Raw genomic sequence first — 230,686 nt, 5'->3', positions numbered from 1 at the left:
CCCTTTCCGCAGAAGAAGCCCAGCACCTGCGGGCCCAACTGGCAGCCCATGGCCAGCTGGGGCCTGTGCTTGATGAGCTTCGGCATCAGCTGTTTGCAGTGGTGCGCGAGCGGTTTAACACCCTGCCGGATAAAGCCGCCATTGAGTGGCTGGAAGCCGCCAGCGCTCTGCTGCTCCCCCCGGCAGAGGCTCTCAACACCCATTCTGAAGTTTATTTCAGCCCTGACGATGACTGTGTGGGCGCTATCCAGCGCTTTATTCAGCGGGCAGCGCACCGTTTGGAAGTATGCGTTTTCACGGTATCTGATGACCGGATTACGGATGCCTTGCTGGCCGCGCACCAACGCGGCGTACAGCTTCGCCTGCTCACGGATAATGATAAGCTTTTTGATAAAGGCTCCGACGTGCGGCAGCTGCACGCCGCCGGCGTAGCCATTCACGTGGATAATACCACCGACCATATGCACCACAAGTTTGCCATTGCCGATGGCCGCTCCGTGCTGACTGGCAGCTATAACTGGACGCGCTCTGCCTCCCTCTACAACCACGAAAACTTTCTCATTACCGACGACACGGCCATTGTGCAGCGCTACCAGGCAGAGTTTGAACGGCTATGGACTTCGCTGGGCGCTTACCAGAACCAGTAGCGCCACAAGCCTGAAAAGACGAACTTCGCCTTTTCTACCCTGCCGCTCCTGCATTGCCTTCTTCCTTCCTACAACCTGAAGCCACGGCCAGCCTCGCTACGCCCTTAGGCCTGCTTACCCTCTATGGCTCTGATGCCGGACTGGCGGCGGTAACCTTTGAGCAAACGGCGGAAAGCGGCACACCAACACCGCCCGTGGCTGTGCCCCATTGCCTGTATCCGGCCTATGAGCAGCTACTAGCTTACTTTGGCCGGGAGTTGCGCGACTTCACGCTGCAGTACGTGCCCACCTTTGGCACTGATTTTCAACGGCGCGTGTGGGAGGCGCTACCTGCAATTGGTTATGGGCAAACGGCCTCGTATCTGGCTATAGCCCGGGCTATTGGTAACCCAGCGGCCGTACGGGCAGTGGGCGCAGCCAATGGGCAAAACCCGCTGGCCATTGTGTGGCCCTGTCACCGCATTATTGGGGCTAACGGCCAGCTAACGGGCTATGCCGGCGGCCTCAACCGCAAGCAGTTGCTGCTGGAGTTTGAGCGGCCTACAGTTCAAACCAGCCTTTTTGGTTAAGCTGATTGCGCCCTACAAGCCTACGAAGGGCCGCAGCTGCCGGTAAATAATATTATGAGACCAGAACAGCTGCAGCACCATCGGAATGTGGTTTTTACCGGGCTGCAGCGTATAGCCCGGCGCCTTGCCTAAAGCCTGCAGCCGCTGCCGGAACGCTTCACTGCTGTGCCGGATAGAAGGATAGGTATGGCCGCCCACAAACAACATAAAAGGCGGGCTGCCGGCCGTTACGTGGTGCATAGCCGAAACCTGCCGCCACACCACCGGGTCTTTTCCGAATGGGGTCAGGTATTGCCTGTCACCCGGATACTGCATCTTTTGCAGGTAGTCATACATATCCAGCCCGGCGGGGTCGTCCAGCACGGCCCCGCGCACCGGGTTTGCGGGCAAGCCCAACCGGGTGAACAAGGTGTTGTCAGTGGCCAGCAGCGCGGCCAGCCCACCACCGGCGGAGTGCCCCATCAGGAAAATCCGGTTTGGGTCACCGCCGTACTCGGCAATGTGGGCCACTGCCCACTGCACTGCCCGGGCGCAGTCTGCCGCCATGGCGGGCACCTGCACCTGGGGCGAAAGACGGTAATCCACTATAACGGCCACCATACCCTGGCGGGCCAGCTCGCGGCCGATAAAGCCATATTGGCTCTTGCTGCCACTATTCCAGTTGCCTCCATGGATAAACAGAACCACCGGGCGCGGTGCCTCCGGCTTTTTCCGGGGTGAATACACATCCAGCTGCTGGTGTCCGGCGTCAAAATCTTCGGCGGAAGAGGCTACGTAGGGAATATTCTGGGTCCTGAAGCTGGTACAGGAGTTGGTCACCAGCCCTATCCAGAGAAAAATCAGCCATATGCCAGCCGGCCAACGCCGGAAAAAGGGAACCATCATAATCAAGTGAAAAGCCCTATACAGGGAATGCTGCCAGGACAAGCCTGCCAGACCTGTACGTTCTCCCTTAACTATCCGGTTTGCTGCTGAAGGGGCCGACAGAAGCAACAGTCGGTTTCAGGCTCCTTAAGGTGTGTTTGCTATGTAGAAAAGCGTGAGCTGACTGGCGCGGGATAGTGTCATTTAACACCGCAGAACCCAACGCTGGGCAACGCCCGAAGCCCGGCCGGCGTATGCCGGGCCAGTAACCATGTCTTTTGCCTGTGAAATTTTCTCTGTTGCTCATAAGCTCCTTTTGTGCCCTATTGCCCGTTTCAGGGGCTTATGCCCAAAGCCCGGGCCATTCTAAACGGCATTATAACGCGCAGGCCCGGCCTTACTACCGTGGCCCGGTACGCTTCACGGCCGGCGGGGGCGCGGCCTTTTACAATGGAGACTTGGGCGGCCTGGGTCAAAACTTTCTGGGGCCCGCCGGCAGCATCGGTGTGCTGTATATGTGGCACCCTGGCCTGCAGATAGGGGCTGAGTTTTCGGCGTTTCAGATTGGGGCCAAAGACCGGCTAGCCTCCCGGGGCGGCTTCAATAATCTGGCTTTTCGCGGACGCAATGCCTCCCTTATTGCCCAGGCCCGCCTGGGCCTGCTGCGCGACAATGGAGAGTTTGCCGATGCTCATGGTAGCCCAGCCGTACTAAAGCCTTATCTGCGGTTGGGCATAGGTGGGCTGCTCTATAGCCCGGATGCCTATGAAGGCACCACGCGCCCAGAGGATGGCACCACCTTTATCAGCCCCGAGCGTAACGACTATCCGGCCGTAGCGGTAGTAGCTCCGGTAGGGCTGGGTCTTACTGTGCGTGCTTCCCGCCGCATCAATATCACCACTGAGGCTACCTACTTTTTTACTTCTACCGATCAGCTGGATGATGTAAGCACCATCCATAGCGGTAATGCCCAACACAACGACGGCTACGGCCTATTGGAGCTGAAGCTGGAATATGCTTTGCTTCCCTAAGCTAGGTATGCTCCTCCTTTAAAATAAAAAGGCCCGTTGCGTAAGCAACGGGCCTTTCTACTTAGCAATACTCTCCTGGAGAGACTATTGCTTTACAAAGCGCTGGTGGAAGGTCTTCTGACCGTCGCTTACCGTCACAATGTACATGCCCTTGGACAGGTTGCTGATGTTCAGCTCGCCGTTACCATTGTAGCGGGCACCAGCTACGGCCGCGCCGCGCAGGTCTACTACTTTCACGCTGCTGGCTTTAGCGCCGCCCGGCAGGGCAATGCGCATCGACTCAGAAGCAGGGTTCGGGAATACCTCCAGGCCACGGTCAACTGCTTTGCCCAGCTGCTCGGTGTTACCGCCGGTGATGCCAGCGTTTACGCCAGCTACCAGCGTACCACCCGTGATGTTCACGGTGTAGTCTTCGGTTTCGCCGTAGCTGTAAGTACCGCAGCTCGTAGTGGCTGATGCATCGCTCATGATAACCCGCATGCGGGTAGCACCCGACTTAGCCGTGGCAGGCACCGTGAAGGTAGCCGCCAACGTGCCAGTGCTGGCCGAAGAGCCCGATACTACCAGTTCGCCGGCATCCGTGAATACCCCGTTCTGGTTGTAGTCGATGTACACCTTCCAGTACTCGGTGTATGCCGTAGAAGCAAAACCGGCGCTGAAGTTGATGGTCTGGGAAGTGCCGGCACCAATAGAAGTGCTGGTAGCTGTACCATTGTAGTAACCAGCATCCTTAGAAGAAGTGCGGGCAATGGTGCCCAGCTTCACGTAGTCAATCCACTCATAAGTCACAGTTGTGCCTTTGGAAACGCAATACGTGCTGGTGGGCGGAGGAGGCGTAGTACCGTAAGCAGCACCTACACCTACTGCATACCAGGCATTGGTTACTGCCTGCTCCTGCACAGAGCCTACACCGTACAGATCCTGCGCGGATTTGATGGAGTAAGTACGAGCGGAAGCGTAGTTAGACGAAGCCGTCAGGTATACGCTTTCGGTACGATAGGCAATTTTAGCTGCCGCATCCATACCCAGAGCCGATACCGAGAAAGACTGGCCTTTTTCGTTGGTGCCGGTTTTGCCGGCCGCAATCAGGTAGAACCAGTAGTTGAGTACGCCTGAGTTGGTGTGTACTCCACCATAGTCAGCCGTGCCGGCATACCAGTAAGAGCCTTTATAGTAAGCTGGCTGCCCCTGTGAGTTAGGGTTGCTCATAGAGCGCAAAGCGGCCTGCTGCTTGTCGATTTCTTCGCCAATCAGCCAGGTATCCTTGGCTTTCACGCCTCCGGAAATCACGCCCAGGTTAGCTACTGCATAGGCTTCAATGCTGGCACCCCAGATATCGGAGAAGCCTTCATTCATAGCACCCGACTCGTTAGAATAGGTCAGGTTAGCCGTCTTTTCGCACACGGCGTGGCCAATTTCGTGGCCGCAAACGTCCAGCGAGGTCAGGGGGCGGAAGCGCGAGCCACCGTCACCATAGGTCATGACGGAACCATTCCAGTAGGCATTCTCGAAGCCCACACCGTCGCCGGGGGTATCGTCGAAATGTACGTAGCTTTTGATTTTAGCCCCGGCGTTGTCGTAAGAGTTACGGCCGTGTACGTTCTTCCAGTAATCGTAGGTGGCCTGCGCACCCATATGGGCGTCGCCGGCTACGTTGTCAAAGTTGGCGTTGTTGTATTCCGTTGATGTCCAGTTGTTGTCGGCATCAATGAAGTCAACAGCTGTAGTGTAGCTGTTACCTTTTTTGCAGTTGTAGGTTTCAATACCCAGGCCGCGGGTGGCTTCGCGGAGGTAGTAGCCACCGGTGGTGGTACCATCCGCAATGGTGCGGGAGCCGCTATAAGCCGTGGCGAAGGTGCCGGTAGCCGCTGCGTGCTTGATAATGGCATTCTGGGAGATAACCTCACCGGAGTGGGCATCTACGTAAATGAAGGCACGGCTTACCGGAGCCTGGGCATAGATGTCAAACTTATAAGCCAGGGAGGGCTTGCCTGCAGCAGCGCCTTTGCTCATCAGGTTGCGTACAATAACCAGTTCACCCTTGGGCTTATAGCTGGCATCATCCTGCCACATGTACTTTTTGGCACCTACAAACGATACGGCGCGGCCCAGGGCCTGCGCTTCGCTCAGGCTTGGCGTAGTTTTAATGGCGCCAACACGCTCCAGCTTACCGTTGATGGTTTCTACCTCACCCTTGCGGGCGTGCATCAGGTAAACACCATTTTCAACTTTAATGCCTTTGTAATACTGCTGGTAGCGCTCATTCACGAAGCCCAGTGCGTCCTGCTCTGTCTGGCTACGTACCAAAGCTTCGTCTTTCTGCAGACCAAGCTGCTCACGGAACATGCGCTGTGCTTCGGCAACTTTATAAGAGCGACCTTCCGCAAAATTGATCAGTTCTGGCTGCCCGTCTTCGGAGGCAATCCGCTGGTTTACACGAACACCATTTTGGGCTTGAGCAAACATAGCGCTGCCAAGCACCAGCAGTGCTACTGCCGGGTATTTTTTTTGCATAATGGGTTTGGTTGGGGTGGTGAAAGAATTGAAGACAACCTATGAAGCCGAGAGAGGATGGCTTTTACAGATTGGCTGGCCAAACTATACATTTTTGCAATATCTTGTATATACCAGCCAGATATTTGATAAAATTTTATTCAAACCCAATATATTTTACAAATTATCATTTTGCATTATTTAAAGCACTTAATAAAAATACCTTGTCCTGTCTTTCTATTTTAATAGAAAAAAAGGCATTATTGCCGGCCTTTTACACTATTATGCCTTATGCTTACCCGCTGGAAATTAGATAAAAACGTGGCAGTGGTAACCGGTGCTTCTAAAGGCATTGGCGCTGCTATTGCAGAAGAGCTTTTGCACCTGGGTGCTACTGTACTGGCCGTAGCGCGCCAGGCCGATGTACTGCAGCAGCAAGTAGCCACCTGGCAGGCTCAGGGTCTGTCCGCACACGGCATAGCAGCCGACGTCAGCACTGTAGCGGGCCGCCACCAGATTAAGCAGGCCCTAGCCGACTTACAGCTACCGTGCAGCATACTGGTGAATAATGTAGGCACCAACATCCGTAAGCCCAGCGCCGCTTACAGCCCCGAGGAATATCAGTATCTGATGGCTACCAACTTGGAATCGGTATTTGGGATGTGCCAGGAGTTGTATCCGCTACTGCGGGAAACGGCCGGAGCCAGCATCGTTAATGTCTCCTCAGTGGCCGGGCTCACGCATTTGCGTACTGGCTCCGTCTACGGCATGACGAAAGCAGCCATGCTACAGCTAACCCGCAACCTGGCTGTGGAATGGGCTGCTGAGGGTATCCGGGTAAATGCCGTAGCCCCCTGGTACATTCATACCCCGCTTGCTGCCGGCGTACTCAGCAACCCGGAGTATTTGCAGCAGGTGCTGGACCGCACCCCCATGAAGCGCATTGGAGAGCCGGCTGAGGTAGCGGCGGCCGTAGCTTTTCTGTGCCTGCCAGCCGCCAGCTACATTACCGGGCAGTGCCTGAGTGTGGATGGAGGCTTTGTGGTGAATGGGTTTTAGGGGCCAGCTGCTCCAGGGCCTGCACGTAGCGCGCCCAGGAATCGGGGGCGGAGTCCAGGTACAGGAAAGGCTCAATCAGCTCCAGCTCCATGAGCAGGAATTCTCCGTTTACCACTACCCCATCTACGCGGGCATACAAACACCCGGCAGCAAAGCGCTGCATAATGGCATCGGCAGCCTGCTGCACGGCGGCGGGTGGCGTGGTGGGGGCAATGCTCCCGCCCAAATAATGCTGCACACGGAAGTCGCCGGACTTGGGCAGCTTCAGCACGCAATGGCTGTAGCTGCCGCCCAGGTAGACCAAGGACCATTCGCCCTGGGTTTGGATTTCCGGCAGGAAAGGCTGCGCCAGGAAATCTTCCTCCGTTAGCAGAGCGGTAATATGGGCGGCTTGCTCCGTGGCCTGGGCCAGGGTGAGAGAAAAGGTGTTCTTGGCTCCGCCACTCACGGCCGGCTTCACAATCAGCTGCTCCGTTTGCAGCTCGGCAAAAAGAGCGGCGGGAGAAAACTGTGTGCCTTGGGCCAACCAACGGGTGGGCACAATAGGAACACCAGCCTCCTGCATTTCCAGCAGGTACCGTTTGTCGGCGTTCCACCGCACCGTGGCCACCGGGTTTAGCAATGGGATGTTCTGCTCCTGCAGCCGGTCCAGCCACTGATAAAACTCCGCTACCCGGTCAAAGTAGTCCCACGGCGACTTGAGCACGACCACCTCATACTGGTCCCAGGCCACGGTCTCATCTGACCAAACCACCACGCTTACCTGATGGCCATGGGTACGTAGCGCACGTTCCAGCAACACGTCTTCATCCTCTACTGTATCGGCGGCATATTGTGCCCGGCTGGCGCAGGTAACTAAAGCAAGGTGCATAAATAGAAGCTATGGCAAGGCAGCGGCAAAGCAGCCCGTTTATTTTTTCAGGGTGAGATAATCGGCGGCCAGCGTAGCCAGGGTTTTTACCCCCAACGTCAGGCCGCTCTCGTCAATAAAGAAGCCCGGAGTGTGGTGCGGGGCCGTGTCGGAGGGCTTCTTGCCTTTGGGCATACCGCCTACAAATACAAACAGGCCCGGTATTTTTTCCTGGTAGAAAGCAAAGTCCTCGGCACCGGTAACGGCCTTCTGCAAAACCACGTGCTCCGGTCCGGCAGCCAGCCGCAGGGAGGGCAACATCTGCTCCATCAGGCGCGGATTGTTAAACGTAACGGGCGCGTAATTCTCAATTTCCACCTCCGCCGTGGCGCCGGCACTTTCCGCAATGTTGGTGGCGGTACGCCGCACCGCCGCCCATATTTTTTGCTGCGTGTCTTTGCTCAGCGTACGGATTGTACCTGTGAGTTCTACCTGCTCCGGAATGATGTTGTTCCGCACGCCGCCGTGCACCATGCCAACCGTAATGACGGCCGCATCCTGCGTCAGCTCAGTTTGGCGGCTAATGATGGTTTGCAGACCGGTGATGATCTGGGCCGCCGTAACCACGGGGTCGATGCTCAGCCACGGGTATGCTCCGTGCGCTGATTTGCCCTTCACTACAATCTTAAATACATCGGAGCTGGCCATGGTACCCTCCGGCCGATATTTCAGGGTGCCTACTTCCGTCTGGGCGTTGATATGCACGCCAAAAATAGCATCCACGGCGGGGTTGGTGAGCACACCCTCCTTTACCATAAGGCGGGCGCCGCCTTCCTCCCCGGGCAGGGAGCCTTCTTCAGCGGGCTGAAAGATAAACTTAACGGTGCCCGGTAAGTCCTTCCGAACTTTGCTCAATACCTCGGCGGCCCCCAGCAGCATGGCCACGTGCGTATCGTGGCCACAGGCGTGCATAACGCCTACTTTCTGGCCGTTATAAGTAGAGGTAACTTTTGACGCGAAAGGCAGGTCGGTGGCTTCCGTTACCGGCAATGCATCCATATCGGCGCGCAGGGCCACCACCGGGCCGGGCTTGCCACCCCGCAGTATGCCCACTACGCCTGTCCGGGCCACGCCGGTTTGCACTTCAATGCCCAGTTTTTGAAGCTGCGCAGCTACCATTGCGGCCGTGCGGGTTTCCTGGTTGCCCAGCTCCGGATGCTCGTGCAGGTCGCGCCGACAGGCTATAACTGATTGCTCCGTTTCTCCGGCCAGTTTATTGATGCGGGTATGCAGACTAGTGTTTTGCGCCAGAGCCGGCACAAGGGGGGCAAGGCCGAGGACGAACGAGGCAACCAGTGGAAAACGAAATGACTTCATAGGGCAAGCTTATAAGCGGGGTTGAAGATAGAGCGCCTGGGTTATTCTGCCTAGTGGCTCCGGTATATTTAACAAGGCCTATACTTGGCGTAAGGCATGTGCCGTTAGCGCAGCATCTTCTTATTCTCCTGGCTTTATATGCATGCTTTGCTCCTGCTGGTGCTGCTTTCCCTGGTTGATCTATTCCCCGGTAATACCTCATTTCGGCAGGAACAGCAGGTTTTTCCCCGCGTGCGGGCCGCCTATGCAAACCGGTGGCCCGGGTTGCAGATGGCGCTACGCCGCCAACATATTAACCCTGCCCAGTTGCAGGTGTATCTGCGCGTGTTTAAAATAGGCAAGCGGGTAGAAGTATGGGCACATAACCGAGGTCCGGAGCCTTTCCGGCTTTTTTGCCAATACACCCTGGCGGGCACTTCAGGCACGCTGGGACCCAAACGCCGCGCCGGCGACGGGCAGGTGCCCGAGGGCTGCTACCGCATTAACCGCTTCAATCCCAACAGCCTCTACCACCTTTCCCTCGGGCTGGATTACCCGAACGCCGCCGACCTGGCCCTGCACGAGCCAGCGCCTGGCGGTGACATCTTCATTCACGGGTCCAATGTTACGGTTGGCTGCCTGCCCATTACGAATGCCTGCATAGAGGAGCTTTACATCCTGGCAGTAGAGGCCCGCGCGGCAGGGCAGCAGGAAATACCGGTCCATATTTTCCCTTTTGCCCTCAACAGCACCGACCTGGATGCCCGTTGGGCCAGCCCGCATTATGAGTTCTGGAAAAGACTAGCCCCGGTCTTTACCTATTTCGAGCAGTACCACCGGCTTCCTCCCGCCCAGATAGACTCCGCCGGGAGCTATCGGTTAAGGTAAATGATACCCCTTCCAGCTACCTACTTTACATGGCCATCCGGCATCAGTCCAATAAGCAGACTTGTCTCAAAATTGTGCCGGCAGTAAAATAGTACCAAAAGGAACCCCGGTTTCCTGCTTGGGGTTTGGCAGCGCATAGTATCTTTGTGATTCTGATTAACTTCCAGCATTCTGCGTGGTATGAAGAATTGGCTGCTCATCGTTTTGCTTGGATTAATTACCATGGCCTTTACTCCTGCCCGAGAATGGGTTAGCGGGGAGTTAATTCCCTTTCGGCAAGGCGTAAAATGGGGTTATACTGACCGGAACCGGCGTTTAGTGCTGCCCTTGCTCTACGATGAGGCTGGCCCCTTTGTAGAGGAACTGGCTTGGGTGCGCGTGGCCGGACTATATGGCTATATTGATGGTAGCGGCTATGCCGTAACGCCCACCCATTTCACCAAAGCATCCAATTTCAACCGGGGCAGGGCTAGGGTAGAGCTGCACGGCGAAACCTTCGACATTGATGTGGCCGGCAAGCGTCTTCCTGCCGCCGCCCCTACGCCCGAAGTAGAATATCTATCCTTAGGCGACTTAGTGCGCAAAGATGGCAAGCTGGGCTTCCGCTTTAGCGTAGGCAGTGCCACGGTGCCCCCCCTCTACGACGAGATTCTGGAGGATTACCGGGGTTTGCTGTTTGTGCGCCAAGGCCAGCAGTGGGGCGCAATAAACCGCAAGGGCAAATTAGTGCTGCCTGTTTTGTATGAGTCCATTCAGGCCACAGCCAGCAATGATTTTATCTTTCCCATTGTGCTCCAGGCCGGCCTATTTGGGTATCTGGATGCCGAAGGCCACCTGCTGGTAAAGCCCAAGTATCGTGCAGCTGAGCCATTTGTGGGCGGTGTGGCCCGGGTAGAAACCCCGGATGGGCGCGTGGGCTACATTGATTCCAACGGCAAAGAGTACTTCGAGTAAAATATCGGCTTAAGTAGCTTGTTCATGCCCTGCATCCGGAAAGTAATAACTTCCGGATGCAGGGCAGCCTTTTTACCAGCCTTTTACAAACAGGCGTATTACTACTTATCATGCCTATCGACCAGTTTATAAGGCAGCAACTTCTGGCACTGGTGCTACTCTCAGGCACTTTAGCACTAGCGATACAAAAAGCGTCGGCCCAGCAGGTCGTGTATGATACTGTGCGAAAGGATAAACAACCTATTGGCTATTCTTCCGGAATGCTTCCTATGTTCAAAGAAGGAGGCGCTAAAGGTTTTCAACGATTTATCTGGCAAAACCTTAAATGGCCTGCTGGTGCAGAACGAATAGACGTAGACGGAAGGGTATTTATTCGCTTCACTATTGATTCACTCGGGCATATAGTGCAACCACAAGTAATCAAAAGCCTTCATCCGCTTTTTGACGCGGAAGCAGTACGGGTTGTCAGACTACTTGATAGCCGGTTTACCCCAGCTAAAGAATTAGGGCGTCCAATAGCGTATAGCATGATTCTCCCCATCATGTTTCGAATACAGGAAGACACCAAGAAGCATCGCCAATAAATTTCCCAATCTGCTGCTTATACACTGAATTCCATTTAAAACCTTTCTATTTTACCCCCTCAGAATCCAACCTTACGCACGCTCCCACTATTATGCTCTTCACCCCCAGTCCCATGCTGCTGAAGCTGCTGTACACGCGCGGCAGCCTGCACAACACGCCTACTGGCGTGGCTTTCAGCATCAAAAATCGCCTTGATACGGTGCACCTCACCGGCATTGAGCACGTGCAGATTGGCAACACGAAGATCCTTCCCGAGCACATCAGTCTGGACCTGGGCAATGGCGACATACGCCCCGCCATGGCACTGGGCCCCGATGGCCACAGCCTGGAGTTTGCGGTGGGTCAAAGCATGGAATTTTTGCTGGAGACTCCTACCCTGCCTGAAGGTATGCACGCCTTGCAGGTACAGTTCTCCGCCGATCCTTTCGGCCCGCTACACGTGGAGGTGGAAGATGCCATTGTAAATCTACCCGATAACCGCACCCGTATTCCGCGCCAGAATGAGGATGACTATTCCGAGGCCGCCATTCAGGCCCGGCAGCGGTTTGCCGAGGAATTTACGGGCCAGCAGTTCAAGCACCTGAAGCATTATTCCTTTGATCCGCACGAGCTGCAGGGCAACTGCGAGCATTTTACCGGCGTGGCCCAGATTCCGGTGGGGCTGGCCGGACCGCTACGCGTAAACGGCGAGCATGCCCAGGGCGACTTCCTGATTCCCCTAGCCACTACCGAAGGCACATTGGTAGCCAGCTACAACCGCGGCATTCAGTTGCTGAACCTCTGTGGCGGCGCCAAATGCACCGTAATCGGCGATGCTATGCAGCGGGCCCCCGTGTTTGTGTTTGATGACGCTCGCGGGGCCCGGGACTTTGGCCGGTGGGTAGAAGAAAACATTGACCTGATCCGCCCCGAGGCGGAAAGCACGTCCCGCGTGGCCAAGCTACAGTACATTGACACGTACCTCTCCAACAAGTTTGCCTTCCTGCGCTTCAACTTCAGCACCGGAGATGCGGCGGGCCAGAACATGGTGGGTCGCGCCACCTTCGCGGCCTGCTCCTGGATATTGGCGCAGTATAAAGGCGCACCTATCCGCCACTTCTACCTGGAGTCGAACTTTGCTACGGATAAGAAGGCCTCCCAGATTAACGTGATGCGCACCCGAGGGAAGCGGGTAGTGGCGGAGTGCGTGATTAAGCGCGACATTCTGCAACAGCGCATGCGCGTAACGCCCGAGCAGCTGGCCTACCACGGGCAGGTAAGCAACGTGGGCGCGTTTTTATCCGGGGCCAACAATAACGGGGCGCACTCGGCCAATGGCATTACGGCCATGTTTATTGCCACCGGTCAGGATGTAGCTAATGTGTCGGAGTCTTCTGCGGGGGTGCTATATTCTGAAGTGACGCCGGAAGGGGATTTGTACATCAGCATTACTATTCCTTCGCTCATTGTTGCCACGCACGGCGGGGGAACTGGTTTGGCCACGCAGAATGAGTGTTTGAAAATGTTGGGCTGCGTAGGCCGGGGCACCGTCAATAAGTTTGCCGAAATAGTAGCCGGCGTAGTCCTGGCCGGCGAGTTAAGCCTGGGCGCCGCCATCAGCAGCTCCGACTGGGTGAGCAGCCACGAGCAGTACGGCCGCAACCGCTAGCTCTGTCCATAACACACTGGCGCCTGGCAACTACTTATATAGTAAGCAATTGCCAGGCGCCAGTGTGTTGTATATCAAGCAACTAGATTACAGCGGATCAGCCGTTACCTTAAACTTAGAGTCGGAGCGCACGGTAATTTCGTGGGCAACATTGCCCCGTAGCGACACTTCCGTGTACAGCGTGTAGCTGGATGCTTTAATGTACTTATCGAGCTTCGTGTTACTGGACTTCAGCTCAATGCTGGAAACTCCCATTGGCACATTATCCAGCGAGGCCAGCGGCACTTTGTCATTCTGGTCGGTACCGATAGAAATTGTAATACTCTTCAGGAAGTTGAAGTTTTCTGCCGCGGGGTCAGTAATCGTGAGGGTAAGCTTGCTAAGCGTCACGTCCCGCACCAGGTCCGCCCGGGTATTGTTGTTTTTGAAGCTCTCTTCTGACTTCACCGAAACTGGTACCGGCGAGATAAATGGCACCGCAACTACGCCGCTGGCAGGAATTTTTATGTTCTGCGAATCGGAAATTTCAAAGGTCAACAGCTCATTAACTTTTTTGCAGCTAAAGGTGAAGCTGATCAACAGCAACAGCAGAGGGGCAATGAAAAAGGCTCTTTTCATGAAAAAGGAATAGTTGGAAAGGTAAAAAGCTGGAGTACGCCAAAAAATGGGACCCGTTGACGCCTCCTAGCAAAATTTAGTCCATCATATCGGCAGAGCGGGGCGCTTCATGCACGAAATCCGGATTCCAGCTCATAGGGTATTTCTCATCCACATACTGCAGGGCGGTTTCCGTTAGGTACAGCGGGCGGAATGTGTCCACCATAACGGCCAGCTCGTGGGTTTCCTTTTTGCCGATACTGGCCTCCACGGTGCCCGGGTGCGGCCCGTGCGGCAGGCCACTGGGGTGTACCGTAAACGAGGCGAGGTCAATGCCTTTGCGCGACATGAAGTTACCGGCCACGTAGTACAGCACCTCATCGGAGTCCACGTTGGAGTGGTTATAGGGTGCGGGAATGCTCAAGGGGTGATAATCGAACAAACGCGGCACAAAGGAGCAGATAACAAAGTTGTGCGCCTCAAACGTCTGGTGCACGGGTGGGGGCTGATGAATACGGCCCGTTATCGGCTCAAAATCATGAATGCTGAAGGCGTAAGGGAAGAAGAATCCGTCCCAGCCTACCACATCAAACGGCGAGTGGGCATACGTCAGCTGGTGCAGGAAGCCTTCCTTTTTCACCTGTACCAGGTATTCGCCGGGAGCCTTTTCCAGCACCAGCTCTACAGGTGGGCGCATATCCCGCTCACAGTAGGGCGAGTGCTCCAGCAGCTGCCCGAAGTGGTTGCGGTAGCGGCGGCAGGTTTCTACCGGACTAAACGACTCAATAATCAACAGCCGCACCGGGCCTTCGTCGAAATGAAATTGATGGATGATAGTGCGTGGAATGACAATGTAGTCGCCGGGGCTGAAAGAGACTTTGCCCAGCTGGCTCCATAGCTCCCCGCTGCCTTCGTGCACAAATACTACTTCATCGGCCAAGGCATTCTTGTAGTAATACTGCATCCGGCGCTCCGTGGGGTTGCAGATGCTCATCATCACATCAGCATTACCAATGAGCATTTGCCGGGCCTGCAGATAGTCGCCGCCGGTGGTGGTTTGACTGAGCGTACGCAGGTGGCTGGGCTGCAGGGCGCGGTCTTTCAGCAGTTGGGGCGAATACGGCACCGGCTCGCCTACGGCCTTAATCTGGGTGGGAGGGTGGATATGATACAGCAGCGAGGATACGCCGCTAAAGCCTAGTGTACCGACCAACTGCTCATGATAGAGCGTGCCATCAGGCTGACGGAACTGGGTGTGGCGCTTATGCGGAATCTGACCAAGACGGTGATAATATGCCATGGGAGACGGGTGGGTATGGGTGGAAACCAGAGCGGTGAAGGTACAAAAAATGCCCCGTGCCCACCCGCCCTTGCTTCCAGCTTAAACGAATACGGACCCGCCGGGCTGCTGCCCGACGAGTCCGTCAGAAACGCCAGCAGGGCCGGCCGTTATTCGTTTGATACTCCTTGCGCCAGGAGGGCACGGCCGTCTTCCACGGCGTGCAGCGCCTGCTGAAACTCAGCATCCTGCTCGTTCAGCACCGTGTAAAAGGCCGTTTTGCCATAGGCACTCCGGGCAATGTGCGCTTTGATCTGGCAGCGCAGCAGCGCCGAGGCATTGCGCAACCCATCTTCGTCCAGTGCTACGCCTTCTTTCCGGGCCCGCTCGGCCAGGGTGCGCAGCTGTATATCACTAACGCGGAAGGTGGCATTAAATTGCTCAAAGCGCAGATCTTCCAGCTCGGCTTTGTGCCCCTGGTAGAAATTCAGGGCAAACTCGCGGATCAGATTCAGACCCTGTAGGCGGGTATAATAGCCGGAGAATATGGCCGTATCGCGGGGCACGAACACATCAGGCATAATGCCGCCGCCGCCATACACCAAGCGGCCATGGCCGGTGCGGTAGCGCAAAGAGTCCGAGAAATGAATGCTGTCGGCGTGCAGGAATTCGCCCCGGCGCTGCCGCTCGCGCAGGTCTTGCGCATAAGCCGCTGTGCCGTGAGCGTAGGACTTCTGAATGCACCGGCCCGAGGGTGTAAAGTATCGCGCAATGGTCAGGCGCAGTTCAGAACCATCATTCAGGGCAATGGGCTGCTGCACCAGGCCTTTGCCAAAGGTGCGGCGCCCTACCAGCAAGGCCCGGTCATGGTCCTGCAGGGCGCCGGCCACCACCTCGGCAGCGGAGGCACTGCCTTCGTCAATCAGTACCACCAGCGGGCCCTGCTCAAATTCACCAGCTATGCGGGAATACGTCTGCGTGTCGTACTGGTCGCCTTTGCCATCGGTGTATACAATTTTGCGGGTGCCGGCAATGAATTCGTCGGCCAGTTTGGTAGCGCGGTCCAGGTAGCCGCCGGGATTACCGCGCAAGTCCAGTACCAGGCGCTCCATGCCCTGGCGGCGGAGGTCATCCAGGGCTAGCTTAAACTCGTCGTAAGTACCGCTGGCGAAACGGCTTACCTTGATGTAGCCGGTTTGATTATCTACCAGGTAGGCCACATCTACCGAGGAATTTGGAATGCGGTTACGGGTGAGGCTGAACGACAATGGCCGGGCCAGTGCCCGGCGCTTCACCAGCAGTTGTACGGCACTGCCGCGTGGGCCGCGCAGCTTGTCGAACATTTCTTCCATGGTGATGTGCCGGCCCGCTATGGGCTGACTATCCACCGCCAGGATCCGGTCGCCGGGCTGCAGGCCAGCCACCTCGGCCGGCCCCCCGCTCAGCGGGGCCACTACGGTTACCGTATCCCGAAATACATTGAATTCTACCCCAATACCATCATAGTCGCTCTGCAGAAAGGCGGCGGCTTTGGCCCGGTCGCGGGCCGGAATAAAGGTAGAGTGTGGGTCTAAACGCTCCAGCATCCGCGCAATGGCGTAGTCCGACAGCGCCTCTACATCTACCGAGTCTACATAGTCACGGTCTACATAACTCAGAATTTCCTTGAACTTCAGGTATCCCCGCACGGTGCCCTCCGGGTTTTGCTGCGAAGGCTGAAACCGATTGGCTCCCAGCAGAATACCACAACCCAGTGCCAGGCTCAACAAAGCCGGCTGCCGCCACCGCCGCCAGCCCGAACGCTCCGCAGGTACCGGCGCTACGTCTTGCATACATTCAGAAGTAGAAGTTTTGGCCATGCCGTCCGGAAACTCAAAAGGGTAGTTATCAAATCTAGTAAAACATTTCCGCGAAATTGTATCCCAGCAAGGTTATTGACTTATCTTACCTCTATAATTCAATTAAATATTTATTTAAAGTAAATAAGACCGGCATTTCACTCCTTTCTTTCACTTTTCGTCACGACATACGGCCTCAAACGACACTCAGATTACCCCTTGAGTTATAATTTTTGAAAGAACTGCGCTCTGCCTATACTGTGCAGAGAGCAGGGCAATATGTCTGGCAATAAGGCGGAACGGGTTACGGCCGGCGTCGTATCTTTGTGCGAGGCTTCGGTTTTGGAGCTCTTCTCTTGCCAGCTGATTTCTTTGTCCATGGGTCGCATTCTTGCTATTGACTACGGCAATAAGCGCGTAGGGCTGGCCGTCACGGACCCGCTGCAAATGATTGCCACTCCTTTGGAGACAGTACATAGCAAAGACTTACTCGCTTATCTCAAAGCCTATCATCAGCGAGACCCACTGTCAGCGCTGGTAATAGGTATGCCGCGCACACTGCTCAACGAAGCCACTGACTCCACCAGCGCCGTAGTGGGTATGGTGCGCAGCCTGCGCCGGGAATTTCCCGATGTGCCGGTGCATGAGATAGACGAGCGGTTTACCTCGCGCATGGCCCACGCAGCCATGCTGGCGGGCGGCCTTTCCAAAAAAGACCGGCGCGACAAAGCCACCGTGGACCGCGTCAGCGCCACTATCATTCTGCAATCCTTTCTTGAATCCCGATGATTTATCCCATCGTTGCTTTCGGCGACCCGGTTTTAAAAGCCCGCGCCAAAGACATACCCGCTGATTTCTCCGCCGAAGAGCTTAAAAAGCTGATTGGTGATATGTATGATACCATGTACTACGCCCACGGTGTAGGCCTGGCCGCGCCCCAGATTGGCAAAAGCATCCGCCTGTTCGTCATTGACTCGGCACCTATGGTGGATGACGAAGACGAGGAGACCGGCGAGCCACTGCCTAACGCCGAGCAGGGCATCAAGCGGGCTTTTATTAACCCCGTGATGGTGAGCGAAACCGGCGAGGAATGGGGTTTTGAAGAAGGCTGCCTGAGCATTCCGGGCGTGCGGGAAATGGTGTACCGCCACGAAACCATTGTATTGCGTTACGAGGATGAGCAGCGCCAGCAACACGAGGAAACCTTTTCCGGCATGACGGCCCGCGTGATTCAGCACGAGTACGACCACCTGGAAGGCGTGCTGTTCACGGACTACGTAACCGGCCTGAAAAAGCAGCTGCTGCGCGGCAAACTTGCCCGCATCAGCAAGGGCGACGTGAATGCTGACTACCGTATGAAATTCGCTGGTCAGGGGCGGCGTTAAGCCCCGGCTATACCTACAAAAGCCCCGGCCGCCTATAGCACTATTCTATGGGTGGCTGGGGCTTTTGCTGTGAACTGGCCGGTAAATAAGCTACATGCAGGCAGCCATTTGTCCAAGCCGAAAAGCCGGAGTACCTTTCTTGTCTCTTTGCTTGTTTTTCCTGTATGAAGCGTGTCCTTGCTGTTCTAGTTGGCGTATTGCTGGTGCTGTTGCCTCACCACCCCCGGGCCTGGGGCTTTTTTGGGCACCGCACTATCAACCGGCTGGCGGTATACACGCTGCCGCCCGGCATGATTGGCTTTTACAAAGCCAACATCGATTACCTGACGGAAAACGCTACCCGCCCCGACTCTCGACGCACCGTGGTAGCTGGCGAGGCACCCCGGCACTTTATTGACCTGGATGTGTACGGTGACAGCGCAGCTTACAAAATGCCGCGCAACTACGCCGATGCCGTGGCGCGCTATGGGGAAGACACTCTGCAGCGGCACGGCATTGTACCTTGGCACGTAATGGTGATGAAAAACCGCCTCACGGAAGCCTTCCGTCAGCGCGACGCCGACCGGATCCTGGCCGTCTCGGCCGATATGGGCCACTACGTAGCCGATGCTTGTGTGCCGCTGCACACCACCCACAACTACAACGGCCAGCTCACAGGCCAGCGCGGCATTCATGGCCTATGGGAAAGCCGCCTGCCGGAGCTGCTGGCCAGCGGCTATGATTTCTTTACCGGCCCGGCACCCTACATTGAGCGGCCCGTGCCGGCCATCTGGGGCATCGTTACCCGTTCCAACGCCGCGGTAGACTCCGTGCTGCGGTTTGAGCGGGAAGTAACGGCCAAGTTCCCCGAGGACAAGAAGTTCACCTTTGAGCAGCGCGGCAACCAAACCGTACGCACCTACTCCCGCGAGTTCAGCCGCGAGTACCACCAGCGCCTGAACGGGCAGGTGGAGCGGCAGATGCGCCTGGCCATACGCATGGTAGGTGCATTCTGGTACACCTGCTGGGTAGATGCCGGGCAGCCGGACCTGAGCAAGCTGAAAGTAGCTTCCGAAACCGAACAAAAACGCCTGGCTAAGGAAAGTGAGGAATTCCAGATTGCACCCCAGGCCAATGTACCGGGCCATACGGATTAAGAAATTAGTGCATCTGTCACGAACAAAGAAGCGGCCCTCCGCTTCTTTGTCTGTTTAAGCCCGCTCATGAAAGCCCTGTTTACGCTCCTCCTGCTCTCAGTTTCTAACCTGTTTATGACCTTTGCCTGGTATGGGCATCTGCAGTTTAAAAAGCTGCCGTGGTTTAGCAAGCTGGGGCTGCTGGGTGTGATACTGGTGAGTTGGGGGCTGGCTTTTTTCGAGTATATGTTTCAGGTGCCGGCCAACCGCATCGGCTTTGAGGAGAATGGCGGGCCATTCAACCTGTTTCAGCTGAAGGTGATTCAGGAAGTTATTTCCCTCACAGTGTTTACGCTGTGTGCCGTGTACGTTTTCCGGACCGATAAACTAGCCTGGAACCATGTAGTAGGGTTTCTGCTCCTGATTGTGGCCGTGTATGTTATCTTCCGGAAGTGGTAGTTAGCATAGCTTCAGTTGTTAAAAACACGGAAAGGCTATATTGCCACAACTCCCCTCTCCCACCTGCGTAGGAAGCGCGCCCCCTAGCTGGGGCTATCTGCACACCGTTTGACTATGCGAAAATATTACTTCTGGCTGGGGCTGCTTTTGTGGCTGCTCAGCACACTGCCTGTAGACGCCCAAAAAGTAGGTCTGGTTTTAAGTGGCGGCGGCGCCAAGGGTCTGGCGCACGTGGGTGTGCTGAAAGTGCTGGAGAAAAACCGCATACCCATCGACTACATTGTGGGCACCAGCATGGGCGCCATTGTGGGTGCGCTCTATGCGGCGGGCTACTCCCCCAATGAAATTGAGAAGATTGTGCTCAGCCAGGCTTTTCAGGACTGGGTAGCGGGTCGCCCGCTCACGGGCAAAGTGTATAACTACTTCGAAACCGATTCTGACCCGGCGGCGCTGCACCTGGGCCTGGCCATCGACAAGAAGTTTAAAACCCGCGTGACGCCCCGCCTCATCAACGACGCCACGCTGAACTACCAACTGGCCACCATGCTGGCCCCGGCCGGCGCTATTTCCGACTACGATTTCAACAAGCTGCTGGTGCCGTACCGGGCCGTAGCTTCTGAGGTATTTACGCGGCAGCGCGTGGTGCAGCGCAGCGGCTCCCTGGCCGATGCTGTACGCAATTCTATGGCCTTCCCGCTGGCCTTCCGCCCCATCCGCCAGACCGATGGCCGCTACCTTTTTGATGGGGCCGTGGTGGATAACTTCCCCACCGGCGTGATGACGGAGGAGTTCAAGCCCGATATCATGATTGGGGTGAACGTGGGCGACGTTGCCTTTAAGCAATACCCCAAAACGCCTAAGGATGATGAGCTGCTAACCGGCACGCTCCTTTTCCTGGGCTCAAATGTGGCGGACACCCTATCCGTTGGGAAAAATGGCATTTTCATTCAGCCCGATCTGGAAGGCTACGGCGCCGGTGACTTCAATCGTGCCAAAAAGCTGGTGAATCTGGGCGAAACGGCGGCGGAAGCCAAGCTGGGGCAGATGCTGCGCCGCATTACCCGCCGCGAGGATACCCTGGCCCTGCAACAGCGCCGGCGGGCGTTTCAGGAGCGGGCCCCCCGACCCGATTTTAAGCAGGTGAATGTACAAGGGCTGCCCACGGAGCAGCAGGCTTTTGTGCGGCGGTTTTTCCGGCGCAGTGGCACCAACTACACTCCATCGGATATAGAGGAAGGCTATTTCACGCTGGTAGACAACGACTTCTTCTCCAACGTGTATCCGCGGGTGATGTACGATAAGGAGAAAAAGGGCTACATACTTTCCGTGGATGCGCGGCAGAACAACAACCTCACGGCCGACCTGGGCGTGCTGCTGTCTACCCGCTCTATGAGCAATTTTTACCTGGGCGGCTCTTTCCGCTACCTCAACCGCTACCTCTATACTATTTCGGCCAATGCTACGGTGGGCCGCTTTTATAACGGGGCCCACGCCGCCTTCCGGGTGAGCCTGCCGGGGCGTTTTCCGGTGTACATCCAGCCGCAGGTCACGTTTAATAACTTCAACTACCAGGATACCGGCGGCCTGCTGGGCACCAACACCGAAACCACTCAGATACAGCAGCGGGACCTGGCTACTACCGTGCAGGTGGGCATTAGCCCCAATTACCGTAGCCGCTACATTCTCACGGGTGGGGCCTTCACCAACCGGGACCGGTTTGCCAACACCGATGAGCTCAGTTCCAATGCCACGCTGGATGTCAGCCGAATGAGCGGCATTACCGCGGCCGTAAAGTTTGAGCGTAACTCTCAGAACCGCCGCCAGTACGCCACCCTGGGTCGCCGGGTAGAGTTTGGCTTCCGGGCCGTAAAAGCCATTGAAACATACATACCGGGCTCTACGGCAGCAGAAGGCATGGAAGGCCGGGACAAAAACCACCAGTGGCTGCGGGCTAATGCCTTCATTGAGCAGTTTTTTACCCTGAACAAGGCTGATACCGTGGGGGTACGCACCAGTGCCTGGGGCTTCACTACCGACCTGGTGGCCAGCACCCAGGGCCAATTTGCTACCTATCGTTCCTCCCTCACAGCCTCTCCGGCTTTCCTGCCCCTGCCTGACTCCCGCACCCTGTTCCTGGACCGCTACCGGGGCACCGCCTACGCGGCGGGTGGCCTGCACTTTGTGCAGGGCGTTGCCGGGCCCCTGGAGTGGCGTACTTCCGTATATGCGCACGTGCTGGTGCGCCCCTGGGGTCGGGACACAGAAAACCCGCTGCTAGCGGAGCGGCAGAACACCATTTCGCGGCCCTATTTTACGGCCGTGACGGGCTTCACCTACCAAACCCCGGTCGGCCCGGCGGCTTTGCAGTTCATCACCTACGATGAAAAGAATCATCGTTTCGGGGTGTTTGCCCACATCGGCTACGTGCTGTTCCGGGACCGGGCGCTGGATTAAGGTTGTACCAGTATCATAGCCGAGGATGCCGGGACTTCCACCGGCATAGCCGCTTCTGTTGATTCTGTTTTTCTGATTCCCTGCGGATTAATCTGGTCGCCGGTCAGCACTACGGAGTAGCGGCCGCCGGGAATGCGCAGCGTAGCCGGCTGGCGGTTGCCGTTGAACAGCACCACAATGGTGCCCCACTCATCACCGCCCGCGTGGTTCAGCAGGCGGTAGCCGATAGTATTAGCAGGAAGGTTGGGCAGGAAGGCTAAATGCTGCTGAATCAGCTCCTGTGTAGGTAGCCGAAACGCCGGGTGCGCCTTCCGCAGGGCAATCAACTGTTGATAGAACTTAAAGACCTGCTGGTACTGCGCTTTGCGCGCCCAGTCGAGCTGGTTCACGTTATCGGGCAGGTTGTAGGAGTTGTGGGAGCCGCCCTTGGTACGCAGAAACTCATCCCCCACGGGCAGAAATGGCACGCCCTGCGAGGTAAACACAATGGTGTTGCTGAGCAGGTCCATCCGGATCAGCTCAGCTTCCGTAGCGCCGGGGTTTGATACTGTTAGCTTGTCCCAGAGCACCCGGTCATCGTGGCAGGCCACGTAGTTAATAGCCTGCGCAGGCGTAGCGGCCCAGGCAGCTTTCGAGTAGTTCACCTTGCTATAGTCGAGCTGCGGGTGCTGGGTGGCGGCCACAATGCCAAACTTCACGCTTTCTTCCAGCCCGGGCTGGCCACTGGCAAAGCCGGGCTCGGTCTGGCGGGCGTAGTGGCCTTTCACTCCGTCGCGCAGCTCGTCGCCAAAGGCTGCTATGCGGTCCAGCTTCAGCACGTTGGCTTTCACGGCCCGCTGGGCTTCCGGCAGCGGGCTGGCCCCGGCCGCCCAGCCTTCGCCATAGATAAAGATGGAATGGTCGGTTTCGTCCAGGGCCGTGCGCACGGCCCGCATGGTACGAATATCCAGAATGCCCATCAGGTCAAAACGAAACCCATCGACGTGGTACTCCCGGGCCCAGTAGGCAACTGATTCTACGATGAGCTTGCGCACCATGGGCCGCTCGGAGGCCACTTCATTGCCACAGGCCGCGGCATCAGAGAGCGAGCCATCGGCGTTGTGGCGGTAGTAGTAGCCGGGCACCAGCTGCTCAAAGGAGCTGCGGGCGGCGTTGGCCGTGTGGTTGTATACCACATCGAGCACCAGCCGCAGACCGCGACGGTGCAGGCGCTGCACCATTTGCTTCATTTCCCGGATGCGAACGGCGGGGTCGGCGGGGTCGGTGGAATACGAGCCTTCCGGCACAGAATAATTCAGCGGGTCGTAGCCCCAGTTGTAGCGGCTTTCGTTTAGCTGGCTTTCATCGATGGAGGCATAGTCGTTGGTGGGCAGCAGGTGCAGGTGCGTGATGCCCAGCTCGGAGAGGTGGTCGAGGCCGGTTTTCACGCCTTCGGGGCCGCGGGTGCCTATTTCGGCTATACCCAGGAACTTGCCTTTGTGCTGAATGCCCGACTGCGGCTGCATGGACAGGTCGCGCACGTGCAGCTCGCCAATCACAATATCGGTGGCCTGTCGGAGCTTGGGCCGCACATCATCCGCCCACTCAGCGGGGCTCACGGTGGCCGGATCGAGCAAGGCGCCGCGCTGCCCATTCAGCCCTACCGCGTGCACGTAGGGGTCGGGCACTTCGGCCATCTGCTTGCCTTTGATGGTGGCCTGCACCACATAAAACCGGCCGGCGGGCTGCGCCGGCAACGTATAGGCCCAGGTACCGCCTGTTGACTTCTGCATGGCGTATTCGGCTACCGGGGTGCCGCCGGTACCCTCGGCGTAGAGCTTCAGCTGCAGCTTCTCGGCGGTAGGCGCCCATACGCGCAGCCGTGCTTGGCCCTGCACAAACGTCAAGCCCAGATCGGGACCATTATAGGTGGGATACGCTTCGTACGTATCAGCAGGAAGCGCCGTCCGGCAGGTGGTCAGGGACGTAAGGGAGACGAACAGCGTCAAGAAAAACCAGGATTTCATAGGAGAGCAATGAAGGAGCAAGTTCGGTTTTTCCGTCTGCTAATTCGCTACTCTTTTTGTGCCTCCTACTGTTTTGCGCCAGCGCGAAGCGGGCAGCACACGAAATCCGCTGTAGCTGCGTTATTCAGTTTATCATACGCCTATCTGCACGCAAACAGCCGGCCTTCCGCAAGGAAGCCGGCTGTTCTGTTGGCGGCGCCTTTGCAAGCCTACTTTCTATTGATTCAGAGTTACTTATGCCGTGGTTGAAAGCCAAAACGGCTGCCCGGAAAATTCCGGACAGCCGTTGCTGTTAAGCATAAAGAGAAATCCGTTTACAGCGCCTTCTTACGGGATGCCTGGAACTTCTTGATTTGCGGGTCGATGATTTTCTTGTCGCCGACGACCACAATGGTCATGGCCTCGGGGCGCACGTATTTGCGGGCGGTTTCGCTTACCTGTTGCGGGGTTACGGCATTGATGTTCTTCACCTGCTCCGTGAGGTAAGAGTCCGGCAGGCCGTGCAGCTCCAGGGTATTGAGTTGGCCAATGATGCCGCCCGGCGTGGAGTTGCGCAGTACAAACAGCCCGGACTCATAGTTCTGGATGCCTTTCAGCTCCTCCGCGGTGGGCGGCGTTTTCTGCAGGCGCTCAATCTCATACATAATTTCTTTGAGCGAGTTACCGGTTTCCTGGGTCGTCACATCGGCGTTCTGGCTCCAGTTGCCGGTGCGGTAGTGCGTTTCCAGGTAGCTGTAGGGCGAGTAGGTGTAGCCCTTGTCTTCCCGAATGTTGCGTGTGATGCGCGAGCCGAAGGAGCCGCCCAGCAGGGAGTTCATCACCCGCATCCGGATATAATCGGGGTGCGTGGGGTCTACCACGGGCAGGCCAATAACGATGGTGGACTGGGGTGCGCTGGGGCGGTCCAGGGTTACCACATTGGGGCGCGTCATAGATTTGGCCACTTCAATATGCGGCGCCGGGCCCTGCGGCATGCTCACCCAGGCTTTGGTAATAGCATCGCGCAGCGCCTCTTTATCAAATTTGCCGGCCACAAACACGGCCGTGCGCTGGGCTCCGTACTGGCTCTGGTAGAAGGCTTTCACCTGCTCCATGGTGAGAGCATCAATTTCCGCATCGGTGGGCAGCGGGCGGCCGTAGGGATGGTTGCCGTAGAGGGACGCCGTAAACTTCTGGCGGGCCTGGGTGCCGGGCTGGGCACGGGCCAGATTCATCTGCCGCTTAAAGTCGGCTTTGATGCGCGGCAGCTCACTTTCCGGCAGGGCGGGGTGCTGCACCACATCGGCCAGCAGGGCCACCATATCGGGGGCAAATTCGCTCAGGCAGGAAGCATATATCTGCGTCTGGTCCATGCCTACCGATACATCCAAGGAGCCGCCCATGCGGGCCACCTTATCGGCCAATTGGGCCGCCGACAGCGTGGTGGTGCCTTCACTGAGGAGCTTGCCCAGCAAATCGGCAATGCCTACCTGCTTGGCTTCCTCGTGCACGTTGCCAGCCTGAATGGCTACCAGCATGGTCACCTTCGGGATTTGGCCGTAGGGTACCAGCTTCGCCTTGAGGCCATTGGAGAGGGTAAACTCCTCCTTGGCGGGCAGCTTGAAGTCGCGCGGGGTGCCGCCGGGCGGTGGCGTTTCTTTGGGCGTGGATTGAACTGGAATTGTGGCGGCAGCCGGCTTGGCCGCCGTTTTGGGTTTTGCGGGTTTGGCCTGCGCCAGCGCGGCCGGCGTACTTGCGGTAACCAAGGCCACGCAGAGCAGCCCGTTTAATAGGATTTTCATGGCGTGATAGGGTTAGCTTTTAGCCAGTGGATTCACAATAAGCAGCGTGCGGTTGGTAGGCCGCAGGTATTCCTGAATGGTGCGCTGCATGATTTCGGGCGTTACTTTCCGGAACTCGGCTTCCAGCGTATTGATGCGGCCGGGGTTGTTATCAAATAAGGCAAAGGAGGCCAGCATATCGGCCCGGCCGAAGTTATTGGAGCCGGAAAGCTGGTCGTAGAGGCTGGAGCGCAGCTTTACCACCGCCAGATCCAACGTGGCTTGATCGATGCCGCCTTTGGCCAGCCGGTTGATTTCCTGATCCAGCACGCTCACCACGGAGTCAGACTTCACGGACTGATCATAGATCAAATCCCCCATCCACAGCATGGGCCCGGAATAGTTGAAGGCATTGCCGAGGTAGTTGATACCGCCGCTCACGTTATCGGAGTAGCCACGCTTCTGCACCAGGGCCTGGTAGAGGCGGCTGTCTTTGCCCTGCAGCAGAATCTGGTCCAGCAGAATGAGGGCGTAATATTCCGGCGTGTTGCGGTCTGGCATGTGGTAGGCGAAGGCCAGGGCGGGCTTGGTAGCCAGCTTGTCGTCCTTGGTGAAGCGCTGCTCCTTTTCCTGACGCGGCTCGGTAATGTCGGGCTTGGGCGGCTGCGGGGCGCTGGGAATGTTGGCGAAGTACTTTTCTACCCACTTTTTGGCATCGGCGGGCTCAAAGTCGCCTACCACGGCCAGGGCAGCATTGTTGGGGGCGTAGTAGGTTTTAAAGAAGGCCTGGGCATCGGGCAGGGTGGCCGCGTCCAGGTCCTTCAGGTCGCCGTAGAAGTTGTGGGCGTTGTTCCAGTTCTGGTTGGCTTTCTGAGGCATGTCCAGCCAGGGAAAGCCGCCGTATGGCTGGTTGAGTACGTTCACGCGCACCTCGTTTTTCACTACCCCCTGCTGGTTGGTGAGGTTGTCCTGTGTGATGGACAGGCCCCGCATTCGGTCGGCCTCGGCCCAGAGAATCGTCTCCAGCTTGTGGGAGGGCACCACTTCAAAATAGTTGGTAAAATCGAAGCGGGTGGAGCCGTTCAGCACGCCGCCATTCTTCTCAATAAGCTGAATGAACTCCATCTTACCCAGGTTCTGGGAGCCTTGGAACATCAGGTGCTCAAACAAGTGGGCGTAACCGGTCCGGTCGCGGGGCTCGTTGCGGAAACCTACGTTGTAGTAGGCCGCTACGGTGGCGGTAGGTGCCGTGTGGTCCGGGGAGAGAATAACCTTCAGCCCATTGGGCAGAGTGTAATACTCTACCGGAATCTGAAAGGATGAGGTGGCCGGCTGCGCTGGCTCCGCAGACGTGGTGGGCGCCGTGGTGGGTGCGGTAGTGCCGGAAATGGTTTTCTGGCTGCAGGAGCCTAGTCCGGCCAGCAACGCCAGACCCAGGGCGTACCGCGTAACTCTTGCTCGTGTGGGATGGTGCATAACAGCTAACGGGGGTTAGATATGATTTTACCACCATGTTACTGAAAATTACTTACATCTTATTCATCCTATATCTCCACTTTTAGGGTGGCCGGCTGCGTCGTTACTTCGAACATCTCGCCGTGGGGAACAATGGTAATCTGGCCATACTCCTTCAGCAGCATTTTATAAGACTCGGCTACCGGCCGGGGCTTACGGTCCAGATCAAAAAGGCCACAGGCATTCAGGCTGCCGGCTTTGCGGGTCAGGCCGCTGTCCCAGTCTACCTGGTCGATGAGGGAATACCAGGTGAAGCCCAGCACCGGCACGCCTTCTTTGCGCATCTGCAGGATGTTGACCCACTGTTTCCAGAGCCAGGTGGGTGCTTCATTGGCATCAAACACATTGGTTTCCGTGTGCATCACGGGCTTACGGTAGCGCTGGTAATATTCGCGGGTGATGTTGTACCAGCCCAGCACGTCAATACTGGTGCACACCGTTCCATCGGGGAGAATAATTCGCTCGTTGCGGCCGTAGTAGTCGTTGCCCATAATCTGGTAGCCAGGCGGCTCACCGGCCATAAACCAGTCATACTCCGTGCGCGTCATGCCGTTGTCGTAGAGGTAGTTCATCACCTGCGCATCGGGATGAAAGGCATAGAGCAGATCGAGAGCCAGAAACCGGAGACGGTTGCCCAACTGAATGGCTGGCGTGCGGGTAGCGCGCAGCTCGTGCGTAAACTCCGCCGACTCACTCTGCACAATGATGCAGTCGGGGCGGTGAATGGCAATCTGCTGGTTGCCCATAATGCTGGCCGCCACCAGGTGCTTCAGGGCCGTCACAAAGGCTGTATCTGACTTTAGCTGCTCATTCCAGGCGCCATCCAGGGCACTCATGCGGGCCGTTACGTAAATTTCATTGACCGGCGTATAGAACCGCACCCAAGGGTAGCGCTTGGCCACGGCGCCGCAGTACTCGGCAAAGTGCACGGGCAGCTCCGGGTTCTGGAAATTACCCAGCCAGTCGGGCACGCCAAAGTGCAGCAGGTCCAGAATAGGCGTAATACCCAGGCGCTGCATTTCAGCCATAGCCTGGTCAGCAAACTCCCAATCATACTGGCCCGGGCCTTGATGAATACGGTAGTAAGGCAGGCCATAGCGCAGCACCTTCAGCCCCATTTCTTTTACCAGGCCCAGATCTTCCTTGTAACGCTCATAGTGGTAGCATTCGGCCAGCAGGTCGCGGCGGGTGCGGCCGTTGTCGATAGTAGGGTAGCTGCACTCGATGCCGGTGGCAAACATGAAGTTACCGGGCAAGCCGGTGGGCAGGCCACTGCCGTCGCTGCCGCCCGCGCCGCCATACTGGTCGCCTTCGTAGTTGCCGCTGCCGAACTTTTCTTTGATGAGCGTGAGGAAGGTTTTAGCCATGGCGAGGTAAGGTTCAGGTGGCAATTCAGGAAACGAGGCGGCGCGCTTCAAGGAATTTATCGGCGGTACGCAGGCTGAGCGCCATTATGGTAAGTGCCGGGTTTACGCTAAGGGAACTGGGAAATACGGAGTTGTCGCAGATGTAGAGGTTAGGTACGTCAAAGGCTTTTCCGTCCGCATTTACCACGGCATCGTCGCCGCTTAGTCCCATACGGGCCGTGCCAATGAGGTGGGCATTGCGTGGAAAAGACCAGATATCCTGCGCCCCGGCCTGGGTCCAGATCTGCCGCATCAGCTTCTCGGCGTGGCGCATCATGCGCCGTTCGTTTTCATGGTTGGTGAAGTGGATACGCGGCTTGGGTAGGCCGCGTGCATCTTTTTCTTCGGCCAACTCCAAGAAGTTTTCCGCATGCGGCAGGCACTCGCCGTGCATATCAATACCAGCTGCGTGGTTGTACTGGCGCATATAAGCCCGCAGCGGCTGCCCCCATAGCTTCCGCTCCCGCGCCACCTGCCCGGCAAACGTGACAGGCATTATACCAATGCTCTGCAGCAGGTAACCACCGGCAAAGTCGGCCTGGGGCGGGCGGTGCATGTCTTCGGAAATCAGAGCCCCGGGAATGCCTTTGTAGGGCCGCACATCCTCGGCAAAAGTGCCCCAAACCTGTAGGCCGGTGTGGGCCATAAAGTTTTTTCCCACGTGGCCGCTGTTCAGGGCCAGCTCATTTAGGAGCAGCAGGCGCGGAGTTTCAACAGCGCCGGCGCACAGAAACAGGTGGCGGCATTTCTGCCGCTGCGGCAGCCCATTTTGCTGATACACTACCCCGGTAATGCGGCCACTCTCGTCGCGCTCAATCTCCGTAACAAAGCTATTCGGCCGAATATCAGCCCCATGCCCGACGGCCAGAGGCAAAAAGGTGACGTCCATGCTGGCTTTGGCGCCGGTACTGCACCCCGCCTGACAGAAACCCCGGTTGGTGCAGGCCTCGCGCCAGCCCACGCCCTCCTGGTAATAGCGCGCCGACAGCGACGCATTAGCGGCCGGCGAGGTGCGAATACCCAGTTGCTGGCAGGCCCGGGCCATGAGCTGGGCCGCACCATTCAGGGGCAGCGGGGCTAATGGATAGGGCCGGCGGCGGGGCTTGCCCCAGGGGTAGTTCTCCGGGCCGGAAATCCCCAAAAATTGCTCCAATTCCTCGTAATAGGGTTCCAGCTCATCGTAGCCGAAGGGCCAGTCCATGCCCACGCCAAAGTCGCGGCGGATATGGAAGTCGTCGTCCTGCGCGCGGGGCGTGTAGGCCGTATAATGCAGGGTAGAGCCACCTACGCCGGTTCCGGAATTATTTTTACCGAAGGCCACCGGGTCCTGGCCGGCAGCCAGCCGCTCATCGTTCCAGAACAGAAATTCCTGGGCTTTTTCGTCAGTGGCGAAGTCACGGCTTGGGTTATGCCAGGGGCCCGCTTCCAGGGCCACCACCTTCAGTCCGGCCATAGCCAGACGGGCCAGCAAGGGGGCGCCACCCGCGCCGGTGCCAATCACCACACAATCCACCTCATCCGTGGGGTCGGGCAGCGGTTGGGGCTGCTCCTTTTCTACGGGCGCCGCTTCTTCTTTTAGCAGGCTTTTCAGCAACGGGTCCTGAATCTCGGGCTTCACCGGGTTTAGCACCCCTTCTTCCAGTACTTCTTCGTCGGGCATATCACTACTGGTTAGGCTGGTTTTAAATGATGAAGCTGTAAACAGGGGTTAGGGTTGCTCCTCGGGCTCCCGGGGTTCCAGCTCATTCAAACCGATGCGCGTCCAGCCGGGCACATCAGCCATACCCACATAGCCAATTTCTTCCTGAGCCAATGGATGCGCGTAGTAGGCTTCCGTCAGCTCGGCCAGCAGCTCCTCAAAAAAACGGCCCTGATTTAGCTGCATCCAGTTGTTGCCGGCGGCCTTACCCGCAGCCAGCTGCTCCACCACCGCATCCTGCTGGGCTTCGTTCAACTCCCGAAAATCCTGCTGAAACTGCTTCTGTGCTGCCTGGTTAATTCCGCCCAGCCCCAACCGATAGGCCTCTCGGTCGGGTGGCAGTACATCGTAGCGCCAGCCGTCGGAGCGGCCTTCGGCCAGACGCGCATCAATGACCGGAGCCAGCTCAATAGGCCTGGCGCGCTCGGGTTGCGGCAGCAGCCGCGCAGCTACCGCACGCAGCACCTGATAGGTATCGGCATCGAAAAACCGGGGTTCATAATGGGCCGGAGCATCCAGCCGGGCCTGCAACGCCGTGCGGGTGGCCTCCGTGACTAAATCAGTCTGAAGCAGGGCATGAACGGTTCCTTCGGGATAGGTCATGGCTTTGATTGAGGCTTGATGAGCGGGGTCACTACTTATAACACCAACCCCAAAGCGAGGCGGCTGTTAAAAATAATCAGCTGTTTCTCAGAGAGTATCACCGCGAAAGGTGCTATTGGTCACTGCTGAGCTTGCCGCCCGTGACGTGCACAAGGCTGCCGGTCATGAAAGAACCATCCTGGGAGGCCAGCAGCACATAGGCGGGCGCTATTTCCTCGGGCTGCCCCGGGCGCTTCAGGGCCACTTCGTAGCCAAACTTCTCTATTTCTTCCAGCGGCATGGTGGCCGGAATGTTGGGCGTCCAAACCGGCCCCGGCACTACGCAGTTCACCCGAATGCCCCGCTCGCCCAGGTGCGTGGCCAGGCTTTTGGTGAAGGCATGGATGGCCGATTTGGTGGCCGTATAATCAATCAGTAGCGGGTTGCCCGTGAGCCCCACAATACTGCCGGTATTGATAATAGAATCGTTCTTTTGGAGATGAGGCACGGCGGCCTGCGCCATCCAGATATAGCCCAGAATATTGGTATCGAAGGTGCGACGAATCTGCTCTTCAGGAATGTCCTCAAACTTCTCCTGCGCCATTTGAAAGGCGGCATTATTCACCAGAATATTCAGCCCGCCCAGTTCCTTGCGGGTGAGGCGCACGGCCTGCTTGCACTGCTCCGGGTCGCGCACGTCCAGCTGCAGCAGCAGGCATTTCCGGTTCTGCGCTTCTACCAGCCGCTTGGTTTCCTCGGCGTCCTGGGTGTTTTCGTTGTAGAGTACGGCCACGTGGGCGCCTTCCATAGCAAAGGCCACCGCCACGGCCCGGCCAATGCCGCTGTCGGCGCCCGTAATCAGGGCCACTTTATTCTGCAGCTTGCCGGCAGCGCGGTAGGTGCTGAAGCTCATGCCCGGCTGCAGCTTCATATCGGCCTGCTTGGCCGGGTAGGGCAGCTTTTGAGCTACCTTTTTCATGTCTTTGGCCGTGGGCCGGTCCACGGGCTTGGGTGTGGTGTCCTTTTTGGTGGAAGTAGCTGGTTTTTTAGTAGCCATAGCGCTAGGGAATAGTCAGTTGTTTTCTCTCTACGAAAAAACCTACGGCATAACCATCCCGCGGTTAGCTGGCATCTGGGCGGTTTTTTACTCCACCACCACTTCTACCCGGCGGTTGCGCGGGCGCTGTTTAGGGTCCCGGTTATCCGCTACCGGGCGCGTGCCGCCGTAGCCCTTTGGTATCAGGCGCGTGGAATCTATGCCCTGCTGCACCAGATACCGGCGCACCGTGCGGGCCCGCTGCTCCGAGAGCTGCCGGTTCAGCTCCGCGTCGCCTACGTTATCGGTATGCCCGGCAATTTCCAGGCGTAGCGTGGGCTGGGCCTGTAGGGTACGCACCAGCTGGTTGAGCATAGGCCGCGACGTGGGCAGCAGCGTGGCCTTACCCTGGGTGAAATATAGGTTAGGAAGCGTAACCGCTGTGCCTTTGGTCAGGGTGCTTAAATCGGGCAGAGCCCCGGCAGTGCTTGTATCAGCCGGCACCGCTACGGGCACCACTGGCTTCGGAGCAACCGTCGCCACCACGGCCTCCCGGGGAGGTTTAACTACCGCCGCGCGGCGCGCCGGTGGCCGAACCGTCCGCACCACTGGCGCAGTAGCCTTGGCCGGAGCTGCCACTGGGGGCTGGGGCCGGACTACCTCGCGCGGTACCGGCTTGGCTGAAGCCGGCAGCTTGGCGTACAGATATTGCGGCGGAATAGGCTGCGGGTCCTCGGTTGAGTTAGGCAGCTGCCAGCTGAGCAGGGCACGGCTGTCCCACAGTACCTGGTAGTACTCCACCCGCAGGGGATAGTAGCGGCCCCCCATGAGCTGCACCTGGGCCGTGACGGCCGTTACCCGCTGGTCGCGCCAGGAGCTCAGCACCCGCTTGCCGCCTACCCACACGCGCATGCCGTCATCGGACAGGATACGAAAAGTATAGAGCCCCGTCACCGGCACGTAGATGTGCCCCGTCCAGCGAATAGAGAAGTCCTCCCCCGAAACGCCGGGTGCCGGCGAGCGGTACCGTTCCCGCGGCAGGCCTGGGGCTGGTGAGCTGTAAGTCCAATCGAAGTCGATAGTAGGATCGGTGCGGGTGTGTGCCAGCTCCTGGAAGTTGCGGCCGTTATAATACTGCCCCTGCAGGCCGGTGCCCGGGGTTTTGGGTAGCGTTTGCGCCTGCAGCAATGCCCCCGGCAGCACCAGCAACGCCGCTATAAAGCCCAGAATAGATGGTGGCTGTAGCATGCCGAAAGAAATAGAAAAGCTTGGTCAATTTTTGATTCTGACAACCCGCAGGGTAACGCTGCCAAGGTCCGAAAAATTGGATTAAGGACATTCCTGCCGTATCTTCGTCTTGTTACTTATCCAGAAAGACCGAGGGATTGGGCCCGATGACGTCTTAGCAACCTGATCAAAACAAGGTGCTAACTCCCGTTCTACCTCTTTTTGGTGGAAGAAGATAAGTACAGAACCCGCTCTGGCGCGGCTCTTTCTGGATAGGCTATTGACTGCCGTTTTTCTGAAAAGCCGACATGCCGACGACGACCTCCTCCCCGCTCCACGATATTCTGCGCCAGCGCCTCCTCATTCTGGATGGCGCCATGGGCACCATGATCCAGCGCCATAAGCTGGAAGAAGCTGATTTCCGGGGCACCCGCTTCGCCGACCACCCCAAGCCCCTGCGCGGCAACAACGACCTGCTCAGCCTTACCCGCCCCGATATCATCCGGGGCATTCACGCCGACTACTTCGCGGCCGGGGCTGACATGGTGGAAACCAACACCTTCTCCGGCACCACCATTGCCCAGGCCGATTACGGGCTGGAGCACATTGTGTATGAGCTGAACTACGAGTCGGCGCGCATTGCGCGGGAAGTGGCCGATGAGTTTACTGCCCAGAATCCCGCCAAGCCGCGCTTCGTGGCCGGCGCCGTGGGCCCCACCAACCGCACCGCCTCCCTCTCCCCCGACGTCAACCGCCCCGGCTTCCGGGCCGTGACGTTTGACGAGCTGGCCACCGCCTACCTGGAGCAGGTGCGCGGCTTGGTAGAAGGCGGCTCCGATGCGCTGCTGATTGAAACCATCTTCGATACCCTGAACGCCAAAGCGGCCCTGTACGCCGTGCAGAAGTTCTTCGATGACGGCGGCAAAGTGGTGCCCGTCATGATTTCCGGCACCATTACCGATGCTTCCGGCCGTACGCTGTCGGGCCAAACGGTGGAGGCTTTCTGGAACTCTATTCGCCACCTGCCGCTGCTGAGTGTGGGGCTGAACTGCGCCTTGGGGGCGCATCAGCTCAAGCAATACGTGCAGGAGCTCAGCCGCATTGCCGACGTGCACATTTCGGCTTACCCTAATGCCGGGTTGCCCAACGCTTTTGGTGGGTATGATGAATCGGCGCAGGAGTTTGCGGCGGTGGTAGAAGACTACCTCAAAGACAACCTGCTGACGGTAGTGGGCGGCTGCTGCGGCACTACGCCCCAGCACATTGCCGAGCTGAGCAAGCTGGCCGAGAAATACCAGCCCCGCCCCCTGCCTGCCGTGCCGACCGTGACGCGCCTGAGCGGCCTGGAGCCCTTCGGCATCAATGAAACCAGCCTGTTTGTGAACGTGGGCGAGCGGTGCAACGTGACAGGCAGCCGCGTCTTTGCCCGCCTCATCCGCACCGGCAACTACGAGGCCGCCCTGCAGGTAGCCCGCGACCAGGTGGAAGGCGGCGCGCAGGTGCTGGACGTGAACATGGACGAAGGCATGCTGGATTCGGAGCAGGCCATGACCACCTTCCTGCACCTGATTGCCTCCGAGCCCGACATTGCCCGCGTGCCCATCATGATTGACTCCTCGAAATGGAGCGTGCTGGAAGCCGGCCTCAAGTGCGTGCAGGGCAAGAGCATCGTCAACTCCATTTCTCTGAAAGAGGGCGAGGAAGTATTCAAAGCCCACGCCCGCACCGTGCGCCAGTACGGCGCCGCCGTGGTGGTTATGGCTTTTGATGAAAACGGACAGGCCGACACGCTAGAAAAGCGCATCGAAATCTGCCGGCGCTGCTACGATATTCTGGTAAACGAAGTGGGCTTCCCGGCCGAGGATATCATCTTCGACCCCAACATCCTGACGGTGGGCACCGGCATGGAGGAGCACCGCAACTACGCCCTGGATTTCATTGAGGCCGTGCGCTGGATTAAAGCTAACCTGCCGAGCGTGCTCACAAGCGGCGGCGTGAGCAACATCAGCTTCTCGTTCCGCGGCAACGACGTGGTGCGCGAGGCTATGCACTCCTCCTTCCTCTACCACGCCATCCAGGCCGGGCTGGATATGGGCATTGTAAACCCCAGCCAGTTGGCCGTATACGATGAAGTGCCCAAGGATTTGCTGGAGCTAGTGGAAGACGTGCTCCTCAACCGACGCCCCGATGCCACCGAGCGCCTCGTGGATTTCGCCGAAACTGTGAAGCAGAAAGACAAGGCCGAAGTGGTAGCCGATGCCTGGCGCAGCCTGCCCGTGGCCGAGCGTTTGCAGCACGCCCTGATAAAAGGCATCACCGAGTTTATTGACCAGGACACCGAGGAAGTGCGCCAGCAGGTAAACCGGCCGCTGGAAGTGATTGAAGGCCCCTTAATGGCCGGCATGAACGTGGTGGGTGACTTATTTGGCGCCGGCAAAATGTTCCTGCCCCAGGTGGTGAAATCGGCCCGCGTGATGAAGAAGGCCGTGGCCTACCTGGAGCCCTACCTACTGGCCGACAAGCAGAGTGGCGACCGGCAGACCGCCGGCAAAATTCTGCTGGCCACGGTGAAAGGCGACGTGCATGACATCGGCAAAAACATTGTGGGCGTGGTGCTGGCCTGCAACAACTTCGACATCGTAGACCTAGGCGTGATGGTGCCGCTGGAAAAGATTCTGGACGAAGCCGTGAAGCAGCAGGTAGATGTCATTGGCCTGAGCGGGCTCATCACGCCAAGCCTGGATGAAATGGTGTACGTGGCCCAGGAAATGGAAAAGCGCGGCCTGAAAACCCCGCTGCTCATTGGCGGCGCCACCACTTCCCGTCTGCACGTGGCTGTGAAGATTGCACCCAACTATTCTGGCCCTGTGGTGCACGTAAACGATGCCTCCCGCAGCGTAGGCGTAGCTGCCGCTTTGCTGGGCTCCGCTGATGTGGAATATGCCCGCACCGTGCGCGAAGATTACCGTCAGCTGCGTGAGGACTACGCCGGCCGCCAGCGCGAGAAAAACTACCTGCCCATTGAAGCCGCCCGGGAAAACGGGTTTAAAGCCGATTGGGAAACCACGCCCATCACGAAGCCTTCTTTCCTCGGCACCAAAGTGCTGGAGGATTACCCGCTGGCCGAGCTGGCCACCTACATCGACTGGACGCCCTTCTTCCACACTTGGGAGCTGAAAGGCCGCTACCCGCGTATTCTGGAAGACGAAAACCTGGGCGAGGCAGCTACCAAGCTGTTTGAGGATGCGCAGGCGCTGCTGAAGAAAATCATCGACGAAAAGCTGCTCACGGCCCGCGCAGTGCTGGGCTTCTGGCCCGCCAATACCCTCGACCACGACACTATTCAGGTGTTTACCGATGAGTCGCGGGAAGAGGTACAGACCGAGTTTTTTACTCTGCGCCAGCAGAGCGAAAAAGCCCCCGGCATACCTTCGCTGGCCTTCTCTGATTTCGTGGCTCCGCGGGAAACCGGCCGGGAGGACTACATCGGCGGGTTTGCGGTGACGGCGGGCCTGGGCATTGAAAAGCTGCTGGACCAGTTCGAAAAAGACCACGACGACTACTCCAGCATCATGGTGAAAGCCTTGGCCGACCGCCTCGCCGAGGCGTTTGCCGAGCGCCTGCACCAGCGCGTGCGGGAGGAATTCTGGGGATATGCGCCCGCGGAGAACCTTTCCAACGAAGACCTCATTCAGGAGAAATACCAGGGTGTGCGGCCCGCACCCGGCTACCCCGGCTGCCCCGACCACACCGAGAAAATCACGCTGTTCGAACTGCTGGACGCTGAAAATAAAACCGGCATCCGCCTGACGGAAAACCTAGCCATGTACCCGGCCTCTTCCGTCAGCGGCTTCTACTACGCGCACCCCAACTCCCGCTATTTCGGGCTGGGCCGTATCGGCAAAGACCAGGTAGCGGACATAGCCCAACGCAAGAACATGCCGCTGCCGGAGTTGGAGCGCTGGTTGGCGCCCAACCTGAACTATGACCCGGTTTCCGTGCCCGTAACTGCCCTGTAAGTAGTAGCTACGCTCCTTTTGTTAGGGCACAAGCTTTGAACACCACCGCAATACCCACCAGCTTTTAGTTGGTGCTCCATATGAAAGTAACCGACCACCTGCTGCAAGCCAAGGGAAAAACGCTGTTTTCCTTTGAGGTTCTGCCGCCGAAAAAGGGCGAGAATATCCAGAGCCTGTTCACCAATATTGAGCCGCTTCTGGAGTTCAAGCCCCCGTTTATTGACGTCACCTACCACCGCGAGGAGTACGTGTACCGGCAGCACCCCAACGGCTTGCTGGAAAAGAAAACCGTGCGCCGCCGGCCGGGTACGGTCGGTATCTGCGCGGCCATCAAAAACCGCTTCGATGTAGATACGGTGCCCCACCTCATCTGCGGTGGCTTCTCCAAGGAGGAAACCGAAAATGCCCTCATCGACCTGCACTTCCTGGGCATTGATAACGTACTAGCCCTGCGCGGGGACCCTATCAAATCAGAAGGCCGATTCCTGCCGGACCCTGACGGCCACAGCTACGCCTGCGACCTGATTGGCCAGGTGGCCGACCTGAACAAAGGCTCCTACCTGGACGAGGAGCAGGACGACACCTGGGCCACCAACTTCTGCATTGGCGCGGCCGGCTACCCTGAAAAGCACTTCGAGTCGCCGAACTACGCGGCCGACCTGCGCTACCTCAAACACAAGGTAGACCGCGGCGCCGACTACATCGTGACCCAGATGTTCTTCGACAATGAGCAGTTCTTCAGCTTCGAGAAGCGCTGCCGGGAAGCGGGCATCAATGTGCCCATCATTCCCGGCTTAAAGCCTCTCACGGCCAAAGGCCAGCTCACCATGCTGCCCCGGGCCTTCTACCTTAACATTCCGGAAGAGCTGGCCGATGCCGTGCATCAGGCTCCCAGCAACGAGGTGGCCCGGCGTATTGGCATTGAGTGGTGCATCAACCAGAGCAAAGAGCTAATGGCGCACGGCGTACCCGTGCTGCACTACTACAGCATGGGCAAATCGGACAGCATCCGGCAGGTGGCCAGCGCGCTGTTCTAAGCTTCGCTAGCGGCACTCTTCCCGCGTCAGGCTTTCATTGATGGCAATGGCGGCCAGGGAGCCTTCGGCGGCAGCAATAATGGCTTGTTGCGGAGCGGGGGTAATGTCGCCAGCGGCGTAGATACCCTTGATGCTGGTCTGGGCTTTTTTGCTGGTCCACACGGCACCGCTGGAGAGCATGCGGCACCCGGTTTCTTCCGCCAGCGTGCTGCGCTGCCGTTGGTGGGTGTGCAGAAACAGCGCGTGGCGGGAGAGCTTCTCCCCGTTTTCAAATACGATGTGGCGCAGCTCGCCGGTAGGGCGGCCTTCCAGGCGCGCAATTCTATCTTCGCGCACCACCACGCCATGCCGCTCCAGCCGCCGCATGCCTTTTTCCTTGATTCCGCTGGGGCCATTGGTGCACACCACCACATCCTTGCTCCAGCGGCTGATGAGCAAGCCCAGCCCAAAAGCGGTTTTGCCCTGCCCTAATACGGCCAGGGGCTTGCTACGCACCTCCCAGCCGTGGCAATACGGGCAGTGCAGCACGCCCATGCCCCACAGCTCGCGCATACCCTCAATGGGCGGCAGGTCGTCGGTGACGCCGGTGGCCAGCAGCACCCGCCGGGTTGAAACCGTAACCGGGTGGCCGCCCCTATCAGGCTGCATGGTGATGCTGAAACCTATTTCCTTTACCTCGATATGGGTAACGCAGGCCTCCCGGGTGCTAATGGTGGGATAAGGCGCTAGCTGCTCCCGGCCTACCCGCAGCAGTTCGGCGGGCTTAATACCGTCGCGGGTGAAAAAGCTGTGCACGCCGGGCGAGGTGCTGTTGCGGGGCGGGCCGCTACTGCAAACCAACACCTTGCGGCAGCTGCGGCCCAACACCAGGGCGGCACTCAGCCCGGCGCTGCCGCCCCCCACTATCACCACATCATAGTCGGCAGCGGTGGCGAAAGAAAACTCCATGGGGGCAGCCTCCGGGGCTATATTATTCGAAGAAGCAGGTTTCATAAAGTAAGTCTTACTAACACATAGAACTAGTAAACCAACTTGCTGCTACGTAGTCTGCCTGAAATGGTGGAAGAAAAAACAAAAAGCCCCTTCCAAGCTGGAAGGGGCTTTTCGGACGCCATCGGCGAAAGGCTAGTTTCTCTTCACCAGCTTTTGGTTCAGATTCAGGCTATTCCCGTGAATCAGAATGTGGTAGGTACCCTCGCTCAAAGAGCGGATATCCAGTGCCTGTTGCAGACCGCCCTGGGCCGAAGCCTGGCGGACTATCCGGCCCGTCATATCGAGCACCTGTACTTGATAAGTGCCGGCGGGCAGCTTGCTCAGGTCCAGCGTGGTGTTATCCACAGCCGGGTTCGGGAACAGGCTAATGCTGGCGGCACTAGCCGTAGCTTTAAAGCGTACCGTGCGAATCTGCGTAATGTGCTCCTTGCCATCCATATCCACCTGACGCAGGCGGTAGTACACGGTACCCGTATAGCTCAGCCCTACATTCGCGTCCGTGAAGGTATAGTCGTGGTAGTTGGTGGTGCTGCCATTACCGCGCACCTGACCTATCGACGTAAATGTGAGGCCGTCGAAGCTGCGCTCCACAGCGAAGTGGTCGTTGTTCTTCTCCACGGCCGTGCGCCACGTCAGTTGGGCATTTGCCTGCACAGCCTGCACGTTGAACGTCGTCAGCTCAATGGGCAGCGGCGGTACCGTAACGGTAATGCTCACGGTGGTTACCGATTTGCCACCCACGGCATCAACCGTGTTTATGGTAGCGGTAAACACGCCAGCAGCAGCATTAGTCGCCACTGGAATAGTAATGGCGCCAGTCGAGGTATTGAGCTGCATCCACATTGGGAGGCTGCTGCCAGCGGCCAGGGTAGCCGAAGTCAGCGTGGCATCAGCATCGGTAACCGAGGCCAGCGTCTGGCCATTGCGGAGGTTGCTCTTCGCGTAGGTGTTACCTACCGAGTACGTTGCTTCCGCGTCCGTCGTGATGGTAATATCAACGGTGTTAGTGGATTTGCCGCCCGTGGCGTCTACCGTGTTTACCCGGAAGCTGTAAGTGCCGGCCGTCAGCGTGGCGTTGCTTGCCGTAAACTGACCCGTAGTCAGGTTGAAGCTCATGCCCGTGGGCAAGGTGCCCGTTGTGAGGGTAGCTTGCACTACACCTCCATTGGTATCCGTTACGGTGGCCAGCGACATGCCGTTGCTAAGCGCATCCTGGTTGTAAGTGTTGGACGAGGAGTACACGGCCTCGGCGTCACCGGTGAACGTCAGGGTCACGGCTTGGGTGGTAATACCCCCGGTAGCATCGGTCGTTGTTACCTGGAAGGCATAGGTACCGGCTACCAGCAAGGAGGCGTTGCTCACTGTCAGCTGGCCCGTGGTGGCATTCAGGGCTACGCCAGCAGGGAGGCTGGTGCCATTGGCCAAAACGGCCGAGGTAATAGCGCCGTTGGCATCCGTTACCGTCGCCAGGCTCTGGTTGTTCGCATAGCTCTTCACGTTTTTAGCGGCGGCCACGGTGTACACCGCTTCGGCGTCGCTGAAGTTAAGCGTAATCGACTGCGTCGTCGAGCCGCCTACTGCATCTGTGGTGGCTACCTGGAAAGTGTAGGTGCCCGCTACCAGGGCCGCCGCATCCGATACCAGCAGCTGCCCGGTGGTGGCGTTCAGGCTAACTCCGGCTGGCAGCGTGCCATTCGGCGTAGCAGAAACAATAGCACCATCGGCATCGGCTACCGTAGCCAGGGAGTTGCCGGTCGTGTAGGCATCCAGGTTCTTCGCCGTAGCCAGCGAGTACACCGCTTCCTTATCGGCGGCGATGGTAATGCTAACCGGTACCGTCGACTTACCGCCGGAGGCATCCACCGTGTTTACGGTGAAGCTGTAAGTGCCAGCCGCCAGCGTGGCGCTGTTGCTTACTGTGAACTGGCCCGTAGACAGGTTGAAGCTCATGCCCGTGGGCAAAGTACCCGTAGCCAGCGCGGCAGTAGTCAGGGCGCCGTCCACATCCGTTACTGTTGCCAGGGACAAGCCATTGCTGAGCACATCCTGGTTATAAGTGTTGGGCGAAGAGTACACCGCTTCCCGGTCAGCCGTAAAGGTCAGCGTGATAGTGCTCGCTGATTTACCGCCGTTTGCGTCTGTGGTATTAATTGTTAGAGGATACGAGCCGGCTACCAAGGCCGAAGCGCTGCTCACGGTGAACTGACCCGTAGTAGCATTAAGCGCTACCCCGGCTGGCAGCGTGCTGCCGTTGGCCAGTACGGCTGCGGTCAACGTACCATCGACATCCGTAACCGTTGCCAAAGATGCACCGGCCGTATAGCTATCCACATTCTTTGCGGCAGCCACCGAGTACACGGCTTCTTTATCCGCCGTAAACGTGAGGGTAATGCTCTGGGTAGTAGTACCGCCCAAAGCATCGGTAGTGGTTACGCTCAAGGCGTACGTGCCGGCCACTAGCAGGGCCGCATTCGATACGGTGAACTGCCCCGTGGTTGCGTTGAGGGCCACCCCAGCAGGCAGCGTGCTACCACCGGCTAGGACGGCAGCCGTCAACGCGCCATCGGCATCGTTTACGGTTGCCAGGGAAGCACCCACCGGGTAGCTGTCTACATTTTTGGCGGCGGCCACGGTGTATACAGCTTCTTTATCGGCGGTGAAGGTCAGGGTGACGGCTTGGGTCGTGGTACCACCATTAACATCGGTGGTTTTCACCTGGAAGGTGTAGCTACCGGCTACCAGCAAGGAGGCGTTGCTCACTGTCAGCTGGCCCGTGGTAGCGTTCAGGGCTACGCCAGCAGGGAGGCTGGTGCCGTTAGCCAGCACGGCGGAGGTTAATGCACCGTCGGCGTCAGCTACGGTAGCCAAAGAGGCACCAGTAGTATAGTCGTCCGCGTTCTTGGCAGCCACTACGGTGTACACGGCTTCCTTATCGGCCGTGAAGGTGAGGGTGATGCTCTGCGTCGTCACACCGCCCAGGACATCGGTAGTAGCTACGCTCAAAGGGTATGAGCCAGCTACTAACAGAGAAGCATTGCTTACGGTAAACTGACCCGTAGTAGCATTTAAGGCTACGCCGGCGGGCAACGTGCTGCCGGTGGCCAGCACAGCGGAGGCCAGAGCCCCATCCGCATCGGTTACCGTGGCCAGAGAATTACCGGTTGTGTAGCTGTCTACATTCTTCGCAGCAGCAACCGTGTACACGGCTTCCTTATCCACATCGGTTACCTGAATAGAGTAGGTAGCCGTGTTGGAAACGGCACTCTGGTTATCCGTTGCCGCGTAGGTAAACGTTACCGTGCCGCCAAAGGCGCCCGAGGGGTCAAAATTCAGTTTAGCTGCCTGGGCCGGGGTCAGCGTTACTGTCCCGATATTACCGCTGGTGAAGGCCACATAAGTGCCACTCACCCCATCCGTATTGTTATTGTAGTACAGCGTACCATCCGTAGGCAGGCTCTTGATGGAGTAGGAAGTAATCGAGCCATCGGCATCCGTTGCATTCAGGGAGCTGATAGCCGTTTGACCGGCCGAGCTGGCAATGGGGCTGCTCAGCGAGTTGCTCACGGCTGTTGCCACCGGGGCCGCGTTGCTGAGTGTGATGGTGTAAGTAGCCGGCGTGGTGTCAACAGGGCCCGTAGCGCTGTTAGCGCGCACGGTGTAGGTGAAAGTTACCGTGGTGTTGCTGGCGCCACTCGGGTCAAAGGTCAGTTTATTGGCATCGGCGGCCAGCAGCTCAAACTCGGGGGTAGTCACGGCTACTCCGTTCACGTACAGTGTCCCTTGGGTATCGCCATTTGGAATGGTGCGAATGATGTAGCTGTAGAGCGACGTATTCCCATTTAACGAACCTGAGAAGGCCGTAATGGCTGTAGCACTGGCGCTGCTCACAATCGGGCCCGAGGACACGTTGCTGGCAATCGGCTCAGTAATGTTCTGGTTTACCGGTACAGTGTAGGTAGCCGTATTGGCACTGGCCAGGCCGCTGTTGTCCTTGGCCGTAAACTGTAGGGCCAGAGTGGTAGCCGTGGTATTGGCAGCCGGGTTGAAATACAGGTAGGCGCCCGCCGGAATAACAGTACTGGTGGTAATGATTGTCAAAGCGTTGTTGTTACGCCCCACATTGACTCCCAGGTCGGTGGTGGAGTAGGTTAGCTCCCCCTGCGTCGTGGTGTTTGGCAAGCCGCCGGTAATGGTGAAGGAGGCAATGGTGCCGTCGGCATCCGAGCCATTCAGCGTGCCATTCGGGGCGGTCCAGTTCAACCGGTAAGCATCGTTTTTCGTGGTCGTTGTAACGCTGCTGTTCGTACCGGAAATGGCGCGCGGAGCCTGGTTGCCGAGCGTAATGGTGAACGTAGCGGGCGTAGCATCTACAGCGCCGTTGTTGTCGGTGGCCGTGTAAGTGAAGGTAACGTTGCTGTTCGTGGCGCCCGAGGGGTCGTATTTCAGCGAAGCCGCCTGCTGGGCGGTCAGGTTTAACTGGGAAGCGCCGCCAGTTAGCATAGCGCTGGTAATGGCCACATAGGTGCCCGAGGTACCATCGGCAGCCGTGTTGTAGGAGAGCGTGCCGCTGCCGGGCAGCGCCGAAATCTGATACGAAGCAACCGTGCCATCGGTATCCGTAGCCGTCAGGGCCGGAATAGCCGTGGGGCCATTCGCGCCGGGAATAGGCTGGGCCGTCGTCATCGTCACGTCGGCGGCTACCGGGGCCACGTTGCTTACGGGCACCGTATAGGTAGCCACGTTCGAGAGGTTCCCCACGTTATCCTTGGCCGTGAACGTAAAGGCCACGTTGCCATTAAAAGCGCCGGATGGGTCAAACTTCAACGAAGCGGCCTGCGCCGGGGTCAGCGTTACCGTGCCGATATTACCGCTGGTGAAGGCGACATACGTGCCACTCACGCCATCGACGTTGTTGTTGTAGTAGAGCGTTCCGTCTGCGGGCAGGCTGGCAATCTGGTAAGTAGCAATGGCGCCGTCCGCATCCGAAGCCTGCAGGCTGCTGATAGTCGTTTGTCCGGCGCTGCTCAGGATAGTACCCGAGTTGGTGGTATTGGCAGCAACCGGGACAATAGAGCTGGCCACGGGAATGGTATAGGTAGCCGTGTTGCTCACCTGGCCATTGTTGTCCTTGGCAGTGAACGTGAAGATGACGTTGCCGCTGGCCAGGCCGGAAGGGTCGAAGCGCAGCGAGGCAGCCTGAGCCGGGCTCAGGTTCAGAGTGTTCAGATTAGCGCTGGCAACGGCTACGTACGTACCGCTGATGCCATCCGCATTGGTGTTATAGAACAGCGTACCATCCGTAGGCAGGCTGGCAATCTGGTAAGTAGCAATGGTGCCATCGGCATCCGAAGCCTGCAGCGCTGTAATGGCTTTCTGCCCATCGGTGCTATAAATAGTTGCCCCCGAATAGGTAGTGGTAGCGGCAACTGGGGCACTGTTCGTGATGTTCAGCGAATAGGCCGCCGTTGAGGTGCTGATGTCGCCCTGCGAATCGGTGGCATAGTAGCTGAAGCTAACGGTACCGACACTCGCCGTGCTGTTCGGCAAAAAGTACAGGGACGCGGCCTGAGCCGCGCTCAGCACCAGACCAGAAAAGTTGCCCGCGTTAACTTCCGTGTAAGTAGACCCCGACTTGACGTACAGTTTGCCGGAAGTATTCAGCGCAGTCAGGCTGGCCTGCGTGATGGTAAAGGTGCTGATAGCATCTCCGTTTACATCGGTAGCGGCCAAGGGCGACAGCTGCGTATACACTGCCCGAGGCGTGGTAGAGCTCAGCGCCGTGGGTACGGGCGGTGTATTTACCACGGTTGTCACCTTGGCGGCGGCGGCAGAGCCGTTGTTGTCCAGCGGGTCGGCGTCGTCGGTGCCAATGGTGCTACTGGCCGTGCCGTTCACAGTAGTGGCCGGCATTACGAACGTAATAACAGACGTGCTGCTGGCCCCGATGGCCAGGTTGGCAATGGTCGGCAACGTCAATACCCCCGTCGATTGCACGTAGGTGCTCCCGGTGGGGTAAGAGGCCAGCACGGTGCCTGGGGTAAACTGCACCTTGGGCTGCACGCCGGTAGCGGCATAGTCACCGCTGGCAGTAGTAGTGGCAGTGTAGGTTACCGTTGAGCCCGCCTTGGCGTGGTTAGTGCCCGACAAAGTAGTAGCTACGTTGGCCTGCGTACACCACGACATGTAGTCAATGGCGATATACTGCCCCAGCGGATCAGCAATGCCGGTAATAACGTTCTGGTAGGTTATCTTAAAAGAAACGATGGGCTTGTTAAATGTTACCGTTACGTTGCCCAGCGTGGAGTTTGCGGCAACGTTCTGAAGCCCCTGGAGGCTATTGCCGCTCAAGGAAATGTAAGCGGCATCACGCGTTACAGTAGCATCCGTAGTCGAAGACAGATTTAGCACTGTCCCATCGGCCTGCGTAGCCGTGAAGGTTACCTTGTCTACCCAAGCTTGGGCCCCCAGGTCAATGTCCTGAATCCGCAGGCTGAAGTTGTTTACCGGACGGTTGAGGGAATAAGTAATCTGGGTAGTGACGTCGGCTGTGCTGGTATAATCTGCTTCCCAGTACAGGGAATTGGCACCGTTAACCGGCGTCACATACAGGCCGGTCTGAGTGCCTCCGGCCGGCTCTACATAAGAGCCCGCAGTGCTGATGGTTGTATTCGTAGAGCCACCTCCCGCATTCACCGGTGCGTGGTTTTTCCAGTCTTCGTTCGTTGTGCGGGTAGCAAAGTTGAGCGTCGTGGTGTTGATACACGTAGCAGCAACAGCCATTGCCACCGGGGTAGTCTGGCGCTTCAACGATTTACGGGCCGTGGTAGACTGGGCCGTGGAAATACTTGGATCTATATCAGTTATAGAGTCCCTCTTCCGGGCTTGTCCCTGTACTCCCAACGGCACTAAAGCCAGCAGTAGAAGTACGGAGTGTAAGAGTATTTTCATGCAAATGAGGTGTGGGGTAGAAGTTTGAAACTGAGCGTAACCTTACGTGCGCTATTCCGTAGGGCCTGCAAACCTACTGTGGAGCTTACTTTCAGATGGACACATTTCGACCAACTGGTCCAATCACTCGTTCGACTCCATCCACGCCTCGCCGGTGAATTTTAGGCCCGGATATCAAACCTGGCTTTTACTTTCCTCCCGCACTTATACCGGTCATTTTCACCCAAAAAAGCCGGGCTCCATCTGGTATGAAGCCCGGCTTTTTTGCTGTATAAGTGGAACAGGCGATATGCATTGGTGCTCTATTCTCTATTGCCTCTATTGTTGACTTTGTTAATTCCATTCGATAAGCTGCTTGTAAACTCACAGCAAATTCTCCCACTTGAATAGTTATAAAACAAAATGCCGCCGGCTCCTGAGCCGGCGGCATTTTGGCAAAGTGTTTTTTCGACGGGCTTAGTACACACTATCCCGGCCGCTTTGCGCTACCAGCTCGTGCATCGTGTGGTTGAACTCTTCGGCGGTCAGTAGCTCTTCCAGCGGCAAGTGCAGGCGGTATTTCCAGAAGTGCTGCGGGTTGGCGGGCACATTAATCTGCTCGTCCTGGGGGTTCTGCCGGCGCAGCTGCCCATCTATAGCCAGCAAATCCTGAATGGGAAAAATGGCCCACATGGCGGGCGAGAACAGGTGCTGCACCAAAATTTCGCGGGCTACCCATGGCTCGCAGTAGAAGGGTGCCTGCTCGCCCCAATGGCCCAGAATCTGCTGAAAGAAGCGCAGGGTTTTCTCCCGGTCTTCCTCCCACCAGCCGCGCACGGTACTCATGTCGTGGGAGCCGGGGCTTACCACGGATAGGTAAGGAGCCGCGGCGGGATGGCCAAACTCGGTTTTGGGGTCGGCGGGCATACGCTGAATGTTCAGGCCCAGAATACCCAGCTGCTTCATCACCCCCGGCACCGACTCCGGCACCATGCCCAGGTCCTCACCACAGATGAGCATATCGGTGGCGTAGCGCACGGCGGGCAGCTTAATCAGGCCCTGCCGGCGCCAGAACTCCTCGTGGCGACGGTAGAAGAAATCAACGTATAAATCCCACACGCGCTGGCGGGTTTCCTCATCCAGCTCCTTATAGGAATAAGTATGCTGCAGCGTGATACGCGGGTGTAGGTACTGGCCGTAAGTGCCCTGCTCTTCCAGAAACAGCACTTCGTTTACCAGCTTGTAAAGCCCGTCCCGGATGTGGCGCAGGTGGTCAGCATTGCCGGGCTCCTGCCGCAGCTTGTGCTCAAATACGGCTTCAATGTGGCGCTGCGTGCGTACTTCCTCCCGCAGGCGGAAGGCCTCGTAGCCGGCATCTTCCAGAAACTCGTGACGCACGGCCTCGGCATCCTGGCCAAAGATGTCGCGCAGCATGTGCCAGCGAATGTAAGGCTCACAGAGGCGGCGGTAGTCGAACCAGCCCAGCCGGTCGCGCACTTCGTCGCGGTGCAGGGGCAGGGCCGGCGCAAACCGCCCCAACAGGCCTTCCACGGAGTCACCCTGAATTTCCCAGATGCGGAAAAAGCCCAGAATGTGGTCAATGCGCAGGGCATCGAAGTAGCGCGAAAGGTGCGTGAGGCGCTGGCGCCACCAGGCGTAGCCGTCCTGCGCCATCCGCTCCCAGTTGTAGGTAGGAAAGCGCCAGTTCTGGCCGGTTACCGAGAAGTCGTCTGGTGGGGCGCCGGCCTGCCGGTCCATGTGGTAGAGCTCGGGCTGGGTCCAGGCATCTACGGAGTGACGGTAAATGCCAATGGGCAGGTCGCCTTTGAATACTACCCCGTGGTAGCGGGCGTATTCCACGGCCGCACGCAGCTGCTTATCTAAGTGGAACTGCGTGAAAAGGTGCAGGCCGTACTCGTCAAACTCGGCGCTGTCGAAGTCAATAATCTGATGGAAGGAAGGCGGGGTGCGGAACTCCTCGGGCCACTGGGTAAAATCGGCCGTCCCGAAACGGTCGCGCCAGGCAGAGAAGGCTGCGTAGGGCACCAGCCAGCTTTTCTGCTCTTCCAGAAAGTGTTGAAAATCGGTATCTGCCAGGAAAGCTTCTTTTTCCTGCTGGTAGAGCAGGCGGGCAAACTTCCACTTGGCGTTCATCACGGGCTCGTAAGCCACGTGGTCCAGAGCGTTGAGCTCGGTGCGCAGCTTATCCAGCTCGCCCTTCTGTCCGGCATCGGCCAGGGGGGCAATGCTGTCGAGGTTGAGGTAGAGCGGGTGCAGCGCAAACACTGAAATGGCGGCGTAGGGATAGGAATCAACCCAGGTGTGCGTGGCCGTGGTATCGTTGATGGGCAGAATCTGCACCATCTTCAGGCCGGTTTGCTTGGCCCAGTCTACCAGCAATTGAATGTCGGTGAACTCGCCTACGCCCAGGCCGTGGCGGCTGCGCAAGGCAAACACGGGCAGGGCCACGCCGGCTCCACGCCAGGGTCCGTTGGGGTAGCGGAAGCTTTCATCGTGGCGGATGCGTAGAGTACGTCGTTCTGCCGGAGGCAGCAGCACCCGGTTTTCGCCGCCTTCCAGGTGCACAATTTTCTTCTGCGCCGCGTCCCAGATGCCATACTTGTAATACACCGGCCGGGTGGAATCTTCCAGGGCTACATCGGCGCACCAGGTGGGAAAGCCCCGGTCGGAAAGCACCACGGCTTTGCGCTCTTCCCAGGTGCCCAGGGCGTGGTCGGAGCCCAGCACGCAGAGCTGGTGGTTGGTATCCACGCGCGGGGCGGGCAGCTGAAAGCGTACTACGGAGTCGGCGAGGCGGGCACTGGGGCGCGGGGCAGCGGTGGGCTCGTGGCGCATAAGAGCGCGGGTGAAGGCCGCCGTAAACAGCTCGTTTTCCGGCTGAGCCGGGGCACGCCAGTAATCCTCCAGTACCACCCGCTCAAACTGCTGGGCGGCTACCTGTTCCTGGCGGTTGGGGCCCCACTCCCACTGAGCGCCGCCGTCGCGCTCATCTACCAGCAAATACTTGTATTCCAGGTTCAGCTCGCCATCGGGCACGGTTACCTCCTGGGCCCAGAGGCCGGTATCGGGCTGGTAATGAAGCGACAAGCCCTGGTCGGCTTGCCAGGCGCCCAGCTCAGGCAGGTTGCCGCACACCACAAAGCGCTGGCCCCATTCAGTGCGGAAAGGGAGAGTAAACCGTATAATCATAATGGAGGAAGCAGAATGCGGCCGAAAGATAACAGACCGCGGGCTTGAAACAGGTGGGAACTACTGGAATCAGGCTACGAAAAATGCCGGATTACTGCCGGGTTTTTTACTGGAAATCTACTAAAACTAACCCGGATGCTCCTTTTTTCGTTGGGAGGGAAGAACTCTAACCCTGCTCTGTTATCAACTCTCTACCCACGTCCGCTCGCCGCGCTTTATACGCCGTGCTGGGGTTGCTAGCCCTGGTCTTGCTGCTCGTTATTGGGCTGGTGGTGGCCCTGCAGTTTCCCGCTGTGCAGGACTATGCGGCCCGCAAGGCAGCGGGTTATCTGCAGAATAAAATTGGCACTGAAGTCCGGATTGAGAAGTTCCGCACTGACTGGCGGCATGGCCTGGCGCTGGATGGCGTGTATCTGGAAGACCAGAAAGGCGATACACTGGTTTCGGTAGGCAAGCTGGCCGTGGGCCTGGACCTGTGGGCTCTTACGAAATCCGAAATCAACATCAGCTCCCTGGAGCTGACGGACGGTACCGTGCACATTGCCCGCACTGAGCCCGATTCCACCTATAATTTCGACTACATTCTGGCGGCCTTTGCCACCGGCGACACTACTACCGTAACGCCCGCCGACTCTACCGGTGGCTTTAAGTACGATATCGGCGACGCGCATCTGCAGAACATCTACCTCACCTACCAAGACCAGGTAGATGGACTGAACGTGCGTACCCGCGTGGGTGACGCAGCCGTGGCCATGAACGAAGTAGATGTGGACCGCAGCATTTACCGCGTAGAGTCGGCCGCCCTGAAGAACACCAGCCTCGATATCACGCAAACCAAAGTACCACCCGACACGCCTTCTGAACCGCTTACGCTCACGTTTGGGCTGGAGAAAGCCACCCTGGAGAACGTGGCACTGAATTACCGCAACAACCCCTCGGGCCAGTACATCAAAACCCGCATCGGGCAGGCCGAGGTAACAGCCGATAATATTGACCTGCTCCGGCAGCGCATTGCGCTGAACTCCTTGACGCTGCGTAACTCGGAGGTGGCGTTTGCCCAAAATGAGAACGTGCCGGTAGAGCAGCGCGTGATTAACCCCGTGGAAACGGTGCAGAAGCTGGATTCGGCTGTGGCGCAAACCACGGGCGCACCTACCAGCTGGCGCATTTCGTTGAAAGAGTCAGATATCAGCGGGCTGCGGTTTGCCTTTGATAACGTGGATGAAAAGCGTCAGCGCACCCGCCTGCCGGCCATGGACTACAACCATATGCTGTTTGATTCCCTGGCCCTGCGCACCCGCAACCTGGTGTATACCAACAACCGCACTACCGGCCGAATTGATCTGCTGCGCGGGCGCGAGCAAAGCGGCTTCCGGGTAGACCGCGCGGCGGCGGATGTGGTCTACGACTCGGTGCAGATTCGCTTGGATAATCTCGACCTGATGACGCCGCACACCCGCATCCGCCGCACGCTGGCCATTGGGTTCGACTCTTTAGGTATGTTGGCCGACTCCAGGCTAATTGGCAAAATGCGCATGGAGGCCGACCTGCGCAACACGCGCCTGGGGTTCCGCGACATCCTGTATCTGGCCCCCGACCTCATCACGGAAAAGCCCTTTACCAGCGGCCCCAACCAGTCAGTGCTGCTGAATGGCCGGGTGAATGGGCGCCTGGATAACTTCGCGCTCAACAACGTAGAAATTGTAGGGTTGCGCAACACCGTGGTGCGCGCCGATGGCCGCATTCGGGGTTTGCCTAATACCGATGGCCGGCTGTACACGGACCTCAACATTCGGCAGCTCACGACTACTAAGCGGGACATCAACGACCTGCTGCCCGCAGGCCTGATTCCGCAGGATGTGATTGAGCTGCCGGAGCGCGCCACGCTGAGCGGCACCGTACGGGGCCGGCCTACCGCCAACGACCTGGCCCTGAACCTACGGGCCAATACCTCTTATGGCGGCGCCACTATTGCGGCTAACCTACGCCCCGGCCCCGCCGGGCGCGAGCCGGTAAACGCCCGCTTCACCTTCCAGAACTTTCAGCTCGGCCGTCTGCTCAAACAGCCCGATATTGGGGCGGTAACCGGCCGGGGCACCTACTCCGGGGCCGGCCTGGAACCTGCTACCATGCGCGGCCAGCTGGTAGCCAAACTCGACCGCGCCCGCTACGGCGACTATACCTACCGTAACATCGACGCTACGGTGGGCATTACGGGACAGCAGTACGCCATTGATGCGCGCAGCACCGGCGACGCCAATGCGGCCTTCGCCATCAAAGGCACGGTGGACCTACGCAACCCCAATGCGCCGCGCTACGCTTTCAGCGGCAATGTCAAAAGCCTGAACCTCACGGCGCTGGGCTTTTACTCCGGTGGTGATTTACGGGTACAGGGTGATTTGGACGCCAACCTGTCGGGGTCTGATTTGAATACGCTGAATGGCACTCTGGTCGGCAATAACATTGTAGTTGTGTCCAATAATCAGGCTATTCCGCTGGACTCCGTGAATGCGCGCATTCTGCAGGTGCCAGGCCGTACAGAGCTTGATTTTACTTCCAGCATCTTGCAGGCTACCGTGCGCGGCAACACGCGCCTCGGCGACATGGGCACGGAGCTGCAGCGGCATATTGACCGGTACTTTGATTTGCCGGATGTGCAATACCGTGCTTCCTCCGTAGCCCGCAACTTTACCTTTGAAGTGCAGGTGCCCAAATCGGGGGCGCAGCTGTTGCCTAAATTCGTATCCGGCCTCACGCGCATTTCGCCTTTTTCCGCCTCCGGCAGCTATAACAGCCGCGCCGCCGACCTTACGGTGCGCTCTGATGTGGCCTATATGCGCTACCTGGGCACTTCTTTCGACTCCCTGAAAGTACGCGTGGGGTCCGATGCGCAGAAGCTGGACTACTCAATAGCCCTCGACCAGATCCGGCAGGATACTACGCTGCGGGTACCCAACCCCTCGCTTACCGGCAGCATTGCCAACAACCAGATTGGCACGCGCCTGCGCATTGCCGAATCGGACTCGGCGGAGCGGCTGAGCTTAGGCGGCGTGCTGCAGGTGCTCAACGGGGCTAAAACTTACCAGTTCAGCTTTGCCCCGCAGCTTTCAGTAGACCGCAAACAATGGGTGGTGGGGCCTAATAACTACCTGCGCTACACGCCGGCTACCGGCAACATAGAAGCTCAGAACGTGCGCCTAAGCCGCAACGAGGGTGCCGCCGACCGTTTCCTGGCCCTGCAAACCCTGCCGGGCGCCCGCAACCCGCTGCAGGTACAAATCGGCAACTTCGACCTCTATGCCCTGGGCCGCGCCGCCGGCCTGCAGGACTCCCTGATTGGCGGTACCCTGAACGGGCAGGCTGTGGCCTACAACCTGGGCCGCACCGGGCAGGCTTTCACCGCCGACCTCACCCTGACCCAACTGGCTTACAATAAATACATCCTGGGAGATGTGCGCGCCCAAGCCGTGAACAACGTGGCCAACCGCTACGACGTTACGGCCCAGCTCACCAGCCAGGACGGCAACGATGTGCGGATGCAGGGCTATTATGAGGCCAGCGGTGCGGTTAATATCGACGCCAATATTGCCCAGCTGAACCTGAAAACAGTAGAGCCCTTTTCCCTCGGTCAGATCCGGGAAACCAGCGGCGCGCTGACGGGCGACCTTACCATCCGGGGCACTACGGCGTTGCCGCAGCTGCGGGGTACCGTGCGCTTCCGCGAGGCGGGCTTTACCCTTTCGCAGCTGGGGGCACCTTACCGTATTTCCGGGGAGGAACTCGTTATTGATGACCGGGGTCTGCGCTTCGATGATTTCGCTATTCTGGATTCTCTGGGCAGCAAGGCCATCATCAACGGCTACATTATTCCGGGGCGCAGCCTGGCCCAGGTAAGTCAGTACCGTCTCAACCTCACGGCTGTAACCAACAATTTCCTGGCGGTGCAAAGCAAGCGCAGCGACAACCCGCTGTACTACGGCACGCTCTTCGTGGACTCTGACTCCCGCGTGACGGGCGTGCTAAACCGGCCGGCCGTGCGCACCCGCGCTACCGTGGCCGATGGCTCTGACCTGACCGTGGTGGTACCCACCGAAGACCCGGTGGAAGTGCAGCGCGAAGGCATTGTGGTGTTTGTGGACAAGGATGCGCCCAAGCTTGACTCGGCGCTGGCACAGGTAATAGACCTGGACAGCGCCGAGGTACCGACAGGCTATGATGTGCAGGCCAACGTAACCGTAACCGACCGCACACCTTTCACCATTGTAATTGATGAAGCCGCCGGCGACAACCTGCGGGTGCGGGGCGAAGGCACCCTGGATGCAGTGCTGGATGAGCGCGGCCCGCAGAGTCTGACCGGCCGCCTGGGTGTAACTGAGGGCCAGTACGAAATGTCGCTCTATGATCTGGCTGAACGTAAATTCGACATCGATCCGGGGTCCTTTATCCTCTGGACCGGCGACCCCTACAATGCCCAGGTGAACGTAACGGCTATTTACAAGGTGCGCGCCGTAGCCGCCGATTTGATTGCCAATCAGCTGGACACGGAAAGTGCCGAAATCAGCAACCTCTCGCGCAACCGCCTACCGTTTGAGGTGCTGCTGAAAGTGACTGATGAGCTGCTTAAACCCACTATCGGCTTTGATATTCGTCTGCCGGAAAACACCATTAGCCCGGTAGCGGCACCAGTGCGGGCCAAGCTGGAGCAGCTGCGTCAGCCCAGCGAGCAGAACGAGCTGAACAAGCAGGTATTTGCCCTGCTGGCGCTCAACCGCTTCATTGCCGAAAACCCGCTGAAGAGCACTGCCGCTCCTGGTGGGATAGTTAGCAACCAGCTGCGCGGCTCGGCCAGTCAGGTACTGACCGACCAGCTCAACAGCCTGACCGGCGAATACCTGGCGGGCCTGGGCCTGGAGCTGGGCGTAGATTCGTACGCGGCCGTATCGGGTACGGGCCAGCAGTACAACCAGACCGACCTGAACGTGGCCGTGCGCCGCCAGCTGTTTAACGACCGGCTCTCGGTGCGCCTGGGCACCGATGTTCCCCTGGCGGGCGGGGCTAACCAGGCCGCCGGCGGTACTTCCGCAGCCAGTCAGTTTGCCGGCGACGTGAGCATTGAATACAATGTGCTGCCTGACGGACGCCTGCGCCTGCGCGCTTTCCGCAACAATGCCTACGAGGACATTGACGGCCAGTTTATCCGGACCGGTATGTCCCTCATTTTCCAGCGCGACTTCAACAATACCCAGGAGCTGTTTACTAAGATTGCTCCCGAGGTGAAGCAAGCCGTACGCACGGACCGCCGCGCCCGTCGGGCTGAGAAAGCCTCCGCCCAGGATACCCTCAAGAACAACGCCCTGAACTAAGACCGCAGATGTCAGTGATGAAAACCAAGATGACAGAAATGCGGCTGATGAAAGCCATGCGAAGCCCGGTGCTGGCCATAGCGCTGCTGTTTCTGGCGGCGTGCAGCGGCACCCGGTTCATCTCCGAAAACGACAAGCTTTACACCGGCAGCACGGTAAAGCTGAGCTCTCCGTACTCCATCCCACGCAAGGCCCAGATTCAGACTGAACTGGAAGCCGTTATCACGCCCAAGCCCAACGCCTCTATTCTGGGCATGCGGCCCAAGCTCTACTTCTGGCACATGGGCGAGGGAAAAAGCAAGGGTATTGGGCATTTCCTGGCCGAAAAATATGGCGAGGCTCCGGTCTTGCTCAGCCAGGTAGACACTCAAAAGGTGAAGGGGCTGATGACCAACCGCCTCTACAACAACGGCTACTTTGAGAGCCCGCGGGTGCAAACCAAACCCAACGTAAAAGGCCGCACAGCTACTATTGACTACTCGGCTACGGTGCAGCGGCCCTACCTAATTAAGTCCATTCATTTTCCCGAGCGCGACACGCTGCTGGATAATGATATCCGCAAGACCCAGGCCGGCTCTCTGCTGAAAGTGGGTGAGCCGTACAACCTCAACACGCTCATTACGGAACGCTCCCGCATTGATGACCTACTTAAGCAGAACGGGTATTATTACTTCAACCCCGACTATATTCTGTATGAGGTAGACAGCACCCAGCACAACCAGGTAGACGTGTACCTGCGCGTGAAAGGCACTATTCCGGACCGGGCCGCCCAGCCCTACGTGTTCAACCGCATAACGCTGAACACCCGCTACGGCCTCACCGACACCACCGAATCGATACGGCCCATCATCTACAAGAAGTATCGTTATGTACCCGATGAGAAGATCTTTAAGGCCAAGGCTATTACGGGCGCGGTGTTTATGTACCCCGACAGCCTGTACCGCCGCCGCCGCCAGGACCAGACGCTGAGCCGCCTGATGAGCCTGGGCACCTTCAAATTTGTGGATATCCGGGTGCGGGAGGCGCGCCAAAAGCCTGACTCGGCCGGCTATGGCTTCCTGAATACCTCGGTACGCATGACCCAGCTAAAGAAGAAGTCGTTGCGGGCCGAGGTGCAGCTCATCACTAAAACCAATGGCTTTACGGGGCCGGGCTTCACGGCGCAGTACCGCAACCGCTCTGCCCTGCGTGGTGCCGAACAGCTGCTGATTAGCCTGGTAGGCTCTTTTGAAACCCGCCAGGGCGGTGGCAGCAGCAACACCGGCGTGGAAGGCACTACCGGCCCGGTACTGGGCCTGACTTCTTATGAGCTGGGTGTGAACTCGCAGCTGCTGGTACCGCGCCTTATCACGCCAAAGCTGCCCTTCCTGGATCCGCGCCTGTCTAACTCCGACTTTCAGCCCCGCACCTCCTTTGGCGCGGGCTACCGATATGTGGAGCGGCGGGAGTTTTTCCAGGAAGATTTCTTTAATCTGAACTACGGCTATAGCTGGAAAACCAAAATTACCAACGAGCAGGAGCTGCGCCCCATTGACCTGCAGTATATCCGGCTGGCCAAGACCACCCCTGAGTTTGATGCCTTGCTGGCCCAGCGGCCTTTCCTGGCCAACTCCTTCCGGCAGCAGTTTATCCCGGCTTCTTCCTACCGCTATACCTACAACACCCAGGTGTATGAGCGCCGCCGCAACCAGGTTTACTTCACCGGCAATGTGGAAACAGCCGGCAACCTGGCCAGCGCCATCAGCAAGCTATCCGGCGCCAGCACCAATGAAAAAGGCTTGTATGAGATAGTGGGTCAGGAATTCTCACAGTACTCGAAGGTAGATCTGGAATTCCGCAACTACTACCGCATTACGCAGGACCCTACCAGTGGCAACAAAATTGCCACCCGCCTGCTGGTAGGCCTGGGCCTGCCTTATGGCAACTCCGAGGTGATGCCCTACCTGAAGCAGTATGGCGTGGGAGGACCCAACAGTGTGCGGGCGTTTGCCCCGCGGGAGGTGGGCCCCGGCAGCTACCGCCCCACCAACACCGATGTGGCCTCCCGCTTCTACGACCAGGTAGGCGACATTCGGCTGGAAGCCAACATGGAGTATCGCCAGGATTTATTCCCCTACGTGAAAGGCGCGCTGTTTATGGATGCCGGCAACGTGTGGCTGGTGAACAAGGATGATACGCGAAAGGGCGGCCAGTTTAAGGCCGGTTCCTTCCTGAATGAGCTAGCCATTGGCGCTGGGGCCGGCGTCCGCGTCGATATCCAGTTTATTGTAATTCGCCTTGATGTGGCTTACCCGCTGCGGGTACCATATGGTGGTAGTGGTGGCGGCGCCTTTGTGCCGAACCTGGCTATTGGGTATCCTTTCTAGCGGAGCAAGTAGCCCTGAAAACAGCAAACCCGCCGGCACCAAAACGACCAGCGGGTTTGCTGTTTTCAGGGCCATGGCTACAGGCCTTTTTTACTTATAGTTCTCGGCCCGGTCCTGGGGTAGGCCAGGCACAAAGTAGTGGGCAATGGCTTTGGCCAGATAGGGCGGAAAGCCTCCCCGGGTATTGGTGAGCACAATTATGGTGAGCGGCTCCTGGCCTTTATCCACAAAGCGCACAATATCCGCTAAAGCCGGGCCCCCACTATGACCTACCAGCTGATGCCCCTGGTATTCCTCCGTAATCCAACCCAGGCCGAAATGCGTGGGTGTTTGGTTACGCAGGCGGTTAGCCGTCCAGAGCAGCGCCGTGTTTTCGGGTGTCAGCAGCGTATTTTTATCAAGCGCCACGGTCCAGTTGGTCAGGTCCTGAATGGAGGAGTAGAGCCCGCCGGCAGCGTAAAACCAGTCGGGAAAACGCATGTCGCTGATGCTGTAGCGCTGCTCCTGCTTTGACCAGGCGTATACCTCCGCGGCCCCCGGAATAATAGAAGCACTGCGCATGACGTCATTATCCTGGCTGTTATTGAAAGCCGTGTTGCGCATTTTCAGGGGCTCCAGCACTTTTTGCCGCAAGGCTTCTTCAAAGGAAAGTCCGGTTACGCGGCTGATGATGGCTTGCAGTACGGCATAATCGGTGCTGACGTAAAAGTCTTTCGTGCCGGGCTCGTAGGCCATGGACAGCGCGGCAGCCGTGCGCAAGGCATGGCCGTTGTTGCGCGTGGTTGCCAGCGGCACCAGCTTGATGCCTGATTGGTGCGCGGCCAGTTCCCGCACGGTAATGCTTTGCCAGGCTGCCGGAATAGAATCCAGGTACGTGCCAATGCGCTCATCCAGCTTTAGCTTGCCTTCCTGCACCAGTACGGCCAGCAGCGTGCCCGTCAGCGGCTTAGTGGCGGAAGCCATTTGAAAAGGAGTTTGGGGCGTTACGGGCTGCTTCCAGGTAAGACTGGCCAGGCCGTAAGTGCCCTGTTTGAGCACCTTCCCGTTTTTAATCACAGCCACGGCGGCACCCGGTATGTGCTGAGCAGCCATAGTACGCCGCATAAATACATCCACCGAATCGGGGCGGGGCACCGCTGAGGCTGCCAGCGTGGCAAGGCCAAGGAGCAGGCTGGCCAGGAGACGGAAAAAAAGCGTGGGGGTTTTCATAGCAGAGGGAGAAAAAGAGGTGTGACTGAGCAGATGACACAATACTACGAAAGTGTTCGTATTTGTAAATCACATGATGATGTGACGCTTACTCATTCTCGCCCGAGCTGGTAACCCAGCTATAAAAAACGGCACCCCGCTTTAGAAAGCAGGGCGCCGCCAAGGCATTAACGAAGGGGGAAATCAGGCCTCCGCTGCCAGGCGTACCTCCACCGGCGCGCCTACTGTTTTATGAGCCGGCACCACCGTTACCACCACATATTTGGAGGTGGGCGTGTTGCTGACTTTGGCTACGCTGGCCACCGGCACCAGCGGGTTGGCCTCCGGGAAATAAGCCGATACATTACCCTTGGGAATATCGTACGGCACGGCCACAAACTTCTCTACGGTGCGCTTCTCGCCTTTGAAGTGGCTGGTAATGTCGATAAGGTCCTTGGCTTGGAGGCCGCGGTCGGCCATGTCCTGCGGGTTCATGAACAGCACGCGCCGCTCCCCATGAATGCCCCGGTACCGGTCGTTGTACTCGTAGATGGTGGTGTTGAACTGGTCGTGGCTGCGCACCGTCATCAGCACCAGTTGGTCGGGCTCCAGGTGGTACTTTTCCAGCTCGGTGGTGGTGAAGTTGGCCATGCCGTTCTTGGTGGTAAACTTCCGCTCCCGGGGGCCGTTGGGCAGGTAGAAACCGCCGGGGCGGCGCAGCTTCTCATTGAAGTTCTCGAAGCCGGGAATCACGCGGGCGATATGGTCGCGGATGACGTCGTAGTTCTCCGTCATGGCTACCCAGTCGGCAATATTGGTGCGGTTGCCCAGGGTGGCAATGGCCACGCCGCTGATGATGGCCACTTCGCTCATCATCTGGCCGTCCAGCGGTACCAGCACGCCTTTGTTCTGGCTCACCACGCCCATAGAATTCTCGCAGGAGGTCATCTGGTGCCCCGATTTCTGCATGTCGATATCCAGGTGCGTGAAGCAGGGCAGCAGCAAGCTGGTTTCGCCGGTGATGAGGTGGCCGCGGTTGAGCTTGGTACCCACAAACACGGTCAGCTTTTGCTTGCGCATGCCTTCGGCAATAACCTCGGTATCGGGGCCAGCGGCCAGCAGGTTGCCGCCCAGCCCGAAATACACTTTGGTCTTGCCCTTGTACATAGCCTTAATGGCCTCTACCGTATCGTAGCCGTGTTCATAAGGCGGGGTGAAGTTGAACTCCTTGCCCAGGGTATCCTGAAACTCTTTGGTGGGCTGCTCCCAGATACCCATGGTCCGGTCGCCCTGCACGTTGGAGTGGCCGCGCACCGGGCAGGTACCCGCACCGGGTATGCCAATGGCGCCCTTCATCAGGTGCAGGTTCACGATTTCCTGGATGGTCTGCACGCCCTGGCGCTGCTGGGTAACGCCCATGGCCCAGCAGGTGATAATCTTTTGCCTGGTGGCCAGCATATTGGCAGCCTCCAGCAGCTGCGCCCGCGAAATGCCACTCAACTCCTCAATATCGTCCCAGGAAGTATTCCGAATGTTCTGCTCAAAGCTCTCAAACCCGGTGGTGTACTTGGCCACAAAGGCACGGTCTACCACCTGCCCGGGGTTCAGGTCTTCAGCCTCAAACAGGTGCTTCATGATGCCGCGCAGCAGGGCCATGTCGCCATCTACCCGCACCTGCAAAAACAGGTCGGTAATCTGGGTGCCGTCGCCCATCAGCGCCCCCAGGGCCCGCAGTGGGTTCATAAAATCCTGGGGGTTTTTGAAGTGGTTGAGGCCGGCTTCAATCAGGGGGTTCACGCTGATGATTTTGGCCCCGTTGCGCTTGGCCTTCTGCAGGGCCGTAAGCATGCGCGGGTGGTTGGTGCCGGGGTTCTGGCCAATCACCAGAATGACATCGGCATCATAAATATCATTCAGCGTGACGGAGCCTTTCCCCAGGCCCAGCGTGGGGCTGAGGGCCGCGCCGCTGCTCTCGTGGCACATGTTGGAGCAGTCGGGCAGGTTGTTGGTGCCGAATTGCTTGGCGAAGAGCTGAAACAGGAAGGCCGGCTCGTTGGGCACCTTGCCCGAAGTGTAGAACAGGGCTTCGTGGGGCGAGGCCAGCGCATTCAGGTGGTCAGCAATGAGCTGGAAGGCGGCGGGCCACTCAATGGGCTTGTAGTGGTTGTCGCCGGGGCACTTCACCATAGGGTGCGTGAGGCGGCCGGCGTTGTTCTGGTCCCGGTCGGTCATGCGGGAAAGCTCAGCCAGACTGTGGCGGGCAAAGAACTCGGGGCCGGCGGCTTTGTCGTCGGCATCGGAGGCAGTAGCCTTGGCGCCATTCTCACAGAATTCGGCCACGGAGCGGTGGTCGTCGGGGTCGGGCCAGGCGCAGGAAGAGCAGTCGAAACCGTCCTTCTGATTCATGTTCAGCAGGCCTTTGGTGCCGCGCGCCAGGCCGCCTTCGCTCCAGCTAAACTCCATGGACTTTATTACGGCCGTGATGCCTGCGGCCACGGTAGCGCGCTCTTCCAGCTTCAGGCCCGTCAGCGCTTCCGGCGGCTGCGCCAGAATAGGGTGATGATATTTGGCGTTGGCCACGTCTGGAGCAGGAATATTGGTTTGGTCCCGGCTGTGCTGCGGATCGGGGCGGTAGTGGTCGTTGGTGGGAGCTGCCCCTTGGTCAGGCCGCTCTCCGCTCTTCGGCACGTTGGTTTCAGCTGTTTGCTGTTCTGGTTTGCCAGCCTTGCTGGGGTCTTCGGCGGGAGATTTTTCCATGAGGGCGGGAGGAAAATAGCAGTGAGAAACCGGGCAACATCAGCAGCTAGTGGCGGCAGTCCAGGTCTTTTTCAATCAGGATTTTAAGGGGCTGATCTTCTGCCATCATAAGGGTGGCAGAAAACCCATTTTGGTCGGAGCTGGTCCAGTGCGCCGCCAGGGCCGCCGGCACTTTCACTGTCAGCGCGCCTACGCCGTAGCTAACGCGAAACTCCTCACTTTCGGCCCGCTCCAAAGCATAGGTCAGGCTTTCAGTAGCGGTAGGGCCCAGGGACACCACGGCCGCTACCCGCCCTGCCGCCGCAAACTGCTCTACCTCCTGTTCCGAGAGCCGGAGGCGAAGCGAGTTATCTTCAATGCGAAGCTTCATGAGGATTAGATTGATTATCCGCCGGGTGGTTTTCTATACCAGCCAGAACGCGCCAGTCTCCGCAGTATACGTTATATCGGCCTTCGCGCACAAACCCGCACACCGTCATACCAAAGTTTTGGGCTGCCTGCACGGCCAGAGAGCTGGGGGCGCCTACCGCAGCCACTACCGCAATGCCCGCCACGGCCGCTTTCTGCACTAATTCAAAGCTCACACGCCCGCTCAGCAGCAGCACATGCCGGTGCAGCGGCAACCACTCCTGCAGCAGAGCGGCCCCAATTACCTTATCCAGAGCATTATGGCGGCCCACATCTTCCCGCAGCAGCAGCAGCTCGCCTTCCGGTGAGAACAAGGCTGCCGCGTGCAGGCCGCCGGTTTGCTCAAACAGCGCCTGGGCGGCCCGCTGCCGCTCCGGCAGCTGGTGAATAACTCCGGCTGCCACATAGGGGCCATCGGTAGGCAATACCGGGCAGCTGGCCGCGTGCACGGCGTCAATGCTGGTTTTGCCGCATACCCCGCAGCTGCTGGTGGTGTAGAAGTGCCGCTCCATACGGGACAAGTCTACCGGCACGGTTGGGGCCAGCTCGGCCCGCACCACATTTTCCTGCTCCTCTGCTTTTTTCACATCGGGGCAGTAAATCACCCCGTACAGCTCGTCGCGGCGGCGGATAATACCTTCTGTCAGCAGGAAGCCCGCGGCCAGCTCAAAGTCGTGGCCGGGTGTGCGCATGGTTACTGCCACCGTGCGGTGCTGGCGGTCATCTGTGGGGCCATACCCCGCCCTAATTTCGAGGGGCTCCTCGGCCGCCAGCACATCGGGCGCTTCGGTCACGCTGGTGCCGCGCACGTTGCGCACTGTCACGTACTCGTAGCTGGAAGGAGGCAGAAAAACGGGAGCAGACACGGCAGATTACAGATAAGGGAGGAACGCCAAAGCCCGGCGGGGCACTGCTGGCAGCGCCGACAGACGGCGGTATTTGGTTAACTTTATCTGGCCAGCGTAAGTTTTACCACTACGCTGTCTTACCGCCCTATTTATTCCCGATACGTGCTTACATCTACCGAAAAACAGAGATACCGCCGCCATTTGCAACTCCCTGAGATTGGTGAGGCCGGCCAGCTACGGCTGCGGGCCGCCCGGGTGCTGGTAGTGGGTGCCGGCGGACTAGGCTGTCCGGTGCTGCAATACCTGGCGGCGGCGGGCGTAGGTACCCTAGGCATTGCCGATTCTGACCGGGTAGAGCTCAGTAACCTGCAACGGCAGGTGCTTTATGGCCCAGCTGATATTGGCCAGTTGAAAGCCGCCGCTGCTGCCCGCGAAGTCCAGCGCCTCAACCCGGCGGTGTACTGCCGGCAGCACATTATGCGCGTAGACCGGGCCAACGTGCGGGAGGTGCTGGAAAACTATGATGTAGTGGTAGATGGCTCTGACAACTTCCCTACCCGCTACCTGCTCAATGATGCCTGCGTCAGTCTGGGCAAGCCACTGATTTCGGGAGCCATTTATAAGTTTGAAGGTCAGGTTTCGGTTTTCAATTACCAGGGCGGGCCCACTTATCGGTGCCTGTTTCCCACGCCGCCCAGCGCCATGGAGGCACCTAACTGCGACGCTACCGGCGTACTGGGCGTGCTGCCCGGCCTGGTAGGTACCGCGCAGGCCACGGAAGCGCTGAAAGTTATTCTCGGGCTGGGTGAGGTGCTCAGCGGCCGCCTCTGGATTTTGGATGCCCTGACCTTCCAGAGCCGCCTGCTGCGCTTTGCCCGCCACCCGGAACATAGCTTGCTGCACCTGGATACTGCCAACCCCGCCGACTACCACGACTATTGCACCCCTGACTTGCGCAGCGTAACTGCCCTCGAGCTGCAGGAGCTCCTGCATTCCGCCGCGCCCCCTTTTTTGCTGGATGTACGCGAGCCTGCCGAGCACAGCATTTGTCACCTGACCGGCGCCATGCTCCTTCCCCTGGCCCACGTAACGCAGGGCGCCAACCAACTGCCCCGCCAGCACCCGGTAGTAGTCTATTGCCACCACGGCACCCGCAGCGCGCAGGCCATAGCACAGCTGCAGGATCAGTTTGGCTTCAGCAACCTGATCAACTTAACGGGTGGCATTCACGCCTGGGCTACCGAGGTAGATACTGCCATGGCTACCTATTAACCTATTCGGGTTGATTACGACAAAACAAGGCCAGACCTTTCGCCTTCATTACTCGCTATTGCTGCTCACTACTTGATGCCTCTCACCGCTTTCCCGCCCAGCCGCTCCCGCATCCGCTTCGACCGCAACGAGCTGGCAGGTGCCTTCGGTGATTTAGGTACAGATCTTCCTTTGCTCATTGGCATTATTGCCGCCTCCGGGGTAGATAGCGCCAGCGTATTGGTAATGTTTGGCCTGATGCAGATTTTCTCCGGGCTGTGGTACGGGCTGCCCATGCCGGTGCAGCCCCTTAAGGCATTTGCGGCCCTGGTAATTGCCCAGAAAATTCCGGGCCGCCTGATCTACGGTGGCGGGCTGGCCATTGGCGCCAGCATGCTGGTGCTCTCCGCTACGGGGCTGATTGATGCCCTGGCCCGCCTTATTCCCAAGCCCGTGGTGCGCGGCATTCAGTTTGGGCTGGCCCTGCAGCTGTCTACGTTAGCTCTGAAAGAATATGTGCCGGCCGATGGGGTGGGCGGCTACGTGCTGGCCGCCGCGGCCTTCCTGATAACGGTAGTGCTGCTGGGTAACCGCCGCTGGCCCGCAGCGCTGCTGGTAGTAGCGCTGGGGGTGGTATATGCGCTGGTGTTCAAGCTGGACCTGGCCACGGCCCAGCGTGCGGCCGGCTTTCATCTTCCCTCCTGGCACATCCCTGCTGCGGCCGATATTTTAACCGGGGCCGTGCTGCTGGCCTTACCCCAAATACCCCTGTCACTCGGCAATTCCATTCTGGCTACCCGGCAGGTATTACACGACCATTTTCCGGAACGCCCCATCACAGTGCGTCAAATCAGCCTGACCTATGCTTTAATGAATCTGGTAAATCCATTTTTCGGTGGGTTTCCGGTTTGCCATGGTTCGGGAGGGCTGGCGGGACACTATGCGTTTGGGGCCCGCACCGGTGGCTCAGTATTGCTGTATGGCGGGCTGTTTCTGATTTTGGGTCTATTCTTCAGCCAGGGCTTTGCCCAGGTGGTACAGATTTTCCCGCTCCCAGTGCTTGGGGTGCTGCTCCTCTTTGAAGCCCTCACGCTGGCCGCGCTGCTTCGCGACATTACCTCCTCCCGCAACGATTTGGTAGTAGCCTTGCTGGTAGGGCTCCTTTGTGGTGGCCTGCCTTATGGCTACCTGGTGGGGCTGGTGGTGGGCACGGCCGTATACCACGCCATGCGCCGCAACTGGGTAGGCCTGGGCAAGTAAGTTTTGTAAATCAACACTAAACCCTTCTACCATGAGCCACGCTGAGCAAAACAAGCAAAACGCCATAGCCTTCTATGAGCTGATGTTTAATGAGTGTCAGCCGATAGAAGCGGTAGCCCGCTACGTGGGGGCGGAGTACATTCAGCACAACCCCGGCGTACCCGATGGCAAGGATGGCTTTATTGCCTACTTCGAGCGGATGGCGCAGGAATACCCCGGCAAGCGCGTGCACGTAAAGCGGGCCATTGCCGAGGATAACTACGTGGTGCTCCACTGCCTGCAGCATTGGCCCGGCGACCATGACTGGGCCGGTATCGACATCTTCCGATTTGATGCGCACGGCAAGATTGTGGAGCACTGGGATGTGCTGCAGGTAGTGCCCGGTACCGCCGCCAACACCAATACCATGTTCTAAACGGCCTACCCGCCTATCGTCGACATCGACTCAAAGCTGAGCTGGTGCAGGGGGCGCTGCTGCTCGGCTTCAAAACCATTGGCGGCGCGGTAGCGGAAGGCCGTTGTTAGCGCCGTGCGGATTTCCTCGTTGGTAGCGCCGCCTCGTAACAGGGCGCGCACGTCCAGAACCCCCTGGTCGTAGAGGCAGGTTTTCAGGCCGCCTTCGGCCGTGAGGCGGATGCGGTTGCAGCTCCCGCAAAAGGTACGCGAGTACGCCGCAATTATACCTACGCGGCCCATATGCCCCGGTATGGTGTACTCGGCAGCCGTGGCACCGGGAGCCGTAGACACGGGCAGTAAACCGGAAAAATGCTCAGCCAGATGCTCCCGAATACGCACATGGTTCCAGGGTAAAGACATGGCCGCATGGCTTCCGCCATTAAAAGGCATTTCCTCAATAAAGCGCACTTCTACGGGTAGGTCACGGGTTAGCTCGGCCAGCGGAATAATGTCTTCCGTGTTCTGCCCGTCCATCACCACGGCATTAATTTTCACCTGAATGCCGGCGGCTATCAAGGCCTCAAAAGTGGCCAGCACCTGCGGCAGCTCGTCGCGGCGGGTAATGCGCAGGAAACGGGCGCGGTCCAGCGTGTCTAGGCTCAGGTTCACGCTGCGGATGCCCAGCCGCACCAGCTCCGGCACGTGTGGGGCCGTCAGCACCCCGTTGGTGGTCAGGCCAATATCCGTAATACCTTCTATCTGGCGCAGGCGCCCAATAAAGGGCAGCAGGCCCCGGCGCACGAAAGGCTCCCCGCCCGTAAGACGCACTTTATGCACCCCCAGGCCGGCCAGAATCTGCACTACGCGTTCCAGCTCCTCATAGCTGAGCAGCGCCTGCCGGGGGACGTAGTCGATACCCTGCTCGGGCATGCAGTAGAAACAGCGCAGATTGCACCGGTCCGTAACGGCCAGCCGCACATACTCAAGCGGGCGGCCGTGGTTATCAAACAAAACGGAAGCGGTGGTAGACATGGGGCAGAACAGCAGAAAGAAGGCCGCCGCAAGAAGCGCAGCGGATTCTGAACAAAAAACGCGCCCACGCCTTTTCTGTTCAATTTATATTTATTTGATCGGCAAACCTGGCCGGCCGTACTTACAGGCATGAACCTGACTATTGCTCTTTTTGGCATTGCCCGCGAAATAGTAGGCCAGTCCCAGCTCCAGCTTGCTCTGCCCACCGGCACCTCCGTGCAACAATTGCTGCGCCAGCTCCAGGAGCAATATCCTGGCCTTACCCAGCTCAGCAGTCTGGCCGTAGCCCGTAATAATGAATACGCCCAGGGAGAAGAACTGCTGCAGGAACGGGACGAAATTGCCCTGATTCCACCCGTGAGCGGCGGTTAATGCTGAACCGCCCGCCTAATTCTCTTTGCCCTCCGTTGGCAGACGCCCTGCTGCATTTTTCTGCTTATGCTTATTGAACTTACCGACCTGCCCATTGACGTAGCGGCCGTGCTTCAGGCCATGCAGGCAGATGGTGCCGGCGCGGTTAACACCTTTATCGGGACGGTGCGCAACCAGAGTACCGGGCGCCGGGTAATGCGCCTGCACTATGAAGCCTACGATGCTATGGCCCTGCACCAGCTACGGCGCGTAGCTGAGCAGGCCCAGGAGCGCTGGCCCATGCTCCAGAAAGTAGCCGTCGTGCACCGCAAAGGTACCCTGGCTATTGGCGACATAGCCGTAGTGGTGGCCGTAGCTACCCCGCACCGCGCCGAGTCCTTTGCCGCCTGCCAGTTCATCATTGATACTCTGAAACAGGTAGTGCCCATCTGGAAAAAAGAGGAGTATGAAGACGGCACCGTGTGGGTAGCCGCACATCCGTAGACCATTAGCTTTTCCTCCCAAACTCCCGCTCTGCCGCCGCCCGTTCTTCCGGCGTATTCACGTTGCGCAGTTCCTGGGGGGCAGGAGCCATCAGCAGCGCCGCATCGGAGTTGATGAGGGCTTTGCGCGGGCAGGAATAGCCCAAAGCCAGAAACCGAAGCAATGCCGCGTAGCTCTGCGGCTCCCAGATAGTAATAAGTGGCTCCGGAAACTCATTTTCGGGGCTCTGGAACGCTGTAGCCATACGGCCAGCCTGGCGGTGTTCCACCAAATAGTGAAGTGTGTTTTCCGAGAGAAACGGCAGGTCGCAGGCTACTACCAGCCAGGCCGCGTTAGGGTTGTGCCGAAAAGCTGAGAGGATGCCACTCAGCGGGCCCAGGTCCAGAAACTGGTCAGGAAGGGGCTGCAGACCATTAGGTATATCGGCTACCTGATCCGGACGGCAGGAAATAAACACCTCCTGGCACCAGGGCGCCAGCAGCGCAGCGGCATGAGTACGCTGCTCCTGCTGGTGGTAGCGCAGGCGGCTTTTATCAGCCTGCATGCGCTGGCTGCGCCCCCCCGTAAGCACCAGCCCAAAGAGGGGAGGCTGGCGCAGTTGCCACCACTGCCGTACCCAGGCGGCAATGCCTTCCGTATCTGCTAAAGCCAGTACCGGCACCTGGCGGCTGGCGGTCAGTTCTTTGAGGTATACCGGCACTTCGGTTTCGCCTTCTGAGAGCAGCAACAATTGAAGGTCGGTGAGGCGCTCCAGCTTACGGTCCAGGGGTTTGCGCGGGTCAATTATGGCAATCTGCTGCTCGGCCCGAAAGTGGTTGCCGTTTACCAGCACCAGGCTTTGCTCACCCAGCCATTGCAGCTGGTTAAACCGATTCAGGCCTTGCGGCAGGTCCAGGCGGCGGAAATGAATTTTGTCGGTCAGCTCAGCGGCCCCGGCCTGTAGCACGCTACTGCTTACGCTCTCCGTCTCCGCATCACCAGCGGCGTGGTCAGCATCTACATACGCCACGCGCAAATCCGTAGTAAGAAAAGGCAGCAGGCGGGCTGTTAGCGCTTTAATGATGCCGCAGGGGGCGCCCAGAATGGCCAGCTCGTGGCGGTTGAACTCGCCCAGCAGCGGCCGGGCCATGGGGGCATGCTTGGTATGGGCAGCGGCACTATTCATCGTCGGCGAAGTGAAAGTCCTGCTTGCCGCCGGTTTTGGACAGGAGGCGGGTTTCCTGGATAACGATGTTGTGCGAGAGGGCCTTGCACATATCGTATACGGTAAGTGCTGCTACTGAAGCTCCGGTTAGCGCCTCCATTTCTACGCCCGTTTTCCCCGTAACCGAAGCCGTGCACTCAATGACCACCGTGGCGGGCTCAGCAATTGTAATGTGCACCTGGCAGTCATCCAACCCCAAAGGGTGGCACAACGGAATCAGGTCAGCGGTTTTTTTGGCAGCCATGATACCGGCCAGAATAGCAGTTTGAAACACCGGTCCTTTACGCGTGGGCAGGTCGCCGTGCTGCACCAGTTGCAGAATCTCAGCCCCCACTACCACACGGCTGCGGGCCCGGGCTACTCGCCGCGTTACGGCTTTGGCGCCTACATCTACCATGGCCGGCTGCCCGGCGGCATTAAGGTGAGTGAGCTTGGAAGGAGAATCAGCCATACAAAAGAAATGTAGCGGAAGCTTTAGCTTGCGCCGGGGTACAGAAATAACCGAAAACCAGACCAAAGGTCTACGGCTTACGCTGGGCTCGTTGCTGCAAATTACCTGCTTTATGCTCACTGTTGACGAAGCTACCCGCCGCGTATGGGCCACCGTTCGGCCTTTGCCCTCAGAAACGATACCATTGCCGGAAGCCCTGGGCCGCGTGCTGCGGAAGCCGCAATACGCCGACCGCGACTTTCCACCCTTTGATCGGGTGGCTATGGATGGCATAGCCGTGGCTTTTGCGGCCATAGCAGCCGGACAAACCACCTTCCCCATTGAGCGCACCCAGCTGGCCGGCCAACCGCCCCTCCCCCTGCAGCAGCCCCACGCCGCCATTGAAATCATGACCGGTGCTGCCCTGCCTCCCGGTACCGATACAGTTGTTCGCTACGAGGATCTTATCCTAAATGAACCCATCGACGGGCCGCGGGCGGCCAAGCTACAGGTGCTGCCGCCGGCTGCCGGTCACAACATCCACCCCCGCGCCGCCGACCGCCACCAGGGCGACTTACTTCTGCCCATCGGCACGTTACTGGGCCCCGCCGAACTGGCTGTAGCCGCCACCATTGGCGCGGCCACGCTGGCCGTTACGCGTCGCCCCAGAGTGGCGGTGGTCAGTACCGGCGACGAGTTGGTGCCCATTACCGAAACACCGCTGCCGCACCAGATCCGGCGCTCTAATGCCTTAATGCTGCAGGCGGCAGCGCAGCAGGCCGGGGCGGTGGTTAGTGTTTTTCATTTCGATGATGACCTGGCAGCGCTCCAGGCCGGTTTACCGTCTCTGCTGCATGAGTATGATGCCGTACTGCTGAGCGGGGGCGTGTCTAAGGGCAAAGCCGATTTTCTGCCGCTGGCCCTGCGGCAAGCCGGGACGGAAGAGCTGTTTCATGAAGTGCAGCAGCGGCCGGGGAAGCCGTTCTGGTTTGGCCGGCACCCGCAGGGAGCTGTGGTGTTTGCCTTGCCCGGCAACCCGGTTTCTACATTTGTGAACTATTACCGCTACGCTCAGCCCTGGTTGTTAGCCATTCAACAGCCCGTAGCCTCCCCGGCCGCGCTGGCCTGTGCTGTTCTCACGCAGGATGTTTCTTTCCGCCCCCAGCTCACGCACTTCCTCCTGGTAAGCCTGCACAGCGGGCCTGATGGCCGCTTGCTAGCAACTCCCGAGCGGGCCGGAGGCTCCGGCGACCTGGCCAGCCTACTGCCTAGCGACGGTTTTCTGGAACTGCCGGCTGATTCCGAGCATTTTGCAGCAGGCACCGTGTGGCCAGTCTGGCGTTTTCGCTGACTCGAATGCATTTCGTGTCCCCAACAGCCCTCCGGCATCAGCCTTCAGGAGAAAGAGCCACCGCTTTTTTAAAGGCCTATTGAAACGAAAAAGCCCCGCCGGGGCGGGGCTTAATACTGGTAGCTGGGGAATGAATTTATTCTGACACTACTTTGCCGAGGTCTTTCACATCCCGGCTGGTTTCCATGGTCACGAACTCGGCCTGCAGGGCCCGGATACGAAGCTCGTCGCGGGCACGCAGATCCAGCCGAATTTGCTGCAGCCGGTTATTAAGGCGACGGTAGATAGCCGTGGCATAGTCCCAGTCTCGCTGTGTCCATTGCCGACGCAGCGTCCGCGTCTGGCGTAGTAGCTGTGTGTAGGCCGGCTCAATATTATCCACGGTGAGCTGCTCAACATTGGCGTAAGTTCCCAGTAGCTGCTGGGTAAAGGCGGAGGTAGCACCCGTGTCCAGCGGCTGCCGGTTGCGGGCACGGGAGGCCGAGTCCCAGCGACTGGCCCGGCTGGCGGCTGTTTTAGCTTTTTGGGCAGCTTTATCAGCCAGGGTATCCAGCTCGCGCACTTCCTGGCGCACAGCCTCCTGCCGTTCACGGGGGGTAGAATCGCAGGAAGAAACCAGCGCCAGCGTGCCTAGCAGAGCGGTAGCGGGTACAAAGCGGAAGAGTTTCGTTTTCATAGCCCTAACATACGGCCTAACGGGGCCAGTAGATATAGTTGTTACGGCTTCAAACGAAAGTTGAAGGGCATTTCATATACCACCGGCACTGCATGGCCGCCACGGCGGGCCGGAATCCATTGCGGGGGAATAGCTTTGGCTACGCGCACCGCCTCTTCGTCGCAGCCGGCTCCAATGCCCAGCAACACGTGGTAGTCAGAGGTTTGTCCCAGTGTATCAATAACAAAGGTTACAATGACTTTGCCCTGCACATTCTTGTCCTGGGCCATGGTAGGGTAGTTCAGTTTACTCACATAGGTACCCAGCAGAGCATCGCCGCCCATAAACAGTGGCGGCTGATCTACACGCCCATTGGTCCAGGCATTGTTTTCTTTGATCTGGTAAACCCGGTCTTCTACCGGACGGTAGAACAACAGCTTGTTTTTGGAATGGTCATACTTCTGGGCAATAACCTGGCTGCCGTCGCGGGTGTAGGCATAGTACTCCCATACGCCTACTTTATTGCCTTTTTCCAGCATACCGCTTTCATAGTCGGTTTTTCGGACGCGCTGCGCCAAGCTGGTATGGACCAGGCCGGTGAAACATAAAAGAATCAGGAGTAAAGAACGAATCATAGCTCGTGAGAAAGGGTGGGAAGGGGTGGGAAAATTTTTATTCGTTTTATTCTATTTTTTACTTACATCAAGCGTAGCTTTTTCTACGCATTTTCAGACGCACTAGCCCTACATGCCAGAATTGCCCTGAATAAATAGCAGAAATCAGCCCTGCCATTTATCCGGGAAATATACAAAAAATGAATCGAACCTCGCAAGCACACAGCCCTCCATCCGTTGATAAACCGGCTGATTTTCAACGTAAATCAGTTGCCGCTCCGGGCATTTGCCTGATCTGAGAGAGGGCAGTTACAGATCTGCCTCAGGCAGTTGGTCACGCAAATCCCGGATGCGGGCCTGCAGGCCGGGCATTTGAGGGCACAGGCGCGAGAGGCGCTGCAGAATGCGCAGGGCACCCCGCTCGTCGCCGAGCAACTGCAGCATACCTGCCCAGCCGCTCAGGGCGCCGAAATGGCGGGGCTCCAGGCGCAGCGTTTCCTGAATATCGAGCAGAGAAGCCCGATAGCCGCCGCGCAGGTAGTGGGCCGTGGCACGCTTGTTCCATCCTTCTGCCCATTCCGGGCGCTGCTCAATCAGGTAAGTAAACTCGGCAATGGCCCGGGTATATTCTTCCGCGGCTAGCGCCCGCATACCCTCTTCCAAGCGCTTGTTCAGGGCAGTATCGCCTGAGTCCAGCCACACTTCCCAGATGGCATGCTGCACGGCGGCAATTTCTACCGGAGCCGCGGCTTTCCGCAACAGCTCAAACAAGTCATCCAGCGACTGTGACATAAGCGGGCCGATAGAAATTGTGCCAACCCCAGCCAAGGTTCAGGGCGAGTATACGTATTTTGCCGGCCTTATGACCACCTACGAACAACTCTTCGAGAATAACCGCCAGTGGGTAGCGCAGAAAACGGCCCAGGACCCAGACTTTTTCCTCAAGCTGGCCCGCGAGCAGCGCCCCGATTATTTATTCATTGGCTGCTCCGATTCAAGGGTGCCGGCCAATGAAATTATGGGCCTGGATGCCGGGGAGGTATTTGTGCACCGGAACATTGCCAACGTGGTGCCCAATACCGATCTGAACGTGCTTTCCGTTATCAACTATGCTGTGGAGCACCTGGAGGTAAAGCGCATTATTGTGTGCGGCCACTACCAGTGCGGCGGGGTGCGGGCCGCCATGGAAAGCAAAGATCTGGGCATTCTGAACCCCTGGCTGCGTAACATCCGGGATGTGTACCGCTTGCACGCCCCGGAGCTAAACCAAATAGCCGACGCCACCGCCCGCTATAACCGTTTGGCCGAGCTGAATGTGCTGGAGCAGTGCATTAATGTGATTAAAACCGCGGAGGTGCAGCAGAGCTACCTGGAGAAAGGCTACCCCGAAGTAGAAGGCTGGGTCTTCGACCTCCACAATGGGCAGCTGATAGATCTGAAAATCGATTTCAAAGCCCGCCTGCAGCAGATTCAGCAGATTTATAACCTGACCGGCAAGCCCCACCATTAATCTCCGGCGGCCACCAGGCTGTGCGGATGAAACCGTTGCACGTACTGGCGGTACGCGGCTACTTCCGTTGCCTCTCGTGCTGCCGACCAGCCCAGATGCTGCCGGGCCACCGTAGCGGCAGCTTCTACTACGTCCAGCCCACAAGCCGCATTCAGACCCAGCATGGTGCGCCGCAGCAGGCAGTCCGTGAGCGTTTGGGCCAGCTCCTGCTGCATGGCAAATACGATTTCGGCGGCCAGCGTGGGAGAATTCGGGACGAGGGGCTGAAGCAGGTTGGGAGAGGTAGCAGCCAGCTGGAGCAGCGGCGCGGCGCGACGGCCGTAAATGCGCAACAGGCGATGCAGGCTGGCGTTGGGCAGGGCCGGAAACACCTGAAGCAGTTGCTGCTGGAAGCGGGCTATTTCCTCCGGAGGCAAGGCACCCGGCAAGGGTGTTTGGGCTGAGACACTGGCCATACAGGGCTTTTGCAACCGCTGGCATAGCAGGTCTACCACTTCCTCTGCCAAACTACGATAGGTGGTCAGTTTACCACCTACTATGGAGAACAGCCCTTTGATACCTGCCGAGTCCTGATGCACAAAGTGCCGCCGGGTGATGCCAGCCTCGCTTCCGGCTGGCACAAAAGGCAGCGGCCGCACGCCGGCATAGGTATACAGCACTTGCTCACTAGTGAGATGTGCCTGTGGAAAAAGCCGATTGGTTTCGGCCAGGAGATAAGCTATTTCATCCTGGGTGGCTTCTAGCTGCTCCAGACTGCCGGTGTAGCGCGTGTCGGTGGTTCCGATGAGGTAGAGTTCGTTCCAGGGCAGTATGAAAAACGGTCGGCCATCGGCCTTGGCTTCGGCATATAATCCTACCTGAGGCGCCCCGGCGAAAGGCGCTACTACCAGATGAGTGCCTTTAGTGCCGGCCACCAGCGGCGTACCAGCCGGCAATGCTCCGGCCAGCACCGCATCCACCCAGGGGCCGGCCACATTGACTACCAGTGGTGCGTGAGCTGTATGTTGGGCGCCGGTTTGCAGATTAGTACACACGATGCCACGCACCTGGCCTTGCTCAGTCAGCAGGCTGTCGGCGCGGGTATAGGTAAGCACATGGGCACCCAGTGCATGCGCAGCCAGCACGTTTTCTACTGTGAGGCGCTCCGGAAACGTCACCTGGGCATCGTAGTATAATGCCCCCCCCTGTAAGTCTTCGGTACGCAGCCCGCTGGCACGGGCCAAAGTAGCTGTGCTGGAAAGCATCTGGTGCCGGGGCAGCGACTTATTCCAGGAAAGGACATCATAGGCGACCATCCCTACACGCATAGTAAACGGACCGCGCCGGGCACCTTTGTACAAGGGAATAAGCAGGGGCAATGGACGCACCAGGTGGGGCGCAATACGGAGCAGCGTTTCCCGCTCCCGCAACGATTCCCGCACCAGTCTCAGCTCGGCATGCTCCAGGTAGCGCAATCCACCGTGTATCAGGCGGGTAGACCAGCTTGTGGTACCGCTGGCTATATCGCCTTTGTCCAGTAGCAGCACCCGTAGGCCCCGTTGGGCAGCATCGTGGGCAATGCCTGCGCCATTGATGCCGGCTCCGATGATAATGACATCATAGGAAGCGCTTATCGGGGACAATGGATGCGGAGGAGCCATGGGACATAATTACTATCCCATAAGATACAGATTTGCGGTTACCTGTTGGGCTATTCAAGCAGGTTGCAAAGCCCCTATTCTGTTAAGGGTTGATCATCTAATAGTTATAAGATGATCAAACAATTATATATAATATTTAGCCATTCAATTTTTTTTGATAATAATCCTAATTAGATTTATCGCACAATTATATCTTATAAAACTTCTATTCAGGCCATAATCACCTGATTAAATTCATAAATCCCTCATTTTCAACAGGGAGCAAATCTATATTTCCTCTTCTACACACCTACCCAACACATTTATTGTATGAGCATTAATCTACTCATTAGACACAAAACAGGTTTTAGAGTCTACGGACTGCTACTGTTTTGGTTGCTTAATCTTACAAGCATTACAGCCACCTACGCGCAAACATCAGCCCCCGATGGCTATGCGCCCACTGTCACCTCAGATAAGGATGATTATGCGCCTGGAGAAATGGCGCATATCACGGGGTCTGGTTGGACGGCCGACTCCATGGTACATGTGGAGTTTAAGGAGGAGCCGGACTACCCGGATTATCACATCTATGATGTGGCGGTGAAAGAGGATGGTACGTGGCAGATTGATTATGCCATAGAGCGGCGCCACTTGGGCGTGAAGTTTACGGTGACGGCCACTGGTAAGCAAACCGCAAGGATGGTTACGACAATATTTACAGATGGTGAGGCACAAATTACAGTTGCGACTTCCCCAATATCGCCAAACCAAATATCTAGTGCAGGCACATCAGATATATCATTAATCACTGCAAAGAATGCAGGAAATAACCCTATTCCAAGATTTATTATCAGAATTAGACAAGGAAGTAAAACAGGGCCAATTGTTAATCAGTCACCTGAGTTTTCTATAGCTACAAAGGATGCATCAGTCGGCAGGAGTTGGGATGGGAGAAATAATATAGGTTCCAATACTGATTTTGTACTCGATGGAAATTATTATGCTATTGCTGCCTCTATTGACAATAAGAATGGTATTACCGAGACAACTAGTGAATCTGTACCAAGTGTATATCAATTGATACTAGTTGATAATACAAATCCTTTGGTATCTATTGTTAATCCTATAGCTACTGCAAGGACTATATGTGGAACAGGCTCACCTATTAATATTGCGGGTACTGTTTCAGATCCAACGGTAAATGGCGCCAGCTCAGGCATTTCATCGTTAACGGTAACATATAAGTTTAATGGAGGCAGTTCAAATAACCTCACTGTAACTAATAGCGGAGGAAATTGGAGTACATCTTTAACCCCTAACGCTGTTGGATCTTATGCAATTGAGGCTAAGGCAATTGACGCAGCAGGCAACAGTAGCACCCAATCCATTACTTTGTCTGTCAACTCCGTACCTAGCGCTCCTACTGCAGGCAATAATGGCCCATTATGCATTGGTTCCACCCTTAATTTAACGGCTTCTACCATTGCTGGGGCAACCTACAGCTGGACGGGGCCAAATAACTTTACTTCCTCGCTACAGAATCCTTCTGTCTCTAGCATCTCAACTGCCGCCGCAGGTACTTATTCAGTTAAAGTAACCGTAAATGGCTGCACCAGTCCGGTAGCTCAGACCGTTGTGATGGTTGATTCACCACCCTCTACAGCAGTAGCTGGTCTGGATCAACCGGCCGTTTGCGGCACCACCACCCAATTAGCTGCCACTGCACCTACAGTTGGTTCTGGCGCCTGGAGTATTGTTAGCGGAGAAGGCGGGCACATAACGACCGGCACCAGCAACACATCTGAGTTTACAGGAACAGCAGGCACCACATACAAGCTGCGCTGGACTACTACCAATGGAGCAACATGTGCTCCATCAACCGATGACGTGCAGATAGCCTTTGTTCCTACACTGGGCGCAGTAAGTGCCATTACCGGCAACAGCCTGGTAGATTATGGTTCTACCGCAGTAGGATATGCCATTGATGCTGTAGCTAACGCTACTACTTATACCTGGCATGTTCCCTCCGGAGCCAGCTTTACACAAGCCCCCGATGGATTATCCATATCCGTAAACTGGGGAACTGCTGTTTCCGGAACAATCAGTGTAGATGCTAGCAATGGCTGTTATACTTCCTCGGCAAGCCTCTCGGTGGCAGTGAACAGGGCGCCCGTAGCAACAGCAACAACTGTGCAGACTAATGAGGACACTTCTTTACCCGTTACGCTTGCAGGCACAGATGCCGATAATAATACGCTGACATATAGCATTGTAACCGGGCCTTCTCATGGCACTCTTAGTGGCACCGAGACTTCCCGCACCTATACCCCAGCGGCCAATTATTATGGCTCCGACTCGTTTACTTTTAAAGTAAACGATGGTAGACTTGACTCTGCTCCGGCTAACGTGTCTATCACGGTAACTGGCATAAATGACGCCCCTGTAGCTATAGCGCAATCTGTCAGCACGGATGAGGACACGAGCAAATCGGGCACACTGACCGGCACTGACATCGACAGTTCCGAATTGACTTTTGCACTTGGCACCCAAGCCATTCACGGTATAGTTACAGTGCAATCAAATGGCAGCTACAACTACACTCCAGCAGCTAACTACAACGGCCCCGACGCCTTTACCTTCACAAGCAACGATGGTAGCCTGACTTCCCAAGCTGCTACGGTTTCTATAACGGTGAATGCTGTGAATGATGTGCCGGTAGCTACCGCGCAAAGCGTAACCACTGAGGAGGATACCTCCGTGGAAATTGTACTTGCTGGCACCGATGTAGATAGTGACCCACTTACTTATACGCCGGGCAGTGTTAATCACGGCTCCCTGGCGCAGAAAGCAGGCACCAGCAACACCTACATTTTCACACCAGCAGCTAACTATAATGGCCCTGCTGCCTTCAATTTCACGGTCAACGATGGCACCTTGACTTCTACTCCGGCCACCGTGTCAATTACAGTCGATGCCGTAAATGATGCACCAGTAGCTGCTGCGCAGGCTATTAGCACCGACGAGGACACGCAAAAAACGGGGACACTGACCGGCTCAGATATTGAAGGATCTAACTTAACATTTACCGTTGCAGCAGACGCAGAACATGGTACCGTTACACTAGAGACCAATGGTGCATTTAGCTACACGCCAGATGCCAATTATAATGGCTCAGACTCCTTCACGTTTACAGTTCACGATGGCAACTTAGCATCGTTGTCTGCTACCGTAACTATTACGGTGAATGCCGTGAACGACGCACCGGTGGCAAGCAATGATACAGGAACAGTGAATGAGGATGGTATCTTAATGGGTGGTGCGATTTTAGTAAATGACAGTGATGTAGATAATGCCGAGCTAACGGCCGAATTAGTAAACAGCCCTACAAAAGGCACGCTCGAACTCCTTCCAAATGGCACTTATACCTACACGCCAAACCCGAACTATAACGGCAGTGATTCATTCACTTATAGAGCGACGGATGGTAGCCTGAGCTCGAACCTTGCCACAGTTTCCATTACGGTTCAGGCAGTCAATGATGCTCCTATTGCTACGGCACAGAGTGTGACCACCGATGAGGATGTGGCCATAGAAATTGAGTTGACCGGAACGGATGTAGATGGAGATGCCCTGAGCTATACGCCGGGTTCAGTTGGCTATGGTATGCTGACGCTAAAATCTGGCAACACTTATATCTACGCGCCAGCGGCTAATTACAACGGTTCCGACTTGTTCACATTTAAAGTTAATGATGGCAGTGTTGATTCAGCCCCAGCTACGGTTTCTATTACAGTCGATGCCGTAAATGATGCGCCAGTAGTAGCTCAGGCAATTTCTGACGTTTCAGTGCTGGAAGACGCCACTAACACGGAATTGGATCTGAGCAACACCTTTGCGGATGTGGACATTGCCACCAATTCAGACGCTTTAGCCTTAACTGTATCCGGCAATACCAATCCGGCCCTCGTTACGGCCAGCTATAACGCTGCTACTAAGAAGCTAATTCTGGCATATGGCACTAATCAGTCAGGCACCGCCACGATTAAGGTAAAAGCTACTGATAATGTTTCCGCAGCCGTAGAAGACGAGTTTGTTGTGACTGTAGCACCGGTGAACGATGCGCCAAGCTTCGTGAAAGGCTATGACCAGGAAGTTGACGAAGATGCCAGTGCGCAAAGTGTGAGCAACTGGGCTACAAACGTCAGCGCTGGGGCAGACAATGAATCTACGCAGGAGCTAACCTTCATCGTAACGAATAACAATACTACGCTGTTCGCTACCCAGCCTGTTATTGATGCTACCGGCAAGCTGACCTACACTCCTGCGGTCAATGCTAATGGAATTGCTACGGTTAGTGTGCAGCTCCAGGATAATGGTGGCACTGCCGATGAAGGTATTGATGAAAGTAGCGTAGAAACCTTCACTATCACCATCAATGCTGTCAACGATGCGCCCTCCTTCGCGAAAGGGGCTGACCAGACGGTTCTGGAAGATGCCGGCACCCAAACGATTAGTGGCTGGGCTACGGGCATCAGTACAGGGCCTAGTGATGAAGCCGGCCAAATTTTGGCTTTCTCGGCAACTACCACCAATAACGACCTGTTTTCAAGCTTACCTAGCATTGCCGCTGATGGCACACTAACCTATACGCCAGCGGCCAATGCTTATGGCTCGGCTACTGTAAGTGTTACGTTGAAGGATAATGGAGGGATTGTCAAAGGTGGAGTTGATGAAAGTGCTACCCAAGAATTCACTATCACGGTAAATTCGGTCAATGACGAGCCAGCGGGAACAGATAATACACTCACCACGCAGGAGGATACAAGCTATCCTTTTGCCGCGGCTGATTTCGGTTTCTCCGATACCGATGGCAACAGCCTGGCAGCTGTGAAAATCACCACTCTCCCAACGGCCGGCCGGCTCCAGCTGAGTGGCTCCTCTGTTGTAGCAGGGCAACTGATTCCAGCGGCTAGTTTAGCCAACCTGAGCTTCTCCCCTGCACTGAACGCCAACGGTACCGGCTATGCCAGCTTCACTTTCCAGGTACAGGATAATGGTGGAACTAGCAATGGAGGCCTCGACCTAGATCAGTCGCCTAACACCATTACCCTGGATGTTACCCCGGTGAATGATGCCCCCATAGCTACAGCGCAATCTGTTACCACGGAGGAGGATGTAGCCAAACTAATTACTCTGACGGGAACGGATATAGAAGGGGATGCTCTGACATATAGCATAGTAGCAAACCCTGCTCATGGCTCCGTATCCGGGTCTGGCCATACATTCACGTATACGCCTAACGCCGATTACTATGGCTCCGACTCCTTTACTTTCCAGGCGAATGATGGGGCACTGGATTCTGAGCCGGCTACGGTTTCAATCACGGTAACGCCCGTCAACGATGCGCCCACCTTGGCAGCTATTTCTGCACCAGAGGCCATTAATGAAGATGCCTCTGAGCAGACTATGTTGCTTAGTGGAATCAGTAGTGGAGCGGCCAACGAAGTACAGACACTTACGGTAACGGCTACTTCCAATAACACGTCCCTGGTCGACGATATAGCGGTGCTGTATACCAGTCAGGAAACCAGTGGCAGCTTAAAGTATACTCCTAAGGCTAACCAGTATGGTTCAGCTTTGATTACTGTAAAAGTCAATGACGGAGACCTGGAGGTAACCAAGACATTTACCATTACCGTTAATTCCGTCAACGATGCTCCTTCCTTCACGAAAGGCGCCGACCAGACGGTTTTGGAAGATGCCGGTGCCCAAACGGTTAGTGGTTGGGCTACAGCCATCAGTGCCGGGCCCGCCAACGAGAGTACGCAACAGGTAGCCTTCCAGATAATCAGCAACAGCGCCTCTGCTCTGTTCACGGCTGATGGGCAGCCGGCTATTAATGCGGCCGGTCAGCTCACGTATACCCCGGCAGCCAATGCCAATGGGACAGCAACTATTCACGTAAAGCTTACTGACAATGGCGGCACTGATAACAGCGGAGTAGCGGAAAGCGCGGAGCAGATTTTTGTTATCAACATCACGGCCGTGAATGACGCCCCGGTAGCGGCCAACGACGCGGGAACGGTGAACGAGGATGCGGCGCTGTACGGAGGCTCGGTATTAACTAATGATACCGATGTAGACGACGCTACTTTGACGGCCGTACTGGTGACAGGCCCGGCGCATGGCTCGCTCACGCTCAGCCCCGATGGCAGCTATACCTACACTCCAGCCGCGAATTACAACGGCCCGGACTCCTTCATCTACAAAGCTCAGGATGCCGCACACGAAGGCAGTAACCCGGCCACGGTTGCCCTAACGGTAACGGCGGTGAATGATGCGCCGGTGGCCGATGCCATGACCATCAGTACTAATGAAGACACCGAAAAAACGGGTACTCTGACGGGCTCCGATATCGAAGGCTCTCCATTGACGTTTGCGCTTGCAACGGCGGCAGCCCATGGTACCGCTACGATACAGGGAAATGGTAGCTTTAGCTATCAGCCTGCAGCTAACTACAACGGCCCGGACTCTTTCACCTTCACGGTACAAGATGGAGCGCTTACCTCTGCGGTTGCCACTGTCTCGGTTACGGTGAATGCCGTAAACGATGCTCCTACGCTGGCCGCTGTTAGCACTCCGGCCGCTATTAATGAAGATGCAGCCGAGCAGACTGTCTCCCTGAGCGGCATCAGCACTGGCGCCGCCAACGAGGCTCAAACACTTACCGTGACGGCTACGTCTAGTAACACAGCCTTGCTGGATAATCCAACCGTGGTTTATACCAGCCCTCAGGGCACCGGCACGCTGAAATACACGCCCAAAGCTAATCAGTTTGGCTCGGCATCGGTAACGGTGAAAGTCAGTGATGGTGATGCGGAGACTACCCAAAGCTTTACCGTTATGATCAATCCGGTAAACGATGCGCCAAGCTTCGTAAAGGGCAGTGACCAAGTGGTGAACGAGGATGCGGCTGCGCAAACTATTACCGGCTGGGCCACAGCGCTGAGTACCGGCCCCGCTAACGAGGGGACCCAGTCGTTGAGCTTCGTAGTAAGCAACTCAAATACCGGGTTGTTTGCCGCCCAGCCAGCCGTGGATGCTACTGGCAAGCTCACCTTTACGCCAGCTGCCAATGCCAATGGGGTAGCTATCGTTAGTGTTAACATCAAAGACGATGGTGGTACTACCGCTGGCGGTATAGCAGAAAGCGCAGTACAGACTTTCACTATCACCGTTAATGCTGTCAATGATGCACCGACCTTCACCGCAGGAGCCAATCAAACGGTACAGGAAGACGCACCCGCACAGAGTGTAGCCTGGGCTACGTACATCAGCGCCGGCCCCGCCAATGAAGCTACGCAGACAGTAAGCTTTGTTGTTAGCAATAACAATACGAGTTTGTTCACCAGCACCGGGCAGCCCGCTATTGACGCCACAGGTAAGCTTTCTTATGCTTTGGCCCCCAATGCAAATGGGGCAGCCACAGTAAGTGTGAAGCTGCAGGATAATGGTGGAGTAGTAAATGGTGGGGTGGATGCAAGCGCCATTCAGACCTTCACTATCAATGTAGCTCCTGTTAATGATCTTCCCGTCATTACAAGCATCACTGCCCCTGCGGCTCCTATGGCCATAAATACAGCGGTGAATGTAAGTGCCGTATTTACGGATGTAGATGCCTTTGCGGCAGGAAACTATACAGCCACCTGGACTTGGGACGACGGAAGAACTTCTACAGGCACGGTCTCATCCGCCAATGGAGTGCTGACGGTGAATGGCTCCTATACCTACAATACTCCTGGTGTTTATAACCTGACGCTCAGCTTAGCAGATAATGGCGGTAGTACAGCAACTGCTTCTGCCACCAGCCCTTTGCAAGCCGTACCGCTCACTTATCAGTACGTGGTTATCTATGACCCCAACGGTGGCTTTGTTACCGGCGGTGGCTGGATCTGGTCGCCGAAGGGAGCCCTGCGCAGCAACCCAGCGGCAGAAGGCAAAGCCAACTTCGGATTTGTAGCCAAGTATAAAAAGGGCTCCACCACGGTAGTAGAAGGCAGCACCGAATTCCAGTTTAAGGCCGGTGATATAAACTTTAACAGCACCTCCTATGAAGCTGCCCGGCTGGTCATTTCCGGCAGCAAGGCCAGCTATAAAGGCGAGGGCACCATTAATGGCACCGGACGGTATGGCTTTATGACATCGGCAGTAGACGGCCAGTATAACGACGGTACTGGCGCTGACCGATTCCGTATCAAAATCTGGAATATAAATGCCGGAGGAGCTATTGTCTACGATAACCTTCTGGATAATGCTGCCGATAACTACGACCTGAATGCGGCCCCTACTACTATTATCCAGGGAGGCTCCATCGTCATCCACAATCCTGACGTGAAGACCAGCACCAAGACCAGCACGCTGACAACCACAGATGGCCCAGTTCCTGCCGCTACAGTGAAGGCAACTTTCTCTAACTATCCTAATCCCTTCTCGGAGAAAACCACTCTCACCTTCGCGCTGGATAAGAATGACAGCTATGAGCTGACACTATATGATGCCAAAGGCATGCTCATGAAGCGTATCCAGGCAGGCACTGCTGAAGCTGGCCGGGTCTATTCCTTCGAGTTGAGCGGCCGGGACCTGGCAGAAGGCATCTACTTTGCCCGCCTGGTGACTTCTTCCAAAGTACAGACGATGCGGATAGCCGTTAGAAAGTAGCCTGTAAAACCGGGGCCGTGTCAGCAACTGGACATGGCCCCGAGTACAGGCAACTAAACCACTAACAAAGAAAAGATGCTACTTACCCCCACTTATGATGTCTTCGACCTCTACCAGGTGCACCAAACCAAGATGCGCCGCTTCTTCCCCTGCTGTTTACCTCGCCGGACTACGCTGGGCAGGGAGAAAATCCCGGCCTTAAACGCCTCGGCCTTGAAGGACAAAACGGAGCAATCCATATTTCCCTCGTGAACCTTGACCCTAATAAAGGTCTGAAGCTGGATGCTCTGCTGCCAGGTGTAACCTGGAAAAACTACCGGCCACATCCTGACCTCTGCCAAGGTGAGTGATTACAACACCTTCTAGAAGCCCGGCACCGTACAGCTGGCCGCCTTTACCGAAGCCCACAAATGGGACGACAAGCTGAGCGTGGCCTTTCCTCCAAGGTCAGTTGTGATGCTGGAACTGAAATAAAAGATAATGCCCCTTGGCTATGCCTAGCTCCGCTCGGAACATGTGTTAGCCAACAGGCGCTGCCTATTATTGCTTGATAAACTTGTAGATTTCGGTCTGGCCGCCTACTTCCAGCTGTGCCTGATAGAGGCCGGTGGCTAAATGAGACACGTCCAGATATTGATACCGGGCTGCGCCTGCGAAGGTCTGTGTCAGTACGGCCTTACCAGTAAGCGAGTAGATGCGCACGGTTGCTCCAGCTACTCCTTTGGGTAGAACAAGTGTGAGTACATCGGCTACTGGATTAGGATAAAGGCGACTTCCAGTACGCGCCTCATTCGCCGTAGGTAACTGAGCTGGCGTAACGGCCGAAGTAGCTACCGCCGCAGGGCTCAGCTCCACGTTATCGATGCTGCACCAGTTACCGGCGTTGGCATCTGACCATAAGCCAAACTCGCACTGGCCATTGGATACCTGAATGCCCTGAATCTGAATCTGAGCCCAGGTGCTGGTGACGGGCAGCGCGTAGTTTTTTTCTGTTCCACCGAAGTTCTTGGCGTAAAGCTGACAGGCTTTCTGGCCGCCGCCGTTCATGACCCAGGCTTTGAGGGTGTAGGTACCATTGGCGAGGCCGGTTTTCACTTGGTACGTGCTGACCTGATAAGCCGAGCCCAACCAGTGCGTGAGGCGGTAAGTGCTGGCCTGGCCGCCCGTTTCGGTTTTGTCGGCCGCGTAGTTGGCGGTAGAGTTGGCCCAACTCGTCCAGTCCGTCGGGGTTTGGGTGGAAGCCCCATTAGCCTCAAAGCCGGGATTGGTCACCAGGTTGGTACTGGGAGGCGTAACGGGAGGGGCTGTAGGGGTAACCAAAAATGCGTTCAACGCTGTTGAGGGCTTGCCATCGTTTGCCCAGGCACTTAACTGGTAGCCGCTAAAACTTCGGTAACCCTCGGGCTCCCAGTAAAATACCCCCAGCCCCTTGCTGTTCGGCACGCCAAACACAGCGTTTTGCACGGCCACCAGCATATCGTAGGTGTTCTGGGCCGCGTTGGTGCAGTCGCCGCCCACTTCGGCTACAATGACCTCTTTGCCGTAGCGGCTGGCCATGTCGTTGAGGTTGTATTGCAGGCCGCTAATGGAAACCGTGTACTCCTGGTTGAGCCAGTAGGGATAATACGACATGCCAATGACATCGTACTTGCCCCCGTTGGTGGTAAGCTTGTCGAAAAAGGAGCGGAACCGGGCGTTGTCGTTGCCTTTGTCGAGGTGGACAACCACCTTCGTCGTCGGACTCACCGCTTTGACCGCATCGTAGCCTTGATTGATGAGCTGCGTGAGCTGGCTGAAGTTCGAAGTGTTGCCTTCGGGCCATAGCATGCCGTTGGGTATCTCATTGCCCACTTGCACCCACTCCGGCGTCACACCACTGGCTTTCAGTGCATTCATCACGCTGGCGGTGTGGTCGTACACGTCCGTCTTCAGCTGCTGGAAGTTATGATTGGCCCAGGCAGCGGGTTTGGTTTGCTTACCTGGGTCAGCCCAACTGTCGCTGTAGTGAAAGTCAATCATAATGCGCAGGCCCAGGTTCTTTGCGCGTGTGGCCATTGTTACTACTTCAGCGGGGCTGCAATGACCGTTCACCCAGTCCACCATGGAGGGATTTACCCACACCCGCAGTCGAATGGAGTTGATGCCCTTGTCTTTGAGAATTTGAAAGCAGTCCTGCTCTACGCCCTGCTCGTTGTAGAACTTATAGCCGTTGGCTTCCATCTGCTGGAGCCAGCCCGTGTCGCCGCCTTTGGCAAAAGTTTGGGCTTTGGCGGATGAGGCGAAGAATAGCGACGTACATAGGATGGCGCCGACGGTCAGCGCTTGCCGCGCCCAGGATAAGGGTATAATATTTAGCATAGGGAGAAAAAAGGGTGGGCAGTACAATTGAATCAGAGGCAGTTACTGCCTCCGCGTTTTGGCACCTAGCGAGCAAGATACTAGTTAGGCCCTGAAGAAGTACGGGAGAAGCGGCCCTATTTTGAGAAGGCCTGCCTCGCATGGAATGCCTCCCCCAGCCTGCCTGGCTTTCTACTGATAGTAACTCTCCTTTGGTCTGAATAGCCAGTTGAGGCGGATATCCTTCCCTAAGCAATGGCTTAGTCAACATATCCTGGAGGCTATCAGAAGCTCATTCCCGGAAGTGAGGAATAAATAGTAGTTTCGCTATCCTAACCAGCCTCGCTAGTGCAATACTTTCATAATGAGTCCGCCTCCATTAGCTACATCCCGGATGGGGCGGGTTATGTGCGAATAGCCTGGCAGCCGGTCCGGGTATCTGCTCCCGAACTACAGGCCATTTACGAACATGCCTTAAATGCTATGCACTATCATGGTGCTACCAAGCTGCTTTCCCTCCATGGGCAGCGGCCCCCGTTGCCGGTAGACATACAGACCTGGCTAGTACAGGAATGGATTCCGCGAGCGATACAACAGGTACATTATGGCCAATGCGCTATTGTAGAAGCAGGCCAGCCCCTGAGCCGGTTGGCGGCGCGTACCATCGGGAGTGGCTTAACAGAAGACCTACAATTCGCCTTTTTCCCAACCGAGGAAGCCGCCCATGACTGGCTAACAGTTGCTACAACAGAATAAACTAGGCTGAGCCGACCCTATCTTCTTCTCCCCACGACGCTTTTTCGATTTCCAGCTTTCTCCAAGCTTATGAGGATTTCGGGGACTGCCTGCATTAGGAGCAATCAAGTGCGCCGCAACTATACTACCTTTCACTTATTGCTAACGCCGGAATAGGAATCATAACTAAAAGCGCAATAGCCTTATAATTAATTTGCAAATTATAAGCAGTATAGTGCAGAATGCTCATGTAGCATAGCTACTACTTCCGGCCCCGGCTGTGGCGGCCGCAACTGCTGCTTGTTATGGTTGAACCAGGTAATTCGCTTTCGTTTGCTGCGCGGCATGCCTCTGAACTGACTGGCCTACTGGCTAAGCTCACGTCCCTGCGTCACGATATGCTACGGGCCAGTTCACAAGCAGCTGCCCGCTTACAGCAGGTGCATCCGGCTTTTCAGCAGGGCGCCCACAACCTGGTGCACTACCTGGCCCTCCGCCAGCGCGACTTACGCCCCTTGCAGCAGCAATTGGCCGCCCTCGGGCTGTCGTCGCTGGGGCGAGCCGAAGCGCATGCGTTGGCATCTGTGGATGCGGTGCTGGCCGTGCTGCATGAGTTAGTGTATCCTGTTGAACCTGCTCCCCTGCTCTTACTAGGTCAGGCCCCCAACTTTTACAACGGCTCCCGCCTGCTGGTTGAACACAGTCAAACTCTCCTGGGGCCTGCCCCGATAGAGCGCGACGTGCGCATTATGGTCACTATGCCGAGCACGGCCGCCACCGACTATTCCCTGGTATTGGAGCTGCTGCGGCAGGGTATGGATTGTATGCGTATCAACTGCGCCCATGATGATACTGCTGCCTGGCTGCAAATGATTCAGCACCTGCGCCGGGCGGAGCGCGCTTTAGGCCGATCCTGCCGAATCAGTATGGACTTGGCCGGCCCCAAACTGCGCACGATGGGGCTGGTGCCGGGGCCGGCGGTGTTGCAGGTGCAACCAGTGCGTGATGCCTACGGCCGGGTGCTGGCACCGGCTCGGCTGTGGCTAACCCGGCCTGAGCAGCCACAGCCGGTGCCGGTGGAGGCCGCCGCCAGCCTGGTCTTCCCTGCCGGCTGGCTGCAGGCATTGCACCCCGGCGACACCATTCCCTTTTGGGATGCACGCGGGGCCAGGCGCCAGTTGCTCATTCATAGCACCAGCGCAGAGGGCTGCTGGGCACACCTGCTTAAAACGGCATATTTCACCGCATATACCCGGTTTCTAAGTCCCTTTGGCCCGGCTACCATTCAGCGGCTACCGCACCTGGAGGCGTATCTGCTGCTTCGACCTGGTGATGTGCTCTTGCTCACGCAACGTCCTAGCTCGCCCGCTGAGATAGTCAGTGAAGCGGGTCCAAACAATCACGTGCCGGCGGTCATCAGCTGCACCTTACCCGAGGTATTGGACCATGTGCAGCCAGGGGAGCGAATTTGGTTTGATGATGGGAAAATCGGAGGAATAGTGGAGCAGGTAGAACCTGGTACGCTGCACGTGCGCATTACGCAGGCCCGGATGCAGGGCGAAAAGCTGCGCAACGATAAAAGCATCAACCTACCCGATAGCCAGCTGCCGCTGGCCGCGTTAACGGCCAAGGATGTGCAGGACCTCTCCTTTGTGGTACAGCATGCTGATATGGTGGCTCTCTCGTTTGTAAACCGGGTGGAAGATGTGGCCATGCTACAGCAACAGATAGCTAAGCTGGGGGGGCGGCAGCTGCCCATCATCCTGAAAATAGAAACCCGGCGGGGGTTTGATCATTTGCCGGCGCTACTGCTGAGTGCGATGCAGGCAGGCAGCTGCGGGGTAATGATTGCCCGGGGCGACCTGGCCGTAGAATGTGGTTTTGAGCGTTTAGCGGAAGTGCAGGAGGAAATCCTGTGGCTGTGCGAGGCAGCCCACGTACCGGTTATTTGGGCTACGCAGGTGCTGGAAAGCCTGGCCCGGGGCGGCATGCCCTCCCGCGCTGAAATTACGGATGCAGCCATGGGCGACCGGGCCGAATGCGTTATGCTTAATAAAGGGCCGCGCGTGGTAGAGGCAGTTCACATTCTGGATGACATTTTGCGGCGCATGCAGGCCCACCAGCGCAAGAAAAGCCCCATGCTGCGAAGCCTGCACGTAGCGCATGCCTTGCCGGAACTTGAGCGCGGCTAGGCAGGCAATTATACCGCTTAGGTCCATCCTGTGCAGTAGATCCGAGTATGCTTCGCCATGAATCAGCAATTCGCCCGCAAATTGTATCCTGACCTTCTAGTGAAGGGACGCTTCCTGGCGCCACAACGGTTGCCGGGGCTGTTTATGTTGCTTTGGCTTGCCATCTGGCAGCTATGCCCAATTCCTGCCCTGGCGCAGGATTCCATCCGGGCTAAGCCTTCTTCCTCGCGGGGAGTAGCTCCGGGAAATGAGCTGGATGCTGCGCAGCGGGTGGAACAGGCCTACCTCGTGTTGGGCCGCATCAGTGGCGGCGCCCGCCGCACAGATGCGATGGAGGATTTGGCCGAAGAACTACCCGATATAGAGGAAAATTTAAAAACCATCCGGCAAAACTTAACCAAGTACAGTAGCGTCATTAACCTCAAGCAGATGGGTCTGTTTCAGGTGTTGCTCACGGATATGCAGGCCCAGCTAAGCACCTGGCGCAGCCAGCTCGCCATGCAGGGGAAACGCCTGATACGCATGCAAGCGCAACTGGACTCCCTCACTCAGCATCCTATTCCAATACCGGCTGATACAACCACGGCGCTGGGCTCCAGTACCATCCGCCTGATGCATAAACAGCAGCGTGCCCGCCGGCTACTGGTCCGCAACCAGCGCACGGTAGCCCAGCTGCAAACCCGCGTTTCTGACGGCTATATTCAGGCCCTGGAGCTTCAGGATCAGGTGCGCGGACAGATGTGGCGCTTTACCCGTCGCACCGCGCAGGCAGCTAACGAGCCGCTGTGGGGAGTGTCGGCTCCCACTGTTGAGCGCCCAGCCGGGCAGCTGGTGCGCGAGTCTTACGCCAGTCAGCGCCACCTACTGGGCTACTACTTCCGGCAGAACTGGCACTTTGGAGTATGGATGCTGCTGTTGGGGGCGGGTTTCTTCACCTGGGTGTCCCGTAACTTTCATCATGTGAATCAGGCGGCCGGGGCCTTACCCCCCGAGAAGCAACCCTTCCGCTATCTGCAACCTGTGCCGGTAGCTGCTACGCTGGTAGTAGTATTCAGCGTGGCCCCCTTTTTTGACCTGAATCCGCCCGCCGCCTATACGGATTTGCTGGAGCTGCCGCTGGTGGTGTCGCTCAGTGTGCTTTTCTGGCGCAGCTGGCCGCGGCGGCAGTTCTGGTATTGGCTAAGCGTTGTAGGGCTGTTTTTTGGCCTCACCTTCACTTACGCCACCAATCAACCCGGCCTTGGCCTGCGCTGGGCCATGCTGCTGCTGAATCTGACGGCGGTAGGCGTAGGCATTGGGTTGGCGCGGGAACTGCGGCGGGGTCCTGGCCTGGCGCCATTTGTGCCCCCTGTCATTTGGTTGTTCGTGCTGCTGAATGCGCTGGCTGCGCTTGGCAACCTCACCGGGCACCTGAGCCTGGTCAAGCTCTTCAGCAGCAGTGGTATTCTGGGCCTCACACAAATCATTTCCCTGTCGGTCTTTGTACGGCTCCTCACCGAGGCTTTCCATTTACAGATACAGCGAAACCGGCAGGCCGGACGGCTCAACTTTCAGAAAATTGAGCAGGGGCTACGCACACTCCTCTCCGTTATTGTGTGCGGGCTGTGGCTGATGAACTTCACCTCCAACCTCAATCTGTACCGGCCCATTTACCGCTTCCTGGAGCATCTGCTGACCACACCGCATCACCTCGGCAGCATCAACTTCAGCCTGGCCAATATCGTCTTGTTTATCGCCATTATCTACCTTTCGCTACTGCTGCAACGCTACGTTGGCTACTTTTTTGGCGAGACAGACGACCAGTTCTCCACCATTCAGGAACAACGCCGCGGATCCTGGATGGTAGCCATCCGGCTGGTGCTGCTGGCCGTCGGCTTTCTGCTGGCAGTAATGGCCTCAGGCCTGCCGCTGGATAAAATCACCATTGTGGTGGGGGCCCTGGGTGTGGGTGTAGGCCTGGGTTTGCAAAATATTATCAACAACTTCGTTTCAGGCATCATCCTGATTTTCGAGCGCCCCTTCCAGGTCGGCGACTTTATTGAGGTGACCGGCAAAACGGGCCGTGTGAAGGATATTGGCATCCGCGCCAGCAAGCTGATTTCCCTGTCCGGGTCCGAAATCATTGTGCCCAATGGGGACTTGCTTTCCGGCCACGTCATCAACTGGACGCAGAGCAACAACCACATCCGCGTGGAGCTGGGCCTGAAGCTGGCCCCCGGCACTGACCTGGAAAAGGCGAAGCAGTTGATCAGAGAGGAAGTGATTCACCACCCCAGCACCCTGCACAAAATGCCGCCCGAAATTCTGCTCAGTGCGGTTCACGGGGAAGTTTATGATCTGAAGGTGCTGTTCTGGATCAATAACATCCGGCAGGAGCAGGTTTTGAAAAGCGAAATCCTGGCTGGTATTTACCGCCGCTTCACGCAGCAGGGTCTCCGATTGAACTAAGGTGCCTTAGCGGCAGAATGGATCAGCCCTGGCAGCAAAAAACAGCCGTTGCCAAAACTCGCGCGAAAGAAGGTATAGGCCGGTTTATTTGAGGCATTAACTCAAGCCAGATATTACGCGGAAGCTTCAAAACCAGAAAAACTTATCTTGTTTCAAATGAGGTACAGCGGTACGAAATGGGGATTATGGTTTCTCTCCGGCATCGTCTTACCGGGGCTGGGGTTCATCCTTTTGGTGTTGAATCCCGGGCTGCTCTATGCCCATAAGACGGCCACACCCCATTATACCATCTACCATACCCAAGCACTGGATGCCACTCTGATGCAGCGGTTGGAACAGGCGCGAGACATGGTCCAGCAGAGCCCCTGCTTTGATGACCGGTTACACCTGGAAGTGTGTCTCAACGATGGATCCTGGTATCCACGGTTGGTAGAGAAGCTCTGGGGTCCTGCCTTTGGCTGGGGCTTTGCCAATAAGGTCGTATTGAATGGTGAGGTAAATAGCGCCGCCAACTGGGTAGCCCTGCATGGTTATCATTGGAATTTGGTGCGGTTGCTCGCTCACGAAGCCACGCATTGTTATCAGGTGCACCAGCTCGGCTGGTGGCACTCCAATCCGCTGGCCCGCTACCCCTCCTGGAAATGGGAAGGTTACGCAGAATATGTGGCTCACCACACCCAGGGCCAGGCTACCTTGCTGCAAAGCCTGGAGCAGCTGCAACAAGCGGAAAGCATAACCCCGGGTGGGTGGGATATCCACTTAGCCGATGGCACCAGCATAGCCCGCTCCTATTTCAAGAGTGAGCTGCTAATCCGCTTTTGTCTGGAAATTCAAAAAAGAACCTATCAACAGGTTTTACAGGATACAACCGCTGAGGAAAGTATCTACCAGCACTTATTGCGCTGGGGGCAAGCGCAGCGGGTAACAATGGCGGCAAAGCATCCATACTTAGGAAGCTCGTGAGCAGGAAGGCAGCGCCTTTCATTTTTGCGGCGAGAATAAGACGCTGAAAGGGTGGATTAAACAGGAGTTCTGATGGAGGTGCAGATTGCAACCCGTAGAGTCGGCCCAAAACAAGGAATAATTTATAGTAAGCAACCCGGCGGCTCTGACAATCGAGTCTGTGAATGCCCAGCTCTAGCTTGGGAATAGCCTTACTAACCCCTTCCTTTACGGTATGGTCGCCGATTTGGCGGCTTATTTGGTCTGCTGCATGCGTCAGGTCGTTGCCCTTTTGCTTCTCTGTTCTCTCTCGGTGCACGGTGCCGGGCGGCTGGGCATTGTGGCTACCTGGTGGCTGCAGCGCGACTATGTGGCCCGGGTTTTGTGCGTGAACCGCAACAAGCCACAGATGCGCTGTAATGGAAAGTGCCACCTGGCCAAGCGACTGAAGGCTGCCGACGCAGCCCAGCCGCAGCCGATAGGTGGCAAACAAGCGTTTCACAAAATTACTCTCTACTGTCCAGACCTGGAGTTGCTGGCGCTGCCTGATCCTCTCGCTGCTTTTCATAGCCGCGTGCGCTATGCCATCCTGCCAGTTGGTAGCTATGTCTGGGACAAGCCAGGGCCCGACCACCCGCCTGCATAAGGGCAGATGACTACTCACTTTTCCTGAGTTTTGACAGGCCTATGTGGCCCGGCCCTGGCGCTTATCCGGTGCTGGGGCGGGCGTGGCCCTGCCTTCCATCTGCCATCTTTCTACTTGTGAAACATTTTCTCCTGCTCCCCCTGACGCTGCTCGTCAGCCAGGCGGCCCTGGCACAGCATACCTTTTCGGGTCGGGTGTATGATGCCACCACCAAAGAACCCCTGATTGGGGCCACGGTGCGCACCCCCGACAGTAAAACGGGTACCGTCACCAATCACTCGGGCTACTTTACCCTGCCCACGGATGCGCCCCAGCTGCTCATCTCGGCTGTGGGCTACCGTTCTGTCACGCTCACGCCTACTGCGGATAATCAGGTTCTGCGCGTGGCCCTGCAGCCCGCAGTGGAAGACCTACAGACGGTTGTGGTTACTGCCAGCCGGGAAGCACAGTTGCGCACAGAAGCGCCGGTGGCCATCTCCAAAATCTCGCCTACTGTCCTCCAGGACACCAAGGCTACCCTGCTCACGGAGCTGATTAATAAGGTTCCGGGCGTGGTCATGCTCAATTACGGCAACGAGCAGCACGCTATGGGCATCCGCCAGCCCTTCGGCACCAACGCCTACTTCCTCTATCTGGAAGATGGCCTCCCCCTGCGGCCTATGGGCGTATTCAACCACAATGCTCTGCTGGAAACCAACCCACTGGCCATCAACTCCATCGAGGTAGTGAAGGGACCTGCCTCTTCGCTCTATGGGCCGGAGGCCGTGGGCGGCGCCATCAACGTGCTGACCAAGCAGCCCACCAGTGTGCCGACCTTTAGCGTGGGCGTGCAGGGCGACCAGTATGGATATGGCCGCGCCCAGTTCGGTGGCGGGGGTATGGTGAATGCTAAACTCGGCGGTTTTCTCAGCGGTTACGTGGCCCGCCAGCGGAATTCCTGGCTGGCCAGCTCGGACTACGATAAGGTGAGCGTGAACGGCCGGGTGGAGTACGCCCTGTCGGAGAAAACCCGCCTGACGGGAGCCATATCCTACAACGACTACGACTCGCAAACCAGTAGCTCGGTAGACAGCGTGGCCTATTATCGCCGCGAGTACTCCTCCACCTCGGACTTCACCTACCGCAAGACCTACGCCCTACGAGCCCGTCTGGCGGCGGACTACCAGTGGAACGCACAAAATACTTCCTCCCTCACGGCTTACTTCCGCGACAACAGCGTGGGCCAGAACCCCAGCTACGGCATCCGCTGGAACCCGACTCCCTCACCTACCAATGACCCAACCAAAGCCCGAGGGGAAATCAACGTCAACGCCTTCAAGAGCTACGGGCTGCTGGCCCAGCACAGCGTAAAAATGGCGTGGCTCGACTCCCGTCTCATCAGTGGGGCCAGTTTTGACTACTCGCCCACCCGGTACGATGCCCACCAGATTGACCTGGCGGCTAAGTTGCGGGCCGATGGCCGCTCGGTAGAGCGGTACACCATCACCGCCGACCGCCCGGATCTGCCCATTGCCGACTACGACACCAATCTGCGCAACTCGGCTGTGTACGCGCAGCTGGATCTGCACCCCATTAACCGCCTGGCTGCATTGCAGCTTACATTGGGGGGACGCTTTGACCGCCTGGCCTTTGACTATCACAACTACCTGGACCAGTCTACCGGCTCGAAGGTGTACCAGCAGGCCACCCCCAAAATTGGGCTTACCTATGATTTGGGACACGGCCGGGGAGTGTACGCCAACTACTCACAGGGCTTCTCCCCGCCCGGGCTGACTTCTATTTTCCGTAAGAAGCCCAACACGCCCGCCGGTGCCCCGGCGGAGTTTTACTATAACCTGAAGCCCGCCCGCTTCTACAACCGCGAAGTGGGTGGCTGGGCCTCGCTGCTGGAGGGCAAAGTGTACCTGGATGTGGCGCTCTATCAGCTGGATGGCCGTAACGAGCTGCTCAACATCCGCCAGCCCGACAACTCGACTGACTACCAAAGTGCAGGTAAGACGTTGCACCGGGGCATTGAGTATGGCCTGACCTATAAGCCCACGGCAGAGCTTTTCTTTCGCTTCGGGAGCACCAACGCAGTGCATCGCTTTGAGGAGTTCGTACTCAGCACCCGGGCCACAGATGCAGTGAAGGATGTGAATGGCAAGCAGATGCCCCAGGCACCGCGCTGGGTAGCCAATACGGAATTGACCTATAAGCCCCAGTGGCTAAAAGGGCTGCGCGTGGCCGGCGAATACCAGCGCATCAGCTCCTGGTATCAGGATCAGATTAATCATGTAAAGTACGAAGATGAAGGTCTGTTCGGGGCCCGGGGTGTGAGCGTACTCAACCTGCGCACGGGATACAGCTGGCATGAGACGTTGGAAGTGTTTGTGAATGTGCTCAACGTCACGGATGAGCGCTACGCTACGGCCGCCACCCGCGGCAACAATAAGACAGACCGGGCCACCTACACCCCCGGCGCGCCCCGCACCTTTGCTACTGGCATTCAATACAACTTCACTGGCCAGCACTAGCAGCCCGTCCCCACGCTTTACCATGGAAATCACGACCTCCCGCACCCAGACGCCACCGGCTCAAGCAGGACCTGTCCGTCGTTTGGTGCTGCGCAACATGTACCGCTGGCACCGGCTGCTCGGCATTCTGACGGTCCTTCCGGTAATAGTCTGGACCCTGAGCGGACTCTCTCACCCGTTGATGAGCAATTGGCTGAGGCCGCAGATAGCCAATGAATCAATACCGTCTCTACCAGCTCTGCGCCCGGTGATATCGTTGCAGCAGCTCCTGCAGCAAAACCAGCTGGCGGGGCTACGCAACATGCGTCTGATGCGCTGGCAAGGCCAACCGGCCTACCAGCTGCTGGTGGATGCGCCTACAGCAGCGCCCCGCTATTTCAGTGCAGTAAGCGGAGCCGCTCTCCCCGGCGATGCGGACCGGCAATACGCTGAGCAGCTGGCGCGCTACTTCACCCAGGATTCCACAGCCCGCGTGGTAAGGGCCGAGCGCCTCACCCATTTCACCCAGGACTACCCATTTGTGAATCGGCTGCTCCCGGTGTGGAAGATTACTCTGGACCGGCCCGGGGTATCCACTGTGTACGTGGAGACGATGCCCGCCCGCCTGGCTACGTTCAACAATCCGACACGGGCAACCTTTCTGCGGGTCTTCAGCCTGCTGCACACGTGGTCGTGGCTGGAGCTGATTGCCAACAATACGGTGCGGGTAGTCGTGATGCTGGTGCTGCTGAGCATCATTATTGCCTCAGCCCTGAGTGGGCTGGTCATCTATGGCCTGTTGTGGAAGCGTTTCCGCCACCCTCGCAACCCAGCCGATACCGTTGGCTGGCTGCGCCGGTACCACCGAGGGGTAGGCCTGGCGGTGGCGCTGGTCACGCTGACCTTTGCGTTCAGTGGGGCGTGGCATGTCTTTATGAAGCTAGACCCGGATGAGCGCCTGCGCTTTCAACATGCGCCTTATATTCCACTTGCCCAGCTACGCACGGACCTTAACCAATTGCCACTAGACTGGCAACAACTTCAGAACGTTGGCTTGGTAGAGCTCAACGGGCAAGCATATTACCAGGTTTTCGCCCTGCCGGCGCAGGGCCCGTCGGCCAAATGGCGCGGCAAACCTGCCTCACGGGCAAGTACCGGACAGCCGGTGGAAGCAGTTCGCCCGCCCGAGGTCAGCTACTATAGCACCAGCAACGGGCTGCTGCTCCCCAACGGCACGAAGCAATACGCCAGCTTCCTGGCCAACACGTTCCTAATTGAAGCCGATGGCCAACCTGCCCAAACTATAGAGAAAACAGAGCTGGTGGACCACTTTGAAGGCGAGTACGGCTTCATTAACAAGCGCCTGCCCGTAGTGAAAGTCGCCTACCGTACCCCACACCAGACCACGCTGTACGTTGAGCCAGCCACCGGGCGCCTGGCTGCCCGCGTGGAGAATGCAGACCGCTACGAGGGGCTTTCCTTTGCCTTCCTGCATAAGTATCATGCGGTAGGGAGCTTAGGCAAAAACATTCGGGACGCCATTACCATGCTCTCAGCGGCGGGTGTGTTGGCCGTGTCGCTGCTGGGCTTGTGGTTGTGGGTGAAAGTGAAATAGGCTGAGGGCTTCCTCGCAAATCGGAATAAAGAGATACTTCACAGAAGCCTTAACACTTATCCGAATCTCTGATAAAGGAGTCGGCTTATTATTGGCTATATGACATCACGGCCATGCCCTAGCCCAGCTGCGCTGGGAAAGGCTCTGGGCGCAACTACTCTCTTTCTCCGCTTGAGTATCCCATTATAAAAGCAATAGCCTTTTTTATCCATCCGGCTACGTGAGTCTACTTCCAACCGATAAAATTGCACCAGAGCTTCCGGTTGACGAAAGCAGAAATAAAAATCTGCGTCCCGCCCACTCTTCATTTTTAAAGAGCATTATATAGATATTTTCATATCCTAAATATATATTGGAGCCGTTGCCACGCTTCCCGCTTTGCTGTCCTACCTGATATGATCCGGGCATCTTTTGCAAGGCAGCGCAACTATCCGCCACAAGCCAAAAATCAATAGCAGCACTTCTACTACTTCCCACATGACTGCTTTTAAGCACCTAGTTTTAGTGGCTTCTTTAGCCATGGCCCCTTTGAAGGAAGGGTTTGCGCAAGCAACCGAGAAAACCGAGAAAAAAGTATCTCACGCGCGCTTATTAGTCGGTGGCGCATTAGCACTAGGCGGTGACCGTGTCGCCGAAGTGTACTTTACCAATGGAAATACCCAATCGGTTAAAGCAGGGCAAGGTATTTCTGTTGCCCTAGGCGGGGAATTTCAGGTTCCTAAAGTTGAGAAGCTGCTCTTAAGAGCCACTGTGGGTTATAAGTACGTGACCACCGCGGCCGAGAATGCGCATATTCGCTTGACCCGGGTGCCCTTCCATTTCACAGCCAACTGGATGATAACGGACCGATTACTAATAGGAGCCGGATTAGCCATGCACCGCGGCATTCAATTTAAGGCCGATGGCATTGGGGAGGACATCACTTTTAAAGGAGCCAGTGGACCGACCTTCGAAATTGCGTACCGTGGGGTCGGGCTCCAGTACACGGCTATGCAGTACAAAGACCAGTATCACCAAACGTATTCGGCGAATTCAATTGGTCTCGCCTATACCGCTACCATCCCCGGTCGCTGAGCCAGAGAGGCCATCTGCACATTGACACTGAACCATTCCTATACTTCTGCCTAGACCGCAAAATGGTGAAGGTGGAATTGTGTGACATTCTATATGTAGAAGGCTTGAAGGACTATGTCAAAATTCATCTCACCACAGGGTCGGGACTGGTTGTCAAACAAACCATCAACGGCTTAGAAGAAAAGCCATCCGAAAGCAATTTCCTGCGCATTCACCGCTCCTTCATCGTGGCGCTAGATAAGGTTCAGGCCTATAACACACGGCACATTGAAGTACGCTCTCAAGAGTTGCCCATTGGCCGGCTGTTCCGCCAGCGGGTAGATGAGGCGCTTACTCAAGTGCGGCACTGCTCTGTTAACGAGAAGGTTATGAGATTTTCACCGCTTCGCAGTTAATTTTAAAGTGGAAGAGGTGTGGCCGAAGTTGCAGTATAAACTGCAGTATAAACAAATAAAAAAGGGCGCTTCCGTATTGGAAACGCCCTTTTAGGTAGCGGGGACTGGACTCGAACCAGTGACCTTTGGGTTATGAGCCCAACGAGCTACCAACTGCTCCACCCCGCACTGTTTGGTTCTGCAAATGTACGAGGGATTTTGGGATAAGTATGCTTCATGGCAAAAAATGCGCTATCTGACAGATTTCCGACTGATAATCAGACGCATTGTTTTATCGTTTCTCCAGTGCCATTTTTCAATATTCAAATTTCATACAACTGCTTCTTTGAAAATTTACGTAGGTCTTTTCTACTGTCATACTCTTATTCAACCATTACCCCCCATGAAGCAATACTTCTCCCTTATCCTTCGGACAAAACACTACCTGACTTCAGCCCTGCTAGTTGCCCTTGGCTTTTCATTTGGCTGCAGTACGGAAACCAAAACGGAGCAATCCACTACTACTGTAGCCACCGATACCACCAATATGGCTACTACCGCTGGGGATACTGCTATGGCCGGCACTCAAAAACCATTGAAGCCCACGGGCCCGCCACCGGCATGGGCACCTAACATGGGCCCAGAAATGCAGGTGGTAATCGATAAGCTAGCCAGCTTAAGCGGCCCTACTCCTCCGGAAAAGCTTACGCCCCAGGAAGTACGCAAGGCGCCTTCGCCCACCGATGCCGTGATGGCCGTCATGAAGGAGCATGGTATTCCGACGCCTCCCTCCCCGCTGGATACCGTGACGAAGGAAGTAGCCCCCGGAGTAAGAGCCCGTATTTATACGCCCCGGGGTGCCACCGGCCCGCTGCCCGTGGTGGTATATTACCACGGCGGCGGATGGGTTATTGCCAACCTCGATACCTATGACCCTTCCGTACGCGCCCTGGCTGAGAAAACCGGCGCCATATTCGTATCAGTAGCATACCGGCAGGCCCCGGAGCACAAGTTTCCTACAGCACATAACGACTCTTTTGCGGCGTACCAGTGGGTGCTGAAGAATGCTGCTTCCATCAACGGCGACCCTAAGCGCGTAGCGGTGGCCGGAGAAAGCGCCGGCGGCAACTTAGCGGCTAACGTCTGCATCATGGCCCGCGACAAAGGTATTGCCCAGCCCAAACACCAACTACTGGTGTACCCCATCGCCGGCTATGATATGAATACGCCCTCCTACCAGAAAAATGCCAGTGCCAAGCCGCTAAGCAAACCCTTCATGGCGTGGTTCTTCAAGCACTACCTGCGCACCCCCGCCGAGGGCAACAGCCCCATAATTTCGCTGGTGAAAGTTGCTAACCTAAAGGGCCTGGCCCCCGCCACGGTTATCGGAGCCGGCATCGACCCGCTGATGAGTGAAGGGAAAGCCTACGCCGATAAGCTGCAGGCTGCCGGTATTCCCGTGAAATACCAGAACTACGACAACGTAACCCACGAATTCTTTGGCATGGGTACCGTAGTACCCCAGGCCCGCGAAGCCCAGGACCTGGCCGCCAGTCAGCTGAAGGGCGCTCTGAAATAAAGCATGCTGAACTAATGCTGATTGTAGAAGCCGCTGTGGTATAACCTCAGCGGCTTTTTTGTGCGGCATCACCTACGCCTAAAACCTACTGGTAATGCCGAAGTGAATTTTAGAGGCGCCCAGCGCCAACGTCTGCCCCCGGGCCCGGCCCACGGAATACACAAACTGAAATACCCCGGCGCCGGTGCGGAAGCTCAAACCCGCGCCCAGGCCGGTGGGATTGTTGGTGCTTTGGGTACCCACTATATCCTGCCGCAGCATTCCCTGATCGGCAAACAGAAAAACGTAGGCATCCTGCCCGGTATACTGCCGGAATTCCACGGTACCCACGGCATATTGGTTGGCGTAGAAGTTCAGCTCATTGAAGCCCCGCAGAGTAGTCAGGCCGCCCAGCCGGAACAGGTCGTTGAGAAACAGGCGCTGGTTGAGCAGGGCCTCACCGCGCACCCGCGCCAGCACCACCCCATTGCGCCCCACCCGGAAGTACCGCTCCACGCGCAGCCCCAGCGTGGTTTGCGTGGAGCGCAGCGGCAGCCGCTGGTAAAGCGTATCATTCAGTTCGGCATTTTTGAAGATGCGCTTATTGCCGATGGCAGCCTGGGCAGTCACCAGCAGGCCTTGGCGAGGAAAATACAGGTCATCCAGCGTGTTCCAGGCATAGTCCAGACCGTAGGAGTTGTATTCGGTATCGATGTTCTGGGGCAGCGTGGTGCGCTGGCGAAAGGTGGAATCGGCTAGGAGGCGGGAGCCGCGCCGCTCGGTGAAAAAGGCAATGCGCCCGGCCTTGGCCATGGGATAGGTAACCTGCACGCGGGGCCGGATGGTCTGGAAGGCATCGTTCTGTCGGTACAGATTAAAGCTGCCGCTTACCTCCAGCGGCGTGCCGAAGAACCCCGGGTGCACATACTGCGCATCCAGCAGCTGCGAAAGGGCATCTACTTTGCGCCACTGCAGCCCCAACTGCTTGCCCCCTCCACGCAGGTTGCGCAGGTTAATCGTCACGTCGCCGGTCAGCTGCACGCGCTTTTGGGTGGGGCCGGGCGCAGGGTTGGGTAGTACGCCCACAATAGCATCAAACTGGTTGGCCGGACGGTCTTCCAGCAGTAGGTATACGCGGGCTTTACTCTGAGCAAAGCGCACTTCAGGCGCAGCCTTCACCCGCAGATAAGGCAGCTGTTTTAGCAGACGGGTGGCCGCCTCTACCCGCTGCTGGCTGTAGGGCTGGTTGGGAATGATTTGCAGATACCGCATCAGAAACTGCTTGCGGGTCTTGGTAGCCCCTACTATCTGCAACGAATCGAAGTACACCACCGGCCCGCGCTCCAATACTACCCGGCCCTCAATATCGCGGCCCGTGAGTTGCAAAGAATCGAGGCGCACGGTGGCGAAGGGGTAGCCCTGATTTTCAGCTTCTGATAGAATGCGCTGCTGCAGGCGTACCCAGTCGGTGGGCACGAAAGGCTTATTGGTGAAGAATCGCTCCCGGTAGCCGGCGCGGGTTAGCAGGGCGTCGCCGAGGTTGCCGTTGCGTAGCCGGACCCAGCGGAACGGCTCTCCTACGTACAGGCGCACCCGCACGGTATCCGGTTGCCATTGGAGCGTGTCGGCCGAGGCCGTGAGGTAGGCATCGTGCTGCAGGCTGAGCACCAGGGCCCGCACTTCGCGCAATACCGCTAAGGAATCGGGCAGTGTGCGGCGGTAGCGGTAGCGCCGCACTATGGGCAGGTCGGCGGCTTCGGTTTCCAGCACCAGCGTGCGCGGGTGGGCCCGCACTACCGGGCGGAGCCGGGTAGTGTCCGGAGTGGTGTTAGGAGGCAGCGGTGGACTTGCCAAGCCAGGAGTATTAGGCGAAACCTGCGCCCAAGCGCTGCTAGTTGAACTGCTTAGTAGCAGCCAGTAGCATCCCAGAAAAAGCAGTAAGCGCGCAGCCATGACGGCAAGTAAACGCAAAACCGGCGGTTTCGTGCCAGGAACAATAAGACAGCGACGGGAAATACTGAATCTGTGTCCAGACAGGCAGCCGATATGAGGACTAGACTATATTGCCACGTTTTGTTGCCATCCTATTCTTTCCCGATTACTAAAAATGTCCATCGACATCAACCCTATTGAAATTCCTGAAGTAAGATTTACCTCCACCGGCGAACTGCTCATTACCGCCTCGGCTACCTCTTCCAAACATGACTTTGATTTTTATGAAGGCCGGTGGAAGCTGCATAACCGCAAGTTGAAATCACGGTTAGCGAACTGTACTGAATGGGTAGAGTTTGAGTCGACGCAGGAGATGCATCGGGTTTTGCACGGCCTAGGGAACATCGACAACTACTTAGCTACGTTTGAAGGCGTGCCATTTGAAGGAATGTCGGTCAGACTTTTTAACCCCACAACCCGGCTCTGGAGCATCTACTGGGCCGATTCCAACGCCGGCAAACTAGACCCGCCCGTGGTTGGCTCCTTTGATCAGGACATTGCCCATTTCTTCACCAAGGACATTTTTGATGGCCAGGAAATTCTGGTCGTGTTCCGGTGGGATGCCCGGGACAAAGAAAACCCGGTATGGAGTCAGGCTTTTTCTGCCGATAACGGTCAATCCTGGGAGTGGAACTGGTATATGCACTTCAGCCGGATGAACGCCTAGCCCCGGCAGGCGGGTTTAGCTGGCAGCTCAGTAAGCGCCCATTTATATATCATCCTCAACGCCTCCACCTTATGGACCACAATGCCGCTGCCGTCGCCTTGTTCGATAAGCTGGCCAACCAGTACCAGGCCAAGTACATGCGGCAGGATCAGTATCATGCTTCCTTCGACGCTTTTTGCTGCCGCGTTGCCAAGCCCAACCCAGCCATTCTGGAAATTGCCTGTGGCCCCGGCAACATCACCCAGTACCTGTTAGCGCAACGCCCCGATTTCCGCCTTCTGGGTATCGACCTGGCCCCAAACATGCTGGCGCTGGCCCGGCAGAATAACCCCATAGCGGAATTTCAACTGCTGGACGGCCGGAATATCCGCCAGCTCGGCCAGCAGTACGATGCCATTATGTGCGGCTTTTTCCTGCCCTATCTTTCCAAAGAAGAGGCTATAAAGCTGATTCAAGATGCTGCCATGCTGTTAACTGAAGATGGAACGCTGTATATCAGCACAATGGAAGACGAATACAGCAAATCGGGCCTGCAGTATTCCAGTTCCGGCGAGCCTCTGTACATGTATTTTCATCAGGCTGATTATCTCTTGGCAGCCCTCACCGAAAACGGGTTTAGGAACATCGAAGTGCAGCGCCTGACTACGTCTGGCCAGAACGGTGCCGTCACCACGGACCTGTTGATTCTGGCCAGCAAATGAAGTGAGGCCGCTATTGCCCGCCGCACATTCTCCCCCACCCAAGCGTTATCTTTGTAGTCTGCAACGCTGCGCACGCTGCCTGGCCGCTGCGGACTTCTTCATGCCCGGACTCTACCTTCATATTCCCTTCTGCAAGCAGGCCTGCCACTACTGCGACTTCCATTTCAGCACCTCGCTAGCGCTGAAAAGCCGCCTGGTAGAAGCTATTGGCCAGGAGCTGGCTCTGCGCAAGGAATACCTGGGGCCCGCTGCCGTGCTCGATACTATCTATTTCGGTGGCGGCACACCTTCCTTACTCACGGCCGCTGAGCTGGATTTCATTCTGGAGGAAATTCATCGTCACTTTCGTGTAGCGGAAGGTGTCGAAATTACCCTGGAAGCCAACCCCGACGACCTCACAGCCGTGAAGGTGCGGGAGCTGGCCGCTTCCCCCATCAACCGGCTGAGCATCGGCCTGCAGAGCTTCCACGAGCCCCACCTGCGACTGATGAACCGGGCCCACTCGGCCGCCGAATCAGAAACGGCTGTACGACTGGCACAAGACGCGGGCTTCGAGAATATATCGGTGGATCTGATTTACGGCGTGCCTGCGCCCGACCATAGCATCTGGGAGCAGGACATGGCCCGGGCGTTTGCCCTGCAGGTGCCGCATCTTTCCTGCTATGCCCTCACTATTGAGCCCGGTACCGTGTTCGGGCATCAACTGAAAAAAGGCACGTTCAAAGCCCCGCCCGATGAGTTTGTGGCCCAGCAATTTGAGCTATTGCTCACGCAGATGCGCGCCCACGGCTACCAGCAGTACGAAATCAGCAACTTCTGCCAGCCCGGCCGCGAGTCGCGCCACAACTCCGCCTACTGGCGCGGCGTGCCGTACCTGGGCCTGGGTCCTAGTGCGCACTCCTTCAACGGCAGCAGCCGGCAGTACACCGTAGCCAACAACCCGCAGTACGTGGCCGCCGTGCTGGAGCGCCAGGAGGTGCCCGCCACCGTAGAAATCCTCTCCCCCACTGACCGCGCCAACGAGTACCTGATGACCAGCCTGCGCACCGCCCAGGGCTGCGACCTGCGCCACCTGCGCGAGCACTTGGGCATAGACCTGCTCAGTACCCACGCAACCTACCTGCAACAGCTCCAGGGCACCGGGCAAGCCACTATCCGCCAGGAGGTGCTGCAGCTCACGGACCAGGGCAAATTACTAGCCGACCAGATTACGCTGGAGCTGTTTCAGGAGTAAGCTGGCAGGGCAACCCACTGGCACTCAATCCCCGGAAAATTGGCCGTACGTTGCGTCCGGTTTTACCGTACATTGAGACAATGAACCGCCTGATTGATGCTCTCGTGGACGATGCCGACTTCTTTGTCGAGCACGTTCAGCTCACCGCCATTGTCTTCGACAACACCAACGACGTGACCCTGTGGGCCACCACGGTGTTTGATGATGACCTGCATTTTTTCCACCTCGGTCTGGAGTTTCAGGCCCTTGACGTAATTCTGCGCCTGGCTGGCCCCCGGGCGGAAGCCCTGCAGGAACAGGTAGCCGATGCGCTGGCCACCGTAACCGACTGGCCCTGCCTGCTGGAATACAACACCGAAGCGGTTCCGCCCGTGGTACTACCGGATGTGGCCCTGAAGCTCTCCTGCACCTACCCTGCCGATACGGATGAGGACGACGAGGATGCCGTGCCCCATAATATCTTTTACCTCGAAGACATCTACCTGCGCCTGGAATCATAAGGCTACCGCCATGATGTACCTTATTCCCGGGCTGGGCGCTGATGAGCGGGTTTTCCGTAACCTCCTGCCGCTCCTACGCGGCGAGGTGCGCGTGCTGCCCTGGCTCACGCCTAAAAAGGATGAAAGCCTGCCGCAATACGTGACCCGCATGGCCGAATTTGTGGACTCCACCCAGCCATGCCTGGTGGTGGGCGTGTCGTTTGGGGGCGTAGTGGCGTTGGAATTATGTCGGCTGCGCCCGCTGGCTGAGGCCATCCTGATTTCCAGCATCCCGGATGCCAGCTGCTTGCCGCCCTTGCTGCGCGCTATCCGGGCCTCTAAGGTCTATAAGCTGGTGCCACCGCAGTTACTGAAGCTGTTTCCCCGGGCCGGCCAATGGTATTTCGGGGTGCGCAATGGCGAAGAGTACCGCCTGTTCAAGGAAATTCTCCAGGATATGGAGCCCCACTACACCCGCTGGGCCATCGACCGGCTCCTGCACTGGGACAGTACCGATACGGGGCGATGCCTGCAGATTCTGGGTACCCGAGACCGGGTATTCCCTGCTGGCCCTGCGCCGGTAGATTATTTGGTTGAGGGCGGTGGCCACTTTATGGTTCTCAGTCACGCCCAGGAAATCAGCCTTATTTTAAACCGGCTGGCCGAGGCGCAAGCCACCGGCACCAACGCCGAAGCGCCAGTACCGGTGGCCACACCCAACTCATCAAAAGCTGAGAATCCAAAATAATTAAGCCCATCATGCAGCGCACAGCGCGGTATCTCAGGTGCTGACGTTGTTGGCCCCAGACCGTCCTAAAAAGAACGTGTCATGCTGAGCGCAGTCGAAGCATCTTGCTAGTGTGGTATACCTTGGCAACGAAGCGGGAGAGATGTTTCGGCAAGGTAAGCACGTCGTTCTATTACTTTGCAGCTTCCTACTCCCGCTCTTATGCTCGCCACCTACCCCTACCAGAACCGCACCTTCACTTTCAACCCGGCAACTCCGCTGGATATTTCCCTGCCGCTGGCGCCGGGCGAGAACCAGGTGAATTGCTTCTGGGCTGAGCCGGTGCAGTTCGACATCATACAAGTAGGCAGCTTTGTGGGCAGCGTGGCCGATGGCGGCAGCACCAACTACAAACGGGTGCACGTAACCCCCCACGGCAATGGCACCCACACTGAATGCTACGGTCATATCTCCCCTGATCCGACAGCAACCCTCAACCGTCACCTGCGCCGTTTCTTGTTCGTGGCTCGACTGGTATCAGTGCAACCCCGCCCCCAGCCCAACGGCGACGAGGTAGTCATGCTGGCTGATATGCTGCGCGAGCTGGAAACCGGCCCCGATGCCGCCATCCGCCCCGAAGCCCTGATTCTGCGCACGCTGCCCAACCACAAGTCCAAGCGCACCCGCCAGTACTCCGGCACCAACCCCACTTATCTGGAGCCTGCCTTGGCTCAGTACCTGGCTGAGCACCACATTGAGCACCTGCTGCTGGACCTGCCCAGCGTAGACCGGGAAGAAGATGCCGGACAACTGCTGGCCCACCACGCCTTCTGGCAGTACCCGCACGCCACCCGCCAGCAAGCCACCATCACCGAGCTCATCTTCGTGCCCGATGAAGTAGAAGACGGCCTGTACCTACTCAACCTGCAAATCACCAGCCTGGAGTTGGACGCCAGCCCCAGCAAGCCCGTCCTCTACGCTTTAGGCAGCACGTCAGCCTAAGCATACTCTAAGCCGCAATATTTTCTATCATTCTATAATTAGCTGTCATCCTGAGCCAGCGAAGGACCTTCTCACGCAAGCACAAGTCGTCGTTAAGCGAGTCGTTCAGCGGGGAAGAGGCCCTTCGCAAAGCTCAGGATGACACGTGTTTAGAGTTGCCGGCGACTATGAGAACGACAAATACGAATACCCAAATGACCGCAACGCAAAAAGGGACGGCCCTTGCGGACGGTCCCTTTCTGAAAAAGCGAAGCTTAAAAAGCTTACTTGTTGTCTTTAGCCGACTCCGTAGCCGAGGTGTGAACCTCAGCAGCGTCTACCCCTGCAGGTACTACCGATACGAATGAACGGTCTTTGCGGCCCTTGCGGAACTGCACGGTACCATCAATCATAGCGAACAGGGTGTGGTCCTTACCGATACCCACGTTCTGGCCGGGGTGGTGCTTGGTGCCACGCTGACGAACGATGATGTTGCCGGAAATGATGGCCTGGCCACCGAAGATTTTCACGCCCAGACGCTTGGAATGCGACTCGCGGCCGTTGTTGGAAGAGCCTACGCCTTTCTTATGTGCCATGGTATTTTAAGCTTTTAGCTAGCAGCATTGCGCCGTTAGCTGATGGTCTGAGGAAAGCCCAGCCGGGAAGAGAAAGCTACTGGCCAGCGGCCGTTAGCTTACCGCTTTCCTTAGCCGATGCTGTTGATCATTACTTTGGTGAACTGCTGACGGTGACCGTTCAGCTTCTTGTAGCCCTTACGGCGCTTTTTCTTGAACACCAAGACTTTGTCGCCCTTTACGTGCTCCAGAATAGTACCCGTTACGGCTACGTCCAGCAAGGGCGCGCCGATGGTCAGCGTACCGTTGTCATCGGTCAGCAGGGCTTTGCCCAACTCCACCTTGTCGCCGACGTTGCCGGCCAGTCGGTGAGCGTATACAAATTTATTGGCTTCGACCTTGGTCTGCTTGCCAGCTATGTTGACGATTGCGTACATCGGCGTCTTCGCGGTTTCTGAAAAATGGAAGGCAAAAGTAGAAGTACAAATCCACAATTCCAAACCTAACTCGTTAATCATCATTATCCCAACCCTGCTTTGTCCCCTCAGTCCCTCTTATGAGGCTCCCGCATAGAGTACGCGAATAACATTTTTGTGGATAATTATGATTGTCCACACACCATTTGTGGATAACTTTTGTAAAATCCCTGCTTTTTGGTATTTCTCGGGGGATTTTCCAGCTTTTGCCGTTGTGGACAACATCCAGGGCATACACAAAAATTAACAGAGAAAAAACGTATTTGAGAGGCGCGGCTCCCGAAACTGCGGTTTATATTTGGTGCTCCGGGGTTGGCAGCTGCCCGCCAGATAGTCCAAACATTCCGGTTATCACGGAGTTGAAAACCACAACTTCACCGGCTGCCCCGGCCTCATTTCGCTACTCAAACCCTTGCCTGCTATGGAACCTTTGCTCGTCGAGAATCCCAACCGCTTTGTTCTGTTCCCCATTCAGCACGATACGGTGTGGCAGATGTACAAGAAAGCCGAAGCCTCCTTCTGGACAGCTGAGGAAATCGACCTGAGCCAGGACCAGAAGGATTGGGAAGCCCTCAACGATGGGGAGCGGCACTTCATCTGCCACGTGCTGGCTTTCTTCGCCGCCTCCGATGGCATTGTGAATGAAAACCTGGCCGTAAACTTCATGCAGGAAGTGCAGATGCCTGAGGCGCGCTGCTTCTACGGCTTCCAGATCATGATGGAAAACATCCACTCGGAAACCTATTCCCTGCTGATTGACACCTACATCAAAGACTCCAAGGAAAAGGACCGCCTCTTCAACGCGCTGGAAACCGTGCCCTGCGTGAAGAAGAAAGGCGAGTGGGCCCTGAAGTGGATTAATTCCGAAGACTTTGCCGAGCGCATCATTGCCTTCGCGGCCGTGGAAGGCATTTTCTTCTCGGGCTCGTTCTGCTCTATTTTCTGGCTGAAGAAGCGCGGCCTCATGCCGGGCCTTACCTTCAGCAACGAGCTGATCAGCCGCGACGAGGGCCTGCACTGCGACTTCGCCTGCCTGCTCTACGAGAAATACCTGGTGAACAAGCTGCCCGAGGCCCGCGTGCACGCCATCATCCGCGACGCCGTGCAGATTGAGCAGGAGTTCGTGACCGATGCCTTGCCTGTGAACCTGATTGGCATGAACGCCAAGGCCATGTCCCAGTACATTGAGTTTGTGGCCGACCGCCTGCTGCAAAGCCTGGGTTACAGCAAAATCTACAACGCCACCAACCCCTTCGACTTCATGGAAATGATTTCGCTGCAGGGCAAAACCAACTTCTTCGAGAAGCGCGTGGCTGAGTACCAGAAAGCCGGCGTAATGAGCGAGCGTACCGAAAACGCTTTTTCGCTGGACGAGGATTTTTAAGCCATCAGACTCAGCAAGCACAAAAAGCCCCGCGACACATCTGCCGCGGGGCTTTTTCATATTCAGCTAATGCTAGAAAACTAGAAACTAGTTCCCCTCCTCAGCTGAGGAGGGGAACTAGTTTCTAGCTGCTAGTTCTCTACTCCTAGCCTAGCAGGTTGTACCAAATTCCCCACTCCCGCGCAACCTGAATTTCTTCTCTACTTCCCCCGCAACATAGCCCTGCGCTGATATAAAAAACTGCTGAATTGCACTGATTTAAGGCAATGTGGAAAACTTCTGAAAAGAAGGTTTGTCCTGCCCGTGGAAGACAGATAACTTCCGGAATCAATCTGCTCCGTGAGCGGCGGATTGCGCCTCTTGTTAGCATCTTCGGCTGGCTCTGCCCAGAGCAGCCCCATCCTATCCAACTTCATAACCTGCTACGTCTATGCTGGTACTCAAACGCGACGGTCGCCGCGAATCCGTGAAATTCGACAAAGTCACGGCACGCATTGAAAAGCTCTGTTACGGGCTCAACATGATGTTCGTATCACCGGTAGAGGTGGCCAAGAAGGTCATTGATGGGATTTACGACGGCGTAACCACCGTAGAGCTGGACAACCTGGCCGCGGAAACTGCCGCCTCGCTCACCACCAAGCACCCCGACTACGCTATTCTGGCGGCACGCATTGCCGTGAGCAACCTGCACAAGGTTACCTCTAAGTCGTTCAGCAGCACCATGAAGCGGCTGTACACCTACGAGGACCCCAAAACCGGCGAAAACGCTTCCCTCATTGCCAAAGACGTGTGGGAGGTAATTCACAAGCACGCCGCTACCCTGGACTCGGCCATCATCTATGACCGGGACTACAGCTACGACTACTTTGGCTTTAAAACCCTCGAGCGGAGCTACCTGCTGCGCGTAGACGGCAAAGTGGTAGAGCGGCCCCAGCACATGCTCATGCGTGTCGCCATTGGCATCCATAAGGACGATTTGGAGTCGGCAATTGAGACCTACAACCTCATGAGCGAGCGGTGGTTCACGCACGCCACGCCCACGCTGTTCAACGCCGGCTCGCCCAAGCCCCAGCTCAGCTCCTGCTTCCTGCTCACGATGAAGGACGACTCCATCACGGGCATCTACGACACGCTGAAAAACTGTGCCCAGATTTCGCAGAGCGCCGGCGGCATTGGCCTGAGCATTCACAACGTGCGCGCCACCGGTTCCTACATCAAAGGCACCAACGGCACCTCAAACGGCATCATCCCGATGCTGAAAGTGTTTAATGACACGGCCCGCTACGTAGACCAGGGCGGCGGTAAGCGCAAAGGCGCCTTCGCCATTTACATTGAGCCCTGGCACGCCGATATCTTCGACTTCCTGGATCTGAAAAAGAACCACGGCAAGGAGGAAAACCGCGCCCGCGACCTGTTCTACGCCCTCTGGACACCCGACCTGTTCATGAAGCGCGTGGAAGCCAACGCCGACTGGACGCTGATGTGCCCCAATGAGTGCCCCGGCCTGGGCGACACCTGGGGTAAGGACTTCGAGCGCCTCTACGAAAAGTATGAGCGGGAAGGCCGCGGCCGCAAAACCATTAAGGCGCAGGAGCTGTGGTTCTCTATTCTGGAAAGCCAGCAGGAGACCGGCACGCCCTACATGCTGTTCAAGGACGCCGCCAACAGCAAGAGCAACCAGCAGAACCTCGGCACCATTAAGTCCTCGAACCTGTGCACCGAGATTATGGAGTACACCGACGAGAACGAAATTGCGGTGTGCAACCTGGCCTCCCTGGCGCTGCCGCGCTACCTCAAAGAAGAAAACGGCACCGTGGTGTTCGACCACGACAAGCTGTACGAGGTAACCTACCACGCCACCAAAAACCTGAACAAGGTTATTGATATCAACTACTACCCCGTGGTAGAAGCTGAGCGCAGCAACCGCCGCCACCGCCCCATCGGGCTGGGTGTGCAGGGGCTGGCCGATACGTTCATTGCCCTGCGCATGCCCTTCGAGAGCGACGAGGCCAGCGGACTGAACAAGGACATCTTCGAAACCATCTACTTCGCGGCCATGACGGCCTCCAAGGACCTGGCCATGAAGGACGGCGCCTACGAAACCTTCCAGGGCTCACCCCTGAGCCAGGGCAAGTTCCAGTTTGACCTGTGGGGCGTAACGCCTGAGTCGGGCCGTTGGGACTGGGATACCCTGCGCCAGCAGGTAATGGAGCACGGCGTGCGCAACTCCCTGTTGGTAGCGCCTATGCCCACGGCTTCTACCGCCCAGATTCTGGGTAATAACGAGTCGTTTGAGCCGTATACCTCCAACATTTACGTGCGCCGTGTGCTGAGCGGCGAGTTTATGGTGGTGAACAAGCACCTGCTGAAGGACCTGGTGAAGCTGGGCATCTGGAACGACCAGATGAAGACGGCCATCATTGCGGCCAATGGCTCGGTGCAGGACATCCCCAACATTCCGCAGCACATCAAGGACCTGTACAAAACGGTGTGGGAGATTTCGCAGCGCCGCATTATTGATATGTCCGCTGACCGGGGCGCCTACATCTGCCAGAGCCAGAGCCTGAACCTGCACGTGCAGAACGTGAACTTCGGCAAGCTCACCAGCATGCACTTCCACAGCTGGAAGAAGGGCCTGAAAACCGGCATGTACTACCTGCGCACCAAAGCCGCCGCCGATGCCATCAAGTTCACGGTGCAGAAGCAAGCCGCCGAAACCCTGGAGCCCATGAACGTAGCCGACCAGGCCGCCGCCATGGCCTGCTCCCTGGATAATCCGGACGCCTGCGAGGCGTGTGGCTCGTAGAGGATATTGGATTTAAGTAGTTAAAACGCCACCGTGTCTTACTGGACGGTGGCGTTTTAACTTTAACTATTATTCAAATTTCAACTATTCTGTTTTATAATATGAACGATAGTATTCTTTCTAAGGGACTTGACGAACTACGACGTGCTGACGCAGGTATCCTAAATGCTGCCAAAAAAATGGTCGAGGGGCAAGAATTATTTCCATTAGATATTCTAGCTAATGCAGTACTCAACCGTTCGTTAGCACTTATAAACGGTTTTATTGTGCTAGCAGAGGCTGATAATTATTTAGGAGCAATACACCTCATTCGACTCCATTTAGACAGCTTTTTGCGTTTTGCGGCTGCATGGCAGGTAGATCAACCACATGATTTTGCCTTTAAAGTCTTGAATGGCGAACCTATCCGAAAATTAAAAGACCGGACTGGAGCTAAAATGACCGATGCTTATTTAGTAAGCATATTCTCCAAAGATTATCCTTGGATCAAAAGCGTTTATGAAACAACTTCAGGTTATATACATTTAAGTGACCGACACATTTTTGCTTCAACAAAAATAGAGTCCGAACAAAGGTTAATGCACTTCTCTATTGCTAGAAAAGACCGTTTTTTGTCAATTGACTTAAAGGTTGATGCTATTAACGGTATGCTTGCAATAACGAACTGCATAAGTCAATACGTCCATGGTTGGGCTTGGACAAAGGCCAGCCCGGATAAGCTTGATGATCTGAAGAAGCTCACAATAGGTGAAAACTTATAGCATGTCACAAGGAGCTTAAGCTTTGAATTATATGCTTCTCCGCTATTTCTGTTGCTTGGTGCTACCACTATTCAGCCTATCCAATTCCCAAGCACAGGCCCTAAAGCACAGCAAAACAGCAACTCCTCAAGCCTTACTTCAAGGCACTTGGGCGACTAGCAAAGTGGCAAATGCGGAGTTCCGGGTAGATGGCAACCGCTTGACCTATGTGGAGTTTCTGGATCAGCATCTGCGCTATACCATTACGCCTACTAAACTGACCATCTTTAATGGGAATAGCCCCTACACTTGCCGCATTAAGAAGCTGACATCAGATAGTCTTGTGTATGAGACGCCGTATGGGTTTGTAGTGCGGTTGTATAAGCGGAAATAGAAGTACCCTTGCAGGGCTAACGCCTGTGAATCGAAAGGCTTCCACAACCGTGGAAGCCTTTTGTGTATACAACCAAACGGCACTCTAGCAGCTTACGCTCAATGTTCTCCTATCAAACCAGCTTGCTTACCAACTGCAGCAGTTCCTGCTGGGTAGACTGGGTTTTGTTGCGGGCGTACCAGCCGTGCAGCTCCTCGGCAAACTCCTCGTGGGAAGCACCGCGGGCTTTCATGTCCTGAAACAATTGTTGGGCTTCGGCGGGGCGCGGGCCCCACTGGGCTACTTCCGTGAGCGTATCGGCATTCAGCACAATCAGCTTAGGGATGGAGCGGCCGCCGTTGGTGAGGTAGCGGTCCATCAGGTCGGGGGTTTCGTCGCGCAGCAGGTAGTGCGTGCTGATGCGGCCATTGCTGGTTTGGGCTATGGCCTCCAGCACGGGCACTATCTGGGCCGCGTCGCCGCACCAGCCTTCGGTCAGAATCAGCCAATGGTAGGCATGCTGCAGGTGTTGCAGGGCGGTTTGCAGCTCGGGCAGTACCTGGGTGGTTTTATCCAGCCGCTGCATACGCTGCACATTCAGGTGGGTGTAGTGCGTGAGCATTTCCGACTGCTGGGTGCCGGTGGTTTTGCCTTCGGCCTGCAGCTTATCAATAAGTCGGCGGTAGTTTCCGTAAGTATAGGCGGTGGCCAGGCGCTCCGGTGTAAGTACGGGAGCCAACGTATGCGTAGACATAGATACAAAGGCTAGTGACAGATGCTATAACAACGAACAACGCCATTTGATGGCCGAAGCTGGTTGAATAGAGTTTCTGTAGTAATCCAGGCCGGGCTACAGCGTTGCCAAGGGTTACCCGGCGTAACCGAAACAAAAAAGGCCTCCATGCCAATGGAAGCCTTTTCTCTATGCTACTGCTTGCTACTAATGGCGACCCTTGCCATGTCCTTTGCCATGCCCACGGCCACCACCATAGTAGGCACCGCTGGGGGCATAGTACACGGGCCGGGCGGGCACCACCATTACGGGGCGGGCCTGATAGTAATGGCGCTTAGGGCCTTTCCACTTTTTGGGGTGATGCGCTTCGCGCACCACTATCACGGGTGGCGGAGCCGGGCGGCCAATGTTGATGGTAACCTGGGCGTTGGCCGGCGTAGCGCTCAGCGCCAGAAGAGAAACTACCAGAAAAGCAGTGAGAAAGAAGATTTTCAGCATATACAAACGGTGAAGGACAGGGAGGCAAAATACACTTCGGCGCTGCTCAAAAAACACGCCAAAACAGCCGAGCTTCATCCGGCCGCTACCCTTTACTTTCTGGACCTCCCATTGCTCACTGGAAAAGGGATGGGTTAGCCCCGGGCCTAAACCAGTTCGGGTCAGATACCCAACTAAGTTGGCATCGGACCCGAGCTAATTCCCCTAAAGGGGCTAGGTGGTAATCTTCTGGCTTATGCAGGCGCAGCCTTAGTAAACAAAGCGGCCCAGCCGACGGCGAGAAGCAGCAGAAAGTGAAGTAGCAGGACGGACACTAAGGGCGGAGGAAGCAACAAAACGTTTCATGGCTCAGAAAGGAAAAGGATGAATGGACTAGATACTGGTGATGCAGGCGCAGCCCCGCTTAGTAAACAAAGCGGCCTGAGCGACGGCGGGCCGAAGCCGACAGCGAAGCAGATGATTTCAGGGAACGAGCGGAGGAGGAAGTGAAGCGTGACATGGCTGAAAAGAGAAAGAGAGTGGATGATTGAAATACAGATTTGGTGAGGAGAAGAAGTGTGCGTTTGTGAACATCACTGCCGCTAACCTGTATAGGGGAATCCAAGCGCTGTGCCAAACTCATAATTAATTGATTTTCAATATTTTATATATATTACTCAAGAATAAGCCTCAGTAGATAGTGTTCGGAAACAGGCATACTGTCCGATTTCGTACAGCTGGTGGCGGCAATGGCTTAAGCAGCAGATTGGGGAGGCAGGCGCAGGTGTAGCCAAGCACCCGGTTTCTCGACCTTGGCATCATTTCAATAATTAATAAAATAATATGGCCATGCGTGGGCAACTGTTGAGGTAGCGAGGGTGTCTTATGGAGCATTACAGCAGTACTGCTTCGTTACCAGCAAAGCAGCTTTTTTCTCCAACCTCCTTCTTACCCCCTACCACGCTATGAAAATGCTTCTAACCCAAGCCCCTCGCCTCCTACTGGTGGCCGCCATTGCCAGTCTGGGCTTCACCCAACCCGCCCAGGCCCAATCGGCCCTGCCACCGCAGCCCATCAGTGTGCTGAAGGTGAATGACTTTACATATATAGTGCGCGCCAGCAACCCCCAGCAGCAACGCAGCGAGGTGCAGGTAGTGCGCCTCAGCGACAATACCGTGCTCTACAGCCACTCTACCTCTAAGCACACCTTTGGCACCAAACTGAATGTGGAGGAGCTACCCGACGGGGAGTACGCCTTTGTGGTGAAAGTAGGCAAAGACGTGACCCGCTATACCCTGGACCTGCACACGGAAGCGGAACACCGCTCGGCCCGGTTAGGTACGGTATCCTTAACGGCCATGGCTTTGAAGTAGCAAGTCTTTGCTGCACTTCCCACGCAGGGTACAGGCTGCTGGCTTGTACCCTGTTTTTTTACTGGATGCCGGGCTCTATAGGTTGCCGGCCACGGCTGACCACTTGAGTCGGGCTTCCTGGGCTGATGGTACTTAGCCTGCGGGACCCTGTTTTGAGGCCTCCTGCCCCTATACCATAGTGCGCCTTTTTGCATTCTTTCCCTAACGCTTCATCTTTCTTATAATCAGATAATTATATACAAAAATAGATGCAACGCTGTGTGGAAAACGGTGTCTATGATACATCATACAAGTACTGCTTCGCCGCCAGGCTGGCAGCTGTTTTTTCCAACCTTTTTACCACACTACGTTATGAAAACGCTCTTGCAACAAGCCCCCCGCCTGCTACTGGTGGCCGCCTGCGCCAGTCTGGGTTTTACCCAGTCCGCTCAGGCCCAGTCCTCGGCTCGTCCTCAGCCCGTTTGCGTTGATAAAGTAACGGACTTCACCTACCTGGTACGCGTGAGTAACCCTCAGCTGCAGCGTGGGGAGCTAAAAGTGATACGACTCAGCGACAATAAGGTGCTGTACAATCAGTTCAACAAGAAGGCTGTTTTCGGCAGCAAGCTGAACGTGCGGGAGCTACCCGATGGGGAGTATGCCTTTATAGTGAGAGTGGGCAAAGACATTACCCGCTATACACTGGACATCAACACCAAATTGGAGCGTTCCGCCCGCCTGGGTTCGGTATCGATGACGGCTATGGCCGACGAGGAGTAGAAAGGCAGGTGCCCCGTTGGCGGCAGACAACGCGGGTGCCCGGTTAAAGAAGTGGTGCAAGCCACCAGCCACCACAAAAAAAGGACAGCTAGTATAGCTGTCCTTTTTTTGTGGCGAAGCAGTCCAGGAGTTCGTCAAGAACACCTCATAACGTGTTGCGGCGGGGCCAAGCGGCTTAATAGGGCACATGTTCGTGCAGCCGGGACGCCTTGGCGTTGCCCGGTTAGTTGCAGTGACCAGGGCCGGTGGCGCCTTCGTTGTAATTGGCCAGGGCCGTGATTAGGGTGCTGGTGGCGCCAGGCGCCAGGTAGCCCGCGCCTACCGGAGGTATTACCTTTCCGCTAATGAGGGCATCGGCAGCTACTATGCTGGGCGCTATAACCTTACTATCAGCGCCTTTAGCAACGTTCAGCTTGGCGGCGATGAGCTGGTGCGCTAACGCCAGCAGGCCATTGCCCTGGGCTGGGGTATTAAAAATACGCAGCAGCTGGAGGTCTGTGTAGGAAACAGTGCCCAGCTTCAGGGAAGTTACAGCCCAGGTATTGGTGTTATTGCCAACGGGCACAGGGCCGTGGGTTTTCCAGTAGCCCTGGGAAAACGTGCACGTTTTTGCAGCGACGCAGGAAAGCGTACTGCCGGTCAGGTTGCCGGTATAGCCGCTGCGGGTAAATGCGCTGTTGGCGTGCGCAAAGGCCCGGAATACGTATTGCGTACCGCACACCAGAGCCCCATTACAGTTGGTGGAGGCGCCGTTATCAAACAGGAACTCTCCGATATTGATAGTAACCGATTCACCGGCGGCCAGATTATAGCGCGACAGGTTTGCGTTGCCCGAAAAGCCCCCGTTGCAGAGACTAGGCGTTTCCAACCAGGAATTACCATTGGCAGCAAAATCGGCAGCCTTCATCCACTGAACAGAGAAGCCAGCGGGCATTCCGGATGCCCCCGCAGTAACCTTAATGTTTATTGATGTTTGAGTAGAGCTGGCACCCGTAAGCGTGGGAGCATCATAGCTGGTTTTCTTACCGGCATCCTGTACTGCAGTGGTAGCCAGATTAACGTCAGCCATTTCCTTGTCTGAGCAGGCAGCAAGGCTGAAGCTAACCAGCAGCGAAAACAGGGTAGTTTTGAGTAAACTTTTCATCATGATGAAATAGGTGGTGGTTGGAAAGAATAGATGACGGCAGCGCCGCCTTGAAAAAAGCGCGTATTGAACTGTATTCGGGATTTTCACAGAGATGTAGAGGGCTGGATAGCTTGTTGTTAAATCAATTTTCCAGGCAATATTTTATCAGATCGGTACAGCCCGTGTAATAATAAGTAATTCAATAAAAATATTGTTATTTTTTTATAGCTGTACAAAAAATAGTTTGATTATTCCCTAATTCTGGCGCACGGCTTTGCTGCAAAATGCCTCTAAAAAGCGCATCTACCCGAATCACAACTTTGCGGTCTGGGGCAGTTTTCTGCTTGCGCTTGGCCTTGCGGCAGGCCGCCCAACGTGGCAGGGCCAGCACCAGGGCAGCACCAGTAGGAGGAAGAATGGAGGATAGGCTACGCGAGCAGATTTTCTCCTGTGGCTGCCAACCGGCAGGCTACATTTCGTCTCCTTATGGAAACCAAACGGCCCAGGGGCTACCCCTGGCTTTTCGCCGCCGATATCATCTCTCCTTATTTCTATGCCCCGATTATTACACGGTTTAATGTTGCTGGCGGGCCTGTTTAGCTGCACGACTACGCATACGCTGCCCACCCGCCCATCTGCCACAGCCGGGCGCCCCACCGAAATCTGGCTGTTTGCCTCGCCCCACCTGGGACAGCTGCGTAAAGCCAGTACCCCCCTGACGGATGTGTTCACGCCCCGGCGACAGAAGGAGCTGGCAGCCCTGCACGAGCAGCTGCTACGCTTCCGCCCCGATGCCATTATGGTGGAAGAGTTGCCCGAGCAGCAGGTCCGCATCGACAGCCTGTACCAGCGCTACCGGCAGGGCCAGCTGGTGCTGGACAGCCTCCCCGATGGCCGTTCCGAGACGTTTCAGTTGGGGTTTGCGCTGGGCAAGCGCCTGGGCATCAACCGGATTTACTGCGTTAACTCGCCGGGCGGCACCTCGCAGAGTATTTTAAACCAGGGCACTAACGTAGCGCTGTATGAGCAGGCCACCGCAGAGCATCGGCAGTTCTATAAACCCGTGATGGAGCAATTTGAGAATGGCACCCGCACGCTTTCCGGGCTTTACTCCTTTCTCAATAGTCCGTCTTTTCTGCAGCAGCTGCACACGCTGGTGTATCGCACCCCAGCCCGTGTAACCAATGGCACCCTAAAGCCCGACCCTATGGTGGATGCCGCCTTTATTAATCCGCATTACGTGGGGGCAGAGTTTATTTCCGTTATCTATAACCGCGACCTGAAGATTTACTCCAACATAGTGACCACGCAGCTGACTACCAGCAGCTCCCGTATTCTCACCATCATCGGGGGCCGGCATGTGGCTTCCCTGCAAGGCATTTTTGCTACTGATCCGGCCTATCACGTGGTGAAGGCCTCGGCATATCTGAAATAAAGGAAGCAGCTTGTCTGGTGTAGTGCGCTGTTTACTATCTCCTGCCAGCGTAGTACTTTGCTGCTCTTGCACTCCTAAACCTATGAACGAGCCTATTCTTCAGCTGGTCCACCAGGCGCATGCCCTTACGGAAAGCGCGGCGCTGCAGCAGACGTCCGCTGGTCCCCGCCGGCAATTCCTGCTGGCTGATTTATCCCTGCACCTGGTGCAGGCCGCCCTGCGCCAACCCCAGCCAGCTCCTCAGGAACTAAAGCGCTACCTGTATTCCATCCTCACCCTCTGCGACGGATTCCTTGACGACCTGGACCTGAAAGCCATGGCGGAAGTAGTACTGGCGTCGCAACAACCAGCCCCGGAAGCAGCACCTAGGCCAACGGTACAGCCTTAACCAGTAGCTACCGGGCCCATGGCGTGGTCTAAGTTTCGGTAGAAAAGCTGGCGAAGCGTCGTGCTGATACCGCATACAAACGGCCCGGCCGCACTGCTGCGACCGGGCCGTGGGGGTATCATCTCCCAAAGAAATAGAATGCGCTGCTTAGGGGGCTACCGTTACGGGCTGGCTACCCACCACTTGCTGCAAATTATGCAGGCCTTTTTCGAAATCGGCTCCAATCATACCATCCATCAGTAGGCCCATATAGCGGCCTAAAGGGTTCAGGCCCATATCCAGGTCCATGCCCCAAGTGACTTTGGTTCCTTCGGGCGCTTCCTCAAACAGGTAGTAACTGGTGGTTTTACCCGCTTCCTCCCCAAACTTCAAATCAGTATCGATGCGGGAGAAAGGCTGGCTGTGGGTGATGGTGCAAAGGCCAGTGCCTACGTTGCGCTGCGCACTGGTCCAGGCATAGCTGGCGCCCGGGCCGGCCGCAGGGCCGGTATAGCTCAGCTTCATGTGAGGGTCGAGCTTATGCCACGGCGACCATTGCTCCCAGTTGCGCAGGGTATTTACCTGCGCAAATACTGCTTCCGGCGCGGCCGTAATGGTTTGAGTGCGTTCCACATGTACTTTACGGGGTAACACATATGCTACCAGGGTAAGCAGTACTACCACGGCGCCCAATCCCAGGGCTACTTTCTTGAGCAGGTTCATAAGCATGATGGAGTTATAAGTATGTAGAAACGAATATATTTATTACTAATTGTAATAGCAAATAATACTAATAAAATTAACATATCATTGATTGAATCTTGCTTGTCTGCAGACCTGGTTATTACTCCAAGCCTTGCTACCACATATAAAAACAGCCGCATCTCCCAAAGGAGATGCGGCTGTTGAAAGCACTATAGAGCAAGCTTATGGTTTTGGAGCGGGCGGTGGTGCCGGCATCTTCATATCCGGAGCATCTACCTTGATGACACCCTGACGGGCCGGGGCAGCTTTTCTGGTGGGTGCGCCTTTATTCTTCCGCTTGGCTTTGCGGTATGCTGCCCAGCGCCGGAATGGGCCCAGGCGCTTCTTTTTACTGCGGCTGTTGCCTTTATACCGTCTGTACACTGGGCGTGGTACTTTGGGGGGGCTCAGCAACAGGGCAGTTTCGGCCAGCGCAACGCTAGACGATTCTGCCACCGCCTGGCCCGGCTCTACCAGCACCAGAAGGGCCAGGAGCAGCACAAGCAGAAGTTTGGGCATATCGATGCGGAAAAGAGTAATAGACAAGAGACTTGGAATGCTACAAAGTTAGTGCCGGAAGTAAAATTCCTGTACCCAACTTTGAACTAAACCCCTGAATCTTATGTTAACCACTCCTTTTTTCAATTGATAAATCCCTGATTGCCAACATCATCCCCCCCTACACGGAAGCAGCTACTTCCACATTAGCCGTTTTGGGGAAAGCCAGGAAATGGGTTACGCGGGGCGGTTCTGGCCCGGTATGAAATTGCCGTACCTGGCTTTCTACGGCCACGTCTTCGCGGGTGAAGCGGTGGTGCTGGCGCTCATGCTCGCCCCAGGTAGCCACGTAAAAGAATTCGGTAATCTTTTCGGGTTGAGCCACGTCCGTGAATACCCCGGCGCGCAAGGCTCCGTCGCGGAGGCGCAGGCGGGTGAGCTGGGTGGCCGCCTGCCGGAAGGCGGGCCAGTTGGCAGCGGGCACATGGTATTCTATCATCACTACCACGGGGCCGTCGTCGGGGTCAATGTCGCCGTGTACTTCGGGGTCGGGCCAGTGTTCGGCGGGCGCCAGGTCCAGCCCTTCGGCTGAGCGCATGGGAAAGGGCAGCGCCAGCAGCATGCTGGCCAACATCCAGCCAGCAGTGACCAGCAACGACAGCTCCAGGCTGGTACGGTCGGCTAGCTCACCCCAAACCACGCTGCCCAGAGAGAGGCCCGCCTGAAACAGCAGCATGTAAATACTAACCACCCGCGCCTGCACCCACTTGGGCACGTGTAGCTGCACGGTGGTGCTGAAGCTCGTCATCACCATCAGCCAGGCAATGCCCGAGAGGAACATGACCGGGTACAGCAGGTACACCGAGGTAAGCAGGGCCAAGGCCAGGTTGGTGCCCACAAAGGCCAGCGTGCCTAATAGTACCCGCTGGTTGAAGTTGAGCCGATGCCCGGCCCGGCCCATCAGAAAAGCCCCCGCCACGGCCCCGGCTCCCAACCAGGACAGCATAATGCCATAGTGCCCGGAGCTGAGATGCAGCTTACGTGCCACCACTACGGAGAGCAGGGCCCACATGGCGCTGGCCCCAAAAGAAAAGGCAAATGTGCGCACCAGCACCGCATAAATAGCCGGCGAATACTGCACGTAACGCAGCCCGGCCCGCAGGGCCCCCGTGAAGTTTTCGGCGGGGCCGCTGGTGGCTTCGGTGCTGCGCTTCCAGCGGTACACCACAGCCCAGGTACCCAGAAACGACACCCCATTCAAGAGAAACACCCAACCCGGCGAGTAGTAAGCAATGATGGCCCCGCCAATGGCTGGCCCCACGGCCCGGGCAATGTTGTTGCTCACCCCGTTCAGCGTAATGGCAAACGGCAGTGCCTGCCGGGGCACCAGCTCAATGGTTACTGTTTGCCAGATAGGCGCGTTCAGGGCGGCCCCAATGCCCAGCATAAACGTGAAGCCCAGCACGCCAAGCGCCGAAATCTCACCCATCAGGGACAAGGCACCCAGCCACACGGCCACTACCGCCATAAAGCCCTGCGTTACCAGCAGCAGCTTGCGCCGGTCTACCAGGTCGCCCATAGCGCCGGCAGGCAGGCTCAGCAGAAAGGAGGGCAAACTGGTGGCCGTTTGCATCAGGGCGACCAGCAGGGCCGAGGTGGTTAGCGTGGTAACCAGCCACACGCCCGCCACATTCTGCATCCAGGTACCAATGTTGGATACCACGGAAGCAATCCAGATAGCGCGAAACAGGGAGTAAGTGAAGGGCGTCCAGAGGGTAGCTTTGGGCGCATCAAGGGGAGCGGAAAGCGAAGCAGGCATAGAGCAGCAGAGAGCCGGAGACAACCAGTTCTATAGCAGAACCGACTAACAGGCGAATTGCTTTCGTACGAGCAGCACCGGGAAAGGGGTGCCTTTTCTGCCTTCGCTCTGCCGGTCATCCGTCTCACCGAAAATCAACCGGCCCGGAGCGTCCTTATACACCACCCCGGGACGGTTAATTTTCGGCAGTCAGCCGGAGGTTACAGCCCTGCCGAGGCCAGCGAAAGCCGGGGCAGACGGGCTTTCATATGGCGCACTACCACAGACTGGCTGCTGGCATTGGGCTGTACTTCCAGCGAGTAGCGGTAATACTGAGGGCCCACGTGCATCAGCAGTACATAGCGGCCCGCGGGCAGTTGCCGGAAGTTGAAGCGGTGTGCGTAAGCTGCCGCCGAATATGCCTGATCAAACAGCACGTGGCCATTGCGCACTCTCACTACCTGCACCCGACCACCGGCCTGGCTGGCCGGATTGAAAATCCGGACCCGAATGCTTTCGGCGTCGGTGCTTTCTACGGACACTGGTGAGGCTTGCTGCGCCTGAGCAGGATTAACTGCACTGGCCAAGCCCAAGCTCAGCAAGCCAACAAAGGTGAAGCGGCCTAGGTGCCGACGAACAGATGACGCCAGCGAAGAGGCGCGCGAAGAAAAGAGAGCGGGGGCAAAGCGTTTCATAGCAGTAGGGTAAAAAGAGTGGAACAGAGCGGATAAAAGCGGGGCGGCGGTGTGCGTTTTTGAACAACTCTCCTACCGTCCTGTATAGGAATAGCCAAGCCGCGTGCCATTCCAATAAGTTATTGATAATCAGTTAGTTGATTTTTATTTACTATTCATATCAGTCGCAAAACCTGTCCAAAAGCGACCACTGCGTCCAGTTTTGTACAGCCTTGTTATGCTGGGCGCGGGCCCTATCCATAGCAAAAGCCAACTGTTGCCGTCGGCCTTGTAAAGGCGTCTGAAAACCCGACTAGCAACCTGGATTCCGGCATGGCGCTTCTTTGATTTCCTGATAACCTACTTCCGTTATTCCTCTCTTTTCCCGCTGTAGGAACTCTGCTAAACAATGGAGTACCTTTTCGGGAGCTCCTATCCCCCTCCTCTTTCTCTGACTATGTTTCGGCCTTTTTTCTGCACCTGCCTACTGCTGATTTCGTGGCTGGGCCTGTTCATCACCGCTACCGCCCAAATCCCTGCTGCACCCACAGTAACCGTAGCGCCTGTAGACACGGTGCAGGTATTGCACGAGCTGTTTGCGGCCAAGCGCAAAACCGGCCGAAAGCTGTTACTACTGGAGCCCGTGGCCCTGGGCTTGATGGTGGCATCCTTTGGCGGACTGCTTAACGCCGCCCTGGATGGCAGTGGCCAGAGCTCGGCGGGCCTTTCCGGGGCAGGCATGCTGGTAGGACTAGGGGCGCTGGTGGGCTTACCCATGCAGCTCATCCGTAACTCTGCCGGTCGGGAGCAGGAGGTCATTACCAACTTCCAGCGCAAACATCGACTGCCGACCAGCGTCCGGCGCAGCCTGGAGAAGCGGCTGGCCCAGCCCGGTAGCTGAGCCGCAAAAAGCCGTTACATTTCGGGCTTACTCTCCTTAAATCCCTTTTTCTATGTTTCAAGGCTTACGCACCGTAGTCTACCCAGTCGGTAATCTGGCCAAGGCCAAAGCGTGGTATAGCGCCGCGCTGGGGCAGGAACCCTATTTTGATGAGCCGTTTTATGTGGGCTTCAACGTGGGCGGCTATGAACTGGGCCTGGTGCCCGATGCCCCCGTTGCCGGCCAGGCAGGTCCCATTGCCTACTGGGGCGTGCCTGATGCCGCCGCGGCCTTTGCCCGGCTAATAGAGCTGGGCGCACAGCCCCACGAAGACGTGCACGATGTAGGCGGCGGTATTCTGCTGGGCACCGTGCAGGACCCGTTTGCCAATCTACTGGGCGTAATACAGAACCCGCATTTCTCGCTGGCGCAGTAAGCAGGCCTGAGAAGTCGGAACTGCAGATATCAACCACCAAAAAGCCCTCTGTCAATAGCTGACAGAGGGCTTTTTGTACGTAGCATCCATGCCGCTACTTCGTGGTCACGATAATGACACCATTGCGGCCTTTGGCACCATACTGCTTCTCGGCTTCAGCATCATTTACAACCCGCACCTCCTTAATGGTGGACGATGGAATCTGCTTCATTTCCGCTTCGGTTATTTCCTTCCCATTCAGCAGAATCAGCGCCTTGCTCATGTCGGTTTTTTTCGTCGGGGCAGCGGCTTCTACCTTTTGGTTAAAGGCCCGTACGGCCCTGGAATTCACATTGGCTTTGGTGGTAATGACTACTACCCCATCCACTGCTTGGTCGCCGAAAACTTTGTGGGCTGCTTCGCCTTTCAGCACCTTCATCGATTCAATCGACTTTGGATCCAGCTTATCTACCTCGCTCTTAGGGGTGAGTTTGCCATCCACGTAATACAGGGGCTCAGCCACCACAGCAGCTACCGGCTCACCCTTTTCGGTAAAGACCACCTGCTTAGGCCGCCGGCCAATAGCAATTTCAGCTTTATAGCGCAGGTTGCTGCCATCGGCGGCGCGCAGCTCCGATACGCCAATCAGGCGGTAACCGGGATATTGCTTTACAATGTGCGCCAGCGCCGCCGGGGGCAAAGCGCTGATAGTAGTGGCCTTTTCAACATCCTCGCCAGCGGGTGCTACGGCAGATTTTGGCGTGAGCATGGCAGAAGCCGCCTCCGGCGCCGAAAAGCTCAGCAGGCTCAGCACTAAGGGCAGCACCAGCAGGTAACGGGCGGTTTGTTTACGGGAAGAAGCATGGGAATTCATCATTTGAATGCGGTTTTTTAGCGTGATAAAGGAGAAGGGTGTTACCAGCGCTGGGCCCGGCGCCAGGGTGCTAAGCCGCACGAGGCTGTATTGATATTGTCTGGCATCGAGGCGACCGGCGCGCAGCACTTCCTCGTCCGTGATAAACTCCAGGTTTTCCTGCACGGCCCGTAATAGCAGCCATGTGCCGGGGCTAAACCAACCCAGAATTCGCTGCAGATGAACCAGCAGGACATCCAGCGTATGCCACTGGCGCACATGCACCTGCTCGTGCAACAGAATGGCTGGCAACTCCGTAGCGCCGTGCTGCTCCGGGTTCAGGTAAATCGTCTGCCAGAAGGAAAATGGATTCACCTCAGCCGCCACCTGGCGGAAAGGCACCCCGGCCGCTATGGCCGGGCGCGAAGCGCGGTGCACCCCGGCCAGGGAAGCGCCCTGCAGCAGCAGGCGCAACAACATAAAGCCTACGCCCGACCAGTACAGCCCCAGCAGCCAAAGCCCATAATCAGGTCCCGTGGCTGAAGCAGGAGCTGACCCGGCGGCACCCACTAGCATAGCCCATGCCGGCAGCACTACCTCGCCCAACTGCACGGGCCGCACCAGCAGCGCCGATACATCCAGCAGCGGATACAACATGGAAAACACGCCCGCACCCAGCAGATACACCCGGTTGAGCTGGTGGAACGTGAGGCGGCGCAGCAGCGCATAATACAGGCCCAGCAGGAGCAGCAAGGCCGCGTTGGCCTTCAGCAGATAAATCAGCACGTCCGGTATCATGACTGCGGGGGCTTTTGGCGTTCAATCATCTCAATGATTTCCTGCAGCTCCTGGGCGCTGATTTTCTGGTCCTGGGCGAAAAAGGATACCAGCTCTTTGTAGGAGTTCTTGAAATAGTCGCCCACAAACGTGCTCATAAACCGCTTGCGGTAGTCTTCGGCCGCAATCAGGGGCGTGAAGCGGTAGGTGTTGCCCAGCTTCTCGCTCTGCAGGTAGCCTTTGCGCTCCAGGTTGCGGATAGTAGAGGCCAGCGTGGTGTAGGGTGGCTGGGGCGCGGGCAGCAGCTCCAGCACATCCTTAATAAACCCACCTTCCAGTTTCCAGAGCACCTGCATGGCCTCTTCCTCGGGTTGTGTCAGTCTTTCCATAGCTTTATTACGAATACTTCGTAATACTACGAAACTTTCGTAATAAACAATATTGGTTGACAGAAAAATATTATTGACGGTGGGAATAGGGTACTCTAGTCATGTTTTCAGTCGAAAAAACTACCTACTCCACCACCGTCAGGCTTGCACTGTATCCTGTACCGGCCTGCCAGGAAGCGCGCCCTATGCAATTGCCATATGAACAAAGCTCCCTACTTTAGAAAACCCTGAGCTCCTTACCGGTGCGCTGCCGGACTTCCCTTACCTGGTTTATGTTTATGCGGCCTTTATCTATATCTACTATATCTGCTACCCTAGCTTTGGGAGCTTTGCTACTGAGCTGCTCCCACAACCAGGCCGAAAAAGAGCTACCCGCCACTACCCCTGCCTCGGCCCGGCCCTCTGTGAAAGCGGCCCCGACTGAGGCTCCAGAGCCGGCTATAGCAACTGACTCCCTTCTGCCGCCGCCCCGCACGGCCAGGCAAGTACAGTCGCGGCCGCCGGGCCGGGCCGTACCCGCGCGGGCTGCGGCACCTACCTCCTGGCGTAACACTCCTGCGCCCGCTCCAGACACGGCCAATGCAGCTGTAAATCAGGCAGAATGGACCATTTTGGATGAGCGGCCCGCGCAGCACTTTCAGGTAGCAGCCGGCCGGGATACCGTGCTCCGATGCACGGAGGGCACCATACTGCATATTCCGGCTGATGCCTTTACCCTTGCGGATGGCTCCGCAGCTTCAGGAACAGTAGAGCTGCAGGTACAGGAGTTTTATAAGCTCAGCGACATAGTACTGGCCAACCTCGGCACAAAATCGGGGCCGGAGCTGCTCGAAACCGGCGGCATGCTTCACCTGGAGGCCCGCAGCGCCACCGGGCAGCCCTGCAGCATACGCCCTGGTGCCACACTTCTGCTACAGATGCCCTCCGCCCGCCCCCAAGCCGGCATGCAGCTCTACACGGGCGTACCCACCGCCCAGCATACCATCGACTGGCAGCAACCGGCACCAGCGCTGCGTTTCCAGCAGTTTGATAATCGGGGGCCAAGGTGTAAGCTGCCGGAAGCTGAACTCCGGCAGCGGCTGCAGCGGTCCATCGGCTACTCCCCGGCCATGGTTGCCCGCCTACGCCGCCAACCCCGTTCGGCGGCGGTGCGGCGGCAGCTGCGCCAGCTCAGCTGGCCCAATAAGCACCAGCGGCTGGCTTCTTCCCTCGTTACCCTGGACCTGGATGCCACCGGGAAAATAGTAGCCACCAGCATCTGGTGGCTGGGCGCTACCGATACGGTTCTGCATAATGCCGTGCTGCGCGCCGTTGCGCAACTTCCCTACCAGCCGGCTACTCTACGGGGCCCCGTACGGCCAGGCAGTGACAGCAACAACCGGAGCAGCCGCATTGCGGCCGTGGCCCCACGCAAAGAGCGGCGGAAGCCTGCTCCCCGGCTGCCGGTGCTACCCGTAGCGGGCCACACGCAGCTGGAGCTTGGCTTTACCAGTTCAGGGGGAATACAACTTATAAGCTATGATCATGGATCCACGGGGTCATCCAGCAACCAGGGTGTGCCCGTGATAGATGCCCGCACGGCCCGCCGCCAGTTGGGCACGGCAGCGGCGGGTAGCATGTCCGTTGATTCGCTGGCCGGCTACCTGTTCAGCGCCACGCAGCTGGGCTGGATCAACTGCGACCGGCTGCTGCAATGCAAGGCCCCGCGGGTGTTGTTTACCGTTGCCAACGAGGCCGGCAGCCCCGCGCGGGTGCAGCTGGTATTCCGGAACATCCGGGCCGTGCTGCCAGGTATGCAGTCGGCCGGTGGCTGTCTGTTCGCCAATGTTCCCGATCAGGAACCGGCCACCATTGTGGCACTGAAGCGGGAACAGGGGCAAACCTACCTGGCTCTACAGCCTACCACGCTGGGGCAGCGCACCGAGCAGCCTCTCACCTACCGCCCCGTAACCCCGGCTGAACTACAGCAAGCACTGCTTCAACTGGAGCGCTAAATGCCTCCCGGGCGGGTGCTAAAACCAAAAAGGCCGCCTGCGCAATGCAGACGGCCTTTTCCAATTAGAATGATTAAGCTACTGGCTTACCAGATGCGGGCCCGCTCGTTCTGAGCACGCACCATTTTACCCTGGTCTTTGCAGCCGAAGGCTTCGTAGAACTCGGGCATGTTCATCAGCGGGCCGTTGGTACGGTACTGGGCTGGGGAGTGCGGATCGGTTTGCACCTGCTGGCGGATGTACTCCGGGCGGGCGTTGGTGCGCCAGATCTGCGCCCAGGCCAGGAAGAAGCGCTGCTCGGGCGAGAAGCCGTCGTACTGCGGACGGGGGCTGCTGCCGTGCTGCTTCTGGAGCTGCTTCTGCAGGGCCGAGTAAGCCAGGGCCAGGCCACCGAAGTCGGCCAGGTTTTCGCCCATCGTCAGCTTACCGTTCACGAATACCGAATCCAGGGGCTGGAAGGCCGAGTACTGGGCGCCCACCATGTCGGCGCGCTTCGTGAATTCGTCCGCATCTTCCTTGGTCCACCAGTCGCGCAGGTTGCCCTGGGCATCCGACTGACGGCCACGGTCATCGAAGCCGTGGGTGATTTCGTGGCCGATAACGGCACCCATTCCACCGTAGTTTACCGCATCATCGGCCTTGGGGTCGAAGAACGGCGGCTGCATGATGCCGGCCGGGAACACAATTTCATTCAGCGATGAGTTGTAGTAGGCATTCACCGTGGGCGGCGTCATGCCCCATACCGAGCGGTCAATTGGCTTGCCGTAGTGGCTCAGGTTGTCTTTCGACTCCCATTCGCGGGCAGCCAGCACGTTTTTCAGGTACGACTCACGAGAGATGTTCAGGGCAGAATAATCCTTCCACTTGTCGGGGTAGCCGATTTTTACGGTGAAGGCATTCAGCTTTTTGATGGCTTCTTCCTTGGTAGCAGCGCTCATCCACTCCAGGCCGCGGATGTGCTCCCCCATGGCTTCCTTGATGTTAGCCACCATTTCCAGGGCTTTCACTTTGGTTTCCGGAGTAAAGGCCTTGTCCACATAAAGCTGACCGAAGGCTTCGCCCAGAGCACCATCCGTGGCGCGCAGCATGCGCTTCCAGCGGGGCTGCTGCTGCTTGGCGCCGCTCAGCACCTGGTTAAAGCGGAACGACTCATCCACAAACGCCTTCGGCAACGCCGACGACACTGAATTCACGAGGTGGGCGCGCAGATAGGTTTTCCAGTCGGCGAGGGACTCCTGCTTGAGGGCCGTGTTGGCTTCTTTCAGGAAATCAGGCTGACCCACAATCACTTCCTTGGCGGAGCTTAGGCTCAGCGCGGGCAGCATAGTAGTCAGCCCCAGGTTAGGATACAGACGGTTGGCTTCGGCCACCGTCATTTTGTTGTAGTTGGCGTAAGGGTCGCGCAGGGCTACCCGGTCTTTGCTGGCTTTGGCCAGGCGCGTCTCGATGCGCAGGACCGTAGCGGCGTTTTTGGCCGCGGTAGCCGGAGCCTCGCCCAACATCTTGAAGGTGTTGGTCAAATAGGAAGTGTAAGCTGTGCGGATGGTCTTAGAGCGGGCATCATCCTTCAGGTAATAGTCGCGGTCCGGCAGCGTGAGGCCGCCCTGGCTCAGGTACAGCGCGTACTCGTCGCTTTTTTTGCGGTCCTGATTTACGCCCAGGCCAAATACCGAGCGGGTTTGCAGGCGCTGGGCACGTACCAGGGCCGTCTGCAGACCTTTCAGGTCTTTTACGGCCGCAATGCGAGCCAGCTCGGGCTGCAGATACTTCAGGCCGGCTTTTTCAATGGCCACGGAGTCCATGGATGAAGCGTAGTAGTCGCCTACTTTCTGCAGGTTTGAGCCTTTGGTAGCCGAGGTGTTGGCCGCCGACTCCTCCAGAATGCCGCGCATAACAGCTTCATTCTGGTTGATTAGCGTGTTCCAGGAGCTCCACCGCGACTCAGCGGCGGGAATGGGGTTGCTCTTCAGCCAGGTACCGGAAGCATACTGGAAGAAGTCATCGCAGGGCGAAACGGATTTGTCGATGTTGCCGGGGTCCAGACCCACACCGGGCAGTACGGGGCCAGCTGAGGCCGTAACTGCCGTGGCAGTAGCCGGGGCTGCCGCAGGCGCGGTGGCTGTGGCTACCGGCGTGCTGCTGGCACAGCCGGACAGAACCAAGCCGGCCGCTGTGCCCAGCGTCAAAAGAAAAGCACTTGTACGAAACATAAAGAACGGTGAGAAGGAAAAGAAGAACGAGGGGTGATGCGTGGCTAAATATAGCTACCAGATTTTTGCGCGGTCCTGTTCGGCCCGAACCATTTTCTGGCCGTCCTGGCAGCCGAAAGCCTGGTAGAACTGCGGCATGTTCATGAGCGGCCCAATGGTGCGGTATTGCCCCGGGGAATGCGGGTCGGTAAGGATCTGCTGGCGCAGCGCTTCGGGGCGAATATTAGTGCGCCGAAGTTGGGCCCAGGACAGGAAAAAGCGCTGCCCGGGCGTGAAGCCATCAAACTTGGGGCGCGGGCCGTTGCCGTAGCGCTGCTGCAGCTGCTTTTGCAAGGCACCATACACTACCGTGAGGCCGGCAAAGTCGGCCAGGTTTTCGCCCATGGTCAGCTTGCCGTTCACAAACACCGAATCCAGAGGCGAGAAGGCCGAATACTGACGGCCTACTACTTCGGCGCGCTGGGTAAACTTGTCCGCGTCTTCCTTGGTCCACCAGTCGCGCAGGTTGCCCTCGGCATCATACTGCCGGCCCTGGTCGTCGAAACCGTGCGTGATTTCGTGGCCGATAACGCCCCCGATAGCGCCGTAATTGACTGCATCGTCGGCGTTAGGGTCGAAGAAGGGAGGCTGCAGGTAGCCGGCCGGGAACACAATTTCGTTCATCGGCGGGTTGTAGTAGGCATTAATGGTGGAGGGCGTCATGCCCCACTCGTTGCGGTCAATGGGTCCGCCGTACTTTTTCGCTTCCTGGCGGTAGTCCCACTCACGGGCGGCCAGCAGGTTTTTCAGATAGGAATCCCGCGTGATGGTGAGAGCTGAGTAGTCCTTCCACTCATCGGGGTAGCCAATTTTCACGCGCAGAGCGTTCAGCTTTTTCAGCGCCTCGGCCTTGGTGCCGTCGCTCATCCAAGTATTGGTCTGGATGTGCTCAGCCATGGAGGCTTTGATGTTGGTGACCATTTCCAGCGCCTTCTGTTTGGCGGCGGGGGAAAAGGCTTTGTCTACGTAGAGCTGGCCGAAGGCTTCGCCCAAAGCCTGATCCGTAGAGGCCAGCATGCGCTTCCAGCGGGTGGTCAGCTGCTTGGTGCCGCCCAACACCTGGCTAAACCGGAATGTCTCATCCACATACGCCTTGGGCAGGGCAGAGGAAACGGAGCGCACCAAGTGCCAGCGCAGGTAGGTTTTCAGATCGGCCAGCGGCTCGGTCTTTAGTACTTTGTTGGCTTCATCCAGGTAAGCCGGCTGGCCCACAATTACCTCCTGGGCCGCACCCAGCTGCAGGGCCCCCAGGATGCGCGGCAAGTTCAGGTTGGGGTAGCGCTTGTTGGCCTCAGCCAACGTCATTTTGTTGTAGTTGGCCTGCGGGTCGCGCAGCTCCACGCGGGTGCGGGAAGCCTTGGCCAGGCGCGCTTCGATACGCTCTACCGTAGCCGCATTTTTCTGCGCGGTAGTGGCGTTGTCGCCCAGCAGGGCAAACATGTTTGTTAGGTACTTGCGGTACGCGGCCCGGATGTTTTCCGTGCGGGCATCTTGCTTAAAGTAGTAGTCCCGGTCGGGCAGCGTGAGGCCGCCCTGGTACAGACCTACGGCGTACTGGGTGGCTTTTTTCTCGTCTACTTCTACCCCGGCACCAAAGAAGGCCCCGGTTCTCAGCAGCTTGTGGCGGGCCACCACATCCTGCAGGCCGCGCAAATCTTTTACAGCAGCAATGCGGTTTAGCTCGGGCTGCAGCGGGGCCAGGCCGGCCTTTTCAATGGCCACGGTGTCCATGGCCGAGGCATAGAAGTCGCCGACCTTCTGCAGGTTAGAGCCTTTCTCGGCGGCGGTATTGGCCGCAGCTTCTTCCAGAATACGGCGCAGCAAAGCCTGGGTCCGGTCGCCGAGCAGGTTGCGCGGGCCCCAGCTGGAGGCATAGGCCGGAATGGGGTTGTTTTTCAGCCAGGTGCCGCCGGAGTACTGAAAAAAGTCCTCGCAGGGCGAAACGCTGGGGTCCAGGTCGGCCACATCCAGGCCCACACCTTTTACTACGGCTTCGGTGGGGGCCGCCGGCGTGGCGGCCGTGGGAGTAGTGGGCGCGGTTTGGCTGGCAGCACAGCCCGCTATGGCCAACGCGGCGGCCGCGGTAAGTGAGCGGGTGAGAATAGAAGTCTTCTGCATAGAAAAGAGAAGGGGAGAAAGAGTCGTAAGCTGGTCTTTGCCAGGCAAAGACCAGCTTCTGTAAGTTAAGCTGCACGAGCCACTTCCTCCCTCTCCGTTCCTCTGGCTCCTGATGCCTCTTTTAGCGTTTTCGAGGACGCGCCCGCACATATTGGTCGGGCCAGCTAATCTCAGCGCCCAGCTCGTGGGCGGCGTGCAGCGGGAAGTAAGGGTCGCGCAGCAGCTCCCGGGCCAGCAGCACCATATCGGCCTGGTGATTGGCAATAATGCTTTCGGCTTCCTCGGCCGTGGTAATCAGGCCTACGGCGCCGGTGGGCAGGTCGGTTTCCTGCTTAATGCGGGCGGCAAACGGCACCTGGTACATGGGCCCTACGGGAATGGGCGCTACGGGCACATTACCGCCGGTGGAGCAGTCCAGCAGATCCACACCTTTGCCCTTCAGCACGCGGGCCAGGGCTACGGAGTCATCCTCAGACCAGCCACCTTCAGTCCAGTCGGTAGTGGAGATGCGCACGAACAGTGGATACTCAGTGGGCCACACGCTGCGGGTGGCTTCCACTACTTCCAGCAGCAGGCGGATGCGGTTTTCGAAGGAGCCGCCATAGGCGTCAGTGCGCTGGTTGCTGAGCGGCGACATGAACTCGTGCAGCAAATAGCCGTGGGCCGCGTGCACTTCTATCACCTCAAAGCCAGCTTCCAATGAGCGAACTGCCGCCGCCCGAAAATCAGCTACTACCTTCTCAATACCAGCCAGGGAAAGTTCCTGCGGGGCTGATTCCTCCTCGGAAAAAGCCAGAGCGCTGGGCGCAACCCGCACCCAGCCGCCTTCCTCGGTGGGCTCGATAAGCGTACCGCCCTTCCAGGGGCTGCGGTGACTGGCTTTGCGGCCGGCGTGCGCCAGCTGAATGCCGGTTACGGCACCCTGGCTTTTTAGAAAATCGGTAATGCGCTTGAGGAACGGCACGTGGGCATCGTCCCAAATTCCCAGGTCGTCGGGGGTGATGCGGCCTTCCGGCGAGACGGCGGCGGCTTCCGTAATGACCAGGCCGGCCCCGCCCACGGCGCGGCTGCCCAGGTGTACCAGGTGCCAGTCGTTGGCAAAGCCATCCTGGCTGCTGTATTCGCACATCGGCGACACGGCAATACGGTTTTTAAAAGTGATGCCGCGCAGGGTAAGCGGCGTGAAGAGCTGAGACACGATTATACCTATCAGAGATGATACAGAAAGTCATCCTAACTCCATTGTTGGGTCTTGTGTTTGGGAAGTGCCGTTGAAAAGACCCTAGGGCATATTCTATTCCGTATCCAATGACCCTGGGCCTCGTAAAGCCCAGCAGCCCCCTGTCCTCTCCAACATCTGATTTTCTGACATCTATGAATATGCACTACATCCGGCGCGGTACCGGCAAGCCTTTACTGCTGGTGCACGGTATTGGCGGCAGCTGGCGCTCTTGGAATCCTATTCTGGAGGCGCTGGCCGCTGAGCGCGAGGTTATTGCGGTGGATTTACCGGGCTTCGGCGACACGCCCCCGCTGCCCGGCCCGGTTACCATTGGTACGCTTGCCGATGCCCTGACTGAATTTCTGCGGGCGCACAATTTCCTGGGGATTGATGCGGTGGGCAGCTCTATGGGTGCGCGCCTGGTGCTGGAAATGGCGCGGCGCGGCGGCGTGCTAGGCGCCGTGGTTTCCCTGGACCCCGGCGGATTCTGGCGGGGCTGGGAAATTCCGTTTTTCTATTACACCGTAGCGGGTTCTATCCGGCTGGTGCGCGCTTTGCAGCCTGTTATGCCGGCCCTGACCGGCAGTGCCGTTGGCCGCACCGCCCTGTTCGCGCAGTTTTCGGCCCGGCCCTGGCGGCTCTCCCCTAAAATTACGCTGGACGAGATGCGCACTTTTGCGGCCTCTCCTTCCTTTGATGAGCTGCTGGACAACCTGGCCCATGGCGAAAAGCAGCAGGGCGCGCCCAAAGGTTCTATTGCAGCCCCGCTGGTTATTGGTTGGGGCCGGCAGGATCTGGTTTGCCTGCCAGGGCAGGCGGCGCGGGCGCAGGCCCTCTTCCCCGATGCCCGGCTGCATTGGTTTGATACCTGCGGCCACTTTCCGCAGTGGGACCAGCCCCAGGAAACCACCCGCCTGATTCTGCAGGTAACCGGTGGACAGTACAGGGGGCAGGAAGCCGGTGCTGAGGCGGTTTCGCGGCCGCCGCGCACTCTGGCGGTGGCGGCAGTTGCGGGGTTAGCAGTGGCCGGGCTTTGGCTGCTGGTCCGCCGCGCCCGGTAGCTTGTCACGTAGCGCGGTAAGTATAAACCGGCCGGGCAGGGTTCCAAACACTTGTCTGGTAGTTAGGTTTAACCAATTGTTTTCTCTGCCTTTTCCCAATAATCTGTGGCTGATACCCTGGAAGTATGGCTGCGCGGCCCGGTGCCCGCAATACCCGCTTTGTTTCAACCTGTGGCGCATGCCCTGCTGCAGGCCCGGGAAGAAGCAACGTCTTTACTGGCTGATTTTCCGGCCGACCTGCTGTGGGAACGGCCCGCTGACGTAGCCTCCGTGGGCTTTCACCTGCAGCACCTGGCGGGCGTGCTCAGCCGCCTCTTTACTTATGCCCGCGCCGAAGCGCTGACCCCGAAGCAGCTGCAGGCCCTCCGTGCTGAAGGCCAGCCTACCAGCGCTACGGCTACTGAGTTACTCGGGCAGTTTTCTGAGCAGGTAGATAAGGCACTGGAGCAGCTGCGCCACACGCCGGAGCACACCGCTACGGAGCCGCGCGGCGTGGGCCGGGCGCAAGTACCCTCCACGGTGCTGGGTTTGCTGTTTCATGCCGCCGAGCATACCCAGCGCCATGTGGGCCAGTTGCTGGTCACGGCCCGGGTGCTGCAGGCCAGCCGAACCCCGGGCCAGTAAAGCCAGTATCCCTTCCCATTATCTATTCTCTGATTGATTTCTATGTCGCTTCGCCAAATAAAACAGCAGCACCGCGCCGTTAGCGCCCCTATTGCTGACCTGGTTACCTACCGCGCCCTGCCCACGCAGGCCGTAGAGCACATCGACCCATTTCTATTCCTGAATCACCACGGCCCGCAGGTATATCGGCCTAAAAACCAGGGCCTGCCATTTGGCCCGCACCCACACCGCGGCTTTGAGACGGTTACGTTTATTGTGGCCGGCGATATTCTGCACAAAGACAGCAGCGGACACGAAAGCGTGATTGAAGCCGGGGGCATTCAGTGGATGACGGCGGGGCGCGGACTGATTCATTCCGAAGTGTCCTCCGAGCAGTTTAAAGCTACCGGCGGCGACCTGGAAATTCTGCAGTTGTGGGTGAACCTGCCCGCCAAAGACAAGATGGTAGAGCCGCGCTACATCGGGCTGCAAAAAGACGAAATCCCGACCGTAGCGCTGGATGAAGGCCGAATTTTTATTCATGCCGTGTCGGGCACGTGGGCGGGCACCGTCGGGGCTATTCAGCCGCTGGCCGATGTGCAACTGGCTACTATTGACCTGCAAGCCGGCAGCATCCTGGAGCTGGGCATTGCGCCCGAGCGCAGCATCTTCTTCTACACCATTCAGGGGCGCCTGCGCGTGAACGGGCAGGAAACCGAAGCCCGCCAGTTGGTAGAGTTTACCCACAACGGCGACGAGCTCCGGGTAGAAGCCCTGTCTGATGCCAAGATTCTGCTGGGCCATGCGCTGCCCTTCCAAGAGCCCATTGTGGCCTATGGTCCTTTTGTGATGAACACGGAAGCCGAAATTCGGCAGGCTTACCAGGACTATCAGGCGGGAAAGTTTGGTAGCTGGAAGGACTAAAGCGCAGTAGCTTTTTTCCTTAGGCGAACTTCTCTACCTTACTAAGCCTATGGATAACTCTACCAGACGCTCTTTCATGTTCTCGGCTGACGTGCAGCACCTGCTGGTAGAGGCGGGCTGGCACCAGAGCCGCACAGTAGGGCTTGGCCAAAACCAGTTACCTACTCCTCTGATAGCAGGCTGGCCACCAGTAGTGCAGGCGTTTTTGACCGAATTCGGTGGCCTTATGCTCTACTTTATCCGCCGCGACGATAGTATTGCCTACCTCCACTTCGATGTGGCCCGGACCTATCAGAACGCCGTGCTCGACTACGCCGTAGCCGACTATGCTGTGCGGGCCGGAGAGCTGGCCCTGTATATTATTGGGCAGGCCTACACGGAGAATCTGTTACTGCTTATGGGGGCCAGCGGCCAGGTATACGGCGGCTACGAAGACTGCCTGTATGCCATTGCCGGGAATGGCGAATCTGCTATCGAAGCCATTTGCCTGGATTTACCGTTTCGGGAGATTCCCTGACTCCGTCCTGTCATTCGCGCTGTTACTTCTGCTTTATGCCTACCCCTATTCAAACCGGCTTGCTGGCCTACGGCATGTCGGGCCGGGTTTTTCACGCCCCCTTTCTGCATGCCCACCCCGGCTTTACGCTGGCAGCCGTAACAGAGCGCCATCAGGCTCAGGCTCACCTCCACTACCCCGAAGTGCGCAGCTACCCCAGCGTAGAAGCTCTACTAGCTGATGAAGCCGTGGAGTTGGTGGTAGTGAATACCCCTAACAATACCCATGTGGAATTTGCCCGGCAGGCGCTGCAGGCCGGCAAGCATGTGCTCCTGGAAAAGCCCGTGGCTACTACCGTGGCGGAAATACAGGAGCTGTACCACCTGAGTCGGCGCGTAAACCGTGACCTGCTCCCCTACCAGAACCGGCGCTGGGACAGCGACTTTCAGTTGGTGCGGCAAGTGGTGGAAAGCGGGCAGCTAGGCCAGCTCATTGAAGCCCACTTTCGCTTCGACCGCTACAAGCTGGCACTCAATAAAAAGGCCTTCAAGGAAGAGCCCATTCCCGGCAGCGGCCTGCTCTACGACCTGGGCCCCCACCTGCTGGACCAGGTTATCAGCCTCTTTGGCCCGCCCCAAAATACCTACAAGGTGCAGGGAAGCTACCGCCCGGGCTCCCGGGTAGATGATTACTTCACCTTCCACATTCAATACCCGTCCGGGCTGCAGGTTACAGTAACCAGCAGCCTGCTGGTGGCCGACCCCGGTCCTGCCTTTGTGTTGCACGGTACAGCTGGTAGCTTCAGCAAGCCCCGAGCGGATGTGCAGGAAGCACAATTGCTGGAGGGTCTTTCGCCGCTGGCGGATGCCTACGGCGTGGAACCGGAAAATGCCGTGGGCCGGCTCACGCTAGCCGCGCCCGACGGCACACTTTCCCCGAGTATTTTACCAGCACCCCGCGGCCATTATATGGGCTTGTTTGAAGCAGTTTATCGTACCATCCGGCACGGCCAGCCCTACCCTATTCCGGAAGCTGATATAGTAACGCAGATGACCCTGTTGGAACAAAAGCCCACGGCCGCCGGCTAGCTCCGGACGCGGTTACCGCGCAGCAGCTTATTGCCGCGCAGCATAATGCGGATACCATGGCGGCGCAGGGAAATATCGGTCTGTGAACCTTCCTCTTCTTCCAGCCGCAGCCGGTACGAGCGGATGACGTCCTGATACGACAGCACGCCGGTTACCATCCGTGGGTTTTCCGGCGATACAACCGGCAGCACGTCTACGCCGGCACGGGCCATAGTGCTCACGGCTGCACGCAGGGTATCCGTGGCCTGCACCGAGGGCAGTTGGGCTGAAACAATGCTGCGTATGGAGGCGCTTAAATCGGGGTAAGGTCCGTATAGCTCAGCCACGCTCACAATGCCTTCAAAAACCCCATCGTTATCGACAATAACGAAGTAGTTGGCGCGATTATCGGGTTTACGACCCAGCCACTCACGCACTTCCTGCAGGGAGTTTTCGGCGCTTACCGTGAGGCCGCCTTCGCGTAGCACCTGCTCCACCCGGATTTTTTCCAGAGCATCGGGTTCGTAAGAGTCCGGAGTTTTTACCCCCCGACGGGCAATTTTCTCGGTCATGATGGTATTGTCCATCAGCAGAGTAGAAACCAGGTACGAGCCTACACAGGCGCCCAACAGCGGCAGCAGCGGATTAGACTGCCCGGTAAACTCCACGGCAAAAATAATGGAGGTGAGCAGGGCCCGTGAAGCCCCCGCAAACATAGCGGCCATCCCCACCAGCGCCGCCAGCGGCAACACTACCCCAGCTTCTGGAAACAATTGCTGCGCGGCCACCCCCAGCAGCGCGCCCGTAGCACCGCCAATAGTGAGCAGTGGGGCCAGGGTACCACCCGAGGTACCGCTGCCCAATGAAATAGCCCACGAAGTAAACTTCAACAAGCACAAGGATAGAATCACCTGTAGCGGCAACTTACCCGACAGCAGATCAATGATATTCTCATAGCCTACTCCCAGCGTGCGTGGAGCAAAATAACCTACCAGGCCCACCGCCAGGCCGCCTAATGCCGGCCACCACAGCCAGTGAATGGGCAGCGTCTCAAACATGTCCTCTATCCAATACACCAGCTTGGTTACCAGCACAGAAATGGCGCCAATGAGCAGGCCCATTACGCTGTACACGGCCAGGGCCTCGTTGCCGGGTGCAGCTACCAGCGGCATCGGGAAAGTAGGCCCCGATTCGAAAAGCAGGTGGTGTCCGGCGGCACCCGTGATACAGGCCAGCGCCACGGGAATAATAGAGCGCGGCGAAAACTCAAACAAAAGAAGCTCAATGGCCAGGAAAATAGCGGCCACCGGGGTGCCAAAAATGGCCGTCATACCGGCCGTAGCACCGGCCGCCAGCAGCACTTTACGTTCGGCGTGGGTAATCTTCAGCAGCTGCCCCACTGTGGAGCCAAAGGCCCCGCCCGTGGCAATAATGGGTCCCTCGGCCCCGAATGGCCCGCCGGTTCCGATAGATATGGCCGCTGAGAGTGGTTTCAGCAGCATGATGGATGGCTTGATGCGGCTTTTATTGGTCAGAATCTGCTCCATGGCCTCCGGAATGCCGTGCCCCCGGATGGCCTTGGAGCCATACAGCGCCATCAGGCCCACTATAAGGCCGCCCATGGCCGGCAGGATTATCACGAACAGGCCCAGCTGGTTATCGGCCGGGCTGTGGTAACGCGCGGACAGCTCACCGAAAAAGGCCAGATTGGTCACCAGATTAATCAGAGAAACCAGCAGCCGGGCTATGCCACTGATGACGGCAGCAATTCCCACAGCCAGCACAGAAATCCAAATCGTTCGTCGGGTGTTCTGCAGACGCTGAGTCTGCATGTTTTCCGATGCCAAGGCAAGGTCGAGCGAGGTGGCAACAGGGATGCCGGAAGGGGGAGCCGTATGCTTCATCAAGAAATGGGTTTGGTACTACTAAATAGAGGTGCGGCTGCTATAAAAACATCAGCCAGTCCCTATATAAAGTACGGCGGCTCCACAAAAGTGGAGCCGTTTTCCTGATTATGAGGAAAAAAACCCGAAAGCGGCGACACTTTGCCGCTGGCATTCTTTCATATTTATTTCTATATAATTATCTGGAAAGCAATTAATTATAAGGTGATTTGCTTTTCGTAGCAGAAAAACCGCAGTCCCGGCCGGAAGGCCAGGTTGATTTCGCCCGCAAACCGGTAGCCCAGCTTGGGAAACAGGGTCTGCGTAGCACGGTTTTCGGAGTTGGTATCGATGCGGGCCACCCGCAGGCCCCACGCCCGGCCCAGCACTTCGGCCTGAGCTAGTAACGCGGCCGCAATGCCTTGGCCCTGGGCGGCGGGGTCTACGGCCAGGCGATGCGTAACCACGGCCGGCTCGGCCGCATCCCAGTCGGCCTGTGCGTATTCCGGGTCTTGGGCGGTGGTAAGGGCGGCCACACCGGCCACTTTTTCATTTAGCTCGGCTACCCATAACCACCCTTTTTCTATATCCGCCCGAAATACCTGCTCATTGGGGTAGGTGGCTTCCCATTGAAAATTACCGGCGGCGTGCATCAGCGGTACTACCTGCTGCACAATACTCAGAATAGCGGGCAAATCGGTAACAGTGGCCTGGCGGATAGAAAGCATACAAGAAAGAAGCAGGTGTTAGGCCGAAGTTTCCTGGGCTACGGGCACGGGGTGTCGGTAGTTTGCCAGGGAGCGGAGCGTAAACAAGAGACTGGCCAGGGCCAGGACGGAGCCCATCAGAAATGGCGCCCCCGCAAAGTGCACCGGGGCCCCCGGGCTGGTGAAGTAAGCAAACAGGTTGGTCATGAGGGGCGGCCCCAGAATGGTAGTGAGGCTAACCAGACTGGTTAGGGCCCCTTGCAGCTCGCCCTGCTCATTGGGCGGCACCTGCCCGGAAATAATGCCCTGCAGCGCCGGCCCCGTAATACCGCCCAGGCAGTAGGGTATCAGAAAGGCGAACATCTGCCAGCTTTGGCCGGCAAAGGCGAACAACAGCAACCCTACACTATACAGCAACAGGCCCGTATACACGGTATTGCGCTGACCTAGCCGGGCAATAATAAAGCGAATAAGGCCGCCCTGCACAATGGCCGTGAGCAAGCCCACAAACCCCAGCGAATATCCCACCCAATCCTCCGTCCAGCTAAATTTCAGCATGGTGTAATACGTCCAGGTAGACTGCACCGCGTGCGAGGCAATGTACACCAGTACCAAGGACACAATGAGGCCGGCTACGACTGGATAGCGGCGCAGTTGCAGCAGAGAGCCCACGGGGTTAGCCCGCCGCCAGTTAAAGCGCCGGCGGTGCTTCATACTCAGCGACTCCGGCAGCACGAAGTACCCATAAATGAAGTTCAGCAGGCTAAGCCCGGCGGCTACCATAAAGGGCACGCGCGGCCCCCAATGACTGAAAATCCCACCCAGCGTGGGCCCAATGATGAAGCCCAGGCCAAAGGCTGCGCCCACCATTCCAAAGTTCTGTGCCCGCTTTTCCGGGGTGCTGATATCGGCAATATAGGCTGTGGCAGTGGTAAAGCTGGCCCCGGCAATACCCGCAATCAGCCGCCCCACAAACAGCCAGCCAATAGTGGGGGCCAGGGCCAGAAAAATGTAGTCGATGCCCAGGCCCAGGAGGGAAAACAGGAGCACCGGACGCCGGCCAAACCGGTCACTGAGGCCACCCAGCACCGGGGAGCACAGGAATTGCATAATGGCGTAGGAAAACGTAAGCCACCCGCCGTACTGGGAGGCTTCGCTCAGGCCTCCGCCCGTGAGCTGCTCAATCAGCCGGGGCATGACCGGGATGATAATGCCCAGCCCAATAACATCCACCAGAATGGTGATAAAAATGAAGCCTAAGGCCGCGCTGCGTTTAACGGACATACCAACAAAAACTATAAACTCTTAAAAATCAGACTGCCGCCTCGCGGTGTTGCTGCAGCCAGGCAATGGCTTCACCTTCCTCAATAAACCGCTCGGCGCAGAAAGGCTTTCCCTCGAAAAAGGCCGCTGGTGGAAAAGCAGCATCTGCTTCCTGGTTGCGTAGCATGATCGGGCCCAGCAGATAAGCTAGCTGCAGGCGGCCGCCCAGGCGCGCGGCGGCCCCAGCTACAAACGACTGCACCATCCATTGGGCGCCTTCTTTATCAGTATTAATGCGCCGGCGGGCATCCAACAGCCAGTTCTGGCAGCTATGCGCGGCCGCCTGCTCCAGCAGATACTGGTAGCCTTCCTGCATTTCAGCCTGGGTAACCAGGCGCATCCACCGGCCAAAGAGAATGTCCAGGTCGGCACGATAAGCTACGTGGAGAAAGTCGGGGACATGCATACAGCAGCAGTGAGAGTAGGGCGGTAAAGGTAGGCACTACCGGTATGGTTTGCGCACGATTTTGGTGAGCTGGACAGCACAAAATGGCCAGGCAGAACCAGCCTAAAATCAGACTGGCAAAAACCAGTTTATCCTTCTTTTTATGAAACCTACCGCGAAATCCTTATGTATATATAGGAAAGCAGATACTTATGGTTTCACCATTTAATTTTTATAAAGCCATGGCTATTCAAAAGTATCAAAACTCCTTCTCCGGTTCCCCCTCTACCTTTTCCTCCATGCTGGACCGGTTCTTCAATGACTCTCTGGCTTCGCAGGGTCGAGTAGCCAGCTTTTCGCCGCAAGTAGATGCCTTTGAAACAGAGCAGGGATTTGAGATTGAAGCCTCCCTGCCGGGGCTGAAGCGCGACGAAATCAAAGTGGATTTTCAACAGGGACGCCTCTCTATTTCCGGAGAGCGGCAATTCAGGAATGAGCGTAACGAGCGGCAATACCACTTGGTAGAAAGCTCTTACGGCTCTTTCTATCGGGCCTTTGATTTACCTGATTCCGTGGACGCCAATAAGATTGAAGCCACTTTTGAGGATGGGGTGCTGCACGTACATGTTCCGAAGGATGCCCAGAAAACCATGCGCCATCAGATTGAGGTGCGCAGCGGCCAAAGCACCCAGAAAGGCGAGGGGAATGGCAGCACCGGCAAAAGCAGCGGCAAGATGTCAGAACGAGTAGGCCGTGATGCAACCGATATACCCGTTCAGGACGCTTCTGCTGCTCAGCGTGGGGGCAGTCAGCAAACCTCTCCCGGCTCCTCTAAGCAAGGCTCCGGTGTAGGCTCCTGATAGCGGTAGTATTATCCTAAAAAGCAGGCATTCCTCTCCCGGGATGCCTGCTTTTTTTGGCCGTCTTTCAGACAAAATGGCCGAATGCAAAGCAAGAAGCCGCTTTTATTCCGTCACTATGACTTATCCACAGCTTCTGACAGATTGGTACGGGGTTTGAATATGCAGTTATAACCTTACAGATTTCTCTATGAAGCTCATCAGCAAAGAATTTATTCACAACCTAGCTCCCCAGCTGGACTTGCTTAACACCTTGGGTGGCGGCACGGCGCAGGGCACGTTGCGAGTAGATAAGCGCGAGAAGGGCGTCGTTATTTACGTTGCGGCGCCTTCTGTGCAGCCCGAAAACTTTCACGTGGTTCTGCACCACAACCGCCTGACGGTGTATTGTGACTTCCGGCATCAGCCGGAGGACAAGCTCAGTGCTCCACTTTTTGCCCAGTCGCTGGAGCTGCCTGATACCTTGGATCTGACCCGGATTGATGCCGTACACGAGGACAACGAGTTGCAGGTGCGTATTCCCTACAAAGATGCCGCCGGCAAGCCCCGCGAAATCACCATTCGTCAGCGCTAAAACCTCCCTTCACTTTGGGTTCTACAGAGCCACTGCCCACAGGTAGTGGCTCTTTTTTTGGCGGCTGGACCGTCGGTAACCTAGTTAAACAGGGGCCACAAGAGTACAAAGCTCATGAGCAGGGACAGGTAAAACCAACCCATTAGTTGCCCGCGGTGGCGGCGCGGCAACCAGTTACTGAGCACCAGCACCGCCACCACTACCAGTGTTAGGTGTAGTAGTAGAAATACCACCGTCTTCACCCAATTGCTTACAATGGTATTCTCCGGCTGCAGCTGATTGCTCATGCCCAATCCGGAGGTAAGCAGCTGTAACAGGTAAAACGCACCCAACTCAAACAACACAAACAGACCAGCACCCAAGAGCAAGGCCGGCGGGCTGGATTTCGACGAGGTATCGGCCATAGCAACTCATTTAAAGTTAATATCCAATACTCCCTAAAACAGAAAGCCAATTGTTGTCACAACTGGCTTTCTGTTTTAGGGAGTATTGGGCAAAGGTATTAGCCCTTTTTTGCTTTATAATGCAGGGTGAGCGAAATATTGCCGCTAGTTGTGGTTACAGAATGCGTTGTAAATATAAGGCCACGTTCCTCCCAAGTAGCGTCTTTTACTAAGGTCTTGGCAGGACGTAGTGAAGCAGGAATAACACCTTTCCAAACCGAGGTTTCATTGCCTGAAGGAGTAATTAGATACTGTGTCTGATTCATATTGACGCAGGTAGTTAACCCGGTTAATGCAGGAGTCATACATACCTGCCGATCTGTTTTCTGCACCAAAGCACCTTTGCTTTGCTGAACGGCATTTTGTGCAGAAGCTATTTGGCCAGTGCAAGACAAGACTACAAATGCGGCAATACTGGAGAATTTATGAAGGAAGGAAGTCATGGCTATTCAAAAAGTGAAATTAAAAGATGAGCTAATAGCCCTCTGAGTACAAGGAGCATACCACATTGTCGGTTACCCCAAGAATGAGCCAGCGGTACGAGTAATAAAAACTTATGTTATAGAGTATTATCTATATACCCTGCACCTATATAACCTGCCTGAATTTACGGCCGGGGCTTACCCAGCACTTCGGCCGTGCGGGCCTGAATGTAGAGCTCCTCTACTTTGGTGCGGGCCCAGGGGGTGCGCCGCAGAAAAGTAAGGCTGGATTTAATACTGGGATTGACGGCAAAGCAGTTCACCCGAATACGGCTGTCCAGCTCTGGCCAGCCGTAGTGGGCCACCAGATACTCCATTATCTGCGCCAGCTTTACGCCGTGCAGCTCGCGAATCAAGTGCCCGGACTCGTCCCGGGCGTCGTCAGAAACAGACATACAAGCAGACTTTGCGGCGAAGTTGCAAAAACTCCGGCGGCTTTCCGGTGAATAGTGGCCGCACGGCAGGTACCAGAACCGGATGTGGTGCGTTACTTTTGTGATGCACCTGCCTATGAGCCGTTCTCGCCGCCGCCCACCCGTTACTCGCCGTCGTACCGGCACTTCCCGCCGCTGGTGGGTGGTCCTGCTGCTCCTGCTGGTGCTGACCGGCGGCATCTATAGCCAGTACCGCCGACAGGTAAACCGCTATGCCCGCCGCCTCTACGCGACCTTGGTTACTCCGCACCTGACGGGCTCCGAGCGGACTCCCTTTCTAGATGGCTACTCCGTGCATGGCATTGATGTCTCGGCCTATCAGGGGCATATCGACTGGCCCCGCGTAGCCTCGAATAGCGTGCGGTTTGCTTTTATTAAAGCCACCGAAGGCATAAGTCTGCGCGACCCGCGCTTCCAGCGCAACTGGCGCGAAGCCCGCAAAGCCGGAGTATTTCGGGGAGCCTACCACTACTTTCAGCCTAACTACGACGGCGCCCAGCAGGCCAGCCTATTTGTGCGCACCGTTCCTCTGCTGCCCGGCGACCTGCCACCCGTGCTGGATGTAGAAGCGCCTGACTTTCATGACGTAGCAGTAATGCGCCGGCATATTGCCACCTGGCTGCGGCTGGTAGAACGCCATTACGGCGCGCGGCCTATCCTATATTCTAACTACAGCTTTTACCGCCGCTACCTGGCCGGGCATTTCGATGCATATCCTCTGTGGCTGGCACACTATGAGGTAGACCAGCCCACCCTACCTCGCGAGAAATGGATTATCTGGCAGCACAGCGACGAAGCCTATGTCCCCGGCATTCGGGGTACAGTAGATTTTAATGTACTGCAGGGCAATTATAACAATCTGCTGGCACTACGTTTGCCGACGCCGCGGCCAGCCGCCCCTCCCCTTCCCCGTTAGTTTTTCCTACTTTTTGGCATGCGTCCGTTTTCTCTTCTCCTGCTGGCCTTAGCTTTTCTAACGGGTTGCGCCGGGGGCAAAGCGTTTACCCAAACCGGTCAGGCCTCTTACTACGCCGATAAATTCAACGGGCGCAAAACGGCCAGTGGTACGGTATACCGGCCCGGGCAGCGCACGGCCGCCCACAATACCCTGCCATTCGGCACCGTGGTGCGTGTTACCAACCCAAAGAACCACCGCTCCGTCAAAGTCACCATTACGGACCGGGGCCCGCACGTGAAAGGCCGCATTATTGATCTGTCTCGCAAGGCGGCCCATAAGATTGGCGTAGATAAAGCCGGCGTAGCGCCGGTGCAGTTGAAAGTGGTGAAAAAGGCCCGTTAAAATTCTTATAGCAGCTTATTATGCGCATTAAAAAGAGAGTACAGTGGCCCATAGCCAACTATACCAGCCGGTATACCGCGCTGGGGGCTTTTGTAAAAGCCGCCGAGGCGCAGACCTGGACGGAAGCTGAGGTGCAGTTTGTGATTGATGAAGTAGTAGCGGCTATGGATGACGCCGAGGCCCTGGCCATTTTGCTGGACTATACCCAGCACACCCCGAACAGATAAGGGGCAACCCAGCCTGCGCCAGATTGCCCCTTCTACCATTTATCAACCAGGAACTGACGCTTAGCTGCGGCGTCCCTTTTTGGATTTCAGCTTCATCTTGGATTTCTGCGTGTCCTGAAAAGCCGCTTTGGAGAGACTGTCCTGCTCCATTCGCATTTCCTTGGTAGTCACACGGCCCGTGAGGGACATAAAGTCTCCTTCCTTCATTTGCACGGTGGTGCTGTCGCGCAGAACTACGGTGCCATTGGCTTTTATGCGGGTGCCATTCAGCAGGGTCTCATCCTGCAGGACGGGGTCAGTGTGGCCGCTGCGCGTTACCAGCAGCTTCCCCTCTTTTATAGTATAGCCTTCCTTCAGCGAAACTGTGGTGGGGGCAGTGCGGGACTTAGGAGCCACCGGGCGGCGCGGGGGCAGCTTTTTCGTTTGGGCCTGGGCAGTGAGCCCAACTAATGCTAAGGCTAACGTGAGATAAGTAAAGCGTGTCATAGAAGAAAAAATAAACAAAGGGTGGGGGATAGGGCGTTCAAAGTACAAATTACAGGCCAAAAAGTAACAGGCGCGGCCAAGTGGCAACCTCGCTTTTTACAGATTCGTTTTTGACTCCGCCCGCTAGCTATACTTTCCGCGTACCCGTATGCAGGATATCTGCGCTAGCGCTATTATTCGTCAGTTCTTTCACGCCCAGCGTTGCACCCCGTGGACTATAAAGACTACTACAAAGTTCTGGAGCTCGATAAGTCGGCTACCAAAGACCAGATTCGGAAGCAATACCGCAAACTGGCCCGCAAGTATCACCCCGACGTAAACCCGAATAATCCGGATGCGGAGCGTAAGTTTAAGGAAGTGAATGAGGCCAACGAGGTGCTCAGCGACGAAGAAAAGCGTCAGAAATATGACCAGCTGGGTGCCGACTGGCAGCGTTACCAGCAGGCCGGAGGCACTGGCCGGGGCAGCGGCGGCTTCGATTGGTCCCAGTATGGCCAGCCCGAAGCCGGGGGATACGGCGGCTTCAGTGGAGGCGAAAATCCCTTCGGCGATGCTGACTTTTCAGACTTCTTCAGTTCCATTTTTGGTGGCATGGGCGGTGGGAGCGGCCGTAGTGGCGGCACCCGCGCCGGGGCCGGTCAGGATTATCAGGCCGAGCTGGAGCTAACGCTGGAAGAAGCCTACCGGGGCGGCCCCCGTACGCTCACTGTCCACGGTAAAAACCTGCGCATCACCATTCAGCCTGGCGTGGAGGATGGCCAGACTATCCGCCTCCGCGACCAGGGTGGCCCAGGGCGCCATGGTGGCCCCAATGGCTCGCTCTATATTACCTTCCGCATCAAGCCCGACCCACGCTACACCCGCACCGGCCACGACCTGACAATGGAAGTTCCGGTAAGTATTTACAAAGCCCTGCTGGGCGGTGAGCAGGTAGTAGAAACCTTATCGGGCCCGGTGAAAATCAACATTAAGCCTGAAACCCAGAATGGCACCCGCCTGCGCCTACGTGGCAAAGGATTCCCGGTTTACCGGCACGCCGGCCAGTTCGGTGACTTGTATCTGCGCCTCTCGCTGACGCTACCCAAGCACCTGACGGAGAAGGAAAAAGAGCTGTTTCAGCAATTGGCTGACCTGCGCAAAGAATAGGTCGTAGTTGCCGGGCAGGAACTGCTTTTTACCAGTGCTGGCAACAGGAACAGATAACACTCAACTGTTAACTGAAGAGCATGGAAACGCATATCATTACCATCACCTACCAGGAGTGCGCTGCCGTCTATGGGCTGAGTGAAACCGACCTGCGGGAATTCACCGATTTTGGTCTGGTGCAGCGCGCTGAGGCCCCTGATACCATTCTGGCTGAACCAGACCACCTGGCCCGACTGGCCCGCTTACAGCACGACCTGGGCCTAAGCCCGGAAGGCGTAGATATTGTGCTGGCCATGCGCCAGCGGCTGCTAAGCCTGCAGGCCGAGCTGCAACGGCAGCAGGCCCGCGCTGCACAATTGGAGCGGCTTCTGTACGGCCCTACGTTCGATATAGACTAGCTTACCAGCAGCGCCAGGCCCGCCCCCAGCACCGTAGCCGTTAGCTTGGGCATGTTCAGGCGGTGCTCCGGGCTGGTTTCAAAGAGGATGGTAGTGGATACGTGTAGAAAATTGCCGGCTACCAGCCCCAGCAAGGCAGCGTACCATCCGTTCCGCAGCAATGCATCCAGCGCTACATAGTTGCTGACCAGCACACCAGCCGGGGAGGCCAGAGCAAACAGCAGCAGGAAGGGTAAAGCCCGGGCAAAGCTACCCAGGCGCAGCATAAGAGCCGCCATCAGCGCAATAGCCGCCGGAATATGGTGCAGGGCCACGCCCACCACTATGGTATAGAAATTCGACGCTATGTCGCCGGCTTCGGGGGTGCGTACCAGAATACTGCCTTCCAGAAACGAGTGCAGCACCAAGGCAAACAGCAGGAGAAACGGTACCCGCCCGGCATGGCCGGTATGGTGATGCATGTGCCCGTGCTCTACCCCCTGCGAGAATACCTCCAGCAGCAGCTGTCCAAAGAAACCAGCCAGCACAAAATACCCAACCCGATGCGAGTCAGGCGAAAGCTGCAAAGCTTCCGGGAGCAGATGTGTGACCGTGAGCGTGAACAGGTACGCTCCGCTGAAAGCCAGCAGCGGCTTCATCCAGGTAGTGTGCGCCGTTGGAATCAGACGCGTGAGCCAGCCAGCCCCGAGAACCGTTCCAAATAACACGGCAATGGCTAACCACATAAAGGAGAGAGTAAGTTGTTGATCTTTTGATAGCTAGCGAAAAACCTCGTTTATTCCAGCGGCGCGGCACACCAGAAACCTGGGATTTTCTGATACTTAGGGCACCTTATTTCTTGAGCACGAAGATCATACGGGGGCTGTTTGCTTCATCATACGGCTCCAGCTGATAGTTACCCAGCACCTCGGCCAGGCGAAGGTCCGTCATGGAGAAGTACTCCTCAAACTGTTCCCGCCGCAGGGCCCGTACCCGCTCCTGATGGTGGTGTGCCCGCCCGAATTCATCCTTAAAGCGAATGTCCTTCACAATGAAGTCGGCATCCAGGTGGCGGGTGAGGTGGAAGGTAATGCCGTCCACCGTCTTTTCCTCCTGGCTTACCAGCTCCCGCACGGTGCGCTCGGTGTTCATGAAATCGATAACCAGCTTACCGCCCGGCTTCAGGGCCTGCACCGCCGAGCGTAGGGCTACCACATTCTCCGTTTCGTTCTCAAAGTAGCCGAAACTGGTGAAGAGGTTAAAAATGAAATCGAAGGGACCGTAGGGCAGCGGGTCGCGCATGTCGTGTACATGGAAATGCAGACGCTCGTGCGCAAACTGCCGGGCATAGGCTATGCTCTGGGGCGAAAGGTCTACCCCCGTTACCTCGTAGCCGTGCTGGCTTAGATAAATGGCGTGGCGGCCTTTGCCACATCCCAGATCCAGCAGCTGGTGCGTGGGCTTAGGGTGCAGGTGCTCCAGCAGCCGGTCAATAAAGTGCTCGGCCTCCTGCTGGTCCCGGTCGCGGTATAGCAGGTGGTAGTAGGGAGAGTCAAACCACGTATTGAACCACTCAGGGTCAAACGGCTGCACCATGCGGGAAAATATAAACCAATGAAATAGGTGCGGCCAGTAATGCCGGGGGCGGCTACAGCGAGTCGGTGGCGGGAGCAGCCGGCTTGCCAGCGGCCGGGTTAGGCTCCAGATCCATGCCGCACACGGGGCACTTGCCGGGCTTGTTGCTGGCACTGCCTTCGCAGTTCATGGGGCACACATATGCTGCTACCTGGGCTGTCGGGGCCGCTGCCGGAGCAGTAGTCGACACCGGCTCGCTTTGGCAGGCGGCTAAAGCGCTAACCGCGACCAGCACAAGGCCAGCCGCGGTTGCTTTAATAGACTTCAACATGGGAAACGCTTATTCTCCGATGGGCGAATCGCTGGCCTTAGCCGGCTTGGGCGCATCCTCTTCGTTTTTAGTGCGCTCCACTTTTTCCGCATTGGTTGAAATGGAGTGTTCTGCCGGGGCTTTGCCAGCACGCTCCAGATCCACACCCGAGCTGATAGGCTCTTCAATAGCGGCTCCTTTATGCTGGCTGGGCGCTTCAGCTGTGTGCTGATCAAAGTATTGAGACGTGCGGGTGCCGGGGGCTACCATGTCCAGCGACACTTTCTTTTCGGGACGCCAGTCAGAAGGTTCGGCGCTGCAGGAGGCCAGCATCAGGCCAGCGGCCAGGCAGAGGAGCAGTTGTTTGGAGTTCATATAGATATTCAGCAAAAGACGTAAGCAAAGGTACGAGGTAGTCGGGGCTACGGTTAAGCGGCCGGTTTCGTCTCGGCGGCCAGCAGGTTCTTGCGGCGCAGCATCGATTCAAACAGCTTCAGGTCGTTCGGCGAGTTGAAGATACGCGTGGGCAGATACAGGAACATGGGAACCGTGAAGGTGCGGGCTACCCAGCCTTTCCAGCCCGTGGGCATTTCGGCGTTGGCGGGTGCCTTCAGATACAGCTGATAAGCCCCATCCTGCTGGCGTACTTTCTCTACCATTTCCCACGGAATGTTCATGCCCTGCTTGTCGTTCAGGCGCATCAGAATCTGGCGCTGGTCGATTTCGTAATTCACCCGCTCAAACAGGGCTTTCGTCTGCTCCATCTGAGCCAGGGCCTGCACCTGGGCCGAGCGCAGCACCACGAACAGCACCGTAACGACCACCGCCGCTACTACCCACCACCAGGAAAACACGAAAATGGCCGGCAGCAGCACAATGACTAATGGAATGAGGGCGTACCACCACTCCTTTTTCCAGACTTCGGTAAGCGCCATGCGGACGTAGGTATTCGAGTCCAGCTGGCTTTTTTTGGTGCGGATAGCCAGGGGCGAAGCACCTTGAGCCTGGCGGAATCCGCGTTGATTTGGTTGTTGCATTGGTTCAGTTGTCGGTTGTCAGCTGCAGTGGCCGGTTATTTACCAGAACAACCTGGCAACCGGCAACGCACAACTAGCAACGCATTAAAAAGCTTTCAAACTCATGTCCAGGCTGCCGGCCGAGTGCGTGAGAGCACCTACCGAAATAAAGTCGACGCCTGTAGCGCCTACTTCCGCAATGGTTTGCTCGGTAATGCCCCCGGAAGCCTCTGTGGGGAAGCGCCCGGCTATCAGGGCCACAGCTTCCTGCAGCTGGGCAGGAGCCATATTGTCCAGCATGATGCGGTCTACCCCACCCGTGTCCAGCACCTGCTGCACCTCAGCCAGTGTGCGGGTTTCAATTTCAATAGGCAAGGTGCGGCCAAGCTGGCGCAGGTAGGCGTGAGTAGCCTCAATAGCCTGCCGAATGCCGCCCGCATAGTCCACATGATTATCCTTCAGCATAATCATATCGAAAAGGCCGTAGCGGTGGTTGGTGCCCCCGCCAATCAGTACCGCCCATTTCTCGCAGAGGCGGAAGTTGGGGGTGGTTTTGCGCGTATCCAGCAGGCGTGCTCTGGTGCCGGCCAGTAGCTCGGTAAGATGGGCCGTGTGGGTAGCAATGCCGCTCATGCGCTGCATGCAGTTAAGTACCAGGCGCTCTGCCGTTAGTATGCTGCGGGCGGGCCCTTCTACCGTGAAGGCTACGTCGCCGTGGCGCACGCGGGTACCATCAGGGAGCTGTACTTCCACGGTCAGGCTCGGGTCTACCAGCCGAAAGATTAACTCAGCCAGTGCTACGCCTGCCAGCACCCCCTCCGCTTTCACCAGCAGCCGGGCCCGGTTGCGGGCCGTAGCCGGAATAGAAGCCAGCGACGAATGGTCGCCGTCGCCTACATCTTCGGCCAGGGCAGTTCGGATGAATTCAGAAAGAGCTTTCGGGGTGAGGTACGGGGCGTTTTGCACGGTGCAAAAATAGAAAAAGGCCCTGACATACGCCGGGGCCTTTTTTCAGGAGGTCAGAATCAGTAAGAAGTTCGGAATGTGGGCAATCCGGAGTGGGTGTTGCTCGTTTAAAGCCTGTTGCCAACCCTTTTGCCGCTTTCTTTCCTGCTTCCTGGTGGCCTCTTTATTCTTTTGTGAAATCAATCGTGTCAATAAGCAGCTTGCCCTGGGCGGGTTTCATTTTGATAAATACCCGATAAGAGCCGCTTTTGCCCACGTATTTGCCAATGGCATATTGAATGCCTTCGTTGGAAGAGCCCTGGTGAATAAACTCAAAGCTGGTAGGCGCGTTCTTGGCAAAGAAGTCTTTCAGGACAAACTCGGCCTGCGTAGCGCTGTAGCTTTGCTTGTCGCCATCAAAACCAAGCTCTACGGCCGAGCCAAAATACTGGGCCACGCCGTGCGAGGAGCCACCCCGCACCGCACCCCGTACTGCCCCAAAGGCTTCACCCTGGGCGTAGGCACCGACAATAGTCAGCAACCAAAGCCCAACCAGAACTACCACACGGAAAAAGGAAGTTTTCATAAGTATATTAGAATACCTGGCCATTCACCAAAACTATGCCAACCGCGTAAGCCTGTGATAATAATCTACGTTGCCCGCCAAAGCACAATAGTAAGAAAAACCCGACGGTTCGGGGAAGGGCCGTTATCTTTGCATCATGAATAAACAGGTATTGTTGGTCATTCTGGATGGATGGGGGTTGGCCACGAACCCCGAGGTGTCGGCTATTGATAGTGCGAATACGCCTTACGTGGATTCTCTCTTTCAGCGCTTCCCTCACAGCAAGCTACAGGCCTCCGGTGAGGCCGTAGGCCTGCCCGAAGGGCAGATGGGCAACTCCGAGGTAGGCCACATGAATATAGGCGCTGGCCGCGTGGTATACCAGGATTTAGTACGCATTAACAAAGCTATTCGGGAGCGGAAGCTGGGCCAGATTCCAGCCTTGGTAAAGGCCTTTGAATATGCCCGCGAAAACGGCAAGAACGTCCATCTCATTGGCCTGCTTTCCGATGGCGGCGTACACTCCCACATTGAGCACCTGAAGGCCCTGTGCACGCTGGCACACGATGAAAGCGTGCACAACGTATTTATTCATGCCTTTACCGATGGCCGCGACACCGACCCGAAAGGCGGCGTGAGCTACGTCAATGACCTGGAGCAGCATCTGCAGCGCGGGGCCAGCGGCAAAATAGCTTCCATTGTGGGCCGCTACTACGCCATGGACCGCGACAATCGTTGGGAGCGGGTAAAGGAAGCCTACGATTTGCTGGTGAACGGCAAAGGCACACCTTCCCAGAACCTCATTCAGAGCATGCTGGACTCCTACAAAGCCGGCGTGACCGATGAGTTCCTGAAGCCCATTGTGAAAGTAGGGGCCGATGGCTTGCCGCTGGCTACCATTCAGGAAGGCGACGTGGTGATTTGCTTTAACTTCCGCACCGACCGGGGCCGCGAAATCACGCAGGCCCTGACGCAGCAGGATTTCCACGCCTACAACATGCATCGGCTGAACCTGCACTACCTCACCATGACGAACTACGACAACACGTTTGTAGGCGTCACCCCCATTTTCGAGAAGGATAACCTCGAAAATACGCTGGGCGAGGTGCTGGCCGCTTTTGGTAAGAATCAGATTCGCATTGCCGAAACGGAAAAATACCCGCACGTAACGTTCTTCTTCTCCGGTGGCCGCGAGGTAGAGTTCCCCGGCGAAAGCCGCATTATGCGCGCCTCGCCCAAAGTGGCTACCTACGATCTGCAACCGGAAATGAGCGCCTACGACCTGCGCGACGCGCTGGTACCGGAGCTGCAGGCCCGCTCCGCCGACTTCGTGGTGCTGAACTTTGCCAACCCCGACATGGTAGGCCACACCGGCGTGTTTTCCGCCGCCGTGAAGGCCGTAGAAACCGTGGACCAGTGCACTCACGATGTAGTGGAAACGGCCCTGGCGGCTGGCTATGCCTGCATTATTATTGCCGACCATGGCAATGCTGACATGATGGTGAACCCTGACGGCACGCCCAACACGGCCCACACAACCAATCTGGTTCCCTGCATCCTGGCCGACAATAGCTATACCGGCACCCTCGCCGATGGCAAACTGGGAGATATTGCCCCTACCGTGCTGGAACTGATGGGCCTGCCCCAGCCCGCCGAAATGACCGGGCACTCCCTGTTGCTGCCAGCTGCAGCAATAGCTCATGCGTAAAGTATGGCTGGCCGGAGCCGTTGGTTTGCTTTTAACCGCCTGCACGCCTGATGCCGGTGCACCTAAGCCTGCCATCCGGTCCCGCTATTTCAACCTGAAAGGGTTTCTCGATGCGCAGGCCACGTTGCTGAACCAGCAGCGGCCGGCCGTTGAGAAGCACGTGCAGCTGCGCAATGGGCAGGAGGAAACCACCCGTGTCCCGCAGGTAGATTGGACGAAGGAGCTACAAATCTTCTATCAGGCTGATATTACCAAGCCAGCCCTGCGCGGTGCCTATACCATTGATTCAGTCGTAACCGCCGACGGCCTATTGCGTCGGACGTATGCGCGCCGTCCTGGTATTGAAAACCCCGTCCGGACGCTTACGGTAGTAACGGCAGGCCCGCAGGTGCGGGATGTACAGGCCGTGATAACGCAGGACAACCCGCTGTTTTTCTCCGAGAAACAGTTTGAGCTGCACGCTCAGCAAAATAAGCTGGCCGCGTATCAGGTACGTGGTGTACAGAAGCTGGTTTTGTTTGATACCCTGCGGTATAGCGCGTCGTCCCGACTGATACCATAGCCTCAGGCATTCTTATTTATAAAAAAGCCCTTGCCTTGGTTATAACCGGCAAGGGCTTTTTTATAAATGAATTGGCCGGTTAATCCACGTAATACTCAATCTGCACGGCGTTTACCTGCCCATTGCGCATTGTCATGGCTACGGTATTTAGCCGGTTGGTGTCCGCAATGCGTAAACTGTCGCAGCGGCCAGTTTTGGCGGCGTAGCGGGCTTTGTAGGCGGCGCCTAGCTTGTGGCGCAGCTGCTTCCCATACACTGGCGAGAAGTCCGTAATGCTGACTTGCTGGAGTAGGTCTTTTTCGGGCGTTTGGTAGTACTCGAAACGGTTATGATGGTGCCGGATGGTGAGCAGCGTATCTACCTGGCCGGATACGTGTCGGTTTTTGATGGGGGTGCGCTTTTCTACGGTACCGCCATCGGCCAGCAGCTCCTCCGTCGTGATTTCCTGCTCGAAGGGTGCTTCTGCCACGGCATCGTCTACCAGGGTGCAGGCGGCGCGTGGCGTAGCGGGGGCGGGCGTAGTAGGAGCACGTTTCTCAACCGCTGGTTTAGACTGCTCTACCACCGCAGGTGCCTTTTCCTGGCAGCTCGAAAGCAGCAGGCTCAGGCCCAGAGTTAGGGTCTGGCCACCGTGTTTTGCGGCTGAAGTAAGAAGGAAAAGCATAGCGGGCGAAGGGAGGATAAGCCGCTATACGGGGAAATAGTTGGGAGGTAGACGCTTATTTTTCCTCCCCCATCAACGTAGCCACCACCCAGCGGCGGCCGCCGTGGTTACGGTGTTCGCCCAGGTAAATTCCCTGCCAGGTGCCCAAAGCCATTTCGCCGTTGCTGATGGGCACGCTTACGGCATGGCCCAGCAGGCTGGCTTTAATATGGGCGGGCATGTCGTCGGGGCCTTCCTGGGTGTGGCGGAAGTAGGGGGCGTTTTCCGGCACCGCGCGGTTGAAAAACTGCTCAAAGTCGTGGCGGACAGTAGGGTCGGCGTTTTCGTTGATGCTGAGGCTGGCGGAGGTGTGCTGGATGAAGAAGTGCGCCGTGCCCACGCGGATTTTCTCCAGCTCTGGCAGCTCCGCTACCAGCAGATCGGTAATCAGATGAAAGCCCCGCTGCACAGCCGGCAGGCGCAGGCGCTTTTGCGTCCAGATCATCGGTTACGGGTTTTTCCGCTCAAAGGCGCCCATATCGGGTGTGGCGGCGTCGCGGGTTACGCGCAGCAGGTCGTAGGGAAAGGCGGACAGCGGCACAGCCTGGTTGCTGGCGGGCGAGAGAGTATCCAGGCTGAAGTCAAACTTGTCCGGGATGCTGTTGTAGGGCGTCTTCCGGAATTTGGGGTCCTGGTTCAGGAGGTTGCCATTGTTGGCCAGACCGGGCTTGGTGGCGCTGTTCGCGGCACCCTTATAGGCCTGGGTGAGCAGCAGGCTATGGTCTACCTGAATGTTGGCGAGGTACCGCTCGGCATGGTGGAAGAATAGCTCCTCTTTATCTTTATGATCCCCCCACACAATGCTGTTTTTTATATTGATGGTGGGGCTGATGCGACGTTTGGGGTCCTGAATGGGTAACTCGTCGGAGAACGTGAGGGAATTCGTTTCGCGACGCAGGAACTCGGGCGTGAAGTTGGCAATGGTACAGTAGCGCAACATATAGGTGCCGCCCTGGAAGCCCGCTAAGGCATACTCGCCGCAGTTGGAGAACAGGCAGTTGTTGACTTCAAAGTTGCCCGAGAAGCCCAGGATGCCGCCGCCAAAGGGCAGCGAGGTGCTGCCAAAGTTGAGGGCACCGCCGGATATATTCCGGAACACGGTGTTTTCCACCTTCACACCCGGGAAAGGCTCCTTCGCCTCAAAGTTGTTGACCAGCAGGCCAAAGGCAGCGTTCCGGATTTCCGCATATCGCACTACATTGTTGCGGCTGCTGGCATCAAACTGAATGCCGGCCCACTGCCCGGGAATGTTGTCGTAGGCTGGCTCCAGCCGGTCGCCATCAAAGCGCACGATGCGCGGGTCGGTGGGCTTCAGGGGGGCATCGGGCTGCAGGTCCGGGTTTACCAGCAGCTGGCCGCGCACTACCATGGCGGCTCCGGCGTGGAAGTATACCCGGGCGCCGGCTTCTATGGTAAGGCGGCAATCCACATCTACCAGCGCATAGCCAAAGATTACGTGGGGCTTGTCGTTGCGCCATACTTCGTTGCAGGGCAGGATTTCCTCGGAGTGGTAGTAGGCGTTCTGCCCGTAGGACACCAGCTTCACGTCCTGGTCGTTGCCGTTGGTGCGGAACTGCAGTAGGTCTTCTACCAGAAAGGGCTTGTTCTCGCTGCCGGGGCCCAGCACGGCGCGCACCAGAATCTGCAGGCTGTCCTTGCCCTTGATTTCCAGGTTTTCTGCCGACTGCCGGGCATCTCCATCCACAATGAGGGAATAGGTAGCCCCGGCCTTCCCGGCCAGTTTCACCTGCTCTACGCGCACGGCGCGGGCGTTGCGGTTGTACACCCACAGGCGCTTGGTAACGGTGCCAATCTGGGTGAAAACGGTGTCGAACAGCACGGTATCGGCGGAAAACTCCAGGCGGGCGCTTGGGTCCTTGGTTACTATATCTTCCTTGGGCTCGCAGCCCGGCAGCAGCGAGAGGGCCGCGGAGAACATCAATAGCAACGGGAGCAGAAAGCGCATACGAGTCATCAGCCTAAAAAAGAATCATCCTGAGCATCACAAACGGCCTCATCACGGTGAAGGTAAGGAGAACAACGAATCGTTCTGCCGTGACAAGGTCCTTTGCGCTGCTCAGGATGACAAACGGTTACTGCCGGGGCTTATTACGCCACGCCTTCGCGCAGGCGCTCGGCACTTTCGGCAATGCGGAGCTGCTCCACAAAGTCGTCGATGTTGCCTTCCATCACGCTGGCCAGGTTGTACACCGTATAGCCAATGCGGTGGTCGGTTACGCGGCCCTGGGGGTAGTTGTAGGTGCGGATTTTATCGGAACGGTCGCCGCCGCCAATCATGCTCTTGCGGGCGGCACCTTCTACTTCGTTTTTCTTGGCCAGCTCAATTTCATAAAGGCGCGAGCGAAGTACCTGCAGAGCTTTATCGAAGTTTTTGAGCTGCGACTTCTGGTCCTGGCACTGGGCCACGAGACCCGTAGGCAAGTGGGTGAGGCGCACGGCGGAGTACGTGGTATTTACCGACTGACCACCGGGGCCCGACGACATAAACAGGTCCTTACGCACATCGTTCATGTCGATTTCCACGTCCAGCTCCTCCGCCTCGGGCATTACCACGATGGAGGCTACGGAGGTATGAATGCGGCCCTGGGTTTCAGTGGCAGGCACGCGCTGTACGCGGTGCACGCCTGACTCAAACTTGAGCTTGCCGTACACGTCCTCGCCCTTCACGGCCAGAATAATTTCCTTGTAGCCGCCGGAAGTACCTTCGGTGGCGTCAATCAGGTCCATTTTCAGCCCGTTCTTTTCGGCGTAGCGCATGTACATGCGCTGCAGGTCGCCGGCAAAAATGGCAGCTTCGTCGCCGCCGGCCCCGGCCCGGATTTCCATGATAACATCCTTGGAATCGTTGGGGTCTTTGGGGAGCAGCAAGTCTTTTATGACTGTTTCGAGGCGCTCCTGCTCGGGCAGCAGGGCTTCCAGCTCGTCCTTCGCCATCTGGCGGAATTCTTCGTCTTTCTCGGTTGAAATAACCTCCTTGGCGCTATCGATGTTGGAGAGGACGCTCTGATACGCCTTGTACTCCGTCACGATTTTGTTCAGGTCTTTGAATTCCTTGTTGAGGGTCTTGAAACGCTTCATGTCGCTCATGACATCGGGCTGCATGAGCTGTTCGTTTACGTCGTTGAAGCGCTGTTGAATGGCCTCCAGTTTATCTAGCATCTTGCCTTCAGAGTATTGTATTGGGAGTACAAAGGTACGGAAACAAACCCGAGGAACCTGCCAACCGGTTCCCGGTTAGAGAAACGCAGAATCAATCAGTTAGCTTGTACGCTTCTGGCTGTTGCCCAGGTTTTTCCTTGGGAAAATGCCCCGGCTGTCGTCTCTTTGTTTTCCGGTAGCCGACTTTCCCGCTGGCTGCCACCCGTTTTTCACCTTCGCCATGCCCCTCCGTTTTTCCGCCATTTTGCTGCTGGTCCTGCTGGCCGCCGGCTGCCGCCCCGATCAGATAGAGCACCTCAAGGACACCAAGCGCATTGCCATTGAGGCCGAAAACTGGCAGGTGAAGCGTATTATGCCCAAAGACCTGCTGCGCGCCACCCACTGGGCCGGTGACTCCGTCAGCAACCAGGGTAACCGGGAGTTGCAGCTGCTGCTGAAGGATGAATTGCAAAAAGGCGGGGTAGCCCAGGCCCTGTCCTACTGCCGCCCGGAGCGCTATGCCACCATTGATACCCTGGCCCGCACCTTGCAGGCCACCGTACGGCGGGTGAGCCTGCGCCCCCGCAACCCATCTAACCGCGCCACCCTGCCCGCCACCGAGCTGCAGCCCGATACCCAGCGCGTGGTGCGCCGCCCATCCGCCGAGGCGTTTTTCTACCAACGCCCCATTGTGCTCAGCAGCCAGGAGTGCCTGCGCTGCCACGGCGAGGTGGGCCAGGATATTTCAGCAGCTGATTATGCCCTTATCAAAAAGCAATACCCGCAGGACCAGGCTACCGGCTACCGCCTGGGCCAGGTGATGGGTGCCTGGCAGGTGCAGCTGCAGCGCTCCGGCGTAGCGGAGTTCTACACCATGAAAACGCGCAAAATCATGAAGCGGCGCAAGCTGTTTTGAGTTGCCACTGGCGGATTCCAGTAAATCACCGAAACCAGCTGACCATCTTAACTCATTACTGATCTGCTTCGTAGAGCCTCCCCAATGGCTATTCCGCTTTATTACCCCCGCATTAAGATTTGCTGCATCAGTACGCCGCAGGAACTGGCCATAGCCGTGGCGGCAGGTGCCGATGCCCTGGGCCTGGTGGCCAAAATGCCCAGCGGCCCCGGCGTTATTACCGATGAGCAGGTGCGTCGGCTGGCCCTGCTCACGCCGCCGGCCGTGGGCTCGTTCCTGCTCACCAGTGAAACTACTACCAGCGCCATTATTGCGCATCAGTGCCGTACGGCCACCACCACGCTGCAGCTGGTAGACACGCTCAGCACCGGTTCTTACCAGGATTTGCGCACCGCGCTGCCAGGCATTCAGTTGGTGCAGGTAATTCACGTGGTAGATGAATCCGCGCTGGAAGAAGCTCAGCGGGTGGCGCCGCACGTAGATGCTATTCTGTTGGATTCGGGCAACCCCAACTTAGCGGTGAAAGAGCTGGGCGGCACCGGGCGGGTGCACAACTGGGAGTTGAGCCGCCGCATTCGGGACCGGGTGAACCTGCCCCTTTTCCTGGCTGGCGGCCTCACGACCGAGAATGTGCAGGAAGCGCTACACATCGTGAAGCCCTTTGGAGTAGATGTATGCAGCGGCGTGCGCACCAATGGGCAACTGGACCCCAACAAGCTGCGCCGATTTATAACGGCTGTGCGTAGCTATACGGTTTAGCCCGCTTATTGCCCCCGTCAGCAAAGCCAGGGCGCCCAACCTTCTACCCGCTTTTGTAGTTTGGGCTGATATGACTGCGGAGAAACCCATTATCATTATTGGGGCCGGTATGGCTGGCCTTACCTGTGCTAACTATCTGCACCGCGCCGGGCGCCCCGTGCTGGTGCTGGAGGCTTCTGATGCCGTAGGTGGCCGCGTGCGCACCGATATTACCCCGGAAGGCTTCCGGCTGGACCGCGGCTTTCAGGTGCTACTCACGCGCTACCCCGAGGTGCAGCGCCTGCTCGACTACGGAGCCCTGCAACTCAGGCCCTTTGCTTCCGGCGCTGTTATTCGCCGGCCCAATGGGCGGCAGAGCACCCTTCATAACCCCTTGCAGCAGCCAACTGCCGCTTTCACGGCCCTGGCCTCCCCTATTGGCTCCCTGCCCGATAAGGTCCGCATTTTGAGTCTGGCGCGCCACGTGCAAAAGCACTCCAGCGAGGAGTTGCTGGCGGAGGACCACCTGAAAGCGACGACTACCCTCCAGTTTCTGCGCCAGTATGGCTGGAGCGAAACCATGATTACCTCCTTTTTCCGGCCCTTCTTCGGTGGCGTGTTCTTGGACCGCGACCTAAGCACCGCCGCCAACTTCTTTCAGTTCGTCTTTAAGCAGTTTGTGGAAGGCGAAGCGGTAATACCAGCATTGGGCATGCAGCAGATTCCGGAGCAGCTAGCCGCCCGCCTGCCCCATGGGGCCGTGCGCCTGAGTACGCCCGTAGCCGCCATAGATGGTACCACCGTACGCCTCTGGACTGATCAGACCCTGGAAGCTTCGGCCGTAATAGTGGCGGCCGATGGCGAAGCCGCCGCCCGTCTGCTACCCCGTTCCATTGTGGATCCAGTAGTTACGCACTGGCGGCGCACTACCTGCACTTATTTCGCGGCGCCGGGCAGCTCCCCTGGCCGCACCGACCGGCTACTGCGTTTGAATGCGGCAGCACCCAGCCTGGCCCATAATGTCTGCTTTCCTTCTGATGTCAGTCCGGCTTACGCGCCTAGCGGCCAGACGCTGGTATCCGTTAGTACCCACGGGGAACATGGGCTGGAGGAGGAAATGCTGACCCAAAGGCTGCGAGCGGAGCTGACGGTCTGGTTTGGTCCTACGGTACAGCAATGGCAGCACCTGCGCACCTACGCCCTATCACACGCTCTGCCCGCATACCTGCCGGAACAACCGGCTCAGCAGCCCCTTCGCCTAACGGATACCCTATACCGCGCCGGAGATTATACGGCTTATCCCTCGCTGAACGCCGCTATGGCTACGGGCCGCGAAGTAGCCGAAATGCTCCTGACCAATTAATACCCCGGCGTGCTGTTGAGCGAGGTTGAACCCTCCGCCTACAGCAGCATATGACAAAGCGAGCAGCCTCACTCGGCACGCTCTGCCTGACCGTTTTAATGATGACACAAAAAAGCCCGGCCTCCAAAACTGGAAACCGGGCTTTTGCATTGGAGTCAGCGCTTACTTGGCGTCATCCTTTTCTTTCACCTTGGTGCTGTTCTCGTCGGCTTTTTGCTTGCGCTTTTTCTTGCCGTCCTCGCCCTTGGTCTTCTCCTTGGCTTTTTTCACGTCGCTGTCGGAGAGTTGTTTGGCCATGTCTACGGCAGTAGGGGCGGCGGCTGGGGCCACAGCAGCGGCAGCTACTGTGTTGCCTTCCAGATCCAACTCTACTACTTCGTAGCCCAGCTCATTGATAGCGGGGAAGGCCTTCGCCCGGTCGCCTACTACCACAATGTACATGTTATCGGGCGTGAAGTACTTCTGGGCCAGGGCCTGTACATCCTCCTTTTTCAGCGTGCGCAGAATCTCGCTTTGCTGCTGCACATAGTCTTTGTTGAGGTTGTACTCTACCATGCGGCCCAGGAAAGCGGCTTTCTGACGGCCGGTTTCGTACTTCAGCGCGTCGCTCTGGCCCACGGAAGTTTGCAGGAACTGCAGTTCTTCGTCGTTGATGCCGGCGGTGCGGTAGTTCTTCATTTCGCCTACAAACTCCTTTACTGAGGCCGCCGTAGCATCGGCGCGCACGCCAGCCTGAGCGGTGAACGGACCGGCGTAGTGGGAGCCGTTGAAGTACGAGTAAGCGCCATAAGTGTAGCCCTTGTTCTCGCGCAGGTTCAGGTTGATGCGGCTGTTGAAGTCGCCACCCAGCAGATGGTTAGCCAGGCCGGCACGGTAGTACTCGCCGGTAGCATCATAGGGCAGGCTGAGGTAACCCACCCGGATTTCCGACTGCGGGGCCCCTTCCTTGTTCACGAAGTAGATGCGCGTTTTGTCAGGCTGCGCGGTGGCCGTGGTAGGGGCCGGCAGCGTGACGTCTTTCTTGGCCCAGCTCTGCAGGAAGCCCAGCTTGGGCACTATCTGCTTCTGGTCTACATCACCCACAATCACCAGGTTGGAGATGTTGGGGGCGTAGTTGCGGGCGTAGAATTGCTTTACATCCTCCAGCGTAAGCGCCTGCACGCTGGCTACGGTACCACTGGACGGCACGCGCATGATATCCGAAGCAGGGTAAATCAGACGAGCAAAGGTTTTGTTGGCAATGGCTGTGGCCTGCGTGTTCTGGTTGGCAATGCCTTCCAGCGTCTGCTTTTTGATCCGGGCGAAGTCCGTCTCGTCGAAGCGGGGGTGCAGCAGACGCTCTTCCAGCAGGGCCAGCGTCTTGTCCAGATTTTTGGTCAAGGACTGCACGTAGATGGTCGTGTTGTCGTTGCCGGGCACTACCGAAATGGAGCTACCCAGCTTATCGAGGGCGGCGCTCAGCTCCTCGCTGGTGTACTTCTGCGAGCCTTCATTCAGCATAGCCGCCGTGAGCGAGGCAATACCGGCTTTGGATGGGTCCTGCTGCTCCAGGCGGTGGCCGCCGGGAATGGTGAGCTGCATGGTTACAGCCGGAATTTCGGTGTTGCGCGTGCCAATTACCTTGAGGCCGTTAGGCATGGTTTCCTGCCAGTAGGCGGGCACCTTTACTACGGGGTTGGCGCCAGGCTTGGGCTGCTGGCTGCGGTCGAAGGAGTCCTTCGCCTTCACATACGTCAGACCTTTGTACTCATCGGCCGGAGCCTTGAAGCCATCTTTGGAAACTGTGAAGTTGCTGGCTTTGGCTACCAGGTTAGCAGCTCCTTTGGGCACTACACTCAGAATAACAGCCTTTTTGCCTTTGATGTACTGGTTGTACACGCGCAGCACATCGGCCTTCGTGAGAGCCCGAATTTCCTGCAGATCCTTGGTGATGCGGTTAGGCGAGCCGGTAAACGTTTGGGCAGCAGCCAGCTCGGATACTTTGCCGCTTACGCTGGCCAGACCGTTAATCGTCTGCGACTCGCGGCTGGCTTTAAAGCGCTGCAAATCCTCATCCGTTACGCCACGCTTCTCAAACTCCTGCAGGGAGCGGCGCGCAATCAGCTCCAGGCTGTCGAGGCCTTTGCCGGGGAAGCTAAGGGCCCGGATGGTAAACTCACCACCCAGCTCAGCAGTAGGGTGGCTGGCCGAAGCCTGTACCGCTTTCTGCGTTTTTACCAGGTTTTTGTAGAGCAGGGAGTTGTTGCCGCCGCCAATGATTTCGGCCAGGGCATCCAGAGCCGTTTCATCAGGGTGGTAACGGGGCACGGTGGGGAACACCATTTGCAGCATGGGGAAACGCACGTTATCCTCATAGCTCACGTAGCGGTCCTGGGCCAGCTTGGGCGCAGACAGCTTCATGTTCTGCACGGCGGGGCCGGGCTTAATAGAACCGAAGTATTTCTCGGCCAGCTTTACTACATCGGCGGGCTTCACATCACCACCCACCGTCAGGGTAGCGTTGTTGGGGCCGTACCAGCGCAGGAAGAAGTTTTTCAGGTCGTTTACGTCAGCCCGGTCCAGGTCTTCCAAGTAGCCGATGGTCAGCCAGCTATAGGGGTGGCCGTAGGGGTACAGCGTTTTGGCTACGTACTCGGAAGCCAGGCCGTAGGGGCGGTTGTCGTAGTTCTGGCCACGCTCGTTCTTTACCGTAGAGCGCTGAATCTCAAATTTTTCCTGCGTTACGGCGTCCAGCAGAAAGCCCATTCGGTCGGCTTCCAGCCACAGGGCCGTTTCCAGCTGGTTACTGGGCAGGGTTTCGTAGTAGTTGGTCCGGTCGCGGTTGGTGGAGCCGTTCATATCGCCGCCGGCCGCTGATACCAGCTTGATGTGCTTCCCGCTGGGCACGTGGTCGGAGCCCTGGAACATCATGTGCTCAAAGAAGTGCGCAAAGCCGGACTTGCCGATGGTTTCGCGGGCCGAGCCGACGTGGTAGGTTACATCCACGTGCACTACCGGGTCGGAGTGGTCTTCGTGCACTACCACCGTGAGGCCGTTGGGCAGCTTATACTTCTCGTAGGGAATTACTACTTCCCCGGGCTTGCTGGCCACTTTTTCTACCAGGCGGGTGCCGCTGGCAGTGGTGGTTTTGGCTGTTGGTGCCGTTTTTTTCTGCTGGGCCGCGGCTGGTGATACAACCAGCAGCGTACTCATTCCAAGCAGCCACAAATGCTTTTGAAGCATAAGAAATTTTAAAAAGTTGAATTAGAAAGTACCACTTCAAAGTGAAGATACAAGTCTACAGACATTTCCCGACAGGAAGAAGCTGCATCTGCGTAAAGCAGTTGCGAAGTGCCTGGTATTTCGACACATTTAACCTGATCTGCCTCTCTCGCCTACACCCTTTCCTTTCTGTTCTCATGATGCGCTTATCCTCCTTATTTCTGCTGGGCCCGGCTGTGGCCTGCGGGCTGCTGGCTGGCTGCCAAAGCCGCAATTCTCCACCCGAGCTGATTACCCGCAACACGCCGCCGGATTCGACCGAGGCGGCTCCCACCGATACAGCCGTAGTAGCTGCACCGCGGGATGGTATCACGGCGGCGGGTATTGGGGAGTACATCAAGGTATTGGCTTCGGATGATTTTCAGGGCCGTAAGCCCTTCACCGCCGGCGAAACCAAAACCACGGAATACCTGGCCAGTGAGTTTAAAAAGCTGGGCCTGAAGCCCGCGCCCAACGGCACCTATTTTCAGCCCGTGCCGCTGGTAGAAATTACCGGCGCCCCCGACAGCACCATGCGCATTAGCGGGGGCAAAGGCCAGCCGCTGAGCCTGCAGTACAAAACCGATTTCATGGCTTTTACTGAGCAGGAAAAGCCGCAGGTCACCGTCACAAACTCGCCGCTGGTATTTGCCGGCTACGGCGTGGTGGCCCCTGAGTATAACTGGGACGACTATGCCGGGCTGGACGTGAAAGGCAAAACCGTGGTGGTGTTGGTAAACGACCCCGGCAATGCCGGCAACGACACCACCATGTTCAAGGGAAAGGCCATGACTTACTATGGTCGCTGGATGTACAAGTACGAGGAGGCCGCCCGCCACGGCGCCACCGGCCTGCTCATCATTCACGAGACCAAACCGGCCGCCTACCCCTGGTCCGTAGTACAGACCAGCTATTCGGGGGCGAAGCTGCGCCCTCAAACGCCTGACCGGGGCGCCAGCAAGTGTAAGCTGGAAGGCTGGATAACGCTGGATGCCGCCCGCCGCCTGTTTACGGCCGCCGGCATGCGCTACGATGACCTATATGCGGCCGCCAACCAGCGCGGCTTTAAAGCGCGGCCCCTGGGGCTGAATGTGAGCATCAGTATCAAAAATAAAATCCGGCGCACGGCTTCAAAAAATGTGCTGGCCGTACTGCCCGGCGCCACCCGGCCCCAGGAGTACATCATTTACACGGCGCACTGGGACCACCTCGGCATTGGGCCCGCCGTGAAGGGCGACTCCATCTATAATGGGGCCCTGGATAATGCCAGCGGCGTGGCGGCCCTGCTCACCATTGCTAAAGCTTACACTCTACTCCCGAAAAGCCCGGACCGCAGCATTGTGTTTCTGGCCGTAACCGGTGAAGAGCAGGGCTTGCTGGGCTCGGCCTACTATGCGGCCCACCCCATATTTCCGCTCAACAAAACGGTGGCCAACCTGAACATGGATATGCTCCGGCCCTTTGGCCCCATGCGTGACGTAACGGTCATCGGCTACGGCCAGTCGGAGCTGGATGAATATGCCCGCACGGCAGCGCAGGAGCAGCAGCGCTACATTCAGCCCGATGAAAGCCCCGAACAGGGCCACTTTTACCGTTCCGACCACTTTAGCTTCGCCAAAGTGGGTGTACCGGCCCTGTATGCCAGCGGCAGCTTTGATAGCCGCGCCAAGGGCAAGGAGTTTATTCAGGAGCAAAATGCCGCCTTTACGGCCCAGCACTACCACCAGCCCAGCGACGAATACAATCCGGCCTGGGACCTGCGTGGTATGGAGCAGGATGCGCGCCTCTTGTTCACCATTGGCCTTCGTCTGGCCGGCGAAACTACCTTCCCGCAGTGGAAAGCCGGCTCGGAGTTTAAAGCCGCCCGCGAAAAGAGCATGGGTACCCGGTAGCCTGCTGGGTCACACCCAAGTCAGGTATAGAATTTCTTAAAGCCCTCGCTATCTACGGGGGCTTTTTTGCGTAAAACATTACTCCCCCCTGCTGCTTATTCATCTGCTACCAACTAACGCTGCCTTACCCTGCTTCTATCTTCCTTTTACCGTGTCTATATCTACTGCTGAGCTACCCTATGTACGCCTGACGTACCGCCCCGATTTGCGCATTCTATTTATGCGCTGGACGCGGCTGGTTTCTTCCCAGGAGCATCGGGCGGGGTATACCGCGGGTCTTGCTCTGGCCCAACAGCACCAGGCTGGTCACTGGCTGGTTGATCTGCGTACCAGGGGCTTGGCGGAGGCCGAGGATTTTAACTGGATTTTGCGGGATTTTCGGCAACAAATGCAACAGGCGCTGCCCAATACCTCCTTCCGCTTGGCATATCTGGTTACTCCCTACCATCAGGAACTCATTTCCAGTCGGATTTTCCCCGAGGAAAACATGTTCCGAAGCTTTATTGAAGAGAAAGCTGCTTACCAATGGCTGGGCGCACCTATGCCAGCGGTTTCCTAGTGCCCGGATCAGGATAGTCTATACCTCTGCCCACCGATACCGGCGCTCTTTCCACAAAATGCCTCCCGGCCACATAGTGTAAGCCAACACCGCCAGGGACATCAGCAGCAGGTAGGCATCATAGAGCAGCAATACTCCTAACCTTTCCTGATGCCCGGCCTGGCGTAAGGTAATCGTCAGAAACAGCGTCTGAAGCAGCAATTTCCCGGCATATAGTGCGCCAATAGTACCCAGCGGCAGCAGGCCGGGCCAGCCCAGTATAGTATAGAAAAAGCCATAAGAGCTAAACAGTGCCCCCAATTGCCAGGGCAGCTGGCTGGTCCCTTTCATCCAGCGCTTGCGCTGGCGGAGCAGGTGCCGCATGGTAGGCTGTGGCACCGATACTCCCAAAACGGTGGGCAGGATGATATTCCGAAAGCCCCAACCCTGCGCTACAATTCGCCCAAAAAGCTGCAGGTCTTCTATAATGCTGAAAGCCAGCGTTTCATAGCCGCCAATGGACTCATAAGCCGCGCGGGTTACCAGCATATTGTTGCCCACGGCGGTAACGGGCAGCCCCAAATCGGAAAGCAGGCGAATAAGGCTGAGGCCAAACAGCCAGTCAAGCCCCTGCAGGCGCCCAAAGAGGTTGCCACTGGCAGTAGTTACGCCTGTTACCACCCCTACTCCGGCCGGAGCGGCGGCCAGCATACTCTGCACCCAATCGGGCGGCATAGCCATATCCGCATCAGTAATCAGAAAATACTCGGTAGTAGCCGCCCGACAGAGGTGGGCCAATACGTTGCTTTTGCCGCGGGCGGTACCCAGCCGGTGCCGGATAGGCAGCAGATGAAACTGGGGTTTATCGGCGATAAAACGCTGCACAATGCCCATGGTATCATCGGTAGAAGCATCATCCCCTATCAGGATTTCCAGCTGTTCAGGTGGGTAATTCAGCCGGGCCAGGGCCCGCAGGCAGCGCGCAATGGTAGCGGCCTCGTTGCGGGCCGCAATCAGAATGCTTACGCGGGGGGTAACTGTACTCAACTGCACATGAGGGCGCGGCCATACCAGCAGTAGCAGGGCCAGGGCATACAGGCCAAAGAACACGCTGAAAAAAACAGTAACGAGTAGCATCATATCCCCGGATAGCCTCTATGCCGCGCGGCCCGATCAGAACGTCCTGACAGCCCAGCGTAACTAGCATACGGCGGGCAAATGGCGGCGCGTTGCGGAGGAAAACGCTGATTTTCACGGGCATGGTTGTCCGTAAAAATCCGGAGTATGCCCATAAGAAAGCCCTGACAACTGGTTGTCAGGGCTTTCTTAAGAATATTAAGTTTCTCGCGCTAGAGGCGTGGGTCGGTTTGAACCGGGGCATCGTAGGCGGGGCTTTCCGGTGCCAGGGCTACGGGGTCGGCAGGCAGTCGGATATCGTCCGCATCGTGGACAATCAGCGTGAGCAGACCCGAAATAATCATGGAGCAGCCCCCCAGAATCAGCGTGTAGATAGACTCACCGCCGAATACATTTTTGGTGAAGAAGCCCAGAATCAGGCCGGCTACAACCTGGGGTATCACAATAAAGAAGTTGAAGACGCCCATATAGTAGCCCATTTTGTTAGCCGGCAAGGCTCCTGCCAGCATAGCATAGGGTACCGAAAGAATGGAAGCCCAGGCAATACCGACACCTACCATAGAGAGCAGCAGCATCTTGGGGTCCTGAATGAAGTAAATCGAAATCAGACCCAGACCACCGGCTACCAGACACAGCATGTGCGTGAAGCGACGGCTGGTGGCTTTGGCAATAGCGGGCAGCAGCAGGGCGGCAATGGCAGAAATGCCGTTGTACACGGCAAAGCAGATGCCTACCCAGTCAGCCCCTTCGTTGTAGATTTTGGAAGTGGCATCAGAGGTATGATAGATGTGGCTGGTTACGGCAGGCGTGGTATAAATCCACATGGAGAACAAGGCCAGCCAAGAGAAGAACTGCACCAGGGCCAGCTGGCGCATGGTTTTGGGCATATGGAAAATACCCGCAAACGATTCCCGAACGCCATTAAAGAAACCTGCCGTGCGGCGTTTTTCCTCCTCAAACTCTTCCATGTTAGCGGGTGGGTATTCGCGGGTGCGTAATACCGTCCAGAGGACCGCCAGGAAGAATACAAAGCCCCCGATATAGAAGGAATACTTCACCGACAGCGGAATCTGCCCAGCCGGGGCCGTATTCGAAATATCGAACAAATTGGTAAACATCCAGGGCAGAGAGGAAGCCACTACGGCGCCTACACCAATAAAAAACGTTTGCGCGGCAAAGCCCGTGGTCCGCTGTTCGGAGGGTAATAAGTCGCCGACCAAAGCACGGAAAGGCTCCATGCTGATGTTGATGCTCGAATCCATAATCCAGAGCATGCCCACGGCCATCCACAGGGCGGTAACGTTGGGCATCACCAGCAGCGCAAACGATGCCAGAATAGCGCCAATTAAAAAGAAGGGACGACGACGGCCCCAGCGCGGGCTCCAGGTACGGTCAGACATATACCCAATAATGGGTTGTACCAGCAAACCAGTGAGGGGCGCCGCCAGCCAGTAAAGTGCTATTTCGGTACCGCCCAGCGTTTCAAAGATACGGCTTACGTTGGCGTTCTGCAGGGCAAAACCGAACTGAATGCCAAGGAAGCCGAAGCTCATGTTCCAGATTTGCCAGAAGCTCAACCGGGGTTTTTCGCGGGTACTGCTCGCCGTTACTACGGAAGTTGCCATGCGCTATTGGGTGGGATTAAGAGAGAGATTCGAAAGATTAATTTACTGATTTTCGGCCTGTTTACGCTTTAGTGGCGGGGCTGAATCTCGAAGATATAAGCGCTTTGAGGTGTAAGCGTGATGGTCAGGTTATCGGTGGCCGGCATTCCGTTCAGCAGGTCCTGGTAAGAATACACACGGTTAGGGTCGAGGCCCATGGCCTTGAGCGCCTGTGGGGGAATGCGCAGGGTGGGCCGCATGGTTTTATCCTTGCTGAAGTTGGCTACGATGAGCAGCTGCTGCTTGTCGGTGTAGCGCAGGAAGGTGTACACCTGCTTCTGGTCGTAGTCTTTGCCCAGGTTGTTGGCGTCCTGCAGTTCGTAGAACTTGCCACGACGGATGGCATCACTGCTGCGGGAGAGGTTCAGCAGCCGGCTGTAGAAGTCGCGCAGCTGCTTCTGACCACCATCCAGCTTACCCCCGTCAAACTTGCCGCCATTCATCCATTTCTGATGGTTGGGCACGCCCCAGTAATCGAAGATGGTGGTGCGGCCATCGGCCCCGGAGAAGCCCTCGGCGCCGTTAGCGGGCTCGCCCACTTCCTGCCCGAAGTACATCATCACCGGCCCGGAGGCCAGCGTAGCTGATACCGTCATGGCCGGAATGGCCGCTTTGGGGTCGCCGGCAAAGTCTTTGGAGGCAATGCGCTGCTCGTCGTGGTTTTCCAGGAAGCGCAGCATGTGCGAGGAGAAGCCGCGGCTTTCTTCGCGCCACACCCGGGTAATGTCTTCCGTGTTGCCTTCCCCACGCATCAGGCGGCGCAGGCCGTCGTAGAGGCCCACTTTGTCATACAGATAGTCAAAGTGGCCCTGCTCGATGTACATCTTGTACGTCTTAGCATCGTAAGCTTCGCCGATGAACACCAGCTCGGGCTTCACTTTTTTCAGCTCCGGAATTACCCAGGCCCAGAACTCTACGGGCACCATTTCGGCCATGTCGCAGCGGAAGCCGTCCACGTCCTTTTTGGCCCAGAACACCAGAATATCGCGCATTTTCAGCCAGGTATCCGGAATGGGCGCAAAGTGCTTGGCGCGGCCCTGCTGGTAGTCCACGCCGTAGTTCAGCTTGATGGTTTCAAACCAGTCGTCCACTTTGGGCGTGGCCGAAAACACGTCGTTGCCGGTTACTTTGGCTGGGTTCTCGGCAAACTTGCCGTCTTCCTTCGGGCCCTTGGCGGCTCCCAGTGGGTTGTTGCCTGTGGGCACTACCAGCGGCTGACCGGGCAGGTAGTAGAAGTTGTTATTGACGGCAAAGGCCTTGGTTTTATCATCCTTCTCGCCCAGATCTACCACGCCCGCCGGCTTGGCATCCGACTTATAGGTGCGGGCTACGTGGTTGGGAATGAAGTCGATAATAACTTTCAGGCCGTTGGCGTGGGTGCGCTTCACCAGCCCCTCAAACTCCAGCATGCGCGCTTTCACGTTCACAGCCAGGTCAGGGTCCACATCATAGTAATCCTTGATGGCGTAGGGCGAGCCGGCGCGGCCTTTCACTACGTCAGCATCGTCCAGGGCAATGCCATCCTTGGTGTAGTCCGTCATGGTGGCGTGCTCAATCACGCCGGTGTACCATACGTGCGTGGTGCCCAGCTTCTTAATGGCCTGCAGGGCTACGCTGTTGATGTCGTTGAACTTGCCCACGCCATTCTCCGCGGCCGTACCAAAAGGCTTGTTGGTGGCCACTTTGTTGCCGAACAGGCGGGTCATCATCTGATAGATAACCAGCTTGTTGTCCTGGGGTACCTCGTCGGTGGTATTGGGGTCAGATTGGTAAGAAGTCACAGCACGCGGCGCCGGGGCCGGAGAGAGTAGTTGAAAAGATGCCAGCGCGAACAAAGCACCGGCAGCAGGCAATAACAGTTTTTTCATAGTCAGGCGTAAGATAACCAGTTGTGGGCTGATTGTCGAAGGTTTATTGCGGCCGGAAGCCGGCTTTTTACCGCTCCGCTACCGCAATTCTTCTTCAGCAAGCACCAGGCAGGTTACCATTGCTGGGTAAGTGGGTGAATCATCAGCTCATCCACTACCACGTGCGGCGGGGCTTCCAGCACGTAGCGCACCGCCTGGGCAATGTCCGAAGGACGCAGGTGCGTGTTTTCCACCTCCGGGCTCCCGGGCTGCGAGTTATTGAAGTGCGTATCTACCATGCCCGGGAAAATGGTGCTGACCTTGATACCGAAGGGCCGCACCTCCTTGCGCAGAGAGCCTAACAGCGCATCCTGCGCATACTTGCTGGAGCCGTATACCGAGCCGTGCTCAAAGGTGCGCCGCGCTACGTCGGAGGTAACCCCCACAATATGGCCCCGGTTCTGGGCCTTGAAGTGCGGCACGGCGGCCTTGCATAGCAGAAAGGTGCCCTTCACATTCACATTGTAGATTCGGTCCCACTCCTCGGCCTCAAAGTGCTCCAGCAGGCCAAAGCTGCCCACCCCGGCATTGCACACCAGAATATCCAGGCGGCCGAAATGCTGTAGTGCCACGTCCACGGCCTGCTGGGCATCCCCTTCATCGGTTACATCCGCGGCCAACGGCAGAATCTGACCCGATTGGGCCACATCCCGCAGCTCATCGGCGCCGCGCGCCAGTGCTATAACCCGGGCACCCTGCATAGCCAGCAGTAAGGTGATGGCCCGCCCGATGCCTCGGCTGGCACCCGTTACAATGGCTACTTGGTCAGTAAGATCGGTCATTTTTTAAGCCGTTAGCGGATGACTTTTCGCGTTGAAATATTCAAAAGCACATTACAGGATAAGCCATTAGCTTACCCAACAAGACGAGGCAGTTCATCAAAATGTACGCAAATCTTGCCTGTCAATCAACGCAACGAGGGCGGCCCAAGTGGGCCGCCCCGTACTGATTAGCCTACCTGGCGGGCTTCGCCGTTCACGTGCACCGTCAGCGGCTTGTCGGATTCAATATGGACGCCCTCGCGGCCCACGTGCACTTGCAGCACAGCCCCGCGGAAGCGGATGCGGAAGCTGAAGCCAGACCATTGCGTCGGCAGCATGGGGCGGAAGTGCAGCTCGCCGTTGCGCACGCGCATGCCGCCAAAACCCTGCACTACGGCCATCCAGGTACCCGCCATACTGGTGGTGTGGCAGCCATCCTCGGTGTCGTTGTTGTAGTCGTCCAGGTCGAGGCGGGCGGTGCGCAGGTACATTTCGTAGGCCTTTTCCTGCATGCCCAACCGGGCCGCCAGCACGGCGTGCACGCACGGCGAGAGCGACGACTCGTGCACAGTGCGCGGCTCGTAGAACTCGAAGTTGCGGCGGATGGTAGCTTCATCGAACCGGTCTTCCAGCAGGAACATGCCCTGCAGCACATCAGCCTGCTTAATAAAGCAGGAGCGCAGGATCCGGTCCCAGGACCACTTCTGGTTCAGGGGGCGGTCGGCGGCGGGCAGGTCCTGCACCAAAATCTGCTCCTTATCCATGTAGCCTTCCTGCTGCAGCATGATGTTGCGCTTCTCATCCCGGGGCAGGAACATATTACCCAGAATGTCGCGCCAGGCGGCAAAGTCGTGCTGCTCGTCCAGCTTCAGCTCCATGGCCAGGGCGGCGTAGCGGCCGGGGTGCTCCTTGCTGATTTTCTCCAGTACGTGCAGCGTGTACTCCAGCGTCCAGAGGGCAATGGTGCTGGTGTACCAGTTGTTGTTGACGTTGTTTTCGTACTCGTTGGGGCCCGTTACGCCCAGCATTACATACTGGCCTTTCTCCTCGGAGAAGTTCACGCGCTGCGCCCAGAAGCGGGAAATGGCCACCAGCACATCCACGCCGTAGTCGGCCAGGTAGCTTTCGTCGCCGGTGTAGCGCACGTAGTCGTAAATGGCGAAGGCAATGGCGCCGTTGCGGTGAATTTCCTCAAAGGTGATTTCCCACTCGTTGTGGCATTCCTCGCCGTTCATGGTCACCATGGGGTACAGCGCGGCACCGCCCGTGAAGCCCAGCTTCTGGCCGTTTTCAATGGCCTTGCCCAGCTGCTTGTAGCGGTAGAGCAAGAGGTTGCGGGCCACCTGCGGATCGGCCGTGGCCAGGTAGAAAGGCAGGCAGTACGCCTCGGTGTCCCAGTAGGTGCTACCGCCGTATTTCTCGCCGGTGAAGCCTTTGGGGCCGATATTCAGGCGCGGGTCTTCGCCGGTATAGGTCTGGTTGAGCTGGAAAATGTTGAAGCGGATAGCCTGTTGCGCGGCCGGGTCGCCTTCAATAATGATGTCACTCTCGGCCCACTTAGCAGCCCAGGCGGCGGCCTGCTCCTTCAGCATGGCGGCAAACCCTTTGATGCGGGCTTGCTGCACGGCGCGGCGGCACACATCCTGCAGCACACCCCGCTCATGGTTTTCGGAGGAAATATTAGCGGCAAACTTAGTCAGCACGGTTTCCTCGCCGTCCAGCACGTTCACAGTGAAGATGTGCGCCACGTACTTCTCGCTCTCGATGGGGTGCGTGTGGGGCTTTACCTCCACGCCGCCCTGCGTGAGCGTGAACACCATGCCGGTGCACACGTCAAACTCAGTTTTGCGGGTGCGCGCGGTTACGAAAGCGCCCTGCTCCTGCACCGAGCGGCTTACTTCTTCCCAGAACTTCTCGTCGTAGTTGGCGTCCTGGTTTTTAACGTCGAAATCGATGAAGGGCGTGAGGGTGGCTTTGCCCGAAAAGCCTACCGGCGTAATGGAGTACTGCACTACGCCAACTTCGTCGTCCACAATGCTGCAGAAACGCTTGGCCTTGATTTTCACCCGCTTGCCATTGCGTAGCAGCACCGTGCAGGTACGCTCCAGGTAGCCTTCCTGCATATTCAGCACGCGGCGAAAGTCTTCCACGGTGGCTTTGGCCAGGTCCAGCTCTTCGCCGTCAATCTCCACGCCAATGCCAATCCAGTTGGCGGCATTCAGCACTTTGGCAAAGTAATCGGGGTAGCCGTTTTTCCACCAGCCCACGCGGGTTTTATCGGGGTAGTACACGCCGGCCACGTAGTTGCCGGGTAGGGTTTCGCCGGAGTACTGCTCCTCGAAGTTGGCGCGCTGGCCCATGCGGCCGTTGCCCAGCGAGAAAATGCTTTCGGAAATCTTATTGAGGTGCGGATCGAAGCCTTCTTCAATAATCCGCCACTCATCTATTTTCAGGTAATCTTTCATCTGTAAGGGAAGAGAAAGGGTAAGCTAAATTCGGGTTTAAGCGGCGACTAGCGCAGCTCCTGCAACCGTGCCACGGTCATTTCTTCGAAGCCGGGAATCACAAAATCAGCATCGCTCAGAATCGAAGCGTCGCCGACGCCAATGCAGTGCATGCCGCCGTTGCGGGCTGCTTCCACCCCGGCTACGGCGTCTTCAAACACCACGCACTCCTCGGGCGCTACGCCCAGCATCTCGGCCCCTTTCAGGAACACTTCGGGGTCGGGCTTGGCATTGGCCACGTCGGTGCCGTCCACAACGGCATCGAACAGCGACAGCAGCTGCACGCGCTCCAGAATGAGGCGGGCGTTTTTGGAGGCCGAGCCCAGGGCCGTTTTCAGGCCGGCGGCGCGGCATTCTTCCAGGAAGCGGCGCACGCCGGGCAGCACGTCGGCCTCGGTCATGCGCTGCACGTCTTCCAGGTACACTTCATTTTTGCGCGTGGCCAGCGTTACCTGCTCCGCTTCGGGCATGGTGACGCCGCCAATTTCAAGGATGATTTCCAAGGAGCGCATCCGACTTACGCCTTTCAGCCGCTCGTTGTCGTGTTCGGTAAAATCGATGTTCAGCCCGTCTGCTAACGTCTTCCAGGCCTGGTAATGGAATTTCGCTGTGTCTACGATGACTCCGTCGAGGTCGAAGAGACAGGCTTTGATTGTTGCCATGTAGGTAGAAAAAAGAAAGGAGCGAAGCCACCAGGGCCTCGCTCCAGATAAATCAGGTTACTTCTTCAGCTCCAGCACCAGCGTGGTCATGGCCGGTACTTTCAACGACTTCAAATCCGATACAGCGGCGCCACTAATAATGTCCTGCGCGCTGCTGTAGCCCTGCAGGCGCTCGGCAAAGCGGGCGGTGTCTACCGTCTTGTCTTCTTTGCCGGCGTTCATCACCACCATCACCGATTCGCCCTGGTCGTTATAGCGGAAATAGGTATACACGCTGCCATCGGGCACAAAGTGCATGCGCTTGCCGGAGTGCAGGGCGGGGTGAGTTTTGCGGTAGTTGGCCAGCTTGCTCACGTGCTGGAACATGTCCTGCTCCTGGGGCGTGCGACCCGCCGCCGTAAAGGCATTGTGCTTGTCGCCGGCCCAGCCGCCGGGGAAATCGGAACGCACCAGCCCGTCGGGGTTGGAGAAGTTCTTCATCAGAATCTCGGTGCCGTAGTAGAGCTGCGGAATACCCCGCTCAGTCAGCAGCCAGGTCAGCGCCATTTTCTGCTTCTTCACGTCTTCGCCCAGCACCGAGAAAACGCGGCTCATGTCGTGGTTATCCAGGAAGATGACGTTGCGCGAGGCATCCTCGTACATCCAGTCGCCCTGTGCGGTATAATAGATTTTAGCAATGCCTTCGGCCCAGCCGGCTTCCTTGGTCAGTGCGTCTTCAATGGCATACTTCATCATGAAGTCGGTAACGCCGGGCAGGTTGCTTTTGAAGCCGTTTACCGCCGGAAACCCATTGCGCGACCAGAACGCCTGCTGCGCTACGCCCTCGGCATTCTGCACCCAGGTTTCGCCAAACATGCCCAGCTGCGGGTACTCATTCAGCACAGCCTTGCCCCAGTTCATCAGGAATTGGGGGTTGGAGTAAGGGTAAGTATCAATGCGGAAACCATCCAGGCCTGTATATTCCACCCACCAGATAAAGTTCTGGATGAGGTAGTTGGCCACCAGGGGGTTTTCCTGGGCCGGGTCGGGCATGGTGGTATCAAACCACGTGGTGTTGAACATCTTGCGGTCCTCCTCGGAGCCGTAGGGGTCGTTCACCGTGCCGTCGCGGTAGTTGCCCTTCGTGAAAGTGGGCCATTGGTGGAACCAGTCTTTGGCCGGCTGATCCAGAAACAGGTAGTTGTAGCTGCCCATGTGGTTAAGCACCACGTCGTGAATCACCTTCAGGCCGTTCTGATGGGCGCGCTGCACAAACTGCACGTACTCCTCGTTGGAGCCATAGCGCGGGTCCACGGCGTAATAATCGGTGAGGGCGTAGCCGTGGTAGCTGGCCCGGGGCATGTCATTGGCCACCACCGGGGTGGGCCAGATGGCCGTTACGCCCAGCTCTTTCAGGTAATCGAAGTGCTGCTCAATGCCCTTTAGGTCGCCGCCGTGGCGGGCGTACATAGAGTCGCGGGCTATGCGCTCTACCTTCATGCCTTTCACGATGTCGTTCTTCGGGTTGCCGTTGGCAAACCGGTCGGGCATCAGCATGTAAATGAAGTCGGTGCTGTTGACGCCCTGCACTTTGGACTTGTCGCCGACCGTATTGCGGGCGCGCAGCTCGTAGCTATAGGAAGTCTTTTTGGCTCCTTTGAACTCCAGCTTCAACTTGCCGGGCTTGGCCTCGGGGCTGATGGTGAGATTTACCACCAAGTAGTTGGGACTCTCCAGCTTCTGGAAGCCATCCAGCGTAACGCCGGGATAGTTGGCCAACTCCACTTTGCTGCCGGCAATGCCGGGGCCATGCACCAGCAATTGCAGCTTGGGATTTTTCATGCCCACCCACCAGAAAGTGGGGTCGATGCGGGTAATGGCCGCTTTTTTGGCCGGAGCCGCAGTTGCTTCTGCCACGGTTACACCGCCAGCAGGTGCTGCCGTGGTGAACTCAGCGTGTAGGGCGGTGAAACCCAGGCACAGGGCCAGGGGCAGGAATCGGGAAAGTCGCATAAGGGAGGGACGTTATTCAACGAGCGATGTGGCAAGTTATCCTCTCCGGCGCCGCTATCCAAAATCAGCCCTGCATTTCCCGGATGCGCAAAAACAGCGAAATTTCGCTCCAAAGCCCGAAAACGGCCTAACTAAAACGCCCGTGGCTCCTGAAGAACCACGGGCGTTTGCCTATGCTAAATCCAATTCGCTGCCTAGAGCTTAGCCAGCCAGAGTGAGGCATTCAGGTGCAGGCGGGCATGGCTCACGTTTTCGTTCCAGCCGTCGTACACCGTGTTGCCGGGCGAACCGGTGCCGTCGTCGGCCGGTGAGGAGTCGCCGATAATCACCACGCGGCCCGTGCCGAAGGTGCTGCTGGCCGCCATTGCGCTGCTGTTGCCCTGCGTAACGCCCACGCGCCAGATCAGGCCCTGCACGGTGCTGTTGGCCGTGGGGTTCAGCGTCATGGTAGCGCCATTGTGGAACGAAAGCTGCGATACCAGACCCTGCGAGCCGTTCATGATGGGGTTGGTGGAGCTTACCAGCGCGTTGTTGCTGTCTTCTACCACATTGTCGGAGTTGATGCTGAAGCCGAAGGGGTTGGCCTGTACCGTGTTGTTGGTCATCAGGTCGTTCCAGATAGCAGGAGAATCCCAGCCGTCGTTGTTACGGTCGGAAATGATGTGGTCGGAAATCATGAACAGGCCGCCACCGTTCTGCACATAGCGCAGAATGGCGGTTTTCTCAGCAGCGGTGAATACCACGTTGGGCTCATCCACCACAAATACGGCGTAGTTGCTCAGGTCCTGGGCATTGGTGGCGTCGCCATAGGTGATGCGGCCGCCGGCGGGCAGCTGCGCTACGGTGTGGCCCTGCTTGGCCAGCGCTACACCCCAGGCTGAAATGGCGCCGGTCCAGTAGGTTTCGGGAGTAGTAGACGTAATGCCCGACTGTGCGGGAGTAGGTGTGGATACGGCCAGGCCGCCATCTACATCCAGTACCCAGTCGGCGTTGCCGGCCAGCTCACCGTGCGAGCCATCGAACAGAAACTTCTTGCCCGTGCCGGTGGGCGGCGGGGTACCACCGCCACCATACTGCTCAATGGTAATGTTGTCGAAGTTGATGCGGTTGGTGCCGCCCGAGATTTTGCGAATCTGCAGCCGTACCGTGCCGGCAAGGTTAACGGTGAACGAAGCCGTTTGCAGCGTAGCGCTGCTGGTAGTAATGGTGCTGCCTACTTTGGTGTAGGTGCTGCCGCTGTTGGTAGAAGCCCACAGTTCCCAGGTAGAGCTGGCATCAGTGCTGTACACGGCGTGCTGCACAGTTACCACGCCGGCACCGGCGGTGGTATTGAAGTTCATGGTGAGCTTACCCACGTTGCGCACCCGCGCCGACTGCGCCCCGGTTTTGTGGTCGGCGGTGGTGTTGCCGATCAGAGCATCGTCCAGGGTCCAGGAGCCGGAGCCTAGTGTAACGGAGCCCAGCGTGTAGGCCGTTTTGGTGCCGGTTTCGAAACCCTCGGGGAAGCCAGTGGCGCTAACGGCCTGTGTAGCGGTGCGAGTGACCGGGGCCTGCGGCGCGGGGTCTTGTACCGAAGTACAGGCTACGGCCAGACCCAGCATGGCGGCGGTGAGTACGCGGGTAATTTGCATGTAGAAAGGGGGTTGGGGAGGTGAGAAAAAGGGAATTACCGGCAAAACTACCGGCTGGCCCATTGACTGAGAGGAATACAACGTTACCGTTTTGTTACTATATTTTATTGACAGACTTCCACCCGGGTAAACCTCTGAAACGCAGCGGAAACTTCACCAGCAGCGTTTACACCAGCACGCGGCTGCCCTCCCCGCCGTAGGCAAAATCTGCTGCCTTGTGGTTTTCTGCCACTTATTTCTCACCTTCAAGACTGCTTACACTGCCCCTTCTCTTCCTGCATCTTTTTATGGCTTTTACCTTTCGTTCTTACCCTGCCGCGCCAGAATTTTACACGTCGGCAGCTTACTTTTCCATGGAGTTTGCGCTGGATCAAGCCCTGAAAACCTACTCCGGGGGGCTAGGCTTTCTGGCCGGCTCCCACATGCGCTCCGCCTTCGAGCTCAAGCAAAACCTGGTAGGCATTGGCATCCTCTGGACCTACGGCTACTATGACCAGACGCGCAACGAAGACCAGACGATGCGTGTGGACTACCGCCACAAGGCCTACTCTTTCCTGGAGGACACGGGGTTAATTTTCCCCATCACCATTCACGGCGCGCAGGTGAAGGTGAAGGCGCTTTACCTGGCCCCCGAGGTCTTTGGGACGGCTCCCATGTTCTTCCTGACCACCGACATTCCGGAAAACGACTACATCTCCCGCACCATCTCCCACCACCTCTACGATGCCGATACCGCGGCCCGCGTGGCCCAAAGCATTTTGTTGGGAACCGGTGGCGGCACGCTGCTGGATTTGCTGGAGCATAAGGTAGACGTATATCACCTGAACGAAGGCCACGGGCTGCCACTGGCGTTTTATCTGTATGAGAAGCACGGCCGTCAGCTGGCCGAGGTGCAAAAGCGCCTGGTGTTCACCACACATACCCCGGAGCTGGCCGGCAACGAGGAGCATCCTATGAAGCTGCTGGAGGACATGACCTTTTTTGGTAACGTGCCGGCTGAGGAAGTATGCCAGATTGCCGGGGTAGAAAACAACCACCTCAGCTACACGCTGGCCGCGCTACGCATGTCCCGCAAAGCCAATGGCGTATCTAAAGTGCATGGCAAAGTGGCCAACCAGATGTGGGGCAGCTATAAAGGCATCTGCCCGATTATTTCCATCACCAACGCCCAGAATGGCACTTACTGGCGCGACCCGGCCTTGCACCATGCCCTCACCGGCCACCAGGACCAAGCGCTGCGCGCCCGCAAGCGGGAGCTCAAAAAGGCGCTATTCGACATTGTAGCCGACCAGACCGGCAACCTCTTCGACCCCGACGTGCTGACCATTGTGTGGGCCCGCCGTTTTGCCGGCTATAAGCGCGCCGACCTGATTCTGCGCCATTTCGAGCGGTTTCAGCGCCTGTTGAAAGACACTAAGCGCCCCATTCAGATGATCTGGGCCGGCAAGCCTTACCCCAAGGATTACGGCGCCATTGCTACCTTCAACGGCATCATTCAAAAGACCAAAGGCTTTAAGAACTGCGCCGTGCTCACGGGCTACGAGCTGGGCCTCTCAGCGGTCCTGAAAAAAGGCTCCGATATCTGGCTGAACACGCCCCGCTTCCCGCGGGAGGCTTCCGGCACCAGCGGCATGACGGCTGCCATGAACGGCAGCCTCAGCCTGAGCATTGCCGATGGCTGGATTCCGGAGTTTATACGCGAGGGGGAAAACGGCTTCCTGATTTCCCTGGCCAATACCAACGAGCCCGAGCACGTGAAAGATGATGTAGAAGCTACCGGCATTCTAGATGCATTGGAGCAGGATATCCTACCTCTCTATTACGATCAGCCCGAGAAGTTCCTGGAGCTTACCAAAAACGCCATGCGCGAGGTAGAGCCCGAGTTTGAATCGGGGCGGATGGCGCGGGAATACTACGAGAAGATGTACACGGTGTAACGGTTACGGTATCTTTTCAGACTTGCTTTGCCGCCCAACCTACCAGTTGGGCGGCTTTTTTTGTACATTTTTCAAGTCCACTTAGCCACGCGCATCGTATGTGGTGATTCGCGGTCTGGCTGGTTCAGCCAGGCCGTTAAGTAACTGAGTGCAGTGGCGTTGAGCGCATCGCCAGAAAAAGAACCGAATAGCTATTGAGCTAGTCCGGCAAGGGGCACCGAAGTCCCGGCGCTACGTCAGCAGCTGACGCGCCTCAACCCCGTCCAAAGTTTACCCGTATCGGAGTATAGGAATAGGGTTATTCCTTACCTGATTCTGGATTAAATTTTTGGATATGACTGAAGAAGAATCATATATAGTTACAAGGGAATATCTTGATTTTATACAAAACCGAGATTTTCCATGTGTTGCCGCTAAAACGGCGCTTACCTGGAATCAGCTAAAATGCCTCGTAGTTGACCATATGGCTTGCCCTAAAGACGATGCTGCCATTCTGGAGTTTATCTATGATTTCGTAGACACCTATCGCACCGCCGACAAGCTATACCATAGCGCCGCTATTATCTTCAAAGGCCCAGAGAACCCTACGGAAACACAGTTTGAGGAGTTTTTCTGGCAGCGGCTGCAAGCAGTATCCAATCTGGATGCCCAGCGCTACGGGTATGACCAGCGCGTAGTAGCCGACCCCAACTCCCCGGATTTCAGCTACAGTCTCAAGGAAGAAGCCTTTTTCGTGGTTGGGCTGCATCCTGGCAGTAGTCGGCCGGCCCGGCAGTTCAAGTACCCCACGCTGGTATTTAATGCACACGACCAGTTTGAGCGCATCCGGGAAGCCGGCCGCTACGACTCGTTGCGTCAGACTATTCGCACGCGCGACGTAGCGTATTCGGGCTCTATCAACCCCATGCTCGAAGATTACGGGCAATCCTCAGAAGTCTATCAATACAGCGGAAAGGCCTATGATCAGGCCTGGAAGTGCCCTTTTTTAAGCCAACATGTCCTCCACTCTGACCATCATTCCGCCGCGTAGCGGGGTTTCCTTTCTGCTCAAAAAGGGCCAGCGCCTGAAAGTCGTTGATATTGAAGGCGAGCAGGTTTCTGACTTTGTCTGCTATAACCTGGCTGATAAGGCCGAGTACCTCTCCTCAGGCCGCACCATTGACTACGCCGAAACCATCCTGCTTACCAAAGGCCATCCGTTTTACTCCAACCGGAGCAATGTGATGTTTGACCTGGTGGAAGATACTGTGGGTCGGCACGATTTTCTGCTGACACCCTGCAGCGCCGATACGTTCCGTATTATCTACGGCCATACCCAACCGCACCGGGGCTGCTTTGGCAACCTGTGCGCTGCCTTGGAGGAACACGGCATCAGCCCAGATGCTATTCCCATCAGCTTCAACATTTTCATGCACGTAACCGTGGATGGCGAAACCGGGCGCGTAGCGGTGCTGCCTCCCAAAAGCAAAGCTGGCGACTATGTAGTGCTGGAAGCCCGCATGGACTTACTGGTTGGCCTGACAGCCTGCTCGGCGGAGATGTCGAACAACTATGCTTTCAAGCCCATTGGTTACCAGATAGAGGAATAAGACTAGCCCTTTAGTCAGCAGGCTATTGCTCGGCGGTGAGGACTGGCTCCAGCACGGCCCATACATTGTGGGCCAGAATTTTCTGACCCTCGGCGTTGGGGTGCACCCCATCGGGCAGGTTTAACTCGCGGCGGCCCATCACGTCCTGGAGGAGAAACGGCACAAAGGCCACACTATTTTTCTCAGCCAGGGTGCGGAACAAGGCTTTGAATTCCTGAGCATAGTGCACAAAGCGGTGGCCACCCAGCGGGCCCAGATCAAAGGGAAACTCCAGGCCTACCAGCACAATGCGCGCCTGGGGGTATTTCAGCCGCACCTGGTCAATAATTTCCTGCAGGTTCTGGGTGGTTTCGCGCACGGGAATGCCGCGCAGGCCGTCGTTGGCGCCCAGCTCCAGCACAAACACATCTACCGGCTGGCGGGCCAGCACGCTGGCCACCCGGTGCTTACCGCCGGCGCTGGTTTCGCCGCTCACCCCATAGTTGAAGGCTTTGTAGGGCAGCTGCAGCGAATCAATACGCTGTTGCAGCAGAGCCGGGAACGACTCGCTGGCACGCAGCATATAGCCAGCCGTGAGGCTATTCCCAAAGAAGATGATGTTTTGCATACGAACAGGAGGAGGTGCCGGCTGCCCTGCTACGGGTTGTGCGGGCGTGGGCGACGTGCATGCCCCCGGGAGCCACAGGAGTGCTATCAAAAGCCAGCTGGCAACACAACGCATAACCCGGGGAGAAAAAGCGTGACTATACTTTCCTCCCAAACGGCAGGCCAGGCTTTTGGGTTGGCCCGGCAACTTTTTGAGCTGGCAGCAAAACTTTTTTACTACTGCCGGGCTTTAAGCAGGCAACCAGATAAGAATAGTTCTTATCTGGGATGCGTATCTTTGCCAGCTCAACCTTGTTTTTCGTTATGTCCGTTACTAAAGCAACCGATACCGAATTCCGTCAACTGCTCGAATCGAATGAAAAAGTAGTAGTGAAATACTACGCCGACTGGTGTGGCAACTGCCGCCTGTTTTCGCCCAAATACAAGCGCATGGCCGAAGCCACTGAAGGAGTTACGTTTCTGGATGTGAATGCCGAAACCAGCCCCGAAGCCCGCAAGCTGGCCAATGTCACTACGCTGCCTTTCTTCGCTATTTTCCGCAATGGTGAGCTGGTTGATACGGTTTCGGCCAGCAAGGAAGAAGCCGTAGCTGAGCTTATCGGTCAACTCAATTAAGCTGCCGGCACATGAAAATCCCTGCTATTAAACAGCTGGTTGAATCCCAGACCCTGGATACGCTACTGGCCGCTGAGGAAGCCCTGCTGGAAGAGCAACAGCCTCCTTTTGAAGTGCCCGGCGAAGATGAAGGTGAAAAGCTGACGCACGTGTTTGCCGCCATTTTCATTCTGAACCACATGCGCGACAGCGGCAGCGAGTTTAAGGACTCGCTTCGCGAATACACCAAGAAAGTGCGCGTTTCCATTAGCTAAATAGCGCTCCTTCTCAAGCTACTGCCCCGGAAAGTACCTGCTACATGCAGTACTTCCCGGGGCAGGGCTATTGTGGGGGCTATGGTCGGCGCGGCTTACAGACGAGCAAAGTGAGAAGCCGCCAGGTGCATGCCTTCCTCCGTGCAAATACCCCGGATATAGTAGAGGTAAATACTCCGGAATACCTCGGCCAGGCTGTAACGGCTGGGCGGGAAAATATCGGTATTCAGAATCAGGTTGATCTGCTCCAGAATAATTTTGGTGACCAGCTCAATGTTGATGTCGCCACGGAACTGCTTGCGCAGAATGCCGTCGTTCAGCAAGCCGTGGATCTGGGGGTAGGAGTAGGTCACCAGATGATCCATCATCAGGTTCCAGGCAGCCGGGTACTCCTGCTGTACTTCTGCGAAGTTGGCGCTGGGGGTTTGCTGTATTTCATGGATGCCATGCTGTAACAGCAGCAGAATACGCTCCACCGGGTTTTCGGTACTGGCGAACAGGGCCGCGTGCTCATTACGCTGGCGTTCCAGGTCATGCACTACTACCTGCGTTACCAGGTCGTCCTTATCTTCGAACATCCCGTGAAACGTAGCCGGCGACACATTAAGCCGCTGGATAATTTGCTCCAGCGACAAAGCGCTGACCCCCTCGCGCTGGAAAAGCAAACGTACCTCCTCTAACAGGGTGTGGTGTAGCGTAGTAATGGGAGTACGATTCATGGAAGGCAAAAGACAAACAAAGGGAGTGGCAGCTCTGGCTGCCTAAACTACTAAATTGTGGAGAAGCGCGGTTTATCTCAGCAGCCCCAAGCCAAAGAAAAAGAGCAACTGCACCAGATACACGAAAGGTACCAGCTCATTGCTTTTTACGAAATGGCTGCGGTTAAAAAATACCTGCAGAATAAAGGAAAGGGCCAGCCACGCTTTAAAATTCTGCAGCGGTACTACATCAGCCAGCCAGTGCCAGAAATCATAGCGCATGGCTACGGGCTCGATGCAGATGTCCATTCCCACCATAAGCAGCGCCCCTACAATAGCCCGAAGAATATTGGGCAGTGGCAGATAGCGGGCCAGAATACCGGACATATACGTGAGCATCAGCCAGTTCAGGCCAATTATCAGCGGCACGCCCCAGAGCTGAAAACCCAGCACGGGACCGTACTCATAGTTTCCGAAGATAATCTGGCTGCTCACGCCTATCACCTCAATGCCAAAACCCACCACCATCACGACCACACAGAACCAATAGAACTCCCGGCTACGGTTGGGTTGAAAGGCCAGCAGCAAGGCCGCGGTAAGCAGCAGATTCAGCGGTACAAAGCGGAGATAGAAGCTGGGGTCCAGCGAGAAAGCCAGGCCAAGAAATCCGGTAACGTGAAATAAAAGCACAATTCCCTGAGCCACGCGCAGGCGCTGGCGGCTGGGCGCCGGCAGGGCGGGCGGGGCCGCGGGCGGATGGGGCATAGAATCGGTAGTGGGCATGAGAAACAATAGGTCAGGCGGAAATAAGGTCGGCTACGATAGCGGCCGACAGCAGGCACAAGGGAATGCCCCCGCCTGGGTGCACGCTGCCTCCACAAAAGTACAAGCCATCGAGTTTACGAGAAAAATTTGGGTGGCGCAGAAAAGCAGCCAACATATTATTGGAGGAACTGCCATACAACGCCCCGCCAAAGGAGGATGTTTGACGGGCAATGCCCGGAGGGTCCCATACATGCTCGGCCCGGATAAGCGGCTCCACATCACGCCCCAGGGCCCGTTGCAGACGGCGCAGCACGGCAGCGCGGGTTTGGCTGATTAAGGCCGGCCAGTCCTGGCCCTGGTCATGGGGTACGTTCACCATCACAAACCAGTTTTCGTGGCCGGCAGGAGCATCGGTGGGTGTTTTTTTAGAGGTGATGTTCACGTACACCGTTACGTCATCGGCTACCGTCTGCTCCCGGAAAATGGCCTCGAACTCGCGACGGTAGTCTTCGGAGAAAAAGATGTTGTGTACGCCCAGCTCCGGAAACTCAGCGCCAATGCCCCAGTAGAAGATCAGCGCCGAGGAAGAGCGGGGCTGGGCCAGAGTACGCTCAGGGGCGGGCAGCGTGGGCAGCAGGTGGCGGTAGGTAGGCACTACATCCATGTTGCTGACCACTACGCCGAAGTCGTACACGTCCTGGGCCGTGCGGAGGGCGGTTACGTGGCCCCCGGCCGTGAGAATTTCCTCTACGGGCTCGTTATATCGGAACTCCACGCCCAGCTCCTGGGCCAGCTTCACCAGGCTTTCGGCAATGCTGTAAATACCGCCTTCAGGGTAAAATGCACCAATGCCGTGCTCCAGGTGCGGAATCAGGCTGAGGGTAGCAGGAGCCTGGTAGGGGTCGGAGCCGTTATAGGTCGCAAACCGGTCGAAAAGCTGCACCAGGCGCGGGTCCTGAAACGTAGCGGCGTGGCGCTGGTGCATGGTACTGGTGAGGCCCAGCGAGGGCAGCACGGCCAGCGCCTTCACTACCTCCGGACTGGTATAGGTACTGAGCTTGTGCAGGGACTTGCGCAGGAACGTATCAGCAGTACCCTCGTAGGCGCGGGCACTTTGGTGCAGGAATTCCAATACGGCAGCCGCAGGCACGCTTAGCTTTTGCTCTACCTCAGCTGCAAACCGGGCTTCGTCGGCCCAGGCCGTCAGGCGGGTATTGTCGGCGAAGAAGTACTGCGTGATAGGGTCCAGCCGCTCGTAGCGGAAATAGTCATGGGGGTTGCGCCCAGCCAGTTGAAACAGCTCGTCTACCAGCTGCGGCAGCGTGAACAGCGAAGGGCCGCCATCAAAGCGGTACCCGCCGGGCAGCTCCAGCTGGTGCATTTTTCCCCCAAACGTACTCTGGGCCTCAAATACCGTCACCTTATGCCCCCGCGCTGCCAGCCGCACCGCCGTAGCAATGCCTCCAATACCAGCACCAATAACGGCAACAGCAGGTTTGCGGGGAATAGAGCCGGTTTTTTTTCGGGGCACGAGAAAGGGTGAAGGAAAGGACGCCGTTATAACTCTAAAACCTGCTTTATGTCTTCGGTTCCAATGTTAATGCTCACTGGTGCAGGACGATGAGCCGGGTTATCTACGGCTGTCACAATCAAACCTTCAAAGGCCTGTAAATGCAATACACTGAATCCCCGTCGAAATACTACCAATTGTTGCAGCTGCGTATCCAACACGGCCAGTCGCTGATTGGGGCTCGAAAAAAGAGCCTGTTGCCACATGGGCAATGCTACCCGACGCCCCACCGCATCCCATATAGGTGGGCCGCCATAAGTTCCAGGTAGCTGGACCCGCCGCCCGGTGGGTGTAATCCAGAAGCAAAACCCGTGTAATGGACCACCTTGGTTCATCTCCTTCAGAGTGCCATACTCCAGTCGCTGTGCGTTGTCTCCGGAAACGAGCTGACGCTCCACGTTGGAGAAGTTCCAAGGATCTGGCAAGGTGTTGACCATACAAATGAATAGTTTGAACGCGGATATTCTGTGTTAATCTACGGCCAGCACCAGTCCCTTCAAATACTCCCCTTCCGGGTGGAACAGGCTAACGGGGTGGTCGGCGGGCTGGGTGAGGCGGTGTAGAATGCGGGCGGGGCGGCCGGCTTCGATGGCGGCGGCCATGATGGCGCCTTCAAACAATTCCATGCTTACTACCTGTGAGCAGCTGAACGTAAACAGCAGGCCACCGGGTGCAATTTGCTTGATGCCGGCCACATTCAGGCGTTTGTAGCCCATCAGGGCGTTGTGGCGGGCAGAGAGGTGCTTGGCAAAGGCCGGTGGGTCCAGCACGATGAGGTCGTACTGGTTATGGCGGTCTTTCAGGAAGCTGAACACGTCCTGGGCGTAGGCTTCGTGCTTGTCCTGCAGGCCACTCAGCTCGGCGTTGCGGTTGGTTAGCTCAATGGCTTTCTTGCTGGAGTCCACGGAATGCACCAGCTCGGCGCCGGCCTGCAGGGCGTACACGGAGAAGCCGCCGGTGTAGCAGAACGTGTTCAGCACGCGGCGGCCGGGCGCGTAGCGGGCCAGCAGGGCGCGGTTGTCGCGCTGGTCGATGAAGAAGCCGGTTTTCTGGCCGGTTTCCCAGTCTACGGCAAAGCGGTGGCCGTTTTCTTCTACCACATGCTCCTGGCCGGTGCTTTCACCCAGCAGGTAGCCATTCTGGGCATCGGGGGCCGCTTTGGCAGGTACGGTTTCGGCGCTTTTATCGTAGATGGCGCGCAGGCTTTCGCCTAAAACGGCTTGCAGGGCGGCGGCAATCAGGGGCCGGGCTTTGTACATGCCGGCGCTGTGGGCCTGCACCACAGCCGTGTCGCCGTACACGTCAATAATCAAACCGGGTAGTCCGTCACCTTCGGCGTGGATGAGGCGGTACACGTTGGTGTTGCCGGTGCCCGTGAGCCCCAGGCGCTGGCGCAGCTGGTAGGCGTTGCGCAGCTTCTGCTCCCAGAAAGCGGCATCGGGCAGCTGGGCCTCGGTGCCAAAATCGAGCATGCGTACGGCAATGGAGCCGGGAGCGTAGTGGCCCACGCCCAGCAGCTCACCATTGGCCGCCAGTACGCTTACTACTTCGCCCTCCACTACCTCGCCCTGCATCCGGGCAATGGCCCCCGAAAACACCCACGGATGCAGGCGTCGCAGGGATTGATCTTTACCGGGTTTGAGCGTGAGCGTGGCAGACATGGCAGCAGGTTATGAAAATGGGACTACAAAGGTACGCACCCGGCCGGGGTTAGCCGCCTGCCCCATTCGAATTGCCCTCTACTCCTACCGCAGCCAGTTCCGGCGTATCTTGCGGCCCTTATATATGCCTATGTCTGCCCCCATCGAAATTCTTGCTTACCGCCCCGAGCACCAGGCGGCCTTCCGCGACCTGAACCACGAGTGGATTACCACCTATTTCACCCTGGAAGAGCTGGACAAGCGCATGCTCGACGACCCGCAAGGCTACATTCTGGACTCAGGCGGCTACATTTTCATGGCCCGCTATCAGGATCAGATTGTAGGTACCTGTGCCCTCATCCGGGAGCCCGACGGCAACTTTGAGCTAGCGAAAATGGCCGTTTCGCCCAAAGCCCAGGGCTTGGGTATCGGATATTTGCTGGGGCAGGCGGCTATTGAGCAGGCCTGGGCGGTAGGGGCCCACCACCTGGAGCTGCTCTCCAACCGCAAGCTCACGCCTGCCCTCACCCTATATCGTAAATTGGGTTTCGTAGAAGTGCCGCTCTCCCCTTCCGAGTATCAGCGGGCCGATATTAAAATGGTGCTAGCGCGCTCCGGCACCGAATAGCCGCCGGTAAATAGGCTTGCGCCAAGCAAACTGCGCCCATAGAATGGGATATAGCAGTGCTTCTATCCAATGAAATAGGGAGCGGTATTCGATATCCTCCACAATGTACGTTCCCCCACCCGGAGCGGGCTGCAACAGATGCCGGTGCCGCCAATAGCCCAGCGGTGGCGGCAGTTCCTGACCTTCATCCACGAAATAGTAGGTACCATCGGGCAAAATGCCGTGGTCGGTAATGAGGGAGGTCCAGCGGTGGCACAATGGACCGGCCCCTATTTCTATTTCCACCCGGTCGCCGCGCTGGCAGCCATCAAACCGCAACAGGCGGAAGGGTGGAAATGGCGGAGCCAACGCCAGGAATAACTCCCGCGTGAAGCCCTGCCAGACTTGGGCGGGTGGTTGGGAGACGTGAGTTCGGAGAAGGAGGTGCATAGAGAACCTAATATTTAGTTCCTCTATAACAATGCTCGCCGCTCTTTAGCTTACTTACACACCTTGTCGCTATTGTTACTTAAAATGAGACAGACTAGAATCAAATAGCTCTATGGCTTTGCAATACTTTCGTGCTATTCTAAAGCCCACTCTGTGTGCACTAGTTCTGCTGCCTTTTGCGAGGCAACTACCAGCGGAAACCCTAGTGAAATCTGCGCTTTCCTTCTGGTCTACTTCTGCTGACAGGTATGAGCAGGTGGAAGCGCTGGAAGACCTGTTTATCGGGAACCGAATACTGCTTGAGCAAATGAGCATAGTGGACATCAAGCGGCACCAAATCAAAGCTATTCGGTCAGTGGAGGAAGCGCCTAACGGCAAGTACATCGTTACGGAGCGTTTCAACGAGCAAGGCTATGCTACGTACCGGGAAATGAAGAACCAGCTTCATAATCGGCCTGAAAGCGGCTATAGCTCTTCCTTCACTTACACCTACCATCCGGACGGAGTCTTAGCTACCGTAAGCTCCGAACCAGACATCAAGACCATTGCCTTCAAATACGATTCTCAACGAAAACTAAAGAAAGCAGGCACCTATCAGCTTGATTACTACACCAATGGTTTGTTGAAGAAAGTGCAGGGCGGTGACCAAATAGAGCAGTACGAGTACAGAAACGGCCTGCTGACCCGTATTCAATTCTCGTCTCGGCCAGGTGTAGTTGCCTGCGATATGGGAACGGAAGAGTGGTTAGGCTATTACAATGCCGAGGGGCAGCTTGTGAAAGTGGAGCACAAAGGCATCCCAAGCCAAGTGTATTCGCTCACTTATGATAAGGCCGGAGTACTCACCCAGAAGACATGGTATGATGAACTGCGTCAAGTCAGCTACGAAAAAAGCTACACGTTTGAGAGCGGGTTACTAGTTAAGGCCATTCTGAAAACCAACGGCATAGTAACTAATACTACCTCGTATCACTACGAACAATATTAATCGTCAGGTTTCTGTAATCCCCTACCCCAGCAACTCCTCAATATCCTCCTTAGTCAGGCTCTTAATAATGGCCTCGTCGGTGGATATCAAATCCGTAACCAGCTGGATTTTCTTGTTCTGCAGGGCCAGGATTTTCTTCTCTACCGTGCTCGTAGAGATGAACTGGTAGGTACAAGACAATTTTCTGCCGGCCTATGTAGTGGAATCTAGCACTATTCAGGCATCTATTTATAAAAGTGGCCAACAGTGCATAGCTTTAGTGAAACCGGCTGGCTACCCTTATTGTAGTAGAAGTAGCTGGCCATCAGGCTCTGTTTCTTAAGGGTGGCGAGTGGCACTTTCCTTTTTGAGCACCCGCTTTGTCCGCTCACTTATCTGCCTCTCTATGCCCACCGAGCTGTTGCCTCCTGCCCTATCAAGTACCAGCACTTTCTCCCAGCATGCATCTGGCCCTGGCCAGCCATCTAGTCTCCGTTACCGGTGCTCGGCCGGTTGGGTGCGCCCGGCGGCTGTTTGGCTGCTCATGCTGCTGGTTCTACTGCTGAGCGGGGCGGCCACAACAGCTCTGGCGCAGGCCACGCCACCTCCGGAGTGCAGCCAGGATGAGAAGTTCATCAACAAGTGGTATTTCGGCCAGCGGGCGGGGCTGGACTTTAACTCCGCCACGGACTCTATTCCGCCCACAGTGCTGACCGATGGCCGGATGGTAGCGCCCGCCGGCTCCGGGATTATGTCGGATGGTACGGGCAACATCCTCTTCTATAGCAACGGCGACACCGTCTGGAGCCGCGACCACAACATCATGACCAATGGCACCGGCATGGGGGGCAACCGCCTCACCACCGACGGGCCGCTGGCTATTAAAAAGCCGGGCATAGTTGCGCCTGGGGGGGCAACTACTTACCTTATTTTCACCCAGGATGCGCAGGGCGGCCCCAAAGGGTTGAGCTACTCGGAAATCCTGATTCCGGCTGGAGGCGGCCAGGGCGAGGTAGTAGCTGCCACCAAGAACACGCCTCTCACCCTCGGCACCACCGAGAAAATGACGGGTGTCTTTCATAAAAACGGTTGTGACATCTGGATAATAGTGCACGGCTGGGGCAATGAAACTTCCGGCATCGAGAACCGCGGCGACGCCTTTCTGGCGTACCGCGTAACACCCGCCGGCGTGCAGCTGCCGCCCGTAATTTCCACCATCGGGGCCCTGCATGCACCCGGCGTGTCGGCCCAGGGCTACCGCGGCCAGATGAAAGTTTCGCCCGATGGCCAGCAGCTGGCCGTGGCCCGCTTCAGCGAAACCTTAGGCGACAGTAGCAGCACCATTGAGCTGTTTGCCTTCGATGCTGCCACGGGTATCGTCAGCAACCGCCGCGCTATTGACAGCGGGGCCGGCCGCTACTACGGGGTGGAGTTTTCGCCCGGCCGCAGCCGGCTCTACGCCACGGTGCTCAGCCCGCCCCAGCTGCTGCAGTTTGATTTAACCGCCACCAATGTACCGGCCAGCAAGCAGGTGATTCCGCTCAAGCAAACTACCCCCGTCAATCTGGGCTCCCTACAGGCGGGCCCCGATGGCAAGGTGTACGTGGCCCGGGAAAACCAGCCCGCGCTGGGCTTCATTTCTTATCCCGACTCGCTGGGGGTGAGCATCGCCTACGCCGATGACAGCCTGCAGCTGGGCGGGCGCCGCAGCGGCCTGGGTTTGCCCAATTTCAACCAAAGCTCCCTGCTGCGCGCGGGCATTGGGGCAGATATCACGGCTTGCCGGGAAATAAGCTTCCAGGCCAGCTTCGGCGTTCAGGCTACCAATCTGGTCTACGCCTGGACCTTCGGCGACGGCACCACTTCCAATCAAAAAGACCCCGTCCACACCTACGCTACCCCCGGCGACTACACCGTTACTCTGCGCATTACCAATGACTGCTTCTGCCGGGAATCCCAGGGCATTATTCGCGTGCCGGCCCTACCGAAGCCGGGTAGCATTGCCCGCCCTCAGACCCTATGCGCCGGAACCGCGCCGGATACGCTCACCAGCAACGTCAGCGCTTCGGGCGACGCCGGCCTGCCGCTCGTTTACCAATGGGAAAGGTCAACGGATAACGCCACCTTTACCGCTATTAGCGGGGCAACCGGTGAGACTTACCTGCCCCCGGCCTCGCTGCCGCCCGGCACCACCTATTTCCGGCGGCGCGCCCAACTGCTTCTGCCCAATCGGCCAGGTCCTTACTGTGCCCCCACCTTTACCGCTTCGGTAGCCATCACCGTTTTACCGGCCCTGACGGCGGGTAGCATTGCGGCTAACCAGACTGTTTGCGCGGGCACTACGCCAGCACCGCTTACCAGCACCGCGGCGGCCACGGGTGGCACGGGCACCTTTACTTATCAGTGGGAATCATCGGCAGATAATGTAACCTGGGCAGCTATACCGGGCGCTACCTCTGCCACGTACGCGCCCCGGGCGCTTACCGCCACCACCTACTACCGGCGCCAGGTACGTTCCGGCACCTGCCCCGCCACGCCCTCTAATACCGTAACGCTGACTGTGGTGCCGGCTCTCTCAGCCGGTAGCATTGCCGCCAGCCAGACCCTCTGTGCCGGTGGCACGCCTACTCCGCTTACCAGCGAAGCCCCGGCTACGGGCGGCACGGGCAGTATCAGCTATCAGTGGGAATCATCCACGAATAACAGTACCTGGACGCCTATTGCCGGCGCCACCGGAGCCACCTATGCGCCGGGCCGGCTGAGTGCCACCACCTCCTACCGGCGCCGGGCGAGTTCCGGCAGCGCCTGCGCCCCGGTTCTGTCCAATGCCGTGACCATTACGGTAGCCCCGGCCCTGACGGCCGGCACCATCGGGGCCAACCAGACGCTGTGTCTGGGTGCTACGCCGACCCGCCTTACCAGCACCACGGCAGCCACAGGCGGCACGGGTGCGTTTACTTACCAGTGGGAGGCCAGCCCGAATAACTCGAGCTGGACGCCTATTGCCGGCGCCACGGGCGCCAGCTATGCGCCTGGTCCGCTAACGGCCACCACCTACTACCGGCGCCAGGTTACTTCGGGGCCTTGCGGACCGGTGTATTCGCCGTCCATCGTTCTGACGGCCCTGCCCGCGCTGAATGGGGGTAGCATTGCGGCCAGCCAGGATATTTGTGCGGGCACCACGCCGGCACCTCTCACCAGCAGGGCCCCGGCCACCGGCGGCACGGGCAACTTCGTTTACCAATGGGAATCCTCGACGGATAATGTAACCTGGAGGTCCGTGAGCGGTGCGGTGGGCTCTACTTACTCGCCGGGACCCCTCACAGCAACTACTTCTTTCCGGCGCCGGGTAACCTCGGGCACGGGCACCTGCGCCACGGCCGTTTCCAACGAGGTGACAGTACAGGTGCGTCCCGTGGTGAAACCAAGCGTGACGCTGGCTACCCCGCCGGCGCAATGCCCCGGCACGGCCCTGGTTTTTGCGGCTGTGCCAACCAACGCGGGTACTGCGCCTACTTTCCGCTGGTTTGTGAACAACGTGGCCGTGGCCAGCGGGCCCACTTTCACCAGCAGCACGCTGGTCACCGGCGACCAGGTGCGGGTGGAGGTGACGCCTACCGCGGGGCTGTGCAGCGCGGGTCCGGCCGTGGCCACGGTTACGGTAACGCGCACGCCCACGCCTGTGCCCACGCTCAGCATTGGCGTGCAGCCGGGCGGGCCCGTTTGCCCGGGCGCACCGCTTACGTTCCGCATCACCAGTGTGACCAACGCCGGCCCGGCCCCTACTTATCAGTGGCTGGTAAATGACAACGCCGTAGCTGGTGCTACAACCCCGGTCTTTACCAGCACCACGCTGCGGGACGGCCAGACCGTGACGCTGCGCCTGCGCACTACCAACGTATGCGGGCAGCCTGTTACGGCGGTTTCCAATGAGGTAGCGGTGCGCATCAGCCCACCGGTGGACGTAGATGCCGGCCCGGACAAGGAGATACTAGCCGGCTCCTCCGTAATTCTGGAAGGTCGCGCCGATGGTAACTATCCTGTGACGTGGACGCCCGCCACGGGGCTGACTATTTCCCCCAATGCTCCATTGCGGCCAGTAGCCTCGCCCACGGAAACTACCACCTATACCCTATCGGCCGGAGAAGGCGGCTGTGCCGACTCTGACCAGGTGAAAGTGACCGTGCGCCCGGCCATCCGCATTCCTAACGCCTTCACGCCCAACGGCGACGGCCGCGACGACACCTGGCAGATTGAGTTCATCGAGCAATTTCCCGACAATACGGTGAGTGTGTTCAACCGCTGGGGTAACCGCATCTTCTCCGCCAATAACTACAGCCGGGCCAATGAGTGGCGCGGCGACATCAATGGCAAGCCGGCGCCGGTGGGCACCTATTACTACGTGGTGGAGACGAAAGGGCCGCTGGGCCGGTCTTACAGCGGGTCGATTACGATTTTGTATTAAAAAATGTCTTGCTGTGCTTGTAGAAGTAGGGTCACCTGCTTCTTCGCCCGATACTTTCTACCTCTACTGCTATGAAAAGAGCCCTACCCTTCCTGCTGCTCCCGCTGCTACTGGCTGCGGTGCCGGTTCTGGCCCAGCAGCAGGCGCAGTACAGCCAGTACATGAACAATAACTACATCCTGAACCCGGGCACCACCGGCGTGGAGGACTACATTGACGTCAAGTTCAGCTACCGCACCCAGTGGACGGGCCTGGAAGGTGCGCCCAAAACCTACTATGCCAGCATCAGCTCCTCACTGGGCAAGTGGCGTAGCACCAGCAAGCGCACCATTCGGGACCGGCGCCGTCCGTTTCATGCCATAGGCGGCTTGGTATATAGAGATGAAACCGGGCCCACCAGCCGGACGGGGGCCTACGCATCCTACGCCTACAATCTGGTGCTGCGGCCCGACCTGCGGGTGGCGCTGGGCCTATCGGCGGGAATGCAGCAGTTTGCCGTGGATGGGCAGAAACTGCGCTTTTTCGACCCTACTACCCAGGCAGGTAGCGCCTCCTCGCAGGTGCTGGATGGGTCGGTGGGTTTGTGGGTGTATAGCTCCCGCTTCTATTTGGGCCTGTCGGGGGCACAGCTGCTGGGCAATCAGCTTAACTTCTCCTACGGGCCCGGCCTGCAAGGCGAGGGGGCGCCAGGCAACACGCTGAAGCGGCACTACTTCGCCACGGGCGGGGTGCGGCTGCCCCTTAATGATGACTGGTCGCTGGTACCCTCAGTGCTGGTGAAGGCCGTAAACCCGGCCCCGCTCTCAGTCGACCTTAATGCCAAGCTCAAGTACCAGGACCTGCTGTGGATTGGCGCCTCCTGGCGCGCCTTCGACTCGGCCGTGGCCATCGTGGGCCTTAGCTACGAGCAGTTCACGCTGGGCTATTCCTACGATGCCGGCCTTTCCGAGCTGGCCGGCTACCACGGCGGTAGCCACGAGGTGCTACTGGGTTTGCGGCTGAAGAAGAAAACCCAGGTGGTGTGTGCTAATCGGTTCTGGTAGGGGTAATTCCCTGATATAGGCTTATTATGACACCTTAAATTTTATACTATGACTTGGAGAAGTATTGAGAATCCCCCTTTCCGTAATGTGGTTTTGTCACAACAGGAGGAAAATTCACTGGCTTGGCAGCAACTTCAAACTCAGCTACCTGTTGGGACGGTTCTGACCGGAAAGGTATTTACACAAGCAATTTTTGGCGTTTTTTACGATGCTGGTGTAGGCTTTCCTGTACGGATGAACATAACCGATTTCGGAAAACAAACCAAACATGGTATGCGCTTTCCTGATGATTATCCCCCGCTAAACAGTACTATAAAAGGTAGGTTACTCGGCTTTGATAACAGTACTTATCAATTAGTGGTAGGGAAGCTGGATGCCTAATGAAGTATACTACTCGGGAAAAAGCTCAATAATGAAAGAACGGCGTTTAATTAATCATCTATAGACCTGCGTTATGCAGTTAGCGGCTCAAGAAATACAAGTTATTGGCGCATGGCTTTACCAAAACGATTCCCTATGCCTTGATGCAAATGTGGAGCGTATTCAATGGCTACTCGCTCATCAGTTACAATTTATTGCAGCCGATTCCACGGGCTGGCAGCGCCTGTATGTTGATCCGGCTGATGGGGGTTACTGGCAACTGTCGTTTCCGCAGGGCCATTTACAAGGTGGGGGGCCGCCAGCACTCACTTGCATATCCCGAGAGCAGGCCAGGCAGCAGTATACCCTCTAGGCCTGTACCAGCTAGCTTGGGAAAATCAATAGTGACCTTACCCCAGTAACTCCTCAATATCCTCCTTGGTCAGGCTCTTGATGATGGCCTCATCAGTAGATATCAAGTCCGTGACCAGCTGGATTTTCTTGTTCTGCAGGGCCAGGATTTTTTCCTCTACCGTGCTCTTGGTGATGAACTTGTAGGTGAAGACGGTCTTTTCCTGGCCGATGCGGTGGGCGCGGTCGATGGCCTGGGCCTCCACGGCGGGGTTCCACCAGGGGTCGAGAATGAACACGTAGTCGGCGGCGGTGAGGTTGAGGCCCACGCCACCAGCTTTCAGCGAAATCAGGAATACGCGCAGCTTTTCGGTTTCCTGGAAACGGGCCACTTCCTTGTGCCGGTCGCGGGTGTTGCCGTCGAGGTAGGCGTACTTAATCTGCTTTTCATCCAGGGAAGCCCGCACAATATCCAGGTGCTTCACAAACTGACTAAACACCAGCACCTTGTGCCCTTCGGCTACCACGCTGCGGATCATGCGGATGACCTCGCGCAGCTTCCCCGATTCGGCCTCGTAGGTTTCATCGGCCATGCGGGGGTGGTTGGCAATCTGGCGCAGCTTGGTCAGGCCCTGCAGTAGCATAAACTGCGTGTTGGCTGTGCCGTGCTCCTCAATGTTTTTGAGGATTTTATTGCGGTAGAAGCTCTTGGTTTCCTCGTAGCACTGGGCCTGCTCCTCCGTCATGGTGCAGTAGCTCAGGTGCTCAATCTTATCGGGCAGCTCACGGGCCACCTGGGCCTTGTGCCGGCGCAGGATAAAGGGCTTGATGAGCGTGTGCAGGCGCTTGGTTTTGTGCTCGTCCTTCTCCTTCTCAATGGGCTTTAGGAACTCCTTACGGAAGAAGGCCTGTGTGCCCAATAAGCCGGGGTTGATGAATGACATCTGCGACCACAAATCCATGGTGCTGTTCTCTACGGGTGTGCCCGTCAGAATGAGACGGTGGCGGGAGCGGAGGCCGCGCACAGCCTGCGAGGTAGTAGAACCAGGGTTTTTGATGGCCTGCGACTCATCCAGAATCACGTAGTCGAACTGATACGTTTTCAGCATTTCGGCATCCAGCCGCACAATACCGTAGCTGGTCAGAATCAGGTCGTAGTCCTGAAACTGCTCCACGTTTTTGTCGCGGTACGTACCTGTATAAGTCAGCACGCGCAACTCAGGCGTGAACTTCAAGGCCTCACTCATCCAGTTGTATACCAACGAGGTAGGCATTACCAGCAGAGAGGCAGCCCCTTTGGATTCGCCACTTTCCTTGCGGTGCTGCAGCAGAGCCAACGTTTGCACCGTTTTGCCCAGACCCATATCATCGGCCAGACAGCCGCCAAAATGGTAGTCCTTCACAAAGTGCAGCCAGTTGTAGCCCGCTTTCTGATAAGGGCGCAGTTGGCCAATAAAGCCCATGGGCAAGGGCTTATCCTCCACCGCCTCAAACTCGCGCAAGCGCTCCAGCTTGCGGCTCATGGTTACGGTAGCCAGGTTGCCGTGCTGCAGGTCGTTTACCAGGGCTACGTGGTGCTTGCGTAGCGTGAGGGAATGATGATGCTCCTCCGAAAACGCAAACAGCTCCAGGTACTCCGTAAACCACTCTTCCGGTATAATGGCAATTTGCCCGTTGGGCAGCCGAAACTCGTGCCGATGCCCCAGAATGTAAGGACGCAGGCGGATAAAGGGTATTTCGTAGTCGCCAAAACGAACGGTGCCATGGATATCAAACCAGTCACTGGTTTCAGTGATGCCCACCTGCACGGTAATGGCTCCGATGAAGTAATCTTTGGCTGATTCGGTGCTTTGCTGCACCGTGAAGCCCATACGCTCCAGGTCCTCCGCGTAGCTGTGCAGCCAGCGGAAGGCGGTGGCCTTTTCCAGCACGGCGCGGCCGTTGCGCACTTCCAGGGCGCGCTGGCGCAGTTCCCGGATAATGTCCTGCTCCAGGTCGAGGTTGCGGATCAGGCGGTGGAAAATGTAGCTACCATCGTTCTTTTCCAGCTTTACGCACACCCGCTTGTCGTAGCTGTTGTGTACGGTATGGTCGCCGTAGCGGAAAGAGAGGTCGAAGTGAATGTGCTCGGTAGGCTGCACCATGGTGGCCACGCCACCGCTTTCAGTCAGAGAAGCTGCTGCCCGCCCTCGGGTGCCGCGCGGGCGCGGCTCTTCCAGAGTGGTGACGGTGGCGCTGGGCACATCGGAGAAAGTAAGCTGCGGCCGGGCTACGTACCGCTCCGAGCGAATATCGAAGCCGCGGGCGTGCACGTCAAACGACTCCACCAGCGGGGCCACAAAGCGCTGAAAATAGCTGTCTTCTACCTGCCGGGGAATTACAATGAACTTCTTGTTGAGGAAAGGCTGCAGCTTTTTGCCGTCCACATCATTGCGGAACGCATAAATCACATCATCCAGCAGCATCCAGGCGGGTTGACAACACACCAGTACCGCTCCCCGAAACTGGAAATCGAGGCGCTGGCCCCGGTACTGAACGGTAGGGAAATAATGGGTATTGTCGTCATTACGCCGGAAGTGAAAGAGCACGGAGGCCGGCTCCGGCGCCATGGCTATTTCGTGCCAGGTTGGTTCGCCATCCTTGCCCATAATGAAGACGTGCTTGCCCGCCAAACGGTCCATAATCTGGCCCATGCGGTTTTGTACGTAGCTGCTGATGCGTTCCTGCAGTGCTTTGTCGCCCTTTTCCGGGTCGTACACTTTTAGGAAGAAATCAGCTGTAGCAATCTTCTTGGGCCAGAACTCCTTTATCACGGCGTCCTGCTGAATCTGGTCCGTGAGGGCCACAATCTCGAAGTCGGTAACATCTAGGCCATCAGCAAATTCTGGAGCATTTTTTGCTGATACACTCTGGTGCTGCAAGGTCAATTGGCCGCGTGTGTTACGCTGGACCACATATGACTCAAACAGGTAGCCCAGGTACTCATGCTCCAGCAATGAGTAGACTATCTGAAAGGGTTCTGAAGTGGAAACTTTCATAAGGGCGGCCTAAAAATGGCGTTGAAAGTAAGAACAAATACCAACTAGCAGATATTCTTTTAAAAAGTAAAAATTAATCTACAAATAGTTATATATAAAAGATGAATAGGCAACCTGTGTCTATCAACTTGCTACTACAGTAGACAAGAAGGTTACATGTTTGCGGCAGAATTAGAGGTTGTCTCTGATATCCAGCTTGGAGGCGCTAAGCGCCGGCCGGATAGAAACAACAATGGTGATGATAATGATTGCAACGCCGGTCCACACAATATCAGAGAGTTGCATCTTCACGGGGTAGGAATCGACCACGCTGGTGGCCATACCCATAGATACCAGATGAAAAGTTTGCTGCAGCCAGCAAATGGTTACCCCAATCACCAGGCCGGTAATAGCGCCTACCTGCGCCACAATAGCCCCTTCAAACAGGAAAATATTCCGAATGGTGCGCTGGCCGGCCCCCATAGCCTGCAGAATAGCTACGTCCTTGCGCTTGTCAATGACCAGCATCGACAAGGAGAAGAAGATATTTAGCGAGGCAATGAGCAGAATAAAGGCGAAGGTGATGAACACAAACATCTTCTCCACTTTAATGGCCTTCAGCAGGCTTACGTGCTGCTCATCAGAATCCAGCACCGAGAATTTAGGCCCCAGTAGCTCCTTCACCTCGCCCTTTACCTCTTCAATAGTGCGGCTCTGGCTTACTTTCACCTCCAGGCTGGTGCGCTTGTCTCCGTAGTTCAGCAGCTTCTGCGCAAAATTCAGGGGCACGAAAACGTAGCTGTCGTCGATGTTCTGCTCGATGAGGAACACGCCGCCGGCCAGAATGGGCAGCTCGTTGAACGCATTTTCCGGGTTGAAGGAAAGGGTGCGCTTGCCGGTATTGCGCGGGTACAGCAGCGTGAGGGGCGCCAGGCGGTTATCCAGAGCTATGCTTAGCTCATGCTGCACGCCGGCACCAATGAGGGCATACTCGCCGCCTTCTTTTTCCAGGCGGTGGTCGCCCTGCACCAGGGCCGAGTCGATGTTGCTTTGGGCGAAGAAGTTGTCGCTCACGCCCTTCATCTTCACCACCATCTGCCGGTCGTGGTAGCGCAGCAGGGCATTATCCTCAATTACTTCCGTTACCAGGGCCACGCCCGGCATGGCGCGCAGGCGCGTGAGCAGCGGCGCATCTACCTCAAACGACTTGCCCTTGAGGGCGGTAATCTTCAGATCGGGGTCGGATTTGCCGTAGAGCGAGCGTACCAGGTCCTCCAGCCCATTGAACACCGACAGCACAATGATAAGCGCCATAGTGCCCACGGCCACTCCAACCATGGAAATATTGGAGATAATGCTGATGATGTTGCGCTTCTTCTTGGAAGAAAAATAACGCCGGGCAATGAGCAAAGCGACGTTCATGCAGGGCGGAAATCAGGCGAAAGAAGAAAGGACAGAGGTAGTGGGCAAGATACGTTACTCCCGCTAAGCAGGCGGTGCACCAGGCTTTATTTCCAGGCTTTTACAATGAGACCGGTACCGGAATCATGCCGGGTATTGGCATCAAACCAGTTCAGAATCAGGCAAACAGGGAACGTTAGGAGGTAGTAGAAAGGAAGCACCAGGAAAAACAGGCGCGACTTGCCCAGCATCAGAATGGGGTACTTCATGCTCAGGCGCCAGGAAACCTGGCCCGGCTCGCCGTAGCTGTAGCGGGCCTCAATACGCTCAAAACCCGCGGTGCGCAGCTTCTGCTGAATCTCGTGTATGTTGTAGCCGTCGCGCACGTGCTCCTCAATAAAGGAGGTTTCGTCGTCGGCGTGCACGTCGGAGCCGCCCTGGTCAGAGGGGGTCGAAATCAGCAGCATGCCGCCGTCCTTGAGGGAGGCGTGGATGTTGCGGAATACTTCCACATCTTCCAGAATGTGCTCCATCACGTCCACCGAAAGGGCCAGGTCGAAGGTATTCGGCTCGCGGTACAGCACCAGGTCCTGCACGGCAAACTGCACCTGCGGCCGATTGATTTGCCGGAAAAACCGGTTGGAGTCGGCTACCTGCTCTTCCTTTACATCCACGGCCAGAATCGTCCAGAGCTTGCTCAGCCCCGATAGCCAGTAAGTATACTGCCCGTAGCCCGAGCCCGCATCCAAAATCACGAGAGGTTCCTGCTGGCGGCCTTTCGCCCACTGGCGCAGCTCCCTATGCACGTGCCAGGTACGCAGCAGCAGCAAATCAAGCAGGTGATAAAACAGGCGGCGGAGCCAGGGCGTGCGGTTAAATACTTCGCCCAGGGTGCGTTTAATCGGGTCGTAATGCAAGGGGTTGTCCGTTGGCAGTTGATATTCTGGCGTTATCCGTAGCCCGTTTGTGCATCGGCCGGTGGAGAAATTTTCAACCGGCCGCTGACCACTTCATTACGGGCAATGGATAACCTACTCCTCGTCCTCGTCGGCGAAAAGCTTCGGGCGCTTGGGGTTAGTCTGGTGTTCGGTATCGTCTTCCGATGGCGGCGGAGGAATGCTCAATTCCCCCAGTACCTTATCGATGTGAGCGGCATAAGCCGCGCTGTCATCCAGGAAGAAGACCAGCTCGGGAATGACGCGCACCTGTTTGCGGATGCGCTTGGCCAGGGCCTGGCGAATGGCTTTGTTGTTGTCGCGCACCTGGGCCAGGGTTTCCTCGCCGCTGTTGGCCAGCAGGCTGCTCAGGTAAATGCGGGCTACGCCTAAGTCAGGCGACACGCGCACGGTGCTGATGCCCGGAGCCAGGCTGGGAAACAGGTGGGGCAGGTCGCGCTGCAAGACGGAGGCCAGCTCCTGCTGTAAGAGGCTGGCAAATTTCTGTTGTCGTTTACTTTCCATACGTTAGAAAAACAAAGGTACGGGTTTCGGGGCTTCTGAAACTGATAGATATGCCCCGCATCTATTGGCCGGCTACGGCCGAAGTGCGCGGCCGGCGTGCTACTTTTGAGGACGGCCCGCCCGGCGTAGGTACCTGGCGGCCGTATTCATCGGTTTGTTGCTTTCTGCTCCTTGTTAGGTTTCTTCAAAAGTACGCTTCTTACGCGGCTGGCAGCCCTGCTGCTGCTTATTCTGGGGCTGCGGCTGCCCCTGCTGCTATTAGGTTTGCCAGTAACGCCCTCCGAGCTCCACTCCCTGCTGGTAGGGGAGCGAATTCATGCTGGCGCCATTCCTTACCGTGACCTGTACGACAGCATGGCCCCGCTGGTCACCATATTCATGGGTCTGTTGGATACCGTGGCCTCGCGCCCCGTATGGCTGTACCGGCTTCTGGCCCTCGCGGCACTGGTGGCACAGGCTCTGCGCCTTAACTTTGTGCTCAACCGAAGCGGCGTACACCCGGAGCGGGGCTATTTGGCTGCCCTTACCTACTTGCTGCTGGGCAGCATCACCACCGACCTGGACACGCTTTCCCCATTACTGCTGGGGCAAACCGGCGTTGTGTATGCCCTAAGTGCCCTGCTCCCCACCCTACGGGAAGGCTACGATAACCGCCGCCTGTTCCGGGCCGGGTTTCTAATTGGTATGGCCGCCCTGGCCTTTCTGCCCCTGGCGCTGTTTCTGCTGGTGGGTCTGTTTGCCGTTATCATCTTTGCCGCCAACTCTTTCCGCAGCTTTCTGCTGCTGGTGTGCGGCTTTTTGTTTCCGTATGCAGTGGTAGGCACCCTTTGCCTGTATGCCGATGCCTTACCGAGCTTTAACCAGTTTCATTTGCGACCCATGCTCTATGGGCTGGCTGCGGCGCAGGAGGGGCTGCCCCGCGAGTTGCAGCTTAAGCTGCTGATTGTGCCAGGAGCCGTGCTTGTGCTTTCCCTGCTGCGCACATTTACAACCCCGCTGGGGCTGGTTTTTCAGGTGAAGTTTCAGCAGCTGATGCTGAGTTGGCTGCTGGTGGCGCTGGGCATTCTGCTACTGACGCGCGGCACCGCTCCCGGCAGCCTGGCGCTGCTGCTGCCTCCAACTGCCTATTTCAGCTTATTCCTGTGGCAGAAAAGTCCTCGCCCCTGGCTTACTAATCTGCTGTTGTTGGTACTGATTGGGGTAGTTGCTACTGTACGCTACCGGAGCCAGTTGCACCTAGCTGAGGTGTTGCAGCTGCCCAGTGAGACCAGCTATGCGGTGCGCCCCAACCCCACCTACGCTGCCCTGCACAACCAACCGCTGCTGGTGCTGGGCCCCGACCGAAGCCCCTACCTGCAGAACCCGCTGGCCACTCCCTACCTCGACTGGGACCTGTCGCAAATCGATTTTGGCCACCTGAATGAGTATGCTGCTGTAGTGCGGCTTACGCGCAACATGGCCACCAGCCCGCCCCGCTATATCCTTGACCAAAAGGGGCTGATGCCGGAACTGCAATACAAAGCCCCCCATGTGTTTGGGCGCTACCAGCTTACGGCCACGCCCCGGCTATATCAGCGGAAATAAGCCAAAGCCCCCGGCATCATACTAGTATGATGCCGGGGGCTTTGGCTTATCGGCGGCCGCTAAATCAGGTTAAAGGCCCAATTCTCATTGCTGCATTAGCAGTTGATTTTATTTACCCGCGTCTGGTGGCGGCCACCTTCAAAGGCCGTGTTCAGAAACTCACTGACAATGGCACGGGCCTGCTCCTCGCTAATGAAACGGGCTGGGATGCAGATAACATTGGCATCATTATGCTGGCGAGCCAGCCGGGAAATTTCAGGTTCCCAGGCAATGGCTGCCCGCACGCCCCGGTGCTTATTGGCCGTAATGGCCACCCCGTTTGCGGAGCCGCAGACCAAAATACCCTGCTTAAACTCGCCCTCCTCCACAGCACTGGCCAGCGGGTGCACAAAGTCAGGGTAATCTACGGAGTCAGCAGAATAGGTCCCGAAGTCTTCTACCTCGTAGCCGTTATCACGCAGCCACGAAAGCAGCATTTGCTTGTACTCAAAGCCGGCGTGGTCGGAGCCGATGGCAAGGTTCATAGCGAAAGTCAGAAAGGAAGGTGAAGACAGGAAATCAGGCTACTCCCTGGTTTTCAGCCAGCTTGGCATTAAGGCGGGCGGTATCATTGCGGCGCACCACGCGGGCAATGTTAATGCTTAGCTCATAAAGCAGCAGAATGGGAATAGTAACGATAATCTGCGCCGAAACATCGGGTGGCGTGATAATAGCCGCTACCACCAGAATCACCACAATAGCATGTTTGCGGTATACCCGCATGATTTCGGGCGTAATCAACCCGGCTTTCGCCAGGAAGAACACAATCATGGGCAGCTCAAACACAAAGGCACAGGACATAGACATGGTAGTGAGCGTGGAGATATAGCTCTGCATGTCAATCTGGTTTTCAATGGTAGGATCTACCACGTAGCCCGCCAGGAAGTTGATGCTGAGGGGCGCGGCAATGTAATACCCAAAGAGCAGCCCGAGCATAAACAGCACAGATACGAAGAACACTGCCCCCTGGGAGTTATTCCGCTCGTGCGGGTACAGGCCGGGCTTGATAAAGCGCCACAGCTCCCAGAATAAATACGGGAACCCCAGCACCAGCCCCACCATAAAGGAGGTACTGATATGCATGGTAAGCTGCCCGCTCATCTCCCGGTTCTGAATCACAAACCCGATTTTATCGATGCACAGGTCGGGGGCTCCTACCCAGGCTCCAAACTTGCAGAACATACGGTACGTCCAGAAATCGGGGCGCGAGGGGCCCAGAATCAGGTCGTGAAACAGAAAATCCTTAGCGAAAAAAGCAGCGGTAGTGAAAACCACTACCGCAATAGCGGCCCGGATGATGTGCCACCGCAAGGCCTCCAGGTGGTCGATGAAGGACATTTCGTGCTGGTCGCCCAACGTCTGTCCCGGTTGTAATTGAGGCTGATTCACTGAAAAAAGGAAATTCTGAATAAGGAATGACTGGCCGTGTGCAGACATAAACGAAGGAAAGTCAGGAGCGGGTTTACCCCTCTCCCTTTTCCTGCCTCGCTTAGCTAGCCATCCAGCTCAGCTAAGCAAACAGCGGAAACTGCTGCATCCACTCATTTATCTGCCGGCGCACCTGCCCCAGGTGGGTATCATTGTCGTGGTGCATCAGCACATCATCAATAAACTCCACAATACGGCTCATATCGGCCTCTTTCAGGCCGCGGGTAGTAACGGCGGCCGAGCCGATCCGCATGCCGCTGGTCACAAAGGGCGACTTATCATCAAAGGGCACCATGTTTTTGTTGATGGTGATATCGGCCTTGACGAGCGTGTTTTCCGCCAGCTTGCCCGTGAGGCCTTTGCTACGCAGATCAATCAGCATCAGGTGGTTATCGGTGCCACCGGAGATAATCTGATAACCACGGTCTACAAAGCCTTTGGCCAAAGCCTGAGCGTTGCGGATTACTTGTTGGGTGTAGTCAGTGTACGCATCGGACAGACACTCGCCGAAGGCTACGGCCTTAGCACCAATAACGTGCTCCAGCGGGCCACCCTGCGTGCCGGGGAATACGCCCGAGTCCAGCAAGGCCGACATCATGCGAATGTCGCCTTTTGGTGTTTTCAGGCCGAAGGGGTTTTCGAAGTCCTTGCCCAGCATAATGAGGCCGCCGCGCGGGCCGCGCAGGGTTTTATGCGTGGTGGTGGTTACAATGTGGCAGTGCTCGAAGGGGTTATTCAGCAAGCCCTTGGCAATGAGGCCGGAGGGGTGCGAAATATCGGCCAGCAGCAGCGCGCCTACCTCATCGGCTGCTTCGCGCAGGGCTTTGTAGTCCCAGTCGCGGGAGTACGCCGAGGCCCCACAGATGATGAGCTTGGGCTGCTCGCGCTTGGCGGTTTCTTTTACCTTCTGCCAGTCGATGAGGCCGGTTTCGGGCTCTACACCATAGAAAGACGGCTTGTAGAGCTTACCGGAAAAGTTTACCGGCGAGCCATGCGTGAGGTGGCCACCGTGGGAAAGGTCGAAACCCAGGATTTTGTCGCCGGGCTGCAGCACCGCCAGCATTACGGCGGCATTGGCCTGCGCGCCGGAGTGCGGCTGCACGTTCACCCACTCCACGCCAAACAGCTCCTTGGCCCGATCAATGGCCAGCTGCTCAATCTGGTCAACGATTTCGCAGCCGCCGTAGTAGCGCTTGCCGGGCAGGCCCTCGGCGTATTTGTTGGTCAGAATAGAGCCCTGCGCCTGCATCACCTGCTCCGAAACATAGTTCTCGGAGGCAATCAGCTCGATGCCATGCGTCTGACGTTCTTTTTCCTGACAGATTAAATCAAAGATAACCGTGTCTCGGGCAATGATGGGGGCGTGGGTTTCCATAGGTTCAAAGGTACGGCGGGGGTTGGGAACTGCCAACTGGGTGGTGGCTACGAGCTAAACGGGCTACGACGCCCGTTTGGCAATGGTGTAAGGCACTTCACAGTTAGGCACCGTGTGTAGCGTAAGGGTATCCAGGTTCAGCACGCTGAGGTGGGCAAGTTCCGGGTTGTGGCGGTAAACGCAGCCGGTGTCCAGGTTCAGCGCCCCGGCCTTCACTTCTATCCGCCGCCGCACTTCTGCTACGGGCGTGGGCACATGGCCGTGCACCAGCCGCTTGCCCTGCAGGCGGGAGGCATCAAAGGTGAATTGCTTGATATTCATCATGGTATGATGGTCCTGGCGCATGCGCTCCGGCGGCTCGCGAAAATCGAAGCCCGCGTGTACCAGCACAAAGTCTGGCAGCTCGAATTCGTAAGGCAGCGCGTCGAGCCAGTGCAGATAGACTGCCGGGATATCAGCGGCTGTGGCGGCGCCAAAGCTGCTGAGGGTCAGTTCCCGGTCGGCGGCGGAGGCCCAGGTTTTTCCTATGTGGCCGTGCGCGGCATCCAACAGCTCCTGGTCGTGGTTGCCACGCAGGCAGTGCACCTCTAACCCGCGGGCCCGCAGTTGCATGAGGTAGTCGAGCACACCTTTGCTGTCGGGGCCTTTGTTCACGTAGTCGCCCAGCACATAGAGCTCGTCGCGGGGCGAAAACAGAACGACTTCTTCCAGGGCGCGGCGCAGGGTGCGCAGGCAGCCATGCACATCAGTGGTAACAAAGCGGGCCATAGCAGTTGAGGGCAAGGTTAACGAACGACTTTCAGGTAGCGGGCGTAGTGTCTGGGCCGGTAGTATAGGCAAAAAAAGCACTGCCCGGCGGGGCAGTGCTTGTATGTAGGCGTTACGTAAGCCGACGGCTAATGTCCGCCGCCGTAGGCGGGTTTGTCGATATCGGGCTTGTCGAGGTTGCGGTTGGGATGACGCTGAGGCGCATCGGCGGCTTCCTGTTCCAACCGATCCTCCAAATCTGGATCCAGCTGATTTACCGGCAAGGACTCAGCTTTGGGCTGGCCGGCGCCGGCGGGGTTGCCGTGGTTCTCCTTCGACTGCTGGTTGGTGCTATTGCTCTTATAAGGCATGGCGCGTTTCCGTTAAAAGTGAATAAAAAAAGCCCGGCTCCGCACCCGCAGTGGGTGCGGAGCCGGGAGAAATCTTTACTGATCAATAGCCGTATCGGTGGCGTTGGGGTCAGTCAGGTCGGCATTAGTGCCTTGGCGGGCGAGGTCGGCGTTGGTTCCGGTGGGGCGGGGCTCCATCTGGTCCATGCCCACGCGGGAGTTGGGGTTCTGCATTTCGTCGCGGCCGGGACGGGCGTCGTCGGCATCCAGCTCATCTACCGGCCGGCGCGATTCCAGCTCGGGGTCATCGTCAGCGGGAACATCCTGGTTGGGCCGGTCGGGGCGGAAAGCATCGGTGGTGCGGATGTTATCCGCTGGCGGCTCGGTTTTATCGGCATTCTCATTCACGGAAAGCGACGTGCTGCCACTGCCGCTGTCGGTGCCAAAGCCTTCTTTGCCGTCGCGGTTGCCGAAGCCTCCGCGGGCATCTTCGTTTTTAGGTGGGTTTGCCCCGGGAATGATATGGCCGGCAGCCAGCTCTTCATCGGTGGTATCGTCGTTTATAACGCGTATGGGGCGGTTGTTGTGGTCGGTTGCCATAGAAAGATCAGCAGGTGGAATGGGAATTCATTCAAGAAAGTGTACTGTGGTTTTCGTAATTAGGTTTAGGTTTGAAGAGAGGTGGCCCCCGAACCCAACGCCGCCTTCATTTTCCTTTATGGCTGCTGCTCTTGCCTCTGTTCGCTCCATCGAATCACTATTAGATTACATCAGGCAGGGGCAGCCCGTGAAGTACCTTTTTTTCTGGGGGCATACCGGAAGACCCGGAGCTGCCGTGGGCAAAGAGTGCTTTAGTCAGTGGTATCGGGCGCCCTTCACTCTAGATGGCCATACCTACGCTACCACCGAGCACTACATGATGGCCGAAAAAGCGCGACTGTTTCAGGATGAAGCTACCCGACAAGCCATCTTGGGCGCCTCTCATCCTCATGAAGCCAAAACCCTGGGCCGCCAAGTACAAAATTTTGAGGAAGGGCCTTGGGATGCCGCCCGCTTTGAAATAGTAGTGCAAGGAAACTTGGCCAAATTCAGCCAGCATCCGGCGTTACGCACATTCCTTTTGGATACAGGCCAGCGGGTGTTAGTGGAAGCCAGCCCGGTAGACGCTATATGGGGTATTGGGCTGGCGCAGGATCATCCGCAGGCAGCTAACCCCGCCGAGTGGCCCGGCCTTAACCTGCTGGGCTTTGCCCTGATGGAAGTTCGGGCCCAGCTCAGCCGCTAGCGCATAATCTTGCCCCGCAAATCCCAATGGCTGTGCGTTACCTCCTGGCTGCCGGGCTTGCGCTTGATGGTGCGCGTATACCGCTCGCCGGCAATAGCGCCATCGGGCCGGCGCTTACCGAAGAACAGCGTGACCGGCTCGCCGTACTCATTGGTAATAAAGGTGATGTCGTAGCCTTTAAACACGTCATCAATCCGGGAAGAAGGCTCGTAGACTTTACTAAGCTTTTGATCTAACAAACGGTGCAAGGGCATAGAAAGCGTAGATTACGGTGTCCGGATTTTTACGAGGCCCATTGGCTGCGGGTATAGGATAGCCCGTATTTTAAACACTACTTCCGGCTCTCCTTCCACCCTTCCCTCTGCCCTGTTTATGTGGACTGAACAAGACAACGCCCTCACCCGCACGTTTCGATTCAAAGACTTCCAAACGGCCTTCAGCTTCATGACCGATGTAGCCGAGGAAGCCGAGTACCAGAACCACCATCCTTGGTGGAGCAATGAGTATAACGTGGTTACGTTCCGGCTCCGCACCCACGACGCTGGCAACATCGTGACGGAAAAAGACCGGCAACTGGCCGCCGCTATTGATAAGCTGGCCGAGGAATATAAAGGCACTCCTGCTTAGCATCGGGCGGCCCTGGCGTAAGTAGTCCGCCCACGGCGCAAAGCCCTAGCTACCCCCTCCGTACCTTTGCCTTTATGTCTGATACGCCTACCGTTCTGTACCTGGTTCCTACGCCCATCGGCAACCTGGAGGATATTACCCTCCGGGCCATTCGCATTCTGGGTGAGGTAGACACCGTACTGGCCGAAGATACCCGCACCAGCGGCCGCCTGATGCAACACCTGGGCCTGAAAAAGCCCATGCTCAGCTACCACCTCCACAACGAACACCAGCAGGTGCAGCGCCTGCTGGAAAAGCTGGAAAAAGGCGAGCGAATGGCCCTGGTATCGGATGCCGGCACCCCCGGAATTTCTGACCCGGGCTTTTTGTTGGTGCGCGAGTGCCTGGCCCGGGGCCTGAAGGTGGAGTGCCTGCCGGGCGCCACAGCCTTTGTGCCCGCCCTGCTGAAATCCGGGTTCGGAGCCGAACGGTTCACGTTTGAAGGCTTTCTGCCGGTAAAAAAAGGCCGCCAGACCCGCCTCAAAGAACTAGCCGCCGAAACCCGCACTATGATTTTTTACGAGTCGCCGCACCGGATTGTAAAAACGCTGGAGCAGCTGGCTGAAGTGCTGGGTCCGGAGCGCCCCGCCTCCGTGAGCCGGGAGCTGACCAAACTGTTTGAGGAAACCGTGACGGCTCCCCTAGCTGAGCTGGCCGCCGAGTTTGCGGGCCGCTCCGCCATCAAAGGCGAAATTGTGCTGGTGGTGCAGGGCCTGAAGGAGGAACGCATCAAAGAAGACCGTTATAAAGAAGACCATCGTGCCGAATAACCCTACCCTTGCTCCTGCTCCCGCTGCCCTTGCGCCGTCGGCCGTAACTGGCTGGGCCTATTGGCTGCCCAGCTTGCTAGCTTTTTTGAGCGCCGGCCTGCTGTGGCTGGGCTGGCCGGTGCACCCCGCCGCCCTGGCCCTGTTGCTGCTGGTGGCCTGGGTACCCTACCTGCGTATGGAGCAGTTGCTGGTGCAGCGCGGCGCAAGCGGCTGGAAGGTGTGGCGCTACACATACCTGGTGCTAGTTCTCTGGAATGCCTTCACCACTTACTGGGTAAGCTACAGCACGTTGGGCGGCGGCATCACGGCCGTAGTCTGCAATGCGTTGATGATGAGTGCGCCGGTTATGGCGTTCTACCACACCAAGAAGCGCCTCGGCCCTACGTTGGGCTATCTTTCTCTACCGGTTTACTGGATTGCCTTCGAGCAATTACACCTGCACTGGTTTCTCACCTGGCCCTGGCTGACGCTGGGCAACGGCTTTGCGCAGGCCAATCAGTGGGTGCAGTGGTACGAGTACACCGGCTTTCTGGGCGGCTCCGTTTGGATCTGGGCCGTGAACATCCTGGTATTCTGGGCTTGGTTTGGCCGTGATGGTGTAGCTCCCTGGACCTTTGGGCAGGGCCGTTTCCGCTGGGCGTGGCCGGTCTTAGCTATTATCCTCCCTATTAGCCTGTCGTCCATTATCGGCCGCAGCTACCAGGAAAAAGGCGCTACCGCTGAGGTGCTGGTCATTCAGCCTAACGTAGACCCCTACAACGAGAAGTTTGAGAGCGGGGCCAACTTCATTTCCTACGACGAGCAGCTCATGCGCCTGCTCACCCTCACCGAGAAAAACCTAACCCCGCAAACCAGGCTGGTGCTGTGGCCCGAAACCTCCCTCGATGAAACTTACTTCGAGGATTCTTTCGATGGCAACCTGAAAATTCAGCGCATCCGGCAGTGGCTCGGTCAGCACCCCGGCGTAGAGCTGGTGACGGGCCTGACTAGCGTGGGCCGCTACCGCTCCAAGGAAGAAGCCAGCTCCACGGCCCGCTTCCGCGAGGACCTGGGCTACTACGATATCTTCAACGCGGCCGTGCATTTCCCCGGGCCTGTCGGCCCGCCGGAGTTCTACCACAAGTCGCGGCTGGTGCCGGGCGTGGAGGGCGTGCCTCATTGGTTGTCCGCCTTTGTTATTGATTTGGGCGGCACGGCCGGCGGCCTGGGCTCGCAGCCCGAGCGTACCGTGTACCAGACCAAAACGCCCAATCTGCGCCTGGCCCCCGTTATCTGCTACGAGTCAGTGTACGGCGACTTTGTGGGCGAATACGTGAAAGGCGGCGCTACGCTTATTGGCATTATCACCAACGACGGCTGGTGGTCCGACTCACCCGGCCATTTGCAGCACCTGCAGTACGCCACGCTGCGCGCCATCGAAACTCGCCGCGACATTGCCCGCTCCGCCAATACCGGCATATCGGGCTTCATCAACCAGAAAGGTGAAATCACCCAGCAAACCGGCTGGTGGGTGCAGGCCGTGAGCCGCGCCACCGTGCACCTAAACGAGGAGCTGACGTTCTACGTCCGCTACGGCGAGCTGATTGGCCCGGCCTGTCAGGTGCTGGCGGTATTGCTGTTGGTCTTCACGCTGGTGCGCGCCCTCAACCGGCGCTTTGCCTCATGAGAAAAATAGCCCAAGTGGCAGCGCCAACGTCGGAAGTAGTGCGGCTAATGATTCATGCCGATGGAGACAATGGCGTTTACTTATTTGGCTATAACACGCTAGAGGACAGCGGCTCTTTATGGGACTATTGGTTTGAAAAAGTCGCCGATGCGGAAGCTACTGCTAAAGAATATGGAGTGACATCCTCTGACTGGCAATTCATTGCAGACCCGTTAGAGGATTGTCAGCAGGATTGGATAACGCCAGTCCGCGTAAAGGGGCGGGCAGAAAACCAGCCGCAGTGGGGCCAGTTTGAAAAGCTTGTAAACAACGAATGGGGAGCCTTTTCACCCACACAAAAACTATGATTGATTTCAACCAACTTAGCCTCCAAGTAGCCGAGGTAGCCCGCCGGGCCGGCCAGTTCATTCATCAGGAAGCCGCCACCTTCGACCGGGGCCGCATCCAGCACAAAGGCCTGCACGATATGGTCTCCTACGTAGATCAGGAAGCGGAAAAGCTGCTGGTTGCTGGCTTGCGGGAGCTACTGCCTGAGGCTGGCTTCATTACTGAGGAAGGCACCACCGGCGGCAGCAGCCAGGCCACCAGCGCCGGCACCGAGCTGACCTGGATTATTGACCCCCTGGACGGCACTACTAACTTCATCCACGGCCTGCCTATCTACTCTGTGAGCGTTGCTTTGATGCAAGGCGCTGAGTTGGTGATTGGGGTGATTTACGAAGTCAATCAAAAGGAATGCTTCCGGGCCGTGCGCGGCGGCGGGGCCTTCTGCAATGAGCAGCCCATCCGGGTTTCCACCACCCAGGACCTGAACCACTCCCTCATTGCCACGGGCTTCCCCTACAGCAACTTCAACCGCATCGACACCTACTTACCCATCCTGAAGGAGTTTATGCGCCGCACCAACGGTGTGCGCCGCGTAGGCTCCGCCGCCATCGACCTGGCATGGGTAGCTGCTGGCCGCTTTGATGGGTATTTCGAGTTCAACATTAACTCATACGACGTAGCTGCCGGTATTCTGCTGGTGCGCGAGGCGGGCGGCCACGTCACGCAGTTCCTACACGACGGTGACCCCATCTTCGGACGGGAAGTAGTAGCCTCCAATACCGCCGTCCACGCCGAGATGCAGGAGGTAATTGGGGAATACTGGCCGGCGCACACGCCTGCCTAAACTTTTTCTTTGGCTTCGTAGTTTTGTGACCATCATGTGGATACAATACCTCATCATAGCCCTGCTTTTTGCCGGCGCCGCCTTTTATGTAGGCCGCATCTTCTGGCGCGCCTTCTTCGATAAAACCGCTCAGGGTTGCGCCAAAGGATGCGGCAGCGCCTGCTCGGTTATTGATGTAGACCGCCTGCAAAAAACCATTGAGGCCGCGGCCAGCCGCCAGGCGGCCCGGTAACAGCCGACTACCCTAGATTTAAAACAACCTGTCCCCGCATTGGCTACGTATAGCCGATGCGGGGATTTTCTTTTCCCTTCGCTTTTGCTCTCCCTACATACCAAACGCCCTTTCCCATGCAAGACAAAGAAGAAGAACGGTCCCTCATCAACGTGGAAAAACGCCTCAACAGTGAAGGCTTTACCGCCGACTTCCGCGTAACCGATGGCCGGCTGCACACGATTAGTGAAGAATCTGCTAAAAGCTATGCCCCCGACCAGGTAACCATTGTAGACTTTTACCGCTTTGAGGGCGAAAGCAACCCCGATGATATGTCTATTCTGTACGCCCTGGAAACCTCCGATGGTGTGCGCGGCACTATTTCCTCCGCTTACGGCACCTACGGCGACACCGACGCCCTAGAATTCCTGAAGCAGGTAGAAGATCTGGGCAAAAACCTGGACAAGAGCCACAAATAAGCTCGTCAGCCTAGTCTGATGTCTGACCGAGTGCGCTGCAACCCCGTTGCAGCGCACTTGCTTGTTTCCGCCCCAGTCAACCTCAACCATGAAGACTCTCCTCCCTACCCATCCGCTGCATTCCACCGCCAACCTAGACCCTTTGCTGGAAGCCGTTGGTGATGCCCGTATTGTGCTGCTGGGGGAGGCCTCCCATGGAACGCATGAGTATTACACTTGGCGCACTGCCCTGAGCAAGCGGCTTATCAAGGAAAAAGGCTTTCAGTTTATTGCCGTGGAAGGTGACTGGCCTGACTGCTTTGAGGTGAATGCGGCCATTAAGCAGGACGAAGTAACCTACGGCTCGGCCTCCCGCCTGCTCCAGACCTTTAACCGCTGGCCCACCTGGATGTGGGGCAACTGGGAAATTTCGGCGCTGGTGGATTGGCTGCACCAGTTCAACCGCAAGGTTCCTGCGGAGCAGCGCATTGGCTTTTACGGGCTGGATGTGTACAGCCTCTGGGACTCCTTGCAGGAGATTATGCGGTACGTGGAAAAGCAGGGCGACGGCGCGGTAGAGGCCGCGCACCGGGCGTTCCGCTGCTTTGAGCCTTTCGGCAACGACCCGCAGGAATACGCCGAGTCCGTAGCCTATGTGCGCCAGGACTGCGAGGATGAAGTGACGGAAATGCTGCAGGCCCTGCGCAAGCAGATTTCGGCACAGACCCCTGGTGGCCTGCTGGCCCGGGAGCAGAAATTCAACGCTGAGCAGAATGCGCTGGTGGCTGTGAATGCCGAGCGCTACTACCGCGCCATGATTCAGGGCGGCTCGGCCTCCTGGAACGTGCGCGACCAGCACATGATGGAAACCCTCACCCGCCTGCTTGACCTGCACGGCCCCGACAGCAAAGCCATTATCTGGGAGCACAACACGCACATCGGGGACGCGCGCTATACCGATATGCCCCGCGACGGCTCCGTGAACGTAGGCCAGCTGGCCCGTGAGAAGTATGGCCGCAACAAGGTGTTTGCCGTGGGCTTTGGCTCCTACCAGGGCTCCGTAGTGGCGGGTAAAAAGTGGGGCGCTACTCCGGAAAAAATGCCTGTGCCCGAGGCCCCGGCGGGCTCCTGGGAAAATCTGCTGCACCAGCAGCTTAACGGCGAAAATGCCTTGCTGTTATCGGCGGAGCTAAGCCCGCTGCCTATTCTGCAGCAGCCCATTGGTCACCGGGCTATTGGCGTAGTATACCGCCCGCAGTTTGAGCGGTTTGGCAACTATGTGCCCTCCATCCTGCCGGAGCGTTACGACGCGTTTCTGTTCCTGGATAAAACCAAAGCCCTGCACCCGCTGCCCATCCACGCCGACGAGCACACGCCCCCAGACCTCTATCCCTGGGTATACTAAACGATTAGCGCGCAGCCAAAGCTGCGCGCTAATCGTTTACTGCTGGGCCGTTTTCTTTTCCTTGGAGGCGGCCGCCGAACTGCTGTCGGGCCCGGCCAGGGAAATATCGGCCTCGTCAAAGGCCCGCTTCAGGGCAATAATGGCGTCGCTTTTGGCCCCTACGTATTCAATCTGCTTGGAGTGCAGAATCCAAAAGCGCAGCTGAAAGGTGACAGCATCATTGGTGAAGGCGGTAAACATGAGCTGCACTGGTTTGTCCGGCGCCAAATGCGGCAATTGAGAAATAGCTTCCAGAGCTACCTGGCGCACGTGTTCCAGGTCGGAGTCGTGCCGTACGCCGCCATCAATATCCACGCGGCGGAAACGGTTGGCCGAGAAGTTAATCAGGGCATTCTCAAACACGCTTTTGTTGGGCACACGCACTAACTCCCCTGTTACCTGCCGGATTTCCACGGTGCGGAGGCTGATGTGCTCTACCACCCCAAAAAAGGTAGTAGTCTGCACCGTATCTCCCACATTAAAGGGCCGCTGAATGGCAATGATAACGCCGGCAATGAAGTTGGCGGCAATGTCCTGAAAGGCAAAGCCCAGGGCCAGGCCAATAATCCCGACGCCCGCCAGCAGGGAGGTAACGGTTTTATCCAGGTTCAGAATACCCAGCACAAAGAATACGCCCAGCAGCAGCGTAACCAGGTAGGCTACTGCCGATACTAAATCGTTGATAGCCTCGCTGTGCGAAACCCGCTTCAGCACATCGGCCACCAGCCGGCGCACCAGCCGCGCTACAAAAAAGGTGATAACTAAAACAACGGCCCCAATCAGCACATTGGGCAACAGCATCACACCCTGGCGAAACCAGGAAAGCAGCTTTGTCCCTAACAGGGAAAAAGCCTTGTTTACTTCAAGCATACGGTGGTTCAGACAGTTCTATCCGCCCTCATACGAAGCAGCGCGGCAAAAAGTGGCAGCCGGCCGGCAAGAATCAGCCCCACACGCGCGTACCTTCAGTGCAGTTGCGGCACATCTCAATCTGGTCACGCCCCTTCAGTAATGAGGCACGGAACTGTTGGTATTTGGGGCCGTGCCACAGGCCCCGGAAGGTTTGCTGCTGCAGGTCACCGAGGCGGTACTCGGCGTCTTTATCAAAGCAGCAGGGCACCACCAGCCCGTCCCAGGTAATCACGCAGCTGTGCCACATTTTCCAGCAGTGATTCAGCAGCTTGTTCTTGATGCTCCAGGTGCCGTTGTTGTTCTCGTAGCGGGAATAGTAGTCGATAGTGGGGATGAGCGGGGAGCCTTGGGCGTAGTCGTAGATCTGGGCGGTTTTAAACCACACGTCATCCACGCCCAAATCTTTGGCCAGCGCTTTGGCATCTTCCATTTGATGCTCGTTGGGGCGCACTACCAGAAACTGAAACACTACTCGCGGCGTGGTCGATTTCAGCTCTTTGCGCCACTTGATAATGTTCTTCGTGCCTTCCAGCACCTTGTCCAGCTTACCGCCCACGCGGTATTGCTGATAGACCTCCTGTGTGGTGCCATCCAGGGAGATAATCAGCCGGTCGAGGCCGGACTCCACGGTGCGACGGGCGTTCTGGTCGTTGAGGTAGTGGGCGTTGGTGCTGGTGGCCGTGTAAATGCCTTTATCGGCGGCGTATTTCACCAACTCCAGGAAATGTGGGTGCAGATAAGGCTCGCCCTGAAAGTAGAAAATCAGGTACCAGAGCCGGGAGGCTACCTCATCAATGGTGCGCTTGAACAGGTCATCGGGTAGCATGCCGGTGGGGCGCGTGAAGGAACGCAGCCCGCTGGGGCACTCCGGGCAGCGCAGGTTGCAGCTGGTGGTGGGCTCAAAGGAAAGCGCCAGCGGCAGCCCCCAGTGCCGGGCCTTGCCCGTAAGCTTGCTCAGGGCATAGCCGCCCACTACCTGCGCCGTATTCAGCGCACGGCGCGGGGTCAGCTTCGACAGGAAATTCAGGCCATCAAGAACGGTGGAGCGCATAGGCGGGTAAAGGTCGGGAATGCAGCGCAAAGCCGGGCCACTCCGTTTTCAGCCCTCATAACCCTTACCAGCTGCCGAAGGTTATGGGCACAAGACCCGGACCTTCTGAAATACGGATTATAAAAAACGCCTTCCAACTACGTCGGAAGGCGTTTGCGGAGGCCCGATGGCCAACCGTTATTTCTTGATTTCAGCAGTGCTGGTGTATAGCGCGGCCTTACCAAAAGACTCCTTGATTTCCTCTACGGCAGCGTGGCTACTGAGGCGTTTAGGCTTGGTATTCAGGAAGGTACCATCCTCCGCCAGCAGCATGTAGCTGGGCACGTTATCCAAAGCGTAGGCGCGGGCCAGGGCCGAGCGCAGACCGCCGGAAGCACGCACGTGCACGCCGGGCAGCTTCTTGCTAACTACCAGCTGGCGCCAGGCCGGCTCGTTTTCATCAAAGGCAATATTGAGGAACACAATGTTTTTGCCTTCAAACTTCTTAGCCAGGTCTTGTGCATAGGGCAAATCCCGCAGACACAGGCCGCTGGTGGTTTTCCAGAAATTGATATACACCAGCTTGCCGGCAAAGCTGCGCAGGGAAACGGAGTCCCCCTTAGCAGTAACCAGCTTGAAATCAGGTGCCTGCGCCCCAATGGAAAAGGACTTGTGCGCATCAAAATCGGCCTGAAGGGCGGGCAGATACTTGCCCGACTCCGGCAGCGAGCGGAAGTCGCTGAGCATGGCCTGAGAAAGTTTGATGTGGCCGAAGCGGAATGACTCCTGCATGATGCGCCCCAGTACCAGCGGCCGGGCAGCACCAGAAAGCTTCTCTTTAGCCAGCTCGTAGCACACCTGGTAAAAATCAGGGTCGGAGCGCTGGTGGCTCTGGCTCTGTGCCTCGTAGTGAATATAGTTGAGCAGGAACTCCTGATACATTTCGTTCTGCACCGCCGAGGCCTCATTAATCAGCTTCGGCTCCTTCAGGAAATCATAATAAGTAGGCGACATTTTCAGGCGCCCTTCGGTGGCTACTACCTGCTCACGCAGGTCCTGGAAAGTCAGCCGGTCGTTGGCATAGGTATAGGCAATTTCGGCCTTTACGTAGTTGATGAAGGCTTGCGACAGACCTTCTTCATTTTCCTCCAGAAATTTATCTTCTGCCTTCCGGCGGTAGCTCAGAAAATCCAGGAAGCCGGGCTCGTAAAGCATGATATTTTCCGGCAGCACCTGAAAACCATCATTTTCCACAAACCGCTCATCCATTTCCGAGAGGAAGGTGTTGGCCTCCGCCCCTTTGCCTTTAAAGCGGATGGAGCCCGCCATATCGGACCCTTTAAACTTGATTTCTAACGCATTGCCGGGCTCTACAAACAGCGCTGTTACATCGTCACCGTACACCAGGTCGGCGCGGGTGGGGCCGTCAACTTTCAGAGCCAGCCGGAACTCGCCTTTGCTGTCGACGCGGGCGTAGGTCAGCTGCTCATTGGCCTGCAAGGGATTATCGCGCACCGAAATGGCAATGGTATCACTGCTTTGGTTGCTGATTTTACCGGTGAGCGTGACGGTGCCCTGGGCCCAGCTAGCCAGCGGCGCCAGAAGCGCCGCTACCAAACAGCTGGCAGCTATGCGGAAGGAGAATGCCATTAGAACGTATATCGGGGTAGTACGGCGCTTACAACAAGGAGCTTAAACTGAACTTTCCCGCGAATCTGCCCAGGCCCGGATGGCACACTCTCTGATTTTTCGCGGGAAAAGTCAATTTAGATACCGAAGATAAGGCATTTGGGTTGAGAAAGTCCTATCAGCAATGTCACTTTTTTTGTAACCTCTTGCCTACGCGGCTGTTTGCCGGTTTTTACCCAAATAAACCACTGAGCACCTCATCCAGACGTCCCACCGGGTGCACGCGGATGCCGAATCGGCCCAGATCAAGCCCCCGGGCATTAAACTGGGAGATATACATTTCCCCAAAGCCTAGCTTTTCCGCTTCGGACAGACGCTGATCCAGCCGGCTCACCGCCCGGATTTCGCCGCTCAGCCCTACCTCAGCTGCCAGACAGGTCTCGCCGGACAGCGGAATATCATTCAGCGAGGAAACTACGGCCGCGCATACGGCCAGGTCCAGGGCAGGGTCGTCGAGGCGCAGGCCGCCGGCAATGTTCAGGAACACGTCGTGCTGACCCAGGCGCAGACCGCTGCGCTTCTCCAGCACGGCCAGCAGCATCTGCAGGCGCTTGGCATCAAAGCCGGTGCTGCTGCGCTGGGGCGTGCCGTAGGTGGCGGGCGTTACCAGAGCCTGCACTTCTACCAGGAGCGGGCGGTTGCCTTCCAGCGTTGCCCCAATGGCCATGCCACTCAGCGTCTCGGTGCGCTGCGAAAGCAGAATTTCCGAGGGGTTGCTCACCTGCCGCAGTCCTGAGCCCTGCATCTCATAAATACCCAGCTCCGAAGTAGATCCGAAGCGGTTTTTGATGGTGCGTAGAATGCGGTACGAGAGGTGCCGGTCGCCCTCAAACTGCAGCACAGTATCTACCATGTGCTCCAGAATCTTGGGGCCGGCAATGGAGCCGTCTTTGGTGATGTGGCCGATGAGCAAGACTGGTACGCCGGTTTCCTTGGCGTATTTCAGCAGCTCCTGGGTGCACTCCCGCACCTGGCTCACGGAGCCCGCCCCCGACTCTACCAGCCCCGAATGCAGCGTTTGAATGGAGTCGATGACCACGATGTTGGGCTGCAGCTGGTCTATCTGCTTGAAGATATTCTGGGTGTTAGTTTCGGTAAGGATATAGCAGCCTGGGTGCTGGTCGCCGATGAGGCGCTCGGCGCGCATCTTAATCTGCTGCTCACTTTCCTCGCCCGACACATACAGCACTTTCAGCTGCCGCAGCTGCATGGCAATTTGCAGCATCAGGGTGCTTTTGCCGATGCCGGGCTCGCCGCCGATGAGCACCAGGGAGCCGGGCACTAAGCCACCACCCAGCACACGGTTTAGCTCGCCATCGTGGGTAATGATGCGGGGCTCTTCTTCATAATGTATCTCACTGACGGGGCGCGGCTTGGATACTTTGGTGGTACTGGCAGCGGCCGGGGTTTTCCAGGAGCCGGCCGCCTGGGTGTCTTCTTTCTGCACCACTTCCTCCACGTAGGTATTCCACTCGCCGCAGGAGGGGCAGCGGCCAATCCACTTCACGGATTGCGCTCCGCAGTTCTGGCAGAAATAAAGGGTCTTTAGTTTGGCCATTCGGGAAAGCTCAAGGGGAAATAACAAGAATGCGCAGCAGGGCAAAAAAGTTTGACAAGAAACACCTTTTACCGGCAGCCTAGAAAGCCGCGGCCAAAGCACCTCCTACCAAATTACCAGGGCCCCAAACTACCCGTGCCGGTAGTTGTTCGTATAAGTCCTGGTCTGGTTTTTCAGCGGGGCGAGTAGCGCTTTTGTTTTGGCTCTTGAGGCGCAATTATGACATCTTTCTTCTCTACTTTTTCTATTCGATTTCTTCTGGGCACCCTGCTCCTTTCCCTGGCCGGCTGTGAGTGGGTGGAGTTCAGTCCCAACGACCACCGGGCTCCGGCCGAAGAAAGCCACCTCACGCGCAAAAACCTGGCGCGCCTGGAGCAGCAAACCCTGCCACCCGGCGACACGCTGCGGTTTGTTTTTACCGGCGACTCCCAGCGTTTTTATGAGCAGGCCGATGATTTTGTGGAAAGCGTAAACCAACAGCCGGGCATTTCCTTCGTGATGGTGGCCGGGGATATTTCCGATTTCGGCCTGAGCCGCGAAATGCGCTGGGTAAATGAAAAGCTGAGCAAGCTGCGCGTGCCCTATCTCACCGTCATCGGCAACCACGACCAGGTAGCCAACGGCCGTGCCGCCTACCAGGAAATATTCGGCCCCCTGAACTACACGTTTACTTACGCCGGCACCCGCTTTATCATGACGGATACCAACGGGCGCGAGTACAACTTCAATGGCCGCATTCCGGATGTGCCCTGGGTAGAGCAGCAGCTGGCTGATACGGTGGGCGTGCAGCGCCAGGTGGTGATGTCGCACGTACCTCCGGAAGACCCCGACTTTGATCCGACCCTGCGCCCGGCCTATACAGCTGCATTGCGCAACGCCCCGCGGCTGGTATTTGAGCTGAATGGCCACCGCCACGATTTCCATATTGGCCAGCCCTTTGATGATGGCGTGACCTATATCAACTCCTTCGCTTTTGAGAAACGCCAGTATGTAGTACTCACGGTGTGGGGCCAGAAGCAGTTCCGCCTTAAAACAATTGCTTTCTGATGCGGGCGCTGTTCTTGTTTTTGCTGCTGGCCGTGCCGCTGGGCTCCCTGGCTACCCCGGTCGCGCCCCCCGATTCGGCGGGTGCGCCTACTGCCAAACACTGGTTTCACCCGCGCCATTTGCTGTTGCAAACCGGGGGGGGCATTGGCATGGTGGCCGCCGGCGCCGGCTACAGCTACTGGCATAAGCGGGTCAGCACAGATGTTTTGGTGGGTTACGTGCCGAAACGGCACGCTGGCTCTAAGCTCACCATTGTAACGCTGAAAGCATCTTACTCGCCGGTGCGCCTGCCACTGACGGCGGATTGGCAGCTGACACCCCTGACGGTGGGTGCCTATGGCAGCTATACTATTGGCTTGCAAAACCCAGGCGAACCGAACCAGTATCCCGATGACTACTACTGGTTTTCGCGCACGCTGCGCTACGGCCCGTTGCTGGGCAGCAGTATTGCCTACACGGCCTGGCCCACCTCGTCAGACCATAGCCGCTCCCTGGCTTTCTATTATGAACTGGGTACGAATGACTTATACCTGCACAGCTACCTCACCAACCGCCATAGCCTGCGGCCGTCCCAGCTTCTAACGCTGGCTATCGGCCTGAAAATGAATTTATAACGATCCGGATAATCCGGTGGGTCTGAATTGGTTTAGCGAGTTCTGCCGGCTATTTATCCCGCGCCGGCAGCATCCCGGGCTAGAGATATGCGCAGTAGCAGTCAACATGTAAGAAGAGTGGGCGGAGCGCTGGTGGCCGGTAGCTGGCTGATGGGGTGCAGCCTGCTGGAATCCAGCCCCAACCAAGCCTATGCACCAGCCGATGAGCAGTACCAGACCAGCCGCAACTTAGCCCGACTGGCTGCCCAGCCCCCTTCCCACCACGGCGACACGGTGCGTTTTGTATTGGTAGGCGACTCGCAGCGGTTTTATGATGAAACGGAAGACTTCGTGGCCAGCGTAAACCAGCAGCCGCGCATCGACTTTGTGGCTATTGCCGGGGACATTTCTGATTTCGGGCTGGGGCGTGAAATGCACTGGATACACCGTCGGCTGCAAAAGCTGCACGTACCCTACCTCACCGTCATCGGCAACCACGATGAGCTGGGCAACGGCCGCGCGGCTTATCAGAAACATTTTGGTCCGCTGAATTACTCGTTTGTATATCAAGGCACGCGCTTTATCTGCCTGGATACCAATGGCCGCGAGTATGGCTTTAACGGCCGCGTCCCCGACCTGGAATGGCTCGGGCAGCAACTGGCGGATACCACCGGCATTGCCCGCACCGTGGTCATCAGCCATGTGCCGCCTAACGATGCTGATTTTGACCCTAAGCTGGTGCAACCCTACACCCAACTGCTGCGCCGCCACCCGCAAGTGGCCCTGCACCTGGGCGCGCACATTCACCGCTTCACGGCCGGGCAGCCCTTTCATGATGGGCTTACCTACCTCACGGCTTATCCCCTGAAGAAGCGGCGCTACCATGTTCTGACCTTGTGGGGACAACGCTACTTCCGTTTAGAAACTATCAGCTATGCTAAGGTGCGCTAAAGCCGGTGCCCTGGCGGCCGCCCTGTTTCCCCTGCTGGCCCAGGCCCAGGAGCCTATACCCGGCGCGGGTCCGTTTTTTCTCACGGTGCAGATAGGCGGCGGCATTGGCACGGTGGCCGTGGGCGGCGGCTACCGGCTGGCCCGGCAGCAGCTGGAGCCCGAGGTGCTGGTAGGCTTTGTACCGCGGCGGCTGGCCGGTGGGCCGGCCCTGGGCATTATCACGCTCAAAACCACTTATATACCCTTCTCCCCCAAGCTGGGGCAGCACCTGCGGGTAAGTCCGCTTACGGTGGGCGGCATGTTGAACTACACCTTGGGCCGGCGCTTTTTTCTCACCAGTCAGTCTACCGGCCGCTATCCTACTAAAGGATACTACTGGTGGTCCTCGGCTGTGCGGGTGGGGGCTTTTGTAGGGCCGCGTCTTACGTATGTGGGCGCGGCAGCGCAGGGCTGGCGGCGGACCAGTGCCTATGCTGAGCTCAGCACCAATGACTTGTACCTGGTGAGTCTGCTTTCCAACAAAACCTTAAGCCCGGCAGAAATCCTGACCCTGGGTCTGGGCGCTAAAATCAGCCGGTAGTAGCCTCGCCTTTCTGACTGGCTTTAGCAGCCAGATACGCCACCCGGGCTTCGTTCAGCAGCTGCATAATAGCGTTACGCTGCTGTAGTAGCGCTTCCATGGCCGGCCGCTGCCGCCGAAAAAGCTGCAAGGCCCGCAGGCGCCGTACCCGGCTTGCCAGATTTCCCCAGTAGTTCAGGGCAAAAAAGCCCGCCGGGGCCAGGCTCAGGGCGTAGAGGGTGGTCCAGCGCCAGTCCTGCGTGAAGTGGTGCACCAGCGCCGTTTGGGCCATGTACCCCAGGCTGAAGGTGAGCATGCCCGTGACCATCATAATGGGTGCCAGAAAGGCTATATCCTGCGTGGCCCGGCGCGCAATCAGCGAGGGAATGATGTAGGGAATGTAGTTATTAATGACCCCGTACAGGTACAGCGGCAGCCCCAGAATAAGGCGGACGGCCGTGGTGGCGGCGCGGGAAAAGCGGGTACCTTTATTCTGCTGCCCGGCTTCCAGCGCTTCATCGGTAAGCTTGAAGTTGTGCAGTTGGGACAGATACGTGGTCAGTTGCCGGCGCACTTCCGTGAGGTGGGCGGGCGCGTGCTGCTCGAAATAGAGAATGGCCTGCTGCAGCGTGCGGCTCAGCTGGAAGTTGTCGTAGAGTGTGGTGGGGTCGTCATCGGGGTTGAGATGGTCGCCGAAGGTGCGCTCCACCTGCCGGGCCAGCGCGTCCTCGGCGGCGTCGCGGGTAATGACGAGGCGCACTTCCATACGGAGCCGAATTTCCTCCGTCAGCTGGTCGGCGGCGGCCACGGGGTCCTGATGGTAAGCATCGGCATAATCTGCCACCCGAATAGGCTGGCCCACATTGATGAAGACATCGGAGCGGAAACGCTGGGGGTCGAAATAGTTAATACCCAGCGGCAGCACGTGCAGTCCCAGCTGAAAGTTATAGCGGGCCTCGGTGCCCAGCGCAATGCGGGCTGCCCCGGTTTTCAGCGGCCGTAGCTTACGCTCTGATACGCTGGTGCCTTCCGGAAAAATCATCACCGTGCCGCCCTGGCCCAGATAATCAAAGCACCGGCCGAAGGAGGCTTCGTTGCGGGCGGCTACTTCCTCCGGACTGGCGCCGCCTTCTCCGGTTTCGGCATCCTGCCGGCGGTAAATGGGAATGGAGTTGCCGGACTCCATAATACGCCGCAGGATGGGGTTTTGAAAGAAAGTGCTCTTCGCCAGAAAGGCTATGGGCTCCCGGCGGTTTACGGCTACCACCAAAGGGTCCATCAGCGTGTTGGGATGGTTGCCGGTAATCATCAACGGGCCCGGCATTTGCAGCCGCTGTGGATTACGGACTTCGAGCTTACGAAAAAACACGCGCAGTGCTACCTGCACCAGCGGTTTCATAACGGTATAAAAGAGCATAGGCCCAAGTACGGCAAATCCCCATCAGCAACAAGCAACCGTGAAAACGGCGGCTTTCACTCTCTCTTTCAGCTCCCTCAAAAACAGTTGTCATCCTGAGCTTTGCGAAGGACCTTCTCACGGCTAAACGACAAGCGTAATAGCGACTTGTGCTTACGGCAGAAGGTCCTTCGCAAAGCTCAGGATGACAGGAGAAGTGTGAGTGATTTATGACAAGAGAGGCGCTTTATTCCCGATTCATCACGGCGTTTTGGCGGTTGATGGATTCCAGGTGCACAGCGGCGAAATACTGCTCTACAAACTCCGGCGTAAGGCCCACGGACGTGCCCTGACGCTGGGCGCGCTCCAGTACCTCATTCCAGCGGCTGGTTTGCAGAATAGTAATATCATTTTCCTTTTTGTACTCCCCTATTTTCTCGGCTACACCCATGCGGCGACCCAGCAGCTGAATAATTTCAGCATCGAGCTGGTTAATTTGCTCGCGCAGGCTGGCCAGGGCCGTCAGGAACTCGCGCTGATTAGTGGTTTCGTGGCGCCACACCAGGTCCTGAATCATGTCCTTTAGCACCTCGGGAGTAATCTGCTGCTTGGCGTCGCTCCAGGCCGCGTCGGGGTCCTGGTGGCTTTCAATCATGTTGCCATCGAAGCCCAGATTGAGGGCCTGCTGGGCCACGGCGAAGAGCGTATCGCGGCGGCCGCAGATGTGGCTGGGGTCGCAAAGCAGCGGCATTTCCGGATGGCGCCGCTTCATTTCGATGGGCAGGTGCCACATGGGCGCGTTGCGGTAGTCGGTGTTGCCGTAGCTGCTGAAGCCGCGGTGAATCAGGCCCACTTTTTCCAGCCCGGCCTTTTGCAGGCGCTCCACGGCACCCACCCACAGTTCCAGCTCCGGGTGAATGGGGTTTTTGACCAGCACCGGTACCTGCACGCCGCGCAGCACATTGGCAATTTCCTGCACCGAAAACGGATTGCCGGTGGTGCGGGCGCCCACCCACAGAATATCCACGCCGAAAGCCAGGCAGTCTTCCACGTGCTTGGCGGTGGCCACTTCCACGGCAATGGGAAGGCCGGTCAGCTCACTGGCTTTCTTGAGCCAGGGTAGTCCTTTGGTACCCACGCCCTCGAAGCCGCCGGGCTTGGTGCGGGGTTTCCAGATGCCGGCGCGCAGGGCCTGCACCTTGCCGGTGGCGGCCAGGCGCTGGCAGGTATCCAGGACCTGCTCTTCGGTTTCGGCGGAGCAGGGCCCGGAAATCAGGTAAGGCTTATCGTCGGGCTGGCGGTTGAAAAGGGCAGATTGCATGATGTATGGCTGTTTTAAGTTTTTGCGGGGAGTACTGTCAATGCGTTTAGAGCTAGTTCCCCTCCTCATCTGAGGAGGGAAACTAGTCCCGACATTACTTCAGAATTTTCGTAATGAGGTTGGCTTGCTGGATCTGTTGGTACACGGCGGCGTAGTCTTCCTGGGCAATGAGCTGGCGCAGGTGCTGCAACTGGTGAATGTGCTCATCGAGTACATCGAGCACGTTCACGCGGTTCTGGCGGAAGATGGGCACCCACATATCGGGCGAGCTTTTGGCCAGCCGCACGGTGGAGGCGAAGCCCCCGCTGGCCAGGGCAAAAATCTGCTGCTCTTCTTTTTCCTTTTCTAATACGGTGAGGGCCAGGGCAAAAGACGTGATATGCGAAATGTGCGACACGTACGCCGTGTGCAGGTCGTGGGCCGCGGCATCGAGGTACTCAATGTTCATCTGCAGCTGCTCGAATAGGGTTTGCACCTGCGCCACGGCATCAGCATCACTTTGTTCCGCGTCGCAGATAACCAGAGTTTTGTCGGTGAACAGCTCCGGCACGGCGGCTTCCGGGCCGGAGTATTCGGTGCCGGCCATGGGGTGTACGGCCACAAAACGGCCGCGCCTGGGGTGCCCGGCCACGGCGGCCAGCAGCATAGATTTGGTAGAACCCACATCGATAACCACCTGGTTTTCTACCGCATCCAAAACCTGGGGCAGCACCGTGAGCATAGCATCCATGGGCACGGCCACTACCACCAGGTCAGCCCGACGCACGGCGCTGATCAGGTCCGTAGTGCCTTCGTCAATCAGCTGTAGCTGCTGGGCCTGCTGCAGATTTTCGGGGCTGTGGTCTACCCCAATAATGTGGCTGGCTAATCCTTTCTGCCGGAGGCTGATGGCCAGTGAGCCGCCAATAAGCCCGATACCGATGATAGTTACAGTTTTCATGAATCCGAAGTAGTAAAAGAGGGTTGAACCCGGGCCGCGCGTATGCGCCCTAGGGCAGCCTGCAGCACCTCCGTGGTCTGGCATAAACTCACCCGAATAAAGCCGCTGCCATTCGTACCAAAAATGCCGCCGGGCGTGAGGAATACCCGCGCCGTGTGCAGTAGCTCGTCGCTCAGCGCGAAGCCATCCGCATACCCGGCCGGAATAGCCGCCCACACAAACAAGCCCACCTGCTGGCGGGTAAAGCTGCAGCCGATGGTTTCCAGCAGCTCAAACACCAACTCCCGGCGGGCGGCATAATGGGCGTTCAGCTCCGCGTACCAGCTTTCATCCAGCTGCAGGGCTTCGATGGCCGCCAGCTGCACCGGCAGAAACATCCCCGAATCGAGGTTGCTCTTGAAGCGCAGCACTTCCTGCAGCAAATCGGCGCGGCCCAGGAGCATGCCCACGCGCCAGCCCGCCATGTTGTGCGACTTGCTCAAGGAGTTCAGCTCCAGCACCACTTCCCGCGCCCCCGGCACGGCCAGCAAACTCTGCGGCGGGTCCTGGTTGAGAATGAAGCTGTAGGGGTTGTCGTGCACCAGAAGAATATCGTGGGCTGTGGCAAATGCCACCAAACGGGCAAAAAAAGCTGCATCGGGCGGGGTGCCGGTGGGCATGTGCGGGTAGTTCACCCACATCAGCTTCACGCGGCTCAAGTCCTGTTGGGCCAGCGCCTCCAGGTCGGGCAGCCAGTGGTTGGCGGCGGTCAGGTCGTAGTCCACGGGGATGGCGCCGCTGAGCTGGGCGGCGGCGCGGTAGGCCGGGTAGCCGGGGTTCGGAATCAGCACTTCGTCGCCGGCTTCCAGAAACGTCATGCTGATGTGGATGATGCCTTCCTTGGAGCCCAGCAGCGGCAGCACTTCCGCCTCCGGGTTCAGCACCACGCCGTAGAACCGCTGGTACCAATTGGCCATAGCCTGGCGCAGGACCGGCACGCCTTTATAGTTCTGGTAGGCGTGGGTGTTGGGCAGTTGGGCCGCGGTAGTAAGCGCCGCAATAACGCGGGGATGCGGCGGCATATCCGGACTGCCAATCCCCAGGTTAATAACCGGCGCGCCGGCCTTATTCAGCCCATCAATTTCGCGCAGCTTCTGAGAGAAGTAATACTCCTGCGTGTGGTGGAGGCGGCTGGCTACGGAAACTTGCATGGAGTCAGTAATTGGTGATGATAAAAAAGCATTCTGCTTTGGCTGATTTCAGCCGGAAGAACTGGCTATCAGTGGGTGGCACCTTTGTGATACACGCCCAGCACCTCCAGCCCTTCCGTCACGGGCTTTATTTCCCGGAGTGCGGCTTCCAGCTGGGCCGGGTCGTCAAACTCCAGGTCGGCGTGAAAGTAGTAATGCCAGGTTTTGGCCGGAATGGGGAAGGACTGAAGCTTGGAGAGGTTGATGCCCTGCCCGGCAATCCGGACCAGCACCTGGGCCAGGCTGCCCTGCGCGTGGGTGGTGTGGAAGTACACCGAGGCTTTGTTCGGCTGCTCCACGGCCGTGGCATTTTCGGGCCGCACCACTGCCAGAAAGCGGGTATAGTTTTTCTTTTCGGAATGAATATCCTTCTCCAGAATCTCCAGCCCAAACAGCTCGGCGGCCAGCTTGCCGGCTACGGCGGCCGTGCCCATGCGCAGCCCTTCCTGAATGCGCTG

General features: G+C 57.4%; 198 protein-coding genes, 1 tRNA gene and 1 riboswitch (2 of these 200 only partly in view). Of the genes, 97 read left to right on the top strand and 102 right to left on the bottom strand.

The genetic code is table 11. The annotated features are described in order from the left end of the window. Window positions 1-647 carry the 3' portion of a phospholipase D-like domain-containing protein gene (locus Q4G72_RS02675; RefSeq protein ID WP_303309893.1) on the top strand. The gene continues 67 nt to the left of window position 1, outside the view, so 647 of the gene's 714 nt are visible here — the last part of the coding sequence; its start codon lies off the left edge, out of view; it ends in the stop codon at window positions 645-647. 53 nt (window positions 648-700) lie between these two features. Next, the gene (locus tag Q4G72_RS02670; protein ID WP_303309892.1) at window positions 701-1,216 is read left to right on the top strand and encodes a methylated-DNA--[protein]-cysteine S-methyltransferase; all 516 of its coding nucleotides are present in this window, start codon (window positions 701-703) and stop codon (window positions 1,214-1,216) included. 12 nt (window positions 1,217-1,228) lie between these two features. Here Q4G72_RS02670 and Q4G72_RS02665 read toward each other — a convergent pair whose 3' ends face one another. After that, complete coding sequence (locus Q4G72_RS02665; RefSeq protein ID WP_303309891.1) at window positions 1,229-2,101, bottom strand: alpha/beta hydrolase; 873 nt, start codon at window positions 2,099-2,101, stop codon at window positions 1,229-1,231. Window positions 2,102-2,364: 263 nt separating this feature from the next. Here Q4G72_RS02665 and Q4G72_RS02660 point away from each other — a divergent pair, with 263 nt between their 5' ends. Beyond that, window positions 2,365-3,111, top strand: coding sequence for a hypothetical protein (locus tag Q4G72_RS02660; protein WP_303309890.1), 747 nt, complete (start codon window positions 2,365-2,367; stop codon window positions 3,109-3,111). Window positions 3,112-3,195: 84 nt separating this feature from the next. Here Q4G72_RS02660 and Q4G72_RS02655 read toward each other — a convergent pair whose 3' ends face one another. Beyond that, window positions 3,196-5,625 carry a M4 family metallopeptidase gene (locus Q4G72_RS02655; protein WP_303309889.1) on the bottom strand — a complete coding sequence of 810 codons (2,430 nt, stop codon included), beginning with the start codon at window positions 5,623-5,625 and terminating at the stop codon, window positions 3,196-3,198. Between the two features lie 270 nt (window positions 5,626-5,895). On the opposite strand from Q4G72_RS02655, the gene Q4G72_RS02650 reads away from it, so the two are divergent. Then, window positions 5,896-6,663, top strand: a complete 768-nt coding sequence (locus tag Q4G72_RS02650) for an SDR family oxidoreductase (protein WP_303309888.1) — start codon at window positions 5,896-5,898, stop codon at window positions 6,661-6,663. On the opposite strand, the gene Q4G72_RS02645 is transcribed toward Q4G72_RS02650, so the two are convergent. Next, window positions 6,611-7,534, bottom strand: coding sequence for an ATP-grasp domain-containing protein (locus Q4G72_RS02645; RefSeq protein ID WP_303309887.1), 924 nt, complete (start codon window positions 7,532-7,534; stop codon window positions 6,611-6,613). The two genes, Q4G72_RS02650 and Q4G72_RS02645, sit on opposite strands and share 53 nt — an antisense overlap. A gap of 39 nt (window positions 7,535-7,573) precedes the next feature. Beyond that, the gene (locus Q4G72_RS02640; protein ID WP_303309886.1) at window positions 7,574-8,890 is read right to left on the bottom strand and encodes an amidohydrolase; all 1,317 of its coding nucleotides are present in this window, start codon (window positions 8,888-8,890) and stop codon (window positions 7,574-7,576) included. A gap of 138 nt (window positions 8,891-9,028) precedes the next feature. Here Q4G72_RS02640 and Q4G72_RS02635 point away from each other — a divergent pair, with 138 nt between their 5' ends. The 4 genes from Q4G72_RS02635 (at window position 9,029) to Q4G72_RS02620 (ending at window position 12,944) form a co-directional block, all read left to right on the top strand. Continuing rightward, a complete protein-coding gene (locus Q4G72_RS02635; RefSeq protein ID WP_303309885.1) occupies window positions 9,029-9,757 on the top strand; it encodes a L,D-transpeptidase family protein in 729 nt (242 codons plus the stop codon). Window positions 9,758-9,937: 180 nt separating this feature from the next. Beyond that, a complete protein-coding gene (locus Q4G72_RS02630; protein ID WP_303309884.1) occupies window positions 9,938-10,711 on the top strand; it encodes a WG repeat-containing protein in 774 nt (257 codons plus the stop codon). Window positions 10,712-10,821: 110 nt separating this feature from the next. Further along, entirely contained in the window at window positions 10,822-11,295 is a 474-nt protein-coding gene (locus Q4G72_RS02625) for an energy transducer TonB (protein WP_303309883.1), read from the top strand. Between the two features lie 92 nt (window positions 11,296-11,387). Next, window positions 11,388-12,944, top strand: coding sequence for a hydroxymethylglutaryl-CoA reductase (locus tag Q4G72_RS02620; RefSeq protein ID WP_303309882.1), 1,557 nt, complete (start codon window positions 11,388-11,390; stop codon window positions 12,942-12,944). A gap of 87 nt (window positions 12,945-13,031) precedes the next feature. Here the strand turns inward: Q4G72_RS02620 and Q4G72_RS02615 are convergent, their stop codons facing one another. The 3 genes from Q4G72_RS02615 to Q4G72_RS02605 form a co-directional block, all read right to left on the bottom strand. Continuing rightward, entirely contained in the window at window positions 13,032-13,562 is a 531-nt protein-coding gene (locus tag Q4G72_RS02615; protein WP_303309881.1) for a hypothetical protein, read from the bottom strand. A 76-nt stretch (window positions 13,563-13,638) separates the two neighbouring features. Beyond that, window positions 13,639-14,841 (bottom strand): homogentisate 1,2-dioxygenase, encoded by a 1,203-nt coding sequence (locus Q4G72_RS02610; protein WP_303309880.1) that lies wholly within the window; start codon window positions 14,839-14,841, stop codon window positions 13,639-13,641. 149 nt (window positions 14,842-14,990) lie between these two features. Continuing rightward, entirely contained in the window at window positions 14,991-16,652 is a 1,662-nt protein-coding gene (locus Q4G72_RS02605) for a S41 family peptidase (RefSeq protein WP_303309879.1), read from the bottom strand. Window positions 16,653-17,036: 384 nt separating this feature from the next. Between Q4G72_RS02605 and ruvX the strand changes: the two genes are divergently transcribed. The 5 genes from ruvX (at window position 17,037) to Q4G72_RS02580 (ending at window position 22,071) form a co-directional block, all read left to right on the top strand. Next, window positions 17,037-17,447 (top strand): Holliday junction resolvase RuvX, encoded by a 411-nt coding sequence (gene ruvX / locus Q4G72_RS02600; RefSeq protein WP_303309878.1) that lies wholly within the window; start codon window positions 17,037-17,039, stop codon window positions 17,445-17,447. Next, a complete protein-coding gene (def, locus tag Q4G72_RS02595) occupies window positions 17,444-18,043 on the top strand; it encodes a peptide deformylase (protein WP_303309877.1) in 600 nt (199 codons plus the stop codon). Before ruvX ends, def begins: the two co-directional genes overlap by 4 nt. A gap of 164 nt (window positions 18,044-18,207) precedes the next feature. Continuing rightward, window positions 18,208-19,179 carry a zinc dependent phospholipase C family protein gene (locus Q4G72_RS02590; RefSeq protein WP_303309876.1) on the top strand — a complete coding sequence of 324 codons (972 nt, stop codon included), beginning with the start codon at window positions 18,208-18,210 and terminating at the stop codon, window positions 19,177-19,179. A gap of 66 nt (window positions 19,180-19,245) precedes the next feature. Beyond that, a complete protein-coding gene (locus Q4G72_RS02585; RefSeq protein ID WP_303309875.1) occupies window positions 19,246-19,617 on the top strand; it encodes a DMT family protein in 372 nt (123 codons plus the stop codon). A gap of 114 nt (window positions 19,618-19,731) precedes the next feature. Further along, entirely contained in the window at window positions 19,732-22,071 is a 2,340-nt protein-coding gene (locus tag Q4G72_RS02580; RefSeq protein ID WP_303309874.1) for a patatin-like phospholipase family protein, read from the top strand. Here Q4G72_RS02580 and pulA read toward each other — a convergent pair. The 8 genes from pulA to Q4G72_RS02540 form a co-directional block, all read right to left on the bottom strand. Continuing rightward, window positions 22,068-24,077 carry a type I pullulanase gene (gene pulA / locus Q4G72_RS02575; RefSeq protein WP_303309873.1) on the bottom strand — a complete coding sequence of 670 codons (2,010 nt, stop codon included), beginning with the start codon at window positions 24,075-24,077 and terminating at the stop codon, window positions 22,068-22,070. The genes Q4G72_RS02580 and pulA overlap by 4 nt on opposite strands. 314 nt (window positions 24,078-24,391) lie before the next feature. Next, a complete protein-coding gene (locus tag Q4G72_RS02570; RefSeq protein ID WP_303309872.1) occupies window positions 24,392-25,858 on the bottom strand; it encodes a M16 family metallopeptidase in 1,467 nt (488 codons plus the stop codon). Between the two features lie 12 nt (window positions 25,859-25,870). Further along, window positions 25,871-27,313, bottom strand: coding sequence for a M16 family metallopeptidase (locus tag Q4G72_RS02565; protein WP_303309871.1), 1,443 nt, complete (start codon window positions 27,311-27,313; stop codon window positions 25,871-25,873). A 68-nt stretch (window positions 27,314-27,381) separates the two neighbouring features. Next, window positions 27,382-28,719, bottom strand: coding sequence for a family 1 glycosylhydrolase (locus Q4G72_RS02560; protein WP_303309870.1), 1,338 nt, complete (start codon window positions 28,717-28,719; stop codon window positions 27,382-27,384). Between the two features lie 25 nt (window positions 28,720-28,744). Next, the gene (locus Q4G72_RS02555; protein ID WP_303309869.1) at window positions 28,745-30,418 is read right to left on the bottom strand and encodes a GMC family oxidoreductase; all 1,674 of its coding nucleotides are present in this window, start codon (window positions 30,416-30,418) and stop codon (window positions 28,745-28,747) included. Window positions 30,419-30,466: 48 nt separating this feature from the next. Continuing rightward, window positions 30,467-31,060, bottom strand: a complete 594-nt coding sequence (locus tag Q4G72_RS02550) for a gluconate 2-dehydrogenase subunit 3 family protein (protein ID WP_303309868.1) — start codon at window positions 31,058-31,060, stop codon at window positions 30,467-30,469. A 112-nt stretch (window positions 31,061-31,172) separates the two neighbouring features. Next, entirely contained in the window at window positions 31,173-32,018 is an 846-nt protein-coding gene (locus Q4G72_RS02545; protein ID WP_502213670.1) for an SDR family oxidoreductase, read from the bottom strand. A gap of 165 nt (window positions 32,019-32,183) precedes the next feature. Next, complete coding sequence (locus Q4G72_RS02540) at window positions 32,184-33,323, bottom strand: PA14 domain-containing protein (RefSeq protein ID WP_303309866.1); 1,140 nt, start codon at window positions 33,321-33,323, stop codon at window positions 32,184-32,186. 113 nt (window positions 33,324-33,436) lie between these two features. Next, a riboswitch (SAM riboswitch) is annotated at window positions 33,437-33,544 on the top strand. A gap of 66 nt (window positions 33,545-33,610) precedes the next feature. On the opposite strand from Q4G72_RS02540, the gene metH reads away from it, so the two are divergent. Together metH and metF are read left to right on the top strand one after the other, a co-directional pair. Beyond that, a complete protein-coding gene (gene metH / locus Q4G72_RS02535; protein ID WP_303309865.1) occupies window positions 33,611-37,321 on the top strand; it encodes a methionine synthase in 3,711 nt (1,236 codons plus the stop codon). A gap of 80 nt (window positions 37,322-37,401) precedes the next feature. Beyond that, entirely contained in the window at window positions 37,402-38,358 is a 957-nt protein-coding gene (gene metF / locus Q4G72_RS02530; RefSeq protein ID WP_303309864.1) for a methylenetetrahydrofolate reductase [NAD(P)H], read from the top strand. A gap of 6 nt (window positions 38,359-38,364) precedes the next feature. On the opposite strand, the gene Q4G72_RS02525 is transcribed toward metF, so the two are convergent. From Q4G72_RS02525 to Q4G72_RS02515, 3 genes are all read right to left on the bottom strand, one after another. Continuing rightward, the gene (locus tag Q4G72_RS02525) at window positions 38,365-39,351 is read right to left on the bottom strand and encodes an NAD(P)/FAD-dependent oxidoreductase (protein ID WP_303309863.1); all 987 of its coding nucleotides are present in this window, start codon (window positions 39,349-39,351) and stop codon (window positions 38,365-38,367) included. A 132-nt stretch (window positions 39,352-39,483) separates the two neighbouring features. Then, the gene (locus tag Q4G72_RS02520; protein ID WP_303309862.1) at window positions 39,484-46,299 is read right to left on the bottom strand and encodes a putative Ig domain-containing protein; all 6,816 of its coding nucleotides are present in this window, start codon (window positions 46,297-46,299) and stop codon (window positions 39,484-39,486) included. Window positions 46,300-46,755: 456 nt separating this feature from the next. Further along, window positions 46,756-49,488: a 4-alpha-glucanotransferase gene (locus Q4G72_RS02515; protein WP_303309861.1), complete on the bottom strand. Its 2,733-nt coding sequence runs from the start codon at window positions 49,486-49,488 to the stop codon at window positions 46,756-46,758. A gap of 224 nt (window positions 49,489-49,712) precedes the next feature. Between Q4G72_RS02515 and Q4G72_RS02510 the strand changes: the two genes are divergently transcribed. Continuing rightward, window positions 49,713-54,851: a translocation/assembly module TamB domain-containing protein gene (locus Q4G72_RS02510; RefSeq protein ID WP_303309860.1), complete on the top strand. Its 5,139-nt coding sequence runs from the start codon at window positions 49,713-49,715 to the stop codon at window positions 54,849-54,851. 17 nt (window positions 54,852-54,868) lie between these two features. Then, complete coding sequence (tamL, locus tag Q4G72_RS02505; RefSeq protein ID WP_303309859.1) at window positions 54,869-57,217, top strand: translocation and assembly module lipoprotein TamL; 2,349 nt, start codon at window positions 54,869-54,871, stop codon at window positions 57,215-57,217. Window positions 57,218-57,307: 90 nt separating this feature from the next. Here tamL and Q4G72_RS02500 read toward each other — a convergent pair whose 3' ends face one another. The 4 genes from Q4G72_RS02500 to fdhD form a co-directional block, all read right to left on the bottom strand. After that, window positions 57,308-58,426: a serine hydrolase domain-containing protein gene (locus Q4G72_RS02500; RefSeq protein ID WP_303309858.1), complete on the bottom strand. Its 1,119-nt coding sequence runs from the start codon at window positions 58,424-58,426 to the stop codon at window positions 57,308-57,310. A gap of 183 nt (window positions 58,427-58,609) precedes the next feature. Continuing rightward, complete coding sequence (locus Q4G72_RS02495) at window positions 58,610-61,162, bottom strand: FdhF/YdeP family oxidoreductase (protein WP_303309857.1); 2,553 nt, start codon at window positions 61,160-61,162, stop codon at window positions 58,610-58,612. Window positions 61,163-61,208: 46 nt separating this feature from the next. Next, window positions 61,209-61,532, bottom strand: a complete 324-nt coding sequence (locus tag Q4G72_RS02490; RefSeq protein ID WP_303309856.1) for a DUF7009 family protein — start codon at window positions 61,530-61,532, stop codon at window positions 61,209-61,211. Next, the gene (gene fdhD, locus Q4G72_RS02485; protein WP_303309855.1) at window positions 61,516-62,436 is read right to left on the bottom strand and encodes a formate dehydrogenase accessory sulfurtransferase FdhD; all 921 of its coding nucleotides are present in this window, start codon (window positions 62,434-62,436) and stop codon (window positions 61,516-61,518) included. The genes Q4G72_RS02490 and fdhD overlap by 17 nt, the downstream gene beginning before the upstream one ends. A 144-nt stretch (window positions 62,437-62,580) precedes the next feature. On the opposite strand from fdhD, the gene moeB reads away from it, so the two are divergent. The 3 genes from moeB to Q4G72_RS02470 all read left to right on the top strand — a co-directional run bounded on the left by moeB (window position 62,581) and on the right by Q4G72_RS02470 (window position 65,344). Further along, the gene (gene moeB, locus Q4G72_RS02480) at window positions 62,581-63,690 is read left to right on the top strand and encodes a molybdopterin-synthase adenylyltransferase MoeB (protein ID WP_303309854.1); all 1,110 of its coding nucleotides are present in this window, start codon (window positions 62,581-62,583) and stop codon (window positions 63,688-63,690) included. A gap of 75 nt (window positions 63,691-63,765) precedes the next feature. Further along, window positions 63,766-64,929 (top strand): putative sulfate/molybdate transporter, encoded by a 1,164-nt coding sequence (locus Q4G72_RS02475; protein WP_303309853.1) that lies wholly within the window; start codon window positions 63,766-63,768, stop codon window positions 64,927-64,929. Window positions 64,930-64,960: 31 nt separating this feature from the next. After that, on the top strand, window positions 64,961-65,344 hold the full coding sequence (locus tag Q4G72_RS02470) for a nuclear transport factor 2 family protein (RefSeq protein WP_303309852.1): 384 nt from the start codon (window positions 64,961-64,963) through the stop codon (window positions 65,342-65,344). 5 nt (window positions 65,345-65,349) lie between these two features. Here Q4G72_RS02470 and moaA read toward each other — a convergent pair whose 3' ends face one another. Continuing rightward, the gene (gene moaA / locus Q4G72_RS02465) at window positions 65,350-66,357 is read right to left on the bottom strand and encodes a GTP 3',8-cyclase MoaA (RefSeq protein ID WP_303309851.1); all 1,008 of its coding nucleotides are present in this window, start codon (window positions 66,355-66,357) and stop codon (window positions 65,350-65,352) included. 129 nt (window positions 66,358-66,486) lie between these two features. Here moaA and moaD point away from each other — a divergent pair, with 129 nt between their 5' ends. Continuing rightward, window positions 66,487-66,729: a molybdopterin converting factor subunit 1 gene (gene moaD / locus Q4G72_RS02460; protein ID WP_303309850.1), complete on the top strand. Its 243-nt coding sequence runs from the start codon at window positions 66,487-66,489 to the stop codon at window positions 66,727-66,729. Window positions 66,730-66,795: 66 nt separating this feature from the next. Continuing rightward, window positions 66,796-67,212 carry a molybdenum cofactor biosynthesis protein MoaE gene (locus Q4G72_RS02455; protein ID WP_303309849.1) on the top strand — a complete coding sequence of 139 codons (417 nt, stop codon included), beginning with the start codon at window positions 66,796-66,798 and terminating at the stop codon, window positions 67,210-67,212. Window positions 67,213-67,216: 4 nt separating this feature from the next. Here the strand turns inward: Q4G72_RS02455 and Q4G72_RS02450 are convergent, their stop codons facing one another. Both Q4G72_RS02450 and moaC read right to left on the bottom strand, forming a co-directional pair. Next, window positions 67,217-68,377: an NTP transferase domain-containing protein gene (locus Q4G72_RS02450; RefSeq protein WP_303309848.1), complete on the bottom strand. Its 1,161-nt coding sequence runs from the start codon at window positions 68,375-68,377 to the stop codon at window positions 67,217-67,219. Next, a complete protein-coding gene (gene moaC / locus Q4G72_RS02445; protein ID WP_303309847.1) occupies window positions 68,370-68,867 on the bottom strand; it encodes a cyclic pyranopterin monophosphate synthase MoaC in 498 nt (165 codons plus the stop codon). The genes Q4G72_RS02450 and moaC overlap by 8 nt, the downstream gene beginning before the upstream one ends. A 112-nt stretch (window positions 68,868-68,979) precedes the next feature. Here moaC and Q4G72_RS02440 point away from each other — a divergent pair, with 112 nt between their 5' ends. Beyond that, entirely contained in the window at window positions 68,980-70,197 is a 1,218-nt protein-coding gene (locus tag Q4G72_RS02440; protein ID WP_303309846.1) for a molybdopterin molybdotransferase MoeA, read from the top strand. A gap of 136 nt (window positions 70,198-70,333) precedes the next feature. On the opposite strand, the gene Q4G72_RS02435 is transcribed toward Q4G72_RS02440, so the two are convergent. From Q4G72_RS02435 to Q4G72_RS02425, 3 genes are all read right to left on the bottom strand, one after another. After that, window positions 70,334-70,873: a hypothetical protein gene (locus Q4G72_RS02435; RefSeq protein ID WP_303309845.1), complete on the bottom strand. Its 540-nt coding sequence runs from the start codon at window positions 70,871-70,873 to the stop codon at window positions 70,334-70,336. A gap of 41 nt (window positions 70,874-70,914) precedes the next feature. After that, window positions 70,915-71,487: an energy transducer TonB gene (locus tag Q4G72_RS02430; protein ID WP_303309844.1), complete on the bottom strand. Its 573-nt coding sequence runs from the start codon at window positions 71,485-71,487 to the stop codon at window positions 70,915-70,917. A gap of 288 nt (window positions 71,488-71,775) precedes the next feature. Next, a complete protein-coding gene (locus tag Q4G72_RS02425; protein ID WP_303309843.1) occupies window positions 71,776-72,258 on the bottom strand; it encodes a tetratricopeptide repeat protein in 483 nt (160 codons plus the stop codon). A 70-nt stretch (window positions 72,259-72,328) separates the two neighbouring features. On the opposite strand from Q4G72_RS02425, the gene Q4G72_RS02420 reads away from it, so the two are divergent. Beyond that, entirely contained in the window at window positions 72,329-72,976 is a 648-nt protein-coding gene (locus Q4G72_RS02420) for a carbonic anhydrase (RefSeq protein ID WP_303309842.1), read from the top strand. Here the strand turns inward: Q4G72_RS02420 and glpD are convergent. Then, entirely contained in the window at window positions 72,973-74,598 is a 1,626-nt protein-coding gene (gene glpD / locus Q4G72_RS02415) for a glycerol-3-phosphate dehydrogenase (RefSeq protein WP_303309841.1), read from the bottom strand. The genes Q4G72_RS02420 and glpD overlap by 4 nt on opposite strands. Window positions 74,599-76,236: 1,638 nt before the next feature. Here glpD and Q4G72_RS02410 point away from each other — a divergent pair. Further along, window positions 76,237-83,316 carry a tandem-95 repeat protein gene (locus Q4G72_RS02410; RefSeq protein WP_303309840.1) on the top strand — a complete coding sequence of 2,360 codons (7,080 nt, stop codon included), beginning with the start codon at window positions 76,237-76,239 and terminating at the stop codon, window positions 83,314-83,316. Window positions 83,317-83,391: 75 nt separating this feature from the next. Beyond that, complete coding sequence (locus tag Q4G72_RS02405) at window positions 83,392-83,568, top strand: hypothetical protein (protein ID WP_303309839.1); 177 nt, start codon at window positions 83,392-83,394, stop codon at window positions 83,566-83,568. A 288-nt stretch (window positions 83,569-83,856) separates the two neighbouring features. Here the strand turns inward: Q4G72_RS02405 and Q4G72_RS02400 are convergent, their stop codons facing one another. Then, entirely contained in the window at window positions 83,857-85,674 is a 1,818-nt protein-coding gene (locus tag Q4G72_RS02400; RefSeq protein WP_303309838.1) for a glycosyl hydrolase 53 family protein, read from the bottom strand. Window positions 85,675-86,001: 327 nt separating this feature from the next. On the opposite strand from Q4G72_RS02400, the gene Q4G72_RS02395 reads away from it, so the two are divergent. The 9 genes from Q4G72_RS02395 to Q4G72_RS02355 all read left to right on the top strand — a co-directional run bounded on the left by Q4G72_RS02395 (window position 86,002) and on the right by Q4G72_RS02355 (window position 98,195). After that, entirely contained in the window at window positions 86,002-86,409 is a 408-nt protein-coding gene (locus Q4G72_RS02395; RefSeq protein WP_303309837.1) for a hypothetical protein, read from the top strand. Between the two features lie 284 nt (window positions 86,410-86,693). After that, window positions 86,694-88,580: a pyruvate kinase gene (locus Q4G72_RS02390; protein WP_303309836.1), complete on the top strand. Its 1,887-nt coding sequence runs from the start codon at window positions 86,694-86,696 to the stop codon at window positions 88,578-88,580. A gap of 57 nt (window positions 88,581-88,637) precedes the next feature. After that, a complete protein-coding gene (locus Q4G72_RS02385; RefSeq protein ID WP_303309835.1) occupies window positions 88,638-91,028 on the top strand; it encodes a mechanosensitive ion channel domain-containing protein in 2,391 nt (796 codons plus the stop codon). 156 nt (window positions 91,029-91,184) lie between these two features. Continuing rightward, window positions 91,185-91,991, top strand: a complete 807-nt coding sequence (locus tag Q4G72_RS02380; RefSeq protein WP_303309834.1) for a hypothetical protein — start codon at window positions 91,185-91,187, stop codon at window positions 91,989-91,991. Between the two features lie 250 nt (window positions 91,992-92,241). Continuing rightward, window positions 92,242-92,616 carry a hypothetical protein gene (locus Q4G72_RS02375; protein ID WP_303309833.1) on the top strand — a complete coding sequence of 125 codons (375 nt, stop codon included), beginning with the start codon at window positions 92,242-92,244 and terminating at the stop codon, window positions 92,614-92,616. A 116-nt stretch (window positions 92,617-92,732) separates the two neighbouring features. Next, window positions 92,733-95,132, top strand: coding sequence for a TonB-dependent receptor (locus Q4G72_RS02370; protein ID WP_303309832.1), 2,400 nt, complete (start codon window positions 92,733-92,735; stop codon window positions 95,130-95,132). Window positions 95,133-95,154: 22 nt separating this feature from the next. Then, on the top strand, window positions 95,155-96,726 hold the full coding sequence (locus tag Q4G72_RS02365) for a PepSY domain-containing protein (RefSeq protein WP_303309831.1): 1,572 nt from the start codon (window positions 95,155-95,157) through the stop codon (window positions 96,724-96,726). Window positions 96,727-97,203: 477 nt separating this feature from the next. Further along, window positions 97,204-97,800 (top strand): hypothetical protein, encoded by a 597-nt coding sequence (locus Q4G72_RS02360; RefSeq protein ID WP_303309830.1) that lies wholly within the window; start codon window positions 97,204-97,206, stop codon window positions 97,798-97,800. A 62-nt stretch (window positions 97,801-97,862) separates the two neighbouring features. Beyond that, a complete protein-coding gene (locus Q4G72_RS02355; protein WP_303309829.1) occupies window positions 97,863-98,195 on the top strand; it encodes a LytR/AlgR family response regulator transcription factor in 333 nt (110 codons plus the stop codon). A 95-nt stretch (window positions 98,196-98,290) separates the two neighbouring features. Here Q4G72_RS02355 and Q4G72_RS02350 read toward each other — a convergent pair. Then, a tRNA-Met gene (locus tag Q4G72_RS02350) sits at window positions 98,291-98,363 on the bottom strand. A 214-nt stretch (window positions 98,364-98,577) separates the two neighbouring features. On the opposite strand from Q4G72_RS02350, the gene Q4G72_RS02345 reads away from it, so the two are divergent. Then, window positions 98,578-99,753, top strand: coding sequence for an alpha/beta hydrolase (locus tag Q4G72_RS02345; RefSeq protein WP_303309828.1), 1,176 nt, complete (start codon window positions 98,578-98,580; stop codon window positions 99,751-99,753). A gap of 78 nt (window positions 99,754-99,831) precedes the next feature. On the opposite strand, the gene Q4G72_RS02340 is transcribed toward Q4G72_RS02345, so the two are convergent. Next, complete coding sequence (locus tag Q4G72_RS02340; RefSeq protein WP_303309827.1) at window positions 99,832-101,685, bottom strand: BamA/TamA family outer membrane protein; 1,854 nt, start codon at window positions 101,683-101,685, stop codon at window positions 99,832-99,834. 154 nt (window positions 101,686-101,839) lie between these two features. Between Q4G72_RS02340 and Q4G72_RS02335 the strand changes: the two genes are divergently transcribed. The 6 genes from Q4G72_RS02335 (at window position 101,840) to Q4G72_RS02310 (ending at window position 106,534) form a co-directional block, all read left to right on the top strand. Beyond that, entirely contained in the window at window positions 101,840-102,391 is a 552-nt protein-coding gene (locus tag Q4G72_RS02335; RefSeq protein WP_303309826.1) for a hypothetical protein, read from the top strand. A gap of 71 nt (window positions 102,392-102,462) precedes the next feature. After that, the gene (locus Q4G72_RS02330; RefSeq protein WP_303309825.1) at window positions 102,463-103,092 is read left to right on the top strand and encodes a class I SAM-dependent methyltransferase; all 630 of its coding nucleotides are present in this window, start codon (window positions 102,463-102,465) and stop codon (window positions 103,090-103,092) included. A gap of 100 nt (window positions 103,093-103,192) precedes the next feature. Continuing rightward, a complete protein-coding gene (hemW, locus tag Q4G72_RS02325) occupies window positions 103,193-104,326 on the top strand; it encodes a radical SAM family heme chaperone HemW (RefSeq protein WP_303309824.1) in 1,134 nt (377 codons plus the stop codon). Window positions 104,327-104,406: 80 nt separating this feature from the next. Then, window positions 104,407-104,826: a hypothetical protein gene (locus Q4G72_RS02320; protein WP_303309823.1), complete on the top strand. Its 420-nt coding sequence runs from the start codon at window positions 104,407-104,409 to the stop codon at window positions 104,824-104,826. 10 nt (window positions 104,827-104,836) lie between these two features. Then, window positions 104,837-105,553: an alpha/beta fold hydrolase gene (locus Q4G72_RS02315; protein ID WP_303309822.1), complete on the top strand. Its 717-nt coding sequence runs from the start codon at window positions 104,837-104,839 to the stop codon at window positions 105,551-105,553. Between the two features lie 201 nt (window positions 105,554-105,754). Further along, on the top strand, window positions 105,755-106,534 hold the full coding sequence (locus tag Q4G72_RS02310) for a cyclase family protein (protein WP_303309821.1): 780 nt from the start codon (window positions 105,755-105,757) through the stop codon (window positions 106,532-106,534). Between the two features lie 263 nt (window positions 106,535-106,797). Here the strand turns inward: Q4G72_RS02310 and rpmA are convergent, their stop codons facing one another. Beyond that, window positions 106,798-107,109, bottom strand: a complete 312-nt coding sequence (rpmA, locus tag Q4G72_RS02305; RefSeq protein WP_303309820.1) for a 50S ribosomal protein L27 — start codon at window positions 107,107-107,109, stop codon at window positions 106,798-106,800. 110 nt (window positions 107,110-107,219) lie between these two features. Further along, the gene (gene rplU, locus Q4G72_RS02300; protein WP_044510541.1) at window positions 107,220-107,525 is read right to left on the bottom strand and encodes a 50S ribosomal protein L21; all 306 of its coding nucleotides are present in this window, start codon (window positions 107,523-107,525) and stop codon (window positions 107,220-107,222) included. 460 nt (window positions 107,526-107,985) lie between these two features. On the opposite strand from rplU, the gene Q4G72_RS02295 reads away from it, so the two are divergent. The 4 genes from Q4G72_RS02295 (at window position 107,986) to Q4G72_RS02280 (ending at window position 112,888) form a co-directional block, all read left to right on the top strand. Then, entirely contained in the window at window positions 107,986-108,948 is a 963-nt protein-coding gene (locus tag Q4G72_RS02295; protein WP_303309819.1) for a ribonucleoside-diphosphate reductase small subunit, read from the top strand. A 430-nt stretch (window positions 108,949-109,378) separates the two neighbouring features. Next, the gene (locus Q4G72_RS02290) at window positions 109,379-111,754 is read left to right on the top strand and encodes a ribonucleoside-diphosphate reductase subunit alpha (RefSeq protein WP_303309818.1); all 2,376 of its coding nucleotides are present in this window, start codon (window positions 109,379-109,381) and stop codon (window positions 111,752-111,754) included. A gap of 101 nt (window positions 111,755-111,855) precedes the next feature. Continuing rightward, window positions 111,856-112,515: a hypothetical protein gene (locus Q4G72_RS02285; RefSeq protein ID WP_303309817.1), complete on the top strand. Its 660-nt coding sequence runs from the start codon at window positions 111,856-111,858 to the stop codon at window positions 112,513-112,515. A 163-nt stretch (window positions 112,516-112,678) separates the two neighbouring features. Then, window positions 112,679-112,888, top strand: a complete 210-nt coding sequence (locus Q4G72_RS02280; protein ID WP_303309816.1) for a hypothetical protein — start codon at window positions 112,679-112,681, stop codon at window positions 112,886-112,888. 112 nt (window positions 112,889-113,000) lie between these two features. Here the strand turns inward: Q4G72_RS02280 and Q4G72_RS02275 are convergent, their stop codons facing one another. Further along, window positions 113,001-113,621 carry a thioredoxin family protein gene (locus Q4G72_RS02275; protein ID WP_303309815.1) on the bottom strand — a complete coding sequence of 207 codons (621 nt, stop codon included), beginning with the start codon at window positions 113,619-113,621 and terminating at the stop codon, window positions 113,001-113,003. Between the two features lie 186 nt (window positions 113,622-113,807). Further along, window positions 113,808-114,098 (bottom strand): hypothetical protein, encoded by a 291-nt coding sequence (locus Q4G72_RS02270; RefSeq protein WP_303309814.1) that lies wholly within the window; start codon window positions 114,096-114,098, stop codon window positions 113,808-113,810. Between the two features lie 944 nt (window positions 114,099-115,042). Here Q4G72_RS02270 and Q4G72_RS02265 point away from each other — a divergent pair. Next, complete coding sequence (locus Q4G72_RS02265) at window positions 115,043-115,450, top strand: hypothetical protein (RefSeq protein ID WP_303309813.1); 408 nt, start codon at window positions 115,043-115,045, stop codon at window positions 115,448-115,450. A 351-nt stretch (window positions 115,451-115,801) separates the two neighbouring features. Next, window positions 115,802-116,209, top strand: a complete 408-nt coding sequence (locus Q4G72_RS02260; RefSeq protein ID WP_303309812.1) for a hypothetical protein — start codon at window positions 115,802-115,804, stop codon at window positions 116,207-116,209. A 223-nt stretch (window positions 116,210-116,432) separates the two neighbouring features. Here the strand turns inward: Q4G72_RS02260 and Q4G72_RS02255 are convergent, their stop codons facing one another. Continuing rightward, on the bottom strand, window positions 116,433-117,356 hold the full coding sequence (locus Q4G72_RS02255) for a hypothetical protein (RefSeq protein ID WP_303309811.1): 924 nt from the start codon (window positions 117,354-117,356) through the stop codon (window positions 116,433-116,435). 532 nt (window positions 117,357-117,888) lie between these two features. On the opposite strand from Q4G72_RS02255, the gene Q4G72_RS02250 reads away from it, so the two are divergent. Both Q4G72_RS02250 and Q4G72_RS02245 read left to right on the top strand, forming a co-directional pair. After that, a complete protein-coding gene (locus Q4G72_RS02250) occupies window positions 117,889-118,770 on the top strand; it encodes a DUF5694 domain-containing protein (RefSeq protein ID WP_303309810.1) in 882 nt (293 codons plus the stop codon). A gap of 82 nt (window positions 118,771-118,852) precedes the next feature. Beyond that, on the top strand, window positions 118,853-119,158 hold the full coding sequence (locus Q4G72_RS02245; RefSeq protein ID WP_303309809.1) for a hypothetical protein: 306 nt from the start codon (window positions 118,853-118,855) through the stop codon (window positions 119,156-119,158). 147 nt (window positions 119,159-119,305) lie between these two features. On the opposite strand, the gene Q4G72_RS02240 is transcribed toward Q4G72_RS02245, so the two are convergent. The 4 genes from Q4G72_RS02240 to Q4G72_RS02225 form a co-directional block, all read right to left on the bottom strand. Beyond that, window positions 119,306-119,866 (bottom strand): SRPBCC family protein, encoded by a 561-nt coding sequence (locus Q4G72_RS02240; protein WP_303309808.1) that lies wholly within the window; start codon window positions 119,864-119,866, stop codon window positions 119,306-119,308. A 198-nt stretch (window positions 119,867-120,064) separates the two neighbouring features. Beyond that, on the bottom strand, window positions 120,065-120,400 hold the full coding sequence (locus Q4G72_RS02235; protein WP_303309807.1) for a hypothetical protein: 336 nt from the start codon (window positions 120,398-120,400) through the stop codon (window positions 120,065-120,067). A gap of 160 nt (window positions 120,401-120,560) precedes the next feature. After that, window positions 120,561-122,198, bottom strand: a complete 1,638-nt coding sequence (locus Q4G72_RS02230) for an MFS transporter (RefSeq protein ID WP_303309806.1) — start codon at window positions 122,196-122,198, stop codon at window positions 120,561-120,563. 200 nt (window positions 122,199-122,398) lie between these two features. Further along, window positions 122,399-122,872: a hypothetical protein gene (locus Q4G72_RS02225; protein ID WP_303309805.1), complete on the bottom strand. Its 474-nt coding sequence runs from the start codon at window positions 122,870-122,872 to the stop codon at window positions 122,399-122,401. 436 nt (window positions 122,873-123,308) lie between these two features. On the opposite strand from Q4G72_RS02225, the gene Q4G72_RS02220 reads away from it, so the two are divergent. Beyond that, window positions 123,309-123,752 (top strand): hypothetical protein, encoded by a 444-nt coding sequence (locus Q4G72_RS02220; RefSeq protein ID WP_303309804.1) that lies wholly within the window; start codon window positions 123,309-123,311, stop codon window positions 123,750-123,752. A 52-nt stretch (window positions 123,753-123,804) separates the two neighbouring features. After that, window positions 123,805-124,167, top strand: coding sequence for a VOC family protein (locus tag Q4G72_RS02215; protein ID WP_303309803.1), 363 nt, complete (start codon window positions 123,805-123,807; stop codon window positions 124,165-124,167). A gap of 94 nt (window positions 124,168-124,261) precedes the next feature. Here Q4G72_RS02215 and Q4G72_RS02210 read toward each other — a convergent pair whose 3' ends face one another. Together Q4G72_RS02210 and Q4G72_RS02205 are read right to left on the bottom strand one after the other, a co-directional pair. Continuing rightward, on the bottom strand, window positions 124,262-125,797 hold the full coding sequence (locus Q4G72_RS02210; protein ID WP_303309802.1) for a M56 family metallopeptidase: 1,536 nt from the start codon (window positions 125,795-125,797) through the stop codon (window positions 124,262-124,264). After that, on the bottom strand, window positions 125,794-126,165 hold the full coding sequence (locus tag Q4G72_RS02205) for a BlaI/MecI/CopY family transcriptional regulator (RefSeq protein ID WP_303309801.1): 372 nt from the start codon (window positions 126,163-126,165) through the stop codon (window positions 125,794-125,796). Before Q4G72_RS02205 ends, Q4G72_RS02210 begins: the two co-directional genes overlap by 4 nt. Window positions 126,166-126,485: 320 nt before the next feature. Between Q4G72_RS02205 and Q4G72_RS02200 the strand changes: the two genes are divergently transcribed. Then, window positions 126,486-128,159 (top strand): hypothetical protein, encoded by a 1,674-nt coding sequence (locus tag Q4G72_RS02200; RefSeq protein WP_303309800.1) that lies wholly within the window; start codon window positions 126,486-126,488, stop codon window positions 128,157-128,159. A gap of 86 nt (window positions 128,160-128,245) precedes the next feature. Here Q4G72_RS02200 and Q4G72_RS02195 read toward each other — a convergent pair whose 3' ends face one another. The 3 genes from Q4G72_RS02195 to Q4G72_RS02185 form a co-directional block, all read right to left on the bottom strand. After that, window positions 128,246-130,369: a M13 family metallopeptidase gene (locus tag Q4G72_RS02195; protein ID WP_303309799.1), complete on the bottom strand. Its 2,124-nt coding sequence runs from the start codon at window positions 130,367-130,369 to the stop codon at window positions 128,246-128,248. Between the two features lie 54 nt (window positions 130,370-130,423). Then, window positions 130,424-132,526 carry a M13 family metallopeptidase gene (locus Q4G72_RS02190; protein WP_303309798.1) on the bottom strand — a complete coding sequence of 701 codons (2,103 nt, stop codon included), beginning with the start codon at window positions 132,524-132,526 and terminating at the stop codon, window positions 130,424-130,426. A 121-nt stretch (window positions 132,527-132,647) separates the two neighbouring features. After that, window positions 132,648-133,724, bottom strand: coding sequence for an NADH:flavin oxidoreductase/NADH oxidase (locus tag Q4G72_RS02185; RefSeq protein WP_303309797.1), 1,077 nt, complete (start codon window positions 133,722-133,724; stop codon window positions 132,648-132,650). Between the two features lie 176 nt (window positions 133,725-133,900). Here Q4G72_RS02185 and Q4G72_RS02180 point away from each other — a divergent pair, with 176 nt between their 5' ends. The 5 genes from Q4G72_RS02180 (at window position 133,901) to Q4G72_RS02160 (ending at window position 137,920) form a co-directional block, all read left to right on the top strand. Beyond that, window positions 133,901-134,809 (top strand): alpha/beta fold hydrolase, encoded by a 909-nt coding sequence (locus Q4G72_RS02180; RefSeq protein WP_303309796.1) that lies wholly within the window; start codon window positions 133,901-133,903, stop codon window positions 134,807-134,809. A gap of 105 nt (window positions 134,810-134,914) precedes the next feature. Beyond that, window positions 134,915-135,433, top strand: coding sequence for a DinB family protein (locus Q4G72_RS02175; RefSeq protein WP_303309795.1), 519 nt, complete (start codon window positions 134,915-134,917; stop codon window positions 135,431-135,433). A gap of 42 nt (window positions 135,434-135,475) precedes the next feature. After that, on the top strand, window positions 135,476-136,336 hold the full coding sequence (locus Q4G72_RS02170) for a pirin family protein (RefSeq protein ID WP_303309794.1): 861 nt from the start codon (window positions 135,476-135,478) through the stop codon (window positions 136,334-136,336). A 49-nt stretch (window positions 136,337-136,385) separates the two neighbouring features. After that, complete coding sequence (locus Q4G72_RS02165) at window positions 136,386-136,853, top strand: SUKH-3 domain-containing protein (RefSeq protein ID WP_303309793.1); 468 nt, start codon at window positions 136,386-136,388, stop codon at window positions 136,851-136,853. A 35-nt stretch (window positions 136,854-136,888) separates the two neighbouring features. Beyond that, window positions 136,889-137,920, top strand: a complete 1,032-nt coding sequence (locus tag Q4G72_RS02160) for a Gfo/Idh/MocA family oxidoreductase (RefSeq protein WP_303309792.1) — start codon at window positions 136,889-136,891, stop codon at window positions 137,918-137,920. Here the strand turns inward: Q4G72_RS02160 and Q4G72_RS02155 are convergent. From Q4G72_RS02155 to Q4G72_RS02140, 4 genes are all read right to left on the bottom strand, one after another. Continuing rightward, window positions 137,917-139,803 carry a chloride channel protein gene (locus Q4G72_RS02155; protein WP_303310681.1) on the bottom strand — a complete coding sequence of 629 codons (1,887 nt, stop codon included), beginning with the start codon at window positions 139,801-139,803 and terminating at the stop codon, window positions 137,917-137,919. The two genes, Q4G72_RS02160 and Q4G72_RS02155, sit on opposite strands and share 4 nt — an antisense overlap. Before the next feature lie 197 nt (window positions 139,804-140,000). After that, complete coding sequence (locus Q4G72_RS02150) at window positions 140,001-140,510, bottom strand: GNAT family N-acetyltransferase (RefSeq protein ID WP_303309791.1); 510 nt, start codon at window positions 140,508-140,510, stop codon at window positions 140,001-140,003. Window positions 140,511-140,528: 18 nt separating this feature from the next. Beyond that, the gene (locus Q4G72_RS02145; RefSeq protein WP_303309790.1) at window positions 140,529-141,773 is read right to left on the bottom strand and encodes a TCR/Tet family MFS transporter; all 1,245 of its coding nucleotides are present in this window, start codon (window positions 141,771-141,773) and stop codon (window positions 140,529-140,531) included. A 28-nt stretch (window positions 141,774-141,801) separates the two neighbouring features. Continuing rightward, a complete protein-coding gene (locus Q4G72_RS02140; protein ID WP_303309789.1) occupies window positions 141,802-142,218 on the bottom strand; it encodes a hypothetical protein in 417 nt (138 codons plus the stop codon). 278 nt (window positions 142,219-142,496) lie between these two features. Between Q4G72_RS02140 and Q4G72_RS02135 the strand changes: the two genes are divergently transcribed. Beyond that, entirely contained in the window at window positions 142,497-143,057 is a 561-nt protein-coding gene (locus tag Q4G72_RS02135; protein ID WP_303309788.1) for an Hsp20/alpha crystallin family protein, read from the top strand. A 190-nt stretch (window positions 143,058-143,247) separates the two neighbouring features. Then, the gene (locus Q4G72_RS02130; RefSeq protein WP_303309787.1) at window positions 143,248-143,631 is read left to right on the top strand and encodes an Hsp20/alpha crystallin family protein; all 384 of its coding nucleotides are present in this window, start codon (window positions 143,248-143,250) and stop codon (window positions 143,629-143,631) included. A gap of 80 nt (window positions 143,632-143,711) precedes the next feature. Here the strand turns inward: Q4G72_RS02130 and Q4G72_RS02125 are convergent, their stop codons facing one another. The 3 genes from Q4G72_RS02125 to Q4G72_RS02115 all read right to left on the bottom strand — a co-directional run bounded on the left by Q4G72_RS02125 (window position 143,712) and on the right by Q4G72_RS02115 (window position 144,951). After that, the gene (locus Q4G72_RS02125; protein ID WP_303309786.1) at window positions 143,712-144,035 is read right to left on the bottom strand and encodes a hypothetical protein; all 324 of its coding nucleotides are present in this window, start codon (window positions 144,033-144,035) and stop codon (window positions 143,712-143,714) included. 98 nt (window positions 144,036-144,133) lie between these two features. Further along, the gene (locus tag Q4G72_RS02120; RefSeq protein WP_303309785.1) at window positions 144,134-144,517 is read right to left on the bottom strand and encodes a hypothetical protein; all 384 of its coding nucleotides are present in this window, start codon (window positions 144,515-144,517) and stop codon (window positions 144,134-144,136) included. 164 nt (window positions 144,518-144,681) lie between these two features. Next, on the bottom strand, window positions 144,682-144,951 hold the full coding sequence (locus Q4G72_RS02115; protein ID WP_303309784.1) for a VF530 family protein: 270 nt from the start codon (window positions 144,949-144,951) through the stop codon (window positions 144,682-144,684). A gap of 115 nt (window positions 144,952-145,066) precedes the next feature. On the opposite strand from Q4G72_RS02115, the gene Q4G72_RS02110 reads away from it, so the two are divergent. The 3 genes from Q4G72_RS02110 to Q4G72_RS02100 are packed head-to-tail and all read left to right on the top strand — an operon-like array spanning window position 145,067 to window position 146,517. After that, a complete protein-coding gene (locus Q4G72_RS02110; protein WP_303309783.1) occupies window positions 145,067-145,906 on the top strand; it encodes a glycoside hydrolase family 25 protein in 840 nt (279 codons plus the stop codon). 18 nt (window positions 145,907-145,924) lie between these two features. Next, the gene (locus Q4G72_RS02105) at window positions 145,925-146,290 is read left to right on the top strand and encodes a septal ring lytic transglycosylase RlpA family protein (RefSeq protein ID WP_303309782.1); all 366 of its coding nucleotides are present in this window, start codon (window positions 145,925-145,927) and stop codon (window positions 146,288-146,290) included. Between the two features lie 20 nt (window positions 146,291-146,310). Then, window positions 146,311-146,517 carry a hypothetical protein gene (locus Q4G72_RS02100; protein ID WP_303309781.1) on the top strand — a complete coding sequence of 69 codons (207 nt, stop codon included), beginning with the start codon at window positions 146,311-146,313 and terminating at the stop codon, window positions 146,515-146,517. 60 nt (window positions 146,518-146,577) lie between these two features. Here Q4G72_RS02100 and Q4G72_RS02095 read toward each other — a convergent pair whose 3' ends face one another. Beyond that, window positions 146,578-147,003: a DUF6799 domain-containing protein gene (locus tag Q4G72_RS02095; RefSeq protein ID WP_303309780.1), complete on the bottom strand. Its 426-nt coding sequence runs from the start codon at window positions 147,001-147,003 to the stop codon at window positions 146,578-146,580. 210 nt (window positions 147,004-147,213) lie between these two features. Here Q4G72_RS02095 and Q4G72_RS02090 point away from each other — a divergent pair, with 210 nt between their 5' ends. Both Q4G72_RS02090 and Q4G72_RS02085 read left to right on the top strand, forming a co-directional pair. Then, complete coding sequence (locus tag Q4G72_RS02090) at window positions 147,214-148,149, top strand: DnaJ C-terminal domain-containing protein (protein ID WP_303309779.1); 936 nt, start codon at window positions 147,214-147,216, stop codon at window positions 148,147-148,149. 80 nt (window positions 148,150-148,229) lie between these two features. Further along, a complete protein-coding gene (locus Q4G72_RS02085; RefSeq protein ID WP_303309778.1) occupies window positions 148,230-148,547 on the top strand; it encodes a chaperone modulator CbpM in 318 nt (105 codons plus the stop codon). Here the strand turns inward: Q4G72_RS02085 and Q4G72_RS02080 are convergent. From Q4G72_RS02080 to Q4G72_RS02050, 7 genes are all read right to left on the bottom strand, one after another. Then, window positions 148,544-149,272, bottom strand: a complete 729-nt coding sequence (locus tag Q4G72_RS02080) for a ZIP family metal transporter (RefSeq protein ID WP_303309777.1) — start codon at window positions 149,270-149,272, stop codon at window positions 148,544-148,546. The genes Q4G72_RS02085 and Q4G72_RS02080 overlap by 4 nt on opposite strands. Window positions 149,273-149,378: 106 nt before the next feature. Next, a complete protein-coding gene (locus Q4G72_RS02075; protein WP_303309776.1) occupies window positions 149,379-150,122 on the bottom strand; it encodes an SAM-dependent methyltransferase in 744 nt (247 codons plus the stop codon). Between the two features lie 52 nt (window positions 150,123-150,174). Further along, complete coding sequence (locus tag Q4G72_RS02070) at window positions 150,175-150,432, bottom strand: heavy metal-binding domain-containing protein (RefSeq protein WP_303309775.1); 258 nt, start codon at window positions 150,430-150,432, stop codon at window positions 150,175-150,177. 9 nt (window positions 150,433-150,441) lie between these two features. Next, window positions 150,442-150,786, bottom strand: a complete 345-nt coding sequence (locus tag Q4G72_RS02065; RefSeq protein ID WP_303309774.1) for a hypothetical protein — start codon at window positions 150,784-150,786, stop codon at window positions 150,442-150,444. Window positions 150,787-150,839: 53 nt separating this feature from the next. Continuing rightward, complete coding sequence (locus Q4G72_RS02060; protein WP_303309773.1) at window positions 150,840-151,448, bottom strand: YcxB family protein; 609 nt, start codon at window positions 151,446-151,448, stop codon at window positions 150,840-150,842. Between the two features lie 84 nt (window positions 151,449-151,532). Beyond that, window positions 151,533-152,393 (bottom strand): carboxylating nicotinate-nucleotide diphosphorylase, encoded by an 861-nt coding sequence (nadC, locus tag Q4G72_RS02055; protein ID WP_303309772.1) that lies wholly within the window; start codon window positions 152,391-152,393, stop codon window positions 151,533-151,535. 163 nt (window positions 152,394-152,556) lie between these two features. Further along, window positions 152,557-152,958, bottom strand: a complete 402-nt coding sequence (locus Q4G72_RS02050; RefSeq protein ID WP_303309771.1) for a DUF4783 domain-containing protein — start codon at window positions 152,956-152,958, stop codon at window positions 152,557-152,559. Window positions 152,959-153,094: 136 nt separating this feature from the next. Here Q4G72_RS02050 and gpmI point away from each other — a divergent pair, with 136 nt between their 5' ends. Together gpmI and Q4G72_RS02040 are read left to right on the top strand one after the other, a co-directional pair. Continuing rightward, complete coding sequence (gpmI, locus tag Q4G72_RS02045) at window positions 153,095-154,645, top strand: 2,3-bisphosphoglycerate-independent phosphoglycerate mutase (RefSeq protein ID WP_303309770.1); 1,551 nt, start codon at window positions 153,095-153,097, stop codon at window positions 154,643-154,645. Beyond that, window positions 154,638-155,207, top strand: a complete 570-nt coding sequence (locus tag Q4G72_RS02040; RefSeq protein ID WP_303309769.1) for a hypothetical protein — start codon at window positions 154,638-154,640, stop codon at window positions 155,205-155,207. The genes gpmI and Q4G72_RS02040 overlap by 8 nt, the downstream gene beginning before the upstream one ends. Before the next feature lie 79 nt (window positions 155,208-155,286). Here Q4G72_RS02040 and Q4G72_RS02035 read toward each other — a convergent pair whose 3' ends face one another. From Q4G72_RS02035 to prfA, 4 genes are all read right to left on the bottom strand, one after another. Beyond that, on the bottom strand, window positions 155,287-155,871 hold the full coding sequence (locus tag Q4G72_RS02035) for a hypothetical protein (RefSeq protein ID WP_303309768.1): 585 nt from the start codon (window positions 155,869-155,871) through the stop codon (window positions 155,287-155,289). A gap of 55 nt (window positions 155,872-155,926) precedes the next feature. Next, entirely contained in the window at window positions 155,927-156,355 is a 429-nt protein-coding gene (locus Q4G72_RS02030; RefSeq protein WP_303309767.1) for a secondary thiamine-phosphate synthase enzyme YjbQ, read from the bottom strand. A 3-nt stretch (window positions 156,356-156,358) separates the two neighbouring features. Further along, window positions 156,359-157,876, bottom strand: coding sequence for a right-handed parallel beta-helix repeat-containing protein (locus tag Q4G72_RS02025; RefSeq protein WP_303309766.1), 1,518 nt, complete (start codon window positions 157,874-157,876; stop codon window positions 156,359-156,361). Between the two features lie 143 nt (window positions 157,877-158,019). After that, window positions 158,020-159,090 (bottom strand): peptide chain release factor 1, encoded by a 1,071-nt coding sequence (prfA, locus tag Q4G72_RS02020; protein ID WP_303309765.1) that lies wholly within the window; start codon window positions 159,088-159,090, stop codon window positions 158,020-158,022. A 220-nt stretch (window positions 159,091-159,310) separates the two neighbouring features. Here prfA and Q4G72_RS02015 point away from each other — a divergent pair, with 220 nt between their 5' ends. From Q4G72_RS02015 to Q4G72_RS02005, 3 genes are all read left to right on the top strand, one after another. Then, a complete protein-coding gene (locus Q4G72_RS02015) occupies window positions 159,311-159,985 on the top strand; it encodes a Tll0287-like domain-containing protein (RefSeq protein ID WP_303309764.1) in 675 nt (224 codons plus the stop codon). Between the two features lie 84 nt (window positions 159,986-160,069). Beyond that, on the top strand, window positions 160,070-160,744 hold the full coding sequence (locus Q4G72_RS02010) for a phosphoribosylanthranilate isomerase (RefSeq protein WP_303309763.1): 675 nt from the start codon (window positions 160,070-160,072) through the stop codon (window positions 160,742-160,744). A gap of 70 nt (window positions 160,745-160,814) precedes the next feature. After that, window positions 160,815-162,086 (top strand): protoporphyrinogen/coproporphyrinogen oxidase, encoded by a 1,272-nt coding sequence (locus Q4G72_RS02005; RefSeq protein WP_303309762.1) that lies wholly within the window; start codon window positions 160,815-160,817, stop codon window positions 162,084-162,086. 162 nt (window positions 162,087-162,248) lie between these two features. On the opposite strand, the gene Q4G72_RS02000 is transcribed toward Q4G72_RS02005, so the two are convergent. Then, entirely contained in the window at window positions 162,249-165,278 is a 3,030-nt protein-coding gene (locus tag Q4G72_RS02000) for a M16 family metallopeptidase (RefSeq protein WP_303309761.1), read from the bottom strand. A gap of 206 nt (window positions 165,279-165,484) precedes the next feature. Here Q4G72_RS02000 and Q4G72_RS01995 point away from each other — a divergent pair, with 206 nt between their 5' ends. Both Q4G72_RS01995 and Q4G72_RS01990 read left to right on the top strand, forming a co-directional pair. Continuing rightward, window positions 165,485-167,218 (top strand): M28 family metallopeptidase, encoded by a 1,734-nt coding sequence (locus Q4G72_RS01995; RefSeq protein WP_303309760.1) that lies wholly within the window; start codon window positions 165,485-165,487, stop codon window positions 167,216-167,218. Between the two features lie 151 nt (window positions 167,219-167,369). Continuing rightward, window positions 167,370-167,777 carry a hypothetical protein gene (locus Q4G72_RS01990; protein ID WP_303309759.1) on the top strand — a complete coding sequence of 136 codons (408 nt, stop codon included), beginning with the start codon at window positions 167,370-167,372 and terminating at the stop codon, window positions 167,775-167,777. Between the two features lie 18 nt (window positions 167,778-167,795). On the opposite strand, the gene Q4G72_RS01985 is transcribed toward Q4G72_RS01990, so the two are convergent. The 8 genes from Q4G72_RS01985 to Q4G72_RS01950 all read right to left on the bottom strand — a co-directional run bounded on the left by Q4G72_RS01985 (window position 167,796) and on the right by Q4G72_RS01950 (window position 180,014). Further along, complete coding sequence (locus tag Q4G72_RS01985) at window positions 167,796-168,896, bottom strand: glycosyltransferase (RefSeq protein ID WP_303309758.1); 1,101 nt, start codon at window positions 168,894-168,896, stop codon at window positions 167,796-167,798. Between the two features lie 209 nt (window positions 168,897-169,105). Further along, complete coding sequence (locus Q4G72_RS01980) at window positions 169,106-170,518, bottom strand: MFS transporter (protein WP_303309757.1); 1,413 nt, start codon at window positions 170,516-170,518, stop codon at window positions 169,106-169,108. A 68-nt stretch (window positions 170,519-170,586) separates the two neighbouring features. Then, on the bottom strand, window positions 170,587-172,425 hold the full coding sequence (locus tag Q4G72_RS01975) for an alpha-amylase family glycosyl hydrolase (RefSeq protein WP_502213665.1): 1,839 nt from the start codon (window positions 172,423-172,425) through the stop codon (window positions 170,587-170,589). A gap of 113 nt (window positions 172,426-172,538) precedes the next feature. After that, the gene (locus Q4G72_RS01970) at window positions 172,539-173,246 is read right to left on the bottom strand and encodes an SDR family oxidoreductase (RefSeq protein ID WP_303309756.1); all 708 of its coding nucleotides are present in this window, start codon (window positions 173,244-173,246) and stop codon (window positions 172,539-172,541) included. A 167-nt stretch (window positions 173,247-173,413) separates the two neighbouring features. Further along, complete coding sequence (locus tag Q4G72_RS01965) at window positions 173,414-175,690, bottom strand: glycoside hydrolase family 65 protein (protein ID WP_303309755.1); 2,277 nt, start codon at window positions 175,688-175,690, stop codon at window positions 173,414-173,416. A gap of 47 nt (window positions 175,691-175,737) precedes the next feature. Further along, entirely contained in the window at window positions 175,738-176,391 is a 654-nt protein-coding gene (pgmB, locus tag Q4G72_RS01960; RefSeq protein WP_303309754.1) for a beta-phosphoglucomutase, read from the bottom strand. 57 nt (window positions 176,392-176,448) lie between these two features. Then, window positions 176,449-178,383 carry a glycoside hydrolase family 13 protein gene (locus Q4G72_RS01955; RefSeq protein WP_303309753.1) on the bottom strand — a complete coding sequence of 645 codons (1,935 nt, stop codon included), beginning with the start codon at window positions 178,381-178,383 and terminating at the stop codon, window positions 176,449-176,451. A 194-nt stretch (window positions 178,384-178,577) separates the two neighbouring features. Continuing rightward, window positions 178,578-180,014: a hydrolase gene (locus Q4G72_RS01950; protein WP_303309752.1), complete on the bottom strand. Its 1,437-nt coding sequence runs from the start codon at window positions 180,012-180,014 to the stop codon at window positions 178,578-178,580. A 287-nt stretch (window positions 180,015-180,301) separates the two neighbouring features. Here Q4G72_RS01950 and glgP point away from each other — a divergent pair, with 287 nt between their 5' ends. The 3 genes from glgP (at window position 180,302) to Q4G72_RS01935 (ending at window position 183,540) form a co-directional block, all read left to right on the top strand. Next, a complete protein-coding gene (glgP, locus tag Q4G72_RS01945; protein WP_303309751.1) occupies window positions 180,302-181,951 on the top strand; it encodes an alpha-glucan family phosphorylase in 1,650 nt (549 codons plus the stop codon). Between the two features lie 334 nt (window positions 181,952-182,285). Continuing rightward, window positions 182,286-182,981, top strand: a complete 696-nt coding sequence (gene gntA / locus Q4G72_RS01940; RefSeq protein WP_303309750.1) for a guanitoxin biosynthesis heme-dependent pre-guanitoxin N-hydroxylase GntA — start codon at window positions 182,286-182,288, stop codon at window positions 182,979-182,981. Then, complete coding sequence (locus Q4G72_RS01935; protein ID WP_303309749.1) at window positions 182,947-183,540, top strand: DUF1989 domain-containing protein; 594 nt, start codon at window positions 182,947-182,949, stop codon at window positions 183,538-183,540. Before gntA ends, Q4G72_RS01935 begins: the two co-directional genes overlap by 35 nt. 22 nt (window positions 183,541-183,562) lie before the next feature. Here the strand turns inward: Q4G72_RS01935 and Q4G72_RS01930 are convergent, their stop codons facing one another. Continuing rightward, on the bottom strand, window positions 183,563-184,147 hold the full coding sequence (locus Q4G72_RS01930; RefSeq protein ID WP_303309748.1) for an arylesterase: 585 nt from the start codon (window positions 184,145-184,147) through the stop codon (window positions 183,563-183,565). Between the two features lie 302 nt (window positions 184,148-184,449). Between Q4G72_RS01930 and Q4G72_RS01925 the strand changes: the two genes are divergently transcribed. Then, window positions 184,450-184,761, top strand: coding sequence for a thioredoxin family protein (locus Q4G72_RS01925; protein WP_303309747.1), 312 nt, complete (start codon window positions 184,450-184,452; stop codon window positions 184,759-184,761). Between the two features lie 11 nt (window positions 184,762-184,772). Further along, window positions 184,773-185,015 (top strand): DUF6952 family protein, encoded by a 243-nt coding sequence (locus Q4G72_RS01920; RefSeq protein WP_303309746.1) that lies wholly within the window; start codon window positions 184,773-184,775, stop codon window positions 185,013-185,015. A 95-nt stretch (window positions 185,016-185,110) separates the two neighbouring features. Here Q4G72_RS01920 and Q4G72_RS01915 read toward each other — a convergent pair whose 3' ends face one another. The 5 genes from Q4G72_RS01915 to Q4G72_RS01895 form a co-directional block, all read right to left on the bottom strand. Further along, window positions 185,111-185,734, bottom strand: coding sequence for a TetR/AcrR family transcriptional regulator (locus Q4G72_RS01915; protein WP_303309745.1), 624 nt, complete (start codon window positions 185,732-185,734; stop codon window positions 185,111-185,113). A 72-nt stretch (window positions 185,735-185,806) separates the two neighbouring features. Next, window positions 185,807-186,496, bottom strand: coding sequence for a carotenoid biosynthesis protein (locus Q4G72_RS01910; protein WP_303309744.1), 690 nt, complete (start codon window positions 186,494-186,496; stop codon window positions 185,807-185,809). Between the two features lie 13 nt (window positions 186,497-186,509). Continuing rightward, on the bottom strand, window positions 186,510-188,009 hold the full coding sequence (gene crtD, locus Q4G72_RS01905; RefSeq protein ID WP_303309743.1) for a 1-hydroxycarotenoid 3,4-desaturase CrtD: 1,500 nt from the start codon (window positions 188,007-188,009) through the stop codon (window positions 186,510-186,512). 26 nt (window positions 188,010-188,035) lie between these two features. Continuing rightward, entirely contained in the window at window positions 188,036-188,485 is a 450-nt protein-coding gene (locus tag Q4G72_RS01900) for a hypothetical protein (RefSeq protein ID WP_303309742.1), read from the bottom strand. Window positions 188,486-188,518: 33 nt separating this feature from the next. Next, on the bottom strand, window positions 188,519-189,709 hold the full coding sequence (locus Q4G72_RS01895; protein WP_303309741.1) for a class I SAM-dependent rRNA methyltransferase: 1,191 nt from the start codon (window positions 189,707-189,709) through the stop codon (window positions 188,519-188,521). Window positions 189,710-189,839: 130 nt separating this feature from the next. Between Q4G72_RS01895 and Q4G72_RS01890 the strand changes: the two genes are divergently transcribed. Then, a complete protein-coding gene (locus tag Q4G72_RS01890) occupies window positions 189,840-190,316 on the top strand; it encodes a GNAT family N-acetyltransferase (RefSeq protein ID WP_303309740.1) in 477 nt (158 codons plus the stop codon). On the opposite strand, the gene Q4G72_RS01885 is transcribed toward Q4G72_RS01890, so the two are convergent. After that, window positions 190,293-190,745, bottom strand: coding sequence for an SRPBCC family protein (locus Q4G72_RS01885; protein ID WP_303309739.1), 453 nt, complete (start codon window positions 190,743-190,745; stop codon window positions 190,293-190,295). The two genes, Q4G72_RS01890 and Q4G72_RS01885, sit on opposite strands and share 24 nt — an antisense overlap. Before the next feature lie 205 nt (window positions 190,746-190,950). Between Q4G72_RS01885 and Q4G72_RS01880 the strand changes: the two genes are divergently transcribed. Beyond that, a complete protein-coding gene (locus tag Q4G72_RS01880; protein ID WP_303309738.1) occupies window positions 190,951-191,733 on the top strand; it encodes a hypothetical protein in 783 nt (260 codons plus the stop codon). 21 nt (window positions 191,734-191,754) lie between these two features. On the opposite strand, the gene Q4G72_RS01875 is transcribed toward Q4G72_RS01880, so the two are convergent. Continuing rightward, window positions 191,755-191,913 (bottom strand): hypothetical protein, encoded by a 159-nt coding sequence (locus tag Q4G72_RS01875; RefSeq protein ID WP_303309737.1) that lies wholly within the window; start codon window positions 191,911-191,913, stop codon window positions 191,755-191,757. A gap of 205 nt (window positions 191,914-192,118) precedes the next feature. Between Q4G72_RS01875 and Q4G72_RS01870 the strand changes: the two genes are divergently transcribed. The 4 genes from Q4G72_RS01870 (at window position 192,119) to Q4G72_RS01855 (ending at window position 197,953) form a co-directional block, all read left to right on the top strand. Continuing rightward, the gene (locus tag Q4G72_RS01870; RefSeq protein WP_303309736.1) at window positions 192,119-196,177 is read left to right on the top strand and encodes a DUF8696 domain-containing protein; all 4,059 of its coding nucleotides are present in this window, start codon (window positions 192,119-192,121) and stop codon (window positions 196,175-196,177) included. A gap of 71 nt (window positions 196,178-196,248) precedes the next feature. Next, window positions 196,249-197,220, top strand: a complete 972-nt coding sequence (locus Q4G72_RS01865) for a PorP/SprF family type IX secretion system membrane protein (RefSeq protein WP_303309735.1) — start codon at window positions 196,249-196,251, stop codon at window positions 197,218-197,220. A gap of 48 nt (window positions 197,221-197,268) precedes the next feature. Then, the gene (locus Q4G72_RS01860; RefSeq protein ID WP_303309734.1) at window positions 197,269-197,601 is read left to right on the top strand and encodes a hypothetical protein; all 333 of its coding nucleotides are present in this window, start codon (window positions 197,269-197,271) and stop codon (window positions 197,599-197,601) included. Between the two features lie 73 nt (window positions 197,602-197,674). Further along, entirely contained in the window at window positions 197,675-197,953 is a 279-nt protein-coding gene (locus Q4G72_RS01855) for an Imm27 family immunity protein (protein WP_303309733.1), read from the top strand. 37 nt (window positions 197,954-197,990) lie between these two features. On the opposite strand, the gene Q4G72_RS01850 is transcribed toward Q4G72_RS01855, so the two are convergent. From Q4G72_RS01850 to Q4G72_RS01835, 4 genes are all read right to left on the bottom strand, one after another. After that, window positions 197,991-200,969: a DEAD/DEAH box helicase gene (locus tag Q4G72_RS01850; protein WP_303309732.1), complete on the bottom strand. Its 2,979-nt coding sequence runs from the start codon at window positions 200,967-200,969 to the stop codon at window positions 197,991-197,993. 171 nt (window positions 200,970-201,140) lie between these two features. Further along, window positions 201,141-202,370, bottom strand: coding sequence for an ABC transporter permease (locus Q4G72_RS01845; protein ID WP_054414534.1), 1,230 nt, complete (start codon window positions 202,368-202,370; stop codon window positions 201,141-201,143). Window positions 202,371-202,456: 86 nt separating this feature from the next. Then, a complete protein-coding gene (locus Q4G72_RS01840; protein WP_303309731.1) occupies window positions 202,457-203,266 on the bottom strand; it encodes a class I SAM-dependent methyltransferase in 810 nt (269 codons plus the stop codon). A 114-nt stretch (window positions 203,267-203,380) separates the two neighbouring features. Beyond that, entirely contained in the window at window positions 203,381-203,809 is a 429-nt protein-coding gene (locus Q4G72_RS01835) for a ribosome-binding factor A (RefSeq protein WP_303309730.1), read from the bottom strand. Window positions 203,810-203,980: 171 nt separating this feature from the next. On the opposite strand from Q4G72_RS01835, the gene Q4G72_RS01830 reads away from it, so the two are divergent. After that, the gene (locus tag Q4G72_RS01830; RefSeq protein WP_303309729.1) at window positions 203,981-205,393 is read left to right on the top strand and encodes a hypothetical protein; all 1,413 of its coding nucleotides are present in this window, start codon (window positions 203,981-203,983) and stop codon (window positions 205,391-205,393) included. Window positions 205,394-205,488: 95 nt separating this feature from the next. On the opposite strand, the gene rpiB is transcribed toward Q4G72_RS01830, so the two are convergent. From rpiB to Q4G72_RS01800, 6 genes are all read right to left on the bottom strand, one after another. After that, window positions 205,489-205,917, bottom strand: coding sequence for a ribose 5-phosphate isomerase B (gene rpiB / locus Q4G72_RS01825; protein ID WP_303309728.1), 429 nt, complete (start codon window positions 205,915-205,917; stop codon window positions 205,489-205,491). Window positions 205,918-205,951: 34 nt separating this feature from the next. Then, window positions 205,952-206,869 (bottom strand): twin-arginine translocase subunit TatC, encoded by a 918-nt coding sequence (gene tatC / locus Q4G72_RS01820; RefSeq protein WP_368408958.1) that lies wholly within the window; start codon window positions 206,867-206,869, stop codon window positions 205,952-205,954. Between the two features lie 73 nt (window positions 206,870-206,942). After that, complete coding sequence (gene glyA, locus Q4G72_RS01815) at window positions 206,943-208,235, bottom strand: serine hydroxymethyltransferase (RefSeq protein ID WP_303309727.1); 1,293 nt, start codon at window positions 208,233-208,235, stop codon at window positions 206,943-206,945. 63 nt (window positions 208,236-208,298) lie between these two features. After that, entirely contained in the window at window positions 208,299-209,003 is a 705-nt protein-coding gene (locus Q4G72_RS01810) for a metallophosphoesterase family protein (RefSeq protein ID WP_303309726.1), read from the bottom strand. A gap of 128 nt (window positions 209,004-209,131) precedes the next feature. Continuing rightward, window positions 209,132-209,353, bottom strand: coding sequence for a hypothetical protein (locus Q4G72_RS01805; protein WP_303309725.1), 222 nt, complete (start codon window positions 209,351-209,353; stop codon window positions 209,132-209,134). A gap of 75 nt (window positions 209,354-209,428) precedes the next feature. Continuing rightward, complete coding sequence (locus Q4G72_RS01800; protein WP_303309724.1) at window positions 209,429-209,932, bottom strand: hypothetical protein; 504 nt, start codon at window positions 209,930-209,932, stop codon at window positions 209,429-209,431. Between the two features lie 118 nt (window positions 209,933-210,050). On the opposite strand from Q4G72_RS01800, the gene ybiA reads away from it, so the two are divergent. Then, window positions 210,051-210,617, top strand: a complete 567-nt coding sequence (ybiA, locus tag Q4G72_RS01795) for a riboflavin biosynthesis intermediates N-glycosidase (protein WP_303309723.1) — start codon at window positions 210,051-210,053, stop codon at window positions 210,615-210,617. On the opposite strand, the gene Q4G72_RS01790 is transcribed toward ybiA, so the two are convergent. Continuing rightward, window positions 210,614-210,871, bottom strand: a complete 258-nt coding sequence (locus Q4G72_RS01790) for a hypothetical protein (protein ID WP_303309722.1) — start codon at window positions 210,869-210,871, stop codon at window positions 210,614-210,616. The genes ybiA and Q4G72_RS01790 overlap by 4 nt on opposite strands. 118 nt (window positions 210,872-210,989) lie before the next feature. Here Q4G72_RS01790 and Q4G72_RS01785 point away from each other — a divergent pair, with 118 nt between their 5' ends. The 8 genes from Q4G72_RS01785 (at window position 210,990) to Q4G72_RS01750 (ending at window position 216,964) form a co-directional block, all read left to right on the top strand. Beyond that, window positions 210,990-211,244 (top strand): 4a-hydroxytetrahydrobiopterin dehydratase, encoded by a 255-nt coding sequence (locus Q4G72_RS01785; RefSeq protein WP_303309721.1) that lies wholly within the window; start codon window positions 210,990-210,992, stop codon window positions 211,242-211,244. A 74-nt stretch (window positions 211,245-211,318) separates the two neighbouring features. Then, window positions 211,319-212,053 carry a 16S rRNA (cytidine(1402)-2'-O)-methyltransferase gene (rsmI, locus tag Q4G72_RS01780; protein WP_303309720.1) on the top strand — a complete coding sequence of 245 codons (735 nt, stop codon included), beginning with the start codon at window positions 211,319-211,321 and terminating at the stop codon, window positions 212,051-212,053. After that, entirely contained in the window at window positions 212,043-213,719 is a 1,677-nt protein-coding gene (gene lnt / locus Q4G72_RS01775; RefSeq protein WP_303309719.1) for an apolipoprotein N-acyltransferase, read from the top strand. Before rsmI ends, lnt begins: the two co-directional genes overlap by 11 nt. Further along, a complete protein-coding gene (locus Q4G72_RS01770; RefSeq protein WP_303309718.1) occupies window positions 213,716-214,066 on the top strand; it encodes a hypothetical protein in 351 nt (116 codons plus the stop codon). The genes lnt and Q4G72_RS01770 overlap by 4 nt, the downstream gene beginning before the upstream one ends. Then, a complete protein-coding gene (locus Q4G72_RS01765) occupies window positions 214,063-214,890 on the top strand; it encodes an inositol monophosphatase family protein (RefSeq protein WP_303309717.1) in 828 nt (275 codons plus the stop codon). Before Q4G72_RS01770 ends, Q4G72_RS01765 begins: the two co-directional genes overlap by 4 nt. A gap of 34 nt (window positions 214,891-214,924) precedes the next feature. After that, on the top strand, window positions 214,925-215,122 hold the full coding sequence (locus Q4G72_RS01760; RefSeq protein ID WP_303309716.1) for a FeoB-associated Cys-rich membrane protein: 198 nt from the start codon (window positions 214,925-214,927) through the stop codon (window positions 215,120-215,122). A gap of 116 nt (window positions 215,123-215,238) precedes the next feature. After that, window positions 215,239-215,580: a hypothetical protein gene (locus tag Q4G72_RS01755; protein ID WP_303309715.1), complete on the top strand. Its 342-nt coding sequence runs from the start codon at window positions 215,239-215,241 to the stop codon at window positions 215,578-215,580. Window positions 215,581-215,668: 88 nt separating this feature from the next. Continuing rightward, a complete protein-coding gene (locus Q4G72_RS01750; protein WP_303309714.1) occupies window positions 215,669-216,964 on the top strand; it encodes an erythromycin esterase family protein in 1,296 nt (431 codons plus the stop codon). A 36-nt stretch (window positions 216,965-217,000) separates the two neighbouring features. Here the strand turns inward: Q4G72_RS01750 and Q4G72_RS01745 are convergent, their stop codons facing one another. The 4 genes from Q4G72_RS01745 to radA all read right to left on the bottom strand — a co-directional run bounded on the left by Q4G72_RS01745 (window position 217,001) and on the right by radA (window position 222,192). Continuing rightward, window positions 217,001-217,873, bottom strand: a complete 873-nt coding sequence (locus Q4G72_RS01745; RefSeq protein WP_303309713.1) for a mechanosensitive ion channel family protein — start codon at window positions 217,871-217,873, stop codon at window positions 217,001-217,003. A 73-nt stretch (window positions 217,874-217,946) separates the two neighbouring features. After that, entirely contained in the window at window positions 217,947-218,966 is a 1,020-nt protein-coding gene (locus Q4G72_RS01740; RefSeq protein WP_303309712.1) for an SPASM domain-containing protein, read from the bottom strand. Between the two features lie 177 nt (window positions 218,967-219,143). Continuing rightward, window positions 219,144-220,595, bottom strand: a complete 1,452-nt coding sequence (locus Q4G72_RS01735; protein WP_303309711.1) for a TlpA family protein disulfide reductase — start codon at window positions 220,593-220,595, stop codon at window positions 219,144-219,146. 211 nt (window positions 220,596-220,806) lie between these two features. Then, entirely contained in the window at window positions 220,807-222,192 is a 1,386-nt protein-coding gene (gene radA / locus Q4G72_RS01730) for a DNA repair protein RadA (protein ID WP_303309710.1), read from the bottom strand. Between the two features lie 219 nt (window positions 222,193-222,411). Between radA and Q4G72_RS01725 the strand changes: the two genes are divergently transcribed. From Q4G72_RS01725 to Q4G72_RS01710, 4 genes are all read left to right on the top strand, one after another. Next, complete coding sequence (locus tag Q4G72_RS01725; RefSeq protein ID WP_303309709.1) at window positions 222,412-223,239, top strand: metallophosphoesterase family protein; 828 nt, start codon at window positions 222,412-222,414, stop codon at window positions 223,237-223,239. Continuing rightward, complete coding sequence (locus tag Q4G72_RS01720) at window positions 223,239-223,853, top strand: hypothetical protein (protein ID WP_303309708.1); 615 nt, start codon at window positions 223,239-223,241, stop codon at window positions 223,851-223,853. The genes Q4G72_RS01725 and Q4G72_RS01720 overlap by 1 nt, the downstream gene beginning before the upstream one ends. A 117-nt stretch (window positions 223,854-223,970) precedes the next feature. After that, on the top strand, window positions 223,971-224,783 hold the full coding sequence (locus Q4G72_RS01715) for a metallophosphoesterase family protein (protein WP_303309707.1): 813 nt from the start codon (window positions 223,971-223,973) through the stop codon (window positions 224,781-224,783). Then, window positions 224,767-225,363 (top strand): hypothetical protein, encoded by a 597-nt coding sequence (locus tag Q4G72_RS01710; protein WP_303309706.1) that lies wholly within the window; start codon window positions 224,767-224,769, stop codon window positions 225,361-225,363. The genes Q4G72_RS01715 and Q4G72_RS01710 overlap by 17 nt, the downstream gene beginning before the upstream one ends. On the opposite strand, the gene Q4G72_RS01705 is transcribed toward Q4G72_RS01710, so the two are convergent. From Q4G72_RS01705 to Q4G72_RS01685, 5 genes are all read right to left on the bottom strand, one after another. Further along, on the bottom strand, window positions 225,353-226,759 hold the full coding sequence (locus Q4G72_RS01705) for a lysophospholipid acyltransferase family protein (RefSeq protein ID WP_303309705.1): 1,407 nt from the start codon (window positions 226,757-226,759) through the stop codon (window positions 225,353-225,355). The genes Q4G72_RS01710 and Q4G72_RS01705 overlap by 11 nt on opposite strands. Window positions 226,760-226,985: 226 nt before the next feature. Continuing rightward, window positions 226,986-228,059: a chorismate mutase gene (locus Q4G72_RS01700; RefSeq protein ID WP_303309704.1), complete on the bottom strand. Its 1,074-nt coding sequence runs from the start codon at window positions 228,057-228,059 to the stop codon at window positions 226,986-226,988. Window positions 228,060-228,153: 94 nt separating this feature from the next. Then, window positions 228,154-228,999 (bottom strand): prephenate dehydrogenase, encoded by an 846-nt coding sequence (locus Q4G72_RS01695; protein WP_303309703.1) that lies wholly within the window; start codon window positions 228,997-228,999, stop codon window positions 228,154-228,156. Then, entirely contained in the window at window positions 228,996-230,189 is a 1,194-nt protein-coding gene (locus Q4G72_RS01690) for a pyridoxal phosphate-dependent aminotransferase (protein ID WP_303309702.1), read from the bottom strand. The genes Q4G72_RS01695 and Q4G72_RS01690 overlap by 4 nt, the downstream gene beginning before the upstream one ends. Before the next feature lie 68 nt (window positions 230,190-230,257). Then, window positions 230,258-230,686 carry the 3' portion of a prephenate dehydratase gene (locus Q4G72_RS01685; RefSeq protein ID WP_303309701.1) on the bottom strand. It continues 402 nt past the right edge of the window, so only the last 429 of its 831 coding nucleotides appear in the window; its start codon lies beyond the right edge, outside the window; it ends in the stop codon at window positions 230,258-230,260.

It is taken from the genome of Hymenobacter sp. BT730 (assembly GCF_030542105.1).
Lineage (GTDB): Bacteria > Bacteroidota > Bacteroidia > Cytophagales > Hymenobacteraceae > Hymenobacter.
Note: the sequence above shows the minus strand (reverse complement) of the source record. Positions and strands in the feature narration are given on the sequence as shown.

Coding starts and splice junctions, on each gene's coding strand:
- Q4G72_RS02105 (WP_303309782.1), top strand. CDS start 145,925: ATGCGTCCGTTTTCTCTTCTCCTGCTGGCCTTAGCTTTTCTAACGGGT.
- Q4G72_RS01700 (WP_303309704.1), bottom strand. CDS start 228,059: ATGCAATCTGCCCTTTTCAACCGCCAGCCCGACGATAAGCCTTACCTG.
- Q4G72_RS02255 (WP_303309811.1), bottom strand. CDS start 117,356: ATGATGAAAAGTTTACTCAAAACTACCCTGTTTTCGCTGCTGGTTAGC.
- Q4G72_RS01890 (WP_303309740.1), top strand. CDS start 189,840: ATGTCTGCCCCCATCGAAATTCTTGCTTACCGCCCCGAGCACCAGGCG.
- Q4G72_RS02315 (WP_303309822.1), top strand. CDS start 104,837: ATGATGTACCTTATTCCCGGGCTGGGCGCTGATGAGCGGGTTTTCCGT.
- ybiA (WP_303309723.1), top strand. CDS start 210,051: ATGGCTGCTGCTCTTGCCTCTGTTCGCTCCATCGAATCACTATTAGAT.
- Q4G72_RS02160 (WP_303309792.1), top strand. CDS start 136,889: ATGCCTACCCCTATTCAAACCGGCTTGCTGGCCTACGGCATGTCGGGC.
- Q4G72_RS01765 (WP_303309717.1), top strand. CDS start 214,063: ATGATTGATTTCAACCAACTTAGCCTCCAAGTAGCCGAGGTAGCCCGC.
- Q4G72_RS02450 (WP_303309848.1), bottom strand. CDS start 68,377: ATGAATAGTGCCGCTGCCCATACCAAGCATGCCCCCATGGCCCGGCCG.
- pulA (WP_303309873.1), bottom strand. CDS start 24,077: ATGAAATCCTGGTTTTTCTTGACGCTGTTCGTCTCCCTTACGTCCCTG.
- Q4G72_RS02490 (WP_303309856.1), bottom strand. CDS start 61,532: ATGAAGCTTCGCATTGAAGATAACTCGCTTCGCCTCCGGCTCTCGGAA.
- gntA (WP_303309750.1), top strand. CDS start 182,286: ATGACTGAAGAAGAATCATATATAGTTACAAGGGAATATCTTGATTTT.
- Q4G72_RS02540 (WP_303309866.1), bottom strand. CDS start 33,323: ATGCTACAGCCACCATCTATTCTGGGCTTTATAGCGGCGTTGCTGGTG.
- gpmI (WP_303309770.1), top strand. CDS start 153,095: ATGAATAAACAGGTATTGTTGGTCATTCTGGATGGATGGGGGTTGGCC.
- Q4G72_RS01855 (WP_303309733.1), top strand. CDS start 197,675: ATGCAGTTAGCGGCTCAAGAAATACAAGTTATTGGCGCATGGCTTTAC.
- Q4G72_RS02295 (WP_303309819.1), top strand. CDS start 107,986: ATGGAACCTTTGCTCGTCGAGAATCCCAACCGCTTTGTTCTGTTCCCC.
- Q4G72_RS01850 (WP_303309732.1), bottom strand. CDS start 200,969: ATGAAAGTTTCCACTTCAGAACCCTTTCAGATAGTCTACTCATTGCTG.
- Q4G72_RS01930 (WP_303309748.1), bottom strand. CDS start 184,147: ATGCAAAACATCATCTTCTTTGGGAATAGCCTCACGGCTGGCTATATG.
- Q4G72_RS02130 (WP_303309787.1), top strand. CDS start 143,248: ATGAAGCTCATCAGCAAAGAATTTATTCACAACCTAGCTCCCCAGCTG.
- Q4G72_RS02425 (WP_303309843.1), bottom strand. CDS start 72,258: ATGTCACAGTCGCTGGATGACTTGTTTGAGCTGTTGCGGAAAGCCGCG.
- Q4G72_RS01745 (WP_303309713.1), bottom strand. CDS start 217,873: ATGCTTGAAGTAAACAAGGCTTTTTCCCTGTTAGGGACAAAGCTGCTT.
- Q4G72_RS02025 (WP_303309766.1), bottom strand. CDS start 157,876: ATGCGCTTTCTGCTCCCGTTGCTATTGATGTTCTCCGCGGCCCTCTCG.
- Q4G72_RS01760 (WP_303309716.1), top strand. CDS start 214,925: ATGTGGATACAATACCTCATCATAGCCCTGCTTTTTGCCGGCGCCGCC.
- Q4G72_RS01725 (WP_303309709.1), top strand. CDS start 222,412: ATGACATCTTTCTTCTCTACTTTTTCTATTCGATTTCTTCTGGGCACC.
- Q4G72_RS01755 (WP_303309715.1), top strand. CDS start 215,239: ATGCAAGACAAAGAAGAAGAACGGTCCCTCATCAACGTGGAAAAACGC.
- Q4G72_RS02545 (WP_502213670.1), bottom strand. CDS start 32,018: ATGAAAAAGGTAGCTCAAAAGCTGCCCTACCCGGCCAAGCAGGCCGAT.
- Q4G72_RS02560 (WP_303309870.1), bottom strand. CDS start 28,719: ATGGCTAAAACCTTCCTCACGCTCATCAAAGAAAAGTTCGGCAGCGGC.
- Q4G72_RS02050 (WP_303309771.1), bottom strand. CDS start 152,958: ATGAAAACTTCCTTTTTCCGTGTGGTAGTTCTGGTTGGGCTTTGGTTG.
- Q4G72_RS02110 (WP_303309783.1), top strand. CDS start 145,067: ATGAGCCGTTCTCGCCGCCGCCCACCCGTTACTCGCCGTCGTACCGGC.
- ruvX (WP_303309878.1), top strand. CDS start 17,037: ATGGGTCGCATTCTTGCTATTGACTACGGCAATAAGCGCGTAGGGCTG.
- Q4G72_RS02190 (WP_303309798.1), bottom strand. CDS start 132,526: ATGCAGAAGACTTCTATTCTCACCCGCTCACTTACCGCGGCCGCCGCG.
- Q4G72_RS01750 (WP_303309714.1), top strand. CDS start 215,669: ATGAAGACTCTCCTCCCTACCCATCCGCTGCATTCCACCGCCAACCTA.
- Q4G72_RS01985 (WP_303309758.1), bottom strand. CDS start 168,896: ATGATGCTACTCGTTACTGTTTTTTTCAGCGTGTTCTTTGGCCTGTAT.
- Q4G72_RS02635 (WP_303309885.1), top strand. CDS start 9,029: ATGCATGCTTTGCTCCTGCTGGTGCTGCTTTCCCTGGTTGATCTATTC.
- tatC (WP_368408958.1), bottom strand. CDS start 206,869: ATGTCTGCACACGGCCAGTCATTCCTTATTCAGAATTTCCTTTTTTCA.
- Q4G72_RS01975 (WP_502213665.1), bottom strand. CDS start 172,425: ATGAAAAAACTGTTATTGCCTGCTGCCGGTGCTTTGTTCGCGCTGGCA.
- rpmA (WP_303309820.1), bottom strand. CDS start 107,109: ATGGCACATAAGAAAGGCGTAGGCTCTTCCAACAACGGCCGCGAGTCG.
- Q4G72_RS02195 (WP_303309799.1), bottom strand. CDS start 130,369: ATGTTTCGTACAAGTGCTTTTCTTTTGACGCTGGGCACAGCGGCCGGC.
- Q4G72_RS02070 (WP_303309775.1), bottom strand. CDS start 150,432: ATGTTGAAGTCTATTAAAGCAACCGCGGCTGGCCTTGTGCTGGTCGCG.
- Q4G72_RS02290 (WP_303309818.1), top strand. CDS start 109,379: ATGCTGGTACTCAAACGCGACGGTCGCCGCGAATCCGTGAAATTCGAC.
- hemW (WP_303309824.1), top strand. CDS start 103,193: ATGCCCGGACTCTACCTTCATATTCCCTTCTGCAAGCAGGCCTGCCAC.
- Q4G72_RS02520 (WP_303309862.1), bottom strand. CDS start 46,299: ATGAAAATACTCTTACACTCCGTACTTCTACTGCTGGCTTTAGTGCCG.
- Q4G72_RS01955 (WP_303309753.1), bottom strand. CDS start 178,383: ATGCGACTTTCCCGATTCCTGCCCCTGGCCCTGTGCCTGGGTTTCACC.
- tamL (WP_303309859.1), top strand. CDS start 54,869: ATGAAAACCAAGATGACAGAAATGCGGCTGATGAAAGCCATGCGAAGC.
- moaD (WP_303309850.1), top strand. CDS start 66,487: ATGAACCTGACTATTGCTCTTTTTGGCATTGCCCGCGAAATAGTAGGC.
- Q4G72_RS02585 (WP_303309875.1), top strand. CDS start 19,246: ATGAAAGCCCTGTTTACGCTCCTCCTGCTCTCAGTTTCTAACCTGTTT.
- Q4G72_RS02000 (WP_303309761.1), bottom strand. CDS start 165,278: ATGAGTACGCTGCTGGTTGTATCACCAGCCGCGGCCCAGCAGAAAAAA.
- Q4G72_RS01785 (WP_303309721.1), top strand. CDS start 210,990: ATGTGGACTGAACAAGACAACGCCCTCACCCGCACGTTTCGATTCAAA.
- Q4G72_RS02440 (WP_303309846.1), top strand. CDS start 68,980: ATGCTCACTGTTGACGAAGCTACCCGCCGCGTATGGGCCACCGTTCGG.
- Q4G72_RS02645 (WP_303309887.1), bottom strand. CDS start 7,534: ATGCACCTTGCTTTAGTTACCTGCGCCAGCCGGGCACAATATGCCGCC.
- Q4G72_RS02430 (WP_303309844.1), bottom strand. CDS start 71,487: ATGATTCGTTCTTTACTCCTGATTCTTTTATGTTTCACCGGCCTGGTC.
- Q4G72_RS02360 (WP_303309830.1), top strand. CDS start 97,204: ATGACTGCTTTTAAGCACCTAGTTTTAGTGGCTTCTTTAGCCATGGCC.
- Q4G72_RS02355 (WP_303309829.1), top strand. CDS start 97,863: ATGGTGAAGGTGGAATTGTGTGACATTCTATATGTAGAAGGCTTGAAG.
- Q4G72_RS02245 (WP_303309809.1), top strand. CDS start 118,853: ATGAACGAGCCTATTCTTCAGCTGGTCCACCAGGCGCATGCCCTTACG.
- Q4G72_RS01695 (WP_303309703.1), bottom strand. CDS start 228,999: ATGAAAACTGTAACTATCATCGGTATCGGGCTTATTGGCGGCTCACTG.
- Q4G72_RS02140 (WP_303309789.1), bottom strand. CDS start 142,218: ATGCATGTCCCCGACTTTCTCCACGTAGCTTATCGTGCCGACCTGGAC.
- Q4G72_RS01885 (WP_303309739.1), bottom strand. CDS start 190,745: ATGCACCTCCTTCTCCGAACTCACGTCTCCCAACCACCCGCCCAAGTC.
- Q4G72_RS01690 (WP_303309702.1), bottom strand. CDS start 230,189: ATGCAAGTTTCCGTAGCCAGCCGCCTCCACCACACGCAGGAGTATTAC.
- Q4G72_RS02420 (WP_303309842.1), top strand. CDS start 72,329: ATGACCACCTACGAACAACTCTTCGAGAATAACCGCCAGTGGGTAGCG.
- Q4G72_RS02170 (WP_303309794.1), top strand. CDS start 135,476: ATGTCGCTTCGCCAAATAAAACAGCAGCACCGCGCCGTTAGCGCCCCT.
- Q4G72_RS02500 (WP_303309858.1), bottom strand. CDS start 58,426: ATGAAAACCCCCACGCTTTTTTTCCGTCTCCTGGCCAGCCTGCTCCTT.
- Q4G72_RS02145 (WP_303309790.1), bottom strand. CDS start 141,773: ATGTCCGTTAAACGCAGCGCGGCCTTAGGCTTCATTTTTATCACCATT.
- rsmI (WP_303309720.1), top strand. CDS start 211,319: ATGTCTGATACGCCTACCGTTCTGTACCTGGTTCCTACGCCCATCGGC.
- Q4G72_RS01720 (WP_303309708.1), top strand. CDS start 223,239: ATGCGGGCGCTGTTCTTGTTTTTGCTGCTGGCCGTGCCGCTGGGCTCC.
- Q4G72_RS02375 (WP_303309833.1), top strand. CDS start 92,242: ATGCGTCAGGTCGTTGCCCTTTTGCTTCTCTGTTCTCTCTCGGTGCAC.
- Q4G72_RS02100 (WP_303309781.1), top strand. CDS start 146,311: ATGCGCATTAAAAAGAGAGTACAGTGGCCCATAGCCAACTATACCAGC.
- Q4G72_RS01835 (WP_303309730.1), bottom strand. CDS start 203,809: ATGGAAAGTAAACGACAACAGAAATTTGCCAGCCTCTTACAGCAGGAG.
- pgmB (WP_303309754.1), bottom strand. CDS start 176,391: ATGGCAACAATCAAAGCCTGTCTCTTCGACCTCGACGGAGTCATCGTA.
- Q4G72_RS02005 (WP_303309762.1), top strand. CDS start 160,815: ATGACTGCGGAGAAACCCATTATCATTATTGGGGCCGGTATGGCTGGC.
- Q4G72_RS01925 (WP_303309747.1), top strand. CDS start 184,450: ATGTCCGTTACTAAAGCAACCGATACCGAATTCCGTCAACTGCTCGAA.
- Q4G72_RS02580 (WP_303309874.1), top strand. CDS start 19,732: ATGCGAAAATATTACTTCTGGCTGGGGCTGCTTTTGTGGCTGCTCAGC.
- Q4G72_RS02120 (WP_303309785.1), bottom strand. CDS start 144,517: ATGACTTCCTTCCTTCATAAATTCTCCAGTATTGCCGCATTTGTAGTC.
- Q4G72_RS02435 (WP_303309845.1), bottom strand. CDS start 70,873: ATGAAAACGAAACTCTTCCGCTTTGTACCCGCTACCGCTCTGCTAGGC.
- Q4G72_RS01740 (WP_303309712.1), bottom strand. CDS start 218,966: ATGCGCTCCACCGTTCTTGATGGCCTGAATTTCCTGTCGAAGCTGACC.
- Q4G72_RS02650 (WP_303309888.1), top strand. CDS start 5,896: ATGCTTACCCGCTGGAAATTAGATAAAAACGTGGCAGTGGTAACCGGT.
- Q4G72_RS02125 (WP_303309786.1), bottom strand. CDS start 144,035: ATGGCCGATACCTCGTCGAAATCCAGCCCGCCGGCCTTGCTCTTGGGT.
- Q4G72_RS02015 (WP_303309764.1), top strand. CDS start 159,311: ATGCCCCTCCGTTTTTCCGCCATTTTGCTGCTGGTCCTGCTGGCCGCC.
- Q4G72_RS01950 (WP_303309752.1), bottom strand. CDS start 180,014: ATGCAAATTACCCGCGTACTCACCGCCGCCATGCTGGGTCTGGCCGTA.
- Q4G72_RS01735 (WP_303309711.1), bottom strand. CDS start 220,595: ATGGCATTCTCCTTCCGCATAGCTGCCAGCTGTTTGGTAGCGGCGCTT.
- Q4G72_RS02590 (WP_303309876.1), top strand. CDS start 18,208: ATGAAGCGTGTCCTTGCTGTTCTAGTTGGCGTATTGCTGGTGCTGTTG.
- Q4G72_RS02155 (WP_303310681.1), bottom strand. CDS start 139,803: ATGAAGCATACGGCTCCCCCTTCCGGCATCCCTGTTGCCACCTCGCTC.
- rplU (WP_044510541.1), bottom strand. CDS start 107,525: ATGTACGCAATCGTCAACATAGCTGGCAAGCAGACCAAGGTCGAAGCC.
- Q4G72_RS01805 (WP_303309725.1), bottom strand. CDS start 209,353: ATGCCTTATAAGAGCAATAGCACCAACCAGCAGTCGAAGGAGAACCAC.
- Q4G72_RS01865 (WP_303309735.1), top strand. CDS start 196,249: ATGAAAAGAGCCCTACCCTTCCTGCTGCTCCCGCTGCTACTGGCTGCG.
- Q4G72_RS01935 (WP_303309749.1), top strand. CDS start 182,947: ATGTCCTCCACTCTGACCATCATTCCGCCGCGTAGCGGGGTTTCCTTT.
- Q4G72_RS02495 (WP_303309857.1), bottom strand. CDS start 61,162: ATGGAAAAATCTCCCGCCGAAGACCCCAGCAAGGCTGGCAAACCAGAA.
- Q4G72_RS02605 (WP_303309879.1), bottom strand. CDS start 16,652: ATGCAAGACGTAGCGCCGGTACCTGCGGAGCGTTCGGGCTGGCGGCGG.
- Q4G72_RS02410 (WP_303309840.1), top strand. CDS start 76,237: ATGGTTGATTCACCACCCTCTACAGCAGTAGCTGGTCTGGATCAACCG.
- Q4G72_RS02080 (WP_303309777.1), bottom strand. CDS start 149,272: ATGTGGTTAGCCATTGCCGTGTTATTTGGAACGGTTCTCGGGGCTGGC.
- Q4G72_RS02310 (WP_303309821.1), top strand. CDS start 105,755: ATGCTCGCCACCTACCCCTACCAGAACCGCACCTTCACTTTCAACCCG.
- Q4G72_RS02250 (WP_303309810.1), top strand. CDS start 117,889: ATGCCCCGATTATTACACGGTTTAATGTTGCTGGCGGGCCTGTTTAGC.
- Q4G72_RS01845 (WP_054414534.1), bottom strand. CDS start 202,370: ATGAACGTCGCTTTGCTCATTGCCCGGCGTTATTTTTCTTCCAAGAAG.
- Q4G72_RS02320 (WP_303309823.1), top strand. CDS start 104,407: ATGAACCGCCTGATTGATGCTCTCGTGGACGATGCCGACTTCTTTGTC.
- moaC (WP_303309847.1), bottom strand. CDS start 68,867: ATGGCTGATTCTCCTTCCAAGCTCACTCACCTTAATGCCGCCGGGCAG.
- Q4G72_RS02335 (WP_303309826.1), top strand. CDS start 101,840: ATGTCCATCGACATCAACCCTATTGAAATTCCTGAAGTAAGATTTACC.
- Q4G72_RS02150 (WP_303309791.1), bottom strand. CDS start 140,510: ATGCTTTCTATCCGCCAGGCCACTGTTACCGATTTGCCCGCTATTCTG.
- Q4G72_RS01995 (WP_303309760.1), top strand. CDS start 165,485: ATGATGCGCTTATCCTCCTTATTTCTGCTGGGCCCGGCTGTGGCCTGC.
- Q4G72_RS02525 (WP_303309863.1), bottom strand. CDS start 39,351: ATGAAACCTGCTTCTTCGAATAATATAGCCCCGGAGGCTGCCCCCATG.
- Q4G72_RS01860 (WP_303309734.1), top strand. CDS start 197,269: ATGACTTGGAGAAGTATTGAGAATCCCCCTTTCCGTAATGTGGTTTTG.
- Q4G72_RS02330 (WP_303309825.1), top strand. CDS start 102,463: ATGGACCACAATGCCGCTGCCGTCGCCTTGTTCGATAAGCTGGCCAAC.
- Q4G72_RS02260 (WP_303309812.1), top strand. CDS start 115,802: ATGAAAACGCTCTTGCAACAAGCCCCCCGCCTGCTACTGGTGGCCGCC.
- Q4G72_RS01900 (WP_303309742.1), bottom strand. CDS start 188,485: ATGGTCAACACCTTGCCAGATCCTTGGAACTTCTCCAACGTGGAGCGT.
- Q4G72_RS02380 (WP_303309834.1), top strand. CDS start 91,185: ATGAGGTACAGCGGTACGAAATGGGGATTATGGTTTCTCTCCGGCATC.
- Q4G72_RS01980 (WP_303309757.1), bottom strand. CDS start 170,518: ATGGCAACTTCCGTAGTAACGGCGAGCAGTACCCGCGAAAAACCCCGG.
- Q4G72_RS02400 (WP_303309838.1), bottom strand. CDS start 85,674: ATGCTAAATATTATACCCTTATCCTGGGCGCGGCAAGCGCTGACCGTC.
- metH (WP_303309865.1), top strand. CDS start 33,611: ATGCCGACGACGACCTCCTCCCCGCTCCACGATATTCTGCGCCAGCGC.
- Q4G72_RS01710 (WP_303309706.1), top strand. CDS start 224,767: ATGCTAAGGTGCGCTAAAGCCGGTGCCCTGGCGGCCGCCCTGTTTCCC.
- Q4G72_RS01965 (WP_303309755.1), bottom strand. CDS start 175,690: ATGAAAGATTACCTGAAAATAGATGAGTGGCGGATTATTGAAGAAGGC.
- Q4G72_RS01810 (WP_303309726.1), bottom strand. CDS start 209,003: ATGGCCCGCTTTGTTACCACTGATGTGCATGGCTGCCTGCGCACCCTG.
- Q4G72_RS02345 (WP_303309828.1), top strand. CDS start 98,578: ATGAAGCAATACTTCTCCCTTATCCTTCGGACAAAACACTACCTGACT.
- Q4G72_RS02385 (WP_303309835.1), top strand. CDS start 88,638: ATGAATCAGCAATTCGCCCGCAAATTGTATCCTGACCTTCTAGTGAAG.
- Q4G72_RS01770 (WP_303309718.1), top strand. CDS start 213,716: ATGAGAAAAATAGCCCAAGTGGCAGCGCCAACGTCGGAAGTAGTGCGG.
- Q4G72_RS02040 (WP_303309769.1), top strand. CDS start 154,638: ATGCGTAAAGTATGGCTGGCCGGAGCCGTTGGTTTGCTTTTAACCGCC.
- Q4G72_RS02665 (WP_303309891.1), bottom strand. CDS start 2,101: ATGATGGTTCCCTTTTTCCGGCGTTGGCCGGCTGGCATATGGCTGATT.
- Q4G72_RS02470 (WP_303309852.1), top strand. CDS start 64,961: ATGAGCCACGCTGAGCAAAACAAGCAAAACGCCATAGCCTTCTATGAG.
- rpiB (WP_303309728.1), bottom strand. CDS start 205,917: ATGAACCTTGCCATCGGCTCCGACCACGCCGGCTTTGAGTACAAGCAA.
- Q4G72_RS02230 (WP_303309806.1), bottom strand. CDS start 122,198: ATGCCTGCTTCGCTTTCCGCTCCCCTTGATGCGCCCAAAGCTACCCTC.
- Q4G72_RS02210 (WP_303309802.1), bottom strand. CDS start 125,797: ATGATACCGGACGTGCTGATTTATCTGCTGAAGGCCAACGCGGCCTTG.
- Q4G72_RS02115 (WP_303309784.1), bottom strand. CDS start 144,951: ATGTCTGTTTCTGACGACGCCCGGGACGAGTCCGGGCACTTGATTCGC.
- Q4G72_RS02615 (WP_303309881.1), bottom strand. CDS start 13,562: ATGAAAAGAGCCTTTTTCATTGCCCCTCTGCTGTTGCTGTTGATCAGC.
- Q4G72_RS01870 (WP_303309736.1), top strand. CDS start 192,119: ATGCCCACCGAGCTGTTGCCTCCTGCCCTATCAAGTACCAGCACTTTC.
- Q4G72_RS02475 (WP_303309853.1), top strand. CDS start 63,766: ATGCCTCTCACCGCTTTCCCGCCCAGCCGCTCCCGCATCCGCTTCGAC.
- Q4G72_RS02010 (WP_303309763.1), top strand. CDS start 160,070: ATGGCTATTCCGCTTTATTACCCCCGCATTAAGATTTGCTGCATCAGT.
- Q4G72_RS02275 (WP_303309815.1), bottom strand. CDS start 113,621: ATGTCTACGCATACGTTGGCTCCCGTACTTACACCGGAGCGCCTGGCC.
- glyA (WP_303309727.1), bottom strand. CDS start 208,235: ATGGAAACCCACGCCCCCATCATTGCCCGAGACACGGTTATCTTTGAT.
- Q4G72_RS01915 (WP_303309745.1), bottom strand. CDS start 185,734: ATGAATCGTACTCCCATTACTACGCTACACCACACCCTGTTAGAGGAG.
- Q4G72_RS02065 (WP_303309774.1), bottom strand. CDS start 150,786: ATGAACTCCAAACAACTGCTCCTCTGCCTGGCCGCTGGCCTGATGCTG.
- Q4G72_RS02075 (WP_303309776.1), bottom strand. CDS start 150,122: ATGGTGCAGCCGTTTGACCCTGAGTGGTTCAATACGTGGTTTGACTCT.
- Q4G72_RS02180 (WP_303309796.1), top strand. CDS start 133,901: ATGAATATGCACTACATCCGGCGCGGTACCGGCAAGCCTTTACTGCTG.
- Q4G72_RS01790 (WP_303309722.1), bottom strand. CDS start 210,871: ATGCCCTTGCACCGTTTGTTAGATCAAAAGCTTAGTAAAGTCTACGAG.
- Q4G72_RS02215 (WP_303309803.1), top strand. CDS start 123,805: ATGTTTCAAGGCTTACGCACCGTAGTCTACCCAGTCGGTAATCTGGCC.
- Q4G72_RS02165 (WP_303309793.1), top strand. CDS start 136,386: ATGGATAACTCTACCAGACGCTCTTTCATGTTCTCGGCTGACGTGCAG.
- Q4G72_RS02095 (WP_303309780.1), bottom strand. CDS start 147,003: ATGACACGCTTTACTTATCTCACGTTAGCCTTAGCATTAGTTGGGCTC.
- Q4G72_RS02405 (WP_303309839.1), top strand. CDS start 83,392: ATGCTACTTACCCCCACTTATGATGTCTTCGACCTCTACCAGGTGCAC.
- Q4G72_RS02205 (WP_303309801.1), bottom strand. CDS start 126,165: ATGGAAAGACTGACACAACCCGAGGAAGAGGCCATGCAGGTGCTCTGG.
- Q4G72_RS01910 (WP_303309744.1), bottom strand. CDS start 186,496: ATGCCCACTACCGATTCTATGCCCCATCCGCCCGCGGCCCCGCCCGCC.
- Q4G72_RS02085 (WP_303309778.1), top strand. CDS start 148,230: ATGGAAACGCATATCATTACCATCACCTACCAGGAGTGCGCTGCCGTC.
- Q4G72_RS02035 (WP_303309768.1), bottom strand. CDS start 155,871: ATGCTTTTCCTTCTTACTTCAGCCGCAAAACACGGTGGCCAGACCCTA.
- Q4G72_RS02225 (WP_303309805.1), bottom strand. CDS start 122,872: ATGAAACGCTTTGCCCCCGCTCTCTTTTCTTCGCGCGCCTCTTCGCTG.
- Q4G72_RS02340 (WP_303309827.1), bottom strand. CDS start 101,685: ATGGCTGCGCGCTTACTGCTTTTTCTGGGATGCTACTGGCTGCTACTA.
- Q4G72_RS02610 (WP_303309880.1), bottom strand. CDS start 14,841: ATGGCATATTATCACCGTCTTGGTCAGATTCCGCATAAGCGCCACACC.
- Q4G72_RS02265 (WP_303309813.1), top strand. CDS start 115,043: ATGAAAATGCTTCTAACCCAAGCCCCTCGCCTCCTACTGGTGGCCGCC.
- Q4G72_RS02655 (WP_303309889.1), bottom strand. CDS start 5,625: ATGCAAAAAAAATACCCGGCAGTAGCACTGCTGGTGCTTGGCAGCGCT.
- Q4G72_RS02620 (WP_303309882.1), top strand. CDS start 11,388: ATGCTCTTCACCCCCAGTCCCATGCTGCTGAAGCTGCTGTACACGCGC.
- Q4G72_RS01920 (WP_303309746.1), top strand. CDS start 184,773: ATGAAAATCCCTGCTATTAAACAGCTGGTTGAATCCCAGACCCTGGAT.
- def (WP_303309877.1), top strand. CDS start 17,444: ATGATTTATCCCATCGTTGCTTTCGGCGACCCGGTTTTAAAAGCCCGC.
- Q4G72_RS02630 (WP_303309884.1), top strand. CDS start 9,938: ATGAAGAATTGGCTGCTCATCGTTTTGCTTGGATTAATTACCATGGCC.
- prfA (WP_303309765.1), bottom strand. CDS start 159,090: ATGCTAGATAAACTGGAGGCCATTCAACAGCGCTTCAACGACGTAAAC.
- Q4G72_RS02515 (WP_303309861.1), bottom strand. CDS start 49,488: ATGATTATACGGTTTACTCTCCCTTTCCGCACTGAATGGGGCCAGCGC.
- Q4G72_RS02570 (WP_303309872.1), bottom strand. CDS start 25,858: ATGAAAATCCTATTAAACGGGCTGCTCTGCGTGGCCTTGGTTACCGCA.
- Q4G72_RS01970 (WP_303309756.1), bottom strand. CDS start 173,246: ATGACCGATCTTACTGACCAAGTAGCCATTGTAACGGGTGCCAGCCGA.
- Q4G72_RS02365 (WP_303309831.1), top strand. CDS start 95,155: ATGGAAATCACGACCTCCCGCACCCAGACGCCACCGGCTCAAGCAGGA.
- Q4G72_RS02060 (WP_303309773.1), bottom strand. CDS start 151,448: ATGCAACAACCAAATCAACGCGGATTCCGCCAGGCTCAAGGTGCTTCG.
- glgP (WP_303309751.1), top strand. CDS start 180,302: ATGGCTTTTACCTTTCGTTCTTACCCTGCCGCGCCAGAATTTTACACG.
- Q4G72_RS02390 (WP_303309836.1), top strand. CDS start 86,694: ATGGTTGAACCAGGTAATTCGCTTTCGTTTGCTGCGCGGCATGCCTCT.
- Q4G72_RS02220 (WP_303309804.1), top strand. CDS start 123,309: ATGTTTCGGCCTTTTTTCTGCACCTGCCTACTGCTGATTTCGTGGCTG.
- Q4G72_RS02235 (WP_303309807.1), bottom strand. CDS start 120,400: ATGCCCAAACTTCTGCTTGTGCTGCTCCTGGCCCTTCTGGTGCTGGTA.
- Q4G72_RS02285 (WP_303309817.1), top strand. CDS start 111,856: ATGAACGATAGTATTCTTTCTAAGGGACTTGACGAACTACGACGTGCT.
- Q4G72_RS02625 (WP_303309883.1), top strand. CDS start 10,822: ATGCCTATCGACCAGTTTATAAGGCAGCAACTTCTGGCACTGGTGCTA.
- radA (WP_303309710.1), bottom strand. CDS start 222,192: ATGGCCAAACTAAAGACCCTTTATTTCTGCCAGAACTGCGGAGCGCAA.
- Q4G72_RS02135 (WP_303309788.1), top strand. CDS start 142,497: ATGCTGGACCGGTTCTTCAATGACTCTCTGGCTTCGCAGGGTCGAGTA.
- Q4G72_RS02555 (WP_303309869.1), bottom strand. CDS start 30,418: ATGCCCGACGAAGAAGTACTGGAAGAAGGGGTGCTAAACCCGGTGAAG.
- Q4G72_RS02030 (WP_303309767.1), bottom strand. CDS start 156,355: ATGATCTGGACGCAAAAGCGCCTGCGCCTGCCGGCTGTGCAGCGGGGC.
- Q4G72_RS02455 (WP_303309849.1), top strand. CDS start 66,796: ATGCTTATTGAACTTACCGACCTGCCCATTGACGTAGCGGCCGTGCTT.
- Q4G72_RS02565 (WP_303309871.1), bottom strand. CDS start 27,313: ATGCACCATCCCACACGAGCAAGAGTTACGCGGTACGCCCTGGGTCTG.
- Q4G72_RS01800 (WP_303309724.1), bottom strand. CDS start 209,932: ATGGCAACCGACCACAACAACCGCCCCATACGCGTTATAAACGACGAT.
- Q4G72_RS02640 (WP_303309886.1), bottom strand. CDS start 8,890: ATGAAGTCATTTCGTTTTCCACTGGTTGCCTCGTTCGTCCTCGGCCTT.
- moaA (WP_303309851.1), bottom strand. CDS start 66,357: ATGTCTACCACCGCTTCCGTTTTGTTTGATAACCACGGCCGCCCGCTT.
- Q4G72_RS02550 (WP_303309868.1), bottom strand. CDS start 31,060: ATGACCTATCCCGAAGGAACCGTTCATGCCCTGCTTCAGACTGATTTA.
- Q4G72_RS02270 (WP_303309814.1), bottom strand. CDS start 114,098: ATGCTGAAAATCTTCTTTCTCACTGCTTTTCTGGTAGTTTCTCTTCTG.
- metF (WP_303309864.1), top strand. CDS start 37,402: ATGAAAGTAACCGACCACCTGCTGCAAGCCAAGGGAAAAACGCTGTTT.
- Q4G72_RS01705 (WP_303309705.1), bottom strand. CDS start 226,759: ATGCTCTTTTATACCGTTATGAAACCGCTGGTGCAGGTAGCACTGCGC.
- Q4G72_RS01895 (WP_303309741.1), bottom strand. CDS start 189,709: ATGTCTGCCACGCTCACGCTCAAACCCGGTAAAGATCAATCCCTGCGA.
- Q4G72_RS02240 (WP_303309808.1), bottom strand. CDS start 119,866: ATGCTTATGAACCTGCTCAAGAAAGTAGCCCTGGGATTGGGCGCCGTG.